Annotated in this window: 226 protein-coding genes, 4 tRNA genes, 10 pseudogenes and 4 riboswitches (1 of these 244 cut by a window edge); of the genes and pseudogenes, 162 read left to right on the top strand and 78 right to left on the bottom strand. The window is 43.7% G+C overall.

What is annotated here, in order from left to right; all coding sequences use genetic code 11:
• The first annotated feature begins 626 nt into the window (after positions 1–626).
• The 8 genes from rpmH (at position 627) to noc (ending at position 8,119) form a co-directional block, all read left to right on the top strand.
• Positions 627–761, top strand: a complete 135-nt coding sequence (rpmH, locus tag NST79_RS21445) for a 50S ribosomal protein L34 (RefSeq protein WP_003178075.1) — start codon at positions 627–629, stop codon at positions 759–761.
• 151 nt (positions 762–912) lie between these two features.
• Positions 913–1,263, top strand: coding sequence for a ribonuclease P protein component (rnpA, locus tag NST79_RS21440; RefSeq protein ID WP_003242628.1), 351 nt, complete (start codon positions 913–915; stop codon positions 1,261–1,263).
• Between the two features lie 144 nt (positions 1,264–1,407).
• Entirely contained in the window at positions 1,408–2,193 is a 786-nt protein-coding gene (spoIIIJ, locus tag NST79_RS21435) for a YidC family membrane integrase SpoIIIJ (RefSeq protein ID WP_010886648.1), read from the top strand.
• Positions 2,190–2,816, top strand: coding sequence for an RNA-binding cell elongation regulator Jag/EloR (gene jag / locus NST79_RS21430; RefSeq protein ID WP_003243764.1), 627 nt, complete (start codon positions 2,190–2,192; stop codon positions 2,814–2,816). Before spoIIIJ ends, jag begins: the two co-directional genes overlap by 4 nt.
• A gap of 310 nt (positions 2,817–3,126) precedes the next feature.
• On the top strand, positions 3,127–4,506 hold the full coding sequence (gene mnmE, locus NST79_RS21425; RefSeq protein WP_212060070.1) for a tRNA uridine-5-carboxymethylaminomethyl(34) synthesis GTPase MnmE: 1,380 nt from the start codon (positions 3,127–3,129) through the stop codon (positions 4,504–4,506).
• Between the two features lie 20 nt (positions 4,507–4,526).
• Entirely contained in the window at positions 4,527–6,413 is a 1,887-nt protein-coding gene (mnmG, locus tag NST79_RS21420; RefSeq protein ID WP_003226825.1) for a tRNA uridine-5-carboxymethylaminomethyl(34) synthesis enzyme MnmG, read from the top strand.
• Positions 6,414–6,426: 13 nt separating this feature from the next.
• The gene (gene rsmG / locus NST79_RS21415) at positions 6,427–7,146 is read left to right on the top strand and encodes a 16S rRNA (guanine(527)-N(7))-methyltransferase RsmG (RefSeq protein ID WP_014481512.1); all 720 of its coding nucleotides are present in this window, start codon (positions 6,427–6,429) and stop codon (positions 7,144–7,146) included.
• Between the two features lie 121 nt (positions 7,147–7,267).
• Positions 7,268–8,119, top strand: coding sequence for a nucleoid occlusion protein (gene noc, locus NST79_RS21410; RefSeq protein WP_015250778.1), 852 nt, complete (start codon positions 7,268–7,270; stop codon positions 8,117–8,119).
• A gap of 50 nt (positions 8,120–8,169) precedes the next feature.
• Here the strand turns inward: noc and NST79_RS21405 are convergent, their stop codons facing one another.
• Positions 8,170–8,610 carry a PH domain-containing protein gene (locus tag NST79_RS21405; protein ID WP_212060067.1) on the bottom strand — a complete coding sequence of 147 codons (441 nt, stop codon included), beginning with the start codon at positions 8,608–8,610 and terminating at the stop codon, positions 8,170–8,172.
• A 247-nt stretch (positions 8,611–8,857) separates the two neighbouring features.
• Between NST79_RS21405 and soj the strand changes: the two genes are divergently transcribed.
• Positions 8,858–9,619: a sporulation initiation inhibitor protein Soj gene (soj, locus tag NST79_RS21400; RefSeq protein ID WP_003219244.1), complete on the top strand. Its 762-nt coding sequence runs from the start codon at positions 8,858–8,860 to the stop codon at positions 9,617–9,619.
• The gene (spo0J, locus tag NST79_RS21395; protein ID WP_003226832.1) at positions 9,612–10,460 is read left to right on the top strand and encodes a stage 0 sporulation protein Spo0J; all 849 of its coding nucleotides are present in this window, start codon (positions 9,612–9,614) and stop codon (positions 10,458–10,460) included. Before soj ends, spo0J begins: the two co-directional genes overlap by 8 nt.
• 38 nt (positions 10,461–10,498) lie before the next feature.
• Here spo0J and yyaC read toward each other — a convergent pair whose 3' ends face one another.
• Positions 10,499–11,116 (bottom strand): spore protease YyaC, encoded by a 618-nt coding sequence (gene yyaC, locus NST79_RS21390; RefSeq protein WP_212060065.1) that lies wholly within the window; start codon positions 11,114–11,116, stop codon positions 10,499–10,501.
• A 460-nt stretch (positions 11,117–11,576) separates the two neighbouring features.
• On the opposite strand from yyaC, the gene NST79_RS21385 reads away from it, so the two are divergent.
• The 11 genes from NST79_RS21385 to NST79_RS21335 all read left to right on the top strand — a co-directional run bounded on the left by NST79_RS21385 (position 11,577) and on the right by NST79_RS21335 (position 20,239).
• Positions 11,577–12,593: a membrane protein gene (locus tag NST79_RS21385; protein WP_010886647.1), complete on the top strand. Its 1,017-nt coding sequence runs from the start codon at positions 11,577–11,579 to the stop codon at positions 12,591–12,593.
• Between the two features lie 93 nt (positions 12,594–12,686).
• The gene (locus NST79_RS21380; protein WP_003226838.1) at positions 12,687–12,893 is read left to right on the top strand and encodes a DUF951 family protein; all 207 of its coding nucleotides are present in this window, start codon (positions 12,687–12,689) and stop codon (positions 12,891–12,893) included.
• Positions 12,894–12,943: 50 nt separating this feature from the next.
• A complete protein-coding gene (locus tag NST79_RS21375; protein ID WP_212060063.1) occupies positions 12,944–14,947 on the top strand; it encodes a molybdopterin-dependent oxidoreductase in 2,004 nt (667 codons plus the stop codon).
• Between the two features lie 126 nt (positions 14,948–15,073).
• Positions 15,074–16,174, top strand: a complete 1,101-nt coding sequence (ychF, locus tag NST79_RS21370) for a redox-regulated ATPase YchF (RefSeq protein WP_003242727.1) — start codon at positions 15,074–15,076, stop codon at positions 16,172–16,174.
• A gap of 110 nt (positions 16,175–16,284) precedes the next feature.
• Positions 16,285–16,572, top strand: coding sequence for a 30S ribosomal protein S6 (gene rpsF, locus NST79_RS21365; RefSeq protein WP_003244064.1), 288 nt, complete (start codon positions 16,285–16,287; stop codon positions 16,570–16,572).
• A 40-nt stretch (positions 16,573–16,612) separates the two neighbouring features.
• The gene (ssbA, locus tag NST79_RS21360; RefSeq protein ID WP_003219228.1) at positions 16,613–17,131 is read left to right on the top strand and encodes a single-stranded DNA-binding protein SsbA; all 519 of its coding nucleotides are present in this window, start codon (positions 16,613–16,615) and stop codon (positions 17,129–17,131) included.
• A 43-nt stretch (positions 17,132–17,174) separates the two neighbouring features.
• Positions 17,175–17,414, top strand: coding sequence for a 30S ribosomal protein S18 (gene rpsR / locus NST79_RS21355; protein WP_003219224.1), 240 nt, complete (start codon positions 17,175–17,177; stop codon positions 17,412–17,414).
• Between the two features lie 63 nt (positions 17,415–17,477).
• Entirely contained in the window at positions 17,478–18,236 is a 759-nt protein-coding gene (gene xth / locus NST79_RS21350) for an exodeoxyribonuclease III (RefSeq protein ID WP_003226843.1), read from the top strand.
• Positions 18,237–18,295: 59 nt separating this feature from the next.
• The gene (ccpB, locus tag NST79_RS21345) at positions 18,296–19,231 is read left to right on the top strand and encodes a LacI family DNA-binding transcriptional regulator (RefSeq protein WP_212060061.1); all 936 of its coding nucleotides are present in this window, start codon (positions 18,296–18,298) and stop codon (positions 19,229–19,231) included.
• A gap of 55 nt (positions 19,232–19,286) precedes the next feature.
• The gene (locus NST79_RS21340; protein ID WP_048654831.1) at positions 19,287–19,667 is read left to right on the top strand and encodes a VOC family protein; all 381 of its coding nucleotides are present in this window, start codon (positions 19,287–19,289) and stop codon (positions 19,665–19,667) included.
• A 17-nt stretch (positions 19,668–19,684) separates the two neighbouring features.
• The gene (locus NST79_RS21335) at positions 19,685–20,239 is read left to right on the top strand and encodes a sugar O-acetyltransferase (protein ID WP_032722825.1); all 555 of its coding nucleotides are present in this window, start codon (positions 19,685–19,687) and stop codon (positions 20,237–20,239) included.
• 33 nt (positions 20,240–20,272) lie between these two features.
• Here the strand turns inward: NST79_RS21335 and NST79_RS21330 are convergent, their stop codons facing one another.
• Positions 20,273–21,628, bottom strand: coding sequence for an MFS transporter (locus NST79_RS21330; protein ID WP_041337895.1), 1,356 nt, complete (start codon positions 21,626–21,628; stop codon positions 20,273–20,275).
• Between the two features lie 226 nt (positions 21,629–21,854).
• Here NST79_RS21330 and NST79_RS21325 point away from each other — a divergent pair, with 226 nt between their 5' ends.
• The gene (locus NST79_RS21325; RefSeq protein WP_015250787.1) at positions 21,855–22,754 is read left to right on the top strand and encodes a type II CAAX endopeptidase family protein; all 900 of its coding nucleotides are present in this window, start codon (positions 21,855–21,857) and stop codon (positions 22,752–22,754) included.
• Here NST79_RS21325 and NST79_RS21320 read toward each other — a convergent pair.
• The gene (locus NST79_RS21320) at positions 22,751–24,820 is read right to left on the bottom strand and encodes a thioredoxin domain-containing protein (RefSeq protein WP_212060059.1); all 2,070 of its coding nucleotides are present in this window, start codon (positions 24,818–24,820) and stop codon (positions 22,751–22,753) included. The genes NST79_RS21325 and NST79_RS21320 overlap by 4 nt on opposite strands.
• A gap of 199 nt (positions 24,821–25,019) precedes the next feature.
• Here NST79_RS21320 and NST79_RS21315 point away from each other — a divergent pair, with 199 nt between their 5' ends.
• The gene (locus tag NST79_RS21315) at positions 25,020–25,901 is read left to right on the top strand and encodes a hypothetical protein (RefSeq protein WP_212059711.1); all 882 of its coding nucleotides are present in this window, start codon (positions 25,020–25,022) and stop codon (positions 25,899–25,901) included.
• Between the two features lie 147 nt (positions 25,902–26,048).
• Here the strand turns inward: NST79_RS21315 and NST79_RS21310 are convergent, their stop codons facing one another.
• Entirely contained in the window at positions 26,049–27,395 is a 1,347-nt protein-coding gene (locus NST79_RS21310; protein WP_212059710.1) for an ATP-binding protein, read from the bottom strand.
• A 235-nt stretch (positions 27,396–27,630) separates the two neighbouring features.
• Between NST79_RS21310 and NST79_RS21305 the strand changes: the two genes are divergently transcribed.
• Both NST79_RS21305 and NST79_RS21300 read left to right on the top strand, forming a co-directional pair.
• On the top strand, positions 27,631–28,716 hold the full coding sequence (locus NST79_RS21305) for a Rap family tetratricopeptide repeat protein (RefSeq protein ID WP_339225793.1): 1,086 nt from the start codon (positions 27,631–27,633) through the stop codon (positions 28,714–28,716).
• A gap of 39 nt (positions 28,717–28,755) precedes the next feature.
• On the top strand, positions 28,756–28,899 hold the full coding sequence (locus NST79_RS21300) for a hypothetical protein (RefSeq protein ID WP_212059512.1): 144 nt from the start codon (positions 28,756–28,758) through the stop codon (positions 28,897–28,899).
• A gap of 265 nt (positions 28,900–29,164) precedes the next feature.
• On the opposite strand, the gene NST79_RS21295 is transcribed toward NST79_RS21300, so the two are convergent.
• A complete protein-coding gene (locus NST79_RS21295) occupies positions 29,165–29,572 on the bottom strand; it encodes a hypothetical protein (RefSeq protein WP_163130456.1) in 408 nt (135 codons plus the stop codon).
• Between the two features lie 90 nt (positions 29,573–29,662).
• On the opposite strand from NST79_RS21295, the gene NST79_RS21290 reads away from it, so the two are divergent.
• Positions 29,663–30,214, top strand: coding sequence for a VanZ family protein (locus tag NST79_RS21290; RefSeq protein WP_212059481.1), 552 nt, complete (start codon positions 29,663–29,665; stop codon positions 30,212–30,214).
• Between the two features lie 142 nt (positions 30,215–30,356).
• Here the strand turns inward: NST79_RS21290 and NST79_RS21285 are convergent, their stop codons facing one another.
• A complete protein-coding gene (locus NST79_RS21285) occupies positions 30,357–30,698 on the bottom strand; it encodes a hypothetical protein (RefSeq protein WP_212059483.1) in 342 nt (113 codons plus the stop codon).
• A 72-nt stretch (positions 30,699–30,770) separates the two neighbouring features.
• Here NST79_RS21285 and NST79_RS21280 point away from each other — a divergent pair.
• A pseudogene (locus tag NST79_RS21280) lies at positions 30,771–30,968 on the top strand (tetracycline resistance MFS efflux pump); the annotation flags it as partial.
• Between the two features lie 102 nt (positions 30,969–31,070).
• Here the strand turns inward: NST79_RS21280 and NST79_RS21275 are convergent.
• The 3 genes and pseudogenes from NST79_RS21275 to NST79_RS21265 all read right to left on the bottom strand — a co-directional run bounded on the left by NST79_RS21275 (position 31,071) and on the right by NST79_RS21265 (position 32,593).
• Positions 31,071–31,233 (bottom strand): annotated as a pseudogene (locus NST79_RS21275) (DUF255 domain-containing protein).
• Between the two features lie 277 nt (positions 31,234–31,510).
• Positions 31,511–32,077, bottom strand: a complete 567-nt coding sequence (locus NST79_RS21270; RefSeq protein WP_212059484.1) for a dihydrofolate reductase family protein — start codon at positions 32,075–32,077, stop codon at positions 31,511–31,513.
• Positions 32,078–32,236: 159 nt separating this feature from the next.
• Complete coding sequence (locus tag NST79_RS21265) at positions 32,237–32,593, bottom strand: MmcQ/YjbR family DNA-binding protein (protein ID WP_003226867.1); 357 nt, start codon at positions 32,591–32,593, stop codon at positions 32,237–32,239.
• Between the two features lie 408 nt (positions 32,594–33,001).
• On the opposite strand from NST79_RS21265, the gene satA reads away from it, so the two are divergent.
• The gene (gene satA, locus NST79_RS21260) at positions 33,002–33,523 is read left to right on the top strand and encodes a streptothricin N-acetyltransferase SatA (protein ID WP_014481497.1); all 522 of its coding nucleotides are present in this window, start codon (positions 33,002–33,004) and stop codon (positions 33,521–33,523) included.
• 67 nt (positions 33,524–33,590) lie between these two features.
• Here the strand turns inward: satA and NST79_RS21255 are convergent, their stop codons facing one another.
• Positions 33,591–34,193: a YitT family protein gene (locus tag NST79_RS21255; RefSeq protein WP_212059485.1), complete on the bottom strand. Its 603-nt coding sequence runs from the start codon at positions 34,191–34,193 to the stop codon at positions 33,591–33,593.
• 1 nt (position 34,194) lies between these two features.
• A complete protein-coding gene (locus tag NST79_RS21250) occupies positions 34,195–34,635 on the bottom strand; it encodes a GNAT family N-acetyltransferase (RefSeq protein WP_116315642.1) in 441 nt (146 codons plus the stop codon).
• Positions 34,636–34,754: 119 nt separating this feature from the next.
• Here NST79_RS21250 and NST79_RS21245 point away from each other — a divergent pair, with 119 nt between their 5' ends.
• Both NST79_RS21245 and NST79_RS21240 read left to right on the top strand, forming a co-directional pair.
• On the top strand, positions 34,755–35,207 hold the full coding sequence (locus NST79_RS21245) for a MarR family transcriptional regulator (RefSeq protein WP_003226875.1): 453 nt from the start codon (positions 34,755–34,757) through the stop codon (positions 35,205–35,207).
• A gap of 171 nt (positions 35,208–35,378) precedes the next feature.
• Positions 35,379–36,041 (top strand): MBL fold metallo-hydrolase, encoded by a 663-nt coding sequence (locus NST79_RS21240; protein ID WP_088467479.1) that lies wholly within the window; start codon positions 35,379–35,381, stop codon positions 36,039–36,041.
• On the opposite strand, the gene NST79_RS21235 is transcribed toward NST79_RS21240, so the two are convergent.
• Positions 36,038–36,469: a GNAT family N-acetyltransferase gene (locus NST79_RS21235; RefSeq protein WP_284692386.1), complete on the bottom strand. Its 432-nt coding sequence runs from the start codon at positions 36,467–36,469 to the stop codon at positions 36,038–36,040. The two genes, NST79_RS21240 and NST79_RS21235, sit on opposite strands and share 4 nt — an antisense overlap.
• Positions 36,470–36,482: 13 nt before the next feature.
• The gene (locus NST79_RS21230) at positions 36,483–37,361 is read right to left on the bottom strand and encodes a LysR family transcriptional regulator (RefSeq protein ID WP_212059486.1); all 879 of its coding nucleotides are present in this window, start codon (positions 37,359–37,361) and stop codon (positions 36,483–36,485) included.
• Positions 37,362–37,548: 187 nt separating this feature from the next.
• Here NST79_RS21230 and NST79_RS21225 point away from each other — a divergent pair, with 187 nt between their 5' ends.
• On the top strand, positions 37,549–38,763 hold the full coding sequence (locus tag NST79_RS21225) for an MFS transporter (protein WP_212059487.1): 1,215 nt from the start codon (positions 37,549–37,551) through the stop codon (positions 38,761–38,763).
• A gap of 32 nt (positions 38,764–38,795) precedes the next feature.
• Here NST79_RS21225 and NST79_RS21220 read toward each other — a convergent pair whose 3' ends face one another.
• A complete protein-coding gene (locus NST79_RS21220; protein WP_212059488.1) occupies positions 38,796–39,635 on the bottom strand; it encodes a pentapeptide repeat-containing protein in 840 nt (279 codons plus the stop codon).
• Positions 39,636–39,780: 145 nt separating this feature from the next.
• On the opposite strand from NST79_RS21220, the gene NST79_RS21215 reads away from it, so the two are divergent.
• Both NST79_RS21215 and NST79_RS21210 read left to right on the top strand, forming a co-directional pair.
• A complete protein-coding gene (locus NST79_RS21215) occupies positions 39,781–40,170 on the top strand; it encodes a nuclear transport factor 2 family protein (protein ID WP_038429954.1) in 390 nt (129 codons plus the stop codon).
• A gap of 67 nt (positions 40,171–40,237) precedes the next feature.
• Positions 40,238–41,026, top strand: a complete 789-nt coding sequence (locus tag NST79_RS21210) for a hypothetical protein (protein WP_038429953.1) — start codon at positions 40,238–40,240, stop codon at positions 41,024–41,026.
• Positions 41,027–41,063: 37 nt separating this feature from the next.
• Here NST79_RS21210 and NST79_RS21205 read toward each other — a convergent pair whose 3' ends face one another.
• On the bottom strand, positions 41,064–41,801 hold the full coding sequence (locus NST79_RS21205) for a MerR family transcriptional regulator (RefSeq protein ID WP_021481086.1): 738 nt from the start codon (positions 41,799–41,801) through the stop codon (positions 41,064–41,066).
• Positions 41,802–41,960: 159 nt separating this feature from the next.
• Positions 41,961–43,271, bottom strand: a complete 1,311-nt coding sequence (locus tag NST79_RS21200; RefSeq protein ID WP_042976958.1) for an MFS transporter — start codon at positions 43,269–43,271, stop codon at positions 41,961–41,963.
• A gap of 433 nt (positions 43,272–43,704) precedes the next feature.
• On the opposite strand from NST79_RS21200, the gene NST79_RS21195 reads away from it, so the two are divergent.
• A complete protein-coding gene (locus NST79_RS21195) occupies positions 43,705–44,151 on the top strand; it encodes a DUF6376 family protein (RefSeq protein WP_015715059.1) in 447 nt (148 codons plus the stop codon).
• A 32-nt stretch (positions 44,152–44,183) separates the two neighbouring features.
• Here the strand turns inward: NST79_RS21195 and NST79_RS21190 are convergent, their stop codons facing one another.
• Entirely contained in the window at positions 44,184–45,113 is a 930-nt protein-coding gene (locus NST79_RS21190) for a manganese-dependent inorganic pyrophosphatase (RefSeq protein ID WP_167560862.1), read from the bottom strand.
• A 205-nt stretch (positions 45,114–45,318) separates the two neighbouring features.
• On the opposite strand from NST79_RS21190, the gene hypR reads away from it, so the two are divergent.
• Complete coding sequence (gene hypR / locus NST79_RS21185) at positions 45,319–45,696, top strand: transcriptional regulator HypR (RefSeq protein WP_014478546.1); 378 nt, start codon at positions 45,319–45,321, stop codon at positions 45,694–45,696.
• 31 nt (positions 45,697–45,727) lie between these two features.
• On the opposite strand, the gene cotF is transcribed toward hypR, so the two are convergent.
• Positions 45,728–46,210 carry a spore coat protein gene (gene cotF, locus NST79_RS21180; protein ID WP_212059489.1) on the bottom strand — a complete coding sequence of 161 codons (483 nt, stop codon included), beginning with the start codon at positions 46,208–46,210 and terminating at the stop codon, positions 45,728–45,730.
• Between the two features lie 145 nt (positions 46,211–46,355).
• Here cotF and NST79_RS21175 point away from each other — a divergent pair, with 145 nt between their 5' ends.
• From NST79_RS21175 to rplI, 4 genes are all read left to right on the top strand, one after another.
• Positions 46,356–46,505, top strand: coding sequence for a hypothetical protein (locus NST79_RS21175; RefSeq protein ID WP_003226909.1), 150 nt, complete (start codon positions 46,356–46,358; stop codon positions 46,503–46,505).
• A 224-nt stretch (positions 46,506–46,729) separates the two neighbouring features.
• On the top strand, positions 46,730–47,659 hold the full coding sequence (locus tag NST79_RS21170; protein WP_003226911.1) for a YybS family protein: 930 nt from the start codon (positions 46,730–46,732) through the stop codon (positions 47,657–47,659).
• A gap of 36 nt (positions 47,660–47,695) precedes the next feature.
• Positions 47,696–49,675, top strand: a complete 1,980-nt coding sequence (gene gdpP / locus NST79_RS21165) for a cyclic-di-AMP phosphodiesterase GdpP (protein WP_003242517.1) — start codon at positions 47,696–47,698, stop codon at positions 49,673–49,675.
• The gene (rplI, locus tag NST79_RS21160; protein ID WP_003226915.1) at positions 49,672–50,121 is read left to right on the top strand and encodes a 50S ribosomal protein L9; all 450 of its coding nucleotides are present in this window, start codon (positions 49,672–49,674) and stop codon (positions 50,119–50,121) included. Before gdpP ends, rplI begins: the two co-directional genes overlap by 4 nt.
• A gap of 35 nt (positions 50,122–50,156) precedes the next feature.
• Here rplI and NST79_RS21155 read toward each other — a convergent pair whose 3' ends face one another.
• The 3 genes from NST79_RS21155 to NST79_RS21145 all read right to left on the bottom strand — a co-directional run bounded on the left by NST79_RS21155 (position 50,157) and on the right by NST79_RS21145 (position 53,734).
• Positions 50,157–52,208: a glycosyltransferase family 39 protein gene (locus NST79_RS21155; RefSeq protein ID WP_212059491.1), complete on the bottom strand. Its 2,052-nt coding sequence runs from the start codon at positions 52,206–52,208 to the stop codon at positions 50,157–50,159.
• 104 nt (positions 52,209–52,312) lie between these two features.
• Positions 52,313–53,521, bottom strand: coding sequence for a CynX/NimT family MFS transporter (locus NST79_RS21150; protein WP_003226917.1), 1,209 nt, complete (start codon positions 53,519–53,521; stop codon positions 52,313–52,315).
• 72 nt (positions 53,522–53,593) lie between these two features.
• The gene (locus NST79_RS21145) at positions 53,594–53,734 is read right to left on the bottom strand and encodes a YycC family protein (RefSeq protein WP_003242786.1); all 141 of its coding nucleotides are present in this window, start codon (positions 53,732–53,734) and stop codon (positions 53,594–53,596) included.
• A 120-nt stretch (positions 53,735–53,854) separates the two neighbouring features.
• Here NST79_RS21145 and NST79_RS21140 point away from each other — a divergent pair, with 120 nt between their 5' ends.
• Positions 53,855–54,058, top strand: coding sequence for a hypothetical protein (locus NST79_RS21140; RefSeq protein WP_038428112.1), 204 nt, complete (start codon positions 53,855–53,857; stop codon positions 54,056–54,058).
• 47 nt (positions 54,059–54,105) lie between these two features.
• On the opposite strand, the gene NST79_RS21135 is transcribed toward NST79_RS21140, so the two are convergent.
• Positions 54,106–54,306, bottom strand: coding sequence for a DUF2188 domain-containing protein (locus tag NST79_RS21135; RefSeq protein ID WP_003226922.1), 201 nt, complete (start codon positions 54,304–54,306; stop codon positions 54,106–54,108).
• A gap of 169 nt (positions 54,307–54,475) precedes the next feature.
• Here NST79_RS21135 and dnaB point away from each other — a divergent pair, with 169 nt between their 5' ends.
• From dnaB to NST79_RS21065, 14 genes and pseudogenes are all read left to right on the top strand, one after another.
• Positions 54,476–55,840 (top strand): replicative DNA helicase, encoded by a 1,365-nt coding sequence (gene dnaB / locus NST79_RS21130; protein WP_003226923.1) that lies wholly within the window; start codon positions 54,476–54,478, stop codon positions 55,838–55,840.
• A 120-nt stretch (positions 55,841–55,960) separates the two neighbouring features.
• The gene (locus NST79_RS21125) at positions 55,961–56,380 is read left to right on the top strand and encodes a VOC family protein (protein ID WP_024572954.1); all 420 of its coding nucleotides are present in this window, start codon (positions 55,961–55,963) and stop codon (positions 56,378–56,380) included.
• Positions 56,381–56,585: 205 nt separating this feature from the next.
• Positions 56,586–57,878 carry an adenylosuccinate synthase gene (purA, locus tag NST79_RS21120; protein ID WP_212059492.1) on the top strand — a complete coding sequence of 431 codons (1,293 nt, stop codon included), beginning with the start codon at positions 56,586–56,588 and terminating at the stop codon, positions 57,876–57,878.
• A 223-nt stretch (positions 57,879–58,101) separates the two neighbouring features.
• A tRNA-Lys gene (locus NST79_RS21115) sits at positions 58,102–58,177 on the top strand.
• Positions 58,178–58,186: 9 nt separating this feature from the next.
• Positions 58,187–58,258: transfer RNA gene (locus NST79_RS21110), tRNA-Glu, on the top strand.
• Positions 58,259–58,339: 81 nt separating this feature from the next.
• Positions 58,340–58,416, top strand: a tRNA-Asp gene (locus tag NST79_RS21105).
• A 35-nt stretch (positions 58,417–58,451) separates the two neighbouring features.
• Positions 58,452–58,524 (top strand) — tRNA-Phe (locus NST79_RS21100).
• A 383-nt stretch (positions 58,525–58,907) separates the two neighbouring features.
• On the top strand, positions 58,908–59,615 hold the full coding sequence (walR, locus tag NST79_RS21095; RefSeq protein WP_003244363.1) for a cell wall metabolism DNA-binding response regulator WalR: 708 nt from the start codon (positions 58,908–58,910) through the stop codon (positions 59,613–59,615).
• 7 nt (positions 59,616–59,622) lie between these two features.
• Entirely contained in the window at positions 59,623–61,458 is a 1,836-nt protein-coding gene (gene walK / locus NST79_RS21090) for a cell wall metabolism sensor histidine kinase WalK (protein WP_009968432.1), read from the top strand.
• Complete coding sequence (gene walH, locus NST79_RS21085; protein WP_212059494.1) at positions 61,448–62,815, top strand: YycH family regulatory protein; 1,368 nt, start codon at positions 61,448–61,450, stop codon at positions 62,813–62,815. Before walK ends, walH begins: the two co-directional genes overlap by 11 nt.
• Complete coding sequence (gene walI / locus NST79_RS21080; RefSeq protein ID WP_029318542.1) at positions 62,802–63,644, top strand: WalRK two-component regulatory system regulator WalI; 843 nt, start codon at positions 62,802–62,804, stop codon at positions 63,642–63,644. Before walH ends, walI begins: the two co-directional genes overlap by 14 nt.
• A gap of 21 nt (positions 63,645–63,665) precedes the next feature.
• On the top strand, positions 63,666–64,460 hold the full coding sequence (locus NST79_RS21075) for an MBL fold metallo-hydrolase (RefSeq protein WP_003226939.1): 795 nt from the start codon (positions 63,666–63,668) through the stop codon (positions 64,458–64,460).
• A gap of 81 nt (positions 64,461–64,541) precedes the next feature.
• Complete coding sequence (htrC, locus tag NST79_RS21070) at positions 64,542–65,744, top strand: S1C family serine protease (protein ID WP_212059496.1); 1,203 nt, start codon at positions 64,542–64,544, stop codon at positions 65,742–65,744.
• Between the two features lie 20 nt (positions 65,745–65,764).
• A pseudogene (locus tag NST79_RS21065) lies at positions 65,765–65,893 on the top strand (hypothetical protein).
• Here NST79_RS21065 and NST79_RS21060 read toward each other — a convergent pair.
• Positions 65,890–66,390 carry a PepSY domain-containing protein gene (locus tag NST79_RS21060; protein WP_212059497.1) on the bottom strand — a complete coding sequence of 167 codons (501 nt, stop codon included), beginning with the start codon at positions 66,388–66,390 and terminating at the stop codon, positions 65,890–65,892. The pseudogene NST79_RS21065 and the gene NST79_RS21060 overlap by 4 nt on opposite strands.
• Before the next feature lie 160 nt (positions 66,391–66,550).
• Positions 66,551–67,450 carry a PepSY domain-containing protein gene (locus NST79_RS21055; RefSeq protein ID WP_212059498.1) on the bottom strand — a complete coding sequence of 300 codons (900 nt, stop codon included), beginning with the start codon at positions 67,448–67,450 and terminating at the stop codon, positions 66,551–66,553.
• A 211-nt stretch (positions 67,451–67,661) separates the two neighbouring features.
• On the opposite strand from NST79_RS21055, the gene NST79_RS21050 reads away from it, so the two are divergent.
• Positions 67,662–68,345 (top strand): response regulator transcription factor, encoded by a 684-nt coding sequence (locus NST79_RS21050; RefSeq protein WP_024573086.1) that lies wholly within the window; start codon positions 67,662–67,664, stop codon positions 68,343–68,345.
• Complete coding sequence (locus tag NST79_RS21045; protein ID WP_212059499.1) at positions 68,342–69,808, top strand: HAMP domain-containing sensor histidine kinase; 1,467 nt, start codon at positions 68,342–68,344, stop codon at positions 69,806–69,808. The genes NST79_RS21050 and NST79_RS21045 overlap by 4 nt, the downstream gene beginning before the upstream one ends.
• Here the strand turns inward: NST79_RS21045 and rocR are convergent.
• Entirely contained in the window at positions 69,790–71,175 is a 1,386-nt protein-coding gene (rocR, locus tag NST79_RS21040) for an arginine utilization regulatory protein RocR (protein WP_029318546.1), read from the bottom strand. The genes NST79_RS21045 and rocR overlap by 19 nt on opposite strands.
• A gap of 237 nt (positions 71,176–71,412) precedes the next feature.
• Between rocR and rocD the strand changes: the two genes are divergently transcribed.
• The 3 genes from rocD to rocF all read left to right on the top strand — a co-directional run bounded on the left by rocD (position 71,413) and on the right by rocF (position 75,208).
• A complete protein-coding gene (rocD, locus tag NST79_RS21035) occupies positions 71,413–72,618 on the top strand; it encodes an ornithine aminotransferase (RefSeq protein ID WP_024571526.1) in 1,206 nt (401 codons plus the stop codon).
• A gap of 222 nt (positions 72,619–72,840) precedes the next feature.
• On the top strand, positions 72,841–74,244 hold the full coding sequence (locus NST79_RS21030) for an amino acid permease (protein WP_014481465.1): 1,404 nt from the start codon (positions 72,841–72,843) through the stop codon (positions 74,242–74,244).
• A 73-nt stretch (positions 74,245–74,317) separates the two neighbouring features.
• Positions 74,318–75,208: an arginase gene (rocF, locus tag NST79_RS21025; protein WP_003226959.1), complete on the top strand. Its 891-nt coding sequence runs from the start codon at positions 74,318–74,320 to the stop codon at positions 75,206–75,208.
• 238 nt (positions 75,209–75,446) lie between these two features.
• On the opposite strand, the gene NST79_RS21020 is transcribed toward rocF, so the two are convergent.
• Both NST79_RS21020 and rapG read right to left on the bottom strand, forming a co-directional pair.
• Positions 75,447–75,563, bottom strand: coding sequence for a Phr family secreted Rap phosphatase inhibitor (locus NST79_RS21020; RefSeq protein WP_003226961.1), 117 nt, complete (start codon positions 75,561–75,563; stop codon positions 75,447–75,449).
• Positions 75,564–76,661, bottom strand: coding sequence for a response regulator aspartate phosphatase RapG (gene rapG, locus NST79_RS21015; protein ID WP_015250819.1), 1,098 nt, complete (start codon positions 76,659–76,661; stop codon positions 75,564–75,566).
• A gap of 110 nt (positions 76,662–76,771) precedes the next feature.
• On the opposite strand from rapG, the gene NST79_RS21010 reads away from it, so the two are divergent.
• The 6 genes from NST79_RS21010 (at position 76,772) to fdhA (ending at position 81,121) form a co-directional block, all read left to right on the top strand.
• Positions 76,772–77,242 carry a GNAT family N-acetyltransferase gene (locus NST79_RS21010; RefSeq protein WP_015250820.1) on the top strand — a complete coding sequence of 157 codons (471 nt, stop codon included), beginning with the start codon at positions 76,772–76,774 and terminating at the stop codon, positions 77,240–77,242.
• 140 nt (positions 77,243–77,382) lie between these two features.
• On the top strand, positions 77,383–78,120 hold the full coding sequence (locus NST79_RS21005) for a YiiX/YebB-like N1pC/P60 family cysteine hydrolase (protein ID WP_015715046.1): 738 nt from the start codon (positions 77,383–77,385) through the stop codon (positions 78,118–78,120).
• A 10-nt stretch (positions 78,121–78,130) separates the two neighbouring features.
• On the top strand, positions 78,131–79,294 hold the full coding sequence (locus NST79_RS21000) for a hypothetical protein (protein WP_212059500.1): 1,164 nt from the start codon (positions 78,131–78,133) through the stop codon (positions 79,292–79,294).
• A 15-nt stretch (positions 79,295–79,309) separates the two neighbouring features.
• Positions 79,310–79,558 carry a DUF2651 family protein gene (locus NST79_RS20995; RefSeq protein ID WP_212059501.1) on the top strand — a complete coding sequence of 83 codons (249 nt, stop codon included), beginning with the start codon at positions 79,310–79,312 and terminating at the stop codon, positions 79,556–79,558.
• Between the two features lie 103 nt (positions 79,559–79,661).
• Complete coding sequence (locus NST79_RS20990) at positions 79,662–79,832, top strand: hypothetical protein (protein WP_212059504.1); 171 nt, start codon at positions 79,662–79,664, stop codon at positions 79,830–79,832.
• Positions 79,833–79,894: 62 nt separating this feature from the next.
• Positions 79,895–81,121, top strand: a complete 1,227-nt coding sequence (gene fdhA / locus NST79_RS20985; protein WP_212059506.1) for a formaldehyde dehydrogenase, glutathione-independent — start codon at positions 79,895–79,897, stop codon at positions 81,119–81,121.
• Between the two features lie 33 nt (positions 81,122–81,154).
• On the opposite strand, the gene NST79_RS20980 is transcribed toward fdhA, so the two are convergent.
• A complete protein-coding gene (locus NST79_RS20980) occupies positions 81,155–81,568 on the bottom strand; it encodes a hypothetical protein (RefSeq protein WP_212059508.1) in 414 nt (137 codons plus the stop codon).
• 184 nt (positions 81,569–81,752) lie between these two features.
• Between NST79_RS20980 and NST79_RS20975 the strand changes: the two genes are divergently transcribed.
• The 4 genes from NST79_RS20975 to NST79_RS20960 all read left to right on the top strand — a co-directional run bounded on the left by NST79_RS20975 (position 81,753) and on the right by NST79_RS20960 (position 85,226).
• Positions 81,753–81,923 (top strand): CxxH/CxxC protein, encoded by a 171-nt coding sequence (locus NST79_RS20975; protein WP_003236479.1) that lies wholly within the window; start codon positions 81,753–81,755, stop codon positions 81,921–81,923.
• Between the two features lie 80 nt (positions 81,924–82,003).
• A complete protein-coding gene (rlmH, locus tag NST79_RS20970) occupies positions 82,004–82,483 on the top strand; it encodes a 23S rRNA (pseudouridine(1915)-N(3))-methyltransferase RlmH (protein WP_095430996.1) in 480 nt (159 codons plus the stop codon).
• A 115-nt stretch (positions 82,484–82,598) separates the two neighbouring features.
• On the top strand, positions 82,599–84,347 hold the full coding sequence (locus NST79_RS20965; RefSeq protein ID WP_339225792.1) for a hypothetical protein: 1,749 nt from the start codon (positions 82,599–82,601) through the stop codon (positions 84,345–84,347).
• A 15-nt stretch (positions 84,348–84,362) separates the two neighbouring features.
• Positions 84,363–85,226, top strand: a complete 864-nt coding sequence (locus NST79_RS20960; RefSeq protein ID WP_015715040.1) for a DNA adenine methylase — start codon at positions 84,363–84,365, stop codon at positions 85,224–85,226.
• A gap of 977 nt (positions 85,227–86,203) precedes the next feature.
• Here the strand turns inward: NST79_RS20960 and fbp are convergent.
• Positions 86,204–88,129 (bottom strand): fructose-1,6-bisphosphatase, encoded by a 1,926-nt coding sequence (fbp, locus tag NST79_RS20955; protein ID WP_212059881.1) that lies wholly within the window; start codon positions 88,127–88,129, stop codon positions 86,204–86,206.
• A gap of 471 nt (positions 88,130–88,600) precedes the next feature.
• On the opposite strand from fbp, the gene NST79_RS20950 reads away from it, so the two are divergent.
• From NST79_RS20950 to NST79_RS20930, 5 genes are all read left to right on the top strand, one after another.
• Entirely contained in the window at positions 88,601–88,750 is a 150-nt protein-coding gene (locus NST79_RS20950; RefSeq protein ID WP_014478520.1) for an epipeptide YydF family RiPP, read from the top strand.
• Between the two features lie 57 nt (positions 88,751–88,807).
• Positions 88,808–89,767 (top strand): YydG family radical SAM peptide epimerase, encoded by a 960-nt coding sequence (locus NST79_RS20945; RefSeq protein ID WP_003242609.1) that lies wholly within the window; start codon positions 88,808–88,810, stop codon positions 89,765–89,767.
• Complete coding sequence (gene liaK / locus NST79_RS20940) at positions 89,748–90,506, top strand: zinc metalloprotease LiaK (protein ID WP_339225791.1); 759 nt, start codon at positions 89,748–89,750, stop codon at positions 90,504–90,506. Before NST79_RS20945 ends, liaK begins: the two co-directional genes overlap by 20 nt.
• Positions 90,507–90,655: 149 nt before the next feature.
• On the top strand, positions 90,656–91,285 hold the full coding sequence (locus NST79_RS20935) for an ATP-binding cassette domain-containing protein (RefSeq protein ID WP_038429933.1): 630 nt from the start codon (positions 90,656–90,658) through the stop codon (positions 91,283–91,285).
• A 20-nt stretch (positions 91,286–91,305) separates the two neighbouring features.
• Positions 91,306–92,028: a peptide ABC transporter permease gene (locus tag NST79_RS20930; protein WP_003226987.1), complete on the top strand. Its 723-nt coding sequence runs from the start codon at positions 91,306–91,308 to the stop codon at positions 92,026–92,028.
• A 130-nt stretch (positions 92,029–92,158) separates the two neighbouring features.
• On the opposite strand, the gene NST79_RS20925 is transcribed toward NST79_RS20930, so the two are convergent.
• Positions 92,159–92,317, bottom strand: coding sequence for a hypothetical protein (locus NST79_RS20925; protein ID WP_212059285.1), 159 nt, complete (start codon positions 92,315–92,317; stop codon positions 92,159–92,161).
• 28 nt (positions 92,318–92,345) lie between these two features.
• Entirely contained in the window at positions 92,346–93,056 is a 711-nt protein-coding gene (locus tag NST79_RS20920; protein WP_212059283.1) for a GntR family transcriptional regulator, read from the bottom strand.
• A gap of 157 nt (positions 93,057–93,213) precedes the next feature.
• Between NST79_RS20920 and NST79_RS20915 the strand changes: the two are divergent.
• From NST79_RS20915 to NST79_RS20905, 3 genes and pseudogenes are all read left to right on the top strand, one after another.
• Positions 93,214–93,630, top strand: a pseudogene (locus NST79_RS20915) (PTS glucose transporter subunit IIA).
• Between the two features lie 13 nt (positions 93,631–93,643).
• Positions 93,644–95,083: a 6-phospho-beta-glucosidase BglA gene (gene bglA / locus NST79_RS20910; protein WP_044052412.1), complete on the top strand. Its 1,440-nt coding sequence runs from the start codon at positions 93,644–93,646 to the stop codon at positions 95,081–95,083.
• Positions 95,084–95,370: 287 nt separating this feature from the next.
• Entirely contained in the window at positions 95,371–96,723 is a 1,353-nt protein-coding gene (locus NST79_RS20905; RefSeq protein ID WP_212059281.1) for a polysaccharide pyruvyl transferase family protein, read from the top strand.
• A 111-nt stretch (positions 96,724–96,834) separates the two neighbouring features.
• Here the strand turns inward: NST79_RS20905 and ahpF are convergent, their stop codons facing one another.
• The 6 genes from ahpF to gntR all read right to left on the bottom strand — a co-directional run bounded on the left by ahpF (position 96,835) and on the right by gntR (position 104,484).
• A complete protein-coding gene (gene ahpF / locus NST79_RS20900) occupies positions 96,835–98,364 on the bottom strand; it encodes an alkyl hydroperoxide reductase subunit F (RefSeq protein ID WP_017697262.1) in 1,530 nt (509 codons plus the stop codon).
• Between the two features lie 13 nt (positions 98,365–98,377).
• On the bottom strand, positions 98,378–98,941 hold the full coding sequence (gene ahpC, locus NST79_RS20895) for an alkyl hydroperoxide reductase subunit C (protein WP_015483942.1): 564 nt from the start codon (positions 98,939–98,941) through the stop codon (positions 98,378–98,380).
• Between the two features lie 473 nt (positions 98,942–99,414).
• On the bottom strand, positions 99,415–100,821 hold the full coding sequence (gene gnd / locus NST79_RS20890) for a decarboxylating NADP(+)-dependent phosphogluconate dehydrogenase (RefSeq protein WP_015715037.1): 1,407 nt from the start codon (positions 100,819–100,821) through the stop codon (positions 99,415–99,417).
• Positions 100,822–100,843: 22 nt separating this feature from the next.
• Positions 100,844–102,190: a gluconate permease GntP gene (gene gntP, locus NST79_RS20885; protein ID WP_019712612.1), complete on the bottom strand. Its 1,347-nt coding sequence runs from the start codon at positions 102,188–102,190 to the stop codon at positions 100,844–100,846.
• A gap of 28 nt (positions 102,191–102,218) precedes the next feature.
• Positions 102,219–103,760: a gluconokinase gene (gntK, locus tag NST79_RS20880; protein WP_114523582.1), complete on the bottom strand. Its 1,542-nt coding sequence runs from the start codon at positions 103,758–103,760 to the stop codon at positions 102,219–102,221.
• The gene (gntR, locus tag NST79_RS20875; RefSeq protein ID WP_212059279.1) at positions 103,753–104,484 is read right to left on the bottom strand and encodes a GntR family transcriptional regulator; all 732 of its coding nucleotides are present in this window, start codon (positions 104,482–104,484) and stop codon (positions 103,753–103,755) included. The genes gntK and gntR overlap by 8 nt, the downstream gene beginning before the upstream one ends.
• 195 nt (positions 104,485–104,679) lie before the next feature.
• Between gntR and NST79_RS20870 the strand changes: the two genes are divergently transcribed.
• Positions 104,680–105,828 carry a glycerate kinase gene (locus tag NST79_RS20870; protein WP_212059277.1) on the top strand — a complete coding sequence of 383 codons (1,149 nt, stop codon included), beginning with the start codon at positions 104,680–104,682 and terminating at the stop codon, positions 105,826–105,828.
• Positions 105,829–105,920: 92 nt separating this feature from the next.
• On the top strand, positions 105,921–106,952 hold the full coding sequence (locus NST79_RS20865; protein WP_198878361.1) for a polysaccharide pyruvyl transferase family protein: 1,032 nt from the start codon (positions 105,921–105,923) through the stop codon (positions 106,950–106,952).
• Positions 106,953–106,991: 39 nt separating this feature from the next.
• On the opposite strand, the gene NST79_RS20860 is transcribed toward NST79_RS20865, so the two are convergent.
• Both NST79_RS20860 and NST79_RS20855 read right to left on the bottom strand, forming a co-directional pair.
• Entirely contained in the window at positions 106,992–107,684 is a 693-nt protein-coding gene (locus NST79_RS20860; protein WP_014478506.1) for an LrgB family protein, read from the bottom strand.
• Positions 107,654–108,058, bottom strand: coding sequence for a CidA/LrgA family holin-like protein (locus tag NST79_RS20855; protein ID WP_009968420.1), 405 nt, complete (start codon positions 108,056–108,058; stop codon positions 107,654–107,656). The genes NST79_RS20860 and NST79_RS20855 overlap by 31 nt, the downstream gene beginning before the upstream one ends.
• Positions 108,059–108,284: 226 nt before the next feature.
• Here NST79_RS20855 and NST79_RS20850 point away from each other — a divergent pair, with 226 nt between their 5' ends.
• Positions 108,285–108,716: a MarR family transcriptional regulator gene (locus NST79_RS20850; protein ID WP_003243994.1), complete on the top strand. Its 432-nt coding sequence runs from the start codon at positions 108,285–108,287 to the stop codon at positions 108,714–108,716.
• A gap of 58 nt (positions 108,717–108,774) precedes the next feature.
• On the opposite strand, the gene NST79_RS20845 is transcribed toward NST79_RS20850, so the two are convergent.
• Positions 108,775–109,845, bottom strand: coding sequence for an SDR family oxidoreductase (locus tag NST79_RS20845; RefSeq protein ID WP_198878362.1), 1,071 nt, complete (start codon positions 109,843–109,845; stop codon positions 108,775–108,777).
• A 130-nt stretch (positions 109,846–109,975) separates the two neighbouring features.
• Here NST79_RS20845 and yxaF point away from each other — a divergent pair, with 130 nt between their 5' ends.
• From yxaF to NST79_RS20830, 3 genes are all read left to right on the top strand, one after another.
• Complete coding sequence (gene yxaF / locus NST79_RS20840) at positions 109,976–110,551, top strand: transcriptional regulator YxaF (RefSeq protein ID WP_029318568.1); 576 nt, start codon at positions 109,976–109,978, stop codon at positions 110,549–110,551.
• Between the two features lie 93 nt (positions 110,552–110,644).
• A complete protein-coding gene (gene qdoI / locus NST79_RS20835; protein WP_114523584.1) occupies positions 110,645–111,658 on the top strand; it encodes a quercetin 2,3-dioxygenase in 1,014 nt (337 codons plus the stop codon).
• 107 nt (positions 111,659–111,765) lie between these two features.
• Entirely contained in the window at positions 111,766–112,974 is a 1,209-nt protein-coding gene (locus NST79_RS20830) for a DUF418 domain-containing protein (RefSeq protein WP_212059275.1), read from the top strand.
• Between the two features lie 29 nt (positions 112,975–113,003).
• Here the strand turns inward: NST79_RS20830 and NST79_RS20825 are convergent, their stop codons facing one another.
• Positions 113,004–113,459, bottom strand: coding sequence for an RDD family protein (locus NST79_RS20825; protein ID WP_003242940.1), 456 nt, complete (start codon positions 113,457–113,459; stop codon positions 113,004–113,006).
• 255 nt (positions 113,460–113,714) lie between these two features.
• Here NST79_RS20825 and NST79_RS20820 point away from each other — a divergent pair, with 255 nt between their 5' ends.
• Positions 113,715–114,140: a DUF5391 family protein gene (locus tag NST79_RS20820; RefSeq protein WP_003242533.1), complete on the top strand. Its 426-nt coding sequence runs from the start codon at positions 113,715–113,717 to the stop codon at positions 114,138–114,140.
• 100 nt (positions 114,141–114,240) lie between these two features.
• The gene (locus tag NST79_RS20815; protein WP_212060074.1) at positions 114,241–115,473 is read left to right on the top strand and encodes a PQQ-binding-like beta-propeller repeat protein; all 1,233 of its coding nucleotides are present in this window, start codon (positions 114,241–114,243) and stop codon (positions 115,471–115,473) included.
• Between the two features lie 43 nt (positions 115,474–115,516).
• Here NST79_RS20815 and NST79_RS20810 read toward each other — a convergent pair whose 3' ends face one another.
• Positions 115,517–115,984 (bottom strand): RDD family protein, encoded by a 468-nt coding sequence (locus NST79_RS20810; RefSeq protein WP_212060076.1) that lies wholly within the window; start codon positions 115,982–115,984, stop codon positions 115,517–115,519.
• Between the two features lie 189 nt (positions 115,985–116,173).
• Positions 116,174–117,511, bottom strand: a complete 1,338-nt coding sequence (locus tag NST79_RS20805) for an aldehyde dehydrogenase family protein (RefSeq protein WP_128993597.1) — start codon at positions 117,509–117,511, stop codon at positions 116,174–116,176.
• Between the two features lie 142 nt (positions 117,512–117,653).
• Here NST79_RS20805 and NST79_RS20800 point away from each other — a divergent pair.
• Positions 117,654–118,789: pseudogene (locus tag NST79_RS20800) on the top strand (TetR/AcrR family transcriptional regulator).
• 29 nt (positions 118,790–118,818) lie between these two features.
• Here the strand turns inward: NST79_RS20800 and NST79_RS20795 are convergent.
• The gene (locus tag NST79_RS20795) at positions 118,819–119,640 is read right to left on the bottom strand and encodes an SDR family oxidoreductase (protein ID WP_212060078.1); all 822 of its coding nucleotides are present in this window, start codon (positions 119,638–119,640) and stop codon (positions 118,819–118,821) included.
• Between the two features lie 116 nt (positions 119,641–119,756).
• On the opposite strand from NST79_RS20795, the gene NST79_RS20790 reads away from it, so the two are divergent.
• Together NST79_RS20790 and htpG are read left to right on the top strand one after the other, a co-directional pair.
• The gene (locus tag NST79_RS20790) at positions 119,757–120,008 is read left to right on the top strand and encodes a hypothetical protein (protein WP_014481429.1); all 252 of its coding nucleotides are present in this window, start codon (positions 119,757–119,759) and stop codon (positions 120,006–120,008) included.
• A gap of 167 nt (positions 120,009–120,175) precedes the next feature.
• Positions 120,176–122,056 (top strand): molecular chaperone HtpG, encoded by a 1,881-nt coding sequence (gene htpG / locus NST79_RS20785; RefSeq protein WP_003243561.1) that lies wholly within the window; start codon positions 120,176–120,178, stop codon positions 122,054–122,056.
• 41 nt (positions 122,057–122,097) lie between these two features.
• Here htpG and NST79_RS20780 read toward each other — a convergent pair whose 3' ends face one another.
• From NST79_RS20780 to iolR, 5 genes are all read right to left on the bottom strand, one after another.
• Positions 122,098–123,483 (bottom strand): sugar porter family MFS transporter, encoded by a 1,386-nt coding sequence (locus tag NST79_RS20780; RefSeq protein ID WP_033882801.1) that lies wholly within the window; start codon positions 123,481–123,483, stop codon positions 122,098–122,100.
• A 237-nt stretch (positions 123,484–123,720) separates the two neighbouring features.
• Positions 123,721–124,029 carry a YxcD family protein gene (locus tag NST79_RS20775; RefSeq protein ID WP_003227046.1) on the bottom strand — a complete coding sequence of 103 codons (309 nt, stop codon included), beginning with the start codon at positions 124,027–124,029 and terminating at the stop codon, positions 123,721–123,723.
• Between the two features lie 3 nt (positions 124,030–124,032).
• Positions 124,033–124,683 (bottom strand): hypothetical protein, encoded by a 651-nt coding sequence (locus NST79_RS20770; protein ID WP_019712600.1) that lies wholly within the window; start codon positions 124,681–124,683, stop codon positions 124,033–124,035.
• Positions 124,684–124,944: 261 nt separating this feature from the next.
• Complete coding sequence (locus tag NST79_RS20765) at positions 124,945–125,877, bottom strand: aldo/keto reductase (RefSeq protein WP_003227049.1); 933 nt, start codon at positions 125,875–125,877, stop codon at positions 124,945–124,947.
• A gap of 53 nt (positions 125,878–125,930) precedes the next feature.
• The gene (iolR, locus tag NST79_RS20760) at positions 125,931–126,686 is read right to left on the bottom strand and encodes a myo-inositol utilization transcriptional regulator IolR (RefSeq protein ID WP_003227050.1); all 756 of its coding nucleotides are present in this window, start codon (positions 126,684–126,686) and stop codon (positions 125,931–125,933) included.
• A gap of 416 nt (positions 126,687–127,102) precedes the next feature.
• On the opposite strand from iolR, the gene iolA reads away from it, so the two are divergent.
• From iolA to NST79_RS20685, 15 genes are all read left to right on the top strand, one after another.
• Positions 127,103–128,566, top strand: coding sequence for a methylmalonate-semialdehyde dehydrogenase (gene iolA / locus NST79_RS20755; protein ID WP_003243682.1), 1,464 nt, complete (start codon positions 127,103–127,105; stop codon positions 128,564–128,566).
• Between the two features lie 74 nt (positions 128,567–128,640).
• On the top strand, positions 128,641–129,456 hold the full coding sequence (gene iolB / locus NST79_RS20750) for a 5-deoxy-glucuronate isomerase (protein ID WP_014481418.1): 816 nt from the start codon (positions 128,641–128,643) through the stop codon (positions 129,454–129,456).
• Positions 129,457–129,479: 23 nt separating this feature from the next.
• Positions 129,480–130,457, top strand: coding sequence for a 5-dehydro-2-deoxygluconokinase (gene iolC / locus NST79_RS20745; RefSeq protein ID WP_076457371.1), 978 nt, complete (start codon positions 129,480–129,482; stop codon positions 130,455–130,457).
• Positions 130,458–130,489: 32 nt separating this feature from the next.
• Complete coding sequence (gene iolD, locus NST79_RS20740) at positions 130,490–132,403, top strand: 3D-(3,5/4)-trihydroxycyclohexane-1,2-dione acylhydrolase (decyclizing) (RefSeq protein WP_003242642.1); 1,914 nt, start codon at positions 130,490–130,492, stop codon at positions 132,401–132,403.
• A 15-nt stretch (positions 132,404–132,418) separates the two neighbouring features.
• Complete coding sequence (iolE, locus tag NST79_RS20735) at positions 132,419–133,312, top strand: myo-inosose-2 dehydratase (protein WP_003227062.1); 894 nt, start codon at positions 132,419–132,421, stop codon at positions 133,310–133,312.
• 14 nt (positions 133,313–133,326) lie between these two features.
• Positions 133,327–134,643, top strand: coding sequence for a myo-inositol transporter IolF (iolF, locus tag NST79_RS20730; protein ID WP_017696084.1), 1,317 nt, complete (start codon positions 133,327–133,329; stop codon positions 134,641–134,643).
• Between the two features lie 22 nt (positions 134,644–134,665).
• Complete coding sequence (gene iolG / locus NST79_RS20725; RefSeq protein ID WP_014481414.1) at positions 134,666–135,700, top strand: bifunctional inositol 2-dehydrogenase/D-chiro-inositol 1-dehydrogenase; 1,035 nt, start codon at positions 134,666–134,668, stop codon at positions 135,698–135,700.
• Positions 135,701–135,719: 19 nt separating this feature from the next.
• Positions 135,720–136,589, top strand: coding sequence for a sugar phosphate isomerase/epimerase (locus tag NST79_RS20720; RefSeq protein WP_015250852.1), 870 nt, complete (start codon positions 135,720–135,722; stop codon positions 136,587–136,589).
• Between the two features lie 85 nt (positions 136,590–136,674).
• Positions 136,675–137,511 (top strand): 2-keto-myo-inositol isomerase, encoded by an 837-nt coding sequence (iolI, locus tag NST79_RS20715; RefSeq protein WP_032730291.1) that lies wholly within the window; start codon positions 136,675–136,677, stop codon positions 137,509–137,511.
• A 20-nt stretch (positions 137,512–137,531) separates the two neighbouring features.
• Positions 137,532–138,404 (top strand): 6-phospho-5-dehydro-2-deoxy-D-gluconate aldolase, encoded by an 873-nt coding sequence (gene iolJ / locus NST79_RS20710; protein WP_003242766.1) that lies wholly within the window; start codon positions 137,532–137,534, stop codon positions 138,402–138,404.
• Positions 138,405–138,511: 107 nt separating this feature from the next.
• Positions 138,512–139,201: a two-component system response regulator YxdJ gene (gene yxdJ / locus NST79_RS20705; RefSeq protein WP_003243527.1), complete on the top strand. Its 690-nt coding sequence runs from the start codon at positions 138,512–138,514 to the stop codon at positions 139,199–139,201.
• Entirely contained in the window at positions 139,198–140,175 is a 978-nt protein-coding gene (yxdK, locus tag NST79_RS20700; protein ID WP_212060080.1) for a HAMP domain-containing histidine kinase, read from the top strand. The genes yxdJ and yxdK overlap by 4 nt, the downstream gene beginning before the upstream one ends.
• Positions 140,176–140,318: 143 nt before the next feature.
• Positions 140,319–141,092, top strand: a complete 774-nt coding sequence (gene yxdL / locus NST79_RS20695; protein WP_144531298.1) for an ABC transporter ATP-binding protein YxdL — start codon at positions 140,319–140,321, stop codon at positions 141,090–141,092.
• Entirely contained in the window at positions 141,067–142,935 is a 1,869-nt protein-coding gene (gene yxdM, locus NST79_RS20690) for an ABC transporter permease (protein WP_212060082.1), read from the top strand. Before yxdL ends, yxdM begins: the two co-directional genes overlap by 26 nt.
• A 13-nt stretch (positions 142,936–142,948) precedes the next feature.
• Positions 142,949–143,296 carry a YxeA family protein gene (locus NST79_RS20685; protein WP_003227084.1) on the top strand — a complete coding sequence of 116 codons (348 nt, stop codon included), beginning with the start codon at positions 142,949–142,951 and terminating at the stop codon, positions 143,294–143,296.
• Positions 143,297–143,336: 40 nt separating this feature from the next.
• Here the strand turns inward: NST79_RS20685 and NST79_RS20680 are convergent, their stop codons facing one another.
• A complete protein-coding gene (locus NST79_RS20680) occupies positions 143,337–144,302 on the bottom strand; it encodes an iron-hydroxamate ABC transporter substrate-binding protein (RefSeq protein ID WP_014481404.1) in 966 nt (321 codons plus the stop codon).
• Positions 144,303–144,479: 177 nt separating this feature from the next.
• Between NST79_RS20680 and NST79_RS20675 the strand changes: the two genes are divergently transcribed.
• Positions 144,480–144,878, top strand: coding sequence for a hypothetical protein (locus tag NST79_RS20675; RefSeq protein WP_212060084.1), 399 nt, complete (start codon positions 144,480–144,482; stop codon positions 144,876–144,878).
• A gap of 43 nt (positions 144,879–144,921) precedes the next feature.
• On the opposite strand, the gene NST79_RS20670 is transcribed toward NST79_RS20675, so the two are convergent.
• Positions 144,922–145,161 carry a hypothetical protein gene (locus NST79_RS20670; RefSeq protein WP_212060086.1) on the bottom strand — a complete coding sequence of 80 codons (240 nt, stop codon included), beginning with the start codon at positions 145,159–145,161 and terminating at the stop codon, positions 144,922–144,924.
• Between the two features lie 247 nt (positions 145,162–145,408).
• A complete protein-coding gene (gene cotNE / locus NST79_RS20665; protein WP_003227093.1) occupies positions 145,409–145,774 on the bottom strand; it encodes an inner spore coat protein CotNE in 366 nt (121 codons plus the stop codon).
• An 88-nt stretch (positions 145,775–145,862) separates the two neighbouring features.
• Between cotNE and NST79_RS20660 the strand changes: the two genes are divergently transcribed.
• The 17 genes from NST79_RS20660 (at position 145,863) to NST79_RS20580 (ending at position 162,394) form a co-directional block, all read left to right on the top strand.
• Positions 145,863–146,297: a YxeF family protein gene (locus NST79_RS20660; protein ID WP_029318590.1), complete on the top strand. Its 435-nt coding sequence runs from the start codon at positions 145,863–145,865 to the stop codon at positions 146,295–146,297.
• The gene (locus NST79_RS20655; RefSeq protein WP_003242636.1) at positions 146,278–146,835 is read left to right on the top strand and encodes a hypothetical protein; all 558 of its coding nucleotides are present in this window, start codon (positions 146,278–146,280) and stop codon (positions 146,833–146,835) included. Before NST79_RS20660 ends, NST79_RS20655 begins: the two co-directional genes overlap by 20 nt.
• 39 nt (positions 146,836–146,874) lie before the next feature.
• Positions 146,875–147,687, top strand: a complete 813-nt coding sequence (yidA, locus tag NST79_RS20650) for a sugar-phosphatase (RefSeq protein ID WP_212060088.1) — start codon at positions 146,875–146,877, stop codon at positions 147,685–147,687.
• Between the two features lie 154 nt (positions 147,688–147,841).
• Entirely contained in the window at positions 147,842–148,828 is a 987-nt protein-coding gene (yxeI, locus tag NST79_RS20645) for a choloylglycine hydrolase family protein (protein WP_212060090.1), read from the top strand.
• A 431-nt stretch (positions 148,829–149,259) separates the two neighbouring features.
• Positions 149,260–150,585, top strand: a complete 1,326-nt coding sequence (locus tag NST79_RS20640) for an LLM class flavin-dependent oxidoreductase (protein WP_163130400.1) — start codon at positions 149,260–149,262, stop codon at positions 150,583–150,585.
• Between the two features lie 13 nt (positions 150,586–150,598).
• A complete protein-coding gene (gene snaB / locus NST79_RS20635) occupies positions 150,599–151,096 on the top strand; it encodes a sulfur-containing aminoacid acetyltransferase SnaB (protein WP_003242734.1) in 498 nt (165 codons plus the stop codon).
• 24 nt (positions 151,097–151,120) lie between these two features.
• Positions 151,121–151,915, top strand: coding sequence for an amino acid ABC transporter substrate-binding protein (locus NST79_RS20630; RefSeq protein ID WP_003227109.1), 795 nt, complete (start codon positions 151,121–151,123; stop codon positions 151,913–151,915).
• A gap of 22 nt (positions 151,916–151,937) precedes the next feature.
• Positions 151,938–152,612, top strand: a complete 675-nt coding sequence (locus NST79_RS20625; RefSeq protein ID WP_014481396.1) for an amino acid ABC transporter permease — start codon at positions 151,938–151,940, stop codon at positions 152,610–152,612.
• 12 nt (positions 152,613–152,624) lie between these two features.
• Entirely contained in the window at positions 152,625–153,374 is a 750-nt protein-coding gene (locus tag NST79_RS20620; protein ID WP_089172714.1) for an amino acid ABC transporter ATP-binding protein, read from the top strand.
• 16 nt (positions 153,375–153,390) lie between these two features.
• Positions 153,391–154,533 (top strand): M20 peptidase aminoacylase family protein, encoded by a 1,143-nt coding sequence (gene sndB, locus NST79_RS20615; protein WP_212060092.1) that lies wholly within the window; start codon positions 153,391–153,393, stop codon positions 154,531–154,533.
• Positions 154,530–155,867 (top strand): MmgE/PrpD family protein, encoded by a 1,338-nt coding sequence (locus NST79_RS20610; protein ID WP_212060100.1) that lies wholly within the window; start codon positions 154,530–154,532, stop codon positions 155,865–155,867. The genes sndB and NST79_RS20610 overlap by 4 nt, the downstream gene beginning before the upstream one ends.
• A gap of 69 nt (positions 155,868–155,936) precedes the next feature.
• The gene (gene eutH / locus NST79_RS20605) at positions 155,937–157,049 is read left to right on the top strand and encodes an ethanolamine utilization protein EutH (protein WP_003243423.1); all 1,113 of its coding nucleotides are present in this window, start codon (positions 155,937–155,939) and stop codon (positions 157,047–157,049) included.
• A 72-nt stretch (positions 157,050–157,121) separates the two neighbouring features.
• The gene (locus tag NST79_RS20600; RefSeq protein ID WP_212060102.1) at positions 157,122–157,949 is read left to right on the top strand and encodes a DUF1206 domain-containing protein; all 828 of its coding nucleotides are present in this window, start codon (positions 157,122–157,124) and stop codon (positions 157,947–157,949) included.
• 133 nt (positions 157,950–158,082) lie between these two features.
• A complete protein-coding gene (deoR, locus tag NST79_RS20595; RefSeq protein WP_014478458.1) occupies positions 158,083–159,024 on the top strand; it encodes a DNA-binding transcriptional repressor DeoR in 942 nt (313 codons plus the stop codon).
• A gap of 105 nt (positions 159,025–159,129) precedes the next feature.
• Positions 159,130–159,801: a deoxyribose-phosphate aldolase gene (gene deoC / locus NST79_RS20590; RefSeq protein WP_015385091.1), complete on the top strand. Its 672-nt coding sequence runs from the start codon at positions 159,130–159,132 to the stop codon at positions 159,799–159,801.
• Between the two features lie 80 nt (positions 159,802–159,881).
• Positions 159,882–161,063, top strand: coding sequence for a nucleoside permease NupC (gene nupC / locus NST79_RS20585; RefSeq protein WP_003244143.1), 1,182 nt, complete (start codon positions 159,882–159,884; stop codon positions 161,061–161,063).
• A gap of 29 nt (positions 161,064–161,092) precedes the next feature.
• Positions 161,093–162,394 (top strand): pyrimidine-nucleoside phosphorylase, encoded by a 1,302-nt coding sequence (locus tag NST79_RS20580; RefSeq protein ID WP_038428059.1) that lies wholly within the window; start codon positions 161,093–161,095, stop codon positions 162,392–162,394.
• Between the two features lie 42 nt (positions 162,395–162,436).
• Here NST79_RS20580 and NST79_RS20575 read toward each other — a convergent pair whose 3' ends face one another.
• The 6 genes from NST79_RS20575 to hutP form a co-directional block, all read right to left on the bottom strand.
• On the bottom strand, positions 162,437–163,864 hold the full coding sequence (locus NST79_RS20575; RefSeq protein WP_032722753.1) for an amino acid permease: 1,428 nt from the start codon (positions 163,862–163,864) through the stop codon (positions 162,437–162,439).
• Positions 163,865–163,939: 75 nt separating this feature from the next.
• Positions 163,940–164,899: a formimidoylglutamase gene (hutG, locus tag NST79_RS20570; RefSeq protein ID WP_212060103.1), complete on the bottom strand. Its 960-nt coding sequence runs from the start codon at positions 164,897–164,899 to the stop codon at positions 163,940–163,942.
• The gene (gene hutI, locus NST79_RS20565; RefSeq protein ID WP_212060104.1) at positions 164,892–166,157 is read right to left on the bottom strand and encodes an imidazolonepropionase; all 1,266 of its coding nucleotides are present in this window, start codon (positions 166,155–166,157) and stop codon (positions 164,892–164,894) included. Before hutI ends, hutG begins: the two co-directional genes overlap by 8 nt.
• 12 nt (positions 166,158–166,169) lie before the next feature.
• On the bottom strand, positions 166,170–167,828 hold the full coding sequence (gene hutU / locus NST79_RS20560; protein ID WP_003243634.1) for a urocanate hydratase: 1,659 nt from the start codon (positions 167,826–167,828) through the stop codon (positions 166,170–166,172).
• Positions 167,825–169,351: a histidine ammonia-lyase gene (gene hutH, locus NST79_RS20555; RefSeq protein WP_212060105.1), complete on the bottom strand. Its 1,527-nt coding sequence runs from the start codon at positions 169,349–169,351 to the stop codon at positions 167,825–167,827. Before hutH ends, hutU begins: the two co-directional genes overlap by 4 nt.
• 112 nt (positions 169,352–169,463) lie before the next feature.
• A complete protein-coding gene (gene hutP / locus NST79_RS20550; RefSeq protein WP_003243875.1) occupies positions 169,464–169,910 on the bottom strand; it encodes a hut operon transcriptional regulator HutP in 447 nt (148 codons plus the stop codon).
• 143 nt (positions 169,911–170,053) lie between these two features.
• On the opposite strand from hutP, the gene NST79_RS20545 reads away from it, so the two are divergent.
• From NST79_RS20545 to NST79_RS20470, 16 genes and pseudogenes are all read left to right on the top strand, one after another.
• Positions 170,054–170,215, top strand: coding sequence for a hypothetical protein (locus NST79_RS20545; protein ID WP_021481008.1), 162 nt, complete (start codon positions 170,054–170,056; stop codon positions 170,213–170,215).
• 222 nt (positions 170,216–170,437) lie between these two features.
• Positions 170,438–171,847 (top strand): glycoside hydrolase family 43 protein, encoded by a 1,410-nt coding sequence (gene abnB / locus NST79_RS20540; protein WP_212060106.1) that lies wholly within the window; start codon positions 170,438–170,440, stop codon positions 171,845–171,847.
• Positions 171,848–172,151: 304 nt separating this feature from the next.
• Positions 172,152–172,517, top strand: a complete 366-nt coding sequence (locus NST79_RS20535; RefSeq protein ID WP_014478447.1) for a DUF5082 family protein — start codon at positions 172,152–172,154, stop codon at positions 172,515–172,517.
• A gap of 11 nt (positions 172,518–172,528) precedes the next feature.
• A complete protein-coding gene (locus NST79_RS20530) occupies positions 172,529–172,798 on the top strand; it encodes a YwqI/YxiC family protein (RefSeq protein ID WP_212060107.1) in 270 nt (89 codons plus the stop codon).
• A 19-nt stretch (positions 172,799–172,817) separates the two neighbouring features.
• Entirely contained in the window at positions 172,818–174,548 is a 1,731-nt protein-coding gene (locus NST79_RS20525; RefSeq protein ID WP_212060108.1) for a T7SS effector LXG polymorphic toxin, read from the top strand.
• A gap of 25 nt (positions 174,549–174,573) precedes the next feature.
• Positions 174,574–174,987 (top strand): hypothetical protein, encoded by a 414-nt coding sequence (locus NST79_RS20520; protein ID WP_015483915.1) that lies wholly within the window; start codon positions 174,574–174,576, stop codon positions 174,985–174,987.
• A gap of 162 nt (positions 174,988–175,149) precedes the next feature.
• On the top strand, positions 175,150–175,440 hold the full coding sequence (locus NST79_RS20515; RefSeq protein ID WP_224588581.1) for a DUF2247 family protein: 291 nt from the start codon (positions 175,150–175,152) through the stop codon (positions 175,438–175,440).
• 272 nt (positions 175,441–175,712) lie between these two features.
• On the top strand, positions 175,713–176,162 hold the full coding sequence (locus NST79_RS20510) for a hypothetical protein (RefSeq protein WP_212060112.1): 450 nt from the start codon (positions 175,713–175,715) through the stop codon (positions 176,160–176,162).
• Between the two features lie 10 nt (positions 176,163–176,172).
• Positions 176,173–176,418, top strand: a complete 246-nt coding sequence (locus NST79_RS20505; protein ID WP_130573038.1) for a hypothetical protein — start codon at positions 176,173–176,175, stop codon at positions 176,416–176,418.
• Between the two features lie 82 nt (positions 176,419–176,500).
• Positions 176,501–176,887, top strand: coding sequence for a hypothetical protein (locus NST79_RS20500; protein WP_212060110.1), 387 nt, complete (start codon positions 176,501–176,503; stop codon positions 176,885–176,887).
• A 153-nt stretch (positions 176,888–177,040) separates the two neighbouring features.
• Positions 177,041–177,304 (top strand): hypothetical protein, encoded by a 264-nt coding sequence (locus NST79_RS20495; protein ID WP_014665973.1) that lies wholly within the window; start codon positions 177,041–177,043, stop codon positions 177,302–177,304.
• A 112-nt stretch (positions 177,305–177,416) separates the two neighbouring features.
• Positions 177,417–177,920 (top strand): hypothetical protein, encoded by a 504-nt coding sequence (locus tag NST79_RS20490; protein ID WP_041521459.1) that lies wholly within the window; start codon positions 177,417–177,419, stop codon positions 177,918–177,920.
• A gap of 510 nt (positions 177,921–178,430) precedes the next feature.
• Positions 178,431–178,883 (top strand): annotated as a pseudogene (locus NST79_RS20485) (DUF2247 family protein); the annotation flags it as partial.
• Positions 178,884–179,182: 299 nt separating this feature from the next.
• Positions 179,183–181,000 carry a beta-glucoside-specific PTS transporter subunit IIABC gene (gene bglP, locus NST79_RS20480; protein WP_212060118.1) on the top strand — a complete coding sequence of 606 codons (1,818 nt, stop codon included), beginning with the start codon at positions 179,183–179,185 and terminating at the stop codon, positions 180,998–181,000.
• Positions 181,001–181,021: 21 nt separating this feature from the next.
• Complete coding sequence (bglH, locus tag NST79_RS20475; protein WP_119900136.1) at positions 181,022–182,431, top strand: aryl-phospho-beta-d-glucosidase; 1,410 nt, start codon at positions 181,022–181,024, stop codon at positions 182,429–182,431.
• Between the two features lie 102 nt (positions 182,432–182,533).
• The gene (locus NST79_RS20470) at positions 182,534–182,980 is read left to right on the top strand and encodes a universal stress protein (protein WP_015714985.1); all 447 of its coding nucleotides are present in this window, start codon (positions 182,534–182,536) and stop codon (positions 182,978–182,980) included.
• 32 nt (positions 182,981–183,012) lie between these two features.
• On the opposite strand, the gene NST79_RS20465 is transcribed toward NST79_RS20470, so the two are convergent.
• Positions 183,013–183,744 carry a 2OG-Fe dioxygenase family protein gene (locus NST79_RS20465; RefSeq protein WP_212060116.1) on the bottom strand — a complete coding sequence of 244 codons (732 nt, stop codon included), beginning with the start codon at positions 183,742–183,744 and terminating at the stop codon, positions 183,013–183,015.
• A 167-nt stretch (positions 183,745–183,911) separates the two neighbouring features.
• On the opposite strand from NST79_RS20465, the gene NST79_RS20460 reads away from it, so the two are divergent.
• From NST79_RS20460 to NST79_RS20430, 7 genes and pseudogenes are all read left to right on the top strand, one after another.
• Positions 183,912–184,655 carry an SDR family oxidoreductase gene (locus NST79_RS20460; RefSeq protein WP_021481000.1) on the top strand — a complete coding sequence of 248 codons (744 nt, stop codon included), beginning with the start codon at positions 183,912–183,914 and terminating at the stop codon, positions 184,653–184,655.
• 66 nt (positions 184,656–184,721) lie between these two features.
• Positions 184,722–185,657 carry a DMT family transporter gene (locus NST79_RS20455; RefSeq protein ID WP_250620782.1) on the top strand — a complete coding sequence of 312 codons (936 nt, stop codon included), beginning with the start codon at positions 184,722–184,724 and terminating at the stop codon, positions 185,655–185,657.
• 322 nt (positions 185,658–185,979) lie between these two features.
• Positions 185,980–186,273, top strand: a pseudogene (locus NST79_RS20450) (hypothetical protein); the annotation flags it as partial.
• Between the two features lie 17 nt (positions 186,274–186,290).
• Positions 186,291–186,779: pseudogene (locus tag NST79_RS20445) on the top strand (DUF2716 domain-containing protein).
• A 26-nt stretch (positions 186,780–186,805) separates the two neighbouring features.
• On the top strand, positions 186,806–187,102 hold the full coding sequence (locus NST79_RS20440) for a YxiJ family protein (protein WP_163130362.1): 297 nt from the start codon (positions 186,806–186,808) through the stop codon (positions 187,100–187,102).
• 15 nt (positions 187,103–187,117) lie between these two features.
• Positions 187,118–187,570: a hypothetical protein gene (locus NST79_RS20435; RefSeq protein WP_167568149.1), complete on the top strand. Its 453-nt coding sequence runs from the start codon at positions 187,118–187,120 to the stop codon at positions 187,568–187,570.
• A 17-nt stretch (positions 187,571–187,587) separates the two neighbouring features.
• Positions 187,588–187,716: pseudogene (locus NST79_RS20430) on the top strand (hypothetical protein); the annotation flags it as partial.
• Positions 187,717–187,929: 213 nt separating this feature from the next.
• Here NST79_RS20430 and NST79_RS20425 read toward each other — a convergent pair.
• A complete protein-coding gene (locus NST79_RS20425) occupies positions 187,930–188,451 on the bottom strand; it encodes a DUF2812 domain-containing protein (RefSeq protein WP_212060168.1) in 522 nt (173 codons plus the stop codon).
• Positions 188,448–188,789 carry a PadR family transcriptional regulator gene (locus tag NST79_RS20420; RefSeq protein ID WP_043858313.1) on the bottom strand — a complete coding sequence of 114 codons (342 nt, stop codon included), beginning with the start codon at positions 188,787–188,789 and terminating at the stop codon, positions 188,448–188,450. The genes NST79_RS20425 and NST79_RS20420 overlap by 4 nt, the downstream gene beginning before the upstream one ends.
• A gap of 164 nt (positions 188,790–188,953) precedes the next feature.
• Between NST79_RS20420 and NST79_RS20415 the strand changes: the two genes are divergently transcribed.
• Both NST79_RS20415 and dbpA read left to right on the top strand, forming a co-directional pair.
• Entirely contained in the window at positions 188,954–190,102 is a 1,149-nt protein-coding gene (locus NST79_RS20415; RefSeq protein WP_212060170.1) for a GDSL-type esterase/lipase family protein, read from the top strand.
• Between the two features lie 81 nt (positions 190,103–190,183).
• Complete coding sequence (gene dbpA / locus NST79_RS20410; protein WP_019712854.1) at positions 190,184–191,623, top strand: ATP-dependent RNA helicase DbpA; 1,440 nt, start codon at positions 190,184–190,186, stop codon at positions 191,621–191,623.
• An 18-nt stretch (positions 191,624–191,641) separates the two neighbouring features.
• Here dbpA and NST79_RS20405 read toward each other — a convergent pair whose 3' ends face one another.
• The gene (locus NST79_RS20405; RefSeq protein ID WP_212060173.1) at positions 191,642–192,928 is read right to left on the bottom strand and encodes an MFS transporter; all 1,287 of its coding nucleotides are present in this window, start codon (positions 192,926–192,928) and stop codon (positions 191,642–191,644) included.
• 206 nt (positions 192,929–193,134) lie between these two features.
• Here NST79_RS20405 and NST79_RS20400 point away from each other — a divergent pair, with 206 nt between their 5' ends.
• From NST79_RS20400 to bglS, 3 genes are all read left to right on the top strand, one after another.
• On the top strand, positions 193,135–193,815 hold the full coding sequence (locus NST79_RS20400; protein ID WP_014481344.1) for a hypothetical protein: 681 nt from the start codon (positions 193,135–193,137) through the stop codon (positions 193,813–193,815).
• A 94-nt stretch (positions 193,816–193,909) separates the two neighbouring features.
• Entirely contained in the window at positions 193,910–194,743 is an 834-nt protein-coding gene (licT, locus tag NST79_RS20395; RefSeq protein WP_003242598.1) for a transcriptional antiterminator LicT, read from the top strand.
• Positions 194,744–195,038: 295 nt separating this feature from the next.
• Positions 195,039–195,767 (top strand): beta-glucanase, encoded by a 729-nt coding sequence (bglS, locus tag NST79_RS20390; protein WP_021480986.1) that lies wholly within the window; start codon positions 195,039–195,041, stop codon positions 195,765–195,767.
• Positions 195,768–195,911: 144 nt separating this feature from the next.
• Here bglS and citH read toward each other — a convergent pair whose 3' ends face one another.
• Positions 195,912–197,192: a citrate transporter CitH gene (gene citH, locus NST79_RS20385; protein ID WP_003227205.1), complete on the bottom strand. Its 1,281-nt coding sequence runs from the start codon at positions 197,190–197,192 to the stop codon at positions 195,912–195,914.
• A gap of 200 nt (positions 197,193–197,392) precedes the next feature.
• Between citH and NST79_RS20380 the strand changes: the two genes are divergently transcribed.
• The 3 genes from NST79_RS20380 to NST79_RS20370 all read left to right on the top strand — a co-directional run bounded on the left by NST79_RS20380 (position 197,393) and on the right by NST79_RS20370 (position 200,609).
• The gene (locus NST79_RS20380) at positions 197,393–199,453 is read left to right on the top strand and encodes a catalase (RefSeq protein ID WP_151262476.1); all 2,061 of its coding nucleotides are present in this window, start codon (positions 197,393–197,395) and stop codon (positions 199,451–199,453) included.
• 49 nt (positions 199,454–199,502) lie between these two features.
• Entirely contained in the window at positions 199,503–199,793 is a 291-nt protein-coding gene (locus NST79_RS20375; protein WP_014478421.1) for a hypothetical protein, read from the top strand.
• A gap of 144 nt (positions 199,794–199,937) precedes the next feature.
• Positions 199,938–200,609: a DUF3298 and DUF4163 domain-containing protein gene (locus NST79_RS20370; protein WP_106073244.1), complete on the top strand. Its 672-nt coding sequence runs from the start codon at positions 199,938–199,940 to the stop codon at positions 200,607–200,609.
• A gap of 41 nt (positions 200,610–200,650) precedes the next feature.
• Here the strand turns inward: NST79_RS20370 and NST79_RS20365 are convergent, their stop codons facing one another.
• Positions 200,651–201,844 (bottom strand): NupC/NupG family nucleoside CNT transporter, encoded by a 1,194-nt coding sequence (locus tag NST79_RS20365; protein ID WP_032725087.1) that lies wholly within the window; start codon positions 201,842–201,844, stop codon positions 200,651–200,653.
• A gap of 127 nt (positions 201,845–201,971) precedes the next feature.
• Positions 201,972–202,073, bottom strand: a riboswitch (purine riboswitch).
• Positions 202,074–202,459: 386 nt separating this feature from the next.
• Here NST79_RS20365 and NST79_RS20360 point away from each other — a divergent pair.
• From NST79_RS20360 to NST79_RS20340, 5 genes are all read left to right on the top strand, one after another.
• Complete coding sequence (locus tag NST79_RS20360) at positions 202,460–203,308, top strand: methyltransferase domain-containing protein (RefSeq protein WP_151869967.1); 849 nt, start codon at positions 202,460–202,462, stop codon at positions 203,306–203,308.
• Between the two features lie 153 nt (positions 203,309–203,461).
• Entirely contained in the window at positions 203,462–204,880 is a 1,419-nt protein-coding gene (locus NST79_RS20355; protein WP_003243205.1) for a GntP family permease, read from the top strand.
• 23 nt (positions 204,881–204,903) lie between these two features.
• Complete coding sequence (locus tag NST79_RS20350; protein ID WP_014481335.1) at positions 204,904–205,620, top strand: succinyl-CoA--3-ketoacid CoA transferase subunit A; 717 nt, start codon at positions 204,904–204,906, stop codon at positions 205,618–205,620.
• On the top strand, positions 205,617–206,267 hold the full coding sequence (locus NST79_RS20345) for a succinyl-CoA--3-ketoacid CoA transferase subunit B (protein WP_003243049.1): 651 nt from the start codon (positions 205,617–205,619) through the stop codon (positions 206,265–206,267). The genes NST79_RS20350 and NST79_RS20345 overlap by 4 nt, the downstream gene beginning before the upstream one ends.
• 16 nt (positions 206,268–206,283) lie before the next feature.
• Positions 206,284–207,057, top strand: coding sequence for a 3-hydroxybutyrate dehydrogenase (locus NST79_RS20340; protein ID WP_003244042.1), 774 nt, complete (start codon positions 206,284–206,286; stop codon positions 207,055–207,057).
• A 51-nt stretch (positions 207,058–207,108) separates the two neighbouring features.
• On the opposite strand, the gene NST79_RS20335 is transcribed toward NST79_RS20340, so the two are convergent.
• From NST79_RS20335 to NST79_RS20295, 9 genes and pseudogenes are all read right to left on the bottom strand, one after another.
• Positions 207,109–208,245, bottom strand: a complete 1,137-nt coding sequence (locus NST79_RS20335) for a 5-methyltetrahydropteroyltriglutamate--homocysteine S-methyltransferase (protein WP_212060175.1) — start codon at positions 208,243–208,245, stop codon at positions 207,109–207,111.
• Positions 208,246–208,322: 77 nt separating this feature from the next.
• Positions 208,323–208,429, bottom strand: a riboswitch (SAM riboswitch).
• A gap of 68 nt (positions 208,430–208,497) precedes the next feature.
• Positions 208,498–209,631, bottom strand: a complete 1,134-nt coding sequence (locus NST79_RS20330; RefSeq protein ID WP_014481331.1) for a 5-methyltetrahydropteroyltriglutamate--homocysteine S-methyltransferase — start codon at positions 209,629–209,631, stop codon at positions 208,498–208,500.
• Between the two features lie 82 nt (positions 209,632–209,713).
• Positions 209,714–209,820, bottom strand: a riboswitch (SAM riboswitch).
• Positions 209,821–209,885: 65 nt separating this feature from the next.
• The gene (locus NST79_RS20325) at positions 209,886–210,374 is read right to left on the bottom strand and encodes an LURP-one-related/scramblase family protein (protein ID WP_014481330.1); all 489 of its coding nucleotides are present in this window, start codon (positions 210,372–210,374) and stop codon (positions 209,886–209,888) included.
• Positions 210,375–210,502: 128 nt separating this feature from the next.
• Positions 210,503–210,765 (bottom strand): annotated as a pseudogene (locus NST79_RS20320) (hypothetical protein).
• A 289-nt stretch (positions 210,766–211,054) separates the two neighbouring features.
• Positions 211,055–211,183 (bottom strand): hypothetical protein, encoded by a 129-nt coding sequence (locus NST79_RS20315; RefSeq protein WP_003227241.1) that lies wholly within the window; start codon positions 211,181–211,183, stop codon positions 211,055–211,057.
• Positions 211,184–211,287: 104 nt separating this feature from the next.
• A complete protein-coding gene (pepT, locus tag NST79_RS20310) occupies positions 211,288–212,520 on the bottom strand; it encodes a peptidase T (protein ID WP_087962139.1) in 1,233 nt (410 codons plus the stop codon).
• Between the two features lie 49 nt (positions 212,521–212,569).
• Positions 212,570–213,226: a two-component system response regulator YxJL gene (gene yxjL, locus NST79_RS20305; protein WP_167408555.1), complete on the bottom strand. Its 657-nt coding sequence runs from the start codon at positions 213,224–213,226 to the stop codon at positions 212,570–212,572.
• Positions 213,213–214,430, bottom strand: a complete 1,218-nt coding sequence (gene yxjM, locus NST79_RS20300; protein ID WP_212060177.1) for a sensor histidine kinase — start codon at positions 214,428–214,430, stop codon at positions 213,213–213,215. Before yxjM ends, yxjL begins: the two co-directional genes overlap by 14 nt.
• A gap of 17 nt (positions 214,431–214,447) precedes the next feature.
• Positions 214,448–214,921 (bottom strand): CcdC protein domain-containing protein, encoded by a 474-nt coding sequence (locus NST79_RS20295; protein ID WP_042976783.1) that lies wholly within the window; start codon positions 214,919–214,921, stop codon positions 214,448–214,450.
• A 225-nt stretch (positions 214,922–215,146) separates the two neighbouring features.
• Between NST79_RS20295 and galE the strand changes: the two genes are divergently transcribed.
• Positions 215,147–216,166 (top strand): UDP-glucose 4-epimerase GalE, encoded by a 1,020-nt coding sequence (gene galE, locus NST79_RS20290; protein WP_029318629.1) that lies wholly within the window; start codon positions 215,147–215,149, stop codon positions 216,164–216,166.
• A 71-nt stretch (positions 216,167–216,237) separates the two neighbouring features.
• On the opposite strand, the gene NST79_RS20285 is transcribed toward galE, so the two are convergent.
• Positions 216,238–216,777, bottom strand: coding sequence for a DUF4352 domain-containing protein (locus tag NST79_RS20285; RefSeq protein ID WP_121549361.1), 540 nt, complete (start codon positions 216,775–216,777; stop codon positions 216,238–216,240).
• A 388-nt stretch (positions 216,778–217,165) separates the two neighbouring features.
• Positions 217,166–217,268: riboswitch (guanidine-I (ykkC/yxkD leader) on the top strand.
• A gap of 76 nt (positions 217,269–217,344) precedes the next feature.
• Here NST79_RS20285 and NST79_RS20280 point away from each other — a divergent pair.
• The gene (locus NST79_RS20280; protein WP_019712849.1) at positions 217,345–218,181 is read left to right on the top strand and encodes a YitT family protein; all 837 of its coding nucleotides are present in this window, start codon (positions 217,345–217,347) and stop codon (positions 218,179–218,181) included.
• Positions 218,182–218,222: 41 nt separating this feature from the next.
• On the opposite strand, the gene NST79_RS20275 is transcribed toward NST79_RS20280, so the two are convergent.
• On the bottom strand, positions 218,223–219,680 hold the full coding sequence (locus tag NST79_RS20275) for an aldehyde dehydrogenase family protein (protein WP_212060179.1): 1,458 nt from the start codon (positions 219,678–219,680) through the stop codon (positions 218,223–218,225).
• 128 nt (positions 219,681–219,808) lie between these two features.
• Here NST79_RS20275 and NST79_RS20270 point away from each other — a divergent pair, with 128 nt between their 5' ends.
• From NST79_RS20270 to NST79_RS20260, 3 genes are all read left to right on the top strand, one after another.
• Positions 219,809–220,702 (top strand): PucR family transcriptional regulator, encoded by an 894-nt coding sequence (locus NST79_RS20270; RefSeq protein WP_212060181.1) that lies wholly within the window; start codon positions 219,809–219,811, stop codon positions 220,700–220,702.
• Between the two features lie 120 nt (positions 220,703–220,822).
• Entirely contained in the window at positions 220,823–221,920 is a 1,098-nt protein-coding gene (msmX, locus tag NST79_RS20265) for a maltodextrin ABC transporter ATP-binding protein MsmX (protein ID WP_003242648.1), read from the top strand.
• Positions 221,921–222,024: 104 nt separating this feature from the next.
• Positions 222,025–222,864, top strand: coding sequence for a polysaccharide deacetylase family protein (locus NST79_RS20260; RefSeq protein WP_212060183.1), 840 nt, complete (start codon positions 222,025–222,027; stop codon positions 222,862–222,864).
• Positions 222,865–222,877: 13 nt separating this feature from the next.
• Here NST79_RS20260 and NST79_RS20255 read toward each other — a convergent pair whose 3' ends face one another.
• Both NST79_RS20255 and NST79_RS20250 read right to left on the bottom strand, forming a co-directional pair.
• Positions 222,878–223,075 (bottom strand): hypothetical protein, encoded by a 198-nt coding sequence (locus NST79_RS20255; protein WP_021480969.1) that lies wholly within the window; start codon positions 223,073–223,075, stop codon positions 222,878–222,880.
• A gap of 57 nt (positions 223,076–223,132) precedes the next feature.
• Positions 223,133–223,322, bottom strand: partial view of a M56 family metallopeptidase gene (locus NST79_RS20250; RefSeq protein ID WP_212060185.1) — the 3' end only. Its footprint extends 1,499 nt past the window's final position; only the last 190 of its 1,689 coding nucleotides appear in the window; its start codon lies beyond the right edge, outside the window; it ends in the stop codon at positions 223,133–223,135.

The following is a 223,322-nucleotide window of genomic DNA, read 5'->3' as shown; positions in this document are numbered from 1 at the left end:
CTTCCGGCACGTCCCTCCTTTTCTTAGAAAATGGCGTCTTTCTCTGTTATAGAACACAAAAAAAGAGCAAATGGCGCTTACCATTCGTACACATTAAATGTTGAAAACATATAATATAGTAGATAAATAGCTTTTCGACAAATTTCACAACTTGTGGACAACCTTCTACACAAGCTGTGTGAAATCAATCCACAACTTATCCACACTTTGTGGATAAAGAGGAAAGGTAGGATTAGTAATCAAGAGTTAAAACACAAATATAATACCAAAATAAACGAGAGCTTGCAATGGTTGTCACAATCTTATCCACAAAGCGGACAACCTGTTGAAAAAACCTTGTCCACAGGGGTTGGTAATGTGAAAATGTTGTCGATAACCTCTGTGGATACTAAAAAAAGCCGAAAAAGATATCCACATGCGTGATTTTAGGGGCAAATTGTTTGAATTTGTCTTTTTTCCGTAAAATTAAGGAATCTAAAAAATAAGGTTTCGAAAGTTGAAAAGGTATGGTATCCTATTATGGTTGCAAGAAATAAAAGCACTAGTGAAGTTGACAATGAATAGGTAACGCAAATATAATAAGTAAGACTGTCTTTAACAGCTATTCCTCGAGGGAGGTGTCATAAATGAAAAGAACATTCCAACCGAATAACCGTAAACGCAGCAAAGTTCATGGCTTCAGAAGCCGTATGAGTTCAAAAAACGGTCGTCTAGTTTTAGCACGCCGTCGCCGCAAAGGCAGAAAAGTATTATCAGCTTAGGCCACTGAATAATGTCAGTGGTCTTTTTTCACGTTATGGGAAAAGATAGATGTGATGCGTAATGAACCGGGGCATGCTTCCTGGTTCAGATGCATCTCATGTTCATAATAAATTTTAAAAGTTTCTGCCAGCCAGTATCGGAGTGAGTCATTTGAAGAAGCGAAATCGTTTAAAGAAAAATGAAGATTTTCAAAAAGTGTTTAAACATGGGACATCAGTTGCAAACCGCCAGTTTGTCTTATATACGCTTGATCAGCCTGAAAATGATGAACTGCGTGTCGGGCTTTCCGTCAGCAAAAAAATTGGCAATGCTGTGATGCGAAATCGGATCAAACGTTTGATTCGGCAGGCCTTTCTTGAGGAGAAAGAGAGACTGAAGGAAAAGGATTACATCATTATTGCCAGAAAACCGGCGAGCCAGCTGACATATGAGGAAACGAAAAAAAGTCTGCAGCATCTATTCAGAAAGTCTTCATTATATAAGAAATCTTCGTCAAAGTAGGCATCACCACTGCTTTCTTACAACTTTTAAAAGCGCTTCCTTTCTGGTTGATCAGAAAAAGACACCATTTAAAACTGAAAGATGCTAAAATACATACAAGTATGCTTTGCAATAAAAGAGTGTAAAGATTAATTATAGGAGGAAATGTTGTTGAAAAGGAGAATAGGGTTGCTATTAAGTATGGTTGGCGTATTCATGCTTTTGGCTGGATGCTCGAGTGTGAAAGAGCCGATCACTGCAGATAGTCCGCATTTCTGGGACAAGTACGTAGTATATCCATTGTCTGAGCTCATTACGTATGTAGCGAAATTGACGGGAGATAACTACGGGCTTTCAATTATTCTAGTTACCATTTTAATTCGTTTATTAATTTTACCGCTGATGATTAAGCAGCTGAGAAGTTCGAAAGCGATGCAGGCTTTACAGCCGGAAATGCAAAAGCTTAAAGAAAAATACAGCTCAAAGGATCAAAAAACGCAGCAAAAGCTTCAGCAGGAAACAATGGCGTTATTCCAAAAGCATGGTGTCAATCCATTGGCGGGATGTTTCCCGATTTTGATCCAGATGCCGATTTTAATTGGATTCTATCATGCGATCATGAGAACCCAGGCGATTTCAGAGCATAGCTTCTTATGGTTTGACTTAGGAGAAAAAGATCCTTACTATATCCTTCCTATCGTTGCCGGTGTCGCTACATTTGTTCAGCAAAAACTGATGATGGCTGGCAATGCGCAGCAAAATCCGCAAATGGCGATGATGCTTTGGATTATGCCAATTATGATTATCGTATTTGCGATCAACTTCCCGGCGGCTCTTTCTCTTTATTGGGTAGTCGGTAACTTGTTTATGATTGCGCAAACTTTCCTCATTAAAGGACCTGATATTAAAAAAAATCCTGAGCCGCAAAAAGCCGGAGGAAAGAAAAAGTGAGGAATGTGACTGCTGCAGGGCGAAATGTCGATGAAGCAGTACAGTCCGGATTGCAAGAGCTGGGATTAACGAAGGATAAGGTAGAAATTACTGTTATTGAAGAGGGAAACAAAGGGTTTCTCGGCATTTTCGGCAAAAAGCCTGCGATCGTAAAGCTGGTTGAAAAGATTGATCCGATTCAGCAAGCGAAGTTATATCTTCAAACGATTGCCGAAGCCATTGCCGGGAAGTCTGATGTGACTGTTCAAGAAAGCAAAAAGACAGTGAGATATCATATAACAGGTGAAAAGGCAGCATTGTTGATTGGGAAAAGAGGACAAACCTTAAACGCCCTTGAAACTTTGACACAGCTTGCCCTTAACCGTTATCCAGGCCAATATAAAAATGTGACGGTGGATGCAGAAAACTATCGTTTGAAAAGAAAAGAAACACTGAGCCAGCTGGCCATCAAGCTTGCTGACCAGGTTTTGAAAACGAAAAAATCCATCCAGCTTGAGCCCATGCCGTCCAGCGAAAGAAAAATTATTCACGATACTCTTTCTGGATATGCAAACCACCAGATCAAAACATATTCAATGGGTGAAGGCGAAAATCGTCATCTCGTTATTTCCCATAAAAGATAGCATAAAACCGAAGTCCGATAAAAATTGGATTTCGGTTTTTTTGTATCCGAAAAATCCACTTTTCCTAGTAATATCAAGGTTTTGCCGTTTAAGTTTTTTCTTTTTAGGTGTATCCTGTTGATAAAAAGGAAGTTCAGGAAATAAAATTAATTGTTATTCACATGTGGATAAGTTAAAGTAATAAGGGACGAATTTCTATTTCTGTGGATAACAAATCTTCCACTTCGAACCAAACTATGTTATCTTTTAGTTTTGGCATAATAAAAATTTTTTTATATAGATGAAGTATAAGTAAAGAGAGGTGAACAACATGGATACAATTGCGGCAATTTCCACACCGATGGGAGAAGGCGCGATTGCGATTGTACGGTTGAGCGGACCAGAAGCCATTCAAATCGCAGATAAAATTTATAAGGGACCGAAGGGGAAAACACTCAGCTCGGTCGAATCACATACGATTCATTATGGTCATATCGTAGACAGACCTTCGGATCGTGTCGTTGAGGAAGTAATGGTATCAGTGTTAAAAGCGCCGAGAACTTTTACACGGGAAGATGTTATCGAGATAAACTGTCACGGGGGAATTGTGACTGTGAACCAAGTGCTTCAGCTCGCATTGAGAGAGGGAGCGAGACTGGCAGAGCCTGGCGAATTTACGAAACGTGCGTTTTTAAACGGCCGAATCGATCTTTCACAGGCGGAAGCGGTTATGGACTTAATCAGAGCGAAAACGGACCGGGCAATGAACGTTGCTATGAATCAAATGGAAGGGCGTCTTTCTGCTTTGGTGCGCCGTTTGCGCAGTGAGATTTTAGAAACACTGGCCCATGTTGAGGTGAATATCGATTATCCGGAGTATGATGATGTAGAGGAAATGACGCATCAGATTTTAGTCGAAAAGGCAACCGCCGTGAAAAAGGAAATTGAGACGCTGCTGAGGACTTCTGAGCAAGGAAAAATCTTACGTGAAGGTCTTTCTACCGTCATTATCGGCCGGCCAAACGTAGGAAAATCATCTCTTCTGAACAGCTTCGTTCATGAGGCAAAAGCCATTGTAACCGATATTCCCGGAACGACACGGGATGTGATTGAGGAATACGTGAATGTAAGGGGCGTCCCGCTTCGTCTGGTTGATACAGCAGGTATTCGTGAAACAGAGGATATTGTTGAGCGAATCGGTGTTGAACGTTCTCGCCAGGTTCTAAAGGAAGCGGACCTGATTTTACTTGTGCTTAATTATAGTGAAGAGCTTTCTGATGAAGACGTGAAGCTTTTTGAAGCCGTTGAGGGCATGGATGTTATCGTGATTTTGAATAAGACTGACCTTGAGGCGAAGATTGACACTGAACGTGTCCGTGAGCTTGCCAATGGACGTCCAGTTGTTACGACATCTCTTTTAAAAGAGGAAGGCATCAATGATCTGGAAGAAGCGATTCAATCACTGTTCTACACGGGTGCCATTGAAAGCGGTGATCTGACTTATGTCAGCAACACACGTCACATCTCTATTTTACAGCAAGCAAAACGCGCCATTGAAGATGCGCTTAGCGGCATCGAACAGGATGTCCCGATCGACATGGTGCAAATTGACCTTACAAGATGCTGGGAGCTTTTAGGGGAAATCATTGGAGATTCTGTCCACGAAAGCTTAATTGATCAGCTCTTTTCACAATTCTGTTTAGGAAAATAATAAAAGGAGGAACTAGAATCATGGGGTATGAAGCAGGCCAATACGATGTGATTGTGATTGGCGCCGGGCATGCCGGTGTTGAGGCTGCCCTCGCATCTGCACGCCAAGGCGCCAAAACGCTTGTCTTGACCATCAACCTAGATATGGTTGCATTTATGCCATGTAATCCGTCTGTCGGCGGCCCCGCAAAAGGGATTGTCGTCCGCGAAATTGACGCGCTCGGCGGAGAAATGGGAAGAAACATCGATAAAACGCATATTCAAATGAGAATGCTGAATACAGGAAAAGGTCCTGCGGTTCGTGCATTGCGTGCGCAAGCAGACAAATTCCAATATCAGCACGAAATGAAAAATACGCTTGAAAAAGAACCAAACTTAACATTGCTGCAAGGAATTGTGGAGCGGCTGATCGTTGAAGACGGCGAATGCCGAGGCGTTATTACACAAACCGGTGCACATTATCGTGCGAAAGCAGTTGTCATGACGACAGGGACATATTTAAGAGGACGTATTATTCTTGGCGATCTGTCTTACTCAAGCGGCCCAAATAACCAGCAGCCTTCTATTAAGCTTTCTGAGCATTTGGAGGAACTTGGTTTTGACCTTGTTCGTTTTAAAACAGGTACGCCGCCTCGCGTTAAAAGCGACACGATTGATTACAGCAAAACGGAAATTCAGCCTGGTGACGATGTGCCTCGCGCTTTCTCATATGAAACAGTGGAATATATCACAGATCAGCTCCCTTGCTGGTTGACATATACAAGCCCTGAGACACATGAGATTATTGACAGCAACCTGCACCGTTCACCGATGTATTCCGGTATGATCAAAGGTACGGGCCCAAGATACTGCCCATCCATTGAAGATAAAGTTGTCCGTTTTAATGATAAACCGCGTCACCAAATCTTCCTTGAGCCGGAAGGCAGAAATACACAGGAAGTCTATGTCCAAGGTTTATCTACAAGTCTTCCAGAAGACGTACAGCAAAGAATGCTTGCAACGATTCCTGGACTTGAAAACGTGCAAATGATGAGAGCCGGCTATGCGATCGAGTATGATGCAATCGTACCGACACAGCTCTGGCCGACACTTGAAACCAAAAAAATCACAAACCTTTACACTGCAGGCCAAATTAACGGAACATCCGGTTATGAAGAAGCTGCGGGACAAGGGATTATGGCGGGAATCAATGCAGGACGAAAAGCGCTTGGAAAAGAAGAAGTAATTCTAAGCCGTTCTGACGCCTATATTGGTGTTCTGATTGATGACCTTGTGACAAAAGGTACCAATGAGCCATATCGTCTTTTGACATCACGTGCTGAATACAGATTGCTGCTTCGCCATGACAATGCTGATTTGCGTCTGACAGAAATCGGACACCGCATTGGATTGATTTCTGATGAGCGCTATGCGGCTTTTGAGAAGAAAAAAGCGGCGATCGAGGCGGAGAAAAAACGTCTTCATTCTGTAATTATCAAGCCGTCTCCGGAAAATCAAGAATATATCCGTTCTCTTGGCGGAAGCGAATTGAAAGATGGAGTTCGCGGCACAGACTTGATGAAACGTCCTGAAATGAACTATGAAACAGTCACAAAACTGGCGCCGCCAGAAGTGCCGGTTCCTCAAGACGTGGCAGAACAAGTAGAAATCCAAGTGAAATATGAAGGATATATTGAAAAATCTCTTCAGCAAGTGGAAAAACTGAAGAAGATGGAAAATAAAAAAATTCCAGACCGAATTGATTATGACGCAATTAAGGGGATTGCGACCGAGGCGCGTCAAAAACTGAAAAATGTACGGCCTTTGTCTGTTGCCCAAGCTTCCCGCATTTCCGGTGTAAACCCGGCGGACATTTCAATTCTATTGGTGTATTTAGAGCAGGGACGCATTGCGAAGATAGCCGAATAGAAAGGATGACGGCATGAATATTGAAGAATTTACTTCTGGTTTGGCGGAAAAAGGGATCTCCCTTTCTCCCCGTCAGCTAGAGCAATTTGAGCTGTATTACGACATGCTGGTTGAATGGAACGAAAAAATCAATCTGACTTCAATAACAGAGAAAAAAGAAGTGTATTTAAAGCATTTTTATGATTCCATTACAGCTGCTTTTTATGTCGACTTCAATCAGGTGAACACGATTTGTGATGTCGGAGCGGGAGCGGGTTTTCCAAGTCTGCCGATAAAAATATGCTTTCCGCACCTCAATGTCACAATCGTAGATTCACTGAATAAACGGATCACGTTTTTAGAAAAGCTATCTGAGGCTTTGCAATTGGAGAATACAACATACTGCCATGACAGAGCTGAAACGTTCGGGCAACGGAAAGACGTGCGTGAAAGCTATGATATTGTGACAGCGCGAGCAGTTGCGAGATTATCTGTTTTGAGTGAGCTTTGCTTGCCTCTGGTGAAGAAAAACGGTTTATTTGTTGCTTTAAAAGCCGCATCAGCGGAAGAAGAACTGAATGCAGGCAAAAAAGCAATCACGACGCTTGGAGGAGAACTTGAGAATATCCATTCTTTTAAGCTGCCTATTGAAGAAAGCGATCGTAATATTATGGTGATACGCAAAATAAAAAATACACCTAAGAAGTATCCAAGAAAACCGGGAACTCCTAATAAATCGCCAATTGAAGGGTAATTTAGACAGCCTGATATGACAATACCATCATATTTTCATCAAAATTGATGGATGTACAGCAGGAAAAACCATGAGAAAATAGAATTATAAAAATGGCAGTTTTTAAAGGTGGTGTAGGTACATGAAGCATTCATTCTCTCGTTTCTTCGGGCTTGGTGAGAAGGAACAGGAGCCGGAGATTGCTGAACATGATACAAACAAAGAAGAGATTCTGGAAATACCGGTAAATGCTATCGTTCCCAACCGTTTTCAGCCACGCACCATTTTCTCAGATGAAAAAATCAAAGAGTTAGCAATGACCATTCATACACACGGCATTATTCAGCCGATTGTTGTTAGGCATACAGAAGAAGAAGGCCAATACGAACTCATTGCAGGTGAAAGACGCTGGAGAGCGGTGCAATCGCTTGAGTGGGAAAAGATTCCGGCAATTATTAAGGATTTTTCCGACACGGAAACCGCTTCTGTGGCGTTAATCGAAAACTTGCAGCGGGAAGAACTGTCTTCTATTGAGGAAGCGCATGCTTATGCTAGGCTGCTTGAGCTGCATGATTTAACACAGGAGGCACTCGCACAGCGCTTAGGAAAAGGGCAGTCTACAATCGCGAATAAGCTTCGGTTATTAAAGCTGCCTCAGCCGGTCCAAGAGGCGATTATGGAGAAGAAAATCACCGAGCGCCATGCCAGAGCGCTGATTCCGCTGAAACAGCCTGAGCTCCAAGTCACACTGCTCACAGAGATTATTGAGAAAAGTTTAAATGTAAAGCAGACGGAAGACCGCGTGGTGAAAATGCTGGAGCAAGGCAAGAGAAAGCCAAAGCCGAGACGCAAAGCATTCAGCAGAGATACAAGAATTGCGATGAACACGATTCGCCAGTCACTATCAATGGTGGAAGACAGCGGTGTAAAATTGAATACAGAAGAAGAAGAATTTGAAGAATATATTCAATTAACGATTCGCATACCAAAATAGAAGCTCTCCTGAAAAGCAGGAGAGCTTTTTATATTTTCAATAAAAGGTAATCACTTACTTTTAGTGAAAATTATTATATTAGAATTCTTTTCTTTGAGTTTGTGGATAAACTCTTCAGATTTTTGCGGTGAAATTACTGCATGTCCCCATCCCCCCTGATAATATATTGTGATGGCATGGCGAGAGCCGATCAGACGAAAACCGGACCATAGTTTCTTTTTTTGAACGACTTTATCGATGTTTTCATAAGGAATTTGATGTTTGATCAATCCGGCTTTAATGATCAGATGGTGTTCCTTCAATACATATTTTAGGTCAATAAAGCTCCAAATGATGAGTCCATTTAAAAGAGTCAGCAGAATAAAAATGATCCAGCCGGAAACTCTCATATTTCCCAGCACAAAAGGAACAATGGCATCTGCTTGTATCAGTAATATGAGAAACACAACCATCAGCGTAACGGGTACATCTCTCTTCGTTTGATAAACCATTTTCTCACCATCCTGTTTCCACGTTCTGTACTGTGACTTCTTCTTTTTTTCTTTAAGAAATTCCTTTTTTAAGTCAAAAAAACATAGAAATTGCAGAATTTATAAGAGAAAGCATAAAGCGTGCTTGAATTTTCAATTATTTCCCTTCTGATTCGGAACAAAATGATGAAAAAAATGAAACGCTTTAATCTTTTTTTGATAGAATAGAAGCAAGATAGTACATGTTCATGTGAAAGTAGGTGACATCGTGGGAAAAATCATAGCAATTACGAACCAAAAAGGCGGGGTCGGCAAAACAACGACGTCTGTCAACCTTGGGGCATGTTTGGCTTACATAGGGAAAAGGGTTCTGCTGGTAGATATTGATCCGCAGGGAAATGCGACAAGCGGATTAGGAATTGAAAAAGCCGATGTAGAGCAGTGTGTGTACGATATTTTAGTAGATGATGCAGATGTAATAGATATTATTAAAGCAACGACAGTAGAGAACTTGGATGTGATTCCTGCGACGATTCAGCTTGCAGGGGCTGAGATCGAGCTGGTTCCTACAATATCAAGAGAAGTGAGATTGAAGAGAGCGCTTGAAGCAGTAAAGCAAAATTATGATTATATTATCATTGATTGTCCGCCGTCATTGGGCTTGCTGACGATTAACGCCCTTACTGCCTCGGATTCCGTTGTGATTCCTGTACAGTGCGAATATTATGCCTTGGAGGGGCTCAGCCAGTTATTAAATACAGTACGTCTTGTGCAAAAGCATTTGAATACTGATTTAATGATTGAAGGTGTATTGCTGACAATGCTTGATGCCCGGACAAACCTTGGCATTCAAGTGATTGAAGAGGTTAAAAAGTATTTTAGGGATAAAGTATATAAGACAGTTATTCCGCGTAATGTCCGTCTGAGTGAGGCACCGAGTCACGGAAAACCCATCATTTTATACGATCCGCGGTCAAGAGGTGCGGAAGTATATTTAGATTTAGCAAAGGAAGTGGCTGCGAATGGCTAAAGGCCTTGGAAAAGGGATTAATGCGTTATTTAATCAGGTCGATTTGTCTGAAGAGACAGTTGAAGAAATTAAAATTGCCGATTTACGCCCTAATCCTTATCAGCCAAGAAAACACTTTGATGACGAGGCATTAGCTGAACTAAAAGAATCTGTGTTGCAGCATGGCATTCTTCAGCCGCTTATCGTCAGAAAATCTTTAAAAGGCTATGATATTGTTGCGGGTGAACGGCGTTTTCGAGCGGCAAAGCTGGCAGGTTTAGATACAGTTCCGGCCATTGTCCGTGAATTATCAGAGGCGTTAATGAGGGAAATTGCTTTATTAGAAAACCTTCAGCGTGAAGATTTATCTCCGCTTGAAGAGGCTCAGGCATATGACTCCTTGTTGAAACACTTAGACCTCACGCAAGAGCAGCTTGCCAAACGTCTTGGGAAAAGCAGACCGCATATTGCGAATCATTTAAGACTGCTGACACTGCCAGAAAATATTCAACAGCTTATTGCCGAAGGCACGCTTTCTATGGGACATGGACGCACGCTTCTTGGCTTAAAAAACAAAAATAAGCTTGAACCGCTGGTACAAAAAGTGATTGCGGAGCAGCTCAATGTTCGCCAGCTTGAGCAGCTGATTCAGCAGTTGAATCAGAATGTTCCACGTGAAACAAAGAAAAAAGAACCTGTGAAAGATGCGGTTCTAAAAGAACGAGAATCCTATCTCCAAAATTATTTTGGAACAACAGTTAATATTAAAAGACAGAAGAAAAAAGGCAAAATCGAAATTGAATTTTTCTCTAATGAAGACCTTGACCGGATTTTAGAGCTTTTGTCTGAACGAGAATCATAAATGAAAAAACCATCTTTCAAACGAAGATGGTTTTTGTTTTATATGCGCCCAGTGAGCCTTTGCAGTGGATTAATGCGTTCTTGCCTCCACTCTGTCCGATCTGTTAAACTCAAACCTTCTGCTAGAACATTTGCCATATTCATGACCAAGTTGAGTCTAGTATTTTGCAATACAAAATATTCCATAAAACCGCTCACATTCACGATTCCGTTAATATGAAGATCTCCCACTTCAGGTAGGTCTTTTTGTACACCGGCTCCGGGCTTTAATGGCCCGTCCCCGATTTGAAATGAACCCACACTCTTAACGCGGCCTAAGCATGCATCGACTGCTATAACAAATGGGTTTTTATGTAATTTATGAATGTCATTGATTTTATCCTTCATGTTCACAGCATGGACGGGGTCAGATAAGGTTCCGTAGACATGGAATCTGGTGAGCTGCATCTGTTTGAGTTTCATTCCTACGAGCGGGCCCAATGAATCACCGGTTGAACGGTCTGTTCCGATACAAACCACGACAATTGGTTTGCCGGCAGTTTTACGTAAGGATGAAGAAAGGATGGTTTGGATTTGTTTTGCTGCTGCAGCATCTGTATGTGAAACATATTGCTTTACTCGTTCCTGAGAGGAAAAAAGCCCGCCTTTTCGATTCATGGGTTTCACTTCCTTGTTATAGTAGGTAACAGAATTGCTATGGTGTGTAGTTATGTAAGCTTGTTTACAGTATATCCAGCAGTATGATTTTTTATGCTTTGTGTATGGCACCGGAGATTTTAAAAAAAGTAGAGGGCATGATATGAATGGTTAGTGGGCGATTACAAGTATTGTCCCCCATTGCCTCGATCATGATCAAGCAATGGTCTGTTTATGAAACACTTGAATAGGTAGGAATGGTTAGAAAAAAGTGAAGAGTGAAGTTCACTTCTTCATTCCGCGGACAAACAAATAAATATCTCTTTTTAGACTGCCATATTAGCAGTCTTTTTTTTATGTGTATTTCGTATGATAATTTCACCTTGTATTTAAATGTCTATGAAAATATGGCATGTTTGCTTTCTTTTATTTATATAGTAACAATAACGGGAACAAGCTGAACTTTGTCTATGAGGTGATAGTGTTGTGGAGAGCCGGAATGAAGTGGATGCTGCTCATATTAGGGAGCCTGATCGGGGCCGGATATGCGAGCGGTCAGGAGATATGGCAGTTTTTTGGGGCTGAAAGCGGACTTGCTATTGTGCTGTTTACAATCATGTTCATTTTCTCGTCTTATATTGTGATGAAAATCAGTTTTAAGGTTCAATCCACTCATTTTCTGCCGGTTCTGGAGCATTTAATGGGGCCATGGCTGGCGAAAATTTATGATGTCCTCATCATTTTTTATTTGTTTTCGACGACTATGGTGATGATTGCGGGAGGCGGTGTGACCCTGCAAATGTACAAGCTTCCTTTCTGGTGGGGAATCACGCTGATTTGCATCGTGACAGTGTGTTTGTTTTTGTGGGATGTGAAAGGAATATTATCTATAAATAGTATTTTGATTCCTGTGTTAGTAGCGGGGCTTTTATATGCGCTGATCTCCTTTCAGAGCACACATCACCATACGTGGACGATTGATTTGTCCCAGCAGTATAACTGGCCTGCGAGCATTACGTTTACCTCTTTAAACATCCTTTCAGTTGTTGCGATTTTATCCTCTGTTGGGAAAGAGATGAAAGGGCTCGGAGAAGCAAAAATCGCAAGTGTGGCAAGCGGTCTTATTTTTGGCGTGATCTCATTTGTTTATAATGAAACGTTGGTGGAGCTGGCGGGCTCCCTTTCTCAGTTTGAAATACCGCTGTTTGCCGTTCTGGAGGGTGCGCCTTATTTCCTTTTTTTATGTATGACGGCGGTGCTGTGCCTGGCGATTTACACGACGACGGTAGCTGGTTTGCTGGGGCTGTCCAGCCGGCTGATGGCGTTTATTCATATGCCTAGATGGATGATTGTGTTGATTTTGTTAGTGTTAATGGTACCTTTTACTTCTTTCGGATTTTCTGATTTGATCGCGTTCTTGTATCCGATATATGGGATGCTCAATTTGTATTTGTTAGTTTGTCTGCTCTTATATCCTATTTTGAGTAAATGGAAATAAGAGGATGTATTTCTTTTCATTTATCTTGATTGCTCTTATGATCAGTTTTTTTGTACAATAGATACAGCAGTTTAGGAAAAGAGGTGAAGGGTCTTGGCGGATAAAGACTTTGGCCTGAATGATATCGTAGAAATGAAAAAACCGCATCCATGCGGAGCGAACAGCTGGAAAATTATACGCATGGGAATGGATATTCGAATTAAGTGTGAGGGATGCTCTCACAGTGTTATGATTCCGAGAAGAGAATTTGAAAGAAAACTAAAAAAAGTACTAGTCAAGCATGAGGAGCCTACTTCATAAATAGGCCGACACTCATGCTTTTTCATATAGAAGGTAAGGAGAAGACGGCGATGAGCAAAGTGCATCAGTCGGCATGTCCGCTGAATTGTTGGGACAGCTGCGGCTTTTTGGTGACTGTTGATGATGGAAAGGTAACAAAAGTGGACGGAGATCCAAACCATCCGATTACGGAAGGTAAAATCTGCGGCCGCGGCAGAATGCTTGAGACAAAAACAAATTCTCCTGATCGGCTTCGCTATCCAATGAAAAAACAAAATGGCGAGTTTGTGCGGATTTCTTGGGAGCAGGCACTTGATGAAATTGCCGATAAACTTCGGGAAATCAAGGAAATGTCGGAGACGACTGCTGTTTTGCACAGCCATGATTATGCGAATAACGGTCTGTTAAAAGCGCTTGATCAGCGTTTTTTTAATGGATATGGAGGCGTGACTGAAATCGTCGGAAGCATATGCTGGGGCTCCGGCATCGAGGCGCAAAGCTGGGATTTTGGCCGTTCGTACGGTCACGGCCCGCTTGATATTTACAACAGCAAGCATGTTGTTGTGTGGGGAAGAAATGTATCCAGAACAAATATGCACTTATACCATCACTTGCAGCAGGTGAAAAAGAAGGGCGCCACGATTACGGTGATTGATCCGATCTTCAACCCGACTGCTAAGCTTGCTGACCGCTATATCTCTGTAAAGCCTGGAATGGACGGCTGGCTTGCGGCAGCCGTTTTGAAGGTTCTGATTGAGACGGGAAGAACGGAGGAAACGTTTATTTCTGAGCATTCTGTCGGTTTTGATGATGTGAAAGAGCTTTTGAAAACTGTTTCTCTGGAAGAGTTTATTGTGAAAACAGAAACTTCTATGGAGGACCTGGAGTATCTGGCCGCTTTGTATGCTGATGGTCCGGTGTCTACTTTTATGGGGCTTGGCATGCAGCGTTATAAAAACGGCGGGGGAACGATTCGTTGGATTGATGCACTTGTTGCGGCAAGCGGAAATGTCGGAATTAAGGGCGGCGGCGCGAATTTCGGAAATGTCCAGATTGGCGAGAGCTTTGCAAAAACAAAGCTGACGCTGCCGGAATTAAAAACAACATCACGTTCTTTTTCAATGATGACGCAGGCTGAAGAAGTGTTGACCGCTGCTGATCCTGCGATTGAGATGATTATTGTGACGTGCGGAAATCCGCTGACTCAGGTGCCGAATACAAATAAGGTGAGACAAGCTTTTGAAAAGGTTCCAATGACGGTCGCGATTGATTCTATTATGACGGATACCGCAAAGCTGTGCGATTATGTTTTGCCGACTGCCACTGTTTTTGAAGAAGAAGATATCTACTATTCCAGTATGTATCATCATTATGTTCAGTACGGGAAGAAGCTTGTGGAGCCGCAGGGTGAAGCGAAGTCGGACAGCTGGATCTGGTCAGAGCTTGCAAAACGTCTTGGGTTTGGCGAGCTGTTTGAATACAGCACTCAAGAATTTTTAGAGATGGGGCTTTCTTCATTGGAAGCAGAGGATGTGACACTTGAGCGTTTAAAAGAAAAAGGCCACCTCCCTCTTCCAGTAAAACAGGTGCCGTGGGATGATTATCAGTTTTTGACGCCGAGTGGAAAATTTGAATTTACTTCGTCGCTAGCTGAGCAAAAGGGATTTAGCGGCTCGCTTCAATTAAATGTGCCCGAAGAATCTGTTTTCCATAATGAGGAGTTAGCTGAAAAGTACCCTTATACGCTGTTATCCATTCATCCGCAGCGTTCCAACCATTCACAGCATGTGCCGTTTATTGAAAAGCTTCAGCACGTTCAGGTCGATATTTCTCCAGATATAGCGGCTGAGCAGGATCTTCAGGATGGAGACGAAGTTGTTATCTTTAATGACCGCGGACGCTTGAAGGGCAAGGTGAAAGTGATGAAGCAGGCTCATGCGAAGACGATTAATATAGATGAAGGCATGTGGGCTGCTTTTGGAGGGTCAGTCAATGCACTGACAAATGATACAAATTCTGATAATGGAATGGGAAGTACGCTTTTTGACTGTTTAGTAGGCTTGAAAAAAGCATAATCAAAGGGATTGGCAGGCTGAAAATGCTTTTTTGTCAGCTTGTCTTTTCCAGTGAACCTCCTTATAATTGCTCTAGGTTCAAAATACGTTCATACAATGACGGTTTTATATAGAGGAGATGAAAGAATGGCTTTAACAGCTGGAATTGTTGGTTTGCCAAACGTCGGAAAATCAACACTATTTAACGCAATTACACAGGCCGGTGCCGAATCAGCCAACTACCCGTTCTGTACAATTGATCCGAACGTGGGAATTGTAGAGGTGCCAGATGATCGTCTGCAAAAGCTGACTGAGCTGGTCAACCCGAAGAAGACTGTGCCGACTGCTTTTGAATTCACTGATATTGCAGGGATTGTAAAGGGCGCATCTAAAGGAGAAGGACTCGGCAACAAGTTCCTATCTCATATTCGCCAAGTTGACGCGATTTGCCACGTTGTCCGTGCTTTTTCCGATGACAACATTACACACGTTTCCGGAAAGGTTGATCCGATTGATGACATTGAAACGATCAACCTTGAGCTGATCCTCGCTGATATGGAAACGGTTGAAAAGCGGATTACACGCGTCAGCAAGCTTGCGAAGCAAAAAGATAAAGACGCTGTATTTGAGTTTGAGATTTTATCTAAACTGAAAGAAGCGTTTGAGAGTGAAAAGCCTGCTCGATCTGTAGAATTCACTGAAGAGCAGCAAAAGCTTGTGAAGCAGCTCCATTTACTGACTTCGAAGCCTATTTTGTACGTGGCCAACGTAAGTGAAGATGAAGTTGCTGATCCATCTGGCAATGAAAATGTAGCGAAGATTCGCGAGTACGCTGCCGGCGAAAACGCAGAAGTTATCGTTGTATGTGCAAAAATCGAATCTGAAATCGCTGAGCTTGAAGGCGAAGAAAAGCAAATGTTCTTGGAAGAGCTGGGCATTCAAGAATCAGGTCTTGATCAGCTGATCAAAGCGTCTTACTCTCTTCTCGGCCTCGCAACATATTTCACAGCCGGAGAACAGGAAGTCAGAGCTTGGACATTCAAAAAAGGCATGAAAGCACCTGAGTGTGCAGGAATTATTCATAGTGACTTTGAGCGGGGCTTCATTCGTGCTGAGACAGTTGCTTATGAGGATCTTCTTGCGGGCGGCGGTATGGCAGGAGCTAAAGAGGCAGGAAAAGTCCGCCTTGAAGGGAAAGAATATGTGGTCCAAGACGGAGATGTTATTCATTTCCGATTTAATGTATAGGATGCAGTTGTAAAGGGACAAGAGCTTTGGTATAATATAAAATTGTGAGTAATAGAATTATTGCTCCTTGCCCATTATGGGCCGCTTAGTCCAAAAGGAGGTGCAAACAGATGAGAAAGTACGAAGTTATGTACATTATCCGCCCAAACATTGACGAAGAGTCTAAAAAAGCAGTTATCGAGCGTTTCAACAACGTTCTGACTTCTAACGGTGCGGAGATCACTGGAACAAAGGATTGGGGTAAACGTCGTCTTGCTTACGAAATCAACGATTTCCGCGACGGTTTCTACCAAATCGTAAACGTTCAATCTGACGCTGCGGCAGTTCAAGAATTTGACCGTCTAGCTAAGATCAGTGACGATATCATTCGCCACATTGTTGTTAAAGAAGAAGAATAAGCAATTTTGAAATATATAATGGTAAAAGGTGGTCTTTCTTATGCTTAACCGAGTTGTATTAGTCGGAAGACTGACAAAAGACCCAGAGCTTCGTTATACGCCAAACGGTGCGGCTGTTGCTACGTTTACTCTTGCTGTGAATCGTACATTTACGAACCAGTCCGGAGAACGTGAGGCCGATTTCATTAATTGTGTCACTTGGAGAAGACAAGCCGAAAACGTTGCAAACTTCTTGAAAAAAGGAAGCCTTGCAGGCGTAGATGGCCGTTTACAAACAAGAAACTATGAAAACCAGCAAGGACAGCGTGTCTTCGTGACAGAGGTCCAAGCTGAAAGTGTTCAATTTCTTGAGCCGAAAAACGGCGGCGGTTCTGGTTCAGGTGGATACAACGAAGGAAACAGCGGCGGAGGCCAGTACTTTGGCGGAGGCCAAAATGATAATCCATTTGGGGGAAATCAAAACAACCAGAGACGCAATCAGGGGAACAGCTTTAATGATGACCCATTTGCCAACGACGGCAAACCGATTGACATCTCGGATGATGATCTTCCATTCTAATGTGATTATCGCCTAAAATGAAAAAGAAAGGAGGGAAATGACAATGGCAGGAGGACGCAGAGGCGGTCGTGCGAAACGCCGTAAAGTGTGTTATTTCACTTCTAACGGTATCACGCACATCGACTACAAAGATGTAGATCTTCTTAAAAAGTTTGTTTCTGAGCGCGGTAAAATTTTACCACGTCGTGTAACTGGAACAAACGCTAAATACCAACGTAAATTGACTGCAGCGATCAAACGCGCACGTCAAATGGCTTTACTTCCATACGTAAGCGGTGAGTAAGCTGATGCGTAAAGAGCAAGGACCTTCGGGTTCTTGCTCTTTTTTATAGGGGGAGGATGAAACATGAAGTTGATTTCATGGAATGTAAACGGCCTGCGGGCTGTGATGAGAAAAATGGATTTCCTCTCTTATTTGAAAGAAGAGGATGCAGATATTATATGTCTTCAGGAAACGAAGATACAGGACGGCCAGGTTGATCTCCAGCCTGAAGGCTATCATGTGTACTGGAATTATGCAGTGAAAAAAGGATATTCCGGCACAGCTGTTTTTTCTAAGCAAGAACCGCTGCAGGTCATCTACGGTATCGGAGTAGAAGAGCATGACCAAGAAGGCAGAGTGATTACGCTGGAATTTGAAAACGTGTTTGTGATGACTGTTTACACGCCCAATTCCAGAAGGGGGTTAGAGCGGATTGATTACCGCATGCAATGGGAAGAGGCTTTATTGTCTTATATTCTTGAATTGGATCAGAAAAAACCAGTGATTTTATGCGGTGATTTGAATGTTGCCCATCAGGAGATTGATTTGAAAAATCCAAAGGCGAACCGGAATAACGCTGGATTTTCAGATCAAGAAAGAGGGGCATTCACTCGTTTCTTAGAAGCTGGCTTTGTTGATTCTTTTCGTCATGTTTATCCTGATCTTGAAGGCGCTTATTCCTGGTGGTCGTATCGTGCCGGCGCCCGGGACAGAAATATTGGATGGCGGATTGATTATTTTGTTGTTTCTGAAAGACTTAAGGAACAGATTGAAGATGCCAGCATATCAGCGGATGTCATGGGTTCCGACCATTGTCCTGTTGAACTTATCATCAATATATGATGAGATAGCAGTAAGGATTTTACACTTACTGCTTTTTTTATATGAAAAAGGAGAAAGAGATGGCAAATATAAAAGAGATCGCAAGACTGGCAAATGTATCTGTTTCGACTGTCTCGCGTGTATTGAATCATCATCCGTATGTGTCTGAAGAAAAGAGAAAGCTTGTTCAACAAGTCATGAAGGATTTGGATTATACACCAAATCGAACCGCAATCGATCTCATTCGCGGGAAAACCCATACGGTCGGTGTGATTCTGCCTTATAGCGATCATCCCTGCTTTGATAAAATCGTTAACGGAATCACCAAGGCGGCTTTTCAGCATGAGTATGCAACGACCCTTCTCCCCACCAATTATAACCCCGATATTGAAATCAAATATTTAGAGCTGTTAAGAACGAAGAAAATAGACGGTCTCATCATTACTTCCCGCGCCAATCATTGGGACAGCATTTTAGCTTATCAGGAATATGGGCCAGTCATCGCTTGTGAGGATACCGGAGACATTGATGACCCTTGTGCTTTTAATGACAGAAAAGCTGCTTATGCAGAGAGCTTTCGCTATTTAAAGAGCCGCGGGCATGAGAATATTGCTTTTACGTGTGTCAGAGAAGCTGATAGGAGCCCGAGCACGGCTGATAAAGCTGCGGCCTATAAAGCTGTCTGCGGAAGGTTGGAAGACCGCCATATGCTGTCCGGATGCAACGATATGAATGATGGTGAGCTGGCAGCTGAACATTTTTATATGAGCGGGCGGGTTCCGACTGCTATTTATGCAAATAGTGATGAAGTGGCAGCTGGAATTCATCTATTTGCCAAAAAGAGTAATTGGGATGTTGAAATCATAGGCGAGGGGAATACTTCTATCAGCCGTGTTCTTGGTTTTCCGTCGCTTGATTTGAATCTTGAGCAGCTTGGCATCGCAGCATTTTCTCTATTTTTGCAGGATGAACCCGCTGATATCAAAATTCAGCATAAATTTAAGAAAAAAGCTTGAACTGAAATGCATTTCATACCTTATAACTTCATTGAAGGCGAAGGAGGAGGAAGAAATGCATATTGAACATACAGCGGTCTGGGTCAATGATTTAGAGCGAATGAAATCTTTTTATGAAACGTATTTTAATGGCGAAGCGAATGATTTGTATCATAATGAGAAAAAAGATTTTAAGTCTTATTTTATTACGTTTGATTCCGGAGCAAGGCTGGAGATTATGAAAAAAGGGAATGTGACCGATCCGTCCTCACAAACAATGACAGGCTGGGCACATATTGCCTTTTCCGTTGGGAGCCGGGAGAAAGTTGACGAACTGACTAATCGATTGAAGGCGGATGGTTTCGCAGTAGTTAACGGCCCGAGGACAACAGGAGACGGCTACTATGAAAGTGTGATTGAGGATGATGAAGGAAATTTGATCGAGATTACAATCTGACATCTGGAGTGACTTACATGCTGAGGACAGAAAAAGAAAAAATGGCAGCCGGAGAATTATACAATTCGGAAGATCAACAACTATTACTAGAACGCAAACATGCGAGACAGCTGATTAGACAATATAACGAAACACCGGAAGATGATGCAGTGCGGACGGAGCTTTTGAAGGAGCTGCTCGGTTCGGTTGGGGATCAAGTCACGATTTTGCCGACATTCCGCTGTGATTATGGCTATCACATTCATATCGGAGATCATACATTTGTTAATTTTGACTGTGTCATTTTAGATGTGTGTGAGGTGCGTATCGGCCGTCATTGTTTGATTGCGCCAGGTGTACATATCTACACGGCCGGTCACCCTCTTGATCCGATCGAAAGGAAATCCGGGAAGGAGTTCGGTAAGCCTGTGACAATTGGAGATCAAGTTTGGATTGGAGGCCGGGCGGTGATTAACCCGGGAGTGACAATCGGTGATAACGCAGTGATTGCTTCTGGATCTGTTGTCACTAAGGATGTACCCGCTAATACTGTTGTAGGCGGAAACCCCGCGAGGATTTTGAAGCAATTGTAATGAGATCAGTGCGGCAGATCCGCACTGACTTTTTTAAATCTGTTTCGCATTCGTATTAGGACCGAAGAAGATTAACAGCAAGGAGCATGCGAGCCAGCAGCCCCCAATAAATAAGAAGACGCTGATATAGCCGAGCTGAACGGCAATAAATCCGACAAGCAATGAGCCAAAAATGTTTGAAAAACGGCCAAGACCATAGGCTAAACCGCTGCCAGACGAGCGGTATTCAGTCGGATAAGGTTCAGATGTATAGGCGTATAAGTTCGAGGTAAAGACCCGTTCTGTGATATTCACGATAAAACCAAATACAATGATCATGATGGGAATAAAAGTCATACCATATAAGAGCCCGGCGATGGCCGTCAGAAACGCACTCGCAGCTAAAATCCATTTTCTTTGAAATCTTTCAGAAATCATGGAGCCGAGCAGTGCGCCAAGCGGAGCGCCGACGGAATGCAATACGTTATACCACAATGTATTTTCCATGGTGACACCATTGCTTTTTAACAGGCTTGGAACCCATGAGGCAAATCCGTAAAACCCAAACGTTTCAAAAATCCATACAGCAGATAATACGATGGTGATTTTGAGGTTTCTGCCTTTCAATAAGCCTGCGTAACCCGTATGCTGCTTAACAGTTTCGCTTACTTTAGGCTGGGATGCTGCCGGAAGCGGGCCTTTCTCCTTTTCAACCTGTGCCTCAATTCGGTTGAGGATCGCATCGGCTTTCGCATATTCCCCCCGATTTTCGTGCCAGCGAGGTGACTCTTCCAGACGGCGGATGAAGAAAAAATAAATAAGGCCGACGGCACCCCATACAAATACTAGCCTCCATCCCCATGAACCAAGAGGAATGACAAAGGCAGACACAATGTTGGTGATCGGAACCCCGATCAATCCAATCATGGCACAAAAAGAAATATATTTTCCACGTACACTTGAAGGGAAAAATTCCGCCAAATAGCTATTCGTAATGACCATGGCGGCTGCAACGCCAAATCCGGTGAGAAAACGGAATGTCATTAAAGATGGAATGTCCCATGCCGCAGCATTGCATAGCGATGCGATTGAGAAAACAAAGACAAATAGATTTAAGGCTTTTTTGCGGCCGATTCGATCGGACAGCCGTCCGCCCAGTGAAGCGCCTAAAAACATGCCTAAAAACGAAGCAGCCGTTACGTTAGCAATAGTTGAAAGCGGGATGCCCCAATGCTCGATCAGTGCCGGCGCTACATTGCTGAGGGTAAATAAATCTGCGAGATCAAAGAAATAAACAATGCCGAGAGCGGTTAACACTTGGAAATGAACGCGTGAAATCGGAAGGCGGTCTAAACGATTCGCTGCGTTTGAGAAAGGATGTGTATTCTTTTGTTTGAAGATCGTATTCATAAAAAACCCCCTTTTGAGTAGTAAGAAAAGACTGAAAATTCCCCTCTTAGGACTATTATAAGTATCTTGGTTCATTGGCAACAGAGTTCAAATCACTAGATGGAAGAACTAAATTCACACTTTATATTTTAATTTTGCTTAAAAGATTTCCAAAACAGTAGATTCATAGACCAATTTATGCAAATATATAGTAATATTCTCATTGAAAGGAAGAGACATAGAAGGAATGAATTCATTTATCCGTCCTATAGAAGGAAACAATACGTTGTGGAGATATTTTTTCGCTTTTTTGGTGATGGTAGGGTTATATGTATTCGGGAATATAGCTTACCTTTTCGCTATACTGTTCACGGTTATTGTGAATCCCAATATCACGTTTGATTTGGATGAAGCTGTGCTGAGTGATCCCCTCGTAGATCTTTATTTGTCGCATGTGATTTATTTATTCGCCATTCCGGGAGTTTGGCTGGCTGTGCGCTTTATTTTGAAGCGGCCTTTCCGAACTGTGATTACACCAAATTCAAAGATGAATTGGCGGAGAATTTCCTTTGGCTTTATTGCTTATTTCTTGCTGATGATCGCCGTACAATTGATTGATTTTGCGATTCATCCTGATAGCTATTCAATGCAAGAGTTTAATGCCTCACGCTTTATCTGGCTGCTAGCGGCTGCCCTCATTTTGGTTCCGATTCAGACATCAGCTGAGGAACTGTTTTTCAGGGGATTTTTGCTTCAAGCTTTCGGGAGATTGACGAAAAATCCTCTATTTTTGACACTGATTGTCGGAGGATTGTTTGGCGTATTGCATTTTGCGAATCCAGAAATGAACAATGGCGCTGTCTGGGCAGGAATTGAGTATTTAACATTTGGTTTTGTGTGGACCTATTACACGATTAAAACTGGAAGCATCGAAATATCACTTGGCGCCCATGCCGCGAATAATATGTTTTTGTGTATGTTTATTACAGAAAAAAACAGTGTGTATGGAGGAATTCCTTCTCTCTTTACGGTTACGCGGGGGAACCCGATGTGGGAGGCTTTCTTTACGATAGCGGTCAATCTTGTGTTTGCGGGGATCGCTTTATGGTACCATAAGAAATCAAAAAGTAAGCAGCAAGGGTCTTAATCCCTGCTGCTTATTAACGTTTGGATGGCTTCTTCGATATTCGTTGTCGGCTGCTGGCAGGCGAAGTTTTCACAAATATACACGGTTGTTTTGCCGTCTATGATGCGGTAGTCTGCCGCGAATGGCGCAATGTCTTTGCATTGATCAGGATGCTCTGCTACCAGAATGGAGTCGTTAGGCTTAAAGGCTTTTTGGAGCTCTGTTATGATTTGTTTTCTGGCTGGATCGTCTGCACTTCCAAAAATCACGATTTCTTTCTTAGGCATCAGATGTCTTAATACACTTTGCATAAAGAAAGCATGGCCGCTCGGATACGCGTCGATGTCTGGCTTGAACACGGAAAACATCGTTTCTGCTTTTTCAATTAGTGATGAGTCGCCTGTGACTTGCCCGAGACGCAGCAGCTGAACAGCCGCCACACTGTTTCCGGAAGGCACGGCGCCGTCGTACACTTCTTTTTCCCGGACGATTAAGGCCTCAGCATCGTGTCCGGTGAAGTAGAATCCGCCATGCTCCTCATCCCAAAATAAGCTGATCATATCGTCTGTCAGTTTCTTCGCTTTTTGTAAAAAAGATAGATCAAACGAAGCTTCATAGAGATCCAGATAAGCCCATAGGAGAAAAGCGTAATCGTCGATAAAGCCTTTGTTTTTCACTTCGCCGTCTCGATATCGGACCATTACACGGCCGTCGATGATTAATTTGTTTTCAATAAATGTGATGGCGTCTTTCGCTAGGCTGAGATATTTCGGCTCCTGGTATACCTTTGCCGCTTTCGCAAGACCCGCGATCATCAGCGCGTTCCATGAGGTCAGCACTTTATCATCGACATGCGGATAGGTTCTTTCCTCGCGTGTCTTCAAGAGCTGCTGTCTTGCTTCTTCGAGTTTGAGACTGAGCTCTTTTTCGGTTAACCCGGCATCCTCTTTGATTTGTTCTCGCTTTGTGTGAATGAGGTTAGGAATATTTTTGCCTTCAAAGTTTCCTTCTTCAGTGATGTCATACACTTGGCAATACAGCATTCCGAGATCGTCTCCGAGCGTTTTTAGAATCTCTTCCTTTGACCACATGTAGTACTTTCCTTCTTCTCCTTCTGTATCCGCGTCTAAAGCAGAGAAAAAGCTTCCGTCTTCATGAGTCATTTCCCTCTGAATGAACGTAATGATCTGTTCACAAATCTCTTTATAGCGGCTGTTTTGCGTGACCTGATAGGCTTCTGTATAAGCGGTCAGCAGCAGCGCATTGTCGTACAGCATTTTTTCAAAGTGGGGAACGAGCCACTCGTCATCGGTCGAATAGCGGGCGAACCCATAGCCGATATGATCGTAAATGCCGCCATTCGCCATGCTGTCCAGCGTTTTCGTCACGTTGTATAAAGCGTTCTCCTGCCCCGTATTGTGATGATAACGAAGCAAATACATCAGCATATGGGGCATCGGAAATTTCGGTGCCTGCCCGAAACCGCCGTAGATCGTATCAAACCCGCTGGCAAGCTGCTGGAATGTCCGGGAAATCGCTGACTCGCTAAGGCCTTCGCCTGATTTGGCGGCTGTTTTGGTCTGCAGATGTTTAGCGGCGTTCTCCGCAATATCCTCGACATGCTCACGGTCGTTCGCAAACGTCTCAGACAGATGCTCAAGCACATCAACAAAACCGGGACGATTGAATTTGCTCGTCTTTGGAAAATATGTACCCGCGTAAAACGGCTTCTGATCAGGCGTGATAAACACATTCAGCGGCCAGCCGCCCTGCCCGGTCATCAGCTGGCAGATTCTCATATAAACAGAATCCACATCCGGCCGCTCTTCCCGGTCGACTTTAATCGCCACAAACCGTTCATTGAGAAGACGCGCGATTTCTTCGTCTTCAAAGCTTTCGTGAGCCATAACGTGGCACCAATGACAAGTCGAATAACCGATGCTGACCAGAACCGGCTTGTTTTCGCGTTTTGCTTTTTCAAATGCTTCTTCTCCCCACGGGAACCAGTCCACAGGGTTGTGGGCGTGTTGGAGTAAATAAGGAGACTTTTCAGCGATTAATCTATTGGGTTTACTTTTATTTGGCATGGGATCACCTTCTTTCATTATTTTTTTAATCACCAATACTTTACCACAAATCTGTTTTTAAATTCGTTAAACACTGAGGTGTACAATTATTTGTGATTGTAAAATAATATCCAATAAAAGGATAATAAAAATATAATAAATTAACTACAGCATGAAATAATATAGGAGGAAAATTTATAACTGAAAGGAGTATAGTATCTTGAATAATCTAAGTGTTACGCTTACTCAAAGTACTATTGAGAATTATTTAAGAGCACAATTAGCTAATATTGCATTTCAAAATGAAGAGGAAACTTTATACGATGATAATGGAATTAAAATAATAGCTAATGTCCATGTAAGAAAAATTGGGTTTGATGATTTTGTTTTAAGTCCACCGAATACTTTTGAAATTAGGAGGCTTAGTGTTGTATTTGAAAAGCTTAATATTGTTGTAAGTGCTGATTTACCAGGATTTAGTGATAGACAGGTGATCGATATTCCTGATTTACCTGATATACGAGATCCGTTTACAGGAAGAGTAATTGTTGAAGGAAGAGAAGTTCCGGACATTGTTCTGTGGGATGTTAATTTATTTGGAGAAGACGAAGACATTAAATTAACATTAGGACTTGAAGAAATTGTTAAACCAGTCTGCTCTGCAAGTTTTAATTTTATTATTAATGGTTTTAATGTGTCGTTAGGTCTTAATGATTTTGAGATGAATGATTTTGTAATTCCAGAAAGTATAGCTGACACAGTAAAAAATAATATTATAGAAGAGGTTAAGAAAAAAATAAGAGAAGCAGTTGGTAATAATGACTTTGGGAAATTGATTGAAAAAATTGGTGATTTATTAAAGTTAATTCCTATTCCAGATATCACGGGGTTGATTATTGAAAAGGTTGTAAAAAGTGACCAATTTGAGCAATTTGTAGCTAAGGAAATAAGTTCAAAACTAGGAGAATACGTTCTATATATGCCTCAGCAGTTTAAACTTGGTACTGAATCATCACCAATTGAATTAAGTATAAATCCTCCGACTGTAAATGTAATTGAGAATAACCGAATTACAATTAGTGTAGATGTGAATGAGTTATAATATTAAATAAAAAGCTCCTTAGTAATAACTAGAATCCATTTTGATTAGTTGATCAAGGTGGATTCTAGTATGTTATTCCAGAGTTCCAGTCCATTCATAAACGCTTAAACCTTGTTTTTTAATCAAGATTTGTTGTTCGATCTTTGATTACTTAGGGGAAATCTTAAATGTCCAATCAGATTTAAATTCTCTCCCATTGTACTCTTTATTTTTAATTTCCTCTATAAAATGGAGATTAACAATTGGTGTACCATCATCAGTAATAGTAATATCTTTAATACATTCTATAATTAGTCTGCATATACAATCAGTGTCTAAATTAATAATTGTTGATAAGATTTCTTCAATATGTTCATCAGTAGAAAACCACTCGAAAATTTTATAATGTTGGTGGGATAAGTGTTCTTTAAACTCTTCTATTTTTTCGTTCGACCAATCCTGTAGGCAATCATACAAATATTGATACGATGTCGTTGAAAAGAATTTCTCGATCGGGTCTTGATTTAAATCTTTAGGGATATCAGAAAAAGACCATTTTAAGAAGTTACGTATTCCATTACTAAGACTTTCAAATACATCGCTAAAAAACTCTCCCTTATCTCTATAAAGCAAAGCAGTCTTGTTTGTAACCTTATCGATAATAAAATAGCTAATCAATGGATCTTGCCAAATAGGAAATTTTGAATTGATTGTGGGGCGAAAGAAGTAATCTGCAGGTAACTCGAATACTAAATTTATCCGCAAAATTTGTTCTAATGTTGGAAAAGCTCTCCCCTCAAAGTAATCATCTATTTTGTGATCTTCAAATCCAACAAGTCGCCCAAATTCCAATTTATTATATTTGGTTTGGGTGTAATATAACCAATTAATTTTGTCTGAAAATACATTGGTCGTAAATTTAAAATCCCCTCTTAAATAATTCATTAATATTCTTCCAAAATCGTTGTCATAACTGTCTTTATTTCTTTTTAAAATTTTCAAGTCTCTTTCTTTGAACTCATATTCCTCTTGTTCGCGAGTCTGCTTCATAATTCTTTCAAGGTCTTCTTTATCAGCTATAACACTTTGTGTGTTTCTTCGGACATAGGGGAAATTTGCTTGAACGATGGTTCCTTTTTGCCCTGTTAAATCTTTAGGAGATAAGTTTACTTTTTTTGTTTTAGGTATATATAAAATACCTAAAACTTTAGTATCACCTGCATAATCATGTTTAAAATAAAGGAGTTTTACATCTATTGAATAACCTAATGTGGTGCGAATTTTATTACCGAGTTCGGCTTCATCTATTTGATTTGTTACTCCCACGAGTTCATGATCTTTATCTTCCACCCCTAAAAGTAGATACCCTCCTTCAGTGTTTGAGAAAGCCAAAATATCTTTTAATAACTGATAAAAGTCTTCATTAGGCTTTAACTTTAAATCTCTTTTAAAATCCCAGTAGTTATCTTCTCTCCCCTTTGATAAATACTCAAAAAAAACATCCTTACTAATCATTTTTTATCTTCTCTCCTTATGATTTAACTAGAAAAGCCAAATGCTCTTCTAACGGTTTAATATTCTTAATATATTTGTGTCAAGCCACGAAAGTCTTGTAACCGCAAATTAAACCGCAAGCGCTAGACTAAATGTACCTTTTTATATTAATAATTGTAAATGGTTTTTTGATCTGACATAATACAATTAATGTAAATATTCTAAAAATTTTGTAAATCTGTGGGGTGAGATTTGCTTGGATCATACATCTATAAAAAAAGAAAGGATTCCGTATGAAATTTTAATATCTAAGTTGAATTCATGGTATACCACCATAAAGAAAAATATGATTGAAGAAGCCCAAAAGAAGAAGTCGGAAATTGAATCTCTTTTAGAAGAAGTTGAAATGAAGCAAGATGTCCTTCTATATTATCAACTTTTAGATTTTAGACATGAACTAATGCTAATTTACTTGAGATCGAAAGACGTTGAAGAAGTGAGGAATACTTACGAAATTTTGAAAGAAAAAGAAGGCAGTTTGTCAAAAATGCTTGAGTATTATTTCTTCTTTTTCATGGGAATGTACGAATTTAGAAGAAAAGAACTTGTTTCTGCAATTAATGCCTATAGTTTAGCTGAAACAAAATTATCAGAGATTGAAGATGAGATTGAACGTGGGGAATTTTATTTTAAAGTATCAGAAGTATATTACTATATGAAACAAACCTATTTTTCACTGAGTTATGCAAAGAGAGCTATAAAGATATACCAGAAATTTGACATTCATGACGAAAGAATACTTCATTGCAGGTTTATTGTAGCTGGAAATTTAATTGATACTTTAAATTACAATAGTGCTATTAAGGAATTGAAAAAAGGTTTACAGGATGCTTTTAAAATCGGAAAAAAATATCTCATTGCAACATTTCATATGAATTTAGGTATTGTTTATAGGAGTGTTGGTCAATATGATTTGTCGATTCAAAATCTCATGAAGGCCTTGCAAGTTTTTCAAGAGGAAAAGCATATTTTCATGTCTAAAACTTTATTTAATTTGTCTCATGTATTGGCACAAAAAGGAAAGATGAATAAAGCGCATGTTTATTTTGAACGAGGAAGTGCGATTGTTATACGTAACAATGATTATGAATACCAAGCCAAGTTCAAATTGCTAAAGGGACTATATTTTTCCGATGAAGATGTTTCTTTAATTAATGAGGCCTTAGAATACTTTCAATCAAAGAAATTATTTGCTGATATTGAAGAATATGCTCATGAAGTTGCGAGTTTTATTATGAAAAAGGAAATTCTTCGCTCTCTAACGAATATTATCGTAAGGTAATAGCAGCCAGAAACGAAATTCGAAAAGGGGAGATTATTCATGAAGAAAAAAATGATTGCCTTATCAATGACAATTTTAATGGGGATGACAGTACTGGGCTTATCCTTTAATTCAGATACTTTTGGTCATCAAGCTAAATCTGAAAACGTAATTAGTCTTACGTCAGATCGGCTTGGAAGCTAAAGTCAACCCACTCGTTTTTTCGTGAGTGGGCTTTTTCTTTATATAGAGATTTCGCATACATGATTAATTCCTGTTTCCATTCGGTTTCTTGACAGAAGTTTTAATTGTGAGTGTTTGTGCTGTATGACATGTGTAGGTAGATTGAAGAAAGATGCTAGTTGATGGATTGTTAAGTTTTGTATTTCGAAAAAATGTTCTTTTAATAATTTGTAAGTTTGTGGGCTTTAAAGAATTAAAATAAGGTTGTAGAGCAAACTCTACAACCTTATTTATTGTATTCGATCGTAGCCCATCCTATGTATTCTTTTTCTGTGTTTGGTAAAACAGCTGCTCGCAGGTAAAAACGATGTTTTCCTGATTCTTTTGCTTTAATCCAAGAGCATGTATCAGTTTTATACGCATAGTTCCATGAACTGCCGACTGATTTCCATTGAGAGTCGAACCACCCTGTTGATTTTTCCAAATATATATTAATTCGGGACTTCTGAGCCCATTGTATTGGTTCAGTTTTGACTCTGGCCTTTTTACCTTTATCTATGTTGATATGTTTACCGTATACTCCACCATAAAATTCGTATTTATTGGTGTATGAACCGGCCAGCGCACTAACTGGAAGCAAGAGACAGAATCCGATAACTAAAGCTAGAGCCCCTTTTTTTGCAACATTTTTCACTTTTACATCAACCTTCCTTTTATGTATAATATACTTTATTATAATAATATATGACTAATAAATCAACAAAAATTGGAAGGGGATTTTAAATTGACAACACAGACATTACCAATGGTTTTATTATTTTTAATATTTATTATTTGTGAGATTGTTTATTTGATTATCAAAAAGTTTGCTCTAAAAGAAAAGTTGGCATCCAAACGTACCTTTATAACCTCTATATTTATCTTTTATTTTTTAATGTTACTTAAGCTGGTCTTTTTCCCAATAACGTTTGGACCCATGGCAAGAGAAATGAGTTTTCCATCGGAAGCTTATTTTCAATTCATTCCTTTTAAGACAATTATGTTTTACGTCTCTCATCTAGGGCTTAATCAATTAATACAGTTTGTTGGAAATATTCTATTGCTTGCTCCGTTAGCGCTATATCTAAATACTCTTTGGAGAATAAGTATAGTGAAAAATATTTTTATTGCTTTTCTCTCACCTTTATTAATTGAAACAATTCAAGGAATAATAAATTCGATAACTGGCTACCCAAATAAAGTATCTGATATTGATGATGTGATTAGTAATGCAGCTGGGTATCTATTAGTCCTAGTATTTGTTCCGATTTTTATAAAGATTTATAAAAGTATGTAGTTCAGTGACTGATTGTTAAAGAAAAACCTTTACATAATATGGACGACTAAAACGAATTGGAATTTTTTTCTGCGTTAATAAAGGATTGTTTAACAAATGTTAAACAATCCTTTATAATTTGTCATAAAGTTCACTTATTGCATTATTCATTTATCAATTCTATCTTTAATGATGGCGGTTTTTTGCTACCTCCTTTAGGATAATGCCATATCACCTTACTTATAAATGATGTTAATCCTTCATTTAGTTTCGTATCATCGAGCTGTTTCCAATGGTTAAGAAAGTGATCTAGTCGCTCAACGAGGGATTCTTTTGCCCTTATCTCATCTTCATGTGTTATGTTTTCTGTTTCTTGTAATTCTAATTGAAGCTTATCTAATTCTCGTGAACGTATTTTTTTTCTTTCTTTAAATTCTTCTAAACTAATTAAGTCTTCCTCTAATTGTATTTGAAGCATTTTCAGTGCTTTTTCAACTTTCTTCATTCGTTCTTCAATCATTTGTATTTTGATTGCCTTAGAATCGAAAGGTTGGGATTCCTCTTTTGAATTTTTGAGTTCAGCAATTATTTAACGGGTATTACGATTGTAGGCGGTTTATTATCTATCGGCTTCTTAGACCATAGGCTGCTGCCTATTGACGTTGATCACTCTACCTATTTGTATAGCAATATGCTCATACTTTTTGCAGGAACCATTGTTATTTGTTGGCTAGTAATCTTGAATGTATATAAACGTTCGCGGAGGCATCGCTAAATGAGTGAAAGGATCAATCTTGTGAAAGTAATCCAAGGTTGATCCTTTTTTGTAAAATGAATAAACATGGCATCAATAGCATGTTCTTTAGATTAGCCATCGTTAGCTATACCCAATAGATACGAGAACAGGCTTGTTTTCGCGTTTCGCTTTTTCATATGCTTCTTCTCCCCAAGGGAACCAGTCCACAGGGTTATGAGCATGTTGAAGTAAAATAAGTAGACTTCTCAGCGATTAATCTATTGGATTTATTGTTATTGGGCATAGGATCACCTTTTCGTTTTTTTATAAACACAAAACTTAGCCGATTTACTTAAAAGAGGGAGAATGAAATATACTATAATGTTTAATTATGTTAATGCGTCCTTTCCAGTCTTCTTTTCTTTTAATACAAGAGAATGGATATTTTTAGCTCTGTTAAAATTTGATGTTGATAATTCAATAGTATTAAGGAGAACCCATTGGATTCCCCCTTTAGTTCAATAAGAAAAATAACTGTCGAGTGTTACCTTACAATGTATATTTTGGAGGGAAAGATTTTTTTAGCCATTCCAATGATAAACGATTTGCACAACGCCAGAGGAAAATGTTCTTGTATTCACCATTTTTAAATTTATCCTCTGTTTTACATCAATAAACAACGGTTTTCCTTCTCCCAAAACAACAGGGTGAATAGATAATCTAAATTCATCAACAAGCCCCAAATTTATAAAAGTTGTAATGAGACTCGCTCCACCATAAAGCCAGATGTCTTTACCGGGCTTTTTCTTCAATTTAATTACTTCTTCAAGAATATTATCATTTATAAATATGGCTTGATTATCAATCTCATTTTGTGTTCTGGAAAAAACATATTTCTTTTTACTATGAACCAATTTCCAAATTTCCTTTTCTGTATCAGGGTCTTCATTTTTTGGAATATATTGTCCCCATAAATCGTAGCTTTTTCTGCCATATAAAATAGTATCAATTTGATTTAAGAAATCAGTAAACCCCATATCAGGGTCCATAATGCACCAATCAACTTCTCCATTTTTCCCTTCAATAAAACCATCTAAAGTAACTGCTAAATCTAAAATGATTCTTCTCTGTTTTAAGTTATTTGTCATAACTATTCATCCTTTTCCATAAGAAGTTGGTAGAAATTCTTCTCCCACTCTCGCACCAGATAGACTAAGTTGCGTTTATGGACTGAGTGAAGAACAGTATCCTAAAATGAAAGTGCCCACTACTTTTCGCAGCTTGATTAGCCGGAACACTCTTTATCTTCACTTGGTTAAATGAAAGCTCTGCTCGATTAAGTTATAGATTTCGCCTTCTGGATCTGTCCGTTCTAAAACAATTGAAATCCAATGTTCCTTATCCATATGATATCCGGGTAAGATATTTTCCCCGTTTCTTAAGCTATCACTTATTTCAGGGGGACATTTTAGATTTAGAATATCTATTTCGCCATGACCATCCAAGCCTAATTTTTCTGGGAGAACATTCATGATAAGACCGTACCATTTTTTGTTTGATGTATGTCTCAGAGAAGCATAGTTTGGGTATTTCACCCACGGGTAATCAGGCGATGTACCGTATTTTTCTTTGACGTGTTTAAAGATATCTTCTCTTGTTAACATACTCAATCACTCCTTTATTCACTCTACTTTCTTCTTGAAAAAGTCAAAGAGCGATCCTTGGTTGTCCTTTGGATACTTCAATAGAGATGTCATCAATGGCAGAAGCTGTGTCAAAGCTTCCTCTCTCCACGGATACTAGTCAACAGGGTTGTGGGCGAGTTGAAGGAAGTATGATATTTCTCATTGAGTTTATTGTTAGTGGGCATAGGTTCATCTTCTTTTCTCTTGTTTCTATTCCTTTTTACTGTACCACAAGCCTCTGTTGAAATACCCCATTAAGACAGTGAAATAGAAAAATCGCTATATATAAAAGGTAATGGATGCTGTTCTTTTAAAGAGTGCCCTTTTGGAAGCTGTTATCGATCGAAACGAGTATGCTAATATAATCTCGTTTAGGAGGGGATTGATATGATCAAGAAAATGACTCAAATGAATTTGAAAGATTTCAATAAACCAAACGAACCTTTCGTTGTTTTTGGGAGAATGATACCTACTTTTGAAAACGGTGTTTGGACATATACTGAGGAACGATTTTCTAAACCTTATTTTAAACAATATGAAGATGATGAAATGGATGTTAGTTATATTGAAGATGAAGGGAAGGTTGTCTTTTTATATTATGTTGAAAACAACTGCATCGGCCGGATTAAGATTCGTTCTAACTGGAATGGGTATGCACTAATAGAGGACATTGCCGTTGCAAAAGACTATAGACAAAAAGGCGTTGGAACAGCATTATTACATAAAGCGATTGAGTGGGCAAAGGAGAATCGTTTTTGTGGTCTTATGCTTGAAACACAAGATATTAATGTTTCAGCTTGTCGTTTTTATGCCAAACATCACTTTATAATAGGTGCAGTTGATACGATGCTTTATTCCAACCTTCCAACAGCAAATGAAATTGCGATTTTTTGGTACTATAAATTTTAATTTATCATAAAATTATTGAACGAAACGTAGCTTGTTTTGCGTTTCGTTTTTTCAAAGAAGAGGTTTTTTAACCCCTTCTTTTTTTTGATAAGAATTGTTTTTCCACAATAGGCATAAAAACGTGAAGGATCATTCCTCCCAAACAGACGGTTAATAGGGTTCCGATGCCGATAGGGCCTTTAAAGATGATGGCTAATACTAAGAAAAGAGCGTATACCAATGTTCTTGAAAACAAGATTGTTCTTTTGGAGAGATCTCGGATAATAAGTGTTAAATGATCGATGGGTGTTGATGCGAATTTCGTCTGAAGATAGATGGCTGTTCCAAGGCCGATGAGCACCAAACCAATTCCGAAACAAAACAGTTTGCTTAACAACGCATTTAGATAGATGGTGTTTTTTACAACAAACAACCATAGGTCAATGCCTATTCCAGTAATGAATGCTGTAATTAAGCCTAGCAAAATAGGTTTTTTTCTCGTTAATATAGCGTTGCAGATTAAGAGGATCACAGAAATAAGGACCTCCCAGCTCCCTACGGTAAGACCGATTTCTTTTGACAGACCAACCAAAAGGGCATCGAAGGGTGATGTGCCCAGTCCTGATTGTATGGTTAAGGAAATGCCCAAACTTAATATGAGTATGCCTAATCCGTAAAAAATATATTTCATGTTAAATCCGCGATATGTCTTTTGTCATCAAGACATGAGGGATGCCGTCTTCCATAAATGCCTGTGAAGAAATCTGGTAGCCCAGTTTTTGATAAAAGCCTGTTGCTTGTGTTTGACCATGCAGCTTACATGCAGTCAGTCCTTTTTCTTTTATGATTTCTTCTAACCCGCTTACGATGACTTTCCCCAATCCGTACTTACGGTAAGGTTTTAGGATGCAGATTCTTTCCAGCTTTGCTGTATGGTCAACGATGCGCACACGGCCCGTGCCGACAGGCTGATTCTCATGATATACCAAGACATGCTGGCATTGTTCCTGGAGCGTATCAAATTCATCGAACTCTTCGGATTCCGATACATGTTGCTCCTCAATGAAAACCGTCTTTCTAATATTCAAAGCTTCATGTAAATCAGCTTCAGTTGTTATTCTTTTTATATTCATTATGAATCAATCCTTTTCTGATATTAGTCTGGACTGTACAGCATGCATGTGGTCTTATAATAGTAAGGTTAAAACATTTTTGTTGTAATTGCAACAAAAATACGTGAGGGGTTTTAGGAATGAATGATATTTTGCGTGAGATCGGCATGATAGCAAGAGCGTTGGATTCCATAAGCAACATCGAATTTAAAGATTTGGACTTAACAAGAGGGCAGTATCTCTATCTCGTACGTATATACGAAAATCCGGGAATTATTCAAGAAAAATTGGCGGAAATGATAAAAGTGGACCGGACAACGGCCGCGCGGGCCATTAAGAAGCTGGAAATGCAGGGATTTATTCAAAAACTGCCAGATGAGCAAAATAAAAAAATAAAAAAACTGTTCCCGACTGAGAAAGGGAAAAAGGTATATCCATTGTTAAGAAGAGAAGGAGAACATTCCACGGAAGTGGCCTTGTCCGGTTTTACTTCAGAGGAAAAGGAAACCATTTCTGCACTCCTTCATAGAGTGAGGAAGAATATAGAACGTGATTGGGAATATGTGAAGAAGGGGAACAAAAGGGATTATTAATGGACAATGTTAACAAGGCAGCTGATGCTGGCGAAAATCGGCGTCTCCTCCTCAAGAATTCCAGTCCGCTGGAGTGTGGGACCATTTTCAAGATAATCTGCCTTGAAAATAGGCCGTTCACTTCTGTTTTCTTTTGAACTATCAAAAAAATCTCCAAAGGGAGTGGTTTGCGTGAACTTGAGACAACTATCAGAACATGTCTATCAATGTGAATTTGAGCTTGATGTGCCTCTTCGTATTCCGGTTCATACCTGGTTTATCAAAGATGGTGATGATGTTTATATTGTTGATACGGGAATAGAACGTTTTGCTGATGCTCAAATTAGGGCAGCGTTAGCGATCGGCAATCCAAAAGCCATTTTGCTTACCCATGGCCACAGTGATCATATCGGAGGTGCATCAAAATGGTTAGAGAGATTTGATATTCCGATTTTTGCGCACCAGAAAGAACTAAAGTACATCAATGGGGAAGAGCCATATCCGAACAAAAATGAAGTGGAGAACACAGGGGTAGCCCATATTGTCCAGCCGCTGACGGAGCAAACGCTTGCTCACCTGCCTCTGAAATACTATTTAACACCTGGCCATTCTCCGGGGCATGTCGTGTATGATCATAAAATCGATCGTACTCTTTTAACGGGTGACCTTTTTATCACAAGTAAGGAGGATTTACACCCACCTATAAGAAGATTCAGTGTTGATATAAATGAGAACATCGATAGCGGTGCGATTATAGATCAAATCAAACCAACGCTCATTTGCTCTTCACATGGCGAAGAAATTCTTTATAACGAAGAATTGTATAAAAACTATTTGGTAAGGTATAGGGATTAATGGAAGTGAAAAACATAAGCTGAAAGTTCTTCAGCATGGTGCAGTCCTTGATCCGATTTACTCAAAAAGAAAAAATGGCAGCTGCCTGCCGCCTGTGTCTGGCCGTGCAGTTTGAAGGCAGAAATGCCTTGTTCTTTCACAATACGTTCTAATGCATCGACGATCACTTTTCCCAAACCGAATTTGCGGTAAGACTTCAGAATGCAGATTCGTTCCAGTTTCCCCGTGTGGCCAACGATACGGACACGTGCAGTGCCAACAGGTACATTCTGATGATAAGCCAGGATGTGCTGACAATCACCGTGGAGTGTATCGAACTCATCGAATTCATCCGAAATGGGACAGCCTTGTTCCTCTACAAATACTGCCTTTCTGATTTCAAACGCTGTATGTAAATCCTGTTCTGACGTGATTTTTTTGACATTCATGTTTGAATCCTCCCTACTCAGAAAAATGGCTGATCACATATTGTTTAAAGGTCTCAGCAACCGGTGATAAAAACCTGCCTTTTATCCAGGCAATTCCTATGACACGCTGACATACCGGCCAGCTGACGCGGATTTTGGTGATTTTGCTTTGGTCTAAGCCTTTCAGGTCTGGGAGAATAGATATGCCCAGACCGGCTGCCACAAAACCTGCGGCAGTAGCTGCTTCTTCTCCTTCAAACATAATGTTCGGCTGTATATCGGCCTTCTCAAACAGCTCATCGACCGTCATCCGAAGCGCGTAGCCTTTTTTCAATAAAATAAAACGCTCCCCGGCAATCTCATTCAGGGTAATGCTTTCGCGACTGGCTAATGGATGATCATTTGGCACAAATACAAAGAGTTCTTCACTCCACAGCTTGATCCATTGGATCGGATTTTCAGGCTTAATCGAAGCGAGGAGACAGAGGTCCAGATCTCCGGATTTTAATCGTTCAAGCAGCCAATAAGAGTGGTTTTGCTTCAGCTGGAAGGCAATGTTGGGGTATTCCTGCTGAAAGGAGCCGATGAGATCGGGCACGAGCGTGGTGCCTAATGTATGTAAAAAACCGAGAGAGACTACGCCTTGGTCTGGCTTTAATAAGGCTTGGATTTCTTCTTTTCCTTCGGTATACTCCTTCATCATCGCCTGAACCCGCCGTAAAAAAATGTGTCCGTATTGATTTAAGCTGATGGATCGTCCTTGCCTGTCAAATAGCGGGACGCCCAAATGATTTTCCAGCCTGGCGATAGAGCGTGAAAGCGCAGGCTGTGTGATGGAGAGGCTTTTTGCGGCTTTCGTGACGTGCTGCATCCGGGCCAGTGTTTGAAAATATTCAAGTTGTTCCCATTCCAATTATCATCCCTCCTTTATTACATGTAAGCATGAAAACGATATTTTATATGCATTATACAACATATATCAACGGTGCTAAGATAATAATATAAACAGACTCGAGGATGTTTGAATTCGGAAGAAATAAAGGATGATTGTTTATGAATGGCAGTGCTCCACAACATGATGAGGGACCGATAAAGTCCCGATGACATACATTCGAAAAGGCACACCGGTTTTTCGAAAAATTACGTTTGCTTTCTTCGCTGCGGGTTTCAATACATTTGCGATTCTATATTGCGTACAGCCGCTCATGGAGGAATTCACGCGGGAATTTCATGTAACGCCTACTGCGGCGAGTCTTTCTTTATCTGTTACCACAATGCTGTTAGCTGTGAGCATGCTTGTCTCTGGTTCATTATCCGAGGTGTGGGGGCGCAAGCCGATTATGGGTATTTCCATGCTGGCCGCATCGGTTCTCTGTCTGGCATCGGCCTTTAGTCCGAACTTTCATACGCTGCTCGTATTGAGAACCATTCAAGGCGTTGCGCTCGCAGGCCTTCCGTCGATTGCGATGGCTTATCTCGGGGAAGAAATTGAACCCGGAAGTCTTGGGTCGGCGATGGGGCTGTATATCAGCGGAAATGCAATCGGCGCCGTTTTCGGAAGGATCGTTTCCGGGCTCCTGAGCGAGTACTTGAATTGGCATATGGCGATGGGGGCAATTGGTGTCATTAGTTTGATTGCTAGTATTATATTTTGTATGAATTTGCCGCCATCCAGGCATTTTACGCCAAGAAAATTGAAGCTCGGGAAATTGGGAATGTCTCTGATCGGCCACTTGAGGGACCGTAAACTATTCAGCTTGTTTCTCATTGGTTTTTTGCTGCTTGGAAGCAATGTTGCCTTGTTTAATTACATTGTGTATGTGCTGTTGGGCCCGCCGTATTCGCTTAATAAAGCATTTTCCAGCTGGATCTTTATTGTGATGATTGTAGGCATTTTCAGCTCGTCTTTCATTGGAAGAATGGTTGATCGGTATGGCTATCCGAAAATATTGGTGATGAATATTTTCATCGTCATTGCAGGTGCGTTATTTACGATAAACAATATGCTGGCAGTGAAAATTCTGGGAATTGCACTCTTTACATTCGGTTTTTTCGGAGGGCATTCAGTTGCCAGCAGCTGGGTGGGCAGGAGAGCCCTTCATAACAAAGCACAGGCTTCATCGCTGTATTTGTTCTTTTATTACGCTGGTTCAAGTGTTTTCGGAACAATCGGAGGGCTATTCTGGTCTGGTTTTCACTGGCTGGGCGTTGTCGGTATGATCACCTTCATGCTGCTGTTTGCGTTATGGCTGTCGGGATACTTGGCAAGAAGTGCGAAAGTGCCGGATAAAAGGAACGAAAAAGGATTGAATTGATCAGTAAAAAAGGACCGTTAGCGGGTCCTTTTTTATTTCCAATGGGCAGGGATTCGTAAAGACAGCGGCAGCTTTGTGTTCGAATCGCCGTTGGCGGCGTTCACCTGTGCCTGTGTCAAAAAGATGCTCCCGGTCAGGTCGGCGCCGCTGAGATCAGCGTCTCTCATATCTGCACCGATAAAGTCTGTCATTCTCAAATCGGCATTTCTCAGATCGGCGGCTATGAGCAGCGCCCCTCTTAGATTTGCTCCTCGCAGATCAAGCCCTTTCAGTTTCGCGCCGATCAGGACACTTCCCCGGCTGACCTTTTTCGGGAGTTTTGGATGGCGGGCTTGAGCACGCACCAGCTCACTTGTTTTTAACAGCCATTCATTGACCTCAGCTCGATGCTCGTCCACCTGCAGTGTCAGCAGGCGTTCTTTGCTGAGTCTGGTGAGCTTTTCTATTTTTTCGAAACTGGTTCTCAGTTCGGGATGAATCGGCTTGGCTATATCTATAGAAAGAGCTTCATGTAAATACCAGAGCATTTCGTGCAGCTGCTGCATGATAGGAAAAACGTCAAACATCTGGTTGGCCGTTTCGGGGCTGCTTCGCCAATCCTTTCCCTCATAAGTGATTTGGGATACTTTTTGGCCGGCGCCAAAGCATTCATATGCAGAGCAGCCTCGAAATCCTTTTTCTCTGAGATCTTTATGTATAGAACATTGATAGTTTGATTGTAAGTTGCGGCAAGGTGTGCCCCCGTCTTTATCAAAAGCAAAATCTACCGACTTCGCATAAGGCAAGGCGACACAGCACAGGCCAAAACAGTGCTGGCAATCCGCACTTAAATCATGATGTATATTGTCATGTAACGTTACTTCCGCAGACAATAATGTCCACCCCTTCACTTGGGTACTTTGTTAAATATATCTATTTGATTATATAGGAAAATAGGATACTTTTCATTTTGTTTTCACGGTTTCAGTGAACTAACGATGTATAATATATCCAATCATGATGATTGGGGGAATTCATTTGGAACAGCAATTGAAAGACATCATCTCTGCGTGTGATTTGGCAATCCAAAATGAAGATTTTGATACACTGATGAATTATTATTCGGAAGATGCCATTTTAGTTGTGAAGCCGGGCATGATCGCGCGAGGCAAAGAAGAAATCAAAAAAGCGTTTATCACGATTGCAAACTATTTCAATCATCATATTGTCCCGACACAAGGGGAAATGATCCTGTTGGAAGCAGGTGACACGGTACTCATCCTTTCTCAGACACTGCTTGATTCGGATAAAAAGGACTCCGAGTATGCGATGGAAAGAAGGGCGACCTATGTATTTAAGAAGAATGCGCAAGGCGAGTGGCTTTGTGTAATCGATAACTCTTATGGTACGGATTTAATTGGTGTGTAAGATATGTCTTTGATGTGCCATTCCTGCATATAATGATTCATTCAGCTGATTAGGGAAGGTGACACAATTGAATGTGTATGACATCAGAATGGCTCCTTATTGGTTTTATGAAAGCAGAGGATTTGTTCAACATCCATACGTATTTCGGCAGCCCGTCTCCTCACGTGCAATCATTGCATCTACCCGCGGCGATGTAACGGGAGACGGCGTTATTGACGAGGTCTTTCTAACTGGAAATCAAATGCCCGGCAGCCCGTTATGGAGAGATATCACATTGGTGATCCGTGATGGCAGAACCCATCAGGAGCAGCAGATTCAGCTTCAAAACAATATGGGATACAATCCGTCACTTTTTCTGGGGGATATGACAGGCGACAAGATTGAGGATGTGGCAGTGGTAATGGATACAGGGGGAAGTGGCGGTGCTATTTATGCATATGTGTTTGCCTATCTAAACAGGCAGTTCCGGCGAATTTTCAATTCAGATGTATTGAATGATGAATTAAAGTACAGTGTGAGGTATCAAAATCAATATAAAGCGAGCGTCATCAGTCATCAGCAAAACGAAACGTATATCCTCGACCTTACTTACAAAGGCAGGGAATATTTGAATGAGATTTATAACAGCCAAGGTGTGTTAAAAATGCCGATAGAAGGATGGGTGAATCCTTTATCGGGCTTGTATCCGGTTGATTTTGACAGAGACGGCGTATACGAATTATTGGCGTACCAGCGGATAGCGGGAAGGTATAACGCCGACTCATTGGGATATGTTCAAACCGTATTGAAATGGAACGGACGGCGTTTTGCCGTGGACCGGCAGAATGTTTCGATTGTTGGCGGGGCTGTCTCGTAATCCTGATGGCTGTCACCCTATAAAGGGTGACAAAACACTACAGGTGTTCTGCAACGACAACCAAATAATAAGATAAACCGGTTTGCTGCTCTTCTAACATTCCTCTATGGAAATCATCTTGCATAAAAAAACGTGTTTGTTTTACGTAATCTTCTTTACTTGTCGGATGCCCGTTCTGATTTAGGAACTTAAGATGATTCATGACATGCTCTTGCACGGAAGGGTCATGATACGTTACACCATTTCTTAAAAAATCAGCCATCCTATCAAGAAAATGTTTAGCCTCTATTGCCATTTTGTTCATTTCATCGACATTGATTGTATGTGTATCCAATTCAAAATCGTAACGCTCTTTTAAATACCCATTTTGTTCTGCTAAAGATTGTTTCCATTCTTCAGCGCTTTCAAATCCTTTAAACATTACCTTATGATCCATGTTTTCGCCTTTTCTCGTGTATTCTAAAGATGTGTTGACTGTTTGAATGAGACGCTGATACTTTTCAATTTTCTTTTCAAACAGCTTTTTTTGTTTTTCTAATGTACTTGTTCTTTCAGCATCCTCATTTAATAATCTTTTGATTTCTGACAAAGGAATATCTAATTCTTTGTAAAAAAGGATTTCCTGCAGTCTTTTTAGTTCGTCAGCACCATAGTACCGATATCCGGCTTCGCTTATTTCTTTTGGGGCTAGCAAGCCGATTTTGTGGTAATGATAAAGCGTTTTGATTGTGACATTCGCAATATTGGATAGTTCTTTTACTGTTAATTTCACCATCCGACTCCTCCTTTCTTCTTTCACTATGAGGCCTTACCTTTGGTTGGAGTCAAGGATAAAATGGTGGTGTTTTCGTCCGAAGACAGCCTAGTGAATGTGGGAGAAAGAAAATAACACCTGGCGGATTCAAAGAAAAGAGTGCTTTTCAGCAAGCACTCTTTATTCCAGTTTAATTCGTTTTACATCACCTAAAACAAACACATAAAAAACCAATCCCAGCAACAGCACAAAACCAGCTACCAGAAAGCTGAGGGTAAAGGAGCCTGTCACATCAAACAAATACCCTGTCAGTGACGCCGCAATAATGCCTCCGAACAGGTTGTTTGCGAGATTCACCATGGAGCTCAGCATGGATACGGAACCGATCGGCGCGAGTTCTGCGGAGATGGACCAGCCGACCGGAGCGGTTGCGGAAATTCCGGCGAGTCCGATGGAAATGCAAATAATCGCTACGGTAATATTGTTCGTCAGAATGGAGCCTAAAAAGAAAAAGCCAAAGCTCATTCCGACTATGATTACGGTTCGGTACACCTTGGTGTTAGAGTAGCCTTTCTTAATAAAATAATCGACGAGCCAGCCGCCGACGGCAATTCCGGAAATGGTTGAGATCAGCCACGGCACTGCTGTAAATAAACCGGACGACATGAGATCCATACCGTATGTATGTTTAAAGAAAGTCGGAAGCCAGGTGAGCAGCAGGTTGAATGTATACCCGTACCCTGTAAATCCGATCATTAAGCCCCATACTTTCCGATTGGTGAAAAGCTTTTTTAAAAGCGGGCCCGTTTTGTAAGGGATTTGCTCTGTTGTAATGGCATTGTGTTTTTGAATATAGTTTAGTTCACTTTTAGAAATGCGTTTGTGCCGTTCAGGCTGTTCATAATACTGCCAGAAAAAGATCGTAAACAGTACATTGATGCATCCAATCGTCAAAAAAGCGACGCGCCAGTCAAATGTTGTGACAAGAAACGCGACCAATGGCGCGCCGATTACATTTGAAAACTTGGCGGCCGAATCGAACAGTGAGTTTGCCAATCCCCGCTCACTTGGAGGAAACCAGAGAGCGGTTGCCTTAGAGGCAGCAGGGAACGCAGAGGCGCTCGTCAGCCCAATGAGAAACCGGAACAGATACAACAGCAATTTTCCTTGCAAAAAAGCAAGAAGAATCGTTAAAAAGCTCCATATTGTCATTCCAACCCTCGTGACCCATGCGACCCCAAAACGGTCCAGCAAACTTCCGACAGGCAGCTGCATCAGTGTATAGGAATAGGTGTAAATGGAAAACACGATGCCGAGTTCAGTTGCAGTAAGGTGAAACGAATCTTGTATCGCAGGGGCCGCTACCGAGATGGCCACTCGGTCAAAATAATTAAGAATAATAATGCCGCTAAGTAACGAAGATATGTACCATCTGGTATGCCCAGGCCGTTTCACGCGCTCTTGACTCATGATGAAAACCTCCTCTGTCATAGCATGATCTCCTGATGGAAAAACCATTCAAATTTTAAATACCACAGCGCGCTTTTATATAAACGGCAGGAATTTGACTGGAACAGATCGGTGCTTTAGAATGAAAGTAATAAAAATGAACACTCCAAAGGGGAGTAGCTTTCACAGTAAAGTCGTCATTACGGGACAAGTTGTCCTCGGCTTTGCTGGCAATCTCATTTGTTAGCGAGACCTTTGCCAAATCTGATTTGGTGAGGGTCTTTTTGTTTCAGGAACTTCACCAAATTGGTGGAGTTTTTTCATTTTTACCAAAAAGGGAGAGGAGCATCAGAATGTCTAAGCTGAAAAAGTGGCTGAAGCGTGAATTGGTGAGGAAAGGGCTGCCGTTAGCGAAAGAGAAATTGATTCCGATCTTAAAAGAAAAAATGAAAAAGAAACGATGAGGGGGCTGAAGATGAAGATCATTTTGACAATACTTGCCGGAGTGGGACTTTTGAGTGCAGGCGGATGCGGCATGCTTGATCAGGTGAACGACGGATTGAACTATACGAGTGAAGCAGCGGGGTATGTGGAGAAGGTGAAGACATTTGCAGAGGAAGCGCCTGAATTGGCTGAGAAAGCTGTAAATGACACCGAGGCGAAAGAAAAACTTGAAGCACAGCTTGAGTCGATTCAGAAGGATGCCGCTGATTTTAATGAATTAACGCCGCCTGATGCCGCAGCGGAGATTCATCAAACCATTCAGGAGCATAACGAAACCTTGCAGAAAAGCGCTGAAGAGGTGTTGAAACAAGCCGAGGAAGGCAAGGTATCGCTTAAAGAATTGGAGCAGTCAGACCTGGTCCAAAACGCAAAGCAAATTACTGATGTGATGGGACAAATTGAGAAGCTGGGTGAATAAGAAAAAGCATCCCGATGCGGGATGCTTTTTGCTTATTCAGCCATTGCGTCTGTTAAGACAGGAACGACTTGTTTTTTACGGGAAACAACGCCTTTTAAGAGGGCTGTGTTGTTTTCTAATGTAACGTTGAACGCTTTTTCCACTTTCGCTGCTTCGTTACCGATTGCAAGAGCAAGTGAATCATTTTCTAAGATATCAGTGATAACGAGAAGGAACAGATCAAGATTCTTCTCAGCCACAACTTTTGAGATCACAGCTTCTAATTCAGCTTGGCGTTTTTTTACATCTTCAATGTCCACTGTGTTTACTTGTGCGATTTCGACTTTCTTGCTGCCGAGCGTAAATTCTTTCGCATCAAGAGAAATGAGCTCTTCCACTGTTTTTTTGCTTAGATCAGCGCCTGCTTTCAACATGTTCAAGCCGTATTCTTCAGCATCTACGCCAGCGATCTCCGCAAGCTCTTTTGCTGCTGCTACGTCTTGGTCCGTGCAAGTTGGAGATTTAAATAACAGGGAATCAGAAATGATCGCAGACAGCATAAGGCCGGCAATTTCTTTCTCGATTTTCACGTTATTCTCTTTGTACATTTTGTTTAAGATGGTAGCCGTACAGCCTACAGGCTCAGCACGATAGTAAAGCGGCTCAGCTGTTTCAAAGTTAGCGATGCGGTGATGGTCGATAACCTCTAAAACCTGAACCTCTTCAATGTCTTTGATGCTTTGCTGGCGTTCGTTATGGTCAACCAGGATAACGGCGTTTACTTCGTTTGCAGCTGTTTCAACAAAGCGCGGGCTTTCTTGTTTGAAATAGTCAAGCGCGTATTGTGTTTCGCCGTTGACTTGTCCGAGACGGACAGGCTCAGCATTGAAGCCGAGTTTGTTTTTCAAATCAGCATAAGCAATCGCAGAACAAATCGTATCTGTGTCTGGGTTTTGGTGTCCGAAAATAAGTATCTTTTCCATGATAGCTCCTATCCTTTTTTTAAGTAGTGTAATCTTTATATAGTTTAACACGTCTTGCTGCAGGTGTAATCATGCAAACCCTTAAAAATTGATGTGAATAAGAAGCATTTTCTTTGAGCTAAGGAGAAAAGGTGTGTAAAATACTGGGTAGCTTAGTTGCGAAATGTAATGTAGTATCAAAAAAGGTACTATTGGAGGGTCAAGAATGAGTGGAAAAAAGAATATATACCCGAACAAAGAAGGCTGTCCAGTTGAATTTACTCTAGATGTCATTGGCGGAAAGTGGAAAGGAATTCTTTTTTATCACATGATAGATGGCAAGAAACGATTTAATGAGTTTCGGCGAATCTGCCCGAGTATTACTCAAAGAATGCTTACTCTTCAGCTGAGGGAGCTGGAAGCGGACGGCATCGTGCATCGTGAGGTTTATCAACAGGTGCCGCCCAAGGTTGAGTACTCTCTGACGGAATTCGGGCGAACGCTTGAACCGATTGTTTTGCAAATGAAAGAATGGGGAGAATCCAACAGAGACGTGCTGGAATCTTATCGTTCGAACGGCTTACTGAAGGATCAGCAGAAATAGCAGCAAAGGGAAAACTCCTTTGCTGCTTGTTTTATTTCATTGAAATGGCTCTGTTGGCGTTTCTGACATCGTTTTTCAACAGTTCAGAAAGGTTGTAAGACGGATAATATCCATGCTGATACATGTATCGATAAACTTGGGCGTGCAGCTGGATGGCAGCATTCAGCTGTTTGACCAGTACGTTTCTTAATTGAGGTGTTGCTGTTTCTGTAATTGCGATGGCATAGCTGCGGACAGATGTTTTAGCAAAACCGAGCAGGTCACCGCTGTAAAATGGGTTATCTGCGCGTTCTTCTTCCTCATCTTCTCTGTGCGGAGCCTGTGGAAAGAACGGAAGAAGCTCTCTCAAATTTTGCTCAATGCTCTGAATAGACACGTTATAAAGCTGTCTGAGCTGAGGGTCTTTTACTTCTCTTATCATTTTCTTCAGTTTAATGAGTCCGTTTGATTGAAAAGCAACCAGCTCGTGCATTTCTAATGTTTCATGCCAAGCCAATGTTCTGCGTTCATCCATGTGAAAATTCTCCTTTATCGATCAGATTCCATATCAGCATATGCCCAACGCTCAATGTTGTTCATGATGTTTTGAAGTTTTTAAAAAGGGAAATTCACCTTATATAGGATACGGGTTGAGAACATGCACAAAGAGGTGAAACACAATGTGGGACATGATAAAGAACTTTTTCTTGTTTAGCAGCGGCGTTCTGCAAGCAACAACCCTTTTACTGGTGATCTTAATTTTTATGTATGTCAGAAAAACGAAAAAGAAAAACAAGGAATCTTCTGGCTTTATGGATGATAAACATTAATTGTGATGGGCATTCTTTTCAAAGAATGTCTTTTCATTTTTCATGTTTCACATGAAACATTAGCGTCATTTTACTTGCGATTTGGACTTATGTTAAAATATAAAAGTAAAATTTAGAGATGATATAAAAACATTCGGTGTAACGTATGTTGCAGCGATGAAAAAGAGCAGTCGTTTATGCTGCTCTTTTCTATTCGTATGTTCAGGATGATACGAGGTGACTAAGTGAAACAAACGAGAGCTTTAATGGAAGGTGCTATTTTAATCAGTCTGTTTGCGATCATCACGCTTCTGGTCGTTTATGTTCCTGTGATTGGAACAATTCTGTTATTTGCACTGCCGCTGCCAATGATCTTGTATACGATCAGACATGGATTGAAGCTAGGGATATGGATGGGCGCTGTCAGTCTTCCGGTTGTTTTTATTGTCGGGTCCTTTAACGGGCTTATTGTAGCTTTTATGTCAGCTTGCGCCGGCATTGCCATGGGACATTTTTTCAAAAGGAAAGAGCCCGGGCACGCCATTATTTCGGGCGCTCTTATTTATATGCTTAGTATTGTCTTCTATTTTGTGATAAGCATTCAGTTTTTGGGTATCAATATCATTGATGAGGCGATGACACAATACCGGCAATCTCTTGATATGGTAGAAACTGTAGCGAAGCAGTCGGGCAATGCTGGACAGTTTGAGAAGCAATTAAAACTGATGGAAGAACAATTGGGTATCGTTCAATATCTTTTTCCAACAGCTATTGTGATGGTAGGAGTTATTTTTTCTTTCCTCAGTTACCTTATCGCTAAGCCGCTCTTAAGGCGATTCTCCCCCGATATTCCTAATCTAAAGCCTTTTAGAGAGTTGAAGTTTCCGCAAAGTGTTGTAGTACTGTATTTGATTATTGTCATGCTTTCATTTTTGCCTTTAGAAAAAGGCCAAATGCTGTACTCTATCGCTTTAAATGGGGAGTTTATACTCGGGTTTCTGATTTTCATCCAAGGTTTATCATTTATCTTTTTCTATTGCCATAAGAAACAATATCCAAAGGCTGCGGCTGTGATTGCTGTCATACTTGGATTTGTGCATCCGGTCTTCATGGCAGCCATTCGCATTTTAGGCGTTTTAGATATGGGCTTTCATATAAGGAATAAGGTGAAGTGAACATGAGTTTTACTCACATGGTGGGGAGTGATAGAAATGCCAAGCTTTTATGAAAAACCGCTGTTTCGGTATCCCATCTATGCATTGATTGCTCTGTCAATTATTACAATCCTCATCAGCTTTTATTTTAACTGGATATTAGGAACCGTCGAAGTGCTGCTGCTGGCAGTTATTTTGTTTTTTATTAAGCGTGCTGATTCTCTTATTCGACAAGAGATTGATGCTTATATTTCTACGTTGTCCTACAGGTTGAAAAAAGTCGGTGAAGAGGCATTGATGGAAATGCCGATTGGAATCATGCTTTTTAATGACCAATATTATATAGAATGGGCAAATCCGTTTCTTTCCTCTTGCTTTAATGAAAGCACTTTAGTGGGGAGATCACTTTACGATACTTGTGAATCGGTAGTGCCGCTTATCAAACAAGAGGTGGAATCGGAAACGGTTACATTGAATGACCGCAAGTTTAGGGTTGTCATCAAACGGGATGAGCGTCTCTTATATTTCTTTGATGTAACAGAACAAATTCAGATTGAAAAGCTATATGAAAACGAAAGAACCGTCCTGGCATATATTTTCCTTGATAACTATGATGATGTGACACAAGGATTGGATGACCAGACGAGAAGCACGATGAACAGCCAGGTGACATCTTTGCTGAACGCTTGGGCGCAGGAGTACGGGATCTTCTTGAAAAGGACGTCTTCAGAACGCTTTATTGCTGTACTTAATGAACACATCTTAACTGAACTCGAAAATTCGAAGTTTTCGATTCTTGATGAAGTGCGGGAAAAAACCTCGTTTGACGGTGTAGCGCTGACGTTAAGCGTCGGTGTCGGGGCTTCAGTCTCTTCCCTGAAAGAACTTGGCGATTTGGCGCAATCCAGCTTGGACTTAGCACTGGGACGCGGCGGAGACCAGGTAGCCATTAAGCTGCCAAACGGCAAGGTGAAGTTTTACGGCGGTAAAACAAACCCAATGGAGAAACGAACAAGGGTGCGGGCCCGCGTGATTTCTCACGCCTTAAAGGAAATCGTCACCGAAAGCAGCAATGTGATTATCATGGGGCATAAATTCCCCGACATGGATTCTATCGGCGCAGCGATCGGGATTTTAAAGGTGGCTCAGGCAAATAACAAAGATGGTTTTATCGTGATTGACCCAAACCAAATCGGATCAAGTGTGCAGCGTTTGATTGGGGAAATCAAAAAATATGAAGAACTGTGGTCAAGATTTATTACGCCTGAAGAAGCAATGGAAATTTCCAATGATGACACACTGCTTGTGATCGTTGATACACATAAGCCGTCACTCGTCATGGAGGAACGGCTGGTCAATAAAATTGAACATATCGTGGTCATCGACCATCACCGAAGAGGTGAGGAGTTTATCAGAGATCCGCTGCTCGTTTATATGGAACCATACGCTTCTTCCACAGCGGAATTGGTGACAGAGCTGCTTGAATATCAGCCGAAGCGCTTAAAAATCAATATGATTGAAGCAACAGCCCTATTAGCTGGTATAATAGTGGATACAAAGAGCTTTTCTCTCCGCACGGGCTCGCGGACTTTTGATGCGGCTTCTTATTTAAGGGCAAAAGGCGCCGACACGGTGCTGGTGCAGAAGTTCCTGAAAGAAACCGTTGATTCCTATATTAAACGGGCGAAGCTGATCCAGCATACGGTCCTCTATAAAGATAACATAGCGATTGCTTCTCTTCCTGAAAATGAAGAGGAATACTTCGATCAAGTGCTGATTGCGCAGGCTGCCGATTCGCTGCTGTCGATGAGTGAGGTTGAGGCTTCATTTGCGGTGGCGAGACGGGATGAACAAACGGTTTGTATCAGTGCGCGGTCGCTTGGCGAGGTAAATGTTCAGATCATCATGGAGGCCCTGGAAGGCGGAGGGCATTTAACAAATGCGGCGACTCAGTTGTCCGGCATTTCAGTTTCTGAAGCGCTGGAACGGCTGAAGCACGCCATAGATGAGTATTTTGAGGGAGGCGTACAGAGATGAAGGTTATTTTCTTACAAGATGTAAAAGGAAAAGGAAAAAAAGGCGAAGTCAAAAACGTAGCAGACGGTTATGCGCATAACTTTCTAATTAAAAAAGGCCTCGCGGTTGAAGCGAACGCGTCAAACATCAGCGCGCTAAACGGACAAAAGCAGAAAGAGAAAAAAGAAGCCATTGCTGAGCTTGAGCAGGCTAAGAGCTTGAAAGAGACATTAGAAAAACTGACTGTTGAGCTTAGCGCAAAATCAGGTGAGGGCGGCCGTTTATTTGGCTCAGTGACAAGCAAGCAAATCACTGAACAGCTCCAAAAAGACCATAACATTAAAGTAGATAAGCGGAAGCTTGAACTGCCGGACGGCATTCGTGCATTAGGATATACAAACGTGCCTGTGAAGCTGCATCCTGAAGTGCAGGCTGTGTTAAAGGTACATGTAAAAGAAGAAGCTTAATAGAAAAGAGGCTTGGATTCATCCAAGCCTCTTTTTTATTCCACGAGATAAAGAGTTTGCTGGCTTTCTCCGCCAGGTCCTCCTCGCATTCCCTGCACGCTGTTCGTGCTGCTGGAGGAACCGCTGTACTCGTCAGATGTTATTTCTTTTCCGTTTTTCTTAATCCAGGAAACAAGTTCGCTGTTGCCTGAGTTGTTTTCTGACAGAAGGAAGTATTTCACTTTGCCTTCTTTGATCAGTTTTTTCAGTTCCGACACACTCAGAATGGGATCCGTGCCGTTAAATCCGCCCATTGCCATAACAGATTCATTTTCGTAAATGATGTATGGCGCAGCTGTTACGGTTGTCAAAGTAGCAAATAAGTATTCTTCGCCGGTATTGTGTTTTCTCAGATAGGACAGGAGCCCGCTGTCGACCTCTGAAGAGAACATGTTCCCGCCGTTTGCTGAGCCTTTGAGCTGCGGGCCGGATTCAGGAAGGACGCTGTTGCCACCGTATAGAAGCGGCGTTGCTGACCAGTAAACAGGTGTGAGAAGCAGAACGCACAAGCTGATGATGGTCAGCAGCTTACTGAACGGATGGCTGCGTTTAAGCATCAGAAGTGCAAGGGTGATGCCCAGCCCTAAGAGCCCCAGGACATACATCCATACACTGCCGATTTGGCTTGTATAAGCGCTCAGAATATACATCTGAAACACGGCTGTGATCAAGACGGCTGCCGGCAGAAGATAGCTGGACCAGTCTTTATTATTTTTGTATAAGCGGTGCATCGTATACCATCCGATACCAGAAAGGGCGGCAATCGGCGGTGCCAGCATAATCAAATAATACTGGTGGAAGAATCCTGCGATGCTGAAGAAACCAGCCACGGGAACAAGCCAAGCCGCCCAGAATAGCGTTTCTTTCATTTTAGCAGCATGTCCGCGGCGATCACGGTACCAGCTGACGATTGCGCCCAGTAATCCGATCAATGAGAATGGAAGCATCCAGCTGATTTGGCCGGAAAGTGCTGATTGGAAAAGACGAAGCGGGCCAGGATCACCGGTGCCGAACATATTCATGCTTTTTCCGCCGCCAGGCCCTCCATTTCCAGGCCCGTTGCCACCTGTGGGAGGTGTGCCTCCGCCTCCATTGAGAGCGCCGGTTTGTCCGTTAGGCGGCTGAGGCGCCTGTGAATGGTTTCCGAATGATTGATTTCCGTTCTGAGAAAAAGATGAACCGTTGCCATTTGGCGCTTGCATGTTGTCTTGATTCTGCATGTTCCCTCCGCCAGCAGCATTCATATCACCCTTTGCAAGGCCCGTAGTTTGCCCAAGCAGACGCTCTGTGCCGTTGTAGCCAAAGGCCAGTTCTAGCACTGAGTTAGTCTGGCTGCTTCCTACATAAGGCCGGCTTGAGGAAGAGGCTGAATCCACTGCAATCGCCCATGAGAGTGAAAGGCCTGTCAGAAGGACAAGAGACAGAAGCAGGGACCCGATTTTTTTCTTCAGAGAAACCCGAGATGCAATCAGGTAGAATAACACAAATGCAGGCAATACCATAAACGCTTGCATCATCTTCATATTAAAGGCGAGCCCAATCAGGGCAAATGCTGTCAGCAGCCAAACCAGCTTACCTTGTTTTACTGCCCTAAGCAGACAAGCTGAACCGAGCAATAAGGTAAAAACAAGCATGCTGTCGATATTGTTTGTCCGGCTGACAGCTACTGCGATAGGGGTCAGTGCCATGACAAGTGCGGCAATGCGGGCCGCTCCAATTCCAAAAGTCGGCTTAATCATTCTGTAGAGAAGGAATACAGACCCAACTCCGGCAAGAGCCTGGGGAATGATGACACTCCACGTGTGAACACCGAAAATCAGTGCGAAAATCGTTTGAATCCATAACACGACAGGAGGCTTATCTACTGTCACAAATCCAGAAGGGTCAAATGACGCATAAAAGAAATTATGGAAGCTTTGCGTCATGCTTTTTACAGCCGCCAAATAGTACTGGTTTGCTGTATCATCCTGCCAAATGTGATACGTATTCAAAAAAGCTGCTGCCAGCAAAATAAGAATAAGGGCTGCGTCGAATCGTTTGGTTTTCATCGTTTTTCACCTCTTTATGGTGTCTCATTGTAAAAAACAAATATGAAAAACTTATGAATAAACCATAAATATTCAAAGAAAAAAGCGGAGATATCTTCCCCGCTTTATGCTGAATTTCTTTGTTTTTCTGACTGGAAAATGTATCGATCTCGTCCGGCTCCCTGTCCGGCTGCTCCCATTACGATCAGGGCAGCAATGAGAAGCACAATCGGCATCGTCCAAGAATGCGTCTGGTCAAAGAGATAGCCGACAAAGATTGGCCCGACTGCTGCCAGCAGGTAGCCGAATGACTGAGACATGCCTGACAGCGCAGCGGCCTGTTGGGCATTTTCACTGCGGAGACCAATCAAAGTGAGCGCCAGACTAATGCTGGAGCCTTGTCCGATACCGATAATGATCATCCAGATGGCAAGCAATGTATGGCTTCCGCCCGCTAATAATCCGCAAAGGCCGATCAGATAAACTGAGGCCAGCGCCGCAACGATACCGCGCTGCTGTTTCACACGGTCAGCTAAAACTGGTGTCAGAAAAGTGGAAGGCAGACTCGCAAATTGCATGAGTGATACCATCCATCCGGCTGTTGCCGTATCAATCCCGTGTGAACGGAGGATTTCAGGAAACCAAGCGATGCTGCTGTAAAATAAAAACGATTGCAGGCCCATAAAGATGGTGACATACCATGCCATTTTGGAAGCCCAAATGGAACTGGATTGCAGCTTCATTGTCTGGTTTGCCGTATCTCGATGGCGCAGCTGAGGTATCCAGATCAGCAATGCAAGCAAAGCCAGCCCGCCCCATAAGAGAAAGGCTTGTTTCCATCCGCCATTCATCTGGGTCGCTAAAGGAACGCTGACACCTGATGCTAAAGCTGCGAATATATTCATTGATGTCGTATACAGGCTGATCATGATCCCTGGCTTTTCAGGGTATTTATGTTTGATTAAGCTTGGCAAAAGTACGTTACCAATCGCAATCCCGACTCCGATAAGTGCCGTTCCGAAAAACAAAGCGGCAGTATAGCCGGTAGAACGAGTCAAAACACCGATAAGCAGTATCACGAGACCTAGCCATAAAGTTCGCTCATTTCCGAGGCGCTGTCCAAGCTTAGGTGCAAGCGGAGAAAGAACTGCAAACGAAAGCAGTGGCAGTGCGGTCAAAAAACCGGCTGCCCCATTGGACATGTGCAGCTCTGCCCGGATAGAGCTGATGACCGGACCGACTGAAGTGATCGCGGGCCGTAAGTTAAAGGCGATAAAGATAATGCCGGTGATCAGCCAAAATGATTGGATTTTTTTATTATGTGGATGTGGCAAAGCAGTTACTCCTCTTTTCTAACATATACATGATATTATCCCGAAACAGGTAAGCAAGTATGTGAATGAAGGCTATGATTTGTCCTCTTTTTGCAGTTCAGCCATTTTGGCAAGCAGAATATGCTGAGGCATATGCATGATCTGTTCAAGCGGCAGATTCAAGGACTCTGCAAGCTTTTGTGCAGTTTCAGCAGAAATTTGCAAAGGTCTCACAAAAGATCCCTCCTCTCTTCTGTCCATTGTACAAGAATCAGATGTGAAATGTAAGAAGATGTCACAAAGGAATAGAGCAATCGGAAAATGACCGTTATAAAAGAGGTAAGGAGGGTTCTTATGCACGCACCGTTATCCTTATTAAAACAAATGCTGAAGGAACACCAAATAGACACTGAAAAAGCTGTCACTTTCGAAGAATATATAGCAATGAGGCTAAAGCTTCAGGAGCTGATGGAGAAATTTGCTTCGATCGGGGAGTGGGATCTGTATCAAAAAGCGGCAGATTTGATGATGCACATAGGCATCCAATGGATGAAATAAACCGATAACCGCTAAAAAACCCTCGCTGCAGCGAAGGCTTTCATTCATTAAAATGAGTGTTCTTCTTCCACATTTTTAAACTGGTCATAAATTACAAGCTTAGACGGACTGTTTTCCTTAGCCACCTGTTTGGCTTTTTCAATAGCGGCGTCTTTAGACGTATACAAAGCTGTCGGCGCTACATTCTCCACCTCAATAAACCAGCCGTCCGCATCAACATTAGGTGTAATCGCATATTTCTTTATCATCTTTCATTCCTCCCTCATGTTTTATTGCATTTTTCCCGCCTTGTTACTGTCCGAAACGATCCAATCTGCTAACTGAAAAAAACAGGAAACAGACAATTTTTCTATTTTTTTTCTGTAGAAATGGTAGAATGGAGGTTGGAGATTTTTTAATGAGAGGACGGTGCTTAGCATGACAGACCTTCTGAATGACCGGCTTCCTCCGCAAAATATAGAAGCCGAACAAGCCGTGTTAGGCGCTATTTTTTTACAGCCGTCTGCTTTAACACTGGCTTCAGAAGTATTGATTCCAGATGATTTCTATAGAATGTCCCACCAAAAAATCTATAATGCGATGCTGGTGCTCGGTGACCGAGGTGAACCGGTTGATCTGGTGACGGTAACATCAGAGCTTGCGAACACAGACCTGCTGGAAGAAGTAGGCGGCATTTCATATTTGACAGATATCGCAAACTCGGTGCCGACAGCGGCTAACATAGAATATTACGCGAAAATCGTTGAGGAAAAATCGATTCTTCGCCGATTAATCAGAACTGCGACAACGATTGCTCAAGACGGGTATACCCGTGAGGATGAGGTCGAGGATTTACTAAGTGAAGCGGAAAAAACGATTATGGAAGTGGCACAGCGCAAAAACACGAGTGCCTTCCAAAATATTAAGGACGTCCTTGTCCAGACCTATGATAATATCGAACAGCTTCACAATCGAAAAGGTGATATCACGGGAATTCCAACAGGGTTTACGGAGCTTGACCGGATGACTGCGGGTTTCCAGCGCAACGACTTGATCATTGTGGCTGCCCGTCCGTCAGTAGGGAAAACAGCCTTTGCCCTGAACATCGCACAAAACGTGGCGACAAAGACCGATGAGAGCGTAGCAATTTTCAGTCTTGAGATGGGTGCAGAGCAGCTCGTTATGCGTATGCTCTGTGCCGAGGGAAATATCAATGCCCAGAATCTCCGTACAGGTAACCTGACCGAAGAGGATTGGGGCAAGCTGACGATGGCAATGGGAAGCCTATCGAACAGCGGGATTTACATCGACGATACACCGGGTATTCGAGTGAGTGAAATCCGTGCCAAGTGCCGCCGCTTGAAGCAGGAAAGCGGGCTGGGCATGATTTTGATCGATTACCTGCAATTGATTCAGGGAAGCGGTCGTTCAAAGGACAACCGTCAGCAGGAAGTATCTGAAATTTCCCGTGAACTGAAGTCGATTGCGAGGGAGCTGCAAGTCCCTGTTATCGCGCTTTCTCAGCTTTCCAGGGGTGTTGAGCAGCGTCAGGATAAACGTCCGATGATGTCTGATATCCGGGAATCAGGAAGTATCGAGCAGGACGCGGATATTGTCGCGTTCCTTTATCGTGATGACTACTATGACAAAGAAACCGAGAATAAAAATATTATCGAAATTATTATCGCCAAACAGCGTAACGGCCCGGTAGGAACCGTGTCTCTTGCGTTCGTAAAAGAATACAACAAATTCGTCAACCTGGAACGGCGTTTTGATGACGCAGGCGTTCCGCCCGGCGCATAAGCCCCAAGAGCAGCTCTTGGGGTTTTTTTCATTCGAAAGATGGAAGAAATACCGTTCGCTCAGCGGATGAAAATTTGAAAGCGTTTTAATAAAATGGTGCAAAAAGGAGATGGTAACAATATGGGAAAGCGTTTTTCGTCTTTTCACGCAGCACAAATCCGAATTGCGCGTCCTACGGGCCAGCTTGATGAGATTATTCGTTTTTACGAAGAGGGACTGTGTTTGAAACGAATAGGAGAATTTTCACAGCATAACGGGTATGACGGTGTCATGTTCGGCCTTCCTCATGCCGATTATCATTTGGAATTCACCCAGTATGAAGGTGGAAGCACTGCCCCCGTTCCCCATCCCGACAGCCTTCTTGTTTTTTATGTGCCGAATGCAGATGAACTGGCAGCGATCACTTCAAAGCTAAAGCACATGGGCTATCAAGAGGTCGAATCAGAGAACCCGTACTGGAGCAATGGGGGCGTGACGATAGAGGACCCGGACGGCTGGCGGGTCGTTTTTATGAATTCAAAAGGGATATCAGGCAAGTGATTCTTTCTTATGCTAAAGGATGAAAGTTTCGCAAGCTTTTTATGACAAAACCGTGAGAAAACGCTTATAAAACGAATGGAAGCGAACGAATATAGATTTACAATAATTTAATGTTCGGATTTACAATTGACTTTCTGTTTCTTCACTGATAAACTTGATTTGTTTGAATAGAATCGTTTTGAAAGGTTAACGGAGGTGCACGGACATGTCTTCAGTAGTTGTAGTAGGTACGCAATGGGGCGATGAAGGAAAAGGTAAAATTACAGATTTCCTATCAGAAAATGCAGAAGTGATCGCCCGTTATCAAGGCGGAAATAACGCAGGGCATACAATCAAGTTTGACGGAATCACATATAAGCTTCATTTAATCCCGTCTGGAATTTTCTATAAGGATAAAACGTGTGTAATCGGAAACGGAATGGTTGTAGATCCGAAAGCATTAGTCACAGAGCTTGCGTATCTTCATGAGCGCAACGTGAGTACAGATAACCTGAGAATCAGCAACAGAGCTCACGTGATTCTGCCGTATCATTTGAAATTGGATGAAGTGGAAGAAGAGCGTAAAGGGGCTAACAAGATCGGCACAACGAAAAAAGGAATCGGCCCTGCTTACATGGATAAAGCAGCCCGCATCGGAATTCGCATCGCGGATCTGTTAGACCGTGACGCGTTTGCGGAAAAGCTTGAGCGCAATCTTGAAGAAAAAAACCGTCTTCTCGAGAAAATGTACGAGACAGAAGGGTTTAAACTTGAGGATATCTTAGACGAATATTATGAGTACGGCCAGCAGATTAAAAAATATGTTTGCGATACATCTGTTGTCTTAAACGATGCTCTTGATGAAGGGCGCCGTGTATTATTTGAAGGCGCACAAGGGGTTATGCTCGATATCGACCAAGGAACATACCCGTTTGTTACGTCATCTAACCCGGTTGCCGGCGGTGTCACGATCGGTTCTGGTGTCGGCCCGACCAAAATCAAGCACGTTGTCGGTGTATCAAAAGCATATACGACTCGTGTCGGCGACGGTCCTTTCCCGACTGAGCTGAAAGATGAAATCGGCGATCAAATCCGTGAAGTCGGACGCGAATATGGAACAACAACAGGCCGCCCGCGCCGTGTCGGCTGGTTTGACAGCGTTGTTGTCCGCCACGCCCGCCGTGTGAGCGGAATTACAGATCTTTCTCTGAACTCAATTGACGTCCTAACAGGAATTGAAACGTTGAAAATCTGTGTGGCATACCGCTACAAAGGCGAAATCATTGAAGAATTCCCAGCAAGTCTTAAGGCACTTGCTGAATGTGAGCCGGTATATGAAGAAATGCCAGGCTGGACTGAGGATATTACAGGTGCGCAGAGCTTGAGCGAGCTTCCGGAAAATGCGCGCCATTATCTTGAGCGTGTGTCTCAGCTGACAGGCATTCCGCTTTCTATTTTCTCTGTCGGTCCAGACCGCTCACAAACAAATGTCCTTCGCAGTGTGTACCGTGCGAACTAAATAGAATATGTCTGCAAGCCCCTATTTAAGGGGCTTGTTTTTGTTTGAAAGCCGCATATAAGTTGGTCTGAGAAAAAAATATGAAAAAAAACCAAAAAAGTTATTGCCACTTCTATTTGTTCGTGATATTATAAATCTCGTTGTTACGGAAACTGCTTCAATAGAGTACGAGATAAGAACTAGATCTAAGTCGTTTGCTCTATAGAAATTCCGACATCTTTAAGAGCCATTAGCTCAGTTGGTAGAGCATCTGACTTTTAATCAGAGGGTCGAAGGTTCGAGTCCTTCATGGCTCACCATTTCGTGAAGGCCCGTTGGTCAAGCGGTTAAGACACCGCCCTTTCACGGCGGTAACACGGGTTCGAATCCCGTACGGGTCATTGATTTACTTTAGCGTTATTGCTAAATTCCTTATTTGTCTGTGAGAGCTGACACGACAGCTCTCCGGGCAATTACTGTAAGGTCCGGTAGTTCAGTTGGTTAGAATGCCTGCCTGTCACGCAGGAGGTCGCGGGTTCGAGTCCCGTCCGGACCGCCATTTTACTTTACTTAGTAGAGAAAAATAAAACATTTGGCTCGGTAGCTCAGTTGGTAGAGCAACGGACTGAAAATCCGTGTGTCGGCGGTTCGATTCCGTCCCGAGCCACTTACCAAACGCATCTGCAATCGTAGGTGCGTTTTTTCTTTTAGGAAAAAGGCAAACATGAGGAGTGTTATAATAGAAGAAAAAGGGAGAACCGGCCCTGCGGCCGGTTCAAAGAAGAAGACGTCATTGATAAAGACGCACTCCGGTGAGGGGAGGTTTCAATAAAGTTATCTTTTTTAAAAAAAGTTGACCAGCATGACAATAGATAAACAACTGGCGATAAAGGTGAAACATGTGTTTTTTTTCTAAACCTTTATTTTTTTTATCTTTTGACCTTAAACCGTTATAATAGACAAGGACCCATTCTTTACATGGGCCATAAGTGATGAAACGAATGTTATATAGATGAAATGAAGTCATTCGGCAGGAGGAAAATCAAAATGATGGATAAAAAGATCCTTGTAGTAGATGATGAAAAACCGATTGCAGATATATTGGAATTTAACTTAAGAAAAGAAGGCTATGAAGTGCACTGTGCCCACGACGGAAACGAAGCCGTTGAAATGGTAGAAGAGCTTCAGCCTGATTTAATTCTTTTAGATATTATGCTCCCGAATAAAGACGGCGTTGAAGTATGCCGCGAAGTCAGAAAGAAATACGATATGCCAATCATTATGCTGACGGCTAAGGATTCAGAAATTGACAAGGTTATCGGGCTTGAAATCGGTGCCGATGACTATGTCACAAAACCATTCAGCACACGCGAGCTCTTGGCGCGTGTAAAAGCGAACCTGCGTCGCCAGCTGACGACAGCGCCTGCGGAGGAAGAGCCTTCCTCTAACGAGATTCATATCGGCTCTCTCGTCATCTTCCCTGACGCGTACGTTGTTTCAAAACGAGACGAAACAATCGAATTGACTCATCGTGAGTTCGAATTGCTTCATTATTTAGCAAAACATATCGGACAAGTGATGACCCGTGAACATTTGCTTCAAACCGTTTGGGGCTATGATTACTTCGGCGATGTCAGAACGGTTGACGTAACAGTCCGCCGACTTCGTGAAAAAATCGAGGACAACCCGAGCCATCCAAATTGGATCGTCACACGCCGCGGTGTAGGTTATTACTTGAGAAACCCAGAACAGGACTAATGCCCATATGAATAAGGTTGGTTTTTTTCGGTCGATCCAATTTAAGATTACCTTGATTTATGTGCTTTTGATTATCATTGCCATGCAAATCATTGGTGTGTATTTTGTCAATCAGGTAGAGAAGTCGCTGATCAGCTCTTATGAACAATCGCTGAATCAGCGAATCGACAACCTTTCTTATTATATCGAACAAGAATATAAGAGCGATAACGACAGTACCGTCATAAAGGATGACGTCAGCCGTATTTTGAATGACTTCACGAAAAGTGATGAGGTTCGGGAAATTAGCTTTGTAGATAAAAGCTATGAAGTGGTCGGTTCTTCAAAGCCGTACGGTGAGGAAGTGGCTGGGAAACAAACGACCGATCTGATTTTCAAAAGAATTTTTTCTACCAAACAGTCGTATTTAAGAAAATATTATGACCCGAAAAGCAAAATCAGAGTTCTTATTTCCGCGAAGCCCGTCATGACTGAAAACCAAGAGGTTGTCGGCGCGATCTATGTTGTCGCGAGTATGGAAGATGTCTTTAATCAAATGAAGACGATCAACACGATACTGGCGTCCGGCACAGGTTTGGCACTTGTTTTGACGGCTCTTCTCGGTATTTTTCTGGCAAGAACCATTACCCATCCGCTTTCAGATATGCGAAAGCAGGCGATGGAGCTTGCGAAAGGGAATTTCTCTAGGAAGGTTAAAAAGTACGGGCATGATGAAATTGGGCAGCTGGCCACAACGTTTAACCACTTAACGAGAGAGCTTGAAGATGCCCAGGCGATGACTGAAGGAGAACGCAGAAAGCTAGCCTCTGTCATTGCCTATATGACAGACGGCGTAATCGCCACAAACCGAAATGGAGCGATTATTCTCTTAAACAGCCCGGCGCTGGAGCTGTTGAACGTTTCACGTGAAACAGCCTTAGAAATGCCGATTACGAGTTTGCTGGGGCTTCAAGAGAATTATACTTTTGAAGATTTAGTGGAGCAGCAGGATTCTATGCTGCTTGAAATTGAACGCGATGATGAATTAACGGTGCTTCGCGTGAATTTCTCTGTGATTCAAAGGGAACACGGCAAAATTGATGGTTTAATCGCTGTCATTTACGATGTAACCGAACAAGAGAAAATGGATCAGGAACGCAGAGAATTCGTTGCGAATGTATCACATGAGCTGCGGACGCCGCTTACGACAATGCGCAGCTATTTAGAAGCGTTAGCTGAAGGCGCGTGGGAAAATAAAGACATTGCTCCGCGCTTCTTAATGGTGACGCAAAATGAAACAGAGCGTATGATCCGGCTTGTCAATGATCTGCTTCAGCTGTCGAAATTTGACAGTAAGGATTATCAATTTAACCGGGAATGGATTCAGATTGTCCGGTTTATGTCGCTTATTATTGACCGTTTTGAAATGACAAAAGAGCAGCATGTGGAGTTTATCCGCAATCTGCCGGACAGAGATCTGTACGTCGAGATCGACCAGGATAAAATTACGCAGGTGCTCGATAATATTATTTCTAACGCTTTAAAATATTCACCGGAAGGCGGACATGTCACGTTCTCGATTGATGTCAATGAAGAGGAAGAACTTCTCTATATCAGCGTGAAGGATGAAGGGATCGGCATTCCGAAAAAAGATGTCGAAAAAGTCTTTGACCGCTTCTACAGGGTGGATAAAGCGAGAACGAGAAAACTTGGCGGCACCGGTCTGGGATTGGCGATTGCCAAGGAAATGGTACAGGCGCACGGCGGAGATATTTGGGCGGACAGCATAGAAGGAAAAGGCACGACGATTACATTTACTCTTCCATATAAAGAGGAACAAGAGGATGATTGGGATGAAGCGTGAAAATATAAAAACGATATTACTTACGGTACTCGTCGTCATCAGTCTTGTTTTTACATGGGGGATATGGACGTTCCAGCCAAACTTTTCTGAAGGCTCATCCTCAACAGAGTCTACTGTTCGTGTGAAACATAAAATCGAAAAAAACACCCAAAAGCTGTCTGAAACGGTAAGGCCAAGGGACATGTTTATCCATGATGACGGCGCTCATTATAAAGTGGATGACAATGCCCTCTATGAAGAAATTTGGTCTGACTTGCCGCATTGGGATGTGAAAGGAATTAAAGATATTTCGGATCAGTATGACAAGGCTGGATTCAAAAGCTGGTTTTATGGAATAGGCGGTTCTGAAGCCAAGCTTGACTTGCAATTCAGCGATACGATTCCGATTGATATTTTCCAAACGCTGTTTAAATGGTCTAATCAGTCGTTTGAATACAGTTCGTTTGACCATATTCTGATCCCGTTCAATGAAACAAAAGCGAACAAGAAAATCTATTTGGTGTCATACAGCAAGCAGCTCATTCTTGAAGTGACGGTTGAATCAGCAAACTACCGGAACATTATGAACGACTTGAAAAACAGGCAATCAAATATGCCGGCGTTCAGTTTGTTCTCCATTGGCTCAAAGAAAGAGTTCTTGCTGCCGAACAAACCGCTTACGATGGACAAAAAAGAATTTGTCACAGAATCGATTAAAACAAATACCTTTAAGCAGGCTTTGTTTAGCGATCCGAGCATCGTAAGGGAAGATTCGAATTACAACAACAGAAATGTGCTGACAGATGGGATCAGCCGTTTAGATGTGAATCTAAGCCAGCGACAGGTGCAATTCCAGCAGCGCAATTTGGTGCAGAGCACATCCTATCAAACAGGTGAGTTAATCAAAAAGAGCCAAAAATACCTTGAGGATACCGGAAGCTGGACGGATCACTATCAATTTTTCAGTATCAATGACAGCCAGCAGCTGAGTTTCTATATCTTTATGGATCAGATCCCGGTCATTAACAGCACCGCCAAACCTTTCGGAGCGACATCGGCGATTACGGTGCAATGGGCGAATGATGATATTCTCAGCTATAAGCGGCCGAATTACAGTCTCGGAACGAATCCAATTAAAACAAGTGAAACAGAGCTCATGAGCGGCAGCGAAGTGAAGATGCTGCTTTCGAAACAAACCGCTTATGATACGGACAAAATTGATCAGATCTTCCTTGCTTATCAATTGGTATCAACATCAACCAACGATGATCCTCTCGTTGAACTGGAACCGGTTTGGGCGATGAAAGTAAATGGAAAAATTGTGCCGATTACAAAGGATTTATTGAGGAAGGAGGGGGCTAACAGTGGAGTGGAATAAGACAAAATCAATCTTCATCGTTGCCTTCCTCATTTTAGATATTTTCTTAGGCTATCAGTTTTTTCAAAAATGGCAGGCTACCGGCAAGGAATATGAAGTCATTAAAAATGATGTCGAGCATGACATGAAGGCCGATCATATCACGTATGAAGGCTTGAATAAGGAAGCGACAGAAGGCTATCGGATCACGGCAAATCAAAAAGCCTTCACCAAGGAGGAAATTGAGGCGCTGAAGGATCAAAAGCCTTTGATGGACATGCCTAGTGATGATCATAAAGTAACGAGCCTGAAAATGAAGTTTGCAAATCCAATAGCCCTATCAAAGAAGGATATCGAGGACGATGCTCAGGCACTTGTTTCTTCAAAGATTCAAGATGGCGAAAAATATAAGCTTTGGAAGGTTAATAAATCGAAGAAAGAAATTATTTTCTTCCAAACGTACGAAGGCCATTATATTTACCAAAAGACCGATAATCCCGCTAATATGATCGGGCAAGTGGTATTGCACTTAAACGGTAAAAACGAGGTTGTGTCGTACGACCAGACAACGCTTGAGACCTTCAAGCAAATCCAGAAAGAAAGCTTAATTACTGAAATGGATGCGGTTGAGCTATTGTACTATCAAAATCAATTAAAAGAATACAGCACTGTGAAGAGCTGTAAATTCGGCTATGTAGCACAATATCCGCTGACAAGTACGCAGGTGCTGGCGCCGGTATGGAGAATTACGGTCGAGTACGAGAAAAAAGTGAACGGTGAGAAAAAGACAGTACAAGAGTATTTTACTGTGAATGCTTTGGAGAGTACGATTTTAGATACAGATCAATGAAAATAATGGAGTGAGACAAACATGAGCTTGCAATTTAGCGTACTTGCGAGCGGGAGTACGGGAAATGCGTTTTACCTCGAAACAGAGGATCACGCATTTTTAGTGGACGCCGGTTTGAGCGGAAAAGCCATGGATGGGCTGATGGCGCAGATCGGGCGTAAGCTGGATGATGTAGACGGCATTTTTGTGACGCATGAGCATAGTGACCATATTAAGGGCCTTGGTGTCGTCGCCAGAAAGTACAAGCTTCCGATCTATGCGAATGAGAAGACTTGGAAAGCGATGGAGAATCAAATCGGCAAAATTGACACCGATCAAAAGTTTGTATTTCCGATGGAGACGGTGAAGTCGTTCGGCGGACTTGATGTTGAATCGTTTGGCGTCTCCCACGATGCGGCGGAACCGATGTTTTATGTATTCCATTATAACGGCCGAAAGCTCGCATTAATGACAGATACGGGATATGTCAGCGACCGGATGAAAGGCATTATCCGTTCAGCGAATGTGTTTGTGTTTGAAAGCAATCACGATGTCGGTATGCTGCAAATGGGGAGATACCCATGGAGCATTAAGCGGCGGATTTTAAGTGACGTCGGGCACGTGTCAAATGAAGATGCTGCCTTGGCGATGACGGATGTCATTGGTGATGAGACGTCTCGTATTTACCTGGCGCATTTGAGCCAGGACAACAACATGAAGGAGCTGGCAAGAATGTCTGTACAGCAGACATTGGCTTCTAAAGGATTTGTGACGGGTGAGACATTTGACTTATACGACACTGATCCGAAGAAGGCCACTCCGCTTTGCGCTGTATAATTTTTCTATGTAAATCATGACTATTCTAGGAGTTTCTAACCCACAATATAACCATATTAACGTTCTTGGAAAGGATGGAATATGGTGGATTACGAACGTGAGGAAGAACATACTACTCCTGAACAGCCAAAGAGAAGCAAAAAAGGATATTTTCTTTCGAGTCTGATTGGCGTGATTGTCGGTGCCGTATTAATGGCGTTTATCATGCCGTACCTTTCAAATGAAGGGCTAGATACAGGCGCCTTAGATCAGCAGCAAAACAACAATGGCCGGGAATCAATCAGGACGGTGAATGTCAGTGTCAACAATACGGTCACCAAGATTGTCAGCAATGTGTCGCCCGCCGTTGTGGGTGTTGTGAACATCCAAAAATCAGATATACGGGGAGAGAGCGGCGAGGCTGGGAGCGGCTCTGGCGTCATCTATAAGAAAAATGACCATTCCGCTTATGTCGTGACCAACCATCATGTCATCGAAGGCGCTTCCCAAATTGAAATCAGCTTGAAAGACGGATCGCGTGTATCAGCTGATCTTGTCGGCAGCGACCAGCTGATGGATCTGGCCGTTTTACGGGTGAAAAGCGATAAAATTAAAGCAGTCGCCGATTTCGGAAATTCAGATAAAGTGAAGTCTGGGGAGCCGGTTATCGCGATCGGGAACCCGTTAGGCCTTGAGTTTGCAGGCTCTGTCACACAAGGCGTCATCTCAGGTACGGAGAGGGCGATCCCAGTGGATTCAAACGGTGATGGACAGCCTGACTGGAACGCAGAAGTCCTGCAAACAGATGCGGCCATTAACCCTGGGAACAGCGGCGGTGCTTTGTTAAATATGGATGGGAAGGTCATTGGCATCAATTCAATGAAAATTGCCGAGTCGGCGGTTGAAGGGATTGGCCTGTCGATTCCATCTAAGCTCGTGATCCCTGTGATAGAGGATTTAGAGAGATACGGAAAGGTCAAACGCCCGTTCCTTGGCATTGAGATGAAATCCCTAAGCGACATCGCAAGCTATCATTGGGATGAAACATTAAAGCTTCCTAAGCATGTTACCAATGGAGCGGTTGTGATGGGTGTAGACGCCTTTTCACCTGCCGGAAAAGCGGGGCTGAAGGAACTGGATGTCATCACGGAATTTGACGGATACAAAGTAAATGATATTGTTGACCTGCGAAAACGGCTTTATCAGAAAAAAGTCGGTGACCGGGTGAAGGTGAAGTTTTACCGCGGCGGAAAAGAAAAATCTGTAGACATCAAGCTGTCCTCCGCAGACCAATTAGGCAGTTAATCAAAACAGTCTGGCATCATTTGCCAGGCTGTTTTGATATGCAAAAAAAAACTGAACGGGGGTCACGCCCGTTCAGTTGAAAAGGATATATCGAATATGAAGAAAAATACAAGATGGTTGTTACACGTGAAACAGCAAATAGCAGTTAGCTGCAAATACTTCCGTTCTCAGCATTCACTTTAATGGTTTGTACCGTGTGGTTGCTAGCTGTGATGGTCATGATATACACATAGGTGCCATTTTCTTTCTTCAATGCAGAAGATGTGACGGTGCCTTTGCATTTTTTCAACGCAATGCTTTGTGCTTTTGCTTTTGTAATCGCGGCTTGTTTATTTTCAACGTGATGCTTGACGATTTTTCCGCTGCTGCGGTTAATGTTAGAGGTGTGAATTTTGCCATCCTCACCAAGCACTTTAATGACATAGACATAAACGCCATCTGCTTTCTTCATTTGTGCTGATTGAACTGCGCCTTTGCACTTCTTTAAAGCGACAGTTTTTGCTTTAGAGAGCGTAATAGAAGCCTGCTGCTGGGTTTGAACTTTAGCAGTGTCCTCTTTATGCAGAACAGCCGCGTGTGCGGATGATAAAGAACTGATTGAAATGACCGCACCTAAAGCAGCTGCAGGTAATATTTTCATATTCATTTGTAGGTCCTCCTTAGAAAAAGAACTGAACGCGGGTCACACACGTTCAGTTTAAAAGAGTATTTAGAAAAAGGTAGACATGAACTTAGAACTTTGTATTAAAACAAGACTGGTGTTATACGTTGAATTTCAGTTATTTTACTGCTGGCAAGCAGTTATTTTATTTGCAAATGCTTCCGTTTTCAGCGTTCACTTTCACTGTTTGTTCAGTGTGGTTTTGGGCAGTGATTTTAATCACGTAAACGAATGTTCCGTTTTCTTTCTTCAAATCAGTAGATTTCACTGTGCCTTTGCATTTATTTAGTGCAATTTGATGTGCTTTTGTTTTTGTAACGGCTGCGTTTTTCTTTTGCACTTCTTGTTTTACGATTTTACCGCTGTCACAGTTGACATGAATTTTATGAGTTTTTCCATCTTCGCCAAGCACTTTGACAACGTAGATGTATGCGCCGTTTTCTTTCTTCAATTCAGAAGATTGAACTGCGCCTTTGCATTTGTTGAGTGCGATTTGATGCGCTTTTGTTTTAGAAAGATGTGCTTGTTTCTTTTGCTCGTGTTTTGCGACTTTGCCGTTTTCTCCATTGATATGGAGCGTGTGAAGGCTTCCGTCTTCACCCATTACTTTCACGACGTAAGCGTAAACACCGTTTTCTTGCTTCAGCTCAGAAGATTGAACCGCACCTTTGCAGTTTTTCAAAGCGATCGATTGGGCTTTTGTTTTGCTGATATAGCTTTGTTTCTTTTGAACATCATGTTTCACAACTTTGCCGCTGTTGCAGTTGACGTTCATCGTATGCTGTTTGCCGTCCTCACCGAGAACTTTCACAACATATACGTATGTGCCATTCACTTTCTTCATTTGGGCCGTTTGAACAGTACCTTTGCATTTGTTCAACGCAACCTGTTTTGCCTTTGCTATTGTGATGGAAGCCTGTTGCTTCGTCTCAACCTTCGTTGATGTATCATCCTTTTGAATGACAGCGGCGTGAGCAGAAGTGAAAGAACTGATTGAAATAATCGTTCCCAGTGCAGCTCCTGATAAAACTTTAGTGATATTCATGTGAGATTCCTCCTTTATTTCATTGTTGGCTGTACCAACTAAGGCAATTGTATAGGCCGAAGCTGAAAATCAAATGAGGGCTGGCTGAAAACTTGCTGAATTCAGCTGATTTTTAGGGAAGATTCAGTTTGTTTTCAGTTAAAAACGAATAATAGGAGGGGAAGGGAAAAAACTAATCAGAGGTTTATGCCAACTAAGGAGAGAGCACAGCATGAATAGGATGAAAGGCATCAAGATTTTGCTCGTGGACGATGAACCGGCGATATTAGATTTTTTGACAATGGGTCTTGAAAATGAAGGCTTTGAAGTGAAGACAGCAGCTGACGGAATGACAGCGATGAACACCGTAAAGACATTTCAGCCGCATGTGGCCATCTTGGATGTGATGATGCCCGGAATGGATGGACTGGAAGTATCGAGGATGATGAAAAAAACCGGCCATACCGCCGTTATTATGCTTACGGCCAAGGATGAGGTGGGGGTTCGGGTAAAAGCGCTGACAGAGGGCGCTGATGATTATATGATCAAACCCTTCAGCTTTGAAGAGCTGCTGGCGCGAATCTATGCGAGAATTCGGGATCACTTTCCCAACTTGTTTGAAGAATTCGCGCTCGGTCCGTTTCGAATTGATGATCGGCGCAGAGAAATCCGCTATCAGGAAGAGGTGCTCAAGCTTTCAGCAACAGAATACGAGCTTTTAAAGTTTTTGGTGCTGAATCACGGCCTTGTGCTCAGTAAAGCAAGGATTCTGGATAAAGTATGGGGGTATGATTTTTACGGAGAAGAGAATATTGTTGAAGTGTACATTCGTTCCTTGCGGGAAAAATTGAATGACAAAAAGCATGAAGTGATCCGAACGGTTCGGGGTGCGGGCTATCGGGTGGATATTGAATGAAAAAACGATTCAAAACACTGCGCTTTCAGCTTTTATTCCGTTCATTATGCATTCTCGTTCTTCTATTGGTGTTTGTCGGCGCTATGCAATATGTGTTTGGAAAACGCCTCTTATATGAAAACCGAGCTGTCAGCATTCAAAGTTATATCAACTCAACGGAGCCAACCATCTGGAATAATATTAAAACATACAAAAGCCATCCCGACAGCTCGGAAAAGTCAGATGGTGCTGTCCGTCCCGCCTTTATCTATCCGGGCGTGACCATTGTTTTTATCGATAAGAAAACAAAAGACAGTACGGTATTGTCGACCGATCCATATGCGGGAGCACCGCCAACAGTGAAAAAAAGTGTATATGATGAGGCATTAAAAGATACGATGGCCTTGCATTACAAAATCACGAAAAATGAATCCGGCGAGGAAGTGCTGATTGTGTTTCAGGCTATTACTATTGATGGAAAAGAAGCAGGCGTGATCCAAATGAGTACTTTAACAGAACCACTGAAGGACGTACTGCTCCGGCAAATCAGCATTTATTCCACGCTCTCGCTGGTTGCGCTCCTGCTCGGGCTTTTCACGTTCTTGCCTGTGGTCAGACATACGCTTAAACCGTTATCACAAATGGTACATATGATGGGAGATATTAATGCAGGAAATTTGAATAAAAGGCTTCCTGTATATCAAAAACAAATCGAAATTGATACGCTTGCCATTTCGTTTAATCGCATGCTGGAGCGGATTGAAACGTCATTTAAAGCAGAAAAAGAGGCGAAGGAGCGCATCCGGCAATTTGTATCAGACGCTTCACATGAACTGAGGACACCTTTAACGTCGATACACGGCTTTATCGAAGTGCTGCTGCGTGGCGCCGCGCTTCAGCCTGAGCAGAGAGATAGGGCGCTGAATAGTATGTATGAAGAGTCGAAGAGAGCCACTCGGCTGATAGAGGATCTGTTGTTTTTAGCAAAAATTGATCGGGTGCCGAGCTTTGAAATGAAGAGAGGAAATCTCGATGCGCTCATAAGGGAGATGGAGCCGCAGCTCAGTCTGCTTGCGAAAGAAAGAAGGCTGCAGCTGTGGCTTGAGGATGATGCTGAAGCGGTGTTTGACAGAGATAAGATGAAACAGGTCATTTTGAATTTGGTTTATAACGCGGTGCAGTATACAAATGAGAAAACCGGTGCCATCACCATCTCTCTGCAAAGAGGCAGTGACGGCGTGAGGTTGATGATAGCGGACAACGGCACAGGCATCGCGCCGGAGCATTTGCCGCATTTATTTGACCGGTTTTACAGGGCAGACCCATCCCGCTCCCGAAAATATGGAGGTTCGGGATTAGGCCTTGCCATAACGAAATCGATTATCGACAGTCACAATGGGACGATTGAAGTGAAAAGTGAAATCGGCAGAGGCACTGTATTTATGATCAGGCTTCCTGCACCAGTTCATTCGTCAGATGAGTGAGAAAATTTCTTCAGCCGGTATTGAAGGCTTTGTCTGCTGATGCCAAGTTCCTGAGCGGCTTTCGAGATGTTATGGCCGTGTTTTCTTAACACGTTCTCTATCACATATTTTTCGAAGCTTTCCATTTTTTCTTTTAAGTCCGCGGCCGGCTGGTGTCTTGGTGTTTCAGGCTCTGGGATGTCAGCCGGCTTGATTTTCATGCGGTATTGATAGGGCAGATGGGAAGCCGTAATCGTTTGCTCGTCCGTCATGAAATTCATTGCGCCTTCGATCATATGCTCAAGCTCGCGAATATTTCCCGGCCAGTCATAAGAAAGGAAAAATTGCTTCACGTCATCGCTGATGTGTTCAACATTCATTTGGAATAGATGGTTGTTTTTCTGGATGAACTCCGATGCGAGAAGCAAAATGTCTTCTTTTCGTTCCCGAAGCGGCGGGATGATCAGTGTGACGACACTCAGCCTGTAATACAAGTCCTTCCGCATTCGTTCGCCTGCAATTGCATCAATTGGGTCTTCATTCATCGTGGCAATAATACGTACGTCAATCGGTGTATCCTTTGTCGAACCGATGCGCCTGATTTTCCGTTCTTGAAGGGCGCGTAGCAGCTTCGCCTGAAGGCTGAGATTCAGCGAGTTGATTTCATCTAACAGCAGCGTCCCGCCGTGGGCTTGTTCAAACAGGCCGGGCTGGTCGACAGCGCCGGTAAACGCGCCTTTTTTCGTTCCGAACAAGATGCTTTCCACAAGGCTGTCTGGCAGTGCCGCACAGTTTTGCGAAATAAACGGGCCGCCAGAACGATCGCTTCCATTATGGATACTTTGCGCGAACAGTTCTTTTCCCGTGCCGGTTTCGCCTGCTAGAAGGACAGATGATGACGTACGGGTTGCCCGCTTGGCGTTTTCGATGACGTCTTGAATGGCCGGACTGGTGCCGAGAATACTGTCAAACGTATAGGTTGTGCTGCCTTTTTTGTTCATATTCTCCCTGATCAGCCGTTCAAGCTTTGTCACATCCTTGGCAATTTCAACAGCGCCCCTGATTTTGCCGTCTTGGACGATGGGATATGTATGATTGATCGTCGTAATTTCCTGGCCTTTATTATTGAAATAGCTCTGTTTGACGTTTTTAATCGTCTTGCCTTCCTGAAGAGCCTGTACCAGTGTGCTGTCCTGCTGCTTTGAAAACATAAACACATCCATCAGGTTTTTATTCAAGACGTCATGCTTCTCCATATCTTCAATCTGCATCATTTTATTGTTATAAACGATTGTGTTTCCATGCTCGTCTACCACGTGCAGGCCAACATCGATTTCATCTAAAATGCTCTGAAAAACCAATGTGAGGAATTCGCTGTCTTTGACCACTGTATGAACCTCCCTCAGTTTTCTTAATATTGCTTCTATTTTATAAAAAAATGGAGAGGATATGCAAAAGAATTTTGCACTTGCTGGAATTTTTGCTCGAAATATCAGAATGTTTTTGCACCTTGTCCTCGAAAATTGTAGAAAACACACGAATTCTTGATTTGGCACAGAACTTGCATTTATATAAAGGGAAAGCAGGATAACATGTTGAAACAGAAAACAAGGGGGAATTCAAATATGCCAGCTTTATCTAAATCTAAAGAAATTATTGATCAGACGTCTCATTACGGAGCCAACAATTATCATCCGCTCCCGATTGTTATTTCTGAAGCGCTGGGTTCTTGGGTAAAGGACCCGGAAGGCAATGAATATATGGATATGCTGAGTGCTTATTCTGCGGTAAACCAGGGGCACAGACACCCGAAAATCATTCAGGCATTAAAGGATCAGGCTGATAAAATCACCCTCACGTCACGCGCGTTTCATAACGATCAGCTTGGGCCGTTTTACGAAAAAACAGCTAAACTGACAGGCAAAGAGATGATTCTGCCGATGAATACAGGAGCCGAAGCGGTTGAATCCGCGGTGAAAGCGGCGAGACGCTGGGCGTATGAAGTGAAGGGAGTAGCTGACAATCAAGCGGAAATTATCGCATGTGTCGGGAACTTCCACGGCCGCACGATGCTGGCGGTATCTCTTTCTTCTGAAGAGGAATATAAACGAGGATTCGGCCCGATGCTTCCGGGAATCAAACTCATTCCTTACGGCGATGTGGAAGCGCTTCGACAGGCCATTACGCCGAATACAGCGGCATTCTTGTTTGAACCGATTCAAGGCGAAGCGGGCATTGTGATTCCGCCTGAAGGATTTTTACAGGAAGCGGCGGCGATTTGTAAGGAAGAGAATGTCTTGTTTATTGCGGATGAAATTCAAACGGGTCTCGGACGTACAGGCAAGACGTTTGCCTGTGACTGGGACGGCATCGTCCCTGATATGTATATTTTGGGCAAAGCGCTTGGCGGCGGTGTGTTCCCGATCTCATGCATTGCGGCGGACCGCGAGATCCTAGGCGTGTTTAACCCTGGCTCACACGGCTCAACATTTGGCGGAAACCCGCTTGCATGTGCAGTGTCTATCGCTTCATTAGAAGTGCTGGAGGATGAAAAGCTGGCGGATCGTTCTCTTGAGCTTGGAGAATACTTTAAAAGCGAGCTTGAGAGCATTGACAACCCGGTTATTAAAGAAGTCCGCGGCAGAGGGCTGTTTATCGGTGTGGAATTGACTGAAGCGGCACGTCCGTATTGTGAGCGTTTGAAGGAAGAAGGGCTTTTATGCAAGGAAACGCATGATACAGTCATTCGTTTTGCACCGCCATTAATCATTTCCAAAGAGGATTTGGATTGGGCAATAGAGAAAATTAAGCACGTGCTGCAAAACGCATAAATCCGCACCATGGCGGGATATTCACTTCGTTTGTATAAATTTACAACAGAAAAATCAGCACTCCCTATTTGCTCAGCTACAGTATTTTAGTATAATGTATCTTTATGAGAAGAAGTGAATTTTATATTAAATAGATAGAGACTCTTTGGACAGCAAACTGGGATAGCACCATGCAGATGTTCCAGCTTAGATCCAATACAAGTTGCTGAAGGGGTGCAGAAAGTGAATACAAACCAAGATAACGGAAATCAGCTCCAGCGGACAATGAAATCACGCCATTTGTTCATGATTTCATTGGGCGGAGTGATCGGAACCGGTTTCTTCCTTGGAACCGGGTTTACCATTAACCAAGCGGGACCGCTCGGCGCGGTTCTGTCCTATTTAGTGGGCGGCTTTATCATGTTTTTGACCATGCTCTGCTTAGGAGAGCTGGCAGTCGCCTTTCCTGTGTCGGGGTCCTTCCAGACCTATGCCACGAAATTTATCAGCCCGGCTTTCGGGTTTGCGTTCGGCTGGCTGTACTGGCTCGGCTGGGCGGTTACATGCGCCATTGAATTTTTATCAGCGGGGCAGCTGATGCAACGATGGTTTCCGCATATAGACGTGTGGATCTGGTGTCTGGTCTTTGCGGCACTGATGTTTATTCTAAATGCGATCACCACAAAAGCCTTTGCAGAATCAGAATTCTGGTTTTCAGGCATTAAAATTTTGATTATCCTTTTATTTATTATTCTCGGCGGAGCTGCCATGTTTGGCCTGATTGATCTGAAGGGCGGAGAGCAGGCGCCGTTTTTGACACATTTTTATGAAGACGGGTTATTTCCGAACGGCATAAAGGCAATGCTGATTACGATGATTACTGTGAACTTTGCGTTTCAGGGGACTGAGCTGATCGGGGTTGCAGCCGGAGAAAGTGAAGACCCTGAAAAAACGATTCCGCGGTCCATCAAACAGACAGTATGGAGAACGCTTGTGTTCTTTGTGCTTTCAATCATTGTCATTGCCGGCATGATTCCGTGGAAACAGGCTGGAGTTGTGGAAAGTCCGTTTGTTGCCGTATTTGAGCAAATTGGAATCCCATATGCTGCTGATATCATGAATTTTGTTATTTTAATCGCACTGTTATCTGTTGCGAATTCAGGTTTATACGCATCAACACGTATCCTGTACGCGATGGCGAATGAAGGACAGGCCTTTAAAGCGCTCGGCAAAACAAATCAGCGCGGTGTGCCTATGTACTCGTTAATCGTAACGATGGCTGTGGCCTGCCTATCACTTCTGACAAAGTTTGCGCAGGCTGAAACTGTATATATGGTACTGTTATCTTTGGCGGGCATGAGCGCGCAGGTCGGCTGGATTACGATCTCGCTTTCCCAAATCATGTTCAGACGCAAATATATCCGTGAGGGCGGGAAGATAGAAGATTTGAAATTTAAAACACCGCTGTACCCGGTGCTTCCGCTGATCGGCCTAACGTTAAATACGGTCGTGCTCATCAGTCTTGCATTTGATCCGGAGCAGCGTATCGCGCTGTATTGCGGCGTACCGTTTATGGTCATTTGCTACATCATTTATCATGTCGTCATTAAAAAACGCCAGCAGGCAAATCGTCAGCTAGAGCTTTAAAAACGTTGTCCGCAAGTCATCTTTGTTATAACCCGCATAGGACATTATCTTAAATGTTGAGGTGGAATCACAGATGGATAAAACGATTTCGGTTATTGGAATGCCAATGGATTTAGGACAAGCACGACGCGGAGTGGATATGGGCCCGAGTGCCATCCGGTACGCTCATCTGATCGAGCGGCTGTCAGACATGGGGTATACGGTTGAAGATCTCGGTGACATTCCGATCAACCGCGAAAAAATCAAAAATGACGAGGAACTGAAAAACCTGAATTCCGTTTTGGCGGGAAATGAAAAACTCGCGCAAAAGGTCAACAAAGTCATTGAAGAGAAAAAATTCCCGCTTGTCCTGGGCGGTGACCACAGTATTGCGATCGGCACGCTTGCAGGCACAGCGAAGCATTACGATAATCTCGGCGTCATCTGGTATGACGCGCACGGAGATTTGAATACACTTGAAACTTCACCATCGGGCAATATTCACGGCATGCCGCTCGCGGTCAGCCTTGGCATTGGCCACGAGTCACTGGTTAACCTTGAAGGCTACGCGCCTAAAATCAAACCGGAAAACGTCGTCATCATTGGCGCCCGGTCACTTGATGAAGGGGAGCGCAAGTACATTAAGGAAAGCGGCATGAAGGTGTACACAATGCACGAAATCGACCGTCTTGGCATGACAAAGGTCATTGAAGAAACCCTTGATTATTTATCAGCATGTGATGGCGTCCATCTGAGCCTTGATCTGGACGGGCTTGATCCGAACGACGCACCGGGTGTCGGAACCCCTGTCGTCGGCGGCATCAGCTACCGGGAGAGCCATTTGGCTATGGAAATGCTGTATGACGCAGGCATCATTACCTCAGCCGAATTCGTTGAGGTTAACCCGATCCTTGATCACAAAAACAAAACAGGTAAAACAGCAGTAGAGCTCGTAGAATCTCTGCTAGGGAAGAAGCTGCTGTAATAAGAAAACCCCCGCACCCGCGGGGGTTTCAGCGTGTCGACAAACCCTCGCATTCGTTGTCAGGCCTGCGCTTCGGTGCTCACGAATTCCAAACATTCGCTGCGCTCCAATGCTCGTTCTTCCTAGACTTCAAGGGTTTTCAATCACGCTGAAAAAAAGATGAAAGAATCCTAAAACTACAAACCGTTTTAGGATTCTTTCGTTAAATTGAACCCCCGCACCCGCGGGGGTTTTTCATTTATCCAATCATTTTCTCAGCGACTTTCATTTCCTGTGAATGGGTTTGATGGTCTGCAATAAACCAACCTGATAAAATCACCGCTGCGACGCCTGCGCCAATCAGAAATCTTTTCATTTATATAACCTCCGTTCGTTTAATCAGTTCTTCAATCTGTAATGCTTCATAAAAAAAGTGGGCAGCTTCTTTGTAAAGCTCAAGTTCCCTATACCGTTCGCCAGCCAAAATGGAAAGTTCTCTTACACTGTCATACTCTTTCTCGGACAACAAGTCATCCATATGTTGTTTGCATAAGTGAAACGTTTCCGCATGACCCCCTTCTGCATAAATGGCATATAAAATGTCTATTTTTGCCTCACATATTCTATTCGGCTCAGCAGTCAATTTTTCCTTCACTTCTTGGTAATAAGATAAGGCCTGTTCTTTCTTTTTGATCTTAAACAGCTCTCGTATCAGCAAGTAGACAGAATGATAATAATAGGCGGAGCGGGCATACTCATCGTTCCGTAGAGCCTCCTCTAATTTCGAAACCGCTTCTTCTGATTTGCCGCTTTGCGCATGAAGAAGGCCGAAGTTATGCAAAAGCTGGGCTTCAAAAAAATGATCCTCTAATTCACTCGTGATCCGAATTGCTTCGTCCAAATAAGCCTCAGCTTCTTCAAACTGGCTCATCTCTGTAAAATTGCCTGACATGGTAATCAGTGCTGAAGCCAGCTTCTTTTTATAATCTGTCTCTTCCCTGAATGTTTTGACTGCTTGCCGTGTATGATTGAGGGACACAATATTTTGTCCCAGCTTATAATAGAGCTTACCGACCTTCAGGTGAAATTCGGCTTTTTCAATCGGATCGGGAATGTTGTCGAGATACTGCTCTGCATCTTTATACAGCCCAATGGCAATGTCATAATTATTTTTATAGGCCTCATACATGCCTTCAAACAGAAAAAAGTAATATTTCAGCATGTCAGACGTAGCATTCATATGAGAAGGCTCCTCATGCTGAAAGCCCTGTCCTCTCGCCTCGTGAAGCAAAACCTTGTGGCGCAGTTCCAATAAGGAGAAGTAGGCAAGCACCTCCTGATCCTCTTCCATGTCATCCAATAAAGGCTTCACTTCTTCAAATAAACGGGAGGATTCTTCAACTTCATGTTTCTTGATGGCAAGGTACCAATCGTTGAGCATGCTAGCGATTTCTGCGGGTGCGATCTTATTCATGTGAAACTCCTTTCTCTAGTGACTTATCAATCTCAGTTGCTTATTCTGATAGTAACACCTCTTTCTATTTTATGTAAAATCCTCTAGTCAATATATGAAGGAGAGATGATATGACAATCATGCTGACCCCAATGCAGTCAGAAGAATTTCGGTCTTATCTCACATACACAACAAAGCATTACGCGGAAGAAAAGGTAAAAGCGGGAACATGGCTGCCTGAAGATGCACAGCTTTTGTCTAAGCAGGCGTTTACTGATCTGCTTCCGAGAGGGCTGGAAACACCCCATCACCATTTGTGGAGCCTCAAGCTGAATGAAAAGGATACCGTTGGCTGGCTCTGGATACATGCTGAACCGGAGCATCCGCAGCAGGAAGCGTTTATTTATGATTTCGGGTTATATGAACCGTATCGGGGAAAGGGCTACGCAAAGCAAGCATTGGCGGCATTAGATCAAACGGCACGCAGCATGGGAATCCGCAAGCTGTCCCTTCATGTCTTTGCCCATAATCAGACGGCGCGAAAGCTATATGAGCAAACCGGATTTCAAGAAACAGACGTAGTGATGAGCAAGAAGCTTTAACGAAAAGGGCCGATAAAGGCCTTTTTCTGTAAATGATTTCTAAAAATTCTGTAAATAACCTAGTTACTTTCCTTATTTTCCTAATATAATGTGGGTGAGGAAATTACCTTTCCTACACTCACAAGAAAAGAGGAGATGTAATGAAGTTGAAGAAACGAGTGTCGATGTTTTTGGTAGCGCTTACAATGTGTGGCGGCCTGTTTGTTTCTCCCGCCAAAGCCGTAAAGACCACAAATTATGCTGAAGAAATTGCCGCACTGCAGCCAGGCACGACACCGGAAGAAATCATGAAATCTGCCAGCCAGATTGCCAAACAGCAGCACGTAAAGCAGGACGTTATCCTAAAACAGTTCTATAAGGAAATCACGGCTGATAAAGCAGAAGGAGACCGGCTCGCCAAGGAAAGCGGCATGTCTATCATGGGCGGGTCGTCCGGCACGAAAAAACTCCCGACAAGCGCGAAAGGCAATATCTATTACACGAACTCCTACACAGCCTACTACAATCATGGCCACGTCGGCATGTACTCCGCTGCTGACAAAATTGTTGAATCTGTCCCGGGCGACGGCGTCAGGCAGATCGCTTATAATGCCAGAGACGTGGAAGACAACTCCATTGTGCAAACCGTCAGCGTATCCTCATCTCAAAAAACAGCTGCTGCCGACTGGGCGGTATCAAAAGTCGGCGACCCATACTCATTTAACTTCGTCAATAACAGAAATACCGGCCATGACGGCGCCAAAAACTGTTCAAAGCTCCTATGGTCTGCCTTTTTGCTAAAAGCAGGGATTGATATAGACAGCAACGGAGGCTTAGGCGTGTATCCGCGCGACATCACAAGTTCTTCGTATACGACAACTATCATGACCATTTACTAAGGAGAAGGCTATGAAAAAGTGGATGATTACCATCGCCATGCTGATTCTCGCAGGAATCGCACTATTTGTCTTCATTTCTCCTCTCAAAAGCCATAAAACCGTAAGTCAGCAGGATCTCAGAAACCCCGATTTCCTGGATGACAAAGAAGTCCTGCTGTATTTTTCATCCTCTGCAGATCAAGATGCATTTGGCGGCGGGAAAAGCTACGCCCTGTTTATCAGCCAGGACGGGACGCTGTCTTCCTTTAAGATGAAGGGCCTTGAGCTGGGCTCAGCCGAGGTTCACGGCGACAGTGTGATGCTGGAGGACAAAAACAAAATTTATACGATCAAAAACGGTCTGCGCTCCCATAAAAGAACCTATCAGCACACAGGCGACAGCGCAGACTTTCTGCAAAACACGGACGGCTTTTACACCTTATACAACTCCGGCTACGACAAAAAGAAAGAAGGATACCGCTCAGAGCTGTACCGCCAAATGGACGGAGAGTGGAAAAAAGACGTCATCCCCTACTACATCCGAGCCTCCGGTTTTCATGACGGCGCCATTTACGCACTCGTCCCGACAGCTGACGAAAAAGGCTATGAGCTCCTTCAGATTCAAGCGGATCAGAAGAAGCTCACTTATCACACGATAACGGAATGGCAGTACCGGGAAGGAGCCTCAGTCGAATCCCAGCTTGCCGTGGACGACCAAGCTGTGTATGTCATGGTTCGCGGCCAAAAAGCCCACAATCTCTATCAAATGGTCAAGATTAACAAAAAAAGCGGCAAAGTAGAGCTGCATGACATCGCCGAATACAAAAACGACGAACAAACGATATACAGCTCCATGCCCTTCAGCTTTAAAAACAGCTTTTTCCCTTATGACGGGAACCTGTATTTCATTGACGGCTTCGGAAAGGTACACAAAATTGATGCCAAGACAGGAAAAACAAGCATCGCCTTCACCTTTTCCCAGGACAAAATGAAAGCCGATTTCAAAGAAATCACCCAAAAAGGCAGCAGCCTCTATTTCTTCACATACACGTATAACAAGCCTGCCTACATTGAACAGTACAGCCTGAAAACCGGAAAGAAAATGAAAGAAAAAGAGATTGGGAAGGTAAAGGATGTCGTGACGCCGAAGAGTCATTTGAAGCTGTATGATGTTGAGGTGATGAAGAGGTTTTAGGGCAAGGAGGGTAGTATGGGAGCCATCGCCGTTTTATTTATCGTTTTTGGTTTTCCGCTCATCGCAGGTGTATTTGGTATAGCGGGTCATTTTTTATTTAAGAGATTTTGGGTGGCACCGCTCATCGTCCTTATCGCGAGCTTGATATTGTTAGTTACGTTAGCTTCGGGCAATAGCTCATTCATGTTTTGGGTTGTTATATATACGGCGATTGCGTTAGTAACCAGTATTGTCACATTATTTCTCAGGAAATTTTTTAATTGATCTCTAATTATAAAGAGACTGGTGTGAAGTCTCTTTTTTTGTTGAACCGAAGTTTGCAGAGATTTTGGGTATGGTTTAGAAACGAATCTAAAGGAGGGATTACATGCGCACCAAACGGGTTATTCTTCTGGCAGTAATGATCAGCCTGGTTTCGGCCATTACTGTCTTCCTGTTAAATGGATGTAAAGTCGACTTCTTAGACATCGGCGGAACCATTATTGGCTGCTTTCTTGGCATATTTGTTGTTATAAGAACACAGAAAAAACAGTCGTGAGAAAGGGAAAGAGTCATGCCGAACCGAAGTCATGTTCAAGGACGGAGAGTCCAAACACATGAATGGGGGGAATGGCGTTGACAGGAAACAAAACGGTTGTGTACAAAGGCAAAGGGACTGTAGCGGTGGAGGATATCGGTTATCCGGAGTTAATCTTGAGGGACGGGCCTGGCGTCCCAAAGGCGAATGTGAATCGAAAATGTGAGCATGGGGTTATTCTCAAAGTCATTACAACCAACATATGCGGAAGCGACCAGCATATGGTCAGAGGCCGCACAACGGCGCCAGAAGGCTTGGTGCTCGGACATGAAATCACCGGAGAAGTCATTGAAACGGGGCGTGATGTCGAATTTATCAAAAAGGGCGATATCGTATCCGTTCCTTTCAATATTGCCTGCGGACGCTGTGTGATGTGCAAAACGCAGAAAACGCATGTGTGCCTGAATGTCAATCCGGATCGGCCGGGATCTGCTTACGGCTACGTCGATATGGGCGGCTGGATCGGCGGCCAGTCTGAATACGTCATGGTGCCATACGCTGACTTTCAGCTTTTGGTATTCCCTGATAAAGAACAGGCGTTAGAAAAGATTCTCGATTTGACCATGCTGTCCGACATTTTCCCGACCGGCTTCCACGGAGCTTACACAGCGGGCGTGCAAACAGGTTCAACCGTTTACATCGCGGGAGCGGGTCCTGTCGGCTTGGCAGCTGCACACTCCGCTCAGCTCCTTGGTGCCTCTACCGTGATTGTCGGAGATCTGAACGAAGACAGACTGGCACAGGCGAGAAGCTTCGGCTGTGAAACGGTCAACGTACAAAAACACGACCGCCTCGGCGAGCAAATTGAACAAATACTAGGTGAACCGACCGTTGATGCCGCAGTGGACTGTGTCGGCTTTGAAGCATCCGGACACGGCAATCAAGGTGAAGCGCCTGCCGCCGTGCTGAACTCAATCATGGACGTCACCCAGGTCGGAGGCAGCCTTGGCATTCCAGGCTTATACGTGACCGAAGATCCCGGCGCAAAGGATGCGGACGCCAAAACAGGCTCACTAAAAATCCGCTTCGGTCTCGGCTGGGCCAAAGCCCACACCTTCGTCACCGGACAAACGCCCGCCATGACATACAACCGCAATTTGATGAAAGCGATTCTGAGCGGTAGAGCGCAAATCGCAAAAGCAGTCAACGCCACCGTCATTTCTCTGGACGACGCGCCAAAAGGCTACAGCGACTTCGACAAAGGCGCAGCCAAAAAATTCGTCATTGACCCGCATGGAACACTGAAGTAAAAGAAAAAGCCGGACGTTCTCAGAACGCCGGCTTTATTGCTGGTAATCCGTTTCTTCAAAGCGGTTTCCCTTTTCATCCTGTACAATGAATTCCCCTTCGATTTTGTCCAGTCCAATCAAAATATAAGGGTTTTTCTCATTTGCCGTAGGAGCAGGTTTTCGTTTCACAGTTACAATCGTTTCTTTAGGTGAGAATTTGACACCTGACACCTCAAGCTTCTTATCTTTCTCGCTGCTTCCGAGAGACACAATAACCATCTTTCTCCCTTCTAAAATGGTGAAGACTTGATATCCTTTTACATCATCATGCATTTGAAGGTAATTAGCGTATATTTCTAAGTCTGGACTGCCTTCACCGATTCGATCCTTCTCCAACACCCAATAAGACGGCTGACACCCAGCAAGCAGCAGCATGATCACAAAAAGCCAAACCCATCTAAAGCGCAAATGCAGACCTCCCCACACATCGGTTACATCCAAACTAACACACGAGCGGAATAGAGTCATCAACAGCTTGTTTGTCGAATTGTGGATAAAACTCAGCCCGAAGCACTACTAACATGTGAATAAATAGGTTATATTGAGAAGAGAACAATTGTAAAAATGGAAGAAAACATCGGAGGATTTGAACATGAAACAAACGTATTATTCCTGTGAAGAACACATCGAAACCGTGCTGGATATGTACATAGACGATCACGAGCTGCCACCCGAAATCAGAAAAATCGAACATACTAACAGTTTATCCACAGCCTGTGAATTATGTGGAGACCCCGCAGTATATATAGTGGGGAACGAATGATCTTACACAAAATACAGAAAAGATATCCACAATTGTGGACAACATATATGAATAACTTGTTTTTAAAGTGGGGATGACCTGTGAATATCAATATTGTGACAATCGGAAAACTAAAAGAAAAATACCTCAAGCAAGGCATTGAAGAATACACCAAACGACTTTCGGCCTACGCAAAAATCGACATCATCGAACTCCCGGACGAAAAAGCGCCGGAAAACCTAAGCGACCAGGACATGAAAATCATAAAAGACAAAGAAGGCGACCGCATCCTATCCAAAATCAGCCCCGACGCCCACGTCATCGCCCTCGCCATCGAAGGAAAAATGAAAACATCCGAAGAACTAGCCGATACAATAGATAGGCTGGCTACATATGGAAAAAGCAAAGTCACCTTCGTCATCGGCGGATCACTCGGACTGAGTGACGCGGTGATGAAGCGAGCGGATGAAAAGCTGTCGTTTTCGAAAATGACGTTTCCCCATCAGTTGATGCGTCTTATTTTAGTGGAGCAGATTTATCGGGCTTTTCGGATTAATCGTGGAGAGCCGTATCATAAGTAAGTGAGGTTTTTTATATCATTAAATCCATTAGAAAAATTATATAAAAAGTAATTTATTGTTTACTAAATTAGTTTTACAATAAAATTAACAATTTATTTAGACAGGAAGTGTTTAAGTGGCTTATTCAGATTGGAAAGAAATTAAAGTAGATGTTTCGGATATATTACTTGATTATGAAAACCCTAGAGTTTTCATAGATGATTCTACACAAGAAAATCTATTAAGATTCTTAGTAGATGAAGATGAATCAATTGAATTAGCTAATCAAATATATTTAAATAGAGGATTACCTTTAGCTGAAAAACCGGTTGTAACTTTAGAACAGGACAAGTATATTGTTTTAGAGGGTAATAGAAGAATTTCTGCATGTAAATTATTGCTCAATCCTCAATTACTTACGAATAAAGAGACAATTAAAATACCTAAGATAGATACTGAGATGGAAAACTATCTCAGGAATTTTCCGGTTGTTTTAGCTCCAGATAGAGATTCTGCAGAAGCGTTTATCACACTACGCCATTCTGGAGATAGAAGTGTAAAAAAATGGTCTACTATAGCTTCTACTAAGAGGTTTGTTAATAGATATAGAAAAGGAGAGTCTATTAATCATATAGCTAGAGTGCTTAATGAAAAAAATGCCGATGTAAGAAAAGGTATAAGATTTTTCTTTTTCCTTGAGTTTATTAGAAATGAGATAGAATGGAATGAAGAAGATAAACAAAAATTAGAGATTTATAAGATGGAAACAACAAAGTTAGACAGATTTTTGCCATTTTCAAAAAAGGCTAAAGATATTTTGAAGATTGACTTCACTCCCGACCAATATATAAAGACTGAGTTACCTATGGAAATATTTAAAGCAGCTCTGAAAAATATAGTTAGTCGAATTTATTTAAAAAATGAAATTGACACTCGTACAAATATGAATGTTGTTTTTAACTCGGAAATTATAGAAATGTGCAAATTACCTTTAATGAATAAAGGAGATGGTAATACCACTGTAAATGAATCTATAGGAACAAAAGGAACAGGTTCAACAGCAGGAACCGAAGAAGAGCCTATAGGAGCAAAAGGAACAGGTTCAACAGCAGGAACTGAAGAAGGACCTATAGGAACAAAAGGAACAGGTTCAACAGCAGGAACTGAAGAAGGACCTATAGGAACAAAAGGAACAGGTTCAACAGCAGGAACCGAAGAAGGACCTATAGGAACAAAAGGAACAGGTTCAACAGCAGGAACCGAAGAAGGACCTATAGGAGCAAAAGGAACAGGGCCAACAGCAGGGACCGAAGAAGGACCTATAGGAGCAAAAGAAACAGGGCCAACAGCAGGAACCATTAGGTCGGCTAATGACGTAGGGAGGTATGTTAACCTTACAGGAGCGTACCCATTTACGAATAAATATCAAAAAAATAAAAGAATCAATACGTTACTTAAAGAAATAAAGAGTAGTAAATATAAAGAAAATAGAATGGGTTCTATGTACCTAATACGATCATTGCTTGAAACATACACTCATGAGTATATAGATTACTTTGTTAAAGACGATATGAAAGAGTACAGAATAAAAGGGGTCGCCAGGGAAAGAACAAAGCGCTCTCAAAAATTAAGAGAGCTTATATATAATAATATTAAAGATCATCTGAAAAAATTCTATCCACAATATGAAGAAGAGATTGAACTTATAGAAATTACTTTTACTGAAAATAATAATGCAGCTGCTACTAGAATTATTAATTTCTATATCCATTCTCAGACCCAGGTGCCTGATTATCAGGAATTATTGGATGCTTGGAAAAAAGTATCAACGATTTTAAAGTGTTTGGATGAAATTTTATTCACCAATATGTCCTTGTTGGACTAGAAGGAGGAAGGACAATTGCCAAGGACACTGTCTCCACTTAGATACCCGGGGGGGAAAACTCAATTATATAAGTTTGTAAAAAATTTAATTGAGCAAAATAATATTTACTTGCCGATTTATGTTGAACCTTTTGCTGGTGGGGCAGGATTAGCAATTGAATTACTATTAAATGGCGATGTAGATTCAATTATAATTAATGATTTTGACAAATCAATATATAGTTTTTGGAGTTGTATTCTTTATGATACAAATAATTTTATAAGTTTAATTGAAAATACTCCAATTAATATAGATGAATGGGAAAAACAGAAAGAAATCTATAATAATCAACTAAATTACAGCAAACTCGAAGTGGGTTTTGCTACCTTTTATTTAAATCGAACTAATCGTTCTGGAATAATTAAAGGAGGTCCCATTAGTAGAAATGATAGTGGGAAATATAAATTAGACTGTCGTTTTAATAAGGTTGATTTAATTAATAAGATCAGACGTATTTCATCAGTTAAAGAAAAAATTAACCTTTATAACCATGATGCAATACATCTAATAAAACACGTTCTTCCTAATTTTCCAAAGAATCGACTTTTTATATTTTTTGACCCCCCTTATTATAAGCAAGGAAAAAACCTGTATACAAATTTTTATGATCATGATGACCATCAAGAACTTTGTTACGAAATTAAAGGAATATCTGATAGCCATTGGATAACAACCTACGATTTTAATGAGGCTATAGCTGATCTATATAAGGATTTGCCTAAAAAGGTGTATCAACTTCATTATTCAGCAAATCGGAAAAGAAAAGAAAAAGAATTTCTATTTCATAACTTAAAAACCAAAGTAGATTCATTTGACAAAGTTCAATTTTTAGAATATTAGTTGAGTTGGTCGGTGGAATGACCAACTCTATTTAAAATATGATTTATTTTTTAAAAATTAAGTTTGAAGAGGAGATAGATTAATAATAAAAAATTCTTAAGAGGTCAGAAAAACGTTCATCTTAGTGTTGGAACAAAGCGCTCTTTATGCGGACAGTTAATGTTATTTTTGGCCGAGGAAAAGCTAACAAATGTTTCGCTTCTTATTTTGTGATGTGGAATAAATCGATAGTGGAAATAAAAGGGTGTAAACTACTGTGAACTAAGAGGGAAAATAGAACAGAAAATCTAATTGTGACTAAAAATAAAAAATAGAATCAGTCTTTTAGAAAGATTAATAGCTTTAACAAAAGAAACTTTTTACGATGTTTGGTCTCATGGTGGAAAGACATTCCATGATATGTATGTAGATACTTTTTAAGAGTGTTTTTGTGACGTGAATATTTTAAGAAACTTTGTTGATATTAAGTAAGTATTACATAGAAGGAAATTTAAAGAGAAAAGAGCAAATATTTTTGTAGTACTACTGCCTCAATAATGTGCTCTAATATTTTGCACTTGTTACTGCTATAGTACTTCGAGTTTGCTTTTATTTTATGACTATGGCAAAGATCAGCAAACCTGTTAAGTGTATGGATTTTAGTTGTAATTTGACATTTTCTCGTAATTTTTCTTTTAGAATATGACCGATAAGAAGTCTTTCACGGTAGCGTGTTTTATTAGTTTCGCATAGTAGTACTTATGGTGTTTAGAACGTCCCTAGCTCTCAACGCTTACTATGTCATGCAGTGTTCTCCATTCACAAATTGTATGGTGGGAATGCCGAAGTATTTCCCTAGTTTCCTTCTGAAAATATGTTTAGTTTTCCATCTTTTAAATACCATTTTAATCCATGAAAAAACTCCCCCAAGACAAACAGATTTTTTTCATCTGTCTATCTTTAGGGGATCATATCTTAATCTCTGAACCCCACACCCCTCACTTCATATACCGATACTCCCGCAAACTCTCCAAAATAGCAACCTCCTGAAGCAGCTCTTCACCAACATTCGTTTCCTTTACTTTCTTCCGCTCAAGTTCTTTGTCCACTAATCGTTTCACCGTTAAGACGTCGGTTCCGGTGCTTAGGACTTCTGCCTTGGAGTTGAAGTGTTTATGGGCGACGAGCTGCATGCCGTAGGAGTTGTATAGCAGCGTGTAGCCGGCGATGCCTGTTGTGGATTGGTAGGCTTTGGAGAAGCCGCCGTCGATGACGATCATTTTTCCGTTTGCTTTGATTGGGTCTTCTCCTTCGATTTCTTTTACAGGTGTATGGCCGTTGATGATATGGCCATGATCTGGATTGAGGCCGAATTCTGCCAGGATGTTTCGGCAGGTTTCCTCGTCTTCGCGTAAATAATAATACGGGTTTTTCTTTTCTTTATGCGTTTCCTTCTCTTTAATGAAATAGCGCTCAAATGTTGTCATGGCGCGTTTTCCAAAGAGGGAGGAATACTCTCCTGTCCATAAATACCAGGCCATATCTGTCGCCAGGTCATCGGTTTCTTCCGGGTGGGCAAACGCTTCTCGTAAGAACCGTTCAAATACATCGAGCAGCTCACGGCCCGCATAGGCTTTATCCTCAATCATCATCGTTTCCATATTGCCGTTTTCATCAACTGGAATACAGCCATGAATTAACAGGTTGCCGTTATATTTTAAATAAAGGCTGCCTTTTTTCATCATAAAATTCATATGTCGGCCCAGCTTTTCGGAATGCTGGACAGAGAATAGCAGCTTGTCTATGACTTCTGCTTCTTCTTCTAATAGCTGATCTGGCTGCTCCGGATTAATCGTCGCAAAGCAGGTGTTTTCCAGTTGATATGTTTTTCCGTTCAGCGTGATTTCATTTTTGTCATAGTCTATTTTCTCTAATAACAGCCGCTCTTCCATATTAAAGTTCGGCCGTCTCTTGATAATCGGGCTCTCAAGCTTGAATTGGATCATCGCAATCGCTTGATGGATTTTGGTGATTTGCTTAATCTCATCCTCTGGCCTGTTGTCGTCTGCTTTTGGACGGAACGCTGGATTATCGTCATAATATTTTTCGGCCAGGTTCAGCAGCGGTCTCAGATTGATGCCGTACACATCCTCAATAATATCCAGGTTGTCGTAGCGGGCACAGATGCGGATAATATTGGCCAGGCAGACTTTAGAACCGGAATAGGCGCCGATCCAAAGGACATCGTGATTTCCCCACTGAATATCGACAGAATGATAGTTGATCAGTTCTTCCATAATTCTATCCGGCTGCGGTCCGCGGTCGTAAATATCGCCGACCACATGCAGATGGTCGACCACCAATCGCTGAACGCTGTAAGCAAGACCGGTGATCAGCTTATCGGCTTGGCCAAGTTCAATGATCTGATCAATGATTTCGGAGTAATATTGCTCCTTGTTGCCAGCTTGTTCTGTTTTGTATAACAGCTCCTCCGTAATATAAGCAAATTGGGCAGGCAGTGCTTTGCGCAATTTGGAGCGGGTATACTTGGAGGAGCAATATGAAACGAGCTTAATCATTCGATGAATCGTTTCTTTATACCACTCGTTTAACGCTTCTTTCGCATCAAAGTCATGTTTGATTAACTTCAGTTTGTCTTCCGGATAGTAGACCAATGCTGCTAATTCATCGATTTCTCTATCGTAAATGACACCGCTGAAAATGTCGCGTATCTTCTCTTTGACTCGTCCTGAACCATTGCGCAGCACGTGCTGGAATGCCTGATACTCTCCGTGCAGATCACTGACAAAATGCTCGGTGCCCTTTGGCAGGTTCAATATCGCTTTCAAATTGATGATTTCTGTTACCACTTTTTCTTCACAATCGTATTTTTGTGCGAGTAGATCTAGGTACTTGCTTTCCAAAACCGTCCATCCCCTTTTTAGAATAAACCCCTATTTATGAGCATGTGCATGATAAGGTGAATTTAAAAGTATGACATTATTTTTAAACATTGGACCTTTATATGATAGTACCGCATAACTGCTTTTATAGACAATTAAAACGAGAGAAAGAGGTGCCAAATGGGGTAAGCAAGAGCTTAAAACAGCTTTTCATTACAGGTTGGTTTAGGGTAAGATTGTTTGCCTCATTTCATCCACTTAAAATCTTTATATCCCTTAACTAGTGTAGTCAATATTGATGTTTTACTTTTCATTACGAAGCTTTAAATCAAACTATGGCCTTTCATTCGGTATAGCTTAGAGGGGCTAGAGGACTATAGGCTTTATATACCAAGAATAGTGACATTTTTCAGATTTTTTAGGTACAATATATTGACATGTATTGAATCATATAGAATAATTGGTTTATATTAGAAAAGGAGGAGGGATAATATGAAAAAGGAAAACACTAACAATGAGACTGTGAAAAACTTAGAATTTAAGGGTCTATTAGATGAATCACAAAAGTTAGCAAAAGTGAATGATCTTTGGTATTTTGTAAAATCAAAAGAAAATCGCTGGATTCTTGGAAGTGGTCATTAATTAGAGGGGTACAAAGGAGAGTCTAACTCTCCTTTACCATTTGTTGGGGGATATTTCATGTATAATAAAACAGTATCAATCAATTTAGATTCAAGGTGTAATGCATCCTGTGACCATTGTTGTTTTTCTAGTTCACCAACTTCAACAACCAGGATGGAAAAAGAATACATAAGAGAGTTAGTAACTGAATTTGCAAAAAACAAAACCATTCAAGTGATTTCTTTTACAGGTGGGGAAGTTTTTTTAGATTATAAATTTTTAAAAGAACTAATGGAAATCATTAAACCATATGAAAAACAAATAACGTTGATCTCTAATGGATTTTGGGGTTTGAGCAAGAAAAAGGTCCAGGAGTACTTTCATGATATGAATTCTTTAAATGTGATAGCACTGACTATAAGTTATGATGAGTACCATGCTCCATTTGTCAAGTCTTCCAGTATTAAAAACATATTAGAACATAGCAGGAAATACCCTGATATCGATATTTCTCTTAATATGGCAGTTACCAAAGACAAAATGTCCAACCATATTTTAGAGGAATTGGGGGATTCAATCTTAGGTGTAAAGATAACAAAATTTCCAATGATATCAGTTGGCGCTGCTAAAACCAGAATTAAGCAAGAAAACATACATAAATTTTACAGTCTTGAAGATGAAGATTCCTTACATTGTCCCGGATATGACATTGTATATCATCATGATGGAGAAATTTATCCATGTTGTTCCCCTGCTATTTTTGAAACGAAAATAACCCTAAGGGAAGAATATAACCAAAGTTTCGAAAGAACCGTGGAAAAGTTAAATTCCAATTTGCTATTATTTATTCTTAGAAAAGAAGGATTCAAATGGTTTTTGAATATTTTAAAAGAGAATAACAAGATAGAGGAATTTGACATTCCTTATGAATTTTCCTCTATTTGTGGAGTTTGTGGTTCCTTATTCAACTCTGCAGAAAAAATAAACTACTTCTATCCTTATATGGAAAAATACTATAATGAAAATTTTAAAGTATGAAGATGAAAAATATGAAGTGCTTGTGCAAAACAACGTATTTATAAAAGACAAAAAAAGCGGAGAATACTATAAAAATAGTTTAAATTCTCTGTCAGATGAACAATTATTACGTTTTAAAATATATAAAGAGAAAGTATCACCAAAGTTTTTTTATCTGTTCTTATCCTTTACGGCTCTCATGTTCATATTAAATTATATTCATTTAATAAAATTGCAAAATGGATTGTCCTCAGTATTTTACGGCTGGAAAATGTGGATAATTATAGTTATTTACTTTATAATGAATATAGTGCTTCATGAACTGGGACATATTTATTCCTTAAAATTTTTCGGGAAAAACTTTGATAAAGTGGGATTCAAACTGAATTTTTATGTATTTCCTGCTTTTTATGTCCAATTGAATGAAACCTACATGCTATCAAGAAATGAAAAGATAATCGTTCATTTATTTGGCTTGTTTATCAATTATCTTTTAATAAATACATTAGAATTAATAAATCAATTTACATTTTCCAGTGAAGCATTAACTATGGCATTTATGCTTTTCTCGTCTACTTTATTGTGGAACTTAATTCCAATATTGAATTCTGATGGTTACAAAATTCTTTTAGCTTTTCTGAGCTTAGATGAATATAGCCGTTTTAAGACAAATCATTGGTTAGTTCTTACGATTCAAATTATAGGGATTGGCCTTGCAGTGAATTCAGTTGTACATTGGATATTATATATTGTAAACTAGAGTAAAAGATCTCCAGATTAGCCATCCAAAAACATTTCTTGCGCTTCCGGATCGGAAACGAAAGAGGTACCTCAAAAGCTTAGACATTAGTAACAAATCACAAGGCAGAACATTTTATTATTATGCAAATATTTCCTAGGAGTATGTATATGAATATAGCGAATTACACTTTAAAAGTGAAAGGCAAAACGTTACTTCAGGACACCGACTTGCATTTTTCGAGCGGGAAAATTAATCACGTTGTCGGAAAAAATGGAGTCGGTAAATCACAGCTTGCTAAAGACTTTTTGTTGAATAATAGCAAAAGAATCGGCAGAGATATTCGTCAAAATGTTTCTTTAATATCCAGCTCGTCGAATATACCTAATGATGTTTCTAAGGACTTTTTATTACACTTTTTGAGTAAAAAATTTGATGCAAAAATGATAGATAAAATCGCACATTTACTTAATCTGGATAATATTGATGGAAAAGTTCTGATCAAAAATTTGAGTGATGGACAAAAGCAAAAATTAAAATTGCTCAGTTTCTTATTAGAGGATAAAAATATTATTGTTTTAGATGAAATAACGAATTCATTAGACAAAAAAACGGTTATAGAGATTCATGGCTTCTTAAACAAGTATATTCAGGAGAACCCCGAGAAGATTATCATCAACATTACACATGATTTGTCTGATTTAAAGGCGATAGAAGGGGATTATTATATATTTAATCACCAAGAAATTCAACAATATCATTCAGTGGATAAATTAATTGAAGTGTATATAAATGAGTAATAAAACAGTGGGGGCTTGAGATGAAATTAGAGTTTAAAAAGAGTATTAGCAACAAAGTTATCATTATTTTAGGAGCAATGTTTGTATTTTTATTTTTGCTGGGTTATTTTTTACTTGTTGGAATTGATAAAGTCAGCAATGTTACACCTGAAATGTTTTTCTTTAGCTCCTATACTGTTGCGACCCAGTTTGGTTTGATGTTATTTTCATTTGTTATAGCTTTCTTTATTAATAGAGAGTATTCAAACAAAAATATTCTCTTTTACAAGTTAATTGGAGAGAACATCTATACTTTCTTTTATAAAAAGATAGCTGTTTTATTTTTAGAATGTTTTGCATTTATAGCGCTAGGCCTGCTAATCATATCGTTGATGTACCATGATTTTTCGCATTTTGCATTATTACTTTTTTTATTTTCTGCAGTTATACTGCAGTATATTCTAATTATCGGAACGATAAGCATGTTATGTCCTAATATATTAATTAGTATAGGTGTCAGTATCGTTTATTGGATGACTTCTGTTATCTTAGTAGCTATAAGCAATAAAACGTTTGGTTTCATTGCTCCTTTTGAGGCAGGTAACACTATGTATCCTCGAATAGAAAGAGTGCTGCAATCTGATAACATGACACTTGGGAGTAATGATGTTTTATTTATTATTTTGTATTTAGTTTCAATTATTATCATAAATGCGATTATCCTTCGCTTTTCTAAAACTAGATGGATCAAAATGGGCATTTAATAAAGGAAGCTACTTCACAATGAAGTAGCTTTTTATGTGCACCTATATATCATTAACATCAAGATTAATGCATGTGACTGGCTGAGTTTGTTAAGGGAAGGATGTTTTTCTGTTTGCATCGCCCAAACTATTATTGTTTTTCTTTCACCATCTTTACAAAGAGGAAAAAGATAATGAATACGATAAAGTAGTTCATTGGATTCTTAATGATGCTCATCTCTAGTGAAATTTGTAAGAGTATCCAGAGCGCAAAGATGGCTAGTATGGCAGGAATGATAATTTTGTACATGTCGACCACCTTCCGTAGTGAAGCAGCCCTATAATAAAAAACTATTAGCCTGCACCACAAACTGCGACTGCTTATAATTATACGAAATCTTCGAGTAATCAAACGGCTGCCCATTTGTCAGGTGAAAAATACTTTCTATATACAGCTTCGGCAGTCCAGCCTCTAATCCCAAATATTCCGCTTCTTCCTCATTAAGCTGGCCCACGTGCAGAAACAAATCAGAAAAACCAATCTTCAACCCCAGTCCTTCCCGGATGTAATGGAAGATGGAGTGGGAGACGATTTCGTTGTTTAAATACGTCACGATGGATTTGGTGTAATAGGATTCTTCGTAGCAAAGGGTCTGGCCGTTGATGTAGCGGACCCTTTTGACATAGTAGATGTCCTCGTCCATTCCGATGTTCAGGTTTTCCGCCGCTTCCGGTGTTGGCTTTCTCACGTCCAGTTCGATGACTTTTGAGGTGACGTTGAAATCCTCGAGATCTTTTTTAAATCCCTGATTCGACAGAAGGCTGATATAGCCTTTTCGTTTATGTTTTCTGACGAAAATGCCGCTTCCTCTGACCTGAAAGATCGCGCCTTTTTGCTCTAATAGCTCGAGGGACTTTGTGATGGTGCTTTTGCTGACTTCAAACTGGGCCATGAGGGTTTCTAGGACTGGCAGTTTGTCTCCCTGCTGAAGCTGGTGTTCTTCTATATATGTTTCAATTTCCGTTGCGATTTGCTGGTATTTTAACATACGCATTCCTCATTTATTCGTTTAGTTTCACTTGTCAAAATTATAGCATAAACCGCTTACAATGATAGTTAGTGCGTAAATATTTTGTTTTGGCATTGATAAATTATACCGGTACAATTATAATGAAAGCGTAACCAAAACAAAGGGGTGGGTGAAAATGTCGGGGAAAGTGAGAGATTATACGAGACTAGCAAAAGACATTTTAGAGGCCGTAGGCGGGGAAGAGAATGTGATTGGGGCTTCTCGCTGCGCTACCAGACTTCGATTGGTGCTGAAGCGGTCTACCCCTAAAGCGAAGGATATCGTGAAATCGATGCTACCATCCCGGCGTCATTACGGTTGTCATGGTTGCGCCTACAAAGCATGCGATTGGCCTGCGTTCAGCGTCCGGCGTCGAATTGCTTGCGCACATCGGGCTGGATACGGTGACATTAGGCGGCACGCCTTTTTCCTTGAAGGTAAAAGAAGGCGATACCGTCAAAAAAGGCGAAGTGCTTGTTGAGTTTGATAAGCTTTCATTGAAGAGATTGAGGAAAGTGCATTACATCAAAAAATATTTACAGTCGTAAGCTGAGGAGGAATTAAACATGGGAAACATGCCAAAGGATTTTTTATGGGGCGGTGCTTTAGCTGCCCACCAATTTGAAGGCGGATGGAATCAAGGCGGTAAAGGGCCGAGTGTCGTCGATGTGATGACAGCGGGTGCGCACGGCGTGCCGAGAAAAATCACTGACACGATTGAAGAAAACGAATTTTATCCAAACCATGAAGCCATTGATTTCTATCACAGATACAAGGAAGATATCGCTTTGTTTGCGGAAATGGGATTAAAATGTCTGCGGACGTCCATCGGCTGGAGCCGGATTTTTCCGAAAGGCGATGAGGCTGAACCGAACGAAGCTGGTTTGCAGTTTTATGATGATGTGTTTGATGAATTGCTGAAGCATGGGATCGAGCCGGTCATTACCCTGTCTCACTTTGAAATGCCGCTGCACCTGGCAAGAGAATATGGCGGCTTCAGAAACCGGAAAGTCGTGGACTTCTTCGTCAACTTCGCAGAGGCTTGCTTTACCCGTTACAAAGATAAAGTGAAGTACTGGATGACATTTAACGAGATTAACAACCAAATGGATGTGAACAATCCGTTGTTCCTATGGACGAATTCAGGTGTTGTGGTTGACGAAAACGAAAACGCCAAGGAAGTCATGTATCAAACGGCGCACCATGAATTAGTGGCGAGCGCATTAGCTGTGGCAAAAGGAAAAGACATCAATCCAGAGTTCCAGATCGGGGCCATGGTATCACATGTGCCGATTTATCCTTTCTCCTCCAATCCTGAAGATGTGATGCTGGCTGAAGAAGAAATGAGGCAGCGCTATTTCTTCCCTGATGTACAGGTTCGCGGTTATTATCCAAGCTACGCGTTGAAGGAATTTGAACGCGAAGGCTACAACATCACATTCGAAGACGGCGATGATGAGATTTTGAGAAACGGAACCGTCGATTACTTAGGCTTCAGCTATTACATGTCAACAACTGTTAAAAGCGATGTGAAAAATGATAACACTGGCGATATTGTAAATGGCGGCTTGCCGAATGGTGTCGAAAATCCGTACATCACTTCGAGTGACTGGGGATGGGCGATTGATCCAACCGGGCTGAGATATACGTTAAATCGTTTTTATGACCGATACCAAATCCCGTTATTCATCGTTGAAAATGGCTTTGGCGCAGTGGATACGCTGGGGGAGGACGGCAAAGTTCATGATCCGGAACGCATTCAATATTTAAAATCGCATATTGAAGCATTGGAAAAAGCGGTCACTTACGACGGTGTTGATTTAATCGGCTACACGCCGTGGGGCATTATTGATATTGTCTCCTTCACAACTGGCGAAATGAAAAAACGCTACGGCATGATCTATGTTGATCGTGACAATGAAGGAAACGGATCCATGAAGCGGTATAAGAAAGATTCCTTTGAGTGGTACAAAAATGTCATTCAAACAAATGGCGAGGAACTATAAGAAGCTGGCCCGAATCGAGCACTTTTACCGGAGTGCCTGGTTCGGGTTTTTGATATGATCCGACCCGATATCCAATAATGGGAATAGATTACTAGCGCTGATTGTATGTTATGATTTCACCTGTAAGATCCTTTTTTGTATAATTTAATATTAGAATGGAAGAAAGGGAGAGAGTTTGTGAGTAAAAAGGGATGAAAGCGGGTGTCCGGCTGAAGTTTTAAGATCATGATAGAGTTCCCTAAGCAAATCTCCTGAAAAAAATTTGGCGAGGAAGGGGCAACATCACATTGAAAAACATTTTAATAAGAGCTGGCATATCACCATTTGATACATTTAATGCAGCTGAAATGATTGTTCGCAACTCCATTGGCGGCAACGTAGGAAACCTAGTATATGCCTACAGTGTGTTTCGCACGCTGATGACAGAAGGAACGACGATTACTCCTGATTATTATCGGATTAATCCAGCGGATGCTGAACAAATTAATAAAAATTATGATATGTATATTATTCCGCTGGCAGATGCATTCCGCGAGGATTTCGTGCCTTCTTTACGGAAATATACCCAATTAATTAAGAAACTAACCATTCCGGTTGTTGTGATTGGTGTTGGTTTGCGGGCTCCGTTTGAACCAAAATTAAATGAAGGTTTTCCTTTTGATGAGGATGTAAAAGCGTTTGTAAGTGCTGTGCTGGAGAGATCAAATATGATCGGTGTCCGGGGTGAAATTACAGCGAAATACCTTTCCAGATTAGGCTTCCGTGAAGGCATTGACCATACGGTGATTGGGTGTCCTTCTATGTATGCGTTTGGCAGAGAACTGAAGATAAGAGAAACTAATATCACAACAGAATCTATGGTGACGGTTAACTCATCAAGGCTGTCTCCAAAGCATGTGCTGGACTTTATTACGAGAAGCATGAAAGAGTTCCCGAATCATTACTTTATCCCGCAATGGCGAAAAGAAATGATTCTGACGTATGCGGGTGCGCCTGCGCTAGCGAAGCCTGCTGATAATTATCCGGTCAGCATGGAAGACCCGGCTTATCAGAATGATAGAGTCCGATTCTTTTTAAATGTGCCGACTTGGCTGGATTTCCTGAGAAAAGCTGATTTGAGCTTTGGCGCAAGGCTGCATGGAAATATCGCAGCGACGATTGCCGGTACACCGAGCCTGTTGCTTCCGAAAGATGCCAGAATGCGTGAATTAGCTGAGTACCATCAATTAACGCATGTCATGGCAAATGAGATAACCGATCAGACAAAACTGTCAGAATTAATTGAAACACTTGATTTTCATCAGCCTGAGAAACGGCAAGCGCAAAACTTTGACCATTTCATCAGCTTCTTGAATCAAAATGAATTAGACCATATTTATAAAGAGAAAGCGATTCCTGATACCGTTCCTTTTGACGAAAAACTATCTAAGACGAAGCTTCTTCCGCCTGTGACTACAGTTAGCGGCTGCAGTTCCACAGAAACAGCGAAACGCTGGGAAGCGCTGATGGCATTAGAAAATGCCAAAAAGGAAAAAACCATTAAAGATCTGAAAAAAAAGGTCAAAAAGTATCAGGGCACGTTAAATAGAAAATCAGTGCGTATCGCTTTAAAAACAGCAAATATGCTGAGTGTGAAGTGACCATTCACTAACATTACAACTATATTACAGTTGTATAAAACTTGCAATATTTTTGGAATAAAAAAGAAAGCCGCAATGCTGCCAATCTGGCAATATTGCGGCTTTCTTATATTAGTTACGGATTAGGTAATCAAACGCGCCGAGGGCGGCAGTTGCACCTGATCCCATAGAAATAATAATTTGGTTGTACGCACTGTCTGTGCAGTCGCCGGCAGCAAATAAGCCTGGTACGCTTGTTGCGCCGTGTTTGTCGACAATGATTTCGCCCATGCGGTTGCGTTCAACCGTTCCTTCTAACCATTCTGTGTTTGGCACGAGACCGATTTGGACGAATACACCTTGAAGTTCAACGTGTTTTTCTTCGCCTGTTTCGCGGTCTACATATGTGATGCCGTTAACGCTCTGATCACCTGTGATTTCTTTTGTTTGTGCGTTTTTCACGACAGTAACGTTAGGCAGGCTGTAGAGACGTTTTTGCAGGACTTCGTCTGCTTTCAGTTCCGGCGCGAACTCTAGCACAGTAACATGATTCACAATACCTGCTAGATCAATCGCTGCTTCGATACCAGAGTTTCCGCCGCCGATTACCGCAACGTCTTTGCCTTCAAACAATGGCCCATCACAGTGCGGGCAGTATGCGACACCTTTGTTTTTGAACTCTTGTTCACCGGGGACGTTGACATTGCGCCAGCGTGCACCTGTTGAAAGGATCACTGTTTTACTTTTCAGGACAGCGCCGTTTTCGAGTTCAAGTTCGAACAGATCTTTTTTCTCAAGGCGTTTCGCACGCTGAAGGTTCATGACATCAATATCATATTCCTTCACATGCTCTTCAAGACTTGCCGCAAGCTTCGGCCCTTCCGTCGCTTTGACGCTGATGAAGTTTTCGATGCTCATGGTGTCGAGAACCTGTCCGCCGAAGCGTTCAGCGACAACCCCAGTGCGGATGCCTTTACGTGCAGTGTAGATCGCTGCACTTGCACCAGCAGGTCCGCCTCCGACAACAAGAACGTCAAACGGCTCTTTGTCAGCAAACTCAGATGCATCTGCGCCGCTGCCCATTTTCGCAAGGATTTCTTCAAGCGTCATACGGCCGCTTCCGAAGGATTCGCCATTCAGGTAAACGGTCGGCACTGCCATGATGTTTTTGCTTTCAACTTCTGCTTTGTATGCTGCACCGTCAATCATCGTGTGCGTAATGTTCGGATTCAGCACGCTCATCATGTTTAAAGCTTGTACAACATCAGGACAGTTGTGGCATGTCAGGCTGATATAAGATTCGAAGTGGTATTCACCGCTGATCTTCTTCACCTGATCAATGACTTTTTGGTCCACCTTAGGCGGTCTGCCGCTCACTTGGAGCAACGCCAACACTAATGATGTGAATTCGTGGCCCAGAGGGATACCAGCGAAAGTTACGCCAGTGTCTTCTCCGACACGATTGACACTGAAGCTTGGCGTTCTGTTTAATTCAGCTTTTTCAACTGAAATTTTCGATGACATGGAAGCCAGCTCATCAACGAGAGCCAGCATGTCCTTTGAAATGTCATCTTCGCCTGCGCTAACTTTGAGAACAATGTCATTCTCAATTAGCTGCATATATTGATTTAATTGTGCTTTGATATTTGCATCAAGTACCAATTGAATGCACTCCTTAGATTTTACCTACTAGATCAAGGCTAGGTGTAAGAGTTTCTCCGCCTTCTTCCCATTTCGCCGGGCAAACTTCACCTGGGTTTTGACGAACGTATTGAGCTGCTTTTACTTTGTTTACAAGGTTGCTTGCGTCACGGCCGATACCGCCTGCATTGATTTCTACAGTTTGGATGACGCCGTCTGGATCGATGATGAATGTTCCGCGGTCAGCAAGACCAGTTTCTTCGTCAAGAACATCGAAGTTGCGAGAGATTGTTTGAGATGGGTCACCGATCATTGCGTAAGTGATTTTGCCGATTTTTTCAGAGCTGTCATGCCAGCCTTTGTGTACGAAGTGAGTATCTGTAGAAACAGAGTATACTTCAACACCTAATTCTTTAAGAGCAGCATATTGTTCTTGAAGATCTTCAAGCTCAGTTGGGCATACGAAAGAGAAATCTGCTGGGTAGAAGCAGAATACGCTCCATTGGCCTTTCAAATCTTCGTTTGTTACATCGATGAATTCACCGTTTTTGAATGCTTTTGCTTCGAATGGAAGTACTTCTTTACCGATTAAAGACATAATGTATATTCCTCCTAAAAATGTATTAGAAAGCATATTCGCTTTCAATAATAATTCTAATTATATATGAATTATTAATTAATATATATTTTTTGTCAAGCGATAACCTACTTTTTTTCAACTTACTAAAGGTGTGACAGGTAGGATTTAGGTATTTCTTTTATAACAGATGAGATGATTGATATGGGTTGATTCTCAATTAGACAAGGTTTTCAGGGACTTTTGTAAATCAGAATGACAGGCCGTTTTGGCATTTGAACATTTTATGACACCATGGGCAAGGGCAAAGGACAATGGCCAAGAGCAGAATAGAACGGAACAGCAAGCTGCTGTCACCTGATGATGGGGATTGTTTCTAGCTATTATTGTATCACTGTTTATGATATTTAAAACATAACTTATGCCTTCTGTTGTTTGGGATAGAAGAAAAAAACACGGTTCAGTTGAAAACTGACCGTGTTTCTGATGACAGGTTATTCAGACCAATTCGTATGGAAAACGCCGTCCATATCAGTCCGTTCGTACGTGTGAGCGCCAAAGTAATCGCGCTGCGCCTGCAAGAGGTTCGCATTGGAACGCCCTGTGCGGTAGCCGTCGTAATAAGAGAGCGCGGTAGTTAAGCATGGGAAAGAGATTCCGGTGCTGATACCCTCGCAAACGACTTTTCGCAGGCCTGTTTGATAGGCATGGAGCTTATCTGTGAAATAAGGCGCAATCAGCAGGTTAGCCAGATTTGGCTGCTCACTGAATGCTTCGCTGATCACGTTTAGGAAATCAGCGCGGATGATGCAGCCGCCTCGGAAAATCAAGGCAATGTCTTTGAGCGGCAGATTCCAGCCGTAAAGCTCAGATGACATCTTATATTGGGCAAAGCCTTGTGCATAGGCGCATACTTTCCCCATGTAAAGAGCCTGTCTGACGTATTCAATCCAGGTGTCTTTATCCAAGTGTTTTTCTTCGGATTCCGGGCCTGCTAATACGTCTTGAGCTGCCATCCGTTCTTCTTTTAAGGATGACAAGTAGCGGGCGAACAAGGACTCTGTGATGATCGTGGACGGGATGCCGTTATCAATCGCCTGCATGCTCGTCCATTTCCCAGTGCCTTTTTGTCCGGTTTTATCAAGGATGACATCGATCAGAGGCTGTCCTGTTTTTTCGTCTTTTTTGCGTAAAATCTCAGCTGTAATCTCTATTAAATAGCTTTTCAGCTCACCTTGATTCCATGTTTCAAAAATAGATGCAATTTCATCTAGCGGCAGACGAAGCGTTTCTCTTAGAAACGTATACGCTTCTGCAATCAGCTGCATGTCTGCATATTCAATGCCGTTGTGCACCATCTTTGTAAAGTGCCCTGCCCCTTTTGGTCCGATATAGACACAACAAGGGTCATCTCCGACTTGAGCTGCGATTTTCGTCAGGATAGGAGCGGCTTTCTCATAGACGTCGCGATCTCCGCCCGGCATGATGGAAGGCCCTGTTAATGCACCGACTTCACCGCCGGAAATGCCGACTCCCAGGTAGCCGATCCCTTTTTCCTTCAGCTCGTCATATCTTCTTTCTGTGTCTTCATAGTGGGAGTTTCCTCCGTCCATGATGACGTCGCCTTCTTCAAGCAAAGGCTTTAATGATTGGATGACGGAATCTACGGGTTTTCCCGCTGTGACCATCAAAAAGATTTTTCTTGGTTTTTCTAACGATTGAACAAAGTCCTCAAGCTCGTAATACGGGCTGAGAGATTGTCCATCCAGCTTTTGGACAAGCTGGTCCGTTAAATCTCTGGTGTAATTATAGACAGCGACGTTTTCACCTTTATTTGCCATGTTTAAGGCGATGTTGCTTCCCATTACGCCTAAGCCTATGACACCAATCGTATTGAACATGTGTTACAGCTCCTTCTTAATTTCATACAACTAAACTTAACAATAAAATGAATCCCAGTCCAGCAACGGAAATAATGGTTTCCAGCAATGTCCATGTGGCGAATGTTTCTTTCATGCTTAATCCGAAGTATTCCTTGAACATCCAGAAGCCGGCATCATTGACGTGTGAAGCGATGACACTTCCGGCGCCTGTTGCGAGCACGACTAACGCCAGGTTAACATCAGAATGGCCCAATAACGGGATGACCAGACCTGTTGTGCTTAGTGCGGCAACAGTCGCTGATCCTAGAGAAATGCGCAGGATCGCTGCGATGAGCCATGCCAGAATGATTGGCGATAATGCCGTTCCTTTGAATAAGTCTGCTACGTAATCGCCGACACCGCCGTTGATCAGCACTTGTTTGAAGGCGCCGCCTCCTCCGATGATCAAAAGCATCATGCCGATTTGTGAAATGGCAGTTGAACAAGAATCCATCACGGTTTTGACTGGAATGTTGCGCTTGATGCCCATTGTATAGACTGCGACCAATAACGAAATAATCATAGCAGTCGATGCGTTTCCAATCAATCTGATAAAAGCTAAAACTCCGTTATCTTCAAACCCGATTGTTTCTTGAAGCAGGTCGATAATGGTCGCGACCGACATGATGATAATCGGGAGCATTGCAGTAAAGACACTGATTCCAAAGCCGGGTGTTTCTTCAAGGTTAAACGTTTTTTGTGTGCCGAGTGATGCAATATTGCCGTTTTTCGCAAATGATGCAGGAACGATTTTTTTCGCAAACTTTGTAAATAACGGCCCTGCGATGAGCACTGTCGGAACAGCAACGATAAAGCCATACAGCAGCACTTCTCCAATGTTTGCGCCATACTCACCGGCGATCGCCGTAGGTCCCGGGTGCGGCGGCAGGAAACCGTGTGTGACGGATAGTGCTGCGACCATCGGGATTCCGAGAAATAAAATAGAAATCTTCAATTCCCTTGAAATCGCAAAGACAATCGGAATTAATAGAACCAGTCCTACTTCAAAAAATAACGCAATCCCAATAATAAATGAGGCAATGACAACGGCCCATTGAATATTTTTCTCACCGAATTTGTTGACGAGCGTCATCGCAATGCGCTGTGCGCCTCCTGAATCCGCGATCAGCTTGCCCAGCATCGCACCGAGTCCGAAGATGAGCGCGATGTGGCCAAGAGTCCCCCCTATTCCTGCTTCGATGGAGCTGACAACTTTATCGAACGGCATCCCGAGTGCCAGTGCCACGCCGAACGATACGACCAGCAGGGAAATAAATGTGTTTAATTTTAAGCCCATAATCAGAAATAGTAATGCTAAGATCCCAAGTGCAACGATGATTAACGGCATGGTAATGCCCTCCCCTTCATGTCATGTACTATTTGTGTGTGATTAAGCCCCTCTGATAATCTGCAATTTGTGTATATTGATTTTCTAATAATCTTGATAGATTGATGAAAATCGGCATTAATGTTCTGTATTCCTTGGCTGAGTCTTCGATCGGCGTATGTCTGTATGTGCTGCCGATCATGTCGGACACGGCGTCGAATGAGTCAATTTTTCCTGTTGCATACAGGCCTAAAATGCAGGCGCCGAGACATGAGCTTTCGTAGCTTTCCGGAACGACAACCTCTGATTCGAAGATATCCGACATCATTTGGCGCCAAACCTCCGACCTTGCAAAACCCCCTGTCGCTTGGATGCGGGTTACCGGGCCATCCATGCATTCAGTTAACGCCAAGAACACCGTGTACAGGTTGTAAATGACGCCTTCCAATGCCGCGCGTATCATATGCTCTTTCTTATGCGACATGGTCAGGCCGAAAAATGAGCCGCGTACATCCGGATTCCACAACGGAGCGCGTTCTCCGGCGAGATATGGGTGGAACAGCAGACCGTCAGAACCGGGTCTGACGCGTTGGGCAATTTTCGTCAGCACGTCATATGGATCAATGCCCAGCCGTGTCGCTGTTTCGATTTCGGAGGAGGCAAACTCGTCTCTGATCCAGCGAAGGACGATGCCCCCATTGTTCACAGGTCCCCCAATAACCCAATGCTTGTCCGTCAAGGCATAGCAAAAAATTCTCCCTTTTTCATCGGTTTGCGGCTTGTCAATAATCGTCCGGATGGCACCGCTTGTACCGATGGTGACGGCGATTTCGCCCTTTTTAATGGCGTTGACGCCGAGGTTGGACAGCACGCCGTCGCTGGCGCCGATGACAAAAGGCGTTTCCGGATCGATTCCCATTTGGATCGCTATTTCCGGGCTGCAGTGCTGAAAGATCTCGGTTGTCGGCACGAGTTTGGATAAGTGATCCGGCGTGATGCCTGCGATGCGCAGTGCCTCTTCGTCCCAATCCAAGCCTTTCAGGTTCATCATGCCTGTCGCTGATGCCAATGAGTAATCGATGACATACTCATTGAACAGCTGTTTAAAAATGTATTCTTTGATGCCGATATATTTTTTTGTCTTGGAGGCGATTTCTTTCCGTTCATTCGTGATCCAGGCAATTTTACTTAACGGTGCCATCGGATGAATCGGTGTTCCCGTACGTTTGTACACCTCATGTCCGTTCAATTCCTCTTTGATCTTATGCGCCCAGCCTTCACTTCTGTTGTCGGCCCATGTGATGCATGGCGTCAGCGGCTTGTCATTTTCGTCGATTGCAATGACGCTGTGCATGGCGCTGCTGAACGAAATGAAAGAGATCTGTTTTTCGGGATGCTGTTTTGTAATTCTCGCTGTTGTATGGATGACTGCCTGAAATATCTCTTCCGGGTTTTGTTCAGCTGTTGAGATGTCCGGTGTATAGAGCGGGTAGCCGATGCTTTCTTTCTGTACCACATCTCCGTTTTCACTGAACAGCACAGCTTTTGTGCTTGTCGTGCCGATATCGATTCCTAACATATAACTAGTCATTGCTGTATTCAGCTCCTTTTGCCAGCATTTGTTGTGAGAGCCATAGGTCTTCTACCTTATCCTGCACATCATCAAAGTTTTGGTGAAGAGACTGAATCATCAGCGCCCTATCCTTTGTTTTGATGGCTTGAATATAAAGCTCGTGGTTATCTAAAATCCTTGTGAAGTCTTCATACTTTTCCTTTAACCGTACCCGCATCGATAAAAGAATAAAGCTTTCCATGACGGGTTTTAGATTGTTCCAGATCATCTGAATGTATGAATGATCAATCGCTCGGATAATGGTTTCATGGAACAGCACATCTTGAAATGAAAATTCGTCAGCGTCCTCATATTTGATTGAGACTTTCATCATTTCAAGAATTTTGCTGAGATCCTTAACTAAAGGCTCAATGTCTATTTTGACAAGCCGTTCAAAGACAAATGTTTCTAATAGTAACCGCACATCATAAATTTCCGTGATTTTCTTCTCAGTTAAACCAATTACGACCGCTCCCATTCGTTCTAAGCGGATGATTTTTTCGGATGCGAGAATTTTTAGCGCTTCGCGAACCGGCGAACGGCTTACTGAAAACTCGGCGGCGATTGTATTTTCTGATAAAATGGTACCGCTTTCAATCAGGCCTGAAACGATCCGCATTCTCAGCTCGTATGCGACACGAACTCCGGTTGACGCTTTTGAGAGCCATTTTGCGGGATACAACAGGTCTTTGGAGTCTAGCATACACTCACCTTCCTCACTCAAGAAGTATACTTGTATACAAGTATGATAACGTGAATATTTCTTTTATGCAAACACTTTCATTTCTAATTTTTAATAAAATTTTTCCCAATCATTATGGTATTTATTTCTAAATGGAATATGGTACATTGGAGATAACTAGCATAAGTGAATCATGTTTTGAAAGAGGCGATTTGGATGAAAATCATCATTGCACCTGATTCTTTTAAGGAAAGCTTATCAGCTCTGGAGGCAGCCGAAGCGATAGAAAGAGGTTTCAAATCGGTCTTTCCGGGTGCTGATTACAGAAAATTGCCGGTGGCGGATGGCGGCGAGGGAACCGTTCAATCTCTGGTCGATGCGACCAACGGAAGGATCATAGAGCAAGTTGTCACAGGGCCGCTGGGGGAACCGGTGAGAGCTTTCTTTGGCATGATGGGAGATGGGAGAACAGCTGTGATTGAAATGGCTGCTGCTTCAGGGCTGCATCTGGTGCCTGTAGATAAGCGAAATCCGCTCATCACTACAACAAGGGGAACGGGAGAATTAATCGGGGCAGCTCTTGATGCAGGAGCGGAGCGTTTGATCATCGGAATCGGCGGAAGCGCCACGAACGACGGGGGAGCCGGGATGATTCAGGCATTGGGCGGAAGGCTTCTTGATAACTCAGGCAGCGAGATTGGCCCGGGGGGCGGCGCGTTATCTCAGCTTGCATCAATAGATGTGAGCGGGCTTGATTCCAGATTGCGGGATGTCAAACTGGAAGTTGCCTGTGACGTGGACAATCCGTTAACAGGACCAAAGGGTGCTACGGCTGTTTTCGGACCGCAAAAAGGCGCGACGGCCGACATGCTGGATGTACTAGAACAGAACGTAAGCCATTTCGCTGATATGGCAGAAAAAGAGCTCGGATCAACCTTCCGAGATACAGAGGGCGCCGGTGCAGCGGGCGGTCTTGGATGGAGCCTGCTGACTTATTTTCAGGCTGACCTGAAAAGAGGCATTGATATTGTCCTTGAAGCGGTTGATTTTGAAAGTATCGTTCAGGATGCAGATCTTGTGATTACCGGCGAGGGACGGATCGACAGCCAAACGGTTCATGGAAAAACGCCGATCGGCGTAGCCAAGGCGGCTAAATCATACGATGTGCCTGTCATCGGTATTGCGGGATCAGTATCACGTGACAGTGATGCCGTCTATCAACACGGAATCGATGCGCTTTTCAGCATTGTCCCCGGAGCCGTGCCGCTAGAAGATGCGTTTGAACATGCCGCGGAATATATGGAAAGAACGGCGCGGGACATTGCAGCGTCTATCAAATTGGCGAAAACGATGTTTTTGATATAGCCGGTGCACATGCCAATGCATAGCCATCCTTCTTTTTGGGTAGAGACAGTTAACACACAATGAGGAATTCATCCCAGAAGGAGGACGCAGATATGACTGTACAAGAAATCAAAGGAAAAAAACTAGTAAAAGGCATTGCGCCAAATGTGGAGCCGGAAGCTCTGTTAAATGATAAACGAAAAGTATTTTTGTTTGGTTCCCCTAGTTACACAAACATTGGCGACCAAGCGATTGCGTATGCGGAAGAGAAATTTATCAAAAATCATTTTCCGTATTATGAATACATTGAGATTATGGATTATGCGACGGATGAGGGCATTGAACTGGTGAAGGAGATCATTCGTGAAGACGATATTGTCTGCTTTACAGGCGGAGGGAATTTAGGAAACCTTTATCTCGATATTGAGGAAGACAGAAGAAAGGTCTTTTCAGCATTTAAAGACTACAAATCAATTTCTCTGCCACAATCCGTTTATTTTGAGGATACAGAGGAAGGACAGAAGGAAAAGAAAAAAACACAGGATGCGTACCATCAAAATACAAACTTAACGATTGCTGCGCGTGAGACGCAAACACTGGATGTTGTGAAAGAGACCTTCAACTCCAATGTGATCTTTACACCGGACATGGTGCTTTCCTTGGATATTGTGCCGCGAGAGCTCGAGCGGGACGGCGTTCTCTTTATTTTAAGAGCGGATAAGGAGAAAGTGACTGACGAAGATTTTATTTCACAGATGAAGAAATGGGCAGGAAAAACAACTTACACAGAGCGTACCGATACGGTGCTGGATACGGTAGACACCATCGATTACGCTGATCGTGAAAAGCATTTTATGGAGATGCTGGACCGCATCGGCTCCAGTAAATTGGTGATTACCGACCGCCTTCACGCGATGATTTTCTCGATTATCACCAAAACACCTTGCCTTGTCTTTGGAAACAGCTATGGCAAAGCCAAACATTCATACCGGGATTGGCTTGAAAGCTTAAACTTCATTGAATACACGGATAAGAATGATGTTGAGGAGCTGGAGCGTATGATTGACCGCCTGCTTCAAGCAGAACCGAATGACGTTGATTTATCTAAGGATTTTCAGCCGCTGATTGATTTTTTTGCTTCTTAAACGAAAAAGACTGCCCTCCCCCGGGGCAGTCTTTCTTTGTTAAATATGAAACAGCCAGACGACGAGCGGGCCGAAGAATGAGCCGAGCACCGCACAAAGCGTCATGGAGACGGAACTCATGGATACGGCCAGTTCCCCATATTCCAATGCTTTGGAGGTACCCAGTGCGTGGGAGGCGCTGCCTAATGCAATGCCTTGTCCAAGGGAGCTGCGTATGCGAAGCCATTTTAGGAAAAGCGGCCCGAGGATGACGCCTGAAAAGCCCGCAATCATGACAAATACGACTGTCATGGAAGGGACGCCGCCAAGACCGGCGGCGATCTGAATAGCGACAGGTGTTGTGATCGACTTTGGCAGAATGGATAATAAGAGATCATGATCAATCCCGAATGCTTCTGCGAAGATCAGCCCGCTGATCATTCCCATGCATAATCCGACCAGGACGCCGCCTAAAATGGGAACACAATGTTTGACAATGATATGCCATTGTTTATAAAGCGGATAGGCCAGTGCCACGACAGCCGGCCCAAGCAAAGAATTGATCCATTTCCCCCCGATCATATAGCCTTCATAGGAAACATGGAACATCATCAAAACCGCTACAATCAAAATGGTCGTTGTCAGAACGGGGATCAGAAATGGAAGCGGGAATCGCTTATAGAGTTTGACCATCGCTAAATAAGCGGCAACTGTTAAAAGAATTATAATGATCGCGATACATGCTTGCTGCATTTCTCTTTCTCCTCCCGTTTTTTTGCTTTTTTCTCTAATAGCTGGCTGGCGAATCCAGCCGCAATGATCGTGACGATGGTGCTGAGAACGACTGTAATCAGCAGCATCAGGCCATTGAATGAAATGAGAGACGGGTAGTTTATCACTCCTGTCATTGCCGGGATGAACAACAATGGAAGGAAGGATAATAAAAACCCTGCTCCGTCTTCAATGATGGAGACGGGAACAATACGGAGGCCCAAGCAGATCAGAAGCAATACCAATCCAACGATGCTTCCTGACACGGGTAAATGAAACAGATGCTGAATGGCTTCCCCGATCATAAAAAATACATATAATATCAACACTTGCAAGATAATTCGTATGACTTTCACATCAAGTGCTGCTCTCCAATCAGAACAGCTTCCTCCTTTCTGGTGCTTGCTTCTAGGATGGTTCTGAGGAATCGCTTTACTTTCTTTTTATATGATTGTACTATACAAGTATAATAATTGATTTAGTCATATAACGACTTGTATTTATTCAGTTAATGTACATTTGTATTATACAAGTATATATGATGTTGTCAATGCCGGAGATTGGAATAGGGAGCGAGAGCGATTGCAAAATCAAAATCCAGTTGAATTAATTGAATATGAGCTGACGACTTTTATCAGGAGAGCTGTTTATCTGGATCAATCAGAGAAAAGAACAGGGAATTTGGAGAGATCTTCGTACTTATTACTGAGACAATTGGATGAGTTTGGGCCTGCTCGTGTTAAGGAATTGGCAGAATCGTTTAAGCTTGATATTTCTACTCTTTCAAGACAAGCAGCTGCATTAGAGGCAAAGGAGCTCATCTATCGTTTCTCAGACCCGTCTGATGGGAGAGTCAGCCTGTTTACCATTACAAAACTCGGCAAACAACTATTAAAAGCCGATCAGCAAAAGCGCCTTGAACGTTATGAACAGATGCTGAAAGAATGGTCAACACAGGAAAAAGAGATGTTCGGCGAGCTGCTGCAGCGTATGAACAAGGCTTTTATCGATTAACAGCTGAAAAACCCATGGTTCGCTGGAACAGCATGGGTTTTTCTATCATGGTCAGAGATTATCTGCATCGTTTGGCGGCAGCCCAAGCCACTAGTCCGGCAACAACAGCCGCCGATACAATGGGGCGCTTCGTCGATTTTGTGTAGTAGCTTCTTGACCTCATCCATCCTTTATTTGTGCCTCTGTCATGCATACCGCAGCCCGCATCATAAAGAGCGCTTTCTTCTCGCGGTTTGGACGGTCTTTCGGCATGCTGGCTGTGATACATGATTTTTTCCATCAGTCTGTCGGTCAGACGAGGGAAAAGCGCGCCCAGCATGGCGATGGCTTTGGCCTGTGAGCCGATGTACATGTCGCGCTTAGGGTGTTCGGCGGCAAACAGGATCGCTTCGGCGACTGCTTCCGGTGGATAGATCATGGAGCGGTAATGAGCCGGCTGTTTGTCGAGGTAGCTGTGCGCATGCTCGTTATAAGGTGTGTCAATTCTGCCCGGGTGGATGAGCGTTACCGAGACTGGCGCCTGTTCCTTTTCAAGCTCCATTCGGATGCTTTCCGTCCAGCCGTGAAGCGCAAATTTGGCAGACGCATATGTGGATTGAATGACTGTTCCCCTGTCTCCGAACAGGCTTCCTACATTAATGAGTGCGCCCGGCACACCTCTGCCGGTGTAGTGTTTGACAGCCGCTCTTGTTCCGTAAACAGGTCCCCAGAAATTTGTGTCGAACATGCGCTTCATGTCTTCGACGGTGACGTCCATGGCATGTCCGAAAGTAGAGACGGCCGCATTGTTGACCCATGTGTCAAAGCGGCCGAATGTGCTGATCGCGGTTTCTGCGATGCGGTTGACGTCCTCTTCTTTTCCGACATCCGCCTTTACCCATATGGCGTCGTGCCCTTTTTCCTTAAGTTCATCAGTGAGCTCCTTCAGCGCGTCTTCATTTCGCGCTGCTGCCACGACCTTTGCGCCTTTTTCAGCTGCCATTCGTGCCGTGACAAGTCCGATTCCGCTTGAAGCGCCGGTAATGACGATCACCTGATCCTTAAGCTTTTTCAGTTTGAGCTTTGTTTTTATGGCGGGGTTTTGTCGTTCAAGCTGTTCTGTATTTGTGACTGAATGATCGATTGTCATTGAGAGATCCCTCCTAGACGCTGTTTTTGTACATTACCCCATCCGGAAGGGTCTTACCCCTTTTGACAATCACAGGGTTCTTTTTTATATTATATAAGTCGCTCTACCATACCTAGGAGGGAATGTTTTAATGACTAGCAGAGGAGATTCACGTGAAAAAATCCTTCACACGGCGTCACGTCTGTTCCAGCTGCAAGGATATCACGCGACAGGTTTGAACCAGATTGTAAAAGAAAGCGGTGCTCCTAAGGGATCGCTTTATCACTTTTTTCCGAATGGCAAAGAAGAATTAGCAATTGAAGCGGTTACATATACAGGTAAGATCGTTGAACATCTGATACAGCAAAGCATGGATGAATCCTCTGATCCTGTTGAAGCGATTCAGCTTTTTATCAAAAAAACAGCCAGCCAATTTGATAACACAGAAAGCATTAAAGGTATTCCAGTCGGTTTGCTGGCGAGTGAGACAGCGTTAATCAGTGAACCGCTGCGGACGGTTTGCATGAAGGTGTTTAAAAGCTGGGAAGCGGTTTTTGCCAGAAAATTAATGGAAAACGGATTTGCAGATGAAGAAGCAAATCAGCTTGGAACGCTGATTAATTCGATGATTGAGGGCGGCATCATGCTTTCGTTAACGAATAAAGACAAAACGCCTCTTCTTCTCATTGCCGAACAAATACCAGTGCTGGTGAGAAAAAAAGGGTAGCATTTTGTTATCCTTTCTCCTACAATTATATAGAACGGTCTAGACAAATAAATGATAATATATAGACTGGTCTAAATTGGAGGAAGCGATAATATGAAAACATTATGTACACATTCATTGCCTAAAGAAAAAATGCCTTATTTGCTCCGGAGCGGAGAAGGCGAGCGCTATCTGTTCGGCAGACAGGTTGCCACGGTGATGGCGAATGGGAGGAGCACAGGTGATTTGTTTGAGATCGTGCTTCTTTCCGGGGGAAAAGGAGATGCCTTTCCGCTTCACGTCCACAAGGACACACATGAAGGAATTCTCGTTTTGGACGGGAAACTGGAACTGACACTTGATGGTGAACGCTATTTATTAATATCAGGTGATTATGCGAACATTCCGGCGGGAACACCGCACAGCTACCGGATGCAGAGCCACAGAACAAGACTGGTATCTTACACGATGAAAGGAAACGTAGCGCACTTGTATTCCGTTATTGGGAATCCGTATGATCACGCTGAACATCCGCCGTACGCAAGCGAAGAAGTCTCAAACGAGCGATTTGCAGAAGCAGCCGCTGTAGCGGACATTGTATTTCTAGATGAAGAAAAGCCTGCATGTTCGGCCAAATTAGCGGAACTTACAGAGCTGCCAGATGGAGCGGTTCCATACGTTCTTGAATCTGGAGAAGGAGATCGCCTGTTGACTGGAGATCAGCTTCACCGCATTGTGGCTGCACAAAAAAATACAGATGGCCAGTTTATCGTCGTATCCTCTGAAGGCCCTAAAGGTGACCGAATCGTTGATCACTACCATGAACATCATACAGAAACATTTTATTGCCTTGAAGGTCAGATGACGATGTGGGCAGATGGCCAGGAAATTCAGCTGAATCCGGGAGATTTCCTGCATGTCCCTGCAAATACCGTTCACTCCTATCGCCTTGATTCTTACTATACAAAGATGGTGGGCGTATTGGTTCCTGGTTTATTTGAACCGTTTTTCCGGACGTTAGGCGACCCGTATGAAGGCCACATCTTCCCATGTGAGCCTCAGGCTTTGCGCTTTGATCGCGTTTTGCAGAATATCGAAGCATTAGATTTAAAGGTGATGAAACCATAAAGATGACAAGATTGTAAGGTTTTCATGCCGGCCTGACACCTAAATCGATGTTTCCGCGCTTCATTTTTTCATACCCTTAAGGTACAGAAAAAAGGAGCGTGATGGCTATGTCTTCATTACAGCCGACTTTAACAAATGAGCGGATCGGTGTGCTTGATGTGCTGAGAGGAATGGCGATTTTCGGCATCTTATTTGTCAATCTGGCACATTTCAGTTATCCGGATATGTATTTGTCTATGCTTGGAAAAGAGAATTTTTTCATGGATAAGTGGTCTGAAGCTGATTTTGCCGCCGCAGATATACTGAAATTCTTCATTCAAATAAAATGTATTTTATTGTTTTCCTTTTTATTTGGATTTGGCATGGTTGTCATGATGGAGAGAGCAGAAAACAAAGGGAAACGGTTTGTTCCGTTATATGTGAGAAGGTTAATGGCGCTTCTCTTGTTTGGAACGATTCATGCCTTTTTGATATGGGACGGAGATATTTTAACAGAATATGCCCTGCTCGGTTTTGTCCTGCTCTTGTTTCGAAAAGCAAAGCCGAAAACACTGCTGATATGGGCGGTCTCTTTGTATCTTTTGTTTTCCATTCCGTTCATGTTGACAAGTTTTGATCAATCAAACGGACAGGAATGGGTACAAGCGGTAAAACAGCAGGCAAAACAAGCGATTCATGTTTATGGAAGCGGCAGCCTGAAGGACATTGCAGAACAGCGGATCCATGACCGTCTTGTTTATATGTCTTCGAATGGCATGCTTACGTATAATCCGCTCAACTTCTTCTTTGCATCCATTCCATATTTCAGCATGTTTTTGCTGGGAGCTGCGGCAGCGAAATCTCGGTACTTGCATGAACCAGAAAAGCATCGCAAAGGATTAAAACGATTGTGGATGGCTGGGCTTGTCATCGGCATCGGCGCCCAGGTGCTGTACAGTGTAACGGATAAAGAAATATGTTTGCTGATTGGCGCGCCTTTCCTCATGTTTTTCTATGTTACAACGGTTGTCTATCTTTATCATAAAACAAGAGTGAGAACAGTGCTGCAATCATTCTCCGCTGTTGGGAGGATGGCATTTACCAATTATCTGATGCAGTCTATTGTATGTACTTGGATTTTTTATCATTACGGCTTGGGCCTGTATGGAAAAGTGTACCCTGCTGCCGGTGTGCTCATTACAATTGCTGTTTGTGCCGTTCAAATGGTCTTCAGCCACCTTTGGCTTCGTGTCTTTCGGATGGGGCCGTTTGAGTGGCTGTGGAGAAGCGCTACGTATCTGTCGTGGCAGCCTATTGTAAAGAAAACAAAAGTCTAGATGCCTATTGGCGTCTAGACTTTTTTCTATTATTTATACACGACACGTGTTTTGCAAATGATGTCATGCAGGCCTTTTTTCTCTCCAAAGGCGATCATGATAAACCCGATATAAAAGATGATTCCAGATAAGATATAGGCAAAGTAACGGCCAATTCCCTGTCCGACAGAAACCCGTTCACCTTGTTCATTGACCACTTTCAGGCCAAGAATTTTTTTGCCAAGTGTGCCTTGCATTTTAGAAGCTGTGAGCAGCCCGTAATATAACACGCTGATGACGATCATGATCAGCATAGTAGGCAAAAATGCAAGCGTCATGTATTTCACTAAATACTCTTCTTCCGTCATGTAAGGGTTTGTTGCCACAGCCCCAGCTACAAACACAGAATTGATAATAAATAGAATAATATAACTAGGAACAGATACAATAATGCCGTCAATAAAATAAGCTAAAAAACGAATCCAAAATCCTGCTGGTTTTTCCATGTATTTTTCTCTCTCCTCTGAATTAATCTGGAATAGTATACTTTGAAAAAGAAGTACATGCAATATGGTATGGTGATAAAATCCTGATATTACAGAAAAATGAGTCTTTTATCCTTTGTTTTTACTATATAAATATACTAGAAAGAAGCATAGCAATTGTGTATGTATTCTGGAATTTTTTAAAAATATAATGAATATAACATTCAACTTACTTATAATAAAAAAGGTTAATATTTCTATTAAAGGAGGAGTTTGATGTCAAAAAAAAATAGCGTGGCGATCATGACAACCATTTCTGCGTTTCTTTTTTGCGCCGTGATTGTGGCGGCTTCACTTTCGCCGCTGGCCGGAACGGGAGCGGCGGCCAATCAGTTTAATTCAGCTGGCATGTGGTCAGCTGTCGGTATGATCCTTGTCTTGTATTTCATTCCATTTCTCGTTTATATGCTCGGAGTCGATGCAATGAGGTATGTCATGGCGGTGCTTTGCGGCTTCGGGCTTTTGATTCATTTGTCTTCGGCCGGTTTTATCTTGATGTTTAGTTTCTTTAGTGACCATCTGCTTTCTGAGGTGATCTTTGTTTTGGGAGTTAGTCTCGCTGCGGCTGCTGTCAACGTCATTTGGTTTGTGGCTGCATTTCGATCGGGTGCTGAAAAAACGTCCGTGAATACTCTTACATAGTTTTCTAGTTTGTGATGTTTTTGTGAAATAGATTTATAAAATGGATGAATATGTTATGATGGTCACAAATTAGAAGTTACATATAATGGGGGTCTCAATGATGGTCAAGTCATTTCGTATGAAAGCTTTGATTGCGGGAGCTGCGGTGGCGGCGGCTGTTTCGGCCGGCGCTGTTTCTGATGTGCCCGCTGCCAAAGTGCTTCAGCCGACAGCTGCTTATGCGGCGGAAACGGTGTTTTCTCAAAATAATGGAGCATCTGGCTTTTTGCCAGGAAGATATGATGTACAAGCGATGGCGCCTGCCATGTTTAACTGGTCACGCGAAAGCCGGTTCGCCGGAAATACAGACGGGACGCTGAAATGGCAAAACGACATCAGAACGACTCCGCAAAATGGAGCGGGGGCTGTGATTGACGGAGACGGCACAGTATATCTTCATTCCAGAGACGGGGAAATGAAAGCCTTTAATCCAGACGGCTCAGTCAAATGGGTGACGAGCAATCTTGGAAAAACATATACGCAATCTCCTGTACTTGGGACCAACGGCGTTATCTATTTGGCATCCTATGACAAAAAGATTTATTTTATTGACAAAGAAACGGGAGAAATTTTAACAACGGTTCCGTTAAGCGGCGGGCCAAGCTCTGAAACGGTGATCGGTTCAGACGGGACGTTGTATTTCTCAACACTTGATAATTATGTTCACGCGATCAAACCGACGTCAAAATCAACCTGGACAGAGCGCTGGAAGTTGAAAACAAATGGTGTCGTCAGCTCTGTGCCGGTGCTTGCCAAAAACGGCACCGTGTATGTCGGCACATATAATTACGTGTTTTATGCGATCAACTCCGGAACCGGACAGGTGAAATGGTCCAGAACGACGTCAAATGCGTTTAAAGGATATCCGGTGATTGATAAGGACGGAAACATTTATGCCGGCAACCAAGATGGACAGCTGTATGCTTATACATCAACAGGCAGTTTGAAATGGACATTCCCGCTAAACGGGTTCTCCAGCTCATCTCCTGCGATTGATCATAATGGCAATATCTACATCGGCTCAGGAAGCGGCGAGCTGTTTTCCATCAGCAAAAACGGGGATATGAACTGGTCATTCTACACAGACGGCCCTGTCAGAACGGCGCCGCTGATTGACGCGAAGGGAACGGTTTATTTCGGGTCAGATGATATGAAGGTTTATGCGGCAGACGCAAACGGCAATGAATTATGGAACTATCAAACCGACAGCAACGTCGTGTCTTCTCCTCAGCTCGCTGAGGACGGAACGCTTTATATTGGAAGTTATACGAAGCTGATGGCTTTTGGGAAATAGTAAAACAGGCTGGCGAGGTTAACTCGGCAGCCTGTTTTTTTGATCAATCAAGATATTTATTTTTATAGACAACCTTTGTCCCGCAAATATAATCATGTAATGCCAGTTTAGAGGGAAAGGCCGCCATGATAAAACCGATATATAAGATCTTAGATAATGTGTAAGCGAAGAAACGGCCGAAGCTGTGCCAAAAAGAAATACGCTCGCTATACTGATTGACAACGATGATGCCCATGAGTTTTTTTCCCAATGCTGCTTGCATGTTTGAGGAAGTCAGCAAGCTATAGTAAAGAATAGCGAAAATAAATATGATGGCCAAAACAGGGATTGTGCCATTGATCAACATGAAAAACTCATATTGGGCTTCTGACATGTGTGTACCTGCTGCATCAATGAGTGGCAACACAATGAAGGTGTTAATGAAAATCATAATGAAAGAGAATATAGCTATAATAAATACATCAATAATAGAGGCGGCTGCCCGAATCCAAAATCCAGCTGGTTTTTCCATGTATAATATTCTTTCCTTTGAAGTTTTCTGGGATATTATACGTTAGGGGCTGCAGGGTTTCAATGAGATAGACTAGAGGAATTTGGTCTCGTAGTAAAAATGGTATTTTATCACTTTTAATCTCTTTATTTAGGTGATATAAAGATAAAAAAAGAACCTGCAAGATGATGCAGATTCTCTTCATTACGATTATTCAGCGGCTTGAATAAATACACCCTTCTCATGAGAAAACTCTTTGAATCCGTATACCCCATGATAGGAGCCGATTCCGCTTGTGTTGACGCCGCCGAATGGCAGGTTGACGTCACTGAAATGGACGACGACATCATTGATGGCGGCATTTCCTGATGTCGTGTGCTGAAGGACGTTGTCAATCAGGTCTTGGTTTTTGCTGAACACATAAAGTGCAAGCGGTTTATCGCGGTCATTTACGTAATCGATGACCTCGTCGATGTCTTCATAGTTCATCATTGGCAGAATCGGTGCGAAGATTTCCTCCTGCATGATTTTCATGTCAGGCGTGACGTTTTTCAAAACGGTTGGCGAGATCGTGCGGTCGCTGGCATCAAATACGCCGCCGAACACCACTTCCGCCCCTTTTTCGATGGCATCGTCGAACAGATCTTTGACGCGGTTGAAGTTGCGGTCATTGACGATCTGCGTAAATTTGCTGCGGTCTGGGGTATGATCATCCTCCATAAATCCAGCGTTGACGACTGTTTGTAAAATCCCCGCGAACCTGTCCTGAACGTCTTTTTTAATGAACAGGTAATCAGGTGCGATGCAGGTTTGGCCGGCGTTTACGAATTTCCCGACGGCGATCTTTTTCGCTGCGTCCATCAGATCGTATTCACTGTCAATGATCGTCGGGCTCTTGCCGCCAAGCTCAAGTGTGACAGATGCCAAGTGTTTGGCAGCCGCTGTCATGACAATTTTCCCGACATTTGTGCTTCCAGTGAAGAAAATATGGTCGAACGGCTGATCAAGTAGTTCGGTTGCCACCTCAACCTCTCCTTCAAAAATCGCGACTTCTTTTTCATCAAAAGCGTCTCTTATTACTTTAGCAGCAATGTTGCTCGTGTTCATCGTGAAATCGGACAGCTTCACAATCGCGCTGTTTCCGGCTGCGAGAGAAGCGGCAAGCGGCGCCATCGTCAGCATAAACGGATAGTTCCACGGGCCGAGGATGAGTGTGACGCCTTTAGGCTCGTACATAAGAATTCCGTTTGCGTCAGGGCTTAACGATGAACCGACTTCTTTAGGCGCCATCCATTGTTCCAGGTTATTCATATTATCTCTAATCGCTTTTTTTGTTCCTTCGATTTCCGCTTTTTTGACTTCGTGATATGGTTTGCGGACGTCTTTGCGGATCGCTTCGATGATTTCTTCTTCATGGGCGATGACGGAATCTAAAAAGCGTTGAAGCTTTTCTCTCCGCTGTTCCGCTGTTGAAGCGCGCAAGGCTTTTTGCTGTTTTTTCTGAAGCTGAAAGACACGCTGGATGTCGTCCTTTACTTGCTGTTCCATTGTAAAATCCCCCTCATTTGCTTTCTTCTTTTCTCGGACCTATTATAAGGTGGTACCTTTTCTGTAAGAAAGACAACGGTGAACCATCTATAAGTTACCGTACATATATCTAAGATCTGTCTAATGATTGGAGGTGTCTTTTGTGCCGGAATCTGCCGAAGCTCAAGTGAAAGAGGCGCTGCTGGCTTTATTGAAAGATAGAGATATTCAACACATCACAATGAAAGAAATCGCTGAGAAGGCCAAAGTGAGCCGCGGATCGCTCTACCTTTATTATGAGGATAAGTTTTCAATCATTGAGGATGTGATCGAAGACATGAAGGAAGGACTGGGCAAAGCGCTTTTTGACGCCTTCAGTCATATGGATACCCTTCATTTGAACAAAAAACGGCAAACGGTGCATCCGACGCTGTCCTTTGTTCATGAGCATCGTTCCTTTTTTTCTGTGATGATGAACAGAGGACATTTTCATCGTTTTTTTAAGGATGTGTTTCAGCAGGATGTGCTGCTGGCTCCGATCCATGTGAATTTAACGCCGATTGAACGGGACATTTATGGACATTATCGGGCCTTGTACACGTACGCGATTATCCTGTATTGGCTGAATGAGGATGCGGCCGCGTCTCCTGAAGCCATCAGCCAGAAGGTATGGGAGCTTGTTTCTCAAAAGCGGTTTTATTGGCTGTTTGGAAAAGCTGTGCCAGGAGAGCGAGAGAAGGAGAAGCAAATCGACAGGCGGGTGGTTCGAACGAGAGAGGCGCTGCAGAAGGCATTTCTGGATGTATTGGCGGAGAAACAAGACTACGCGGGCATCACGATTTCAGATATTACGCGTAAAAGCAATATCCGCCGTGCAACCTTTTATGATCACTATGCCAATAAGGAGGAATTGCTCCAAACCATGATACAGCGATCATGTGCGGAGATCATTGATCACCTGACGATTGCCTCCAGCCCGAATGAATTTTCCTTAAAGGAAGCGGAGAAGGCGCTCGCCATTCTGCTTTGTCAAACATGCCCATTGTCCATTTTCTCAATCGGGAATGGGGTGTTCCTCATGTGATACCTGATATGTTCAAAGCGCTGGAATCGTTTTATCTGCATCAGCAAACTGATATTCACGCAGAGAAAAAGCTTTATGCCCATTATGTATCCGCAATGATTATCGGGTTGCTTTTGTATCGGCTGGATGAAGGAAAGGCGCATCCGCCTGAAGTGCTGGCGAGGGAATTTTTGCAGTTTTTGGATGTGAAAAAGTATAAGGTTGTATTGCTTTGAAAGACAAAAAGAGAGGGACATCCCCTCTCTTATTTCGTTTCTTTCTTCCATTTCTCATCAATCAGCATTTTCCCTGGCCATGTGTATGCCATGATGCCGCCGTCTGCGGTGATGTCCTCTCCTGTGACGTATGAGCTGTCGTCTGACGCGAGAAACAGGGCCACTGTCGCCATTTCCTTCGGCTGGCCGAGGCGGCCGAGCGGCGTGATCCATTTGTTGGCTTCGCGGAATTTTTCACCCATTTCCTGTTCTTTGGTGCCTGCTAATTTGTCAATCAGCGGTGTTTCGATCGTGCCCGGTGAGATAGAATTGACGCGGATGCCGTTTCGAGCGTAATCAATCGCCATCGCTCTAGTCAGGTTCGTGATCCCGCCTTTTGCAGCATTGTAGCCGGAGCGGTCGAGATCCGCGGCCCGGCCTGACATGGAGGAGGTATTGATGATGGAGCCTCCTTTTTCGAGCATGAGCGGAATCAGATATTTGCTGCAAAGGAACGTGCCGCGCAGGTCTACGGCGATAATGCGGTCAAACAGGTCAACCGGATATTCGTGCACCTTTCCGCCTTCCTGATCAACGCCGGCATTATTAAACAGTATATCAATCGTTCCGCATGCATCCTTGATTTGATCAGCAAATGCTTTCACACTGTTTTCATCTGACACATCGAGGTGAAAGGATTCTGCCTGTCCTCCGTTTTTTCTGATTGCGTCAACTGTTTCCTCCATTTGATCTTTATTGATATCTCCGATGATCACACGCGCGCCTTCATTGGCAAAAACCTCTGCCGTCGCTTGCCCAATGCCTGTCGCGGCGCCTGTGATCACTGCTGTTTTGTTTTCAAGTCTTCCCATGATACGAGACCTCCTTTTTCTATTTGTCTTCCCGCTATGTGCAGTGATAAACATGCGAGAAAAGAAAGGCCAGCATATGTTAAGATGAATTAGAAATTGTTGGGAGGTTTGTATGTTTGAAGGTACAGCATAAGAAGGAGCTCAAGTTTTATTGCTTCATTACCATTCCATCTGCATTTGTTGTGCTGACTGTCATCTCTTTTTTATTGCAAGAGATTACGTTTCCGGTGACTGCAAGCGCATTTCTGAATGCTTCATGGCATAATCTATTGTTTTTAATACCGTTCGGTTTGTTTTTCTACCCGGTGCATATATGGATGAAGCGGGAGTTTGGCCGCTGGAATGACACAGAAAAAAAGAGAGGATGATGAAGCCTCTCTTTTTTATGAGAATGAGTGAGAAAAAGAGTGAAAACAAATCCAACTAATGTTAAATTTACATATATATGCATCTATCAATCTAATTGACAATTGTCATCTTATGTGATAAATAGATGCTGAAAAGGGTTTACATAATGGTAAAGGAGCGATCAAGAGTGGCAAAAAAAGAGTTTAAAGCAGAGTCTAAACGCTTGCTGGATATGATGATTAACTCCATTTATACCCAAAAAGAAATTTTCCTGCGCGAGTTAATCTCCAATTCGAGTGATGCGATTGACAAAATCTATTACAAAGCGCTTACGGACGATGCGCTTACGTTTGATAAAGACAGTTACTACATAAAGGTCGCAGCTGACAAAGATGCGAGAACATTAACCATCTCTGATACGGGGATCGGAATGACAAAGGATGAGCTTGAACAGCATCTTGGAACAATTGCAAAAAGCGGTTCCCTCGCGTTTAAAAAGGAAAACGAGCTGAAAGACGGACATGACATTATCGGGCAGTTCGGTGTCGGTTTTTACGCGGCATTTATGGTTGCCGATGTCGTGACAGTCATCAGTAAAGCGCTTGGCAGCGAAGAAGCTTATAAATGGGAGTCTGCGGGTGCAGACGGCTATACGATTGAACCGTGTGAAAAGGATTCTGTCGGTACAGACATTATCCTGAAAATCAAAGAGAACACAGAAGATGATAGCTATGACGAGTTTTTAGAGGAATATCGTTTAAAAGCGATCATCAAGAAGTACTCCGACTTCATTCGCTACCCGATCAAAATGGATACAACCATTAATAAGCCGAAGGAAGGCAGCGAAAATGAATTTGAAGAGGTGCAGGAAGAGCAGACGGTCAACAGCATGGTGCCGATCTGGAGAAAAAACAAAAGCGAGCTGACAGATGAGGATTATGAAAAATTCTATGCTGAAAAGCATTACGGGTTTGATAAACCGCTGACACACGTTCATATCAGTGTGGATGGAGCCGTTCGCTACAACGCAATTCTATTCGTCCCTGAAAACATGCCGTTTGACTACTATTCCAAGGAATATGAGAAAGGCTTGGAGCTGTATTCCAATGGCGTGCTGATTATGAATAAGTGCGCAGACCTGCTACCGGACCACTTCAGCTTTGTGAAGGGCATGGTCGATTCTGAGGATCTATCGCTGAATATTTCCAGAGAAATGCTGCAGCATGACCGCCAGCTGAAGCTGATCGCGAAAAACATCAGCAAGAAAATCAAAAGCGAGCTGCAAAGCCTGTTGAAAAAAGACCGCGAGAAATACGAGACGTTCTACAAGTCGTTCGGCAGACAGCTGAAATTCGGCGTGTACAATGATTTTGGCGCGAATAAGGATCAATTGAAGGATCTCCTCTTATTCTACTCTTCAAAAGAGAAAAAACTGGTCAGCTTAGACGAGTATGTTTCCAGAATGCCAGAGGAGCAGAAATTCATTTATTACGCGACCGGTGATTCTTACGACCGCATTGAGAAACTGCCGCAAACGGAAATGGTGGCGGACAAAGGCTATGAAATCCTCTACTTTACTGAGGACATCGATGAGTTTGCAATTAAAATGCTGGCTTCTTATCAGGAAAAAGAATTCAAGTCCGTATCAAGCGGAGACCTTGGCATAGACACGGATGAGGATCAAAAGCAGTCCGAGGAAGAGGAAAGCAAGTATAAGGATCTGTTTGAGGAAATGAAAAACATTCTGTCAGACAAAGTGAAAAACGTCAGAATCTCAAAACGGCTTAAATCACATCCAGTCTGCCTTGCTGCTGACGGCGAAGTGACAATTGAGATGGAAAAAATCTTAAATGCGATGCCTGACAGCCAAAATGTGAAGGCGGAAAAAGTGCTGGAAATCAACCCAAATCACGAGGTATTCCAAACGCTGCAGGACGCGTTTGAACAAGATAAAGAGAAGCTGAGCCTGTACACAAACCTTCTGTACAATCAGGCGCTCCTCATCGAAGGCCTGCCGATTCAGGACCCTGTGGAATTTACGAACAATATTTGCAAGGTCATGGTGTAAACAGAAAAAGGAATCGTCCCATAAGGAGACGATTCCTTTTTTTATAATGTACGCTCATTCAGCACTTGGTTTTGGGTGCTTTTCTTCTTTTTAAACCGTTTTTTCAGGCTTGCTTCAATTTCTTCCAAGCTTTTCCCTTTGGTTTCCGGTACCATGTAGAACGCGAAGAAAAATGAGAGAAGACAAATGACTGAGAAAACCATAAAGACCCATGCGATGCCCATCGCGCTTAGCATCAGCGGAAAGACAAGCGACACGATCAGGTTAGCCGCCGATAACACCAAAGTCGTGAACCCTGTCGCGGCTCCGCGTGCTTTGGACGGGAAGAGCTCAGGCATGAGCACCCACACTACCGGACCCCATGTCGCCTGGTAAAAGACGATATAGACACCTAGAAAGACTACTGTCATCCACGCTGTAGATGCGGAAAGCCCCAGTGTCAGGAGCACGCCTGATAAAGCAGCAAGGCTCAGTGTGATGCCGACACTTCCCCAGATCAGAAGTTTTTTGCGGCCGACACGGTCAATTAAGATCATGGCAGTGATACACATGATGACGTTGAGGATGCCGATTCCCATTGTGCCGAGCGCCGAAGCTGATGTGCCAAGACCGGCCTTCGTAAAAATGGTTGGCGCGTAGTAGATGACCGTGTTAATGCCGACCGCCTGCTGGAAAATGGCAAGGCCGACGCCAATCAGAAGCATGGGGCGAATCCATTTGGCTTTCAACACGCTGAGTGTCGTTTCTTTTTTCTCCGCTTCCCCTTGCTTCATCTCTGCCAATTCCATTTCGATGTCTTGGGGATCATGAGTGATGTTCATGATGCGTCTCGCTTCTTCTTCGCGGCCGCGCTTCACGAGCCATCTTGGCGATTCCGGCATGAACGCGATGCCGATTAATAGAAGCACGGCAGGCACTGCAGCCAGACCGACCATCCAGCGCCACGCTTCAAACGGTGTGAACAGGTAGTTAACGATATAGGCGAGCAAAATCCCGGTGACAATCATTAAGTTGTTCATTGTGCCGAGTGTCCCGCGAATTTTCGTCGGTGCCATTTCGGAAAGATACACGGGCACAAGTGCCGTTGAACCGCCGACGGCCAACCCGAGTATCACCCTAGATGCAATCAGCATGCCGATTGTTTGAGAAAATGCGCAAGCGAGCGCGCCGATAATAAAAATGATGGAAAGGACAAATACAACCTTTCTCCTGCCCCAGCGGTCTGAGCATGTGCCGCTCAAGGCAGAACCGAAAATCGCGCCAAGGAGCAGCATGCTGACAACCAATCCTTCTGTCAATGTCGTTAAAGGAATATCGTTATTGATAAACAGGAGTGCTCCGGAGATAACACCTGTATCGTAACCATATAGCAGTCCCCCTAAAGCGCCGAAAAAGTAGATCATATATTTCCTTGTGTCTTTCTTCACAAATGTCTCCTCCTCAGTTGTTGAGCCAATGAGTATCTAAAATGTATAACAAAGTTAATAGATTAGTACCCATTTCCTATCTCATTTGAAACATTTGTTTTGAACAAACGGAAACGTTAAAGCCAAAAGAGATGATCACAGATCCGCTGAGTTTAGGAAAAACGAAATAACTTTATGCTCAGAGAAACCATTAAAAAAACCTTACCCGCGCGGAGTAAGGTTTTGATTAAGACATTTTTATTCTTCTGCTTCGTTGACGAAAACCAAGGCGGAGAAGCCTTTTTTCTTATCAAATTGCAATTCAACGACGGTAACGTCCGGATTGAAGTTGTGGTATTCCTCTAAGAACTGAATAATGCCTTCTGAAATGTCATCTGACATAAGCTGCTTGTGGTGCAGGCCAAATGTAGCTTCAGCGAAGAACCCTGTACGCTTGTTATAAGATAGCTCCTTTACTTCAACGTCTTCAGGGTAGATATCTTCTTCATTGGAAATATACACGCAAATTCCGTCTACAATTTCTTGCTCATTTAATATTAATCTCATCGCCTAAAATCTCCTTCTGTACGTCTTCGGTGCTTTAAATGCGCGAATCAATGCGATGACAATGATTAAAATAATGATCAAAGCAATGATATCAACGATCCAGGCAATGGGTGAAGCGCCATACGAAACATAACCTGGGCCTCCGACTGGATGATAGGTGTAACCCCATGGGTGCATCATGCTGATCATGAACATACCCATTGTAAATCCACTATAATATCCAAACCATCCTGATGGCGCGAAACCTGCGTGATAGTAATGATTGACTGAAACATATCGTCCGCCAACATAGGCTTTAGACGTTTTTCCGCTGTATGTCTTTCCGGTTACTTTTGATGTAGCGCCGGAAAAGGTGCCTGACGATTTTTTAGAGCTTGATGAGCTTGCCTTTTCCGAAGGCTTCTTTTTAAGCGAAATCGATGATGATGAATCGTCAGGCGTCTTGGATTTTTTGCTAGAAGAGCTTGATCCTGAGCTGTAGCTTGATTTCGGGCTTGATTTATAGCTTCCGCTGTATGACGAGCTTGAACTTCGGCTGCTGTAACTAGATGATGAGCGGCCGCTAAAGCTCTTTGCATGAGAAATCGTTGATGGCAGCAGTACACCTAAAGCAACGGTTACTGCAACTAAGGCTTTTACATATTTAAGTTTCATTCTGTTTCCTCCATAGACCATCGAAATGGTCCGCTATTCTGACCAGCAAATAAAAGAAGCTGGGTCAGCTTTATTTCATATGAGCTAGATGATATGAACGTTTCATACTTTTGCTTTCTCAATCACTTTCTTTCTGAGATAAACTACCTTTATTTTATCGGATTTATGGCTCATTTTGTAAGGTTTTGCTTCAAAATCAGTTATTTAGGAATTTATCGCACAAAAAAACAGCCTTCTCCATTGGAGAAGGCTGTTTTCTTCTTATGCGAACAGCTTATCAATAAATGAAATATCCTCTTGAGAAAGCGTCACGTCGGCTGTTTTGATGTTATCAATCAGCTGATCGGCACGTTTTGCTCCCGGGATTAAAATATCAATTTCCGGTCTTGCCAAATACCAGGCCAATACGATGTGAGGGATATCCACGTTGTGTTTTTCGGCAATCGGCGCAAGCTTGTTGACCTTTCTGATATTTTCTTTGAAACGCTCGCCCTTGAAGTGTTCCTGTTCGTTTCGCAGGTCGCCTTCTGGGAACGTTGTATCTTCTGTATACTTTCCTGCCAATAAACCTGATACGAGAGGGAAGTAAGGGATAAATGAAATATTATGCTCCTTCGTATACGGGAAGAATGTTTTTTCTGCTTCACGGTTTAACAGGTTGTATTCGCCTTGCAATACATCTACCAAACCGTCTTTGTTTGCTTCTTTCAATTGCTCTAAAGAGAAGTTGGATACACCGATGGAACGGATTTTTCCGGCTTTCTTCATCTCATTCAGCGCGTTAACGGCTTCATCCTTAGGCGTATGTTCGTCAGGGAAGTGAATGTAGAACAAATCGATATAATCGGTATTCAAGCGCTTCAGGCTTTCATCAACTGATTTTTTAAGAAATTCTGGTGAATTATCAAAGACAAAGTCATTGCCCTGTTTTCTGTGAGCGGCTTTTGTCGCGATGACAACATCTTCACGGTTGAATTCACGCAGCACTTCACCAATTAATTCTTCGGAACGGCCGATCCCGTAAATATAAGCGGTGTCTAACATTGTCACGCCATTACGGATCGCCTCGCGCACCAATTCTTTTCCGGTTTCTTCATTTAGGTTCGGATAGAGGTTATGTCCTCCGACAGCATTTGTTCCTAATCCGATAGGGAATACCTGCAAGTCTGATTTTCCGAGCTTCGCTTTTTTCATGATCTGCCTCCTAGAATAAAATGGATGATAGACTCTCAACACTATTGTAAACGTTAGGCCAGATGAATGCCGATTTGATGCTCATTGCAGTACTGCGTGTACTCGTCGTCTAATGGCTGAGAGGTCACAATGCAATGCAGCCTGTCAAACGGCGCATATGTCAGAAGCGTTGATTTTCCGAATTTAGAATGGTCAGCCAATAGATACACTTCTTTTGCTTTTTCCGAAATCCTCTTTTTAATTTCATACTCCAGCAGATCCGAGTTGGTCAATCCGTGTGTCAGCGTCGTTCCGGTAGCGGACATAAAGGCTTTGTTGATATTGTACTTATCAAGCATAGCCGGGTCGTCCATGCCGACAAAGGAGCGGGTTTTTCTCTTATAGTTGTTTCCGATAATGATTAAGTTGATATTCTTCAAAGCTGACGCCGCATTGATAATGTCTAAACTGTTGGTTAAGATGGTGACATTTTTGGCTGGATCAAGCGTATCAAGAATAGACTTTGTCGTCGTTCCTGAATCAATGAAGACCAAATCGTGATCTTCAATAAATCGGGAAGCATAATGGGCGATTTTTGTTTTTTCATCCTGGTGCTGAATGGTGCGATTTTCAAAAGGAACTAATGCGGTTTTTTCAATAGATGTTACGCCGCCGTATACTTTTTCAATCGCACCCTTTTCTGTTAGCTTGTTGATATCACGTCTTACTGTGTTTTTGGAGACATTGAACACCTGGCACAGCTCATCTAAGGAAACAGTGCCATGCGATAAAATGTACTCCTCCATTTCCTGAATCCGCATCAGTTTCATATAAAAAACTCCTTCTTGAATCTTTACGTAACATAAATATATAATAAAAACCAAAAGTTAATCAATAGTTGCTTAAAAAATGATAACATCGGTGTATATCTTTTGCAAGATTGGACGGCCTTCTCTTACCTCTCTTACTTGATTAAAAGATTAATATAATAAAAATAATGAAAAAATGTAGTGTTTATGATTGACTTATGGGTATTATGCGATTAAAATATAACCAAGAAATGACCAAAAAGTAACCTGTTGTGCATGAAATGGTTGCTTGTATGTAAATATGCATCCGCCATTTATTTTTTTGGTTTTTTTGAAAGCGTTTAATTCTTGGCTTACTGAAAAGTGGATATTGATATGAATCTATCCTGAACCATCCATACAAGTGTATGTGTTTACTAATGAAGGAGGCAATAAGAATGGCAGAAATCAGAAAATTAAAAAACTACATCAACGGTGAATGGGTTGAAAGCAAAACAGATCAATATGAAGATGTCGTCAATCCGGCGACGAAAGAAGTGCTATGCCAAGTGCCGATTTCTACAAAAGAGGACATTGATTACGCAGCGCAAACAGCGGCTGAAGCATTTAAAACATGGTCAAAGGTGGCGGTTCCTCGCCGCGCCAGAATTCTATTTAACTTCCAGCAGCTGCTGTCCCAGCATAAAGAAGAACTGGCTCATCTGATTACCATTGAAAACGGAAAAAACACAAAAGAAGCTTTAGGTGAAGTGGGACGCGGGATTGAAAACGTAGAGTTCGCCGCTGGAGCACCTTCCCTAATGATGGGTGACTCGCTTGCTTCCATCGCAACGGACGTTGAAGCGGCCAACTACCGCTACCCAATCGGAGTTGTCGGCGGAATCGCGCCATTTAACTTCCCGATGATGGTCCCTTGCTGGATGTTCCCAATGGCGATCGCACTCGGCAACACATTTATTTTAAAACCATCAGAGCGGACACCGCTGTTAACAGAGAAATTGGTTGAGCTTTTTGAAAAAGCGGGCCTTCCGAAAGGGGTATTCAACGTCGTATACGGTGCGCATGACGTTGTGAACGGCATCCTCGAGCATCCCGAAATTAAAGCGATTTCATTTGTAGGCTCCAAGCCAGTCGGCGAATACGTCTACAAAAAAGGAAGCGAAAACTTAAAACGCGTGCAATCTCTGACTGGCGCGAAAAACCATACGATTGTCTTGAACGATGCGAATCTTGAAGACACGGTCACAAACATCGTCGGAGCTGCCTTCGGTTCTGCCGGTGAACGCTGCATGGCTTGTGCGGTTGTGACAGTTGAAGAAGGAATCGCCGATGAATTTATGGCGAAGCTGCAGGAAAAAGTGGCGGACATTAAAATCGGTAACGGCCTTGATGACGGCGTGTTCTTAGGACCGGTGATTCGCGAAGACAACAAGAAGCGCACGCTCAGCTATATCGAAAAAGGTCTTGAAGAAGGTGCCAGACTCGTATGTGACGGACGTGAAAATGTGTCAGACGACGGCTACTTTGTCGGCCCGACGATCTTTGACAATGTCACAACAGAGATGACGATCTGGAAAGATGAAATTTTCGCTCCGGTCTTATCTGTCATTCGTGTGAAAAACCTGAAAGAAGCGATTGAAATCGCCAATAAGTCTGAGTTTGCGAACGGCGCCTGCTTGTTCACATCCAACTCAAACGCAATCCGCTACTTCCGTGAAAACATTGATGCGGGGATGCTAGGAATCAACCTTGGGGTGCCGGCTCCAATGGCGTTCTTCCCATTCTCAGGCTGGAAATCTTCATTCTTTGGAACGTTGCATGCGAACGGAAAAGACAGCGTCGACTTCTATACACGTAAAAAAGTGGTAACGGCAAGATATCCGGCACCTGATTTCAACTAAACGACGAACAGCCGAACGGCGTCCATGTGCGCTGTTCGGACTCATTCTGCCAATAGAAAGAGGAGGGCTTCTCTATGAGTTATTTGTTGCGTAAGCCGCAGTCGCATGAAGTGTCTAATGGGGTCAAACTCGTGCACGAAGTAACGACATCCAACTCTGATCTCACTTATGTAGAGTTTAAAGTGTTAGATCTTGCATCAGGTTCAAGCTATACAGAAGAATTGAAAAAACAAGAAATCTGTATTGTGGCGGTAACGGGGAAAATTACAGTGACAGATCATGAGTCGACTTTTGAGAATATCGGCACGCGCGAAAGCGTATTTGAACGAAAACCGACAGACAGCGTCTATATTTCAAATGACCGTGCATTTGAGATCACAGCGGTCAGCGACGCAAGAGTGGCGCTTTGCTATTCTCCATCGGAAAAGCAGCTTCCGACAAAGCTGATCAAAGCGGAAGACAACGGAATTGAGCATCGCGGGCAATTTTCAAACAAACGTACTGTTCATAACATTCTTCCGGATTCAGACCCTTCAGCTAACAGTCTATTAGTCGTTGAAGTCTATACGGACAGCGGCAACTGGTCCAGCTACCCGCCTCACAAACATGACCAAGACAACTTGCCGGAAGAATCTTTCTTAGAAGAAACGTACTACCATGAGTTAGACCCGGGACAGGGCTTTGTGTTTCAGCGCGTATACACAGATGACCGTTCTATTGACGAGACAATGACTGTGGAAAATGAAAACGTTGTCATCGTTCCTGCGGGATACCACCCGGTAGGCGTTCCGGACGGATACACATCCTACTATTTAAATGTCATGGCAGGGCCGACGCGAAAATGGAAGTTTTATAACGACCCGGCGCATGAATGGATTTTAGAACGCTAACAAGTGAGGAGTGGCTGTTTACGATGAAGTATACATTCAATGAAGAGAAGGCTTTTGATATTGTTGCCATCGGCCGGGCATGTATTGATCTGAACGCAGTCGAATACAACCGCCCAATGGAAGAGACGATGACATTTTCCAAATACGTCGGCGGTTCACCTGCGAATATCGCGATCGGCAGCGCGAAGCTTGGCTTAAAAGCGGGCTTCATCGGCAAAATTCCGGATGACCAGCATGGAAGATTCATAGAGTCCTATATGAGAAAGACCGGCGTTGATACAACACAGATGGTTGTTGATCAAGATGGACACAAAGCAGGCCTTGCATTTACAGAAATCCTCAGCCCTGAAGAATGCAGCATTTTAATGTATCGCGATGATGTGGCGGATCTTTATCTTGAGCCTTCAGAGGTAAGCGAGGACTATATCGCAAATGCGAAAATGCTGCTTGTTTCCGGGACAGCGCTCGCCAAAAGCCCGTCACGGGAAGCGGTATTAAAAGCTGTTCAATACGCGAAGAAGCATCAGGTCAAAGTGGTGTTCGAACTGGATTACCGCCCGTATACGTGGCAGTCATCAGATGAAACAGCCGTTTATTATTCTTTGGTTGCCGAGCAGTCTGATATCGTCATCGGCACACGCGATGAATTTGATGTGATGGAAAACCGCACAGGCGGAAGCAATGAAGAATCCGTCAATCATTTATTTGGCCATTCAGCCAACCTCGTTGTCATCAAACACGGCGTCGAAGGCTCTTACGCATACAGCAAATCCGGCGAGGTATTCCGCGCTCAAGCGTACAAGACAAAAGTGCTGAAAACCTTTGGGGCCGGTGACTCCTATGCGTCAGCCTTTATCTATGGCCTTGTCAGCGGAAAAGACATTGAAACGGCATTGAAATACGGCAGTGCTTCAGCCTCCATTGTGGTGAGCAAGCACAGTTCGTCAGAAGCGATGCCGACTGCGGAAGAAATCGAACAGCTTATTGAAGCACAGTCATAATTGAAAAAGATCGAGTAAAGGTGGGATCGTTTGTGGGTAAGAAAATTCGCTTAACAACTGCGCAGGCGCTGATTAAATTCTTAAACCAGCAGTACATCCATGTAGATGGAAAGGAAGAGCCTTTTGTCGAAGGGATTTTCACAATTTTCGGTCATGGAAACGTATTAGGGATCGGGCAAGCGCTTGAGCAGGATGCAGGCCATTTGAAAGTCTATCAAGGGAAAAATGAACAAGGAATGGCGCATGCGGCCATGGCGTACAGCAAGCAAATGCTGAGAAGAAAAATATATGCAGTGTCTACATCCGTCGGACCGGGAGCGGCTAACTTGGTGGCGGCAGCCGGCACTGCATTGGCAAACAATATCCCAGTTCTCTTGATTCCGGCAGACACATTTGCGACAAGACAGCCAGACCCTGTACTGCAGCAAATGGAGCAAGAATACAGTGCGGCGATTACGACAAACGATGCATTGAAGCCTGTATCGAGATACTGGGACCGCATTACGCGCCCTGAGCAGCTGATGAGCAGTTTGCTGCGCGCGTTTGAAGTCATGACTGATCCGGCAAAAGCAGGTCCGGCAACGATTTGTATTTCTCAGGATGTTGAAGGGGAAGCATACGATTTTGATGAAAGTTTCTTCGTCAAACGGGTTCACTATATTGATCGCATGCAGCCGAGCGAGCGCGAGCTTCAAGGTGCGGCGGAGCTGATTAAATCCAGCAAAAAACCTGTGATTCTCGTCGGCGGAGGCGCAAAGTATTCCGGTGCGCGCGATGAATTGGTTGCCATTTCTGAAGCCTATAACATTCCGTTAGTTGAAACGCAGGCAGGAAAGTCTACTGTTGAGGCAGATTTTGCGAACAACCTTGGCGGAATGGGCATCACAGGTACACTTGCGGCAAACAAAGCAGCCCGCCAAGCTGATTTGATTATCGGCATCGGCACAAGGTATACAGATTTTGCGACATCCTCTAAGACCGCTTTTGATTTTGATAAAGCGAAGTTTTTGAACATTAACGTCAGCCGAATGCAGGCGTATAAACTTGATGCATTCCAAGTGGTGGCGGATGCGAAAGTGACGCTTGGCAAACTGCACGGCTTGCTTGAAGGCTATGAGAGCGAGTTCGGCACAACGATCCGGGAGCTGAAGGACGAATGGCTAGCTGAACGCGAGCGTCTCAGCAAAGTGACGTTTAAGCGGGAAGCATTTGATCCGGAAATCAAAAATCATTTTTCTCAAGAGGTCCTGAATGAATATGCTGACGCGTTGAATACTGAGCTTCCGCAAACAACGGCATTGCTGACAATCAACGAGACGATTCCTGAAGACAGTGTCATCATCTGTTCAGCAGGCTCACTCCCAGGAGATTTGCAGCGTTTGTGGCATTCTAATGTTCCGAATACGTATCACCTGGAGTATGGGTATTCTTGCATGGGCTATGAAGTGTCCGGGACACTCGGTCTTAAACTGGCCCACCCTGACAGAGAAGTGTATTCAATCGTCGGAGACGGCAGCTTCCTGATGCTTCATTCTGAATTGATCACGGCGATTCAGTACAACAAGAAAATCAATGTGCTGCTCTTTGACAACTCAGGATTCGGATGCATCAACAACCTGCAAATGGATCACGGCAGCGGCAGCTACTATTGCGAGTTCCGCACAGATGACAACCAAATCCTGAATGTCGATTACGCGAAAGTCGCTGAGGGATACGGCGCGAAAACCTACCGCGCAAACACAGTAGAAGAATTAAAAGCGGCGTTAGAGGATGCGAAGAAACAGGATGTATCAACATTAATTGAAATGAAGGTGCTGCCTAAAACAATGACGGACGGCTATGACAGCTGGTGGCATGTCGGGGTGGCAGAGGTATCTGAACAAGAAAGCGTTCAGAAGGCATACGAAGCAAAAGAGAAAAAGCTGGAATCTGCGAAGCAGTATTAGAGGGGAGGCACCAAGATGGGCAAAAATGAAATCCTGTGGGGAATCGCTCCCATTGGGTGGCGGAATGATGACATGCCTGAAATTGGAGCGGGAAATACACTTCAGCATTTGTTAAGTGATATCGTTGTCGCGCGTTTTCAAGGCACGGAGGTCGGGGGCTTTTTCCCCGAACCTGCCATCCTGAACAAAGAGCTGAAGCTTCGGAACTTACGCATTGCAGGAAAGTGGTTCAGCAGTTTTATTTTGCGTGACGGACTTGGTGAAGCGGCAAAGACATTTACCCTGCATTGTGAGTATTTGCAGCAAGTAAACGCGGATGTCGCAGTTGTCTCTGAACAAACGTACAGCGTGCAAAGCTTGGAGAAAAACGTGTTCACAGAGAAGCCGCACTTTACGGATGATGAATGGGAGCGGCTTTGCGAAGGGCTGAATCACCTTGGCGAAATTGCCGCTCAGCATGGCTTGAAGCTTGTCTATCATCATCATCTCGGCACTGGTGTCCAAACAGCGGAAGAAGTGGACCGCCTGATGGCAGGAACTGACCCTGCGCATGTACACCTCCTCTATGATACAGGCCATGCGTATATTTCTGACGGCGATTACATGGGGATGCTTGAGAAGCATATCGGCCGCATTAAGCATGTGCACTTTAAGGATGCCCGCCTGAATGTCATGGAACAATGCAGGCTCGAAGGACAATCGTTCCGGCAATCATTTTTAAAAGGCATGTTTACGGTTCCCGGTGACGGCTGCATTGACTTTAGAGAAGTATATCAGCTGCTGTTGAAGCACAGTTATTCCGGATGGATTGTCATTGAAGCTGAACAAGACCCCGATGTTGCAAACCCGCTGGAGTATGCATTGATTGCGAGAAACTATATTGATCAGCAGTTGTTGGATCTGGCTTAATGGGGAATGAACATATGGGCAATACCAATGGAGATTCAGCCTTCAATAAACGGACAATCGCGGCAGCATTGGCCAACTATATTGATGCCGGTTCAATTGTGGCAGGCTCCGCCGGTTTATCATTATGGGTCAGTTACCTTAAGCTATCCGATACGCAAATCGGGCTGCTCGGCGCGTTGAGCGCAAATGCGATTTCTGCCGCTGTCGGCGCGCTGCTTGGCGGGTTTCTGGCTGATAAAGTCGGACGGAAGGCTGTTTATACCAATAGCATGCTGGTTTATGCACTAGGGATTTGTTTGGTTTTGTTCGGGGTTAATTTCCCCATGTTGTTAAGCGGTTACATCATTATCGGTTTATCAGTAGGAGCTGACATAACCGCGTCATGGACCATTATTGCGGAAAATGCGCCAAAGAAGAATCGGGCCAGGCATTGCGGCGTAGCACAAGTCGCTTGGGCCGCGGGCGCTGTCGTTGTACTGCTCCTCTCCGTACTGGCCGGTGACTTGGGACTCTTGGGGAATAAAATCGTATTTGCCCATCTGCTTGTGATTGCGCTGATTACGTACATCCTGAGAATCAGGCTTCCGGAATCAGACGCCTGGCAGACAAAAAATCAGCCGGAGGATGCTCAGGCAGAGAAGCCGGCTGTACTGCATAAGACATCGTATTTTGATTTGCTCAAGCCTATGTATCTCAAAAGCATCCTGTTTTTGATGGGTGTGTACTTGGTTTGGAACTTAGCCGCCGGAGTCATGGGCTTCTTTATGCCATACATTTATCAGCAGGTCGGCGGTGTATCTGCCAACATGGCCAACCTTTTGCAAATGGGGCTGTTTATCTTCACAGGATTGGGGGTCGCCTTGATCTTCATGCCCTTTGCCGACAAATATAGAAAAACCGTATTTGGAATCGCCGCTTTCATGGCGGTGATCGGGTGGACACTGTTTCTGCTGCCAGTTGAAGGCCTGCCGATTCTGCTCCTGTTTATTGTCGTGATCGGCATCAATAACGGAGCAGGGCAGCAAGCGAACTATCAGTTATGGGCCAGCGAAATCTTTCCTACGCAATATCGTGCTTCCGCACAAGGGCTGATGTTTTTCCTTGTCCGTATTTCAATAGGGATTTGGAGTCTGTTTGTCCCAATGATTATCACCAATTTCGGCATTGGAACGATGGCTGCAATTCTTCTCGGATGTGTGACGGCCAGTATGATCATCGGGCTGCTCTTTGCGCCGAATACGTCTGGCAAGTCGCTTGAGCAAATTCAAGAGGAACTCTACGGATCTCCTCAGAGCCAAGTAAAGCAAGAAACAGAAAGCAAAATTATGTAATCAACAGAAGGAGTGGCTGTCAATGAGTTTACGTATTGGCGTAATTGGAACTGGAGCAATCGGAAAAGAACATATTAACCGCATCACGAACAAGCTGTCCGGAGCGGAAATTGTAGCTGTAACGGATGTTAATCAAGAAGCTGCACAAAAGGTCGTTGAGCAATACCAATTAAACGCGACGGTTTATCCGAATGATGACAGCTTGCTTGCAGACGAAAATGTAGACGCTGTTTTAGTGACAAGCTGGGGGCCTGCGCATGAGTCAAGCGTGCTGAAAGCGATTAAAGCCCAGAAATATGTGTTCTGTGAAAAACCGCTCGCGACAACGGCTGAAGGATGCATGCGAATCGTCGAAGAAGAAATCAAAGTGGGCAAACGCCTTGTTCAAGTCGGCTTCATGCGCCGTTATGATAGCGGTTACGTACAGCTGAAGGAAGCACTCGATAACCATGTGATTGGCGAACCGCTTATGATTCACTGCGCGCACCGCAACCCGACTGTAGGAGATAACTACACAACCGATATGGCCGTAGTCGACACGCTTGTTCATGAAATTGATGTACTGCACTGGCTCGTCAACGATGACTACGAGTCCGTTCAAGTCATCTACCCGAAAAAATCGAAAAATGCGCTCCCGCATTTAAAAGATCCGCAAATCGTCGTGATTGAAACAAAAGGCGGTATCGTCATCAATGCTGAAATCTATGTGAACTGTAAATACGGCTATGACATTCAATGTGAAATCGTCGGAGAAGACGGCATCATCAAGCTTCCTGAACCATCAAGCATCAGCTTGAGAAAAGAAGGCAAATTCAGCACAGATATTTTGATGGATTGGCAGAGACGCTTTGTCGCTGCGTACGATGTGGAAATCCAAGACTTTATTGATTCGATTCAAAAGAAAGGCGAGGTCAGCGGACCGACGGCATGGGACGGCTATATTGCTGCTGTCACGACTGATGCGTGTGTAAAAGCCCAGGAATCTGGACAAAAAGAAAAGGTTGAATTGAAGGAAAAACCGGAATTCTATCAATCTTTTACAACAGTTCAAAACTAAAAAACAGAGGAGTGAAAATATGAAGTTAGCATTGGATCCATCCATGTATCGTGATGATTTAACTTTAGAGGAAACGGTCTATAAAACGGCGGAGCTTGGCTATGAATATATCGAATTGTCTCCGCGCGAGGATTTTTGCCCGTTTTATAAATATCCGAAAGTCGATTCAGCAAAGATCAAACAATTAAAGCGCCTTTTAAGAGATACAGGTGTTAAGCTTTCATCGCTTCTTCCTCTTTACCACTGGGCGGGTCCTGATGAAGACCGCCGGCAGGCAGCGGTGCGCAATTGGAAACGGGCAATCGAAATTGCGGTTGAACTTGAAGTGGATTTGATGAACAGCGAATTCAGCGGTTCAAAATATGATCCTTTAACAAGTGAAGAAAAATTTATCAAATCCATGGATGAGCTTCTGCCAGTCTTTGAAAAAGAAGGTATTAAACTTAATCTTCAAGCCCACCCATACGATTTTATCGAAACGCACAAAGGTGCGATGGATATGATCCGTGCGCTTGACAAGGATTGGATCAATCTTGTCTACTCGACTGCGCATACGTTCTTCTATGATGACGGCAAAGGCGACATCGAGACCATGTTTGACGAAGCCGGCGACCGCCTCACACATGTTTTATTTGCAGATACCTATAATCATAAAGCGGCTCATGGCCTTCGCTACATCGTCAATCCGCCTGACGCGAAAGTAACGGTTCACCAGCATTTGGACATTGGCCAAGGCGAGGTTGATTTTGATACGATTTTCAGAAAACTGAGAGAGATGAAGTTCGACGGAATTGCGACGAATGCCGTATTTGCTTGGGTCGATGAAAGAGCGGATGAATCAAGCCGATTTATGCTTAAGAAAATGAAAGAAGAATTAGGTCTGGCATAAGCTGAGCATGGAGTTCGGCGGGATATGGCGACAGCCTTCCTGCCGAACTCCCTTCATATCTAAAACGCAGATGGGGGAGTCTGGCATGAAACTTTGTTTTAATGAAGCGACAACATTGGAAAACTCAAACCTTAAACAGGATTTAGAACTATGCGAAAAGCACGGCTATGATTATATTGAAATCCGCACAATGGATAAGCTGCCGGAGTACTTAAAAGATCATTCATTGGATGACCTTGCGGAATATTTTCAAACCCACCACATCAAACCGCTTGCCTTAAACGCACTCGTTTTCTTCAACAACCGTGATGAAAAGGGCCACAACGAGATCATCACTGAATTTAAAGGCATGATGGAAACATGCAAAACCCTCGGTGTGAAATATGTGGTGGCCGTTCCGCTTGTGACAGAGCAGAAGATTGTAAAAGAAGAGATCAAAAAGAGCAGTGTAGACGTGCTGACTGAGCTGTCAGATATCGCGGAGCCGTACGGCGTAAAAATCGCGCTTGAGTTTGTCGGCCATCCGCAATGTACGGTCAATACGTTTGAACAGGCGTATGAGATTGTAAACACAGTTAACCGTGACAATGTCGGGCTTGTCCTTGACAGTTTTCACTTCCATGCAATGGGTTCAAATATTGAGAGCTTAAAGCAGGCGGACGGAAAGAAAATCTTCATCTATCATATTGATGATACAGAAGATTTCCCAATCGGCTTTTTAACAGATGAGGATCGTGTATGGCCGGGACAAGGGGCAATTGACTTAGATGCCCACTTATCAGCACTGAAGGAAATCGGCTTCTCTGATGTTGTTTCGGTTGAGCTCTTCCGGCCTGAATACTATAAGCTGACTGCTGAGGAAGCCATTCAAACAGCGAAAAAAACAACAGTGGATGTCGTATCAAAATACTTCAGCATGTAATGGATAAAGGAGGGGTGAATATGGCTTTTGTATCGATGAAAGAGCTTCTTGAAGATGCAAAGCGGGAGCAATATGCAATTGGCCAGTTTAATATCAACGGCCTGCAATGGACGAAGGCGATTTTGCAGGCGGCGCAAAAGGAGCAATCACCGGTCATCGCCGCGGCTTCCGATCGCCTGGTCGACTATTTAGGCGGATTTAAAACGATTGCCGCCATGGTCGGCGCGTTAATAGAGGACATGGCGATTACCGTTCCGGTCGTGCTTCATCTCGATCACGGCAGCAGTGCGGAACGCTGCAGACAGGCCATTGATGCCGGATTCAGCTCAGTGATGATTGACGGCTCCCATCAGCCGATTGACGAGAATATCGCGATGACAAAAGAAGTCACCGATTATGCCGCAAAACACGGCGTGTCAGTAGAAGCCGAAGTCGGCACGGTCGGCGGAATGGAAGACGGACTGGTCGGCGGGGTCCGCTATGCGGATATCACGGAATGTGAGCGGATCGTTAAAGAAACCAATATCGACGCGCTGGCCGCCGCCCTCGGCTCTGTACACGGCAAATATCAGGGTGAGCCGAATCTCGGATTTAAGGAAATGGAGGCTATCTCCCGCATGACTGATATTCCCCTCGTTCTTCACGGGGCATCCGGGATTCCGCAGGATCAGATCAAAAAAGCCATCACGCTCGGCCACGCGAAGATCAATATCAATACGGAATGTATGGTAGCGTGGACAGACGAAACACGCCGCATGTTTCAGGAAAACAGCGATCTGTACGAACCGCGCGGCTATTTGACACCCGGCATTGAAGCCGTGGAAGAGACAGTGCGAAGCAAAATGAGAGAGTTCGGATCAGCCGGTAAAGCAGCTAAGCAGCAGGTCGGCTAAAGAGACCAGAAACCGCCGAGATGGCGGTTTTTTTGTGCGGTGTTGCGTCCATACGCCCAAAACGATTATGATGATGGCAGCAGTGTAAGAAACGGGAGTGGTTCAGTTTGAATAAAATCATGATTGTGGAAGACAGTGAAGACATTCGCGGACTATTGCAGAATTACCTTGAAAAATACGGATATCAAACAGTGGTCGCCGCGGATTTTACAGCTGTTCTTGATGTCTTTTTGCGGGAAAAGCCCGATGTGGTGCTGCTTGATATCAATTTGCCGGCATATGACGGATATTATTGGTGCCGGCAGATCCGCCAGCACTCCACAAGCCCGATCATCTTTATTTCTGCCAGAAGCGGGGAAATGGATCAGGTGATGGCGATTGAAAATGGGGGAGACGATTATATCGAAAAACCGTTTTCTTATGATATTGTGCTGGCGAAAATCAAAAGCCAGATCCGGAGGGCGTACGGGGAGTACGCCGCAAAGCAGGGAGAGAAAGTGGTTGAATATGCCGGCGTTCAGCTCTTTGTGGAACGGTTTGAACTGCGTTTTCAGGATGAAAAAAGCGAGCTTTCTAAAAAAGAAAGCAAGCTTTTGGAAGTGCTGCTTGAGCGGGGAGAAAAGGTGACGAGTCGGGACCGTCTCATGGAAAAGACGTGGGACACCGACATATTCATCGATGATAATACACTTAACGTGTATATCACGCGGCTCAGAAAAAAACTGCGGGAGCTGAATGCGCCTGTTTCTATTGAAGCGGTGCGGGGCGAAGGCTACCAGCTGAGGGCGCAGTCATGAAGCTGTTTCTCCGGTCTCATGCAGTGCTGATTCTGCTTTTTTTCCTTCAAGGGCTGTTTGTCTTCTTTTATTACTGGTTTGCGGGTCTGCATTCTTTTTCTCACTTGTTTTACATATTGGGCGTGCAGCTTCTTATTTTGGCGGGTTATCTTGCCTATCGCTGGTACAAAGACCGCGGCGTGTATCATTGGCTCAGCTCGGGGCAGGAAGGGACGGATATCCCGTATCTCGGTTCTTCAGTGTTCTGTTCAGAGCTGTATGAAAAGCAGATGGAGCTGATCCGGCTGCAGCACCAGAAGCTCCATGAGACCGAAGCCAAGCTTGACGCGCGGGTGACGTATATGAATCAATGGGTGCACCAAGTGAAGACGCCGCTGTCGGTCATTAATTTAATCATTCAAGAAGAGGATGAGCCCGTTTTTGAACAAATCAAAAAAGAAGTCCGGCAGATTGAATTCGGGCTGGAGACGCTTCTTTATTCTTCAAGGCTCGACCTGTTTGAACGGGATTTTAAAATCGAAGCGGTTTCCCTGTCCGAGCTTCTCCAATCAGTCATTCAAAGCTATAAACGATTTTTTATTCAATATCGCGTTTATCCGAAAATGAACGTTTGCGATGATCATCAGATTTACACCGATGCCAAATGGCTCAAATTTGCGATTGGCCAAGTGGTCACAAATGCGGTCAAGTATTCAGCGGGCAAGAGTGACAGACTTGAGCTGAATGTCTTCCGCGATGAAGACAGGACGGTGCTTGAAGTCAAAGATAACGGTGTCGGGATTCCCTCGCAAGACATCAAGCGGGTGTTTGACCCTTATTACACGGGTGAAAACGGGCGGCGTTTCCAAGAATCTACGGGAATCGGCCTCCATCTCGTCAAAGAAATTACAGATAAGCTCAATCATACGGTGGACATCAGCTCGTCTCCCGGTGAAGGGACATCAGTTCGATTTTCATTTCTTACAAAAATGTAAGGCTGCGTTAAGAAAACAACATAGCCCGCTTTGTTTCCCCTTGATAACATGGATTTATGTCAAGGGGATTTTTATGTTGAACGTCCCGGCACTACATGAAAGCAGCCCAGATCAACAAGAATAAAACCATAAGGAGGATTTTCATGGCGAATATGCTTGAAGTCAAACATATAAATAAAACCTATAAAGGACAAGTGTCCTATCAGGCCTTAAAGCAAATTTCATTTTCAATAGAAGAAGGCGAGTTCACGGCGGTGATGGGGCCGTCCGGGTCCGGAAAAACAACGCTTTTGAATATCATTTCAACGATTGACCGTCCAGATTCAGGCGATATCCTGATTCACGGAGAAAACCCGCATCGCCTGAAGCGGACAAAGCTCGCTCATTTCCGCCGCAAGCAGCTCGGATTTGTGTTTCAGGATTTCAACCTTCTGGACACGCTGACGATCGGTGAAAATATCATGCTGCCGTTAACGCTTGAAAAAGAAGCGCCGTCTGTAATGGAAGAAAAACTGCACGGCATCGCGGCAAAGCTCGGTATCGAAAACCTGCTTAACAAGCGGACGTTTGAAGTATCCGGAGGCCAGCGCCAGCGGGCCGCCATCGCAAGAGCGGTCATTCATAAGCCGTCACTCATTCTGGCCGATGAACCAACTGGAAACCTTGATTCCAAAGCGACAAAAGACGTCATGGAAACGTTGCAGAGCCTGAATCGGGATGATCATGTCACGGCTTTGATGGTGACCCACGATCCGGTTTCGGCAAGCTACTGCCGCCGCGTCATCTTTATAAAAGACGGCGAATTGTTTAATGAGATTTACCGCGGGGAAAACCGCCAAGTCTTTTATGAACAAATTCTTGATGTGCTGTCTATGCTGGGGGGAAACGCAAATGACCTTTCTTCAGTTCGCTTATAAAAACGTCACGAGAAACAAAAGGGCCTATCTTGCATTCTTTTTAAGCAGCGCCTTTTCCGTTTTGATTTTCTTTACCTTTGCGATGTTCCTGTTTCATCCGGCATTAAAGGAAGGCTACCTGAATAACATCGCCAAAAAAGGCTTAACCGCCGCGGAATGGATGATCTTTGTTTTTTCTTTCTTATTTGTTCTGTATTCGGTTAATGCATTTTTGAAATCGAGAAATAAAGAATTCGGCATTCTGCTCATGCAGGGCATCACGCCGGGGCAGCTGAGAAAGCTCATTACTGCGGAAAATATGATCATCGGCGTCATGTCAATTGCAGCCGGTATTATCGGAGGATTCATTTTTTCAAAGACGTTCTTTACGGTCGGCGCTTATATTTTAGAAATGGACGCGCTGCCTTTGTATATGCCTTGGAAAGCGCTCGGTATTACGGCCTGCGGATTTCTGCTCTTATTTTTCTTTTTATCGCAGTTTACGATCCTTTTTGTCAGATCAAATACGGTTATCAAATTAATAAAGGGCACTGGCAAGGTTAAACCGGAGCCTAAGCCGTCCGTGCTTCTGTCCTTATTCGGCATCGCCTGTCTGTGCGGCGGGTACGGCATGGTTCTTAAAGGCAATGTCCACGGGGCCGAACCGTTTATCATTTTACTGCTCACCGTCATCGGAACATATTTCTTTTTCAGCCAAAGCAGCATATGGATTCTGCGCGCGCTGAAGAAGTGGAAAACCTTTTATCTGCGCGGGAAAAACGTCATTTGGGTTTCTGACCTTGTCTATCGTCTAAAAGACAACGCCCGCCTGTTCTTTATTGTCAGCATTATTTCCGCGGTTGCGTTTACTGCGACAGGCGTGCTCGCAATGTACAAATCGACCGTCGGGGCGGAAGAGTCCGCTTATGAAATGGAGTATTTATCTTACAGCAACAATCCAAAAGAACAGACTCATTTGAAAGATATTGACCATGAACTGAAAACACACGGCTTTACGTATAAGAAAGACAAAATAGATGTTTCCTATGTTCGCTATCAGGAAGGAGAAACTGTTCCCCCTGTTTACATGATCAGCAAATCGGATGTATCAAAATACTTCCATGTTAAGCTGAGCGGCCTGAAAAATGATGAGGCTGTCTATTTCCCGGGAACGTATGACCGCAATTTCAAAAACGAAGCGCCGGATCAGCTGAAGCTGCTGAACCAAAAAGGGGAGCTGTCTGATCAAAAACTGTCGGTAAAAGAAGTCAAAAAACCGCTGATCTCATTGAATGCTATCATCGCGGTGAATGATCAAACCTTTGATCAGCTGAAATCACTCGGTGATAAAGCGTCATTATACGGCTACAGCTATGATCATTGGAAAGACAGTCTTGAGATCAGCCAATCCTTGCAAAATGAGATTTACGGCAATTATATCGACGTGCATTCTGATTTTGCTTCAAAAGCGGGGACTTACTATGATACGGTGCAGCTGCCGAGCCTGAGTTTATTTATCGGCCTGTTTATCGCAATTGTATTCTTTGTCGCGGCAGCAAGTTTCTTATATTTCAGGCTGTTCACTGATTTAGATGAAGACCGGGAGCGCTACCGTTCACTGGCCAAAATCGGCCTGAGTGAGCGTGAAATGGCACAAAGCGTGACAATACAATTGGCGATTCTTTTCTTCTTTCCATTTGTCATTGCCGTCATGCATACACTGTTTGCCTTGAGAACATTGGCTGTGGAAGGCTATTCTGATGTCGCGGGGCCGCTCAGTCTCACCATCGGAGGGTTTTTCATTTTTCAGCTTCTATTCTTCCTCGCGGTGCGGTCAAGCTATTTGAAAAAAATGAACAAGTAAGGGGAGTGCAAAGATGAAAAAAGCAATGGCAATCCTGGCCGTCTTGGCGGCTGCTGCCGTAATATGCGGGCTTCTCTTTTTTCATAACGATGTTACAGACAGATTTAATCCGTTTATTCACCAGCAAGATGTCTATGTGCAGATTGATCGAGATGGCAGACATCTTAGTCCGGGCGGTACTGAATATACATTAGACGGATATAATGCATCCGGGAAAAAAGAAGAAGTGACCTTTTTCGCCGGCAAAGAGCTTCGGAAGAACGCGTATTTGAAGGTGAAGGCGAAAGGAAAGTATGTCGAGACTTGGGAAGAAGTCAAGTTTGAAGATATGCCGGACTCCGTACAGTCAAAATTAAAGTGAATCATAAAAAACGGCACAGCGTCATGACTGTGCCGTTTTTTTATTTTTTATTTTCTTCGGCCCGTTTGATCAGCATGTCGGTGATGATATCCACCTGTTTGCTGACAGAAATCGGGTCGTACGGGTAGAACGAGTCAAAGTCATTGATAAACACGCGATTATGTTTAACAGCGTCAAGATTTTTCCAAATGGAGGAATTCTCCAGCTTGTCGAGTGTTTTGCTTTCGCCTTTCGGGTTGTAATCCGTAATGAACATATAATCTGCGGCATACTCAGGAATAACCTCTTGAGAGAGCTGTTTCATCTCTCCTTTTTTGATGACATCTTGCTCAATTTTTTCAGGCGCTTTTAACCCAAGTGCATTGTATACAGCTTGGCCGCCGCGTCCGCCATTGTCATTGAACACCCAGAATTCGCCCTTGTCTGTGTTTTCATAAATGCCGAAGGTTGCATCTTTGTCGATGACGCCGGCAATTTTCTTCTTAGCTGCTTCCGCTTTTTTGTTAAAGTCAGCCATAAAGGATTTTGCTTTGTCTTTCGCTCCGGCGATATCTCCGAACATGCTGACTGTGTCTTCTACGTTTTTCGCTGTGTTATAAGGTATGACAACAGTCGGAGCGATTTTCTTTAATTTATCAACATTCTCTTCATTCATGACAACAATTAAGTCAGGCTGAAGCTCCATCACTTTTTCAACGCTGATTGGATCACCGACATCCTTCACATTTTTCAGCTTTGATTTTAAAAACGGATTATCAAATGACCATGAGCCTGAGCCGACCACATTGGCCCCGACAGACAGCAATTCACCGGCATAAAAATCAGTGACGATGCGTTTCGGATGTGCAGGAATGTTGACGTTCCCTTTTGGTGATTTGTATGTTCTCATTTCTGTTTTTTCGGAAGCAGAATCGCTTGAGCTCCCTTTAGAAGCCGTGCCGCTGCAAGCGCTGACAAACATGAGAAGCAGCACAAGCATGCCCACGAGCAATATGTTCTTTTTCATCAAGAACCCTCCCACTATGTATCTCAATAGATTAGTAATGATTATCATTATCAATTAATAATATAGCAAGAAACCTGTTCTCCGTCTATCACTATTTTTAAGGGAGAAAGTTTTTCCCGTTTATGGGTGACGCGGTGTGCCTAATCGATTATTATAGGTAAATAGGAGGAGAAAAATATGGGAATTACAAAAAGAGGTGCCGCTTGGGAATGGCTGCATAGCTGGTGGATGCTGTTTATTTTCATGCCTTTTGCCATTACCAGTTTTTTTGCCTTTTTATTTATTGGCATCAAGGTTAGAAATAGAAAGTGGATCATGTACGGCATCATTTATTTTTTCATTTTTGCGTTTGGTTTTGTTTTGCCCGATCTGCCCGGTGTTTTTATTGTGGTCCCGTTATGGGCGGTAACCATTATTCATGGATTTAAAGTGCGCCCGCTGTATTTGATTCAGCTGGATGTCTACAAAGATCATGTGGAGGCGCGGGCTTTTGCCGAGGCAAGAAGTGAAGCCGAGAGCAGATTTCATGCACCGAAACAGTTTATTCAGGATATACATATTCGCAAAGAACAGTAAGAAAAAAAGCTCAACACTCGCATTGTGTTGAGCTTTTTATATGTTACTGCTGGTAGGATTGCTGCTGAAATGTCGTGTTTTGGCCGAATGGAAGTGTAGACACATTCGTATTCATGACGCTGGATTGTCCAGTAAGTTCCTGTTGCATTTGGTTGCACATGTTGACAACCTGCTGGCACTTTTGAATCGCCATGTCATGCCCGTGCAGTGCTTGCTGAATGAGCTGCTGAGCAGTTTGGCGGCATTGGTTCAGCTGCTGCAAGCCGTGTTGTGTATTATGCATGAATGATCCCTCCATGTATCGATTGACGTGAGTCGGTATTATCATGCAACTGAAATGAAAAGAAATTCCGTCAAAGAGGAACTACAATTATTTTCCTCAGCCCCTCTATCTTTGAATGAAAACGGTAAAGATTGTATACTGGGTACAAACCCTTTTTATGTAAATGTTCCGTTTTAACATATAAGAAATGCGGAAAACGAAACCCTGAGATGGGAGAATCGTATTCCGCTTTTTTTCTTTGTTTCGCTCAGAAACCGCCTTCCCCTGCAGTAAATGGGATATTCAGCCGGTTTTCTACTGTACGGAGGCGCTGATTGAGCCGATTTAGGCGGCGTGTATGGCGTTCAACAGCCTGGCTTAACTGATTGACCTGTTCGGCAATCCGTGCAATTTCCCGATTTTGACGGCGGTCTTCGTTTGTCAGACGGGTTAATTCTCTTGACTGCTGTTCATTTTGCCGTTCAAGTGCTGCGATTCTTCTTTCCAATGCCGGCTGTCTGTCCATTTGGTATGGATCGTATACATCCTGCTGCGGATAAGGATTGTACTCATAGTGGCTATAGTAAGGTTCCTGCTGAGGCAGCTGAGGGCTGTAATATTGATAAGGGTTCATGTGATCAGTCTCCTTGTGGGTGAATTCCTTATAACTTATGTAGTCATTGGCACAGTGGCACGGCATTCGCCCAAAAAAGGAGGAAAGAATGGTGATCCCCTTGAGAAACAAATATGGCATTTTGTTTTTAATTGCTGTATGCATCATGGTATCGGGCTGCCAGCAGCAAAAAGAAGAGACGCCGTTTTATTACGGAACGTGGGATGAGGGGCGTGCCCCCGGGCCAACGGACGGTGTGAAATCAGCAACAGTAACATTTACCGAAGACGAGGTTGTGGAAACCGAAGTGATGGAAGGAAGAGGAGAGGTACAGCTGCCTTTTATGGCATACAAGGTGATTTCCCAAAGCACTGACGGGTCTATCGAGATTCAGTACCTCGGCCCCTATTATCCGCTCAAAAGCACGCTGAAAAGAGGAGAAAACGGGACATTGATATGGGAGCAAAATGGCCAGACAAAAACGATGACAAGAATCGAATCAAAGACCGGCAGGGAGGAGAAAGATGAGAAATCAAAAAGCTGAAAGACTGGTGGCAGCGGGGCTTGTTTTACATATCATTCAATGGATATTTATATTATGGGCTTTTCTCAAAGTCAAACATTTATTTAGTGACTATACGATCTATAACCCTAATGTCATCAGCGGCTCCATGCAGTCCTTATCGTTTATACAAATGATGCGCGCTATGATGTACTCAGGGGCAATCGTGAATTATGTATTGTTTTTTGCCCTTGTATTGCTGATTTATGGCATAGTGCTTCATGCCATCCTGATTGTTCTGGAAATGGCGGCTTACGTCATGATCAGACGGAATCCATCATCTTCATGGGGGTTCTTTTTCATCGCGGCGGGTGTGAAGCTTGCCATCTTGAATATAACCGGCATTCCTTTTCTAGCTGCCGGCTTTCTGCTGATGAAACAGAAAAAAGCAGAAAACGGCGTCAAGGCAGAAAGAAAGCGGAAACCGCGCTTGCGTATCCGAAGACAAGGGCGGCGTCTAAACAGAATCCGGAGAAAACCATCTCTTCCGGTTGAATATCAAAAAGAAAAAACGATATGATGGGACTATAGCCTGAAAACGACATGAAGGAGATGCAGGATGTACAAACTAATTGCAATTGATATGGATGGAACACTTTTAAATGATCATCATGAAGTAACAGAGGAGGTCCGCGACGCCCTTCACGCGGCAAAAGCGGAAGGTGTCAAAATTGTGCTTTGCACCGGCCGGCCTATCGGGGGTGTGCAGAGATATTTAGATGAACTGAATTTAATTGAAGAAGGCGACTATGTTATTGCGTATAATGGAGCACTTGTTCTAAATACGCATACAAATGAAGTGGTCTCGGAGCTGTCTCTCGGTTATGATGATTTGACTTCATTATATGACCTGAGCTTAGAGCTGAAGACGCCGATGCATTTCTTTGACTCATCTAATTTGTATACGCCTAACCGGGACATTAGCGAATTTACCGTATACGAATCCTATGTGACACAGGTGCCGCTTCATTTCCGCAAAATTGACGAGGTGCCAAAAGATATCCTCATCCCGAAAGTGATGTTTATTGATAAACCGGAGAACTTAAGCCGCGTCATTACATCGATTCCGAAAGACGTGAGAGAAAAATATACAATGGTCAGAAGCGCGCCTTTCTTTTATGAAATTCTGCACTCGGAAGCCAGCAAAGGAAATGCTGTACGCCAGCTGGCTCAGCTGCTTGGAATTGAACAGGCGGAAGTCATGTGCATAGGCGACAACGGGAACGACCTGACAATGATCGAATGGGCGGGCTGCGGGGTTGCCATGGCAAACGCCATCCCAGAAGTATTGGAAGCAGCAAACTTTCAAACACGCTCCAATAATGAACATGGTGTTGCGCATGCGATTCACGAGCTTGTTTTGGCTAAATAATAAAAAATCCAGCCTTCTAAAGGCTGGATTTTTTCGTTTTATTTGATGTAATGTCAATTCTTTGACGAATCGATTTGACTTTCGTTATGCTGATAAAACCAATTCGTTCACAATATGTATGATATTAATCTGAATTGAAAAGGGGACTGATCAAATGTGCACAAGTCTTACATTGGAAACTGCTGACCGGAATCATTTATTGGCGAGAACAATGGATTTTGCATTTCAGCTGGGGACGGAGATCATTCTCTATCCGCGCCGTTACAGCTGGAAGAGTGAAGCTGACGGAAAGGCCCATCAGACACAGTACGCATTTATCGGTATGGGAAGAAAACTTGGTAATATTTTATTTGCAGACGGCGTTAATGAAAACGGTTTATCGTGTGCTGCACTTTATTTTCCTGGCTATGCGGAGTACGAAAAAACGATACGGGAAGATACCGTTCACATTGCCCCGCATGAGTTTGTGACATGGGTGCTGTCAGTCTGTAAGTCTTTGGAAGACGTAAAAGAAAAGATTCGATCTTTAACGATTGTAGAGAAAAAATTAGATCTATTGGATACAGTTTTACCGCTTCACTGGATATTGTCAGACCGGACGGGCCGAAGCCTGACGATAGAACCAAGAGCAGTCGGCCTCAAAGTCTATGATAATCAACCTGGTGTCATGACGAACAGCCCCGACTTTATATGGCATGTAACCAATCTGCAGCAATATACAGGAATCAGACCGAAGCAATTAGAGAGCAAAGAGATGGGCGGATTAGCCCTTTCTGCTTTTGGCCAAGGCTTAGGAACTGTTGGTCTGCCGGGGGATTACACACCGCCTTCCCGGTTTGTCAGAGCTGTTTATTTGAAAGAACATCTAGAGCCGGCGGCCGATGAAACGAAAGGTGTAACAGCCGCTTTTCAAATTATGGCAAATATGACGATACCAAAGGGCGCAGTGATAACGGAAGAAGACGAAATTCATTATACGCAATATATTTCCGTGATGTGCAACGAAACTGGAAACTACTATTTCCACCACTATGACAATCGGCAAATCCAAAAAATGAGTTTATTTCATGAAGACCTAGACCGCCTTGAGCCTAAAGAGTTTTCTGCTAAAGCAGAAGAAAGTATTCTAGAACTTAATTAAGATTCCATTAGCTGATTTCGGTATGAATCCGGGATCAGCTTATTTTTTATGTGATGTCTCAGCTTCTGAATGAGTGGGAAAATGGACCGTTCTTCGACGGCGACCACGCGCGTTTATTAGCAAAGAGCAAAAGTGGCGGCAAAATGCGTATGGTCGGAAGTAGAGATAAGGTGCAAGCTACATTTATATAAAACTTTGGATCAAAACGGGTCTCAGTATCAGACTGGTTTTGCCAGTATACAGGTTGCACAAATGCCGCCCCATGATCCCGCGAGATTCTTTTCAGCTTAAAAAGAAAAATTTAATCTTAACTCATTGACAAACGTCCAAGACAAAGGTACATTTTGATTTATTCATATTAAACGACTAGGAATATAGGAGTTTATTTTTCGGATTATTCAGCCTAAAAACATGATAAAAGGAGTATCGTCATGACAAGCAAAAAGAAACAAATCAAATTAGGGGTATTTTTAGCGGGTACAGGCCATCATGTTGCGTCTTGGCGGCACCCGGAAGCGCCGTCAGATGCGAGCATGAATTTGGATTATTTTAAAGAGCTTGCGAAAACAGCGGAGCGAGGCAAGCTGGATATGCTGTTTTTAGCGGACAGCCTTTCAATTGACAGCAAATCACATCCAAATGTATTAACAAGGTTTGAGCCATTCACCCTGCTCTCTGCTTTGGCGCAGGTCACATCAAAAATCGGACTGACAGCAACAGCCTCCACTACATACAGCGAGCCATTCCATATTGCCAGACAGTTTGCGTCATTGGATCATCTCTCCAATGGCCGTGCCGGATGGAACGTCGTCACTTCATCTATTGAATCAACAGCACTGAATTTCAGCGGTGAAAAGCACCTTGAACACCATTTGCGCTATCAGCGGGCAGAGGAATTTGTCGAGGTTGTAAAGGGGCTTTGGGATTCATGGGAAGAGGACGCCTTTATCCGTAATAAAGAAACGGGTGAATTCTTTGACAAAGAAAAAATGCACGAGCTGAACCACAAAGGAGAATATTTCTCGGTTCGCGGACCTCTGAACGTTTCAAGAACCCCGCAGGGCCAGCCGGTCATTATCCAGGCAGGATCATCAGGAGACGGAAAAGCGCTGGCTGCCAAAACAGCCGAAGTGATCTTCACAGCACAAAACCACCTGGAATCAGCTCAAGAATTTTATCAATCCATTAAAGAACAGGCTGCGGAATTCGGACGTGATCCAGAAAAAATCGCCATCATGCCGGGTATTTTCCCAATCATTGCCGATACAGAAGAAGCAGCGCAAGCCAAATACAAGGAGCTTCAAGATCTGATTATCCCATCTGTCGGTCTGCAAATTCTCCAAAATTACTTGGGCGGAATTGATTTGTCAGCATATCCGCTTGATGGGCCGCTGCCGAAGCTTGACGCAGAAGCTTCCAATGCGGTGAAGAGCCGCTTCAAGCTTGTTCAGGAAATGGCTGAACGGGACAATATGACGATACGAGAGCTTTACAAATACGTTGCAGGCTCCAGAGGCCACCATATCTTCGTCGGCACGCCGGAGCAGCTCGCCGACAAGATGCAGGAATGGGTGGATACGAAAGCGTGTGACGGGTTTAACATCATGCCTCCGCTTCTTCCAGAAGGAATTGAAGTGTTTGTTGATCAAGTGGTTCCGATTTTACAGGAGCGCGGCGTGTTCAGAAAAGAATATGAAGGCACAACATTACGAGAGCACTTCGGTTTGGAAAAGCCGGTAAACCGCTATGCAAAGTAAGGAGGAACGCTAGATGAAGCCACGATACCGCCTTGCAGTTGAACGTGATGCCGAACAGCTTCTCGAGCTGACATTGCGGGCTTATGAACCGATTCGAAAGCTCGGCATTCGTTTTGCTGCCGCTCATGCGGATTTGGATTTGGTGCTGAAAAATATTCGGGAAAATGCTTGCTACGTCATGGAAGAAGACGGGCGGATCATCGCGACCATCACCTTGAGAATGCCTTGGGGAAAACAGCCGGGACCGTATGGCGTTCCGCATATCTGGTGGTTTGCTGTGGACCCCGACACCGGAAAAAAAGGAATCGGAACAAAGCTGCTTCAATGGCTGGAGGAAACAATCCTTCGCGATACGTTAAAGGTTCCGTTTGTCTCACTCGGAACAGCGGATAAGCATCCGTGGCTGATTGAGATGTACGAACGAAAAGGATATGTCCGCTCAGGTGAACAAGACCTTGGAAAAGGGCATATCACAGTCTATATGAAAAAACAATTGCGACATGATCTATAAAAATAGAAAAGGCGGGAAAATCAAATGAAGATGAAAAAATGGACAGTGCTGGTCGTTGCTGCATTATTAGCGGTGCTCTCAGCTTGCGGCAATGGAAACAGCAGCAGTAAAGAGGATGACAATGTGCTTCATGTCGGTGCGACAGGACAAAGTTACCCATTTGCTTATAAAGAAAACGGAAAGCTGACAGGTTTTGACGTGGAAGTGATGGAAGCAGTCGCTAAGAAAATTGACATGAAACTGGACTGGAAGCTGCTTGAATTCAGCGGGCTGATGGGAGAGCTTCAAACAGGCAAGCTTGACACCATTTCTAACCAGGTAGCTGTGACAGACGAACGTAAGGAAACGTATAACTTTACGAAACCATACGCTTATGCGGGAACACAGATTGTCGTCAAAAAAGACAATACAGACATCAAATCAGTAGACGATTTGAAAGGCAAGACAGTCGCAGCCGTTCTCGGTTCAAACCACGCGAAAAACCTTGAAAGCAAAGATCCTGATAAAAAAATCAATATCAAAACGTACGAAACACAAGAGGGTACGCTGAAGGATGTTGCGTACGGCCGTGTAGACGCTTATGTCAACAGCCGCACTGTGCTGATCGCGCAAATCAAGAAGACCGGTTTGCCATTAAAGCTTGCAGGAGATCCGATTGTTTACGAACAGGTTGCATTCCCATTTGCCAAGGACGATGCGCACGACAAGCTCCGCAAAAAAGTCAATAAGGCGCTAGATGAATTGCGTAAAGACGGAACACTGAAAAAACTCTCTGAAAAATACTTTAATGAAGATATCACAGTAGAACAGAAGCATTAAGAAACGGCGGTGACTCACCAGAATGAACACGATTGATTGGGAATTCATGATATCAGCGTTCCCGACTTTAATTCAGGCCCTTCCGATCACGTTGTTTATGGCCATAGCAGCTATGATTTTTGCCATTATCGGAGGACTTATTCTCGCACTCATCACAAAGAACAAAATTCCAGTGCTTCATCAGCTGTCAAAGCTGTATATATCCTTTTTCCGAGGCGTGCCGACACTGGTGCAGCTGTTCTTAATCTATTACGGGCTGCCGCAGCTGTTTCCAGAGATGAGCAAAATGACAGCTCTCACAGCTGCCATCATCGGGTTAAGCTTAAAAAATGCAGCATATTTGGCAGAAATCTTCCGGGCTGCCCTCAATTCTGTTGATGACGGGCAACTGGAGGCGTGCCTGTCTGTCGGTATGACAAAATTTCAGGCATACAGACGGATTATTTTGCCGCAAGCGATCCGAAATGCGATCCCGGCAACGGGCAATACATTTATCGGGCTCCTGAAAGAAACGTCACTGGCCTTTACATTAGGGGTCATGGAGATGTTCGCCCAAGGGAAGATGTACGCTTCAGGAAACCTCAAATATTTTGAGACGTACTTGGCGGTTGCGATCGTCTATTGGATTCTTACCATGATCTACAGCATGTTGCAGGACTTGTTTGAACGTGCCATGAGCAAGCCATACCGGACTTAGAGGTGAAATCAGTTGATAACAGTAAAAAATATTCGCAAAGCGTTTAAAGATCTCGTCGTGCTCGACGGAATCGATCTAGAAGTGAAACGCGGAGAAGTGGTGGCAATCATCGGTCCGTCCGGTTCCGGAAAATCAACGCTTCTCCGGTGCTTAAATTTATTAGAGCGTCCGGATCAAGGACTTATTGAAATCGGAGAAGCCAAACTGAACGCGGAAAAGTTTACACGCAAGGAAGCATATCGGCTTCGCCAGCAAACGGCCATGGTCTTTCAAAACTACAATCTGTTTAAAAATAAAACGGCTCTGCAAAACATTACAGAAGCTTTAATCGTGGCTCAACATAAACCACGCGACGAAGCGAAACGTATTGGAATGGAGATTCTGAAACAAGTCGGTCTGGAGCATAAGGCTGACAGCTATCCGATCACAATGTCCGGCGGCCAGCAGCAGCGAATCGGCATCGCCCGGGCGCTTGCGGTCAATCCGCATGCGATTTTGCTGGATGAACCAACTTCAGCGCTTGACCCTGAGCTCGTCACAGGGGTGCTTCAGGTCATCAAGTCCATTGCGGAAAAACAAACAACGATGATCATTGTTACACACGAAATGGCGTTTGCAAAAGAGGTTGCTGATCAAGTGATTTTTATGGCAGACGGCCATATTATCGAGCAGGGAACGCCAGAGGAATTGTTTGACCATCCGAAAAACGAACGGACGAAACGATTTATCAAGCAGGTGGGAGAGCCTGCAGAGCTTATATAAGAAGGGGAGAAGAACAATGGCCGACAAAGCGTTTCATACCCGTTTAATCAATATGCGGCGTGATCTTCATGAACATCCTGAGCTGTCATTTCAAGAGATTGAAACGACAAAAAAAATCCGCCGCTGGCTTGAGGAGGAGCAAATCGAAATACTTGATGTTCCTCAATTGGAGACTGGTGTGATTGCAGAAATCAAAGGACGGGAAGACGGCCCCGTGATAGCAATACGAGCGGACATTGACGCGCTCCCGATCCAAGAACAGACGAATCTCCCATTTGCATCTAAGGTTGATGGCACAATGCATGCGTGCGGACACGATTTTCATACTGCTTCTATTATTGGCACAGCGATTTTGCTGAATCAAAGAAAGGCCGAGCTGAAAGGTACAGTCCGCTTTATCTTTCAGCCGGCCGAAGAAATTGCAGCAGGAGCAAGAAAGGTCATAGAAGCTGGCGTACTTGATGACGTTTCCGCAATTTTCGGCATGCACAATAAGCCGGATCTGCCTGTCGGAACCATTGGTGTAAAGGAAGGTCCGCTTATGGCAAGTGTTGACCGGTTTGAGATCGTCATCAAAGGGAAAGGCGGACACGCCGGCATCCCGAATAACAGTATTGATCCAATCGCTGCAGCCGGACAAATCATCAGCGGGCTGCAATCTGTGGTCAGCCGCAATATCAGCTCACTGCAAAACGCAGTCGTCAGTATCACAAGAGTACAGGCGGGCACCTCGTGGAACGTAATTCCAGACCAAGCTGAAATGGAGGGGACGGTTCGAACCTTTCAAAAAGAAGCGAGGCAGGCTGTTCCGGAGCATATGAGACGAGTGGCTGAAGGAATTGCAGCGGGCTATGGGGCACAAGCAGAATTCAAGTGGTTTCCTTATTTGCCTTCCGTTCAGAATGACGGCACATTTTTGAATGCGGCATCCGAAGCTGCGGCACGGCTTGGCTATCAAACCGTTCACGCTGAGCAGTCTCCGGGCGGAGAAGACTTCGCTCTGTATCAAGAGAAGATTCCGGGATTTTTTGTCTGGATGGGAACGAACGGGACGGAGGAGTGGCATCATCCGGCCTTTACACTGGATGAAGATGCCCTTACGGTTGCCTCACAATACTTTGCGGAGCTGGCGGTTATTGTATTGGAGACCATCAAATGAGCAAACAAGGGCTGACAGCAGGTCTTGCAGAGGCTGTGAGAACGTCACAACCTGAGCATTCAGTTGACGCGATTCGCAAAGCAAAAAAAGGATTACTTGATTTTACTGCCGCTTCATTCGCAGGAAGAGAAGATAAAGGAATTCAAAAGCTCCTCCGTCTGATAGAGGATGAAGGAGGCCGGCCCCTTGTTCCTATTATCGGACAGGGCAAAAAGGCCGCGCCATTACAATCCGCGATGCTGAATGGATTTATCGCCCATGCATTGGATTTTGATGATGTCCACTCCGATGTAAGAGGACACCCCAGTGCAGTCATCGTGCCGGCCCTTATTGCATCTGCCGCTCGCGGACATGACGAGCGGCTTCTTGGCGCTTATATTGTTGGTGTTGAAGTGATGGCACGGCTGGGAGAATCAATTGGCAGCCGCCACTATGAAAAGGGCTGGCATAATACAGGAACGCTTGGTGCCATCGCTGCTGCCTGCGCCGTAGGTTATGCTGAGGAGCTGACTCAGGAAGAGCTGGAAAAAGCAATTGGTTTTGCGGCTACGCAATCTGCTGGGATGAGGGTGCAATTTGGAACAGAAATGAAACCGCTGCACGCCGGTTTGGCGGCTCAGGCTGGCTTGCTGGCCGTTAAGCTGGCCCAATCAGAATTTGGCGGGTCCCGGACGGCACTTGATGGAGAAACTGGTTTCTTCAGTCTGTACGGTGACGTTGAAAAAGCACAACATACTTTGCTAAACGATTGGGGGGCACCGTGGAGAATTGTGCAGCCGGGTCTATGGTTTAAAATCTATCCATTTTGTTCCGCAGCACACCATGCTGCAGATGCGGTACGAAAGCTTATCTCCGAAGAAACCATTTCTGCTGCCAATACCGAACGTATTGAAGTGATCTTTCCGCCAGGCGGAGATGCTGCATTGACGGAAAGATCTCCGAAAACTGGAGAGGAAGGCCGTTTCAGCGTTGAATATGTGATTGCTCTTGCCTTGCATGGACACGACCTGACCGTTGAACATTTCAACAGCCAGCCGATCCCAAACGGCATTCAAACGACAATAGGGCATATTCAGCGCGTATATGACAATGCTATTCAGCCGGCTCCTCATGCCGTTCCAAAAGGCCGTTTCACGATTGTCCGGGCCTATTTATCAGACGGCCGGATTTGCGAAGCGCGTGTGGACTGCCCAAAAGGGGCGCCAGGAAATGAGCTGTCGGAAGAAGACATAATAGAAAAATTGACATTAACGGTCCCGCAAGAAAAAGCGCGGAGCATCATAACAGCCGTTGAAAAAGCCGATATAAAAGAATTTTTAGCTCATATTGAATAAGATCAACTCTATTCGATGATTTCAGATGATATGATAAAACCAATCATACGTTTGAAAAAGGAGAAAACCATGACGGTGAATGACGCGGTTGTATTCATTTTGGCTGCCTTTTTACTATGGGGAGCGGCGGATTATTGTTTGGGAAACAGATGGGGGCTAGGCGAGCGGTTTGCGGACGGCTTTAAGGCTATGGGGCCGCTGGCGCTGTCCATGATCGGAATTGTGTCGCTGGCGCCCGTGCTGGCAGCAATCTTGATTCCCATTGTTGCTCCGTTTTACACAGCGATTGGCGCGGATCCTTCTTCCTTTGCGAACACCATTTTGGCGATTGATATGGGAGGATATGCGCTGGCTGGAGAAATGGCGAAAGATCCGCAGGCCGGGCTGTTTTCATGGGTGTTTTTAGGAACAATGATGGGGCCGGCAATCGTCTTCACGATTCCCGTCGCTCTTGGCATCATCGAAAAAGAGGATCATCCGTATTTTGCGAAAGGCATATTAATCGGGCTGTGCACAGTGCCGATCGGTTGCTTAATCGGCGGATTATGCGCAGGCTTTGACATCGGCATGATAGGTAAAAATCTTCTGATCCCGAGTCTGTTATCTGCTGTCATCGCTTTTGGGTTATGGCGATACACCGACAGAATGATTCAGTTGTTTCATCTCTTCGGGAAAGCGGTCAGTATGGTTGCGATTATCGGGCTTGCAGCTGTTTCTGTTGAAACGATGACCGGCATTGTGCTGATTCCGGGAATGGAGAATGTCGAGACAGGGATACAAACGACAGGGACCATCGCCATTGCTCTGGCAGGGGCGTTCCCGATGACGGCATTTATTACAAAAACCTTTAAAAAACCGCTTCAGGCTCTGGGGAAATGCCTTCATTTAGATGAGACAGCAACAGCAGGCTTAGTGACCTCTTTGGCGCATCATATCCCAATGCTGGCTTCATTAAAGGATATGACGCCGAGAGGAAAGGTCATCAATGTCGCGTTTGCGGTCAGCGGCGCCTTTGTACTCGGCAGCCATCTCGGTTTTGTAGCTGGAATGAAAAAAGAAATGGCGGCGGCCATGATCATTGGGAAATTAGCAGGCGGAGTCACAGCTGCCGCAGCGGCTGCTTGGATGACACCTGCACAATCAGCTAAACAGCAAAAACGTATCTCAGCCAGCCATAGCTGAGGCAGAAGCTGTTTCAACTTTGTCCAATCGGGAATGTTACAGTAAAGATTTCTGTGAAAGAGGGTTGGACACATGGCGGTGAAAGACCGGTACATGTCAAAAATAAAACAGGAAACCAAGCCTTGGATCAAACGATTCGGGAGGCTTGGTTATTTTGCATTCGGCGGCGTTTTTATTCTGCTTGGGGTTTTGGCTTTTATGACGGCTGCCGGGGCAGGCCGCGCCAAAGATTCGAGCGGAGCTCTCCAAACGCTATCACGCATGCCGTATGGGTCACTATTGCTTTTTTTAATAGGCATCGGCCTTATCGGCTATGTAATCTGGATGGTGTTAAGTGCGATCAAGGACACGGAGGGGCACGGAAACAGCAGGCGAGGCCTGTCACGGAGAATAGGAAACTTTTTCAGTGCCGCCGTTTATACATCCATCGCTTGGAATGCCTTGCGATTTGTGTTTGGCCAAGGGGACGGCGGCACTTCAGAACAGACGTGGTCCGCTTATGTATTGGCGCAGCCGTTCGGCCAATGGCTCACAGGGCTTACGGGTGCGGGTTTTATCGTATTTGCGATTATTCAATTTATGAAAGGCGTTCGGGCTGCTTTTATGAAAGAATTCGATACATCAAAAATGAACAAACAGATGATATGCATCACGAAAAACACCGGGCGCGCAGGCAATATCGCCCGCGCCATTATTTTCTCAGCCATCGGCTATTTTCTCATCAAGACAGCCATGACCGCTGATCCTGACGATACAAGAGGTTTTGACGGTGCGCTCGCCGAACTCGCGCAGCAGCCGCATGGCAAATTGATTCTGTCTATATTGGCATTAGGCCTGATCCTATATGGAATGTACGCCATTATGAAAGGCATTTATCAGCATATGACCTGGGAGAAATAAGCTCTGGGCAGGTCCGCGCCCAGAGCGTTTATCAGTTTCTTAGAAATCAGGTGGATGAAAGCCGGCGCCAGCCTGTATAATAAAAGCAAATCAAAAGCAGTTTTATCAGGACTGATCCACAGGGAGGTGCAGAATGGATCGGGAAAAACAACAATTAAGCATAGAAGCGGCAAGGCTTTACTATCAGTCTGACTACAGTCAGCAGCAAATTGCTGAGCAGCTCAACATTTCAAGGCCAACCGTTTCCCGGCTGCTGCAATATGCAAAGGAAAAAGGGTATGTCCAGATTCGCGTCATGGACCCTTTTGAGGATTTGGATGCGCTCGGTTCCATACTTGAAGAGAAATACGGGCTCCTTGAGGCGCATGTTGTGTTTTCCCCGACACCCGATTATGCAGGAATTACACATGACCTAAGCCGCTATGGTGCAGAATATATGCATGAAACGGTAAAAGACGGCGACATTGTCGGCGTCAGCTGGGGAACTACCATGTATCAAATCGCGCAAAATATGCAGCCGAAGCAGGTAAAAGGCGTCGAGGTCGTCCAGCTGAAAGGCGGCATCAGCCATTCCCGGGTAAACACGTATTCAGCTGAAACGATTCAGCTGTTTGCAGAGGCTTTTCAAACGATGCCGCGCTATCTTCCGCTTCCTGTCGTGTTTGATAATGCGGATGTGAAGCGAATGGTGGAGAAAGACCGCCATATTGAGCGGATTATTGAGATGGGCAAGCAGGCGAATATCGCTCTCTTTACGGTCGGGACTGTCCGTGATGAAGCGCTGTTGTTTCGGCTCGGATATTTTAACGAAGAAGAGAAAGCCCTGCTGAAAAAACAGGCCGTCGGGGATATTTGTTCACGCTTTTTTGATGCGAAAGGGAATATTTGCAGCAGTGCCATCAATGACCGGACCATCGGTGTTGAGCTTGAAGACCTCAGGCTGAAGGAACGCTCCATTTTAGTTGCCGGCGGAAGCAGAAAAGTATCTTCCATTCACGGAGCATTAACCGGAAAATATGCCAACGTTTTAATCATTGACCAGCATACCGCGAGGGCGCTTGTTAATGATTTGTGACACGTTCAAACCTTTCGTTGAACAAAATTTCAATTACCAATTTACATATGTTCAAAAGTCGGTTATGCTAAAAAATATCTTAACAAAAAAGGAAGTGTGCGAAGGATGTCATTAGCCAACATAATTGATCATACAGCTTTGAAACCGCATACACAAAAAGCGGAAATTCTAAAACTAATTGAAGAAGCGAAAACATACAAATTTGCTTCAGTATGTGTCAATCCGACATGGGTGGAGCTTGCTGCAAAAGAGCTTAAGGGAACTGGAGTCGACGTTTGTACGGTCATCGGCTTCCCGCTCGGTGCCAATACAACTGAAACAAAAGCGTTCGAAACAAAAGACGCCATTTCAAAAGGCGCCACTGAAGTGGATATGGTCATTAATATTGCCGCTTTAAAAGACAAGGAAGACGATGTGGTGGAAGCTGATATCCGCGGTGTAGTGGAAGCTGCAGCCGGAAAAGCGCTTGTCAAAGTCATTATCGAAACGTGCCTTCTGACTGATGAAGAAAAAGAACGTGCATGCCGTTTAGCGGTGTCTGCGGGAGCCGATTTCGTAAAAACATCAACAGGCTTTTCTACAGGCGGCGCAACGAAGGAAGATATCGCCTTAATGCGCAAAACAGTAGGACCTGATATCGGCGTGAAAGCATCTGGCGGCGTCAGAACGAAAGAAGATGTAGACACAATGGTAGAGGCCGGAGCAAGCCGAATTGGCGCCAGCGCAGGTGTTTCTATCGTAAAAGGAGAAAATGCATCAGGCGGAGACAACTATTAAGAGCTGACGGAAGGCAGACTGCTTTCCGTTTTCTGAGGAAACAGTGATTGTAAGCGAATACAAATAAAGGAGAAACACATATGAAGTATTTGATTGGGATTATCGGTTTAATCGTGTTTTTAGGCCTCGCGTGGATCGCGAGCAGCGGCAAAAAAAGAATTAAGATCCGCCCAATTGTTGTTATGCTCATTTTGCAATTTATTCTTGGCTACATTCTCCTCAATACCGGAATAGGGAATTTCCTCGTGGGAGGATTTGCAAAAGGATTCGGTTATCTGCTTGAATACGCGGCAGAGGGAATTAACTTTGTGTTTGGCGGCTTGGTGAATGCGGACCAAACGACATTCTTTATGAATGTTCTCTTGCCAATCGTGTTTATTTCCGCTCTGATCGGGATTCTGCAAAAGTGGAAAGTCCTCCCGTTTATTATTAGATATATCGGCCTTGCCCTCAGCAAGGTAAACGGTATGGGAAGATTGGAATCGTATAACGCAGTGGCTTCTGCGATTTTAGGGCAGTCAGAAGTATTTATCTCCTTGAAGAAAGAACTCGGTCTTTTAAATCAGCAGCGCTTGTACACGCTTTGCGCATCTGCGATGTCAACTGTATCAATGTCGATTGTCGGCGCGTATATGACAATGCTGAAACCGGAATATGTTGTAACAGCGCTGGTCTTGAACTTATTTGGCGGTTTCATAATTGCTTCTATTATTAATCCGTACGAGGTTGCAAAAGAAGAGGATATGCTTCGTGTTGAGGAAGAAGAAAAACAATCTTTCTTCGAAGTGCTCGGAGAATACATCCTTGACGGTTTCAAAGTAGCGGTTGTCGTCGCTGCGATGCTGATTGGATTTGTCGCGATTATTGCATTGATCAATGGCATTTTTAATGCAGTATTCGGTATTTCGTTCCAAGGCATTCTTGGATATGTGTTTGCTCCATTCGCTTTTCTTGTCGGTATCCCATGGAATGAAGCTGTTAATGCGGGAAGCATTATGGCAACAAAAATGGTATCGAATGAATTTGTCGCCATGACGTCGCTTACGCAAAACGGTTTCCATTTCAGCGGCCGTACAACAGCGATCGTATCGGTATTCCTTGTGTCATTTGCGAACTTCTCCTCAATCGGAATCATTGCCGGTGCCGTAAAAGGACTGAATGAAAAGCAAGGAAATGTCGTCGCTCGTTTCGGCTTGAAATTATTATACGGTGCTACGCTTGTCAGCTTTTTATCAGCAGCAATTGTGGGCTTGATTTACTGAACTTAATCGAAAAGGATCGGTGACCAAACATGAGAATGGTAGATATCATCATCAAAAAACAAAACGGAAAAGAACTCACCACTGAAGAAATTCAATTTTTCGTGAACGGCTATACAGACGGAAGCATTCCTGATTATCAGGCAAGCGCGCTTGCTATGGCGATTTTCTTCCAGGATATGAGTGACCGTGAACGCGCGGACTTGACGATGGCTATGGTGAACTCCGGTGAAACGATTGATCTTTCTGCCATTGAAGGAATTAAAGTGGATAAACACTCCACTGGCGGCGTTGGCGACACGACAACACTCGTTCTCGCTCCGCTTGTTGCGGCTCTTGATGTGCCGGTTGCTAAGATGTCCGGCCGCGGCCTCGGCCATACGGGCGGCACGATTGATAAGTTAGAGGCAATCGCCGGCTTCCACGTGGAGCTGACGAAGGATGAATTTATTAAACTTGTGAACCGCGACAAGGTTGCGGTCATCGGCCAAAGCGGCAATTTAACGCCGGCTGATAAAAAACTGTACGCGCTTCGTGATGTAACGGGAACGGTCAATTCCATTCCGCTCATTGCAAGCTCGATTATGAGCAAAAAAATCGCTGCCGGGGCGGACGCCATCGTGCTTGACGTAAAAACGGGAGCGGGCGCCTTCATGAAAACAGAAGAAGACGCAGCTGAACTTGCCAAAGCGATGGTACGCATCGGAAATAACGTCGGCCGTCAAACAATGGCTGTCATTTCAGACATGTCCCAGCCACTCGGCTTTGCGATCGGAAATGCGCTTGAAGTCAAAGAAGCGATCGACACGCTCAAAGGCGAGGGGCCTGAGGATCTTCATGAGCTTGTCTTAACGCTCGGCAGCCAGATGGTTGTGCTTGCGAAAAAAGCCGATACATTGGACGAAGCGAGAGCGAAGCTGGAAGAAGTCATGAAAAACGGCAAAGCACTTGAGAAATTCAAGGATTTCCTGAAAAACCAAGGCGGCGACAGCTCAATTGTTGACGATCCGTCTAAGCTTCCGCAAGCCGCATATCAAATTGATGTGCCTGCCAAAGAAGCGGGTGTCGTCTCTGAAATCGTTGCGGACGAAATCGGTGTCGCAGCGATGCTGTTAGGTGCCGGTCGCGCCACAAAAGAAGATGAGATCGATTTAGCCGTCGGCATCATGCTCCGCAAAAAGGTCGGCGACAAAGTAGAAAAAGGCGAACCGCTCGTGACGCTTTACGCCAACCGCGAAAACGTTGATGAAGTCATAGCAAAAGTCTATGACAACATCCGCATCGCCGCGGAAGCGAAGGCGCCGAAGCTGATTCATACGTTGATTACTGAATAAAAATAAAGCACATCCCATCCTGAGTGGGGTGTGCTTTTTTGATTACAGGATGTGATCAGCCTGATATTCCTCTTGGCTGATTTTTTTCGCTTTTGTAACATTTCTTTTGATATGATAGATCAGATAGCAAAGGATGATACAAGGAACTCCGCAGAAAAGTGCGATTCTTTGATTGGGATCAAAAGCAAGACCGATACAAGAAGCAGAACATAATAAGAGAGCGGCTATAGGCATAAGAGGATAAAGCGGCGTGCGAAATGTCAGATCTTTTACATTCCCCCCTTTTTTCAGAAATCTCTTTCGAAACAAGAGCTGGGACAAGGCAATGCTCATCCAGACCACGACTCCTGCAAATCCAGCAATTGCTACCATCACCACATAGACAGTTCCAGGGGCCACGATACTGGAAACGAGAGATAAACAAGATACAGCCATACTGATCATTAAGGCATTTAAAGGAATGCCTTTAGATGTCACTTTCTTAAAACGGGAGCTGATCATGTTTTCATTTGCTAAAGACCACATCATACGGGTCGAAGCATATAAGCCTGAGTTGGCGACAGACAGCAAGGCTGTTAATATCACGAAATTCATAATATCAGCAGCGTAAGGGATTCCGATCTCCGCAAATACGGCTACAAACGGGCTTTCAATCACGCCTGCGTCCTTCCATGAAATCAACCCGGATAATATGAAGACAGCGCCAATGAAAAAAATCACGGTTCTCCATGCGACATTACGGATGGATCGCGGTATATCCTTTTGAGGATTTGCTGATTCTCCTGCTGTAACGCCGATTAACTCTGTACCAGAAAAGGCGAAGCTCACAGATATCATCGCGATAAAAACGGCGAGAAAGCCATTTGGAAACAGCCCGCCATGATCTGTGAAGTTTGACAACATAGGAGCATCCGCCGTTCCGTTTAAAGAGATCAGGCCAAACATGGCGGCTCCTCCTAAAATGATAAATAAAATAATGGTGACAATCTTTACGCTGGAAAACCAAAATTCAGTTTCCGCAAATAACTTAACTGAAAATGCGTTGCATATAAAAAGAAGGGCTGCAAAAATCGCACTCCACATCCATACACTGCTGTCAGGGAACCAGCGCTGCATGAGAATACCGGATGCGGTAAACTCAGAGCCTACCGTCACCACCCAATTGATCCAGTACATGATGCCGACCATAAAACCGGTAGATGGACCGATAAATGTTGTAGCATATTTTTGAAAAGAGCCGGTCACCGGCATGGCAACCGACAATTCGCCGAGACATTGCATGACGAGGTACATCATCAACCCGCCGATTACATAAGCGAGTATCGTACCGCCGGGTCCGGCTTGATGTAGCGTATAGCCCGTACTGAGGAAAAGTCCTGTGCCTATGACGCCTCCCAATGAGATCATAAATAGGTGCCTGCTTTTCATTGTGCGTTTTAGCTGTTGGCTGCTGTTCTCCTGAAGATTCACTGTCTCGCCCTCCTTTTAGCTGCCATTCCTTAGGCAGATGAGTTTCTTATACCCAAAATACAACCTGCCAGAAGATCACTTGAATGGGGAGAGTTTCTTTCCTTTTAATGCGTGTAACAGAACATGAGCTGCAGCTCTGCTTGTCATATCTCGAAAATCGAGGGTAGGATCGACTTCAACAATTTCAATCCCGGCAATATTGGGCTGTTGTGCGATGTACTTGACTGCTTCAAGCAATTCGTCTGTATAGAGGCCGCCCGGGCCAATCGCTGGACAGCCGGGTGCATGGGACTGGTCTAAGACATCCATGTCAACAGATATAAAAATGAAATCTGTTCTATCTTGAACAACAGGCAAAATCTCTTTTATCGTTGGGATTAGTCCTTTTTCGCGGATCATGTCCATCGTGTGAATGTTCACGCTATGTTTTTTTGCATATGCTTCATAGGCCTGGCTGTTGCTGAATTCTCTGATACCCAGCTGGATCAAATGTTGACCTTCAATGATCTCTTCATCCAAAAGGCGGCGGAAGGGGGTGCCGTTTGTCGGCCCCCCGTCCTCCGTATTGCGAACATCGTGATGGGCATCAAATTGAATCACTGCTGTCGTTCCTTTTGTTTGTGCTATCGCTTTTATTGTGGAGTAGCTGATAGAGTTATCTCCCCCAAGTATGAGCGGCACCCAATCCGGATGGTCCGAAAGCAGAGCGTGCATGGTTTGGAAAATGTGATGATGTGACTTTACGATATCAGTGACATGAATATCGATATCCCCCAGATCATATAGAAGCTCTGATACGACATGCTCTCCAAGCTCAGCAGAATAGGCTGATGAATGTTTCAGAGCCTGGCGTATTGTTCCGGGTGCAAAGGAAGCGCCTGAATGACTGATGGAGGATTTTGATAGGGGGACACCTATCAACGCCGGTCCCTTAATGTCCTGGCCGTCCCATGTTGCGATCAGGTCGCTCATTTTTGTGACATCCCGGTCTTTAAACGAAGATCCGGCCTCTCTGAGAAAAGGGTACTTATCCAAGAATGGCTCCCTCCCTGTTGACAACAATTGTTCCGTTTTTCATGACTTGATGTACATGATTGACCCCGTAGTGATACGGAATATACATATAGTTCGAGGCTTGCCAAATGACTAGATCAGCTGAGCGGCCGACTTTGAGCTGACCGGCTTCCTCTCCTTTCCCTATGGCGTATGCGGCATTGACTGTGACCGCATGCCAAATTTCTTCTGCAGTCATTTTCAGATGAAGCGCGGCAATGGACATAATCAGCTGGATATTTTCAGTCGGCGAGCTGCCAGGATTAAAATCCGTTGCCAAGCTGACACCTACACCTTCATCAATCATAGCTCTAGCCCTGGCGTATGTGCTTTTGCCAAGATAAAATGTCGTGCCCGGCAAGAGGACGGCGATCGTTCCTGCCTCAGCCAATTTCTTTATGCCTTCGTCCGATGCACCTACCAAATGGTCGGCTGAGACGGCCTTTAGCTCACCTGCTAATTCAGCGCCTCCAAGCGGATCGATTTCATCTGCGTGTATTTTTAATCCGAAGCCTGCCTCAGCTGCTTTTTGTAAATAACGGCGGGATTGGCTGACTGTAAAAACGCCTGTTTCTGTAAAAATATCAGCAAAGCTGGCGAGCTCCTGCTCTTTGATTTCCGGCAAAAGGGAAAGCATTTGATCCAGAAATTCATCTGGATCGTTTTGATATTCGGGAGGAATCGCATGGGCTCCCATAAATGTGGAAACAAGGTCAACAGGCTGGCTTTCATGCAGTTTTTTTGCGACACGCAACTGTTTGAGCTCTGTCTCTTTTTCCAAGCCGTAGCCGCTTTTCACTTCTGCTGTGGTTGTGCCGTAGGACAGCATTTTTTGCAGATGAAAATGGGCTTTTTGCAGCAGCTCTTCTTCTGAAGCCGCCCTGGTATCCTTGACTGTAGACAGAATCCCGCCGCCCTGCGCCAGAATATCCAAATATGAAATGCCCTGAAGCTTAAGGTTCATCTCCTTTTCACGAGATCCGCCAAATACAAGATGGGTGTGCGGATCAACGAGGCCAGGCGTTACAAGGCGTCCCGAACAGTCAATGATTTCGTCTGCCTCGTAACCGGCTTCAGCCCCTTTTTGTCCGGCGAACACAATTTTCTGTTCATGGATGCCGACAACAGCGTCTTCGATCACATGAAGATCCTGCATGCTTTTGCCTGCCCGCGGACCGCTGCTTTCCATCGTCAAAAGCTGACCGATGTTGATGAGAATCGTATCAATTTGCTTTGGCATGTCATCACTCCTTTATTTTTGCATCGGCACGATAATGTCCTGTTCCTTCGCTACTTCAACGGCACGTTCATAACCCGCATCCGCATGACGGATAATGCCCATTCCTGGGTCGCTCGTTAAGACCCGCGCGAGCCGCTCGTCAGCCAGCTCACTTCCATCGGCCACTGCAACCATGCCGGCATGCAGGGAATAGCCCATTCCGACGCCGCCGCCATGGTGGAAGGAAACCCAGCTTGCACCCGCCGCCGTGTTGACAAGCGCATTTAGCACAGCCCAATCACCAACAGCGTCACTTCCGTCTTTCATCGCTTCTGTCTCCCGGTTTGGAGAGGCGACAGACCCGCAGTCCAAATGATCTCTCCCAATAACGACAGGCGCTTTTAGCTCCCCGGTTCTAACCAGCTCGTTAATGGCGAGGCCCATCTTTTTTCGTTCTCCATATCCAAGCCAGCAAATACGGGACGGCAAGCCTTGGAAGGTGACTTTTTCCTGTGCCATATCAATCCAGCGGTGAAGGGCTTTATTTGTCGGGAACAGCTCTTTTAATAACGCATCCGTACGGTAAATATCTGCCGGATCTCCGGAAAGCGCCGCCCAGCGGAACGGCCCTTTTCCTTCACAGAATAAGGGGCGGATGTAGGCAGGGACAAACCCCGGAAAATCGAAGGCATTCTCCAGCCCTTCATCCTTTGCGACTTGCCGGATATTGTTGCCGTAGTCAAATACAATAGAGCCCTTTTGCTGAAAGGCCAGCATGGCTTCGACATGTTTTTTCATGCTTTGCTTCGCAAGGCGCACGTAAAGCTCTGGAGTGTCTTGACGCAAACGGTCAGCTTCATCAAGGGAATAGCCCTCGGGAACATAACCGATTAAAGGGTCATGGGCAGATGTCTGATCTGTCACAATATCAATTTTGACGCCTCGGTTCAACAGTGTGTGATGCACCTCAGCTGCGTTTCCGAGAAGTGCAATGGACAAAGGTTTTCCTGCCAGCTTTGCCTCTTCAGCCCAAGCTAAGGCTTCCTCAATCGATGCTGTTTTTCGATCGCAGTATTTTGTTTCGATCCGCTTGTCGATGCGTTTCTCGTCAACCTCGACGGCAATCACGACGCCTTCATTCATCGTGACTGACAGCGGCTGGGCGCCTCCCATTCCGCCGAGACCCGCTGTCAGCGTCAACGTTCCTTTTAAGCTGCCCCCGAAGTGCTGTCGCGCCAGCTCAGCGAAGGTTTCATAGGTTCCTTGCAATATGCCTTGTGAGCCAATGTAAATCCAGCTGCCAGCCGTCATCTGTCCGTACATCATTAACCCTTTTTTCTCAAGTTCGTGGAAATGCTCCCAGTCTGCCCACTTCGGAACAAGAACAGAATTTGCTAGGAGCACGCGCGGGGCCTGCGGGTGTGTACGGAACATGCCAACGGGCTTTCCGGATTGCACGAGCAATGTTTCATCATTTTTTAATGTTTTCAAGGAATGCTCAATGGCGTGAAAAGCGTCCCAATCCCGTGCGGCTTTGCCAATCCCGCCATATACGATGAGGTCCTCCGGCTTCTCGGCGACTTCTGGATCAAGGTTGTTTCGAAGCATCCGAAGCACTGCCTCTTGCTCCCATCCTAAGCATTCAAGCTCTGTTCCTCTGTTGGCACGGATTGATTTTTTTACATCAGTCATATGTTCATCCCCCTTAGTTCTTTATTCTGATGATCAGGTATTAAAGATTCTTTCTTCAGCCAGTCAGTCAAGCGTTCAATGTCATAGGAAAAAACACGGTCCTGCTGAATGGACGGCACGATTTTTCTCATTTCCTGAAAAAGCTGTTTCGTATAGGACGCTGCATGTTCTATGCCTCTGTATTCAACAGCCTGCAATGCGCAAATCGCTTCGATCGCAATGACTCTCCTTGTATTTGCGATCACCTGATAAGCATGCCGAGCGGCGATGGTTCCCATGCTGACATGGTCCTCTTGGTTGGCGGATGACGGAATGGAATCCACACTTGCAGGATGGGCCAGTGTTTTATTTTCAGAAACGAGTGAGGCCGCGGCGTACTGCATGATCATTGCACCGGATTGCAGACCGGGATGAGGGCTCAGGAACGGCGGCAGGTCATTCAGCTGCGGATTCACAAGTCGTTCGATCCTGCGCTCTGCGATATTCGCAAGCTCTGATATTGCGATTTTCAGAAAATCCATGGCAAAGGCGATCGGCTGTCCGTGAAAGTTTCCGCCGGAAATCACTTTGTCACCGTCATTGAAAATGAGTGGATTGTCTGTAGCTGCGTTCATTTCAATCTCTAATTTTTCTTTGACATAGCCTAGTGTCTGCCAAGTCGCACCGTGTACTTGCGGAATACAGCGCAATGAATAGGCATCCTGAACCCGCAGTTCTCCCTGGGAGGTTGTCAGGCCGCTGTCAGATAGATAAAAGCGAATTCGTTCTGCGACATCGATCTGCTCCTGATAGCCGCGTGCTGAGTGAATATCCTCGTCAAATGCATCGATAATTCCCCGCAAACCCTCAATCGTTAAGCTGGCAATGCGTTCTGTTTGATAGGCTAGTTTCTCAGCTTCAATGTAGGCGACCACTCCCATTGCAGTCATGGCCTGAGTCCCGTTAATCAAGGCAAGCCCTTCCTTGGATGTCAGCGTTACCGGTTGAATACCTGCTTTTTTCAAGCCTGCCATTGCCGGCATTCTTTCCCCCTCAAAAAAGACTTCTCCTTGTCCGATCAGCGCAAGCGCCAGGTGGGAAAGCGGCGCCAGATCTCCGCTTGCGCCAAGTGATCCTTGCTGGGGGATGACAGGATGGACGCGTTTATTTAAAAAAGCAAGCAACTGCTCGATCAGCTCAGCGCGTACACCGGAAAAGCCTTTTAACAGCGCATTGGCGCGCAAAAGCAGCATTGCCCTGGAAACACACTCAGGAAAAGGGGCGCCGACTCCGCAGGCATGAGAAAGGATTAAATTCAGCTGCAGCGCCGCCGAGTCTTCTTTCTGAATCAGGACATCGCTGAATTTGCCAAATCCGGTGTTGATGCCGTAGATTGTCTTTTCGTCGCGTACAATCCGTTCCACTGCCGCTCTGCTTTTTTTCACGCGCTCCATACTTTCCTCAGAAGCCGCTGCCTCCTCAAAATCAAACAGCACACGAGCGACGTCGGCTGTTGTCAATGAAGTACCGTCTAAAGTCACCATAAGCCCAACTCCTTTTTCTTTACTTTGGTAAAGCGCCCATACAAAAAGGAGCTATGCTGTGAACATCTGTTTTCACGCATAGCCCCCTATCGTCTAAGATCTATGGGCTGTTTCATATGTGATTAATTCCAACACCGAATGTCTCGTGCTCAAGACCTTTAATCGGCGCCCCGATTGTTCCGTAAAGCGAGACAGCAATCCAATCGCCTTCCGCTTCACTTTCATAAGGATTTCCCCTCAAAACGGCAAACCTCAAGCCCACCGTCCGAAGCAGCGATCCTAGCAGCATTTCACCTCTGGTCACGCCATGCAAAGCCTCCATCGTCGCATGATAAAGCGCATGTGACTCCCGATAACCCTCAGATTGAATGACACCACTCTTTTTGGAAGCGGTTTCAATTGCGGCTACTACTTTATGCGCGTCCATTGATCCTACCTTGCCAAGACAGACCTTCCATCCGTCTCGCTCCAGCTCCTCAACCTGCGTACTTTCTTCCGCCTCATTCAGCAGCAGGAGAACAGACAGCCGTCCGATCCGACGCTCTTTATGCAGTGTCATATGAATCACTCAATTCCTAAAAATTCTGATAACTATTAACTGAGTATTATATTAATTGGTTCAGCAGCAGAAGTCAAAAGGTTTTTTACAGTCTTTAACAAGTTAGATTGCTATTGTAATAGCGTGACACAGAAAGCAGCACATTGCACACGAATACCCAGACAGAAGTGCAAGCGGCCGCTGTCATATTGCTGACAATGAGAGGTAAAATGCCAAAAAGAGGCGAAGTTGCCGGAGAAAAGTCGACGACTTTACAAGACCGGACAAAGCGTTCATTACGTACGCAAATGAAGAAACAGAAGTAATTGAAGAAGGAGAAACGGCAAAAGGGTTGAACTATGAAAAGAGGATATGCAAGCAGCAGTTCTGTGCCAAACAGACATCAGTCTGACAATGTAAGAGAACAGTGAGAAATCACCTATCTGTTTGAATATGAAAACATTCGGCTGTTTTAATAGGCCGGTGTTTCTTCATAGAGAAATGTAAGCGCTTAAAAATTTAATAAAAAAGAGAGGCGAATTGTTTAGATGTTCAACCGATTGTTTCATGTATGTTTTCTTGCAGCTCTTATCATGGCCTTCACCCTGCCAAACTCCGCCAATGCACAAAAACCCGTATTTAAAGAAGTCAGCGTTCATGATCCTTCCATCATTGAAACAAATGGCACCTTTTATGTTTTTGGATCTCATCTCGCTTCAGCAAAAACAAATGACCTCATGCAATGGCAGCAGCTGACCACCAGCGTAAGCAACGACAACCCACTTATCCCGAATGTCTATAAAGAATTAAAAGAAACCTTCGAATGGGCGCAATCCGATACTCTTTGGGCGGCTGACGTCACGCAGCTGGCGGACGGCAAATACTACATGTACTACAACGCCTGCCGCGGCGACTCACCAAGATCCGCCATGGGTGTTGCCGTTGCTGACAACATCGAAGGCCCATACAAAAACAAAGGCATCTTTTTGAAATCAGGAATGGAAGGCACAAGCAGCGATGGAACACCGTATGACGCAACCAAACACCCGAATGTCGTCGACCCGCATACCTTCTTTGATAAAGACGGCAAGCTGTGGATGGTGTACGGATCATACTCAGGCGGTATTTTCATACTTGAAATGAATCCGAAAACGGGCTTCCCGCTTCCTGGACAGGGATACGGGAAAAAACTGCTCGGTGGCAACCACAGCAGAATCGAAGGCCCGTATGTTCTCTACAATCCAGACACCCAATACTACTACTTATATCTGTCATTCGGCGGCCTTGATGCAACAGGCGGCTATAACATACGTGTGGCCCGCTCCAAGAAACCAGACGGTCCTTACTATGATGCAGAAGGCAATCCAATGCTCGACGTCCGCGGCAAAGAAGGCACATTCTTCGACGACCGTTCCATCGAACCATACGGCGTCAAACTCATGGGCAGCTACACTTTTGAAACAGAAAATGAAAAAGGCACCGGGTACGTCTCACCAGGCCACAACTCCGCATACTATGACGAAAAAACCGGGCGTTCCTATTTAATCTTCCACACCCGCTTCCCGGGCAGGGGTGAAGAACACGAAGTCAGAGTCCACCAACTGTTCATGAACAAAGACGGCTGGCCGGTAGCAGCGCCATATCGTTATGCGGGCGAAACACTGAAAGAAGTAAAGCAAAAAGATATCACAGGAACATACAAACTCATCCAGCACGGAAAAGACATCTCAGCCGACATCAAAAAAACCATCAACATCCAGCTCAACAAAAACCACACCATTTCCGGGGAAATGACTGGAACATGGAAGAAAACCGGAAAAAATACAGCTGAACTTATGTTAGCTGGCAAGAAGTATAATGGCGTATTTTTACGCCAGTGGGATTCGGTGAGAGAGAAGAACGTGATGACATTTAGTGTGTTGAATGGCAGCGGTGAGGCTGTATGGGGATCTAAATAAGATGGAGAAGCGCCTTCTAGAGAAGGCGCTTTTTTATGAGCTTTATTGACTATAAGAAATGGTTGAGCGAGAGAAAAAACAGAAGTGATAGCGGGGTTCAAGACCTAAACGAAAAGTCCCCATCATGATGATTCTCCCTCTTACAAAGTTATGAAATTGAATTTTTAGCTATTTAGAACCGGGATAAAGTTCCTAAAGACAATCCTTTTTACCTATTTATCCAATATGACCCATCATGTAATATGAAAATAGTCTGTATTGTAAAGAATTGACACAGTTTGATAGAAACACGAGGTGTTGCGGCATGCATAGTGAAATGTTGTTACATTCGGTAAAAGCCGACTTACATGAAAAGCAGGAACAGATCCATCAATTAAAACGAGTGCTGCACGAAATTAGGCAAATCAAACACGATTTCTCTGAGGCCCAGCATCTCATTCACCGGCCTCATCTTAACCGGGAGGCATGGAGAGGAACACATGCTCAGCGGTTTGAAGATATTCGTGAAGGAATGAACAAAGCATATCAGCAAATCAAAAGCGATCAAGTCAGCGGAATCATCGAAAGCATAGAAGGAAAAATCCACTCATTAGAGGGCGATGTCTATTCCATAAGACGCCAAATTACGAGGATAGAGCATGAAATAGAGAAGGAAAAACATAAAAAGTGAGGTGAGCACAAATGGCACAGGAAATTAAAATGGTGTATGGCACAGTGAAGCAAGGGCTTTCTCAGCTCAAGAATTCAGCTGCACTCAAGTCCTCCTTGCCCGGCCATCTCTCAGGCAGAAACCATTTGAATGTTGTGAATTCCATCGAGCAATTAAATAAGGACATCAAAGAGCTCACTGAAGCATATGCGTCTGTTCTGGCCAAGCATATCGCACAAACGGAAAGCGCGGTAAACGCCATGAAGGAAACGGACGAAAACATATCATCTTCCATGAAATAAAGCGCGGGAGGACAAGGGATTGAAAACATTAGATGTCCACGCTCTTCACGAGGGCATTCAGCATACGATTGAGAAACTGGACAAGCAAAAACAACAGCTGGAGAAGCTGGAAAAAAGCGTTGAGCATCTGGCAGGCATGAAGGATGCGCTGAAAGGAAAAGGCGGAGATGCCATCCGGACCTTTTACGAGGAGTGCCACAAGCCTTTTCTCCTTTTCTTTGGCATGTTTATCGACGAATACAAAAAAGTGCTGAAACAAACACAGCATGCGATTTCCTCTGTAGAATCTGACTCCCACGGCATGATCGCAGAGGCTTTTCTCTCACACGATGCGAGACATGGGGTCAAGCATGCACGAGAAGTGACAGAGCAGCTCACTGACGCAGTCAATCGCCAAACATCAGCCATCGATCACATCGTCAGCCTGCCGACAGTCAATGATTCCTTTTTTCGGATGGAAACAGAACAGGCTGAGCGACTGATTTCGGACACCCTGAATAAGCTCTTTCAATTTGACGGCCAGCAAACCCAAGCACTAGAAACCGCAAAATCAGATTTTCAAACGATGAAAAAATACATTGATCAGCTCGAAACCATGTACACCGGCCCGAAAATTGAAATCACGGGCTACAAAAGCGGCTCCATCCTGAAATCACAGGAAGAAGAAAACATCAACCAAACCTTCGGCGCGATTAACCCGCAAATGAAGCAGCCGGATGATTCACCGATGGAGATGATGCTGAAGAAAATAGAGAAACATAAGCAGTCCAACGTTGATATCGTGATGAAGGATGGCAAACAACAGAAGATCGAGCGTGAGATTCATGCTGATGACAGTAACGTAACTGTATTACAGAAAGAAGCAGCAGCTCACCCGAAAGTCTATGGAGACATACGGGTGATAAATGATAAACTATATAATAATAAAAGATTAAAAAAGATAGATACGATAGAAGTGATTGACGAACTAACTCGCAATACTGCAAGCATCGACTATGTCGGCGGCAAATATTATGTTTATGAAAACGGCCAGATCGTAAGAGAATTCTATGCTGGAGGGAAAAAGCGGCTAGAAGAAGTGTCTTACATACCAGAGGATAAAGTAGGCGGAGCTAAGTCACTGGATTCATTTTTGGCTGGAACGCAGTATGAATTTATTGAGTGGGTAAGCCCTCAGGGTGCTGTTAAAAAATTGGCGGTCCGAGGCGGGAAGCGTGTTGTCACAGATGTGGCTAAACATGTTGCGGAGAAGGAAAGTAAGGGTGAGGTTAATAAGGTTGCTTCAAAGGGTGCGAGTGAAGGTAAGAAATTGGTATCTTCAAAGACGGTTATTAGCTCAGATATGGAAGCGAAAATATTGGAAGGACAACGTAAAGTTCCAAAAAATATTTTAATAGGTGGACATTCCTCAAGTATAAACAACGCTAATGATAATTTCGCAGTGGAAGTACTATCTACTAATGCAGATGGGACGAAAAGTGTTATGTTTACTAAGCAATTTGTAGATGGTAATATTTCTAAAATTAAAAAGAGTACATTATTTCCGGAATCGTGGAATGATGATCAGATTCTTAAGAGTATTATAGAGGTTGGAAATACACCACCTATATCTACAAGGTTGAGGGATAGATCAACTTGGCATAGAGCATCAAAAAATGGAGTGGAAATAGATGTTATCAAAAATGGTGACGAGGTAACTAGTGGTTACCCAACAGGAAAGGTAAATGCGCCTCGTCCATCAGGTTTTTGAGATGTAAATTGAAAGGTGATAAAAAATGTATAGAGAATTAGATAATCTTTTATCTGCTGAAACAACTGAGGACTCATGGTACGATGATGGTTGTATAATTGCAAGTGATATATTGTCAGACTTTAGAGCAGATGATTGGGGAAAATTAAAAAACGAAGCACTTACTAAACCTTTGGAATGGCAAAAAAAACTGGCATACTGTATGGATAATAACGGAAGTTCACATGAATTTTCAATATTACTATCACTACTTAGTATTGATAATGAAGAGCTATTTGAGGTATGCATAGATTCTCTAAGAAGCTTTGTGACTCCCGAGAGTAAACAAATGATATTGAACGATCCATCCATACTTCAGAGAATAAATGATAAGTTGCCAAAAGCAAGTGCCCCAGTAAAGAAAATACTTGAAGACTTCCTTGAGAAGGTTCATTCTTAATAATTTGTTATAGAATTGTTTATACAACAATGCTTAAAAGTCAATGATAACTTTTTAAAGCTTATTCTCACACAGTGGTGTGAAGTGGAATAAGCTTTTCCTATTGCAGGATCAGCTTATAATTTTAAAGACTCAGGTAAAATAACCACATGGAAGAGATAGATGGTGTATACAGTTGAGATAATCAAGAAAAACGAATTTGAATGTAACTGGATTACATTGTTTATTAGTAGGCAGTTTAAGTTAATTTCTTCACAAGAAGTAACAAATTATGCGGTTAATTATCTAGTGAATAATCCTAATATTAAAGATGAGAATATCTTTGAATTGGCGTGGGAACAAACTGAAGAAAGAGCAGATGCATTATTAGACCACATAGTCTCTAATAGCCGTTCTGAAGTCTTGAATAGAGAGTATCATAAGTGGTTATACACTGTTTTGAAGAATATATAATAATTCTTCTGATGATAGTATGTTTAGCGACATTGAAAACATTGTTTATATGTTTAACACAACTGAACATATGAACAATTTTTTTAGAACTGTATCGCCTGTTTTCTATTATCCTTCTGATTTGAAATATACAGTAAAAGAACTACTGAAAGAATTTTTGGAAACTGAGAGGAAAATAATTTCTAATTAATTATGATTGGGAAATACTCATTATATTGCTTGCGTTACCTCACACCATCTACCGGTGAATAAGAAATAACGGAGATAGTATATTGCTCAGATATAAATATGCAATTGAATATATAGATGATTATGATGAAGTCATTTTGGATTTGGAAAAAGAGAAAATACTTAAAAATGGTTACCTTATTAGTAATTCGTTAGGATCTGATATATTTAGTGATTTCGATAGCATAAAGGAAGAAATTGAACAATTATTAAAAGTATTGTCTGGGGAATTACCAATATTCGAAAGTGGCGGGAATTTAAATTTAATTAGTTCTGATAAACATAAAACAGTGATTGAAGATATTTTCGCAGATGAAGATGAAGGAGATTGTATATGCACAATAGAGACGGTGGAATATACCAAGATCATTTTAATCTGGGCAAAAGAAAGTATTAAGTACAAAAACAAAAGAGACGTTCTATCAGCAGAAGAAGCTGATGAAAGAATAGGTTGGATAAAAGAAAAGTGGAGTGAATTGAATTTTACTAATTGAGGAATAAACAGTGGCGGTATACATTTTATTACTAAAAGAATATGAAGATAATGAAACTGTGGTTTACAAATTGGGGCCTCATGAAAATACTATGGGCAAAATGAAATTAAATAAAATAATTAGGGAATTTTCAGAGTTAGAAGAAATTAAAGACTTCCCGTCAACATTTTATTTTGATCGAGCTGCACATAGATTAGCAGTTTGTTTAGTAAAAGAAGAGGGTGTATTTCCAGTAAAAACGGCTTTTGAGTCTTAGCAAATAATGAAGCTTTTATTGACAACAATGCCCTTCAAGGTTTTAACGCATTCAATATAATAAAAATCAAAGAGGTTCTCCTATGATATATAAAGCACTTATTAAAGGACTTGATCCACATATAGAAGAGGAAGTGATACTCGAAATTGAAGGGGTTGAATTCACAGGTTTTTCATCTGTCTGTCCTTATGAAATTGAAGTGGGGAAAAAATATCCTGTGTTAGTTGGTTTTACGATTTTGGATGAGTTAGTTATTCGTGAAAGTATAGAAAAAACAAAAGAATTAGAACGGATTGGTTTAGGATATCAATATTATATTAGGGGGGTTTTACAAGAGGATTCAATTGATGCAGGAATCGTTCTTACTGATGAAGATGAGTATTTTTCTGAATATCCTTATTTAATTGGGAAAAATGTTGAGATGAAGGTTGACAGGATAAGTATAGAATTTTTAAGGGAGGCTGTTTAAATATAAAAAGTAAAATGATTATAAAAATGGAAACTTAAATTTTTTTATGAGAAGGCTTTGTTCTTGGACATAATCAGAAAAAATTATGAAGGAAACCTTGATTGACACTGCCATAAATAATAGCTGAAGAAATACATAAGGTGATTGTAGAGAGTGAAGAAGATAGATGAGAAATTTTTATTGAGAAAAATAAATGAATCATTATTAATCATTCAGATTGTTTTGCCCCTAGCAGGAATAGTTCTAACTATCACGACAATATGGTTAGCAAATACCAATCAAGTTAACGATATAGAGTTATATGTAATTGCTGGTTTTTCATATGGTGTATTTTTCTTTTTGTTCCCTTTAGGTATTTATATATTTAGGAAAAGAATACTTATAAAAAAATTAAATGATTTAGACGGATATCAATAAGTTTCTAATACGTGAACGTACAGTTTAAGAGCCATTGGGTTGAAAAAAATCTATTCAAGAAAGTCATCCGGGAATAGGGTTTGAAACTATTATTAGAAGGTCATTTGAAATTATGTTAAAAACATTAGAATGTAGAGATAAAAAGCCTATGAAAGTAGAATTTGATGTCTATACACCAATTAATATAGAATTTGGAAATTGGGATATATCAGAAGATAAAACGGTATACTGGAGAACCGGAGATTTTAAAAAATCATTAATTGAAATAGGATTTGCACAAAAAACAGGAGAAATTCGTTCTATTACATTAACTCTGTGTGAAAGTGTTTATAAATCTAAAGAATGGAATATTGAAAACATTGAACCAATAAAAGGGGTTCCTGTTCTTAGCGTAGACCGACAACGGAATGAAACGTATATCGATGAAAAAGGAATATTAAACGTATATATAACAGATAAGACAGTTTATATTCAATTTTCAGCTCATGAGATAGAAGCTCTTATAGAAAATAATCACGTATTATTTTGTTTGGATTGTGATGACAATATTTGTGGTGTCATTATAAACGATGTAGGAGATAATGAAATCAACATATTAGAACAGGCATTAAAATAATAATAAAGAAAAACCTTGAAGAGTAAACCTTTCAAGGTTTTTGACAATTATCATCTTTTTCTAGCAACAACAAATAAAAAGTTAAGGGGCAGTTTAAAAATGTTCACTACTTACAATGAATATGATTTATTAGAACTGTTTGATAGCGAGCCAATAATCGTGGTGAGTGACCCCCTTGCAGAAATATTTATGTACTCTATCCAAGATATGTAAGGCTTTAAACTGATTCTGACAATGGATGTATACGCTTTGGAGTGCAATCTAAGTCTCACCTTCAATGAGTTGCTTGTTTTTGAATCTAAGTTTATAAATGTTACTCAATTAAAGAGATGTAATTCTGATCTATTTATATATATTCATAACGAACCAAAGGTAAAGGTTATATTTAAAAAGCAACTTGGAATTATTTTTGTTTAATGACATATATGAAAGCAAGGATGTTAGAAATTAAAAATCGCTTTAAATACTTTCAAAGTACATCATGTAAATGACGATTAGAAAACTCTTTACGTTGGGTTGAAGCAAGGGTGGATAAACAAAATTGAAGTAATGAATTATGCTGTTGAATATTTGATGAACCATCCCGGTGTACAACGAGAAGAAATTCTAGAACTGGCTTGGGGAGACAAGGATGATATTGAAGAAGCCATTTTGAATATATTACGAGTTGAAGAAAATAGTTTCTATGCTATTGAAAAAAGAAAATGGAGATATGTTATTCTTCTTGAAGTAAAATCAAAGTATAGTGATCATGGAATTGAACTTTTGAGCAAGCTTGCGGAAGTTTATGCAGATATGAATTACCCTGAAGATATGGCGGGTTTTATTCATTATCATCCTTTTAATAACGGATGTAACTCGCATTTACATTCCTATGAAAAAAATATAAATAGATTATGCAATTTGTTTCAAGATTTTTTAGTAAGGAAAAAACAAAATATACAAAATGGCTTACCGTTATAAAAAATAGTCCTTATTGAGCAATCACCTTAGTCAACACCAAAAAATGAAAGCGTTGACATCCCGCGAATCTAGTGCTAAAGTATATCCTACAAACAAATAAAACGACCCGTCAGGATTGTTACTGTGAAAGCAGGCAAAACCTAAATGGTGCAGGTGCAGGAGGAGACTCTCGCAATCTGTGTCATTTAGGTTTTTTTTATTCTCTTTTAGGAGGTGATGCAGCATTTGATACAAAAAAAGCTGGAAGAAAGGCGGCCACCTTTCTCCCAGCAGTCCCCCCATAAAAAGGAGGTATACACATGGATTATGATAAATTATCGAAGGACATATTACAACTCGTAGGCGGTGAAGACAACGTTCAGCGCGTGATTCACTGCATGACGAGGCTGCGTTTTAATCTTCATGACAATTCGAAGGCGGATCGCAGTCAGCTGGAGCAGCTGCCTGGAGTGATGGGCACCAATATCAGCGGCGAGCAGTTTCAAATCATTATCGGAAACGATGTGCCGAAGGTGTATCAGGCGATTGTGCGGCACAGCAATCTCAGTGATGAGAGGAGCGCTGGTTCATCCTCTAAGAAAAAGAATGTGCTGAGTGCGGTCTTTGATGTGATTTCTGGTGTGTTTACCCCGATTCTGCCTGCGATTGCGGGAGCGGGGATGATCAAAGGGCTTGTTGCGCTGGCAGTTACGTTTGGCTGGATGGCGGAGAAGAGCCAGGTTCATGTCATTTTGACGGCTGTCGGTGACGGTGCGTTCTACTTCCTGCCGCTCCTGCTAGCGATGAGTGCGGCGAGAAAATTCGGAAGCAATCCGTACGTAGCGGCAGCCATTGCGGCGGCGATTCTGCATCCGGATTTGACAGCCCTGCTCGGTGCGGGGAAACCGGTTTCCTTTATCGGGCTTCCTGTAACCGCTGCCACTTATTCGTCAACGGTCATCCCGATTTTGCTGGCGATTTGGATTGCTTCGTACGTAGAAAAATGGATTGACCGTTTTACACACGCATCTCTCAAATTGATTGTGGTTCCGACGTTGACATTATTGATTGTCGTGCCGCTGACATTGATTACAGTCGGTCCGCTTGGCGCTATTTTAGGAGAATACTTGTCTTCTGGGGTCAATTATTTGTTTGATCATGCAGGGCTTGTGGCGATGATTTTGCTGGCGGGTACATTCTCTTTAATCATTATGACGGGCATGCACTATGCCTTTGTGCCGATCATGATCAACAACATCGCTCAAAACGGCCACGATTATTTACTGCCGGCTATGTTTTTGGCGAATATGGGGCAGGCGGGAGCATCATTTGCCGTCTTCCTTCGCTCCAGAAACAAAAAATTTAAATCACTCGCGCTTACCACAAGCATCACGGCGCTGATGGGGATCACAGAACCTGCGATGTATGGCGTGAATATGCGATTGAAAAAGCCGTTTGCGGCCGCTTTGATTGGCGGTGCAGCCGGTGGCGCGTTTTACGGCATGACGGGTGTTGCTTCCTATATCGTCGGAGGTAATGCAGGTCTCCCGAGCATCCCTGTCTTTATCGGCCCAACGTTTATTTACGCGATGATCGGCCTTGTGATTGCGTTTGCGGCGGGAACAGCAGCTGCGTATTTGCTTGGATTCGAGGATGTGCCTTCTGACGGCAGCCAGCAGCCGGGCAGCAGAGAGATCATTCACAGCCCGATTAAGGGAGAAGTGAAAGCATTAAGCGAAGTCAAAGACGGAGTGTTTTCTGCCGGGATCATGGGAAAAGGATTTGCCATTGAGCCTGAAGAAGGAGAAGTTGTTTCGCCTGTTCGTGGAAGCGTTACCACCGTTTTTAAAACAAAACACGCAATTGGCATTACGAGTGATCAGGGAGCTGAAATACTCATACACATTGGATTGGACACAGTGAAGCTGGAGGGGCAATGGTTCACGGCTCACGTCAAAGAAGGCGACAAGGTCGCACCGGGAGATCCGCTCGTGTCCTTTGATCTGGAGCAAATCAAAGCCGCGGGATATGACGTCATTACCCCGGTGATTGTGACCAACACAGACCAATATTCGTTTTCGCCGGTGAAAGAGATCGGTAAAGTGCAGCCAAAAGAAGCGCTGCTTGCTTTATCTTAAAAAACTGATGGGGTGATCAATATGAGTTCAAATGCAAAACGATTTCCAGAAGGATTTTTATGGGGCGGCGCAGTTGCTGCCAACCAAGTGGAGGGTGCTTATAACGAGGGTGGTAAGGGGCTTTCGACAGCTGACGTATCGCCGAACGGGATCATGTCTCCATTTGATGAATCAATGACTTCCTTGAATCTGTATCACAACGGGATTGACTTTTATCATCGTTATAAAGAGGATATCGCCTTATTTGCAGAAATGGGATTTAAGGCGTTCCGCACATCGATTGCGTGGACGAGAATTTTTCCGAATGGCGATGAAGAGGAGCCCAATGAAGAAGGCCTCAGCTTTTATGATGATCTGTTTGATGAGCTGTTAAAGCATCATATTGAGCCTGTCGTAACCATCTCTCATTATGAAATGCCGCTCGGTTTAGTGAAAAATTATGGCGGCTGGAAGAATCGCAAAGTCATAGAGTTTTATGAACGCTATGCCAAAACGGTCTTCAAACGCTATCAACACAAAGTGAAGTATTGGATGACGTTCAATGAAATTAACGTGGTGCTCCATGCGCCATTTACCGGAGGCGGTCTTGTTTTTGAAGAAGGAGAAAACAAATTAAACGCGATGTACCAGGCGGCACACCACCAATTTGTGGCCAGTGCTCTTGCTGTCAAAGCGGGTCACGACATCATTCCTGATTCGAAAATCGGCTGTATGATAGCGGCAACGACAACCTATCCGATGACTTCTAAGCCGGAGGATGTCTTCGCGGCAATGGAGAATGAGCGCAAAACACTTTTCTTCTCAGATGTTCAGGCAAGAGGCGCATACCCGGGATATATGAAACGCTATCTGGCAGAAAACAATATTGAAATTGAAATGGCTGAAGGCGATGAAGAGCTCTTGAAAGAACATACGGTGGATTATATTGGATTTAGCTACTACATGTCGATGGCGGCGAGCACAGATCCGGAAGAGCTTGCAAAATCAGGGGGCAACCTGCTGGGCGGAGTCAAAAACCCTTACCTCAAATCATCAGAATGGGGCTGGCAGATTGATCCGAAAGGCTTGCGCATCACGCTCAACACCTTATACGACCGTTACCAGAAGCCGCTGTTCATCGTTGAAAACGGCCTTGGCGCTGTAGACAAGGTTGAGGATGACGGCTCAATTCAGGACGATTACAGAATCAACTATCTGCGTGATCATTTAATTGAAGCGCGCGAAGCCATTGCGGACGGCGTTGAATTAATCGGATACACATCATGGGGGCCAATTGACCTTGTCAGCGCATCTACTGCGGAAATGAAAAAGCGCTACGGCTTCATTTATGTAGACCGGGACAATGAAGGAAATGGAACATTTAACCGCATCAAGAAAAAAAGCTTCAACTGGTATCAGCAGGTTATCGCCACAAACGGAGAGAGTCTCTGACAATTTTTTGAAAACTCATGCGCTTCAATTGACAATAACGAAATGCAGGCGGACAATAAAAGAGAAAGATGAACCACCCACAGTCCGAAAGGCGGGAAGAGCATGTTTAACAAAATGTTAGTAGCGATTGACGGATCAGACATGAGTGCAAAAGCGCTTGATGCCGCAGTGCATTTGGCAAAAGAGCAACAAGCGGAACTAAGCATTCTTCATGTGGGGAGAGAAGCCGTCGTCACGACTTCTTCTCTGACGGGAATTGTCTATGTGCCTGAACACTTTATTGATGAAATCAGGAACGAGGTTAAAAAAGAGGGCCTGAAAATCCTTGAGAATGCAAAAGAAAAAGCAGCCGAAAAAGGCGTTCAAGCTGAAACCATTTACGCTAATGGCGAGCCGGCGTATGAGATACTAAATCACGCAAAAGAGAAAGGCGTCAGCCTGATTGTAGTTGGCAGCCGGGGGATCAGCGGCCTGAAAGAAATGATGCTTGGAAGCGTCAGCCATAAAGTGTCTCAATTATCAACATGCCCGGTTTTGATTGTTCGATAGATTTGTAAAAAAGCGCCCTTGGGCGCTTTTTTTTATCTATTAGAAAATGTAACTAATAATATATCTCGATGTGCACCATCTCTATTGGCAGTGCCGACCGGTGTAACCGCATGAAAGACCTTTTGCCCGAGAGCAAGTGTCTCAAGCGGGTTTGTCAGCCGCAGCACTTTATCAATTTGCTTAACAGACGGAGCAATTAAGTTATCTCCTCCGATAGCATCTTCGCTCAGCTGAAATAGATGGACGAAAACAAGCGGTTCATCGTCACGATGCAGCCAAATGGGTGAGCTGTATGAAGGCGCGTCAGGTGTCACTTGATATCTGACTTGGTGAAGCCCGACGATCACTTCTTTCTCCCAATCTACAAAATCGGTTTGGCGGGCCATTTCTACATTTGAATGTATCATGTGCCGCGTTACAGGATGCTGTAGAAACTCATCTGATATTTTTTCAAATTGTCTGACGATACCGCCATCATCATAATTATATTCTTTTGATTGGAAATATCCATTATCCGGATCTAATTCAAGAGTGTCGGAGTGAGGAGCCAAAATGTAGCGGGAATGCGCTCTGTAACGGCCGCCTCCTTTAGGATCAGCTTTCAAAGCATCATATGTAAGCTGTAATTTGCGGACTGCGGCGTCTGTAGTTTTTTGCCGGTAGAAATCTGCTGGGATATACGAATAGCCGTTTTCCTTTAAAAAAGAAGCATATTTAGTAATATCGGATGTCAACTCTTTTTGTACGTTTGAAACTTGAACCATATGAATCTCTCCTTAAAAAGTAGATGATTTTTTTAGTAATTTCCTGTATGATAGAAAATGTGGAAAATAGAGGATGTAGTGCGATGCTAAATTATTTGTAATATATTGTCAAATAATAATACTCAGATTATTACAAATTACCAAAATGAAAAAAGGCAGAATGTAAAATGATGAAGAAAAAGAATATAATGATAACTGGGGCAAATAGCGGAATCGGCTTTGCAGCGGTAAAGCAATTTTTAGCAGAAGGCTTTCGGGTTGTAGGAGTAGATATTCAAACGAATAAAATGTCAGAATTTATAGTAAACAGTGACTTTTACATGGAAAAAGCAGACTTGTCTGATGTTCAGCAGGCGGAATCTTTGATGCCAAAGCTAGAACAAAGCCAATTGATTCCGGACATCTTAATTAATGCAGCAGGGATAAGGGAAATCACCCCTGTTCTTGAATTATCAGCAGAATCATTCAAAAAAGTAATAGACATTAATCTCACGGCAGCCTTTATTCTTTCTCGGGACGCGGCAAGGCTGTGGTCAAAGCTGGGGAAACGAGGGTGTATAATCAACATCGCCTCTGTGTCCGGGCTGATGGCAGAGCCTGCGCGGGCTGCCTATGTGTCTTCCAAGCATGCGATCATCGGACTGACGAAGCAGCTCGCTATGGAGTTCGGATCAAAGGGGATCAGGGTGAATAGCATTTCGCCGGGCGTGATCCAAACAGAATTAACGGAAGAGTATTTTCAAGACGATGAAATGGTTCAGCTGATCAAAGATAACCATGCCCTTCATACGTGGGGGCAGCCGAGTGATATCGTTTCCTGTATGAAGTATTTGGCTTCTGATGAGGCGCACTTTATTACAGGTTCAAACTTTGTCATAGACGGCGGCTGGACGGCCGGCAAGAAACTATAAAAAAGGAAAAGCACCTTGCAGTTGGGGTGCTTTTCCCTATACATAATTGGAGGTAGAATACGCTTGATGCAGCAAGATCTCTCAATCACACCAAAACAAAAATCAACAGCCGTAATCAAAATGGTCATCTCTATGGTGATTTTCGGCTCCATCGGCTTTTTCTCAGAGCATACCAATCTGCCGTCATTTGAATTGGTCTTTGTCCGCTGCCTTTGCGCGACGCTGTTTTTAGGCCTTTGCTGGCTGGCGTCCGGCCAGTATAAAATGGAAAAATGGAGCAAGAGAGACGTGCTGCAAACATTGGCGTGCGGTTTCTTTCTTGTATTCAACTGGGTGTTCTTATTTAAGTCTTTTGAAGAAACGTCCGTTACAATTGCCATCTCCGTTTATCATCTAGCGCCGGTGCTTGTTCTTCTTCTGGGGAGCTTCTTCTACAGAGAGAAATTAAATGTGATCTCCGTCAGCTCCATTATCATCTGCTTTCTGGGAACTGCGCTGATTTCCGGGATTAACGGCAGCACTTCATTGACACAGCTGATGGGATCAGGGATCATATGGGCAGTTCTCGCCGCACTGTTTTATGCGTTCACCACTTTATTGGGAAAAGGCATTCACAATCTCAGTCCTTACACGACCACCTTCTTGCAGACGGGTTTAGGGGTTATCATCCTGATTCCGTTTATTCACTTTGGCGCTTTTGCTGACCTATCTCAGGGAAACTGGATTATGGTGGTATCTACCGGCATCATCCATACGGGTATTGTATATTTGTTGTTTTTTGACAGTTTGCGATTTTTATCAACGAAATTTATTTCAATCATTGTATTTCTCGATCCGGCTGTCGCGATTGTGCTCGATACCGTCTTCACAGGCTTCCGCCCTGACCTCTATCAAACGCTTGGCATCGTGCTGATCTTTGCGGGCATGGCCTTGACGCTTGTCAGGAGGCAGGGGAAGGCGAATGTGACAGCTGAGGGTACGGAGATTGAACAAATGCAATAATGGAAAATGTAAAAAGGCCTATGCGGCCTTTTTTTGATTCTTAAAATAACATAAACATTCCAGAAAAATATTGTAATCCTATTCCAATGAAGCTAACATGTTAAATCAATAATACAGTTATTTCAAATTCTTGGTGCAAAAAAAAGCTTTCTCAATTAGTAAAAGGAAAAGTGAATGTACTATTTTGATAAAATATCAACTCTTAGACTATGATTGGCTTGAAAAAAATATAAAACAATAGAGCATATAATATATTGAAAACTTAGTTAGTATTAAAAAGCGATAGTAATGATTATATATACTCTGCAAATTTAAAAACTAAGACGAAACGGTCGTGAGACGGGTATGGATTCTGTCGGATAAAGAGCCGGACTCAGAAGCATTTGATCAGCTCGCGATATCCGAAGAAGGTTTTTTGGTTGGGACGTTCAATTGTTACAGTGCAGACCTTAAGTCGTCTCTTTATTTGATTTCTGCCGATGTGAGTCAAGAGATGAAAGAGATAACATGCTGTGACTCGAACGGTGAAGCCCTAGATGTTCAACAGCTGAAACTGACAAGTAACGCTGTTTACGCAGTGACCTCATCTGGTGTTTATAAGCAGGATATCCAATAAGGTGTAGGGATGAGATTATGATGAATTGGCGCGCTTTAAGTCAGACAAAACAAGACCGCATCTGGTCAGAAGTGAACAAGATCATAAAATGGAAACCCGGAAGCAGATGTCATCACATCATCCCGCCTGATCCATATTAAGTGTTTGATATTTCAAGCGTGATGAGCGGTAAAGCCAGTAATGATGATGTGGTCAGAGTGCTGAATGATTTAGAGACTTCGATTTTAAAAGCATTTCAATCATGTACTGGAAAACACGATGTGATGTACGCATTAGACTGGCAGCATGACGGATATATCTTTAGCCCTCATCAGACAATGCCTCAGGATGAATTTGGCGAATGGCCTGTTCCCGTATTTCCAAATGAAGACTATTATTTCTTTTTTCATCAGGACTTCTCTTGGGGACTTTTGGGAGACCCTTGGAAATGTACAATCACTGTATTTGGTGAAGAGCTGTTGGAGGCGATAGATAATGATCCGCCTATCCTGTTTCAAGATAAATGAGTTTGTTGTGGAGGGAGAGGATCAACGTGCTTCAAAAGCTGAAAAAAAGACAGCGAGAGCTTGAAGAAAAGCCGTATCCTGATGAACTTTACGGATTTGAAGCAGACATCTATGAGTTTTTTATGCTTGTTGATGGCAGTTTGGATTATGTGCTGGCGAATAAAAGGATGCCCCGGCAACAGCGGCGTTCGTTGGAGAAAAGCTTTTTTGAGCTGTATCCTGACATACTTCCGGATATGATCAAAAACGATAAGGATCTGTATCATCACATTCTCTTGTATGAACAAGTCAGACAAGAGATTTGCGTTGCGCTATCCAACTGATAAGGGGAAGATTTTATGGAAATAACCTCTATAAGCAGTATCGGAAATTTAGATATGGTCGATCTAAAGCCTGACCAAATTGTTATGTCGTGTGAACTTGAAGATGCAGAGTCGTTTTATCGTGTATGGCAAGGGCTTGCCTATGAGCGAATTATGATACAGGTGATAACGACTGGTTCATTTATAGAAGACCTATCCAAGTACTTTGAAGGTTATGCTTACAAGGTGACGAAGCTGGCGAAACGAGAATTTCATTTTCAATCTGTATTACAGAAAGCAGACCGGGACATTGCAGGCTTTCTCTTTCTGTTAGCTTCTATCAATGACGATGTTTTTCTGATCACTGATCCTCAACCGGATAAAAGCTATTTTTCCGATGGGAAGCTCCAATGCCTAACAGACTCAGGCGAACTGATCATGTGGTTTGAATATGATGCTGCGGAGATCTATATGGTTGGAGGTAACTAAAAATAGGAGGAATTCATTTGAATATCACACAATACGAGAAATTGAAAAAGCATCTTTCTGATGAGGATACAGGTCCATTTACATTAAACGAGTTTTCTTTCTATATGAAAGAAGATGATCGTTATATTCATATTCCTGTGTTTGAATTAAAACTATCTGCTCAAACCTGTGACATTCAATTGCGGTTTAAAAACATTAGTGCATCAAAGCTGGATGACCTTGAATCCATCGATGTGGTTGAGTTGGAGATTGAACCGACTGACGATCAATGGGAAAGACTCCGTTATTATGTGTATGATCAAGAAGATCAGATGAGTTTCTATTGCGGAGGGTGGGATGTGATCAAGTGTGACAAGAAGTCACACTGATTTTTCCCACTTTCCAAGCGTTCTTGCTTTTGTTGCCGCATATGTCACGAGAAACGGAAAAGTCACAACCAGGAAAGCCAAAGGCACCCAATTTGATAATCCTGTTACATAATGGAGTGCAATTGACAAGAGAGTCAGGAAGCTCAAGGTGCAGGTGACGTTTCGAACGTCTTTTTCGCTTCTTTTATATTTCTCTCTCATGGTGGATTGATCACTGTATATCGGCGAAGTCCCGGGCTCAGCCGAAAAGATATGCATACCTTGTGAAGAGCAAACATGTTCCCATCCGGCCGCTTCAAACATCACGGTGTATTCCGCCAAGCTTTCTTCCTCAACATCATGATAATCAATACTGTAGATCAATTTCCGCGGCTCAGCTTTTCTAAGCTTATACCCCATAAACGCAAAAGAATCGAGTACCCAGCCTTTGCTGGCCATATCACTTAGTCTCTTCATATCCTTTTCTTCTGAAAAGGCCAATCCTTCAGACATCATAAATTTTTTCTGTTTCATGATGAATCCCCTTTCAATTGTTGAAAAGCACGTTGACCGTGTTCAGCCATCACTTTTCTGCGCTGAATTTCTTTTTTGAGTAGTTCTTGGCCGTGCAAGGTGGTTTGGTACACTTTGCGGCGCGGGTTGTCATTGTTGACTAGCTCAATGATCCCTTCTTGCAGTAATTTCTTTAACAATGTATATAAGGTAGCCGGGCCGATCGTAAAGGAGTCATCGGTCATGTCCTCAATCTCCTGCATGATCGAATATCCGTGTTTTGGCTCCAGCAAGGTTAAGACAATATAATAGGCTGGATCGGTAAGCTGATCCATTTCCTGCGGACGCTGCTTTGGCAAGTGTTCACCTCATTTCCTATATCAACAAATGATATATCATATATTGATATAATAAAATTTTCCTTTTTGTTTGTCAACGCAATTTTTTTCTCCCTTCAGTCATCATAAAGAAACAATCATCGAGTATGCATTAATGTATGCGTTTTCATAGAGGGGGAGTCTTGATGAAAAAATGGATGGCAGCGGTTTTTGTGATGATGCTGATGCTGTGTTTTGGCGGGAATGAGAGTGTGAAGGCAGCGGAGCCGAAGGTGTATCAGTTTGACTTTGGAAGCGGTTCAGTGGAGCCTGATTATATTGGTGTCAGGGCGTCTGATCGGTATGACCGATCAAAGGGCTACGGTTTTCAAACACCGGAGAATATGAGGGATGTGGCGGCATCCGGGACTGGTGTGAAGAGTGATGCGGTTCAGTTTTTAGCGTATGGGACGAAAAGCAATAACACGTTTAATGTGGATCTCCCGAATGGGCTTTATGAGGTGAAGGTGACGCTTGGCAATACGGCAAGGGCCAGTGTGGCGGCGGAGGGCGTGTTTCAGGTCATTAATTTGACAGGGGATGGCGCGGAGGATACGTTCCAAATTCCCGTCACCGACGGGCAGCTGAATCTGCTGGTGACAGAGGGGAAAGTTGGCACCGCTTTTACGCTTAGCGCCTTGAAAATAAAGAAATTGTCTGATCAGCCGGTGACGAACCGAACCATTTATGTCGGCGGCGACTCGACGGTGTGCAATTATTATCCGCTCAACAGCAGCAAGCAGGCGGGCTGGGGGCAGATGCTGCCTCACTATATCGATAAACACACCTTTCAAGTGAGAAACATGGCGTCCGGCGGGCAGATCGCGAGAGGGTTCAGAAATGATGGACAGCTTGAGGCGATCCTGAAGTATATTAAACCGGGAGATTATTTTATATTGCAGCTTGGCATTAATGACACAAATCCGAAGCATAATGAATCTGAAGCGGAGTTTAAAGAGATGATGCGTGATATGATTCGTCAGGTAAAAGCGAAAGGAGCGGACGTCATCCTATCAACGCCTCAGGGCCGGGCAACCGATTTTACTTCTGAAGGCATCCATTCGTCTGTAAACAGATGGTACAGGGCCTCTATTTTAGCTTTGGCCGAAGAGGAAAAAACATATCTCATTGACTTAAATGTCCTCAGCTCGGCATACTTTACATCGATCGGTCCGGAAAGAACACTCGGGCTTTATATGGATGGAGATACGCTGCACCCGAATCGCGCGGGGGCCGACGCACTGGCGCGATTGGCTGTTCAGGAGCTAAAACGCCAGGGAATCGCTGGCTTTTAATACATCATTTTTCGACAAAACACATATGCCTTGGTCAATTAGAGTATAATGAGAACATCTGCAAGAGACAGGAGTTTATACATGAGTCATTTTAAAAACTATCAAATCAGTCATGACATTTTACGAGCATTGGAAGGACTAGGATATACAGAACCGACCAAGGTGCAGCAGAGTGTGATCCCCGCTGCCCTTGAACGAAAGGATCTTGTCGTCAAATCACAGACAGGAAGCGGGAAAACGGCTTCGTTCGGGATTCCTCTCTGTGAGCTGGCGAATTGGGATGAAAACAAGCCGCAGGCGCTTATTTTAACACCGACCCGTGAGCTTGCGGTGCAAGTAAAGGAAGATATCACGAACATCGGACGATTTAAACGGATCAAAGCGACAGCCGTATTTGGAAAATCCTCCTTTGATAAACAAAAAGCTGAGCTTAAGCAAAAAAGCCACATTGTTGTCGGCACGCCGGGACGTGTTCTGGATCATATCGAAAAAGGCACGCTGCCGTTGGATCGTCTCTCTTATTTGGTCATTGATGAAGCGGATGAGATGCTGAATATGGGCTTCATTGAGCAGGTGGAGGCGATTATCAAGCATCTGCCGACTGAGCGTACGACGATGCTGTTTTCGGCGACGCTTCCGCAGGATATCGAGAAGCTGAGCCGTCAATATATGCAAAACCCCGAGCATATCGAAATCAAAGCGGCCGGGCTTACCACAAGAAATATTGAACATGCGGTGATTCAAGTAAGAGAAGAGCATAAATTTTCATTGCTGAAAGATGTGCTGATGACGGAGAATCCCGACAGCTGCATCATTTTCTGCCGAACGAAGGAGCACGTCAATCAGCTGACCGATGAATTGGATGACTTAGGATATCCATGCGATAAAATTCACGGCGGAATGATTCAGGAAGACCGATTCGACGTCATGAATGAATTTAAACGTGGCGAGTACCGTTACTTAGTGGCGACGGATGTCGCCGCGCGCGGGATTGATATTGAAAATATCTCCCTTGTTATCAACTATGATCTGCCGGTTGAAAAGGAAAGCTATGTCCACCGCACGGGCCGAACGGGACGCGCAGGGAACAAAGGAAAGGCCATTTCGTTTGTCACGGCCTTCGAAAAACGGTTTTTAGCCGACATTGAAGAATATATCGGATTTGAAATCCAAAAAATAGAAGCACCTTCTCAAGAGGAAGTGGCAAGGAAGAAACCAGAATTTCTAGCTAAACTGAATGACCGTCCGGAAAGCAAAAAGGACAAAAGCGAAGAGCTGAATAAAGACATTATGAAGCTGTATTTTAACGGCGGAAAGAAAAAGAAAATCAGAGCCGTTGATTTTGTAGGAACGATTGCCAAAATTGACGGTGTGTCAGCTGACGACATCGGCATCATCACGATCATGGATAACGCCTCATACGTTGAGATTTTAAATGGTAAAGGCCCTCATGTTCTCAAAGTGATGAAGAACACAACCGTCAAAGGGAAAAAGCTGAAGGTGAATAAAGCGAATAAATGATGAATGACCTGCTCCCAGTTAAAGGGGCAGGTCATTTTGCTGCTGGCTGACATCGGCGCTGGTCTCCTCCGGAACAAAGGCAAGAATCACAATACCAATTACAAACAAAATGATCAGACTGAACACCGCAGTCGAGGATTTCCCGGTCAGCTGGGCGGTCACGGCAATGAGCAGCGGCCCCATAATTGAGGCGAATTTTCCGAAAATGTTGTAAAAACCGAAGAATTCATTGGCGTGGCGCTTTGGCACAAGCTTGGCGAAATAGGAACGGCTTAGGGCTTGAATACCGCCTTGCGAGGTGGCGACAAGCATAGCCAGTATCCAGAAATCAAGCGTTGTCTCCATAAAATAGGCATACACGCAGACGATCATATAAATGACGATCCCGACGTACAGCATTGTCTTCCCCGTGAAGCGTTCTGCCAGTTTTCCGTATACAATCGAAAACGGCGCGGCGACTACCTGGGTGACAAATAGGATGATCAGAAGGCTTGAGGAGCCGATCCCTAAATCTGATCCATAGGATGTCGACATCGTAATAATCGTGCCGACTCCGTCGATATAAAAGAAATAAGCGAGCAAGAAGAGGAAAAGTGCCCGGTATTGTCTGATCCGTTTCATCGTTTGGCCGAGCCGCTTAAAGCTGTTGATGACAATATGAGGTTCTTTTTTGATGTAATAGCGTTGATGGACATGTTTAATCATTGGGATGGTGAACAGCCCCCACCAGGCAGCCGTTATGAAAAAGGACAGCTGGCTTGCGGCCGATACAGACACTGGAATCGTCTCTGCTTGCGCGAGCAGGATGACAGCAATACTGATGATAAATGGAATCGTGCTTCCGATGTATCCTAAGCCAAAACCCCGTGCCGAGACGAGATTCATCCGCTTCTCAGTCGTGACGTCAACGAGAAAGGCATCATAAAACACATTGGCGCCGGAAAAACCGATAGCCGATATCGTATAAAACAGCAACAATAGCAGCCAATGTTCACTAGGGATAAAGGCGAGTATCGCGGTGCTGGCGACACCGGCTGACACAAAGAAACCGAAGAACTTTTTCTTGCACCCTTCATAGTCGGCGATTGTGCCTAAAATAGGGCCGAGCATCGCAAGAATAAACGTTGAAATCGCAATGGTATAGCCTAAATAGGCAGTCGATTGAGCGGCGCTGACACCGCTTTCCGCAGCTGCCGATTTATAAAATAACGGAAATACCGCGGTGGTCACGACAATTGAGTAAGCAGAATTTGCCCAGTCATATAATACCCAGCTGTTTTCTTGTTTCGTAAAACGTTTCATCATCAGAGCTCCTCTCCGGTAACGATACTTCTATTGTACGAGAAATGGGCCTGAAAAGAATGGAATGCACGTCAATTTTTACAAAATATTTATGTTTTTTCGCTTCAAATCATACTTTTGATTTATTGCTGGGGTTAGGCGCATCTGGTACCATTCAACTATATTTTATGGTATTTTCCAGAAGGGATTCAGCAGAGAGGAGACAGAGCATGAGGCGAATAGGCTTGTGTATAAGCCTGCTGGTCACAGTTCTTGTGATGAGCGCATGCGAAAGTGAAGGTGAGGCTCAGATGTTCGCAGACTGTGATCAAAAGACGGTAAAACAAACCGCAGCCAAACCGATGAGCAGTAAGAAAAAGCAGGATTTCCAAGCCCTCGCAAGCGACAGGCAGCTGGCCATTGTGTTCAGTTCCATGATACAAGTGAGCGAAGCATTTGATTATGGAATCGGCAATCCAGAATACTTCGTGCGAATCAGCATGACTGAAGAAGAAGCAGACATTGCGAAGGAGAATCTCGAATCGATTAAGCTTGAGAACAAATCGCTCAAAAAACAAAACAGCGAGGCGGTTGCCTTGCTACAAAAAACGCGTAATCAAGACATGAGCCGCATCGAAATTCAGCAGCTGACAGAAAATAGAGCCGCTTTTTTTGAGGCCGCAGACAGTATGATCAAACTCATCGGCCAAGTCACACCGAAAAACGCGAAGAAGACAAGACAGCAGCTGGATCAGCTGAAAAAACAATATACACAATACAGCGCTGAAAGCATTAAAATCATGAACAGCATTGTCAAAAAGCAGAAAGCTGACAAGGCATCATTTGAACGCCATCTGGAGGCGCTGCTTCAAAAACAGCCGGGGCAGCAGGTACGGAGTGAATTGTACTGACCAGCTTCCGTCTTTCCCTGATGATATTGACCTAGTACAAAAAGAATGTACAATCAAGATATAGTCTGTTCTTAGTTGATTGGAGGGACATGCCATGAAAATTGCGAAGGTGATCAACAATAATGTGATCAGCGTGGTCAATGAACAGGGGAAAGAATTGGTCGTCATGGGCAGGGGGCTCGCGTTTCAGAAAAAGTCCGGCGATGATGTCGATGAAGCCCGCATTGAGAAAGTGTTCACGCTCGATAACAAGGATGTATCAGAAAAGTTCAAAACCCTTTTGTATGATATACCGATCGAGTGTATGGAAGTATCCGAAGAGATTATCAGCTACGCAAAATTACAGCTCGGCAAAAAGCTCAACGACAGCATCTATGTGTCGCTGACCGACCATATTAACTTTGCCATCCAGCGCAACCAGAAAGGGCTTGATATCAAAAACGCCTTGCTGTGGGAAACAAAACGGCTGTACAAAGACGAATTTGCGATCGGCAAAGAAGCGTTGGTTATGGTAAAAAATAAGACTGGTGTGTCTCTGCCAGAGGATGAAGCAGGCTTTATTGCTCTGCATATTGTAAATGCCGAGCTGAACGAAGAGATGCCCAATATCATCAACATTACAAAAGTCATGCAAGAGATTTTGAGTATTGTAAAATACCATTTTAAGATTGAATTCAACGAAGAATCGCTTCACTATTATCGGTTCGTCACCCACTTAAAGTTTTTCGCGCAGCGTCTATTTAACGGCACTCACATGGAAAGCCAGGACGATTTTTTGCTGGATACAGTGAAAGAGAAGTATCATCGCGCGTATGAATGCACGAAGAAAATCCAAACCTACATTGAGCGGGAGTATGAGCACAAGCTCACAAGTGACGAGCTGCTGTATTTAACCATTCACATAGAAAGGGTAGTTAAACAAGCATAATGAGAGCGCTGACATTTTTGTTTCCTTGTGTTCACTTTTTCTTACATTCACATATGAAAATGGCAGGATTGTTACTGATAAAGCAGGCAAAACCTAAATTACAATGAGTGCGGATCATCTCTGTCTGTGCTGATGGTAATTTAGGTTTTTATTTTTTTCAGAGGGAAGATGATGATAGTTACAGGATTCAAGTCAGTAAGATTCGATATTATCATTATTTTGACCGATGTTCCCTTTTAAAAGAATCATGTAAGATCAACATAGAAAACGCTTTCAATGAAAGGGGAATGCCAATATGCCTTATCTGAAACGAGTGTTGCTGCTTCTTGTCACTGGATTGTTTATGAGTTTGTTTGCAGTCACTTCTACTGCCTCAGCTCAAACAGGTGGATCGTTTTTTGACCCTTTTAACGGCTATAACTCCGGTTTTTGGCAAAAAGCAGATGGTTATTCGAATGGAAATATGTTCAACTGCACGTGGCGGGCTAATAACGTATCAGTGACGTCATTGGGTGAAATGCGTTTAGCGCTAACAAGCCCATCTTATAACAAGTTTGACTGCGGGGAAAACCGTTCTGTTCAAACATATGGCTATGGACTTTATGAAGTCAGAATGAAACCAGCTAAAAACACAGGGATCGTTTCATCGTTCTTTACTTACACAGGTCCAACAGATGGAACTCCTTGGGATGAGATTGATATCGAATTTTTAGGAAAAGACACAACAAAGGTTCAATTTAACTATTATACAAATGGTGCAGGAAACCATGAGAAGATTGTTGATCTCGGGTTTGATGCAGCCAATGCCTATCATACTTATGCATTCGATTGGCAGCCAAACTCTATTAAATGGTATGTCGACGGGCAATTAAAACATACTGCAACAAACCAAATTCCGACAACACCTGGAAAGATCATGATGAACTTGTGGAATGGTACGGGTGTCGATGAATGGCTTGGCTCCTACAATGGTGTAAATCCGCTATACGCTCATTATGACTGGGTGCGCTATACAAAAAAATAATGCCAAATGTGAAAGAGCCTGCTGCAATATAGCAGGCTCTTATGATTGTAATGAGGAGTTGTTGGCATGAATCTTCTATTCACTCATAATATCCTATTTGATCTTCTCCCCTCTGTACTCAATGCTACGATCAAGCTCATACATTTAGAAAGAAATAATCCCAATCAAAAGTGCGGCAATCGTCATCACAATCGTTGTTCCCACGGCCCATTTAATAGTGAATTTTTGATGGTCGCCAAAGCTGACGCCTGCCATTCCAACCAATAGATAGGTGGAAGGCACAAGCGGGCTGAGCAGATGCACAGGCTGCCCCAGCAAGGAGGCCCTTCCGATTTCAGCGGCGTCTATTCCGTAAGCGGAAGCGGCTTCGGCGATGATGGGAAGGACACCGAAGTAAAAGGCGTCATTCGACATGAAAAAGGTGAATGGCATGCTGACGATCGCAGTGATCAACGGCAGGTGCGGGCCCATGGCATCAGGGATGAGTGAAACGAGAGAATGCGCCATGGCATCGACCATTTTTGTGCCGGAGAGAATGCCTGTGAATATGCCCGCAGCAAACACCATTGAGACAACGTTTAACGCATTACCCGCATGCGCCGAGATTCGTTTCTGCTGCTCTTTGACATTTGGATAGTTAACCATCAAGGCAACGGCGAACGCAGTCATAAAAAGAACAGGGAGCGGCAGCAGGCTGGTGATCAGTGCGGCCATCAGAGCGACAGTCAGCAGCAGGTTAAACCATTGAAGAGCGGGACGCTTGAGCGGTGCGGCCTCCGGATCGGAAGACGGTGCGTGATCAATCGAAATGACGCCGAGCCGCTTCCGCTCTTTCTTTCCGAGGATATAAGCAACGGCGATCACCCAGAGAATGCCGGCGATCATAGCGGGAATCAGCGGCGTGAAAACCTCTGACGTGTCCAATTTTAAGGAAGCCAAAACCCTCGCAGTCGGCCCGCCCCACGGGATAATATTCATAACCCCCGAACCGAGCATCGCTATTCCCGCTAACACCAAACGGTTCATGCCGAGCCGTTTGTAGAGAGGCAGCATCGCTGCAATGGTAATCATATAGGTTGTTGTCCCATCTCCGTCCAGCGAAATGGTCATGGTCAGAACCGCTGTGCCTACGGCGATTTTTAACGGATCTCCTTTGACAAACGATAAGATTTTGGCAATGAGAGGATCAAACAGGCCTGAGTCAATCATAATGCCGAAATACAGGATGGCGAATAACAGCATGATACCGGTAGGGGCGAGGTCTGTAACGCCCTGAATCATCATCTCGCCGAGATCTTTGCCAAATCCGCTGATCAGGGCGAACACAATAGGAACGACAATCAAAGCAATAAGAGCGGAAAGCCGGTTAGACATAATAAGGTACATAAAGACAATCATCATCACAAAACCGAGTATGGCAAGCATGATATGACCTCCCCTATTCAACAGCTTTTTTGGTAAGCGCTTCCATTCTTTCTTTCTGTGAAGAAGGCTTATTTCAAATGTGTATGACCGCATATTTATATGTAGACCAAAAATCCTAATGAGCGGATTAGCAGTTTATATGAAGAACGCCACGGGTAAATGTGCTGTAGAATGTTTCGTTTTAAAAAGGGGGAGCAGACATGAGTGATGACCAAAACAAACGTGTAAATGAACACTCAAAGGACGAGCAGCTTGAGCAGTACAGGACCGATAACAGCGGGAAGAAAATGACGACAAACCAAGGCTTGCGAGTGTCAGAGGATGAGCATTCGTTAAAAGCCGGGGTTCGCGGCCCGACGCTGATGGAGGATTTTCACTTTCGGGAGAAAATGACGCACTTTGACCATGAGAGGATTCCGGAGCGCGTTGTGCATGCACGCGGGTATGGCGTGCATGGCTTTTTTCAGGTTTACGAACCAATGACAGAATATACACGGGCCAAATTTCTTCAGGACCCTTCGGTGAAGACACCGGTATTTGTCCGTTTCTCTACGGTTGCGGGTTCTAAAGGCTCCGCAGACACGGTGCGGGATGCCAGAGGCTTTGCGACAAAATTTTATACTGAAGAAGGAAACTATGACCTTGTGGGAAATAACATTCCGGTGTTTTTCATTCAAGACGCAATCAAATTTCCGGATTTGGTTCATGCGTTTAAGCCTGAACCTCACAATGAAATGCCTCAGGCAGCGACTGCTCACGATACGTTTTGGGATTTTGTCGCCAATAACCCTGAGTCGGCTCACATGGTGATGTGGACGATGTCAGACAGAGGCATCCCGCGCAGCTACAGAATGATGGAAGGCTTCGGCGTTCACACGTTCCGTTTTGTCAATGAACAAGGAAAGGCACGTTTCGTGAAATTTCACTGGAAGCCGGTGCTCGGCGTGCATTCTCTCGTATGGGATGAAGCGCAGAAAATTGCCGGGAAAGATCCGGATTTCCATCGCCGTGACCTGTGGGAAACAATTGAAAACGGCGGCAAGGTTGAATACGAGCTCGGCGTGCAGATGATTGATGAGGAAGATGAATTCAAGTTTGATTTTGATATTCTTGATCCGACTAAGCTGTGGCCGGAAGAGCTTGTGCCGGTGAAGATCATTGGGAAAATGACGCTGAACCGCAACCAGGATAATGTGTTTGCGGAAACAGAACAAGTCGCATTCCACCCGGGAAATGTCGTGCCGGGCATCGATTTTACAAATGACCCGCTATTGCAGGGGCGACTTTTCTCTTATACGGATACACAGCTGATTCGTCTTGGCGGTCCGAACTTCCATGAGCTTCCGATTAACCGGCCGGTATGTCCATTCCATAACAATCAATACGACGGTTATCACCGGATGACGATCAATAAGGGACCTGTCGCTTATCATAAAAACTCTCTGCAAAACAATGATCCGTCGCCAGCGACAGCTGAAGAAGGCGGCTACGTCCACTATCAGGAAAAAGTCGAGGGCAAAAAAATCCGCCAGCGAAGCGACAGCTTCAACGATTATTACTCACAGGCGAAGCTTTTCTGGAACAGCATGTCTCCTGTGGAGAAACAGCATATCATTTCTGCTTTCTGCTTCGAGGTCGGGAAGGTCAAAAGCAAAGACGTACAGCGGCAGGTCGTTGATGTCTTCAGCAATGTCGATGCAGATTTAGCAGAAGAAATCGCCAAAGGAGTAGGCGTGGCGGCGCCCGCGAAGCGTAAAGCATCTAAAGAAATTCTTACTTCGCCTGCGTTAAGCCAAGCCCGTACAGTGAAAACCGCGTCAACAAGAAAAGTCGCTGTACTCGCCGGAAACGGATTTCATGAAAAAGAGCTGCAAACAGTACTGGAAGCCTTAAAGCAAGAAGGAATCACAGTGGATATCATCAGTCAAAATCTGGGGTATATGACAAGCGGCAGCGGACAGCAGCTTGAGGCCAACGGCACGTTCCTGACGGTTGATTCTGTTCTGTATGATGCCGTCTATGCCGCAGGAGGACTGGAGTTAAAAGACAACAAACAAGCGATGGCGTTTATCAGAGAAGCTTACAATCACTACAAGGCGATCGGTGCGGCAAATGAAGGAATTGACCTTCTTCAATCCTCTGTCGGGACAACAGAGGGGCCAGGCATCGTAACGGCTAAAGATGAACCTGACTACACCGCTTTCAGCAAGGCATTTATCGATGCGGTTGCTGCTCATCGCCATTGGGATAGACGAATTTGATCGGCTCCTGTATCTTTAAGGAAGATACTTTTCATAAGGAGCATGACAAATGAACGAAAAACAGCTCGCTGAAGCTTACGAACGCGATGAAAATATGATGATTTTGGTGTTTGCCCAATGGTGCGTGAACCATGATCTTGATCCGATGGAGCTGTACGCCAAAGCGTATCCGCAGCAAAAGCTGAATGAAAGCTTGAAAAAAACCATGGACGATCTTGTCGTGCCAAAACACGAAGCAGAGCACATTCCGGACCAGACTGTCATTGCGGTATTAGAGATGTTCGGAAATACAGATTTGGCACAGGCCGTTCATGAAGCGATTTCTGGGCGCAAACAGTAAAAAAAGAGACATCCTGTGTCTCTTTTTTTATTGGAAAAATCATGCTGTTAGACCTAGAAACTTCTTTCAATTTAATCAGTCTATAAAAGTGTGTATTGCTTAAATAAGGGAATGTTAAACAACGACATCAAAGGAGGAGATCGTATGAAATGGAATAACATGCTGAAAGCAGCGGGGATTGCAGTCTTGCTTTTTTCCATAGTTGCATATGCGGCCCCATCTCTAAAAGCAGTTCAAACGAAAACACCGACTGTCAGCACCCATACGTACAAAAAGATCAAGGAGTTAACGTATCCACAAGTGCATCACGTCGGGGATGCCGCGTTTGAAAAGAAAATCAATCAAGAGCTGAAAGCCTACATTGAACAATCGTATCAGGAATACCTGAAAAACAAAAAAGCAGGCGAACAGCAGGGCTTTAAAACGGAATATCAAACATCCTTCAGCGTCAAATACAATGCGGCAGGCAAGCTCAGCATTCAAACACTCAATTATATCTATTCAGGGGGCGCCCACGGTCTAACGTCTGTCCAGTCCTTCAACTATGACTTGAAAGCACAAAAGCGGGTGACGCTGGATCAGATTCTGAACACCAAAACAAAAGTCAGCAAAACGAGAGATTATCTATATAGCTATATCAAAAAACACGATGAGCTGTTTTTCCCTGATGTTAAGAAAGAGGATATAACCCTAAACAAAGACACAATGTTTTACTTTACGGCAAACGGGATCGCCATCGTCTTTGGCCAGTATGACTTGGGGCCTTATGCAGCGGGAATCCGGAATTTGCAGGTGCCAGCCTCTATTTATCAATAATGAAAAGAGCCATATCCGAAAAGGGATATGGCTCAATGTTTCTACCACACAAACAGGCCGACAATCGCAGCACTTAATAAAGATACCGCAATTCCGCTGACGAGCAGCTTCCACACGTTTTTCCCGATGACCGTTGACTTTTCTCCGTCAAGGATCGAATTGTACGTGCCGTAAATCATGCCGACCGTACTGAAGTTTGCAAAGGACGTCAGGAATGTCGTCGCCACCGCAACGGTGTGAGGCGGAAGGGATTTGAGATTGTTTTTCAAGTCAAGCATCGCAACAAACTCGTTCGTTGCTAATTTCATGCCCATCAGCTGAGCAACATACATCGCATCGTGCACTGGCAATCCAAGCAGGAATGCGAACGGACTGAACAGGTAAGCAAAAATCGTCTGGATGGTCAGGCCGTGTACGAAAACGCCAAGAATGCCATTAACTGCTGACGTTAATGCGACATATCCGATCACCATTGCCAAAATAACGATCACCATGTTCATGCCGACAAGCATACTGTTAGAAATCGTAGAGAAAAAGTCTTTCTTCTCTTCTTTAGGCGGTGTATAGATGATATCTTCATCCTCCGGCACGTGAACAGGATTCAGCAGGTTTGCGATAATCAGCGCGTTTAAGCAGTTCAAAGGAATCGCTGTAAACACGTATGTCGCGGGCACCATTGACAGATAAGATCCGATAATGGAGCCGCTGATGCTGCTCATGCTCATTAAGCCGAATGTGAGCAGGCGGTTGTTGCTTAAAACCGTTAGCTGCTGGCGGATAACCGCAAGTGCTTCGGTATTTCCCAGGAACATCATTTGAATAGAGAAAAAGCTTTCTAATTTCGGCAAGCGGGAAGCCTTAGAAATCACCCATCCGATTTTATCAATCAGCCAAGGCAAAATGCCGAAATACGTTAAAATATCAAAGAATGTGACGATAAAGATAATTGGAAGAAGCGCACTAAAGAAAAAGTCTACTGTTTCATTCGCCATCACTGACGGAAAGGCAAACGCGATACCGTCACTGGCGCAAGCAATCAGCCAAGTGAAGAAATCACCGATTTTACCGATGGCCCAGCTTCCGACTTTTGTTCCCAGCATAAACCAAGTAATCAGCAATTCCAGAACAATTAACGTAATGATCGGGCGCCACTTGATTTTCTTTTTCTGCGGAGAACATAGGAATACAACTGCCATAATCACAATGAGACCGACAAGGTTTAGTAAAAAGTACATGATAGCAACTCCTATGAGGGTTATTATGGAAACAAAAAAAGCTCTTATCCTTCACAAATTCTGGAAGTGCAGAAAGTGTGAAAAATAAGAGCAAACAGAAAAGAACTTGTCCTTTTCAACTCGTTCAAATTTATTCAAACTTTCTTGTAGTCTAGTTTTTTACGGTTACTAGGTAGAAACAATCAGACCATATTACTGATCATATACAAGAATGTCTTTTTCTAAGATGATAGCAGTATTTTATCCTTTCACTTTTTGAAAATCAACCTTTTTAACTATTTTCACAATAATAAAATTTATATTCTAAAATGAGAAAATAAAGGAAAAACATGCTGGATTGCTATGCTGATATGATGTTGGCGGGATACCAGCATGTCAGTACTGATTTTTCTTCACTATAAGGTTCCAGCTCCTGGAGATTTGTTGTATGATGGAAATGGGGAAACCTATACAGCAGAAAGGGAGTTTTTTTCATGATTATCCAATTCATTCGTTATAGATAATGACAGGTGTAGACAAACTGCCAGACCTGGCCAATTTTTGAGATAGGCCTAGGTTTATTTGTCTATGCCTTTTTCATTTATCTAAAAATGAATGAATGGGGTGTTTTTTATCATGAAGCGAACAGTTGATTTCAGCATGTTTCGATGCCCGCTCTGCGATTCTTCTATGGATGCGGCATCAGGGAAAAGCTTGATTTGTACAGAACGAGGACATACATTTGATCTATCTCGGCACGGCTACGTGAACTTTCTGACGAAGCCGGTCAAAACCAGTTACGGTGCTGAGCTTTTTGAAGCGAGGAGCAGGCTGATTGGAGAATGTGGTTTTTTTGACCCGCTCCATGATGCGATTGCAGAACTCATCAGTCATCCCACATCTGGTCATGAGGCATTCACCATCCTGGACAGCGGTTGCGGTGAGGGTTCTCATTTGAATGCGCTTTGCGGGTTTGATTATGCAGGGAAAGCAGCGATAGGAACCGGCATAGATCTTTCGAAAGATGGGATCTTAAAAGCTTCTAAGGCATTCAAAGATCAGATGTGGGCGGTTGCCGATGTGGCGCGTGCTCCTTTTCATGATCGCCAATTTGATGTTGTTCTGTCTATTTTTTCGCCGTCCAATTATGCAGAGTTTCATAGACTGCTGAAGAATGATGGCATGCTCGTAAAAGTAGTGCCGCGAAGCGACTATTTAATAGAATTAAGGCAATTTTTATATACTGATTCACCAAGGCGCACGTATTCCAATGCGGCAGCTGTTGAGCGTTTTGCAGCAAATGCAGCACACAGCCGTCCTGTCAGGCTGCGCTATGTTAAAACGCTTGACCAGCAGGCGATCCACTGGCTTCTCAAGATGACGCCGCTTGCCTGGTCGGCGCCGAAAGATCGAGTCAGCCTCCTGAAAGAGATGAAATCAGCCGATATTACGGTTGATGTTGATATCCTAATAGGAATGAAATGAATGGCAGAGGAAAGCTCCGAAAAAAGGAGCTTTCCTTTTTTAATCGGAATAGTTGGCCCACGCTTCTCGTACATATGGAAAGGGGACGGAAACAGCCGATGCGGACAGGTTTATGTAAACGCTTTCTAGTTCGCGGAAACGGGGGATGTGTGTGTGGAACTGATCATCATTCTATTGGCGTTAGGTTTGCTGATGTTTACGGCGTATCGGGGATTTTCTGTCATATTGTTTGCGCCGATTTGCGCGTTATTCGCGGTGCTGCTGACAGATCCAAGCCATGTGCTTCCTTTTTTTTCATCAATTTTTATGGAGAAGATGGCGGGTTTTATTAAGCTGTATTTCCCAGTGTTTTTGCTCGGTGCCATTTTTGGAAAGGTCGTTGAAATGGCCGGGCTTGCGGCATCAATCGCGAAAACAATTGTCCGGCTTGTCGGGGCAAAAAGAGCGATACTTGCCATTGTGCTGATGGGTGCTGTCTTGACGTACAGCGGTGTCAGCCTGTTTGTTGTCGTATTTGCCGTATATCCTTTTGCGAAAAACATGTTCCAAGAAGCAAACATACCAAAACGCCTCATCCCGGGAACGATTGCTTTAGGTGCTTTTACGTTTACGATGGACGCACTTCCGGGGACGCCGCAAATCCAAAATGTCATTCCGACGTCGTTTTTCAAAACAGACATTTATGCCGCCCCTTGGCTGGGCTTGATGGGCGCAGTGATTGTGCTGGCAGCTGGGATGCTCTATTTGGAATCAAGGCGGAAAAAAGCGCAGGCATCTGGCGAAGGCTATGGCGGTTTTGATTCGCAGAATGCTCCTGCTCCTGAATCGATTGAGTCCGCGGCTGAACCGGACAAAAGCCCGATTCGGCACGCGCTTGCCTTTGTCCCGCTTATTCTCGTCGGTGCAGTGAATAAATATTTCACCATTTACCTGCCAAAGTGGTATCCGAATGGATTTGATTTTTCTTCCATAGGATTAAAGGAGTTCGGCAGGCTTGATATTTCTTCAGCAGCTGCTATTTGGTCGGTGGAGATTGCTTTAGTGATTGGCATCATCACAACGATTTTATTTGATTGGAGAAGTGTGTTTGCCCAATTGAAGGAAGGGCTGAATGAAGGGATTGGCGGCGCCTTGCTGGCATCTATGAATACGGGTGCCGAGTACGGGTTCGGCGGCATTATCGCCGCGCTGCCGGGGTTTCATAAGCTGAGCAGCGGTATTTCACATACTTTTACCGATCCGCTTGTAAATGGCGCCGTTACGACAACTGCGTTGGCGGGAATCACCGGCTCGGCTTCAGGAGGAATGGGCATTGCGTTAAGCGCGATGTCAGAGCAGTACTTACAGGCGATTCAGGCTTATAATATTCCGCCGGAGGTGATGCATCGAGTCATTTCAATGGCATCAGGCGGGATGGACACACTGCCGCATAATGGCGCCGTCATTACGCTTCTGGCTGTGACGGGACTGACTCACAGGCAATCGTATCGCGATATTTTTGCAATCACGCTCATCAAAACGGCTGCCGTATTTGCTGTGATCGCGATTTACAGCCTGACTGGTCTAGTGTAGAAGAAAACGAAAGGGGCATCAATATGGGAAAAGTGCTGTCATCAAGCAAGGAAGCTGCGAAATTGATTCATGATGGGGATACGCTGATCGCGGGAGGGTTTGGGCTGTGCGGCATCCCTGAACAGCTCATTTTGTCTATAAGAGATCAGGGAGTAAAGGATTTAACCGTTGTCAGCAATAACTGCGGAGTCGATGACTGGGGGCTTGGTTTGCTTCTGGCTAACAAGCAAATCAAGAAAATGATCGCTTCCTATGTCGGTGAAAATAAAATTTTTGAGCGGCAGTTTTTAAGCGGAGAGCTTGAGGTCGAGCTTGTTCCCCAAGGAACGCTCGCTGAGAGAATTCGTGCAGGCGGTGCAGGCATACCGGGATTTTATACGGCGACAGGCGTCGGCACCTCCATAGCCGAGGGAAAAGAACATAAAACATTCGGCGGCCGGACTTATGTGCTGGAGCGAGGCATTACCGGCGATGTGGCGATCGTCAAAGCGTGGAAAGCGGACACCATGGGCAATTTGGTTTTTAGGAAAACGGCGAGAAATTTCAATCCCATTGCCGCCATGGCAGGCAAGATCACGATTGCCGAGGCGGAAGAAATCGTGGAAGCAGGAGAGCTCGATCCAGATCATATCCATACGCCGGGAATTTACGTACAGCATGTCGTGCTTGGCGCGAGCCAAGAAAAACGGATTGAAAAACGAACAGTTCAGCAAGCATCGGGAAAGGGTGAGGCCAAGTGAAGGAAGCGAGAAAACGAATGGTCAAACGGGCTGTACAAGAAATCAAGGACGGCATGAATGTGAATCTCGGGATTGGCATGCCGACGCTTGTCGCAAATGAGATACCCGATGGCGTTCACGTCATGCTTCAGTCGGAAAACGGCTTGCTCGGAATCGGCCCCTATCCTCTGGAAGGAACGGAAGACGCGGATTTGATCAATGCGGGAAAGGAAACGATCACTGAAGTGACGGGCGCCTCTTATTTTGACAGCGCTGAGTCATTCGCGATGATAAGAGGCGGGCATATCGATTTGGCTATTCTCGGCGGAATGGAGGTTTCGGAGCAGGGGGATTTGGCCAATTGGATGATCCCGGGCAAAATGGTAAAAGGGATGGGCGGCGCCATGGATCTCGTCAACGGGGCGAAACGAATCGTTGTCATCATGGAGCACGTCAATAAGCATGGTGAATCAAAGGTGAAAAAAACATGCTCTCTTCCGCTGACAGGCCAGAAAGTCGTACACAGGCTGATTACGGATTTGGCTGTATTTGATTTTGTGAACGGCCGCATGACACTGACGGAGCTTCAGGATGGTGTCACAATTGAAGAGGTTTATGAAAAAACAGAAGCTGATTTCGCTGTAAGCCAGTCTGTACTCAATTCTTAATGGGAAGGTGTTTGACATGAGAAAACAAGTCGCTTTGGTGACAGGGGCTGCCGGCGGAATCGGATTCGAAATCGCAAGAGAATTCGCCCGGGAAGGTGCCAGCGTCATCGTTTCAGACCTCCGTCCGGAAGCATGTGAAAAAGCAGCCTCCAAGCTTGCAGAAGAAGGCTTTGACGCGGCGGCCATTCCGTATGATGTGACAAAGGAAGCGCAAGTTGCTGATACGGTGAACGTCATCCAAAAACAATACGGCCGCTTGGATATTCTGGTGAACAATGCCGGTATTCAGCACGTCGCTCCGATTGAAGAGTTTCCGACAGACACCTTTGAACAGCTGATCAAGGTCATGCTGACGGCTCCCTTTATTGCAATGAAGCATGTTTTTCCGATCATGAAAAAACAGCAGTTTGGCAGAATCATTAATATTGCGTCTGTTAATGGATTAGTGGGCTTTGCAGGGAAATCCGCTTATAATAGCGCCAAGCACGGCGTCATTGGACTCACAAAAGTAGGGGCGCTGGAAGGCGCGCCCCACGGCATAACAGTCAATGCGCTCTGTCCGGGTTATGTCGATACCCAGCTTGTACGCAATCAGCTTAGCGATCTATCGAAAACTAGAAATGTCCCTTACGACTCTGTACTTGAACAAGTCATTTTTCCGCTTGTGCCGCAAAAGCGACTGCTTTCCGTCAAGGAAATTGCGGATTATGCCGTGTTTTTGGCAAGCGAGAAGGCGAAGGGCGTCACTGGGCAGGCTGTCGTCCTTGATGGGGGCTACACCGCACAATGACATAAAAAACACACTTGCTCCGCTAGGGAATCAAGTGTGTTTTTTCTTTGCTTATTTCCAAACTTCATTAGCGATCTCAACAACATGGCGGAGCTTCGCCCATTGCTGTTCTTCAGTCAGCTTGTTGCCTTCCTCAGTTGAAGCGAATCCGCATTGAGGGCTGAGGCAAAGCTGGTCTAAGCTTACATAACGGGACGCTTCTTCGATACGGCGTTTCACGTCATCCGGATTTTCAAGCTCGCCGAATTTAGATGTCACTAAGCCAAGAACAAGCTGAAGATCAGACCGTTTTACGTAACGGAGTGGCTCAAATCCGCCTGAGCGTGAATCATCATACTCTAAGAAAAGTCCGTCAAGATTCAAGCCATCAAAAATGGTTTCGGCTGCTGCGTCATAGCCGCCTTCCGCTGTCCAAGTGGACTGGAAGTTGCCGCGGCAAATATGCATGGTTACCGTCAAGTCATCCGGGCGGTCTGCAATCGCGTCGTTAATGGATTTCGCAAACAGCTGGCGAAGCTCGTCAGGCGTTGTTCCGAACGCTTCGATTTGTTTTAAGCCTTTTTCAGATAAGAAAACGGCCCACGCTGTATCATCAAGCTGGAGGTAGCGGCAGCCTCTGTCATAAAACGCTTGAATCGCTTTTTTATATGCTTTGGATACATCATGCTGGAAAAGGTGATAGTCGTTTTTGTATGCACCTTTTTCCAATTTTCCGCGGAAAAACAGCATATTCGGGCTTGGAATCGTCATCTTTGGCGTCGCGTCACCGGCAATGCTATGGAGAAATGAGTAATCTTCAAGCATTGGGTGAGTTGAAAAGTCGATATCACCTGTGACTTTAATGCCGCGTGCTTTTGTCTGTACGTTATGGAATTGAATGCCTTGCTCAGGAGTAAACGGCTCAACGCCATCTAAGTTTTCCAGGAAATCAAAGTGCCACCATGCTCTGCGGAATTCACCGTCTGTCACGACGTTCAGGCCGGTTTCCTTCTGTTTTTCCACAATGCGGATAATTTCATCGTTTTCGATCTGGCGAAGCTGCTCAGCCGTAATATCGCCGGCCGCTTTTTGCAGCCGCGCTTTTTTAACGGGCTCAGATCTCAACAGGCTTCCGACTTGATCCGCGCGAAACGGCGGTTTTTTTCTTTGAAGTGATTTTTGTTCTGCGGGTGTTGTTTGTTGTGACATGTTGTCCATTCCTTCTTTCCATTCAAATGTAAAAAAGCTCTTCCTTTGGATAAGGAAGAGCTTGCGTGACAATCTCAACCTTATCTTCAAGAGCAATCATTGCTCTAAAGGATTTAGCACCATTCTGTTAAACAGCGGTTGCCGGGTATCGCAGGGCCAGTCCCTCCACCTCTCTTGATAAGGAAAACCTTTTTATGAAATTTTCTGATAGTATCTATTATTCACACATTTTCTATTTCTGTCAATGATAGATTATCTCCACACATCGTTGGCAATGTCGATGACATGGCGAAGCTTTGCCCATTGCTGCTCCTCTGTCAGAAGGTTGCCTTCTTCTGTAGAGGCGAAACCGCACTGCGGGCTCAGGCATAGCTGGTCCAAGCTGACAAAACGCGCGGCTTCATTGATACGGCGTTTCACATCCTCAGGATTTTCAAGCTCGCCGTATTTCGATGTGATCAAGCCGAGCACAATTTGCAGATCCTTGCGCTTCACAAAACGGAGCGGATCAAAGTTTCCGGAGCGGTCATCATCGTATTCCAAGAAAAGGCCGTCAAGGTTTAAGCCGTCCAAAATCGTTTCCGCTACAGCGTCGTACCCTCCTGATGCCGCCCAGGTTGAACGGAAGTTGCCGCGGCAAATGTGCATTGTGATCGTTAAATCGTCAGGCCGGTCTGCGACGGCATCGTTAATTGTTTTGGCAAATATGGCTGGCAATGTTTCTGGATCGCCGCCGAGCGCCCGGACAACCTCTCTGCCTTTTTCCTCAAAGAAGAGAGACCATGACGTATCATCGAGCTGGAGATAACGGCAGCCAGCATCATAGAAGGCTTTGATTGCTTTTTTGTACGCTTGGGCCAGATCATGAAAGTATTCCTCTTGATCGTCATAAATCCCTTTATCCGCCTTTTCGCCAAAAAACAGCATATTTGGGCTGGGAATGGTCAATTTTGGCGTCGCGTTACCAGCAATCTCATGTAAAAATTGATAATCAGCAAGCGCTGGGTGGCTCGTAAAATCGAGTTTTCCCGTCACTTTGATGCTGCGCGCTTTCGTTTTTGTGTTATGGAACTGAATTCCCTCAGCCGGGATGAACGGTTCCACACCGTCAAGCCCTTCCAGGAAGTCATAATGCCACCAGGAACGTCGGAATTCCCCGTCTGTTACCACATCGAGACCGATTTCTTTTTGTTTTTCCACGATGCGGGTGATCTCTTGATTTTCGATATCACGAAGCTGTTCCGCTGTCATCTCACCAGCCGCTTTTTTTTGCCGGGATTCCTTCACCGGAACGGAACGAAGCAAACTGCCGACATGATCGGCGCGGAAAGGTGCTTTGCGTTGTTTTTCTGTTTTTTGTCCTGCAACATTCGTTTGTTGAGCCATGTTATTCGCCTCTTTTCTGAAATATTGAGCATGTAAAAAGCTCTTCCTTTGTGTAAGGAAGAGCTTGAACGATCAAATCTCCGCCTCATCTGCAAGAACGCAATGTTCTTAAGGATTTAGCACCATTCTGTTTGAAACAGCGGTTGCCGGGTATCATAGGGCCAGTCCCTCCACCTCTCTTGATAAGGTACAACTTCATATTCAGATTTCAATTATCTTAATATTATTACTTTTGGATCAATTGTCAATGCTTTTTAGAAAATACTTTCATCTTCATCGTTATATAAAACCATATCAAGCACGATAGCGATGGCAGTGCAAATCAGAACATCTCCCTCGTTTGCAATCTGCAAGTGATAGGAATCACCCCAACTGAGCCACTTTTTGCTCACTGACATCCGGACATTTTCCCCGTCCGTCAGCTGGAATTCATCCCTCCATAAATCACCATCGATTTCCCAGTTAAGCCCGGAAATCACAAATTTCGGTTTGAAAAACGTTACTTTCTTCGTTACCTCACAAACTGTTTTCCCGCCAATTGAAATCTCATAGCGCGGCAATAAAGACATTAGTTTTTGTTCTATGGAAACGAGCGTTTTCCCAGATGAGTCTGTCATTTGTAATGAGTCTCCTAACGAGAAAAAACGCCCCTCCACCTTGAATGTTTCTTGTTCATCCCGGTCATAAATGTGAAATGCATCTTTAAATGAGAACATTTTTTGTTTCATAAATAACTCGATCATTGCTGAAGTCTCCTTTGGGTTTGCCTTGTATGAAATTACGGATAGGTGGCGAAAAGGTTTCAGGCTCTAAATCAAACCAATTTTAAAAGGCTGCGTGATTCAGCAGCCTTTTCGTTTGAAATATAGAATTAGGAAAGATGCATCCGGCGTTTTTGGCGGATGGCGTCAAGGTCGATTAGGTTGTTGTGATGAGGTGCGGCTGCTGGCAGAGGGCTTGTCTTTTGCGGTTTGCGGCGATTGTCCTTGCTGAAAGAAAAAAGAAGATAGCCGCATAATGCGATGATAATAAATAGGATCATATTACATACCTCCCAAAAAAGTTTTGGTACTCTCTATTGTACGGATAAAATGCCAAAAAGTATTCAAAAAATTCTAAATCAATAAATAACAAGAAACTGTCCCTCTAAAACAGTATTACCTGATGACCTGAAAATAGTCTTGAATTACGCTGTTTGCTCTTGTTGATGATTGGTTCTATAGTTACTATCGACGATAAAATAAATTCCTTTATACAACTTTTAACCTAAGTTTACGTAATTCGAATTACCTGTTTTTGGGTGCTGTTTTCTTGCTTGTTTGGTTTATACCCTATTTTGCGGAATTGAACACAAAAAACCCAAATTACGGAGCATTTGGGCGGTACGGGTGAATACGGATTGTATTTTGGGGATTTGAATGTTTTATTTGAAGAAGCGTTTGAACATTTTTCTGATTTTTTGAAATGGGCTGGATTTCTTTTGCATGTTAAGCGGCCTGGAAATGATCCATTTTTTCAAGAGACTCTTTGCGGCGATTGCATGTTTTGTCATTGTTTTTCCTCCTCATTTGTTGATACTTGTTTTACGGAGGACGCGTTTAAAATGTTTCATTTTCACACAAAAAAACCAGTCCTTTTTTGGACTGGCTTTTGGCATTATGCTTGCGCTTCAAACTGCTTTGCGATCTCAACGATGACATTTACAGCTTTGACCATGTTATCAACTGAGATGTATTCAAATTTGCCGTGGAAGTTTTCCCCGCCGGTAAAGATGTTTGGCGTCGGAAGCCCCATGTAGGATAGCTGCGATCCGTCGGTGCCGCCGCGGATGGGGGAAATCTTCGGTTCGATGCCGAGGTTTTCCATCGCTTGCTTTGCAATGTTGACGATTTCGATGACAGGTTCAATTTTCTCTCTCATGTTGTAGTATTGGTCGTTCATATCCAACAGAATCCGGTCTTGCCCGTATTCGTTTTGAAGTTCTTCAACGGCACGCTTCATTGTTTCTTTTCTGTTTTGGAAATTCTCTTTGTCAAAGTCTCTGATAATGTAGTGGAGCTTTGTTTCCTCTACGTCTCCTTGAATCGACAGCAGGTGGTAGAAGCCTTCATAGCCTTCCGTATACTCAGGCGCTTCGTCTGCCGGCAGCAGGCTGTTCAGCTTCATCGCGATTTTCGCAGAGTTGATCATTTTCCCTTTAGCTGTTCCGGGATGTACGTTGTTGCCTTTAATCGTAATTTTTGCGGCAGCGGCATTGAAGCTTTCATATTCAAGCTCGCCGAGCGGGCCGCCGTCAACCGTGTAGGCAAAGGATGCATTGAACCGTTTCACATCAAATTTGTGCGGCCCTCTTCCGATTTCTTCATCAGGCGTAAAGGCGACTCTGATTGTGCCGTGCTTGATCTCAGGGTGTTTGATGAGGTAATCCATGGCTGTCATGATTTCAGCGATACCGGCCTTATTGTCTGCGCCGAGAAGGGTGGTGCCGTCTGTGGTGATGAGTGTATGGCCCTTATAGCCAGACAGCTCAGGGAATTGATCAGGTGACAGAGTGACCTGCAGCTGTTCGTTAAGAACGATGTCTTTTCCATCATAGCTTTCGATGATTTGCGGATTCACGTTTTTGCCGGTAAAGTCTGTAGCGGTGTCGACGTGAGCGAGAAAGCCGATTGTCGGCACGTCTTTTTCAGTATTGGAGGGAAGAGTTGCCATGACATAGCCGTTTTCATCAATGGCTGCATCCTGCATGCCGATGGACTTCAATTCATCAACGAGCATGTTTCCTAATGTCAATTGGCCGGGTGTGGAAGGACAATTCTCAACGGATTCATCGGACTGTGTGTCGACTTTTACATATGTAGTAAACCGTTCAATGATTTCTTCTTTCATTTCCAATCATCTCCTTTGTCTTATTTTAGCATGGCGGGATGAGAGATTTCTATTGCACAATACCGTTTCGAATGGCAAAAACGACTGCCTGTGTCCGGTCTTGGGCATTGCATTTTTGCAGGATGCGGTGCACGTGGGTTTTCACAGTGCTTTCACTGACGAAAAGCTTTTCAGCAATATCCTCATTTCTCAGTCCGTAGGCCATTTGCTGAAGAACCTCAAGCTCTCTTTTGGTGAACGGCTCTGCCAGTTCTTCGGCATAAGGCTGTTGCTTCGCTCGAAATGTCTCACTGATAATTTTAGCAGCTGTGACTGTACGGAAAATCGCCTCGCCTCTCGCCGCAGCGCGAATCGCATCTATCAGCTCTTCAGGAAGTGTATCCTTCAGCAGATAGCCGACTGCGCCCGCACGGATGCCTTCAAATACGAATTCTTCCGTGTCAAAGGTGGTTAAAATGACTATCTTTGTATCTGGAAGTGCGGACATAATGTCTTTCGCCGCTTCGATGCCTGAGCAATGCGGCATCTGGACATCCATGAGGATGACATCGGGTTTTGTTTGTTTTGCGAGTGCTATAATATCGTGACCGTCGCCGGCCTCGCCAGAAACCGTCATATCCGGCTGTGCGTTGATGATGTAGCGGAAGCCTTCACGCACAAGCGGCTGATCATCGGCAAGCGCGACGCGTATGTTATCTTTGTTCATCTTTTTGCTCCTTATGCGTTGTCATGAGCGGCAATGACAGCTCAATTTTCAGGCCGCTCGGCTGTACGGCACTGAAAGTAAGGGAACCGCCTGCTTTTTCTGCGCGCTCTTTCATTCCTGTCAGGCCAAATCCATAAGTAAGGCTGCCGGTGAATTGTCCGTCGTCGGTGATTGTGACATAGAGATGGGACTTGTCATTAGAAATGACGGCCTCCGCATGAGAAGCGTCAGCGTGACGAATGATATTGGTCAGCGCTTCCTGCAAGATGCGGTAGATCGTTTCGCTCACGTTTGGAGGCCAAGACTCTTCTGACAGTCCGGCAGTATCTAAAGAAACGTGCAAGCCGCTCCGTTCCTCCACTTGATGAATGAGCCCCCGCAAAGCGGTAAGCCCCACCATCGATTCACTACGGCCCATTTGGTGAACGACAGACCGCACTTCTTGAAGACATTCCCTGGCGACACTCAGTACATTTTGAATGACTTTTTCTGAATCCTCCTTGCTGCTTTTAAGGATATAGGGAAGGGATTGAAGCTGAACAATCACAGAAGTCAGCTCGTGACCGATGCTGTCATGAATGTCACGGGCAATTCTTGTACGTTCCTCAAGGACCGCGTACCTTAATGAAAGAACAGAAGCCTCCTGCAACTCTGCATGCGCTTTCTGGAGTTCTTTATGAGCATGTTCCAGCTGCACATGCATTTTTGCCAATTCAGCATGATTCCGTTCAGCCTCCCTTCTCGCTTCTCGTCTGAAACGCATGGAGGAGAAGAAGACGTAGAGTCCGATCATGATCGAGATGTTGCTGATGATGGTATTCAAGCTTCCTCCATGTGAGGATAGGAGTAATATGTTGCCTCCAATTAAACATGCTGTGAAGATCAAGGATAGCCGTGAAGGGAGTCTAAAGGCGGCATATATCATTAAAAATACAATCAAAAAATAGGCGGCACCCTGCTCTTGGCCGGAAACAGCCCAAAAGAAATCGGTCAGGAGCCAGAGTCCGATGAATATGCTCAAACTAACAGCAGTGGATACCACATAGGGAATGATCCAAATGAATGCTAAGTATACCGCAAATACAAATGCTAACAAAATGGGATCAGCCTTAGTTGGATGAGATAAAAATTGTATGCAATTCAAAATGAGAATAAGGCTCGGCACAAGCTTCTTGTAGTGCCGAGCCGGAGATTGTCCGTTCATGCTGGTCCTTCTTTCAGTTATTGAATGGATACTTTGCCAGCGGTCAGCCGTCTGTAAGCTTTATAAAGCATGATGTTACGGGCTGTGATGGTGCCGAGGGGAACGAAGAACATAGAATGAATAATGGCAATAAACATCTCGTTGCTATCAGGCAGCCATGTTCTCGCGGCCATGCGCAAAGAAAGTATCACTAGAATGAGAATAACACTTCCAAGGGAGCCGCGTGAAGTGACCTTTCCGGTTTCCGGGTGAATCCGCACGTTTACCATCTTTCCAATGCCAAACCCGCAGACCAGCCCGATCAGTAATAAAATGCCGCTGATCGCCACATGTAATACGGAATGAAAATACGCCGGCTGAAACGATGCAGATACGCCCCATAAGAGCAACAGCGGAATGATCAGCAACTTCCCGGGCTTTACCGTTCTTTCTCGATACATCGATAAAATAATAAGAATCAATACAATAAAAATATAAGGGCTCATCGCCATGTCATCAAATCCTTTCTGCATTAAGCATAGCGAAAATAGGAAAGAAAAACGTCAACCGGCAGATTGATTTTTCAGCTCTATACTTGCTCGCTGCATAAAGGTATGAAAATGCTAATAATATATGAAGAAACTATTAATAAACGATTAAACTTCTTAAAAATGGATGTGGACCGGTTCTAAACACTATATAATGAAAACAGGTCATTTTTTAGGAGGGTTTACATCATGGCAATACTTGTTACTGGCGGTGCCGGGTACATTGGCAGCCACACATGTGTTGAACTATTGAACAGCGGCTACGAGATTGTTGTTCTTGATAATCTGTCTAACAGTTCGGCTGAGGCGCTGAACCGTGTAAAGGAGATTACAGGAAAAGATTTAACGTTCTACGAAGCGGATTTATTGGACCGGGAAGCGGTAGATTCCGTTTTTGCGGAAAATGAAATCGAAGCTGTGATTCATTTTGCGGGGTTAAAAGCAGTCGGTGAATCTGTGGCGATTCCGCTCAAATATTATCATAACAATCTGACAGGAACGTTTATTTTATGCGAGGCCATGGAGAAATACGGCGTTAAGAAAATCGTATTCAGTTCATCTGCGACAGTGTACGGCGTTCCGGAAACATCGCCGATTACGGAGGACTTTCCATTAGGTGCGACAAATCCTTATGGGCAGACGAAGCTCATGCTTGAACAAATATTGCGTGATTTGCATACAGCCGACAATGAGTGGAGCGTTGCGCTGCTTCGTTACTTTAACCCGTTCGGCGCGCATCCAAGCGGACGGATCGGTGAAGACCCGAACGGAATCCCAAATAACCTTATGCCGTATGTGGCACAGGTAGCAGTCGGGAAGCTCGAGCAATTAAACGTATTCGGAAATGACTATCCGACAAAAGACGGGACAGGCGTACGCGATTATATTCACGTCGTTGATCTCGCAGAAGGACACGTCAAGGCGCTGGAAAAAGTATTGAACTCTACAGGAGCCGATGCATACAACCTTGGAACAGGCACAGGCTACAGCGTGCTTGAAATGGTCAAAGCCTTTGAAAAAGTGTCAGGGAAAGAGGTTCCGTACCGTTTTGCGGACCGCCGTCCGGGAGACATCGCCACATGCTTTGCAGATCCTGCGAAAGCCAAGCGGGAACTGGGCTGGGAAGCGAAACGCGGCCTTGAGGAAATGTGTGCTGATTCCTGGAGATGGCAGTCTTCTAATGTGAATGGGTATAAGAGTGCGGAATAAGAATGGAGGCCTTCTCAATAGAGAAGGCCTTTAAAGAACAAGGGTGCCTGAACAGGCACCCTTTTTAGCTGTTATTTGATTTTCACAATAACATCATTACTGAATTTTAGTTTCCAAGTGCCTTTTGCATAAGCTTCCTTGTCAACTTCAAATGCTTTTACACCTGTTACTTTAATATTAGGATTTAGATCACTCAAAATTTTAGAGTTATCAACTTTTGTCTCAGTTGCATAGTTTACAGAAGCATCAATATCAGAATCATAAGAAGTACCATCAGCATCAACTAATTTAACAGTTGGAATTGAAAAAGAGCTAATCGGTTTTTTAGATACGTTTTTAATTGTATATTGAACAGCTACAATAGTACCTCCCTCAGATGCTTTCTTTTCAACATATTGAGTACCGACAGTATCTCTGTCCTCTACCTTCGTAACTGTCACTTCAGTTTTTTCAGTTTTTACAGTATCACCGATATTGTATGTTTTTTCAGTTTCTGCTTTGCTGCTGCTTGATGTTTTGGAAGTGGCTTCTGAACCGCCTCCGCCAATCATATTACCGATAATAATGATGACAACAACTGCGAGAATAAACGTAATGATTTTATGTCGCATAAAAAAGTTACGTTGATCCTTACCGCAGTTAGGACATTTTTTTACACCCTTTGCAATTTCTTGACCGCAAGCTTTACAGGGTACTAGTTTTCCTGCCATTATATTTCCTCCTATGTAATAAAATGTACGAAACATATGTACTATAATGCCTATATTATTTCACTTAGTCAATATAAAATTATGAATTTCTCATAATTATTATCATTTATAGTTAAATTTACTTGTAAAATATATGCTTTTTTTCTTATCGGTTATATCTGTTCTTTTTTAATAGATAAATCATTTTTTCTTCCAGCTTATCTGATGAAAACTCCGCAAATACCCCTTGAACCAATTCGAACCGTCCCTTATAATGCTAATATTGGAAAGTGAAAAGGATATGATAAAAACAGTGGTTTTCTAGGGTTCCGCAATGCAAATTGGACTGTGACCGAGAGAAAACACATAGCAGCTTGGCTGTTATGACACGGTGGGATAAAAGCCCAGGAGTTTCTGCTCTTTTTCGAGAGCGTTCTCCTGGGTTTTTTTATTTGCTAGAACAGAACAATGAGAAGGAGTGTTTTCGTGATGAAAAAGAGAATGTTGGATGTACTTATGCTTGTGATTGGCGCTTTTTTCTTCGCGCTTGCGGTTAATTTATTTGCGATTCCCAATGATCTTGGGGAAGGCGGAGTCACTGGGATTACGCTGATATTGTATTATCTGTTTCAATGGTCTCCTGGTGTCACGAACTTTATCTTAAATGCGTTTTTGCTTTTAATCGGCTACAAGTTTCTGGATGGAAAAACAACGGTTTATACGATCATTGCGGTTGCGGCAAATTCGCTTTTTCTTCATCTGACACATGGGTGGAGCATTCCGTCTGATGAATTGATCATTAATGCGATTTTCGCAGGTGTATTTGCGGGAGTCGGGATCGGCATGATTATCCGGGTCGGCGGGACGACAGCCGGTTCCGCAATTTTGGCCAGAATTGCTAATAAATATTTAGACTGGAATATCAGCTATGCACTCTTGTTTTTTGATTTAATCGTAGTATTCAGCTCTTATTTTATTATTGGTGCAGAAAAAATGATGTTTACGATCGTGATGCTGTATATCGGTACCAAAGTGATGGACTTCATTATTGAAGGTTTGAATACGAAAAAAGCCATTACGGTCATTTCAGAAAATAAGAGTGAGATTGCAGAGCAGGTAAATACCTTGATGGATCGGGGCGTGACGATTTTATCAGGGAAGGGAAATTATACGGGCCAGTCAAAAGAGATTTTGTATATCGTCATTAACAAACAGGAGCTGTCTATGCTGAAAAAAATCATTAGAAGCTGCGACAAAAAAGCGTTTGTGATCGTACATGACGTACGCGATGTGTTTGGCGAAGGGTTTGTGGATATATCTAAATAAAGAAAAATCCCTCTGTACTTGAAACAGAGGGATTTTTTCATTTAGAACGGATATTTGCGGTATTGCTTCTGTATCGAAATCCATTTCGTCACGGTAAATTCCTCGACGACCCACGGATTGCCGAAACGGCCGACACCGCTTGCTTTGTTTCCGCCAAAGGCAATATTCGGCGAATCATTGACGGACTGGTCGTTGACATGGGTCATGCCGCTGTCAATTTGCAGGGCGAACTTTTCGCCTTTTTCTAAATCAGAAGTGAAAACCGCAGAGCTGAGGCCGTATTCAGTATCATTTGCCATGTCAATCGCTTCCTGGTCGTTGCCAGCTTTAATAATGGTTGCGATTGGGGCAAACAGCTCCGTTTGGGCAATTTTGCTGTTGTTGTCCGCACCGACAAAGACGTACGGCGTCAGCACGTTTCCGACGCGTTTTCCTTCAACCGCAAGCTCAATGCCGTCTGTCTTTGCCTGCTCAATGATCTCCAGTGCTTTCTTGATTTGGCGCTCGTTGATCAGCGGGCCGACAACGGTTTTCGGATCGGTTTGATCGCCGTACGGAAGCTGTTTGACACGGGCGGTGAATTTTTCTACAAACTCATCGTATACATCTTGATGAACGATGATCCTGTTGATAATCATACAGATTTGTCCCTGGTGAATAAATTTTCCGAAAATCGCGGCATCCACAGCACGATCGACATCCGCATCTGAAAGAACGGCAAATGGATTGTTGCCGCCGAGCTCAAGTGCCATTCGTTTGAAGGCGCGACCGGCGATTTCACCGATGTGGCGCCCGACTGCGGTTGATCCCGTAAAGCTGATTAATCTCGGGATTGGATTGGTGAGCATGCCGTCCCCGATTTCCTTTACATCCGTCAGCATGACGTTAAGGACACCGGCAGGAAGACCGGCGTGTTCAAACGCTTTCGCAATGATGGTCCCGCCGGAAATAGCAGTTTGGATATCAGGCTTGTGAACAACGCTGTTACCCAGCGCAATTGCGGGCGCAATGGATCTCATGGATAGATTCATTGGGAAATTAAATGGAGAAATCGATGAAATGACACCTAGCGGAAGGCGGTAAATCTTATTGGTTTTCCCTTCAATGTCGGATGGCACCTCTTTGACGCCGCCTAATTCACCAGTATACGTCATGGCTTCATCTAAAATCGCAATCGTTTGTTCCAGCTCGATTGTTGATTTAATGATCGTTCCGCCAGTTTCGCGGGCAATCATCAAAATGATGTCATCACGGTTTTCCTGTAAATAGCCGCGCGCTTTTTGCAGGACGGCTTTTCGGTCTTCCGTTGTGCTCTTGGCCCACTCTTTTTGGGCTTTCTGTGCAATGTCAAACGCATCCTCTAGCTGTTTGCCCGTTGCCAAAGATGCTGTTGTGATCACAGACTGGTCATACGGATTCAAAATGTCCTCCGTACGTTCGCTTTCTCCCTCAGTCCATTTTCCGTTGATAAAACTTTTGTTTAACGTTTCGAAACTCATAAGATGGCCCTCCTTTTCCCTTTCAGTTTCTCGTCTATCTATACCGGATATACTCTTTTTTAGTGGAGAACATGTGTGTTTCGCCTTATACTGAATATACAGATCCTTACATAAAGAGAGGAGACTCTATGAAATCGCTGCTGGCTATTTATCCCGGTTCGATTGTGTCTGAGGAGCTTTGCATAAGGGAAGGCTGTCTATGTTTTTTTGATGAGAGCAATCAGAGATATATCTCCATTCCGAAAACAGAGATCAGTGAAAAAGAAGTATTGGTGCTGCAATCATTTTTGACGCCTGCGGATGAGGGCAATCAACTGTCTATGAAATCACCTGAGGAAAACAAGTGGTTTTCGTTCCTATTTTCCAGAGGGGAATTGCCGGCGTACATAAAGAAACGGACGAGATTTGTTCACTTTCATTTATTCGGCAAAATAGAAAGGACGTCCTTTACAGAAGCGGTTCGCCATTTTTGGCCGGTGTCTTTTGTGATTGTGTGGATTCATGAGGACAGAGGCGTGATTGTCGAGCAGGAAAGTGAAGCGGCGGCGAAGAAGGGCGAACTGGAATCGCTCGCAAAAGTTCTTGAAAGTGATTTCTACTTCAGTGTCCGTTTTTATGCCGGAAGATTTTACGAGCCGGATGAGTGTCTGCGAAAACATTACACTCGTGAACAGGCGTATTTCCTGTTTGCTGAAAAAAGGCTGCCTCAGGTGCAGAGTGTGACCTTTGAGATGATCTTTCCTTTTCTATTATTAGAAACAGAAAAAGATAAACTGGAAACGCTGCTCTCTGAAGAAGCTGAGCTTTTATTTGGAAGTGAAGCTGAGCTAAGGAAGACCATTAAGCTGTTTATTGAAAACAACTCAAACGTCACATTAACAGCGAAAACGCTGCATCTGCATCGCAACAGCCTGCAATATCGGATTGATAAATTTATTGAGCGGTCAGGGATAGATATCAAATCGTACAAAGGCGCGCTTCTTGCCTATTTTATCTGCCTGCAAAATGAAAGTTCAGAATAAATTGGAAATATGCACGAAAAATGGCTGGGTGATTTTATGAACGCTGCCCATTTTAGCGAGAGGGAATTGCTGTTACACTCAACATAAGAAAACGTTTACAATAACAAAGGGGGATGTTAGATGGCTGAATTGCGGATGGAGCATATTTATAAATTTTATGATCAAAAGGAACCGGCGGTTGATGACTTTAACCTTCATATTGCCGATAAGGAATTTATCGTATTCGTCGGCCCGTCCGGCTGCGGGAAATCAACGACGCTGCGAATGGTCGCAGGACTTGAAGAAATTTCGAAAGGCGATTTTTATATTGAAGGAAAACGGGTCAATGATGTAGCGCCAAAGGACAGGGATATCGCGATGGTATTTCAGAACTACGCGCTCTATCCGCATATGACGGTCTACGATAATATCGCGTTCGGGCTCAAGCTTCGGAAAATGCCGAAGCCTGAAATCAAAAAAAGAGTAGAAGAAGCCGCTAAAATTCTCGGGCTGGAGGAATATTTGCACCGTAAACCGAAAGCGCTGTCAGGCGGACAGAGACAGCGGGTTGCGCTGGGCCGGGCAATCGTGCGGGATGCAAAGGTGTTCCTGATGGATGAGCCTTTGTCAAACCTGGACGCGAAACTGAGGGTGCAAATGCGGGCGGAAATCATTAAGCTCCACCAGAGACTGCAGACTACTACGATTTATGTGACGCATGACCAGACAGAAGCGCTGACGATGGCGACACGGATCGTAGTCATGAAAGATGGGAAAATTCAGCAAATCGGGACGCCGAAGGATGTATACGAGTTCCCTGAAAACGTCTTTGTCGGCGGGTTTATCGGATCACCGGCGATGAACTTTTTCAAAGGGAAGCTCACGGATGGCTTAATCAAAATCGGTTCTGCGGCATTAACCGTCCCGGAAGGAAAAATGAAAGTGCTGCGTGAAAAAGGCTATATCGGCAAAGAGGTCATCTTCGGCATCCGTCCTGAGGATATACATGATGAATTGATTGTCGTCGAATCATATAAGAACTCTTCGATTAAGGCGAAAATCAATGTTGCAGAGCTGCTCGGTTCTGAAATCATGATTTATTCGCAGATCGACAACCAAGACTTTATTGCGCGGATCGACGCCCGCCTCGATATTCAATCGGGCGATGAACTGACGGTTGCATTTGATATGAATAAAGGCCATTTCTTTGACAGTGAGACAGAAGTGAGAATCCGATAAGATCAAAAAAACCGGACATGGGGATGTCCGGTTTTTTGCTATTGAAAATTTCAGAATCAAACCGATGAAAAAGGAGGAAGAAATAGACAGAAAGCAGGAGAACGATGAAACGATTGTTTTTAAGCATCTTTCTTTTGGGCAGCTGTTTGGCTCTTGCGGCTTGCGCTGATCAAGAAGCGAATGTAGAGCAGCCGATGCCAAAAGCGGAACAAAAGAAACCGGAAAAAAAGGCAGTACAAGTTCAGAAAAAAGAAGACGATACATCCGCATGGATCAAAACAGAGAAACCGGCAAAGCTGCCGATTTTGATGTACCACAGCATTTCTTCAGGAAACAGCCTCCGTGTGCCAAAGAAAGAATTCGAGGCGCATATGAAGTGGCTTCATGTTAACGGCTATCAGACATTAACGCCGAAAGAGGCATATCTCATGCTGACGCAGGATAAAAAACCGAGTGAGAAGTGCGTGCTGATCACATTTGATGACGGGTACACCGACAATTATCAAGATGCGTATCCGGTGCTGAAAAAATACGGGATGAAGGCAACGATTTTTATGATCGGCAAAACTATCGGACATAAGCACCATCTGACAGAGGACCAAATGAAGGAAATGGCACAGCACGGCATATCGATTGAAAGCCATACGATTGACCACCTTGAGCTGAACGGATTAACGCCTCAACAGCAGCAAAGCGAGATGGCGGATTCGAAAAAGCTGTTCGACAACATGTTTCATCAGCAAACCACCATCATCAGCTATCCGGTAGGGCGCTACAATGAGGAGACGCTGAAGGCCGCTGAAAAAACAGGCTATCAAATGGGCGTGACGACAGAACCAGGCGCGGCTTCAAGAGACCAGGGAATGTATGCCCTCCATCGTGTGCGCGTGTCCCCAGGCATGTCAGGCTCGGCTTTTGGTGCGTACATCGAATCAATGAAATAAAAAAAGGCGGCGTTTAATCGCCGCCCCCTCCGCCGCCACAGCCGGAATCGCTGAAACCTCCGTCACTGCTGCATCCATCATGGTATGAGCCGTTGTCTGAATAACCGAAATACCCGCTGTCCGCCTGCTGGCGGCTTTTATTATCCGATGACTGCGGCTGAATGACTGAAAGAAAAACAATAATAGCTATTATCAATAAGATCACTATCACTTCTGGTCACTCCCTTTTTTCACCATATCTGTTATACGGATGAAACGCTGACCGGTTTCATTTCAAAGTGATTGATTCTTTCAGGCGGTCTCTGAGCCAGCGCTTTAGCACCCCACGTCCTTTGTTTGACAATAAAGTGCCGACACGCCAATACATAGGGGGATGAGGAGCGAACTGAAAATCAATCAATCTGAAAAACCAGCTTTTATCACGGGTGAGAGAGTCAATTTGAAGCTCGTCTTCACCT

The organism is Bacillus sp. PS196 (assembly GCF_037963555.1).
Taxonomy (GTDB): Bacteria; Bacillota; Bacilli; order Bacillales; family Bacillaceae; genus Bacillus; species Bacillus subtilis.
The sequence above is the reverse complement of the archived record's forward strand: the minus strand, read 5'-3'. Positions and strand labels throughout refer to the sequence as shown.

What these genes read in the sequence shown, in the direction of transcription:
- NST79_RS21055 (WP_212059498.1), bottom strand. Translation starts at nt 67,450, where the DNA reads ATGAATATCACTAAAGTTTTATCAGGAGCTGCACTGGGAACGATTATT.
- htrC (WP_212059496.1), top strand. Translation starts at nt 64,542, where the DNA reads ATGGTGGATTACGAACGTGAGGAAGAACATACTACTCCTGAACAGCCA.
- iolC (WP_076457371.1), top strand. Translation starts at nt 129,480, where the DNA reads ATGAAGTATACATTCAATGAAGAGAAGGCTTTTGATATTGTTGCCATC.
- NST79_RS21405 (WP_212060067.1), bottom strand. Translation starts at nt 8,610, where the DNA reads ATGGTTTATCAAACGAAGAGAGATGTACCCGTTACGCTGATGGTTGTG.
- iolE (WP_003227062.1), top strand. Translation starts at nt 132,419, where the DNA reads ATGGGCAAAAATGAAATCCTGTGGGGAATCGCTCCCATTGGGTGGCGG.
- NST79_RS20530 (WP_212060107.1), top strand. Translation starts at nt 172,529, where the DNA reads ATGGCACAGGAAATTAAAATGGTGTATGGCACAGTGAAGCAAGGGCTT.
- ahpC (WP_015483942.1), bottom strand. Translation starts at nt 98,941, where the DNA reads ATGTCTTTAATCGGTAAAGAAGTACTTCCATTCGAAGCAAAAGCATTC.
- NST79_RS20685 (WP_003227084.1), top strand. Translation starts at nt 142,949, where the DNA reads ATGAAAAAAGCAATGGCAATCCTGGCCGTCTTGGCGGCTGCTGCCGTA.
- spoIIIJ (WP_010886648.1), top strand. Translation starts at nt 1,408, where the DNA reads ATGTTGTTGAAAAGGAGAATAGGGTTGCTATTAAGTATGGTTGGCGTA.
- NST79_RS20270 (WP_212060181.1), top strand. Translation starts at nt 219,809, where the DNA reads ATGAAATCGCTGCTGGCTATTTATCCCGGTTCGATTGTGTCTGAGGAG.
- NST79_RS20465 (WP_212060116.1), bottom strand. Translation starts at nt 183,744, where the DNA reads ATGGTTCAAGTTTCAAACGTACAAAAAGAGTTGACATCCGATATTACT.
- rpmH (WP_003178075.1), top strand. Translation starts at nt 627, where the DNA reads ATGAAAAGAACATTCCAACCGAATAACCGTAAACGCAGCAAAGTTCAT.
- dnaB (WP_003226923.1), top strand. Translation starts at nt 54,476, where the DNA reads ATGACAGACCTTCTGAATGACCGGCTTCCTCCGCAAAATATAGAAGCC.
- iolA (WP_003243682.1), top strand. Translation starts at nt 127,103, where the DNA reads ATGGCAGAAATCAGAAAATTAAAAAACTACATCAACGGTGAATGGGTT.
- sndB (WP_212060092.1), top strand. Translation starts at nt 153,391, where the DNA reads ATGGCCGACAAAGCGTTTCATACCCGTTTAATCAATATGCGGCGTGAT.
- NST79_RS21190 (WP_167560862.1), bottom strand. Translation starts at nt 45,113, where the DNA reads ATGGAAAAGATACTTATTTTCGGACACCAAAACCCAGACACAGATACG.
- NST79_RS20365 (WP_032725087.1), bottom strand. Translation starts at nt 201,844, where the DNA reads ATGTACTTTTTACTAAACCTTGTCGGTCTCATTGTGATTATGGCAGTT.
- NST79_RS20340 (WP_003244042.1), top strand. Translation starts at nt 206,284, where the DNA reads ATGAGAAAACAAGTCGCTTTGGTGACAGGGGCTGCCGGCGGAATCGGA.
- NST79_RS20280 (WP_019712849.1), top strand. Translation starts at nt 217,345, where the DNA reads ATGAAAAAGAGAATGTTGGATGTACTTATGCTTGTGATTGGCGCTTTT.
- deoR (WP_014478458.1), top strand. Translation starts at nt 158,083, where the DNA reads ATGGATCGGGAAAAACAACAATTAAGCATAGAAGCGGCAAGGCTTTAC.
- qdoI (WP_114523584.1), top strand. Translation starts at nt 110,645, where the DNA reads ATGAAAACATTATGTACACATTCATTGCCTAAAGAAAAAATGCCTTAT.
- walH (WP_212059494.1), top strand. Translation starts at nt 61,448, where the DNA reads ATGAAGCGTGAAAATATAAAAACGATATTACTTACGGTACTCGTCGTC.
- NST79_RS21235 (WP_284692386.1), bottom strand. Translation starts at nt 36,469, where the DNA reads ATGAATGTCAAAAAAATCACGTCAGAACAGGATTTACATACAGCGTTT.
- cotNE (WP_003227093.1), bottom strand. Translation starts at nt 145,774, where the DNA reads ATGAACCCTTATCAATATTACAGCCCTCAGCTGCCTCAGCAGGAACCT.
- NST79_RS20945 (WP_003242609.1), top strand. Translation starts at nt 88,808, where the DNA reads ATGTATAATAAAACAGTATCAATCAATTTAGATTCAAGGTGTAATGCA.
- NST79_RS20405 (WP_212060173.1), bottom strand. Translation starts at nt 192,928, where the DNA reads ATGATGAAACGTTTTACGAAACAAGAAAACAGCTGGGTATTATATGAC.
- NST79_RS21335 (WP_032722825.1), top strand. Translation starts at nt 19,685, where the DNA reads ATGCTGAGGACAGAAAAAGAAAAAATGGCAGCCGGAGAATTATACAAT.
- cotF (WP_212059489.1), bottom strand. Translation starts at nt 46,210, where the DNA reads ATGGATGAACGCAGAACATTGGCTTGGCATGAAACATTAGAAATGCAC.
- NST79_RS21060 (WP_212059497.1), bottom strand. Translation starts at nt 66,390, where the DNA reads ATGAATATGAAAATATTACCTGCAGCTGCTTTAGGTGCGGTCATTTCA.
- NST79_RS21175 (WP_003226909.1), top strand. Translation starts at nt 46,356, where the DNA reads ATGTGGGACATGATAAAGAACTTTTTCTTGTTTAGCAGCGGCGTTCTG.
- NST79_RS21225 (WP_212059487.1), top strand. Translation starts at nt 37,549, where the DNA reads ATGACATACATTCGAAAAGGCACACCGGTTTTTCGAAAAATTACGTTT.
- NST79_RS20815 (WP_212060074.1), top strand. Translation starts at nt 114,241, where the DNA reads ATGGTCAAGTCATTTCGTATGAAAGCTTTGATTGCGGGAGCTGCGGTG.
- NST79_RS20680 (WP_014481404.1), bottom strand. Translation starts at nt 144,302, where the DNA reads ATGAAAAAGAACATATTGCTCGTGGGCATGCTTGTGCTGCTTCTCATG.
- NST79_RS20720 (WP_015250852.1), top strand. Translation starts at nt 135,720, where the DNA reads ATGAAGTTAGCATTGGATCCATCCATGTATCGTGATGATTTAACTTTA.
- NST79_RS20610 (WP_212060100.1), top strand. Translation starts at nt 154,530, where the DNA reads ATGAGCAAACAAGGGCTGACAGCAGGTCTTGCAGAGGCTGTGAGAACG.
- dbpA (WP_019712854.1), top strand. Translation starts at nt 190,184, where the DNA reads ATGAGTCATTTTAAAAACTATCAAATCAGTCATGACATTTTACGAGCA.
- NST79_RS20260 (WP_212060183.1), top strand. Translation starts at nt 222,025, where the DNA reads ATGAAACGATTGTTTTTAAGCATCTTTCTTTTGGGCAGCTGTTTGGCT.
- NST79_RS20830 (WP_212059275.1), top strand. Translation starts at nt 111,766, where the DNA reads ATGTCTTCATTACAGCCGACTTTAACAAATGAGCGGATCGGTGTGCTT.
- NST79_RS20375 (WP_014478421.1), top strand. Translation starts at nt 199,503, where the DNA reads ATGAACGAAAAACAGCTCGCTGAAGCTTACGAACGCGATGAAAATATG.
- NST79_RS20470 (WP_015714985.1), top strand. Translation starts at nt 182,534, where the DNA reads ATGTTTAACAAAATGTTAGTAGCGATTGACGGATCAGACATGAGTGCA.
- NST79_RS20335 (WP_212060175.1), bottom strand. Translation starts at nt 208,245, where the DNA reads ATGTCACAACAAACAACACCCGCAGAACAAAAATCACTTCAAAGAAAA.
- NST79_RS20950 (WP_014478520.1), top strand. Translation starts at nt 88,601, where the DNA reads ATGAAAAAGGAAAACACTAACAATGAGACTGTGAAAAACTTAGAATTT.
- satA (WP_014481497.1), top strand. Translation starts at nt 33,002, where the DNA reads ATGATCAAGAAAATGACTCAAATGAATTTGAAAGATTTCAATAAACCA.
- msmX (WP_003242648.1), top strand. Translation starts at nt 220,823, where the DNA reads ATGGCTGAATTGCGGATGGAGCATATTTATAAATTTTATGATCAAAAG.
- NST79_RS20515 (WP_224588581.1), top strand. Translation starts at nt 175,150, where the DNA reads ATGGTGTATACAGTTGAGATAATCAAGAAAAACGAATTTGAATGTAAC.
- NST79_RS20770 (WP_019712600.1), bottom strand. Translation starts at nt 124,683, where the DNA reads ATGAAACTTAAATATGTAAAAGCCTTAGTTGCAGTAACCGTTGCTTTA.
- NST79_RS20675 (WP_212060084.1), top strand. Translation starts at nt 144,480, where the DNA reads ATGGGAATTACAAAAAGAGGTGCCGCTTGGGAATGGCTGCATAGCTGG.
- abnB (WP_212060106.1), top strand. Translation starts at nt 170,438, where the DNA reads ATGTTCAACCGATTGTTTCATGTATGTTTTCTTGCAGCTCTTATCATG.
- rpsF (WP_003244064.1), top strand. Translation starts at nt 16,285, where the DNA reads ATGAGAAAGTACGAAGTTATGTACATTATCCGCCCAAACATTGACGAA.
- ychF (WP_003242727.1), top strand. Translation starts at nt 15,074, where the DNA reads ATGGCTTTAACAGCTGGAATTGTTGGTTTGCCAAACGTCGGAAAATCA.
- NST79_RS20455 (WP_250620782.1), top strand. Translation starts at nt 184,722, where the DNA reads ATGCAGCAAGATCTCTCAATCACACCAAAACAAAAATCAACAGCCGTA.
- yxdK (WP_212060080.1), top strand. Translation starts at nt 139,198, where the DNA reads ATGAAGCTGTTTCTCCGGTCTCATGCAGTGCTGATTCTGCTTTTTTTC.
- NST79_RS21255 (WP_212059485.1), bottom strand. Translation starts at nt 34,193, where the DNA reads ATGAAATATATTTTTTACGGATTAGGCATACTCATATTAAGTTTGGGC.
- iolR (WP_003227050.1), bottom strand. Translation starts at nt 126,686, where the DNA reads ATGAAACTGATGCGGATTCAGGAAATGGAGGAGTACATTTTATCGCAT.
- NST79_RS21135 (WP_003226922.1), bottom strand. Translation starts at nt 54,306, where the DNA reads ATGATAAAGAAATATGCGATTACACCTAATGTTGATGCGGACGGCTGG.
- NST79_RS21310 (WP_212059710.1), bottom strand. Translation starts at nt 27,395, where the DNA reads ATGATTAGTAAGGATGTTTTTTTTGAGTATTTATCAAAGGGGAGAGAA.
- NST79_RS21000 (WP_212059500.1), top strand. Translation starts at nt 78,131, where the DNA reads ATGAAAAAGTGGATGATTACCATCGCCATGCTGATTCTCGCAGGAATC.
- NST79_RS20625 (WP_014481396.1), top strand. Translation starts at nt 151,938, where the DNA reads ATGAACACGATTGATTGGGAATTCATGATATCAGCGTTCCCGACTTTA.
- licT (WP_003242598.1), top strand. Translation starts at nt 193,910, where the DNA reads ATGAAAATTGCGAAGGTGATCAACAATAATGTGATCAGCGTGGTCAAT.
- NST79_RS21245 (WP_003226875.1), top strand. Translation starts at nt 34,755, where the DNA reads ATGAATGATATTTTGCGTGAGATCGGCATGATAGCAAGAGCGTTGGAT.
- NST79_RS20360 (WP_151869967.1), top strand. Translation starts at nt 202,460, where the DNA reads ATGAAGCGAACAGTTGATTTCAGCATGTTTCGATGCCCGCTCTGCGAT.
- NST79_RS20805 (WP_128993597.1), bottom strand. Translation starts at nt 117,511, where the DNA reads ATGGAACAGCAAGTAAAGGACGACATCCAGCGTGTCTTTCAGCTTCAG.
- walK (WP_009968432.1), top strand. Translation starts at nt 59,623, where the DNA reads ATGAATAAGGTTGGTTTTTTTCGGTCGATCCAATTTAAGATTACCTTG.
- NST79_RS20325 (WP_014481330.1), bottom strand. Translation starts at nt 210,374, where the DNA reads ATGATCGAGTTATTTATGAAACAAAAAATGTTCTCATTTAAAGATGCA.
- NST79_RS20500 (WP_212060110.1), top strand. Translation starts at nt 176,501, where the DNA reads ATGATATATAAAGCACTTATTAAAGGACTTGATCCACATATAGAAGAG.
- NST79_RS20295 (WP_042976783.1), bottom strand. Translation starts at nt 214,921, where the DNA reads ATGGCGATGAGCCCTTATATTTTTATTGTATTGATTCTTATTATTTTA.
- NST79_RS20775 (WP_003227046.1), bottom strand. Translation starts at nt 124,029, where the DNA reads ATGAGATTAATATTAAATGAGCAAGAAATTGTAGACGGAATTTGCGTG.
- NST79_RS20600 (WP_212060102.1), top strand. Translation starts at nt 157,122, where the DNA reads ATGGCGGTGAAAGACCGGTACATGTCAAAAATAAAACAGGAAACCAAG.
- NST79_RS21340 (WP_048654831.1), top strand. Translation starts at nt 19,287, where the DNA reads ATGCATATTGAACATACAGCGGTCTGGGTCAATGATTTAGAGCGAATG.
- yxjM (WP_212060177.1), bottom strand. Translation starts at nt 214,430, where the DNA reads ATGAACGGACAATCTCCGGCTCGGCACTACAAGAAGCTTGTGCCGAGC.
- galE (WP_029318629.1), top strand. Translation starts at nt 215,147, where the DNA reads ATGGCAATACTTGTTACTGGCGGTGCCGGGTACATTGGCAGCCACACA.
- NST79_RS21265 (WP_003226867.1), bottom strand. Translation starts at nt 32,593, where the DNA reads ATGTTAACAAGAGAAGATATCTTTAAACACGTCAAAGAAAAATACGGT.
- yxeI (WP_212060090.1), top strand. Translation starts at nt 147,842, where the DNA reads ATGTGCACAAGTCTTACATTGGAAACTGCTGACCGGAATCATTTATTG.
- bglH (WP_119900136.1), top strand. Translation starts at nt 181,022, where the DNA reads ATGAGTTCAAATGCAAAACGATTTCCAGAAGGATTTTTATGGGGCGGC.
- NST79_RS20865 (WP_198878361.1), top strand. Translation starts at nt 105,921, where the DNA reads ATGACTGTACAAGAAATCAAAGGAAAAAAACTAGTAAAAGGCATTGCG.
- NST79_RS20925 (WP_212059285.1), bottom strand. Translation starts at nt 92,317, where the DNA reads ATGTACAAAATTATCATTCCTGCCATACTAGCCATCTTTGCGCTCTGG.
- hutH (WP_212060105.1), bottom strand. Translation starts at nt 169,351, where the DNA reads ATGGTGACTTTAGACGGTACTTCATTGACAACAGCCGACGTCGCTCGT.
- gnd (WP_015715037.1), bottom strand. Translation starts at nt 100,821, where the DNA reads ATGTTCAATACGATTGGTGTCATAGGCTTAGGCGTAATGGGAAGCAAC.
- NST79_RS20380 (WP_151262476.1), top strand. Translation starts at nt 197,393, where the DNA reads ATGAGTGATGACCAAAACAAACGTGTAAATGAACACTCAAAGGACGAG.
- NST79_RS21320 (WP_212060059.1), bottom strand. Translation starts at nt 24,820, where the DNA reads ATGCCAAATAAAAGTAAACCCAATAGATTAATCGCTGAAAAGTCTCCT.
- NST79_RS20275 (WP_212060179.1), bottom strand. Translation starts at nt 219,680, where the DNA reads ATGAGTTTCGAAACGTTAAACAAAAGTTTTATCAACGGAAAATGGACT.
- NST79_RS21005 (WP_015715046.1), top strand. Translation starts at nt 77,383, where the DNA reads ATGAAGTTGAAGAAACGAGTGTCGATGTTTTTGGTAGCGCTTACAATG.
- eutH (WP_003243423.1), top strand. Translation starts at nt 155,937, where the DNA reads ATGACGGTGAATGACGCGGTTGTATTCATTTTGGCTGCCTTTTTACTA.
- NST79_RS20935 (WP_038429933.1), top strand. Translation starts at nt 90,656, where the DNA reads ATGAATATAGCGAATTACACTTTAAAAGTGAAAGGCAAAACGTTACTT.
- NST79_RS20810 (WP_212060076.1), bottom strand. Translation starts at nt 115,984, where the DNA reads ATGGAAAAACCAGCTGGATTTTGGATTCGGGCAGCCGCCTCTATTATT.
- rsmG (WP_014481512.1), top strand. Translation starts at nt 6,427, where the DNA reads ATGAATATTGAAGAATTTACTTCTGGTTTGGCGGAAAAAGGGATCTCC.
- NST79_RS21125 (WP_024572954.1), top strand. Translation starts at nt 55,961, where the DNA reads ATGGGAAAGCGTTTTTCGTCTTTTCACGCAGCACAAATCCGAATTGCG.
- gntR (WP_212059279.1), bottom strand. Translation starts at nt 104,484, where the DNA reads ATGCTAGACTCCAAAGACCTGTTGTATCCCGCAAAATGGCTCTCAAAA.
- NST79_RS20825 (WP_003242940.1), bottom strand. Translation starts at nt 113,459, where the DNA reads ATGGAAAAACCAGCAGGATTTTGGATTCGTTTTTTAGCTTATTTTATT.
- NST79_RS21375 (WP_212060063.1), top strand. Translation starts at nt 12,944, where the DNA reads ATGAGCAAAGTGCATCAGTCGGCATGTCCGCTGAATTGTTGGGACAGC.
- rocF (WP_003226959.1), top strand. Translation starts at nt 74,318, where the DNA reads ATGGATAAAACGATTTCGGTTATTGGAATGCCAATGGATTTAGGACAA.
- ccpB (WP_212060061.1), top strand. Translation starts at nt 18,296, where the DNA reads ATGGCAAATATAAAAGAGATCGCAAGACTGGCAAATGTATCTGTTTCG.
- NST79_RS20640 (WP_163130400.1), top strand. Translation starts at nt 149,260, where the DNA reads ATGACAAGCAAAAAGAAACAAATCAAATTAGGGGTATTTTTAGCGGGT.
- gntK (WP_114523582.1), bottom strand. Translation starts at nt 103,760, where the DNA reads ATGACTAGTTATATGTTAGGAATCGATATCGGCACGACAAGCACAAAA.
- NST79_RS20845 (WP_198878362.1), bottom strand. Translation starts at nt 109,845, where the DNA reads ATGACAATCGATCATTCAGTCACAAATACAGAACAGCTTGAACGACAA.
- NST79_RS20580 (WP_038428059.1), top strand. Translation starts at nt 161,093, where the DNA reads ATGAGAATGGTAGATATCATCATCAAAAAACAAAACGGAAAAGAACTC.
- bglA (WP_044052412.1), top strand. Translation starts at nt 93,644, where the DNA reads ATGGGAAACATGCCAAAGGATTTTTTATGGGGCGGTGCTTTAGCTGCC.
- walR (WP_003244363.1), top strand. Translation starts at nt 58,908, where the DNA reads ATGGATAAAAAGATCCTTGTAGTAGATGATGAAAAACCGATTGCAGAT.
- iolI (WP_032730291.1), top strand. Translation starts at nt 136,675, where the DNA reads ATGAAACTTTGTTTTAATGAAGCGACAACATTGGAAAACTCAAACCTT.
- purA (WP_212059492.1), top strand. Translation starts at nt 56,586, where the DNA reads ATGTCTTCAGTAGTTGTAGTAGGTACGCAATGGGGCGATGAAGGAAAA.
- bglS (WP_021480986.1), top strand. Translation starts at nt 195,039, where the DNA reads ATGCCTTATCTGAAACGAGTGTTGCTGCTTCTTGTCACTGGATTGTTT.
- NST79_RS20995 (WP_212059501.1), top strand. Translation starts at nt 79,310, where the DNA reads ATGGGAGCCATCGCCGTTTTATTTATCGTTTTTGGTTTTCCGCTCATC.
- yxaF (WP_029318568.1), top strand. Translation starts at nt 109,976, where the DNA reads ATGACTAGCAGAGGAGATTCACGTGAAAAAATCCTTCACACGGCGTCA.
- deoC (WP_015385091.1), top strand. Translation starts at nt 159,130, where the DNA reads ATGTCATTAGCCAACATAATTGATCATACAGCTTTGAAACCGCATACA.
- gdpP (WP_003242517.1), top strand. Translation starts at nt 47,696, where the DNA reads ATGCCAAGCTTTTATGAAAAACCGCTGTTTCGGTATCCCATCTATGCA.
- NST79_RS20285 (WP_121549361.1), bottom strand. Translation starts at nt 216,777, where the DNA reads ATGCGACATAAAATCATTACGTTTATTCTCGCAGTTGTTGTCATCATT.
- noc (WP_015250778.1), top strand. Translation starts at nt 7,268, where the DNA reads ATGAAGCATTCATTCTCTCGTTTCTTCGGGCTTGGTGAGAAGGAACAG.
- yxdM (WP_212060082.1), top strand. Translation starts at nt 141,067, where the DNA reads ATGACCTTTCTTCAGTTCGCTTATAAAAACGTCACGAGAAACAAAAGG.
- NST79_RS20435 (WP_167568149.1), top strand. Translation starts at nt 187,118, where the DNA reads ATGGAAATAACCTCTATAAGCAGTATCGGAAATTTAGATATGGTCGAT.
- rocD (WP_024571526.1), top strand. Translation starts at nt 71,413, where the DNA reads ATGCCAGCTTTATCTAAATCTAAAGAAATTATTGATCAGACGTCTCAT.
- NST79_RS20975 (WP_003236479.1), top strand. Translation starts at nt 81,753, where the DNA reads ATGAAACAAACGTATTATTCCTGTGAAGAACACATCGAAACCGTGCTG.
- NST79_RS20370 (WP_106073244.1), top strand. Translation starts at nt 199,938, where the DNA reads ATGAAATGGAATAACATGCTGAAAGCAGCGGGGATTGCAGTCTTGCTT.
- snaB (WP_003242734.1), top strand. Translation starts at nt 150,599, where the DNA reads ATGAAGCCACGATACCGCCTTGCAGTTGAACGTGATGCCGAACAGCTT.
- NST79_RS20930 (WP_003226987.1), top strand. Translation starts at nt 91,306, where the DNA reads ATGAAATTAGAGTTTAAAAAGAGTATTAGCAACAAAGTTATCATTATT.
- spo0J (WP_003226832.1), top strand. Translation starts at nt 9,612, where the DNA reads ATGGCTAAAGGCCTTGGAAAAGGGATTAATGCGTTATTTAATCAGGTC.
- rapG (WP_015250819.1), bottom strand. Translation starts at nt 76,661, where the DNA reads ATGAATAAGATCGCACCCGCAGAAATCGCTAGCATGCTCAACGATTGG.
- NST79_RS21250 (WP_116315642.1), bottom strand. Translation starts at nt 34,635, where the DNA reads ATGAATATAAAAAGAATAACAACTGAAGCTGATTTACATGAAGCTTTG.
- NST79_RS20655 (WP_003242636.1), top strand. Translation starts at nt 146,278, where the DNA reads ATGAGAAATCAAAAAGCTGAAAGACTGGTGGCAGCGGGGCTTGTTTTA.
- NST79_RS21285 (WP_212059483.1), bottom strand. Translation starts at nt 30,698, where the DNA reads ATGAAGAAAGTTGAAAAAGCACTGAAAATGCTTCAAATACAATTAGAG.
- nupC (WP_003244143.1), top strand. Translation starts at nt 159,882, where the DNA reads ATGAAGTATTTGATTGGGATTATCGGTTTAATCGTGTTTTTAGGCCTC.
- NST79_RS20820 (WP_003242533.1), top strand. Translation starts at nt 113,715, where the DNA reads ATGTCAAAAAAAAATAGCGTGGCGATCATGACAACCATTTCTGCGTTT.
- NST79_RS20425 (WP_212060168.1), bottom strand. Translation starts at nt 188,451, where the DNA reads ATGAAACAGAAAAAATTTATGATGTCTGAAGGATTGGCCTTTTCAGAA.
- NST79_RS21325 (WP_015250787.1), top strand. Translation starts at nt 21,855, where the DNA reads ATGAATTCATTTATCCGTCCTATAGAAGGAAACAATACGTTGTGGAGA.
- NST79_RS21140 (WP_038428112.1), top strand. Translation starts at nt 53,855, where the DNA reads ATGCACGCACCGTTATCCTTATTAAAACAAATGCTGAAGGAACACCAA.
- hutP (WP_003243875.1), bottom strand. Translation starts at nt 169,910, where the DNA reads ATGACACTGCATAAAGAGCGTCGGATCGGACGGCTGTCTGTTCTCCTG.
- NST79_RS21050 (WP_024573086.1), top strand. Translation starts at nt 67,662, where the DNA reads ATGAATAGGATGAAAGGCATCAAGATTTTGCTCGTGGACGATGAACCG.
- NST79_RS21300 (WP_212059512.1), top strand. Translation starts at nt 28,756, where the DNA reads ATGAAGAAAAAAATGATTGCCTTATCAATGACAATTTTAATGGGGATG.
- NST79_RS20795 (WP_212060078.1), bottom strand. Translation starts at nt 119,640, where the DNA reads ATGGGAAGACTTGAAAACAAAACAGCAGTGATCACAGGCGCCGCGACA.
- yyaC (WP_212060065.1), bottom strand. Translation starts at nt 11,116, where the DNA reads ATGAATCGAAAAGGCGGGCTTTTTTCCTCTCAGGAACGAGTAAAGCAA.
- NST79_RS21270 (WP_212059484.1), bottom strand. Translation starts at nt 32,077, where the DNA reads ATGACAAATAACTTAAAACAGAGAAGAATCATTTTAGATTTAGCAGTT.
- NST79_RS21200 (WP_042976958.1), bottom strand. Translation starts at nt 43,271, where the DNA reads ATGACAGAGGAGGTTTTCATCATGAGTCAAGAGCGCGTGAAACGGCCT.
- yxdL (WP_144531298.1), top strand. Translation starts at nt 140,319, where the DNA reads ATGGCGAATATGCTTGAAGTCAAACATATAAATAAAACCTATAAAGGA.
- NST79_RS20520 (WP_015483915.1), top strand. Translation starts at nt 174,574, where the DNA reads ATGTATAGAGAATTAGATAATCTTTTATCTGCTGAAACAACTGAGGAC.
- hutI (WP_212060104.1), bottom strand. Translation starts at nt 166,157, where the DNA reads ATGCCAAAGCAAATTGATACGATTCTCATCAACATCGGTCAGCTTTTG.
- NST79_RS20990 (WP_212059504.1), top strand. Translation starts at nt 79,662, where the DNA reads ATGCGCACCAAACGGGTTATTCTTCTGGCAGTAATGATCAGCCTGGTT.
- NST79_RS20400 (WP_014481344.1), top strand. Translation starts at nt 193,135, where the DNA reads ATGAGGCGAATAGGCTTGTGTATAAGCCTGCTGGTCACAGTTCTTGTG.
- NST79_RS20535 (WP_014478447.1), top strand. Translation starts at nt 172,152, where the DNA reads ATGCATAGTGAAATGTTGTTACATTCGGTAAAAGCCGACTTACATGAA.
- NST79_RS21045 (WP_212059499.1), top strand. Translation starts at nt 68,342, where the DNA reads ATGAAAAAACGATTCAAAACACTGCGCTTTCAGCTTTTATTCCGTTCA.
- ssbA (WP_003219228.1), top strand. Translation starts at nt 16,613, where the DNA reads ATGCTTAACCGAGTTGTATTAGTCGGAAGACTGACAAAAGACCCAGAG.
- NST79_RS20670 (WP_212060086.1), bottom strand. Translation starts at nt 145,161, where the DNA reads ATGCATAATACACAACACGGCTTGCAGCAGCTGAACCAATGCCGCCAA.
- NST79_RS20350 (WP_014481335.1), top strand. Translation starts at nt 204,904, where the DNA reads ATGGGAAAAGTGCTGTCATCAAGCAAGGAAGCTGCGAAATTGATTCAT.
- hutU (WP_003243634.1), bottom strand. Translation starts at nt 167,828, where the DNA reads ATGACTGATGTAAAAAAATCAATCCGTGCCAACAGAGGAACAGAGCTT.
- NST79_RS21195 (WP_015715059.1), top strand. Translation starts at nt 43,705, where the DNA reads ATGAAGATCATTTTGACAATACTTGCCGGAGTGGGACTTTTGAGTGCA.
- rplI (WP_003226915.1), top strand. Translation starts at nt 49,672, where the DNA reads ATGAAGGTTATTTTCTTACAAGATGTAAAAGGAAAAGGAAAAAAAGGC.
- yxjL (WP_167408555.1), bottom strand. Translation starts at nt 213,226, where the DNA reads ATGAACAAAGATAACATACGCGTCGCGCTTGCCGATGATCAGCCGCTT.
- citH (WP_003227205.1), bottom strand. Translation starts at nt 197,192, where the DNA reads ATGCTTGCCATACTCGGTTTTGTGATGATGATTGTCTTTATGTACCTT.
- mnmE (WP_212060070.1), top strand. Translation starts at nt 3,127, where the DNA reads ATGGATACAATTGCGGCAATTTCCACACCGATGGGAGAAGGCGCGATT.
- NST79_RS21330 (WP_041337895.1), bottom strand. Translation starts at nt 21,628, where the DNA reads ATGAATACGATCTTCAAACAAAAGAATACACATCCTTTCTCAAACGCA.
- bglP (WP_212060118.1), top strand. Translation starts at nt 179,183, where the DNA reads ATGGATTATGATAAATTATCGAAGGACATATTACAACTCGTAGGCGGT.
- NST79_RS21020 (WP_003226961.1), bottom strand. Translation starts at nt 75,563, where the DNA reads ATGAAAAGATTTCTGATTGGCGCAGGCGTCGCAGCGGTGATTTTATCA.
- NST79_RS20415 (WP_212060170.1), top strand. Translation starts at nt 188,954, where the DNA reads ATGAAAAAATGGATGGCAGCGGTTTTTGTGATGATGCTGATGCTGTGT.
- NST79_RS20765 (WP_003227049.1), bottom strand. Translation starts at nt 125,877, where the DNA reads ATGAAAAAAGCGAAGCTCGGAAAATCAGACTTGCAGGTATTCCCTATC.
- iolF (WP_017696084.1), top strand. Translation starts at nt 133,327, where the DNA reads ATGGGCAATACCAATGGAGATTCAGCCTTCAATAAACGGACAATCGCG.
- hypR (WP_014478546.1), top strand. Translation starts at nt 45,319, where the DNA reads ATGAGTGGAAAAAAGAATATATACCCGAACAAAGAAGGCTGTCCAGTT.
- yidA (WP_212060088.1), top strand. Translation starts at nt 146,875, where the DNA reads ATGTACAAACTAATTGCAATTGATATGGATGGAACACTTTTAAATGAT.
- NST79_RS21010 (WP_015250820.1), top strand. Translation starts at nt 76,772, where the DNA reads ATGACAATCATGCTGACCCCAATGCAGTCAGAAGAATTTCGGTCTTAT.
- iolG (WP_014481414.1), top strand. Translation starts at nt 134,666, where the DNA reads ATGAGTTTACGTATTGGCGTAATTGGAACTGGAGCAATCGGAAAAGAA.
- rpsR (WP_003219224.1), top strand. Translation starts at nt 17,175, where the DNA reads ATGGCAGGAGGACGCAGAGGCGGTCGTGCGAAACGCCGTAAAGTGTGT.
- NST79_RS20315 (WP_003227241.1), bottom strand. Translation starts at nt 211,183, where the DNA reads ATGACAAAACATGCAATCGCCGCAAAGAGTCTCTTGAAAAAATGGATC.
- NST79_RS21155 (WP_212059491.1), bottom strand. Translation starts at nt 52,208, where the DNA reads ATGAAAACCAAACGATTCGACGCAGCCCTTATTCTTATTTTGCTGGCA.
- NST79_RS20490 (WP_041521459.1), top strand. Translation starts at nt 177,417, where the DNA reads ATGTTAAAAACATTAGAATGTAGAGATAAAAAGCCTATGAAAGTAGAA.
- NST79_RS20330 (WP_014481331.1), bottom strand. Translation starts at nt 209,631, where the DNA reads ATGGCTCAACAAACGAATGTTGCAGGACAAAAAACAGAAAAACAACGC.
- iolB (WP_014481418.1), top strand. Translation starts at nt 128,641, where the DNA reads ATGAGTTATTTGTTGCGTAAGCCGCAGTCGCATGAAGTGTCTAATGGG.
- NST79_RS21075 (WP_003226939.1), top strand. Translation starts at nt 63,666, where the DNA reads ATGAGCTTGCAATTTAGCGTACTTGCGAGCGGGAGTACGGGAAATGCG.
- NST79_RS20920 (WP_212059283.1), bottom strand. Translation starts at nt 93,056, where the DNA reads ATGTTAAAATACCAGCAAATCGCAACGGAAATTGAAACATATATAGAA.
- xth (WP_003226843.1), top strand. Translation starts at nt 17,478, where the DNA reads ATGAAGTTGATTTCATGGAATGTAAACGGCCTGCGGGCTGTGATGAGA.
- NST79_RS20460 (WP_021481000.1), top strand. Translation starts at nt 183,912, where the DNA reads ATGATGAAGAAAAAGAATATAATGATAACTGGGGCAAATAGCGGAATC.
- NST79_RS20870 (WP_212059277.1), top strand. Translation starts at nt 104,680, where the DNA reads ATGAAAATCATCATTGCACCTGATTCTTTTAAGGAAAGCTTATCAGCT.
- pepT (WP_087962139.1), bottom strand. Translation starts at nt 212,520, where the DNA reads ATGAAAGAAGAAATCATTGAACGGTTTACTACATATGTAAAAGTCGAC.
- NST79_RS20860 (WP_014478506.1), bottom strand. Translation starts at nt 107,684, where the DNA reads ATGCAGCAAGCATGTATCGCGATCATTATAATTCTTTTAACAGTTGCC.
- NST79_RS21205 (WP_021481086.1), bottom strand. Translation starts at nt 41,801, where the DNA reads ATGGTGAAATTAACAGTAAAAGAACTATCCAATATTGCGAATGTCACA.
- NST79_RS20660 (WP_029318590.1), top strand. Translation starts at nt 145,863, where the DNA reads ATGGTGATCCCCTTGAGAAACAAATATGGCATTTTGTTTTTAATTGCT.
- liaK (WP_339225791.1), top strand. Translation starts at nt 89,748, where the DNA reads ATGAAAATTTTAAAGTATGAAGATGAAAAATATGAAGTGCTTGTGCAA.
- mnmG (WP_003226825.1), top strand. Translation starts at nt 4,527, where the DNA reads ATGGGGTATGAAGCAGGCCAATACGATGTGATTGTGATTGGCGCCGGG.
- gntP (WP_019712612.1), bottom strand. Translation starts at nt 102,190, where the DNA reads ATGCCGTTAATCATCGTTGCACTTGGGATCTTAGCATTACTATTTCTG.
- fdhA (WP_212059506.1), top strand. Translation starts at nt 79,895, where the DNA reads ATGGGGGGAATGGCGTTGACAGGAAACAAAACGGTTGTGTACAAAGGC.
- iolJ (WP_003242766.1), top strand. Translation starts at nt 137,532, where the DNA reads ATGGCTTTTGTATCGATGAAAGAGCTTCTTGAAGATGCAAAGCGGGAG.
- NST79_RS20630 (WP_003227109.1), top strand. Translation starts at nt 151,121, where the DNA reads ATGAAGATGAAAAAATGGACAGTGCTGGTCGTTGCTGCATTATTAGCG.